We start from the raw sequence: 225190 nt of genomic DNA, 5'->3' as shown, positions 1-225190 counted from the left end.
CCGCCAGTGGCGGGGCGGGCTTGCTCGGCCCAGCTGGCCAGGGAAGTGGCCAGGGTGGGGGCGGGCCAGAGGGCGTAGAAGAGGCGCATGGTGGACATATGGTGGGGGATTGTATGCCTCGTTTCGGGGTTTTTGGTTCTTGTTATGTGCGTGGGCGGTGTGCTTGTCGCGGGTGTTTTTGGGTTCTTCAGCCGCCCTCGCCACGCCAGGCTCGCAGGTCGAAGTGCCGATACGTCGTTGGGGCGAAAAGGGTGCTTGGCGTGTTTTTGAGGGGTTGGTTTTCGCTGGAAGATCTTGCCAGGACGCGTAGATATGGCCGCGCGGGCGGCCATATCTACGCATAGGGGTTTCGCATTACGAGACGCGGCTGTTCTGGTTGGCGGTGCCCGGGGTCAATCGGTTCTTTCGTTGTCTTGGGACGATTCTTCCTGAATGGTCTCGCCCAGGATGCCGATGTGCTCGCAAAGGCTCTCTACTCCCCCATCAAGCGCGCCACGGTTTCTGGATCAAAAGGGGATGCGCCGCTGGCGTTCGGTTCCAGTGCGCTGTTGCCAACCAGCCGCGCAATCGTCTCTATGCCGAGTCGGGCGCGCTCCAGTTGATGCAACCGGGAAAGACGTATGCGGCCGTATTCGGGTTCGTCTTCGACGGACCAGCGGTTTGCAGTCAGGGGATGCCGCTGGGCGGTCATGAGAGCTTCCTGTGAGCATACGGAAACTGCGGTTGCGCACATTTTGTATTCCAGCTCTCAACCTGGGCTACCGTTGATGTGGTGGCGGGGAAAACATAGTAAAGCGTCCATTGATCTTGCAATGGAGCGCTCGTCTGATTTTTGCTGTGCAGCAGGCCTCGGCTTACCGCAATGGCGTACACAAAGATCGAATCGCTGCTAGATTTTGGCGAGCAGATTATGTGATGCGGCTTTGCAAGAAGGAGGAACATCCGTGGCATTGCAACGAGAGCGCATTCTCATCCTGGCAAAAACTTACCCTTCGCCTAGCGCCAGCTATATCGAAACATCCTGTGTGGCGGGAATCAATGCCAATGGCGAGATGCGAAGGTTGTTCCCGGTGCCGTTTCGCCTTCTGGAGGATGACCAGCAGTTTTCCAAATGGCAGTGGATCGATGCCAGGGTCGAAAAGGCTCGCGGCGATCATCGGCCCGAGAGTTTCAGGATAGACATCGGTACGCTTGCATGCGGTGAGAAGGTCTCAACCCACGCAGAATGGCAGCCGCGCCGGGAATGGATACGCCGCATTCCTCAGTTTGAAGCCTTTTCTGAGCTTGAAAATTGGTCAGGGGCAACCAAAGGATCACTCGCGCTGCTGAAGCCGCGCGAACTGACCGGATTGAGCATTGTGGCGGCCAGAAAGGCGGAGTGGTCCGAAGAGGAAATCCTCAAGCTGACGCGTGCTCGGGGGCAGGGCAGCTTGCTCACGGAACCCGAAGCAAGGAACGAGATCGCAATGCTCCAGAAGCTTCCCTGTGATTTCTACTATGAATACTTGTGTGCCGATGGCTCCAGTATTCGACATAAGATTGTCGATTGGGAGGCGGGTCAGCTTTATCGGCGATGTCGCAGGGACTACGGATCGGATTGCGATGAGGTCTTCCGGCAGAAGTTGCTGGGATTAATGCAAGCCAAGGACATGATGCTATTGATGGGCAATCAGCATCGCTTCCAGAATCAATGGCTCATCATCAGTCTCATCTATCCGCCCAGGCAAACGCCAACGATGCAGGGCGCGCTGTTCTAGTGGGTGGCGTGGCGCTGATATGCGTGACTTTCGTGCCGGTAATATCGGAGACTGCGTTTGCCACCATCGAGCGATGGCAAAAATTGTGGTCAGCTTCAAAGCACAGGAGCGCGCAGTTCGAATCGCTGGATAGCGCCGCCAATTCTGCAATCGCCGATTCCTGAGTGGCAAGGTATCGCAAGAAACGTTTGCGATATGCAGCCCAGTTGCCGTCTTCCCTGTACCGGTTCCTGACGTCTTTGGGACAACCTAGCATCGCCAGGTGAACGTATTCGTAGCCGGATTGATTGAGCGCCGTTCTCAACGCGGTTTTTGAAAAACCCCGCTTGCGGGAAAGCGGCATTTCGCGAACATCGACGACGGTTTCAATGTCGTGGTGCGAAAGCAAGGACATGAACCTGGTGAGGTCGACGCCTTCATAGCCGATGGTGAAGATCATGGTGACGTAGCTCGATTCGAGTGCTACGAGTTTAGCTGCTTTGCCCTGCTCGTCACGAAGGTTCGCGGTACGCCGCAGTCCGAGAAGCCGCCAATTTTCTAAGCGCGTGATCAGCGCATAGCGTTAAACCCCTGACGCAAGACACCACGTATGCAGAAACTGGCCGCCCGCGCGGCCGGTTTCTGCGGGCGACGCAAACCTCGTCACCAGCCACGGCTCCAGCAACGCCACATCCCTCGAAACCCGCAGCTCCTCGGGCGGGGCGGCGCGGCTGCGAGCAACCTCGATGCGCCCGAGGGAATCCGAAGGCAGCCGCCGCAGGCGGCAACGAGGATGACAAGGGGGAAGTCCGGAGCGAAGGCTCCGGACCGCGATCGTGGGCGCGAGCAGCCGCGCCGCCCCGCCCGAGGGGCGGCCCACGAAGCGACAGCAACCAAACTCCCCACGAAGCACAACACGCAATTCAACGGCAGCGAGCACACCCAGCGTCCGCCCCCGCAAGAAGTCACCTACTTCGCAGCCACCTGCCCAGCCCCAGGCACAGGCACAGGATTCCCCCATCCCCCACCCAACGCCCGAATCAACCCCACGGCAGACCGAGCCTGCTCCCCGCTCAACTGCACCGACACCCGCTGCTGCAGCAACACGCTGCGATCCGCTTCGATCACATCCAGATAGTTGATCGCCCCCTCCCGGTACTGCGTGTGCGACAGCTTCGCCGCCCGCGCCGCCGACGCCACCGCGGCGTCCTGCGCCCGCGTCTGGTCCGCCAGAATCCGCAGGTTCGCCAGATTGTCCTCGACCTCGCGGAACGCATTCAGCACCGTCTGCCGGTACAGCGCCACGTCTTCCTCGTACACCGCGCGGGCGCGGTCCAGGCCGGCCTGGCGGCGGCCGCCGTCGAAGATCGGCATCGACAGCGCCGCGCCCACCAGCGGACCCAGCAGGAACGTGCGGCTGGACCACTGGAACAGATTGCCCAGCTCCGACGACTCGTAGCCGAACGCGCCGGTGATATCCAGGCGCGGGAAGAACGCCGACTTGGCCGCGCCGACGCGGGCATTGGCCGCGGCCATCGCGCGCTCGGCGGCGGCGATGTCGGGGCGGCGTTCCAGCAGCGCAGACGGCAGGCCGGCCGGCACCGACACCGCGACCTTCTGCAGCGGTTGCGGCGGCATGGCGAAGTCGGACGGTGCGCGGCCCAGCAGCACGGCCAGCGCGTGTTCGGCGGCGGTGCGGCGACGGTCGATGCCGAGCGCCTCGGACTGCGCCTGCGCCAGCTCGGACTTGGCGCGCGCCAGGTCCAGCTCGCTGATGTCGCCGGCGTCATAGCGGCGCTGGATCAGCTGCAGCGTCTCGGTGCGCAGCTGCACCGTCTGGCGGTAGAGCTGCGCCTCGGCGTCCTGCTCGCGCACCAGGAAGTAGGTGGTGGCGACGTCGGCCTGCAGCGCCAGCAGCACCGAGCGGTACAGCGCTTCGCTCTGCTGCGCGTCGGCGGTGGCGGCGTCGGCCGTTGACGAAACGCGGCCGAACAGGTCGGCCTCGTAGGCCACGCTGGCCTGGGCACGCCAGGTGGTCGACGGGCTGGTCGGCGTGCCGTCGGGCAGGCCGCGCGACACCGCCGAGGGGCGCTGGCGCGAGGGGCCGAAGGCGGCGTCCAGGCTGGGGAAGAAGGCGGCGCGCGCCTCGCGTTGCAGCGCGCGGGCCTGGGTCAGGCGGGCGGCGGCGGCCTGCAGGTTCTGGTTGGCGCGCAGCGCTTCTTCCTGCAGCTGGTTCAGGCCCTCGTCGCCGAACAGCTTCCACCATTCGCCGCGCAGGGCTTCCTCGGAGGGTTCGGCGGTTTTCCAGCTGCCGGCTTCCGAGGCGGGTAGGGCGGCTTCCTTGTAGGCAGCCGGGGTGGCGGCCGCGGGCCGCTGGTAGTCCGGTCCCACCGCGCAGCCGGCCAGCACGAGCAGCGTGGCAAGCAGGGCGGAACCGCGGATCAGTCTTTTCTTCATGATGGCTATTCTCTTGAGGGCGCGTCCCGCCCCGCTGGACGGGACGCGCTGGCTTCTGGCTCTAGTCCTGGTTCGATGGCCGGATCAGGCGCCGTGCTGCGAGGCGGGCGGCGCGTGCGGGTCGATGTGCGGCACGCAGACCGGCGCTTCATGCGGCGCCGCCGAATGCAGCTGCTTGCCGCCGATGGAGCGCAGCAGCACGTAGAACACCGGCGTCAGGAACAGGCCGAACAGGGTCACGCCCAGCATGCCGAAGAACACGGCGACGCCCATGGCGTGGCGCATTTCCGAGCCGGCGCCGGACGACAGCACCAGCGGCACCACGCCCATGATGAAGGCGATCGACGTCATCAGGATGGGGCGCAGGCGCAGGCGGCTGGCCTCGATGGCGGCCTCCAGCGGGCTGCGGCCGTTCATCTCCAGCTCGCGGGCGAATTCCACGATCAGGATCGCGTTCTTGGCCGACAGGCCCACCAGCACCATCAGCCCGATCTGGGTGAAGATGTTGTTGTCGTTGCCGGTCAGGTACACGCCCGTCAGCGCGGCCAGGATGCTCATGGGCACGATCATGATCACGGCCAGCGGCAGCGTCAGGCTTTCGTACAGCGCGGCCAGCACCAGGAACACCAGCAGCACGCTGATGGGGAACACCCACAGGCCGGCGTTGCCCGCCAGGATCTGCTGGTAGGTCAGGTCGGTCCATTCCAGCTTCATGCCGCGCGGCAGCGTCTCGGCGGCCACGCGCTCGGCCGCGGCCTGGGCCTGATCGGACGAGTAGCCCGGCGCCGGGCCGCCGTTGATGTCGGCGGCGGTGTAGCCGTTGTAGCGCACCACCATTTCCGGGCCGAAGGTCTGCTTGACCGTGACCAGCGACGACAGCGGCACCATGTCACCGGCGTTGTTGCGGGTCTTCAGCTGCAGGATGTCGTCGGCATGGGCGCGGAACGGCGCGTCCGCCTGCGCCCGCACCTGGAAGACGCGGCCGAAGCGGTTGAAGTCGTTCACGTACATCGAGCCCAGGTAGATCTGCATGGTGTCGAACACTTCCGTCACCGGCACGCCCAGCTGCTTGGCCTTGACGCGGTCCAGGTCGACGTCCAGCTGCGGCACGTTGATCTCGTAGCTGGAGAAGGCCGGGCCCAGTTCCGGTGCCTGGCGCGCCTTGGCCAGGAAGGCGGCCTTGGCCTTGTCCAGCTCGGCGTAGCCGGCGGCGCCGCGGTCCTCGATCTGGAACTTGAAGCCGCCCAGTGTGCCCAGGCCCATCACGGGCGGCGGCGGGAACACGGCGATGAACGCGTCCTGGATCGCGGCGAACTTCTGGTTCAGCGAGCCCGCGATGGCATTGCCCGACAGCGCCGCGCCCTTGCGCTCGTTGAAGGGCTTGAGCATCACGAACACGATGCCGGCGCTGGAACTGTTGGTGAAGCCGTTGATCGACAGGCCGGGGAAGGCGATGGCGCTCTGCACGCCGGGTTCCTTCAAGGCGATGTCGCTCATGCGTCGGATCACCGCGTCGGTGCGGTCCAGCGAGGCGCCGTTGGGCAGCTGCGTGAAGCCGATCAGGTACTGCTTGTCCTGCGCGGGCACGAAGCCGCCGGGCACCAGGTACGACACGCCGATGGTGGCGGCCACCAGCAGGGCGTACACGCCCATGGCGCCGGCCTTGCGGCGGATCACGCCGGACACGCCCACGCCATAGGATTCCGAGGCGCGGCCGAACAGGTTGTTGAACCCGTTGAAGAAGCGGCCGAAGACGCGGTTCATGCCACGGGTCAGCCAGTCCGGCTTCTCATGGTGGCCCTTGAGCAGGATGGCCGACAGCGCCGGCGACAGCGTCAGCGAGTTGAACGCCGAGATCACCGTCGAAATGGCGATGGTCATGGCGAACTGCTTGTAGAACTGCCCGGTCAGGCCGGTCATGAAGGCCAGCGGCACGAACACCGCGCACAGCGTCAGCGCGATGGCGATGATGGGGCCGCTCACTTCCCGCATGGCGCGGTAGGTCGCCTCGCGCGGCGTGAGCCCGGCGGCGATGTTGCGCTCGACGTTTTCCACCACGACGATGGCGTCGTCCACCACGATGCCGATGGCCAGCACCATGCCGAACAGCGACAGCGCGTTGATGGAATAGCCGAAGACCAGGAGCAGCGCGAAGGTGCCCACGATGGAGACCGGCACGGCCAGCAGCGGGATGATGGACGCGCGCCAGGTCTGCAGGAACAGGATCACCACCAGAACCACCAGCGCGATCGCTTCCAGCAGCGTGTGAACCACCGCCTCGATGCTGGCGTTGACGAACTGGGTGGGGTCGTACTCGATGCGGTATTCCACGCCTGGGGGAAAGTCCTGGGCCAGCTCGGCCATGGCCGCGCGCACCTTGGTGGACACGTCCAGCGCGTTGGCGCCGGGCGACTGCATGATGCCCATGCCCACCGCCTGCTTGTTGTCCAGCAGCGAGCGCAGGCCGTATTCCTGGGCGTCCAGCTCCACGCGCGCCACGTCGGACAGGTGCGTCACGGCGCCGTCGGGCGAGGTCTTCAGGATGATGTCGCGGAACTCCTCCTCGGTCTGCAGGCGGCCGCGCGCGTTCACGTTCAGCTGCAGCGGCACGTCGCCCAGCGTGGGCGAGGCGCCGATCACGCCGGCGGCGACCTGCACGTTCTGCTCGCGGATGGCGCTGACCACTTCGCCGGCGGTCATGCCGCGCTGCGCGACCTTCTGCGGGTCCAGCCAGACGCGCATCGAGTAGTTGCCCGAACCCCACACCGTCACTTCGCCCACGCCCGTGATGCGGGCCAGGCGGTCCTTGACGTTCAGGATCGCGTAGTTGCGCAGGTAGGTGATGTCGTAGCGGTCATTGGGCGAGATCAGGTGCACCACCAGCGTCAGCGTGGGCGAGCTCTTGGCCGTGGTCACGCCCAGGCGCTGCACGTCCGGCGGCAGGCGCGGCAGCGCCTGTGAGACGCGGTTCTGCACCAGCTGCTGGGCCTTGTCCGGGTCCACGCCCAGCTTGAAGTTGACGGTCAGCGTCAGGTTGCCGTCGCTGTTGGCCTGCGACTGCATGTAGAGCATGTTCTCCACGCCGTTGATGGATTCCTCCAGCGGCGAGGCGACGGTTTCGGCGATGACCTTGGGGTTGGCGCCGGGGTACTGGGCGCGTACCACCACCGAGGGCGGCACGACTTCCGGGTACTCGGAGATGGGCAGCTGGAACATGGCCAGCAGGCCCGCCAGCAGCACCAGCACGGACAGCACGCCCGCGAAGATCGGCCGGTCGATGAAGAATTTCGAGATGTTCATGAGGGGTCTCGTCGGGTGCGGCGGCTCAGTTCACCGAGGCCGCGGCGTTCGATGCGGTCTGGACCGGCTTGCGCTGGGCCGAGGCCATGGGCACGACGGTGGGTGTCACGGGGTCGCCCGGGCGGATGCGCTGCAGGCCGTTGACGACGATGCGCTCGCCGGCCGCGAGGCCGGAATCGACCACGCGCAGGCCGTCCTGGTTGGCGCCCAGCTTGACCTGGCGGTAGACGGCGTTGTTCTTGTCGTCCAGCACCAGCACGTAGCGCTTGTCCTGGTCGGTGCCGATGGCCTTCTCGTCGATCAGCACGGCCTGGCGCGGCTCGGTGCCGCCCAGGCGGATACGGGCGTACAGGCCGGGCAGCAGCGAGCCGTCGGCGTTGTCGAACTCGGCGCGCACGCGGATGGTGCCGGACGTGGCGTCCAGGCGGTTGTCCACCGATTGCACGACGCCGGTGCGCGAATAGCCGTCCTCGTTGGCCAGGCCCAGTTCCACCGGCACGCTGCCGGCCTTGCCGTTGCGGGCCGGGTTGATGTACTTCAGGAAGGTTTGTTCGTCCACGTCGAACGATGCGTACATCTTGGACACCGACACCAGCGTGGTCAGCGGCACCGAGGCGGCGCCGGCGGCGACCACGTTGCCCACCGTGACCTCGGCGCGCGAGACGCGGCCGGCCACCGGGGCCTCGATGCGGGTGTAGCCCAGGTTCAGCCTGGCGTAGTCCAGCGCGGCCTGGGCGCCTTGCAGGTTGGCGGCGGCTTCGCGGGCGGCGTTCTGCTTTTCCTCGAAGTCGCGGCGGGCGATGGCGTTGTCGCCCAGCAGGCGCTGGCCGCGCGCCAGTTCGCTGGCGGTGTAGGAAGCGCGGGCGCGCGCCGCCGTCAGGGCGGCGGCGGCGCGGTCCACCTCGGCCGCGTAGGGGCGCGGGTCGATGGTGAAGAGCACATCGCCCTTCTTGACGATGGTGCCGTCCCGGAAGTGCACGGCGGTCAGGGTGCCGGAGACCAGCGGGCGGATGTCGACCCGGTCGATGGCTTCCAGGCGGCCGGAATAGCGCTGCCAGTCGACGATGGACTTGTTGACCACTTCGGCCACGTCGACCTGGGGCGCGGCGGGCGCGGTCTGGGCCTGGGCGGCATTGGCGCCGGCGGGCGCGCGAAACAGGGCATAGCCGCCGCCGGCCGCGATGACGGCTGCGAAAACGGCGAGCACAGCAAAACGATTACGCGAAACCATGATGTTCCTTGATGTGAGGAGAGGAGCGAAGCGTCCGCGCGTAAAGGCCGGGGGCGGGCGGCGGCGGCCGGCGGGCCGCCTGGGCGCGGCAATCCTCGGCTTCCGATTTATGTTGCGTTGCAACATCGACCGGGGTCGACTGTCCGGCGCTGGCAGCTTGGCTAGGGCTGGCCGGGGCGCGGACGCGGAGGCTGAGGGTTGACGTGCCCGTCTGGCGGTGCCGGGAGGCACGGGCGCTTCAAGATGGTTGCCATTCTGAGTGTTATCTGGTGCCGGATAAACCCGTCTATTTCGGCAACACTAGTCGTCAAGAACGACTAATCCCGGCGGGTTTCGGGTTATGCTTCCCACACCCCGACTTTTACAGAGCACGCCGACATGGACCGTTTCCAGGCTATGCAGGTGTTCGTGCGCGTCGTGGACGCCAATAGCTTCACCCGGGCGGCCGACAGCCTTTCCCTTCCGCGCACCACCGTCACCACCATCATCCAGAACCTCGAACGCCTGCTGGGCGTGCGTCTGCTGAACCGCACCACGCGGCGCATCGGTCTGACGCCGGACGGCGCCGGCTATTACCAGCACTGCGTGCGCATTCTGGCCGACGTCGAGGAAACCGAGGCCTGCTTCCAGGAAGCGGCGTTGCGCCTGAAGGGGCGGCTGCGCATCGACGTGCCGACCTGCATCGGCCGGCTGATCCTGATTCCGTCATTGTGCGATTTCCACGACAAGTACCCCGACGTCGAGCTGGTGCTGGGCCTGGGCGACCGGCCGGTGGACATGGTGCAGGAAGCCGTCGACTGCGTGATCCGCTCCGGCGACCTGGAGGATTCCAGCCTGGTGGCGCGCCGCATCGGCATGCTGCAGACCGTGACCTGCGCGTCGCCGTCGTACATCTCGCGCCACGGCATGCCGCAGACCATCGAGGAACTGGGCCGGCATCACGCGGTGCATTACTTCATGAGCCGCAGCGGCCGCAACTGCGCCTGGAACTTCAAGGTGGACGACAAGCACCAGGAAGTCGAAATGAAGGGCACGGTGGCGGTGAACGAGGCCGGGGCCTACCTGGATTGCGGGCTGAAGGGCTTTGGCCTGATCCAGACCCCGCGCTACATGGCGTTGCCGCACCTGCAATCGGGCGAGCTGATCGAGGTGCTGCCGCAGTGGAAGCCCGGCGCCGTGCCGATGTCCATCCTCTACCCGCAGAGCCGCCAGCTCTCGCCCAAGGTGCGCGCCTTCGCCGACTGGGTGGCCGAGCTGTTCGCCAGCTGCCCGCTGTTGAGCGGCCGCGACGAGACCGATCCCGCCGCGCTCACCTGCGGCGTCTTCAAGAGCGAGGCGGCCAAGGCCCGGTTGCCCGCGCCGCAGCCCGAGCCCGCCCGCGCCACGCTGACCGAGGCCCTGCTGGGCCGGCGCAGCGCCCGCGAGGAAGCGGCGGAATACGCGCTGTAGGCGGACGATGGCGCCGGCCCGCTTAGGGCCGGCCGCCATCGCGCCGAGCGGCGCGGGACTTCGTCCCCGACGCTTTCGCGTCCGCCCGTCCCCGTTTCCTGGGGAAACCCCGTAGCAATTACAGGCTTCGCGTCCATCGCATGATGTGAAACGTCTGTATAGTCCGACAGTCAAAGCCCGTAACGCCTTTTCTGTCGATACGCATACATGCAGCCTGTTCTTCCCGCATACCTGATCGCCCGTGGGCTTTTGTTGCTCGTACTGTTGGCGGGAGCGTATTTCCTCAGCGGTTTCCTGGTGCCCGCGCTGGCGGCGCTGATCATCGGCCTGGCCAGCTGGCCGGTCTACCAGCGCCTGGTGACGCGCTGCGGCGGACGCACCGCGTTGGCGGCCACGCTGGCGCTGCTGGTGGTCATCGTGGTGCTGGTCGTGCCGCTGTCGCTGGCGCTGTCCTACGCCATCAAGGAAGCCAGCTCCTTCTTCGCCTGGGCCATCGCGGCCAACCGCCATGGCGTCGACGTGCCCGCCTGGATCACGTCCATGCCGGTGCTGGGCGAGCGGCTGGGGGAATACTGGCAGGCCTACATCGGCCAGCCCCACGCGCTGGGCGCGCTGGTCGAGGCCGTCAGCGGCGAACATCTGGGCAACATCTACCGCATGGTGCTGGCCGCCACTGGCAATGTGTTCCAGCTGCTGCTGACCGTGCTGTTCATGCTGATCACGCTGTTCTTCGTCTACAAGGACGGCAATCGCATGGTGGCCCAGCTGGACGTGCTGGGCGAACGCATCCTGCCGGCGCGCTGGCAGCGCTTCTCGCGCGTGGTGCCGGCCACCATCAACTCCACCGTCACCGGCATGGGCCTGATCGCCCTGGGCGAGGGCGTGGTGCTGGGCGTGGCCTACTGGGCCGCGGGCGTGCCGTCGCCGGTGCTGCTGGGCGTGGTGACCGGCTTCATGGCGCTGATCCCCGGCGGCGCGCCGCTGTCCTTCACGCTGGTGTCGCTGTACCTGGTCGGTTCCGGCCACATGGTCGCCGGCATCGCGCTGATGGTCTGGGGCAGCGTGGAGCTGTTCATCGTCGACAAGACCCTGCGTCCGCGCCTGGTGGGCGGGCCGGTCAAGCTGCCGTTCCTGCCGACTTTCTTCGGCCTGGTGGGCGGGGTCAAGACCATGGGCATCGTGGGCCTGTTCGTCGGCCCGGTGCTGATGGCGCTGCTGGTGGCCGTGTGGCGCGAATGGGTGCACCACGAGGAACAGGAGCGCGACGCCGCCGCCGGCAAGTAAGTCATCCGGCGCGGCCGACGGCCGCCACGCCTGCGCGTCACAAGAAATTGAAATTTCTGTCTTGACAGAAATTTCAGGCGCCTCGACACTGGAGTCATGAAACTGACTCCCATCGCACAACGCTTCATTCTCCACTGGGGAGACATGGGCAACAGCTGGGGCGTGAACCGGACGGTCGCGCAGATCCACGCGCTGCTCTTTTTCCACGGCAGGCCGCTGAACGCCGAGGAAATCGCCGACACCCTGAACGCCGCGCGCTCCAATGTCAGCAACAGCCTCAAGGAATTGCTGAACTGGGGGCTGATCCGCAGCAGCCGCCGACCCGGCGACCGGCGCGACTACTTCGACACCTCCGCCGACGTCTGGGAACTGCTGCGCACCATCGTGCGCGAGCGCAAGCAGCGCGAATTCGATCCCACCTCGCAGATGCTGCGCGACCTGATCGCCGAGCCCGGCTTCGAGGAGGAATCGCCCGACACCCAGGACCGCGTGCACGAGACATTGCGCCTGATGGAATCGCTGGGCATCTGGACCGACGAGATGCTGCGCCTGTCCCCCTCGACGCTGGACAAGGTGTTGCGCCTGGGCGCCAGCGTGCAACGCTTCATCCGTTCCGGGCCGCCGCCCACGGCCGCCCCCAAGCGCAAACGCTGAGCGGATATTTCTGTAATCAGAGAAATGTGAGGTCATCATGCGTATCCTGGTCTGCGGCGGCACGGGGTTCATTGGCCGCCATATCGTCGACAGCCTGAAGCAGGCGGGCCATGAGCCCGTGCAGCGCAGCCGCCGCACGGCGCCCCCGCTGGATTTTTCCAAGGCGCTCACGGCCGAGGCCTGGCTGCCGCATCTGGCCGGCATCGACGCCGTGATCAACGCCGTGGGCGTGCTGCGCGACAGCGCCGGCCGGCCGCTGCAAGCCATGCATGCCGACGCCCCCATCGCGCTGTTCGACGCCTGCGCGGCGGCGGGCGTGCGGCGGGTGGTGCAGATCTCGGCCCTGGGCATCGCGCACAGCGCCACGCGCTACGCCAGCACCAAGCGCGCCGCCGACGAGCATCTGCTGGCGCTGACGGAGCAGGGGCGGTTGAACGGCTGCGTGCTGCGTCCCAGCGTGGTGTTCGGCGCCGGCGGCGCCAGCAGCCAGCTGTTCCTGGCCCTGGCGCGCCTGCCGGCCCTGCTGCTGCCGCGCGCGGTGCTGCAAGCGCGCGTGCAGCCCGTGGCCGTGCGCGACCTGGCCGACGCGGTGGCGCGCGTGGCGGGTTCGGATGCGCCGTCGGGCCTGGTCGAGATCGGCGGACCCGAGGCCCTGCCGCTGGCGCAGTTGATCGCCAGCCTGCGCGCGCAGATGGGCCACAGGCCGGCCTGTGTCGGCCCGCTGCCCGGCTGGCTGAGCCGGGCCAGCGCGCGCGCCGGCGACGGGTTGCCGTGGTCTCCCTGGTGCAGCGAAACGCTGGCGCTGCTGGAAAGCGACAACGTCACCGAGCCGGCCGCCCTGGAGCGCTGGTTGGGCCGACCGGGCGTCGCGCCCGGACAGCTGCTGGCCACGCTGCGCCGCGACTGAACGGAAACCGTCGCATGGCTTTGTCCGCCGTAAATACCGTCCCCTGTGGCCAGCGCCTCATGCATGCCAGCCTGGTCGTCGTCTGGCTGGGCACGGCGCTCGTCAGCGCACTGGAACACAAAGGCTTGAGCGCACGGTTGCTGGCCGACGCCGGCATCCTCGACACGCACTGGCAGGCCCTGCTGGTCTGGAGCGGCCTGCTGGCCGACCTGGCCGTGGGCCTGGCGCTGTGGCTGCGGCCCGGCCGCTCCAGCTATCTGGCCGCGCTGGCGCTGATGCTGGCGATGACCGTGACGGCCAGCGTCCTGCAGCCCGCGCTGTGGCTGCATCCGCTCGGGCCGTTGCTTAAGAACCTGCCGATCGCGGCCATGCTGCTGCACCTGATGTCGGCCCACGCCAAGAAGAAGGAGTTCGCATGAATGCCTATCTGTTGCTCAAGTCCGTGCATATCGTGTCCAGCGTGCTGATGGTGGGCACGGGGTTGGGGTCGGCCTTCTACATGTTCTTCACCAACCGCAGCGGCAACGTCGCCGCCCAGGCCGTCGTCAGCCGGCTGGTGGTGCGTGCCGACTGGTGGTTCACCACGCCCTGCGTGATCATCCAGCCGATCTCGGGCATCGCGCTGGCGCATATGGCGGGCTGGTCGCCGACGACGCCCTGGCTGGCGCTGTCCATCGGCCTGTACGCGCTGGCGGGCGCCTGCTGGCTGCCGGTGGTCTGGCTGCAGCTGCGCATGGCGGCCATGGCGCGCGACGCGCACGCGGCGCAGGGGGCGCTGCCCGAGCGGTACGCGCGGTATGCGCGGCGTTGGGAGGCGCTGGGCTACCCGGCCTTCATCGCCATGGCCGTGACCTACTACCTGATGGTCAACAAGCCCGCGCTGTGGGGCGGATGAAACCCGCGTCGGGAGCGCGGGCTTGCCCTGGGCGATTTGCAGTAATCTAGCGCCCTTGCGTCCGCTTGCTGTCGGTGCCCCGTGGACGCCCGTGTTGCCTTGAGAATCGAGATGGCCGCGTTGCCCACAGATGAACAGATAGCCGTCCTGCGCGAGCAGGGCTTCGTGGTGGCGCGCGGGTTCGCCGACGCTGGCAGGGTGGCCGCCTTGCGCGCGCTGTCCGAGCGCCACTTGCGGGATCACGTCGCGCCGATCGAATACGAGGCCGACCTGCGCTATCCCGGCGCGCCCGAATCGCGCCAGGCCGAGGGCGGCCAGACCGTGCGCCGCCTGCTGTCCGCCTACGGTCGTGACCCGCTGTACGCGCAATGGGCCACGGACCCGGCCATCGGCCAGTGGCTGGCGCGCTATTTCGGCGAGACGCCGGTGCTGTCCACCGTGCACCACAACTGCGTCATGACCAAGCATCCGGCCTACGGCAGCCTGACCGGCTGGCATCAGGACATCCGCTACTGGTCGTTCTCGGATACCGATTTGGTGTCCTGCTGGCTTGCCCTGGGCCACGAGACGCGCGCCAACGGCGGTCTGTCCTTCATCCCCGGTTCGCATGCGGCGGCGTTCCAGCCGGCCCAGTTCGACGCCAAGAAATTCTTCCGCGACGACGAGCCGCTGAACGCGCCCTGGATCGCGCGCGCGGTCTGCCCGGACCTGCAGCCGGGCGATGTGGTGTTCTTCCACTGTCGCACCCTGCACGCCGCCCAGGGCAACAGCAGCGACCGCGTCAAGCTGTCGCTGGTCCACACCTATCATCCGCAATCCTGTCACCCGTTGCCCGGCACGCGCTCGGCCAGCCAGCCGGGCGTGCCGCTGGCGGGCTGAGCCCGGCCTCAGCCGCGCCGGCCCAGCCGCCACAGCAGCAGCGCCGATGCGGTAATCGCGGCCACGTTGAATTGCAGCGCCCTGGCGAAGGCCTGCGCATAGCGGTCGCCGGCCGCCGCGCCAGCGCCGGCCTCCAGCGCGCCGCTGAACAGCATGCCCGCGGCCGCCACGCCCAGCGCCGCGCCCACCTGTTGCAACGTCGACACCACGCCGGCAGCCATGCCGGCCTGATGGTCCGGCACCAGGCCCAGCGTCAGGTTCACCAGCGGCGTGTTGACCGCGCCCTGCGCCGCGCCCAGCCACACCAGCACCGGCACCAGCGACCAGGGCGACAGCGCGCCGCCGGCCGCACCCACCTGCAGCATCAGCGCCGCCGTGGCGCCGCCATAGAGCAGCGCGGCCAGCGCGATGGCCGGCGTGCCGTGGCGCGCCACCAGTCGCGGCGCCAGCATCGAGCCGGCCACGAAGCCCACGCTGGCCGGCGCGAAGATGGAACCCGCCGTCAGCGCGTCCACGCCCAGCCCGGTCTGCATCAGCAGCGCGTAGCACAGGAACAGCGCGGCGGCCGTCGAGAACACCAGCAGCACCAGCAGGCAGCCGGTGGCGAAGCGCGGCTGCGTCAGCAGGGTCATGTCCACCAGCGGCGCGCCGCCGGCCGCGCCGATGCGGCGCTGCGCGCGCACGAACAATGCCAGCGCGGCCACGGTCAGCATGGCGCTGGCCAGCGTCCAGGCAGGCCAGTGCCGCGCCGGGCCCTCGATCAGCGCCAGCATCAGCAGGCCCAGGCCCAGCCCGGCCAGCGCGGCACCGGGCCAGTCCATCGACGAGGCCGAAGGCTCGCGCGACTCCGGCAGATGGCGCGCCAGCTTCCAGGCGGCCAGGCCCAGCGGCACATTGACCAGGAAGATCACGCGCCAGGACAGGCCGAACAGGTCGGCATGCACGATCCAGCCGCCCAGCACCTGGCCGGCGATGGCCGCCAGCCCCAGCGTCATGCCCAGCAGGCCGAACGCGCGGCGGCGCGCGTGGCCGTCGTAGCTGACGCGGATCAGCGCGTACACCTGCGGGAACAGCATGGCCGCCGCCACGCCCTGCAGCGCGCGCGCGCAGATCAGCGCATTGGCGTCCGGCGCCAGCCCGCACAGCGCCGAGGTCAGCGCGAAGCCCAGCATGCCCAACACGAACAGCCGGCGCCGGCCGAGGCGGTCGCCCAGCCGGCTGCCGGCGATCAGCAGCACGCCATAGGCCAGCTCGTAGGCCACGATGATGAAGTTGATCTGCGCGAAGCTCGCGTCCAGCGTGCGCTGCATGCTGGGGATGGCGATGTTCACCACGAACAGGTCGAAGATGGTGATGAAGCCGCCGGACAGCAGCACGGCCAGACCCAGGCGGCCGGGACGCGCGGCCCGGGCGGGGCAGGGAGAGGGAAGGGCGGAAGTGGTCATGGAGGCGCCGGAACAATGAAATCCAGAAGGAAACGGCGCTATTCTGTGAGCCTCTTCAGGCTTATACAATTTAGCTGTTTATGCTGTTACTACAGGCAATAGACTGGCCGTTCTCCTCTGTTCCCGCGCACGCGCCCGGCGGCCCGGCGGCGAGAGGGTCCGCGCCATTGCGCGCGCCCGCGCCGCGCGGGTTCGAGCGGCGCGTTCCTTGCGTCAGGCTTCCATGAACGACACCGCCGCTGTCCCCGCTTCCACCACGCCGCGCCTGGCGCGTACCCGCGCCGACCTGTCCGAATTCCTGCGCCTGCGGCGCGAACGCCTGAGTCCCGCCGAGCTTGGTTTGCCGGCCGGCGGCCGGCGGCGCACGCCGGGACTGCGACGCGAGGAAGTGGCCGCGCTCGCCGGGGTGGGCCTGGCCTGGTACACCTGGTTCGAGCAGGGCCGCAACATCAGCGTGTCGGCCGGCTTCCTGGACAACCTGGCGCGGGTATTGAAGCTGGACGCGGCCGAGCGCCGCCACCTGTACCTGCTGGCGCACCAGCGTCCGCCGGCCGAGCCTGGCCGCACGCTCTGCACCGTGCCGCCGCAGCTGCGCCGGCTGATGGACGACCTGCCGGCCCGACCCGCCTACATCCTCAACCTGCGCTGGGACGTGGTGGCCTGGAACGCGGCGGCGGACAAGGTATTCCGCTACTCGGCGCAGGCGCCGGGCCGCCGCAACCTGCTGTGGATGCTGTTCGTCGATCCACACATGCGCGAGGTCTTCGTCGATTGGCAGGCGCAGGCGCCGCGCATGCTGTCGAGCTTTCGCCGCAGTTTCGCCAGCGCCTCCGATGTGCCCGACATCGTTGAGCTGGTCGAGGAGCTGGAGCGCGTGTCGCCGGACTTCAAGGCGTGGTGGCGCGAACACGACGTGCACGGTTCCTGCCTGGGCCTGCGCAGCCTGAATCTGGGCGCGCTGGGCGAGGTGGCGTTCGAGCACGCCACGCTGACCGTGGACGAGAACCGGCACCTGAGCCTGGTGGTGTACGCGCCGGCGCCGGACGATGCGCGGGCGGCGGACGCCGCCAAATGGCTGGCGCGCCGGCCCGCCGCGCGTGGCTCCAGAGAATAGGCGCGGCGTGGCGCTACGGCGGCGGCGCGCCCGGCTCCTATAGTCTGGGCTTGTCCGCAACGCGCCGCGCGGCGCCGTAGAAAATGAGCAAGGATTCGCTTTCCCGGCGCCAGGCGCTGGCGCTGCTGGCCGTGGTGGTGCTGGCCTGGGGCTTCACCTGGGTCGTCAGCAAGCTGTTGCTGCAATACATGACGCCCTTGTGGGCGGTGGCCGCGCGCAGCGCCGTCGGCGCCGTGGCCTTGCTGCTATTGGGGCTGGCGCTGCGCCGCGTGGCCTGGCCGGTACGTGCCGACATTCCCGTGATCCTGAGCGTGGGGCTGTTGCACATGGGCGCGTTCGCCGCGCTGGTGAGCCTGGGATTGCAGCATGTGCCGGCCGGACGCTCGGTGGTGCTGGCCTACACCACGCCGCTCTGGGTCATCCCGGCCGCGCGGCTGTTCCTGGGCGAGCCGATCGGGCCGGGCCGCCGCGCCGGGCTGCTGCTGGGGCTGGTCGGCCTGGTCCTGATCTTCAATCCGCTGGCGTTCGACTGGAGCGACCGCGAGGCCATCTTCGGCAACGCGCTGGTGCTGCTCGCGGCGCTGTGCTGGGCCGCCAACATCGTCTATGTCCGCGCGCACCGCTGGGTGACGCCGCCCTTCGAACTGGCCTTCTGGCAGGCGCTGCTGGCGACCGTGGTGTTGTCGGCGGTGGCCTGGGCGAGGGAAGGCGCGCCGCGCGTGATCTGGGGCGCGGACCTCGCGTGGCTGCTCGGCTACGGCGGGGTGTTCGGCATCGCCGTGGCGTATTGGGCGGCGGTGAACGTCAACCGCTCCTTGCCGGCCGGCGTCACATCCATCGGCCTGCTGGGCGTGCCCGTGTTCGGCCTGCTGTGCTCGGCGGCGGTGCTGGGCGAGCCCCTGGGCGGCGCGCTGCTGGCCGGCATGGGGCTGATCGTGGGGGGGATCGCGCTGGGGGTGCGCGAACGCGGAGGTTGACGGCGGGAAAGGCCGAGGTGTATCTTTCGATATATATCTTTAGATATATCTAAAGACTGACCAAGAGAGGCCCCCATGCGCCATACAGAATTCCTTGCCGCCTTTGCGCGCGCCGCGCGCCAGATGCGCCGCGACGCCCACGGCGGGCACCGCGGCGATCGCCGCGACCATGCCATGTTCCACCGCGACGGCCGCCACGCCGAACGACACGACCGTTCCGTCGGCGCGTTCTGCGGTGACTGGAACGGGCATTCCCATCGCCACGGCCATCAAGGCCATCACGGTCATCATGAACACCAGGGCCATCACGGCGACCATGAACGTCACGCCCATCACGAAGGCCACGGTTATCACGAACACCACGGCCGCCACGAAGACCACGGCATGCGCGGCCGGCACGCGCGCCATGCCAGCGGTGGCGGCTGGATGCCGGGCGGCCCTGGCGGTCGCGGCGGCGATGCCGACGACGATTTCGGCGGCGACGGCCGTGGCTGGACGCGCGGACGCCGCGTGTCGGCCGAAGACCTGCAACTGATGCTGCTGGGCCTGCTGGAGCAGAATCCCAGCCACGGCTACGAGCTTATCAAGGCGCTGGGCACGCTGAGCAACGGTTTCTACACGCCCAGCCCCGGCATGGTGTATCCCGCGCTGACGTACCTGGAAGAGCTGGGCTACGCCACCGTGGAGCAGGACGGCGCCAAGAAGCGCTACAGCCTGGCCGAGCCGGGCCGCGCATACCTCGACGCCAACCGTGATCGCCTGTCGGTGCAGTTCAACAAGTTCAAGCACATCGCGCGCAAGATGGATTGGATGCGCCAGGCATGGAGCGGCCAGCCGCCAGACCTGGGCCCCGAGGGCGAGGACCGCGCCACCGGCTGGGTGCCGGAGTTCGTGCAGGCCCGCAGCGCGCTCAAGCGCTCTCTGCTGGACAGCACCGACGCCAAGCCGGCCGAGCAGCGCCGCATCGCCGATATCCTGCGTCGCGCCACCGAAGCCATCACGGGCAAGTCCCGCGATTGATTCCCCGTTTTCCTATCCGGAGTATCCATGAGCCGTAGCGATCTATCTGTCGAGCGTGTGCGCCATCACCTGAAAATGCGCATGCTCATCGTGTCCCGCGTGGAGCGCGTGGCCGGGCTGATGGCCCGCGTCACCTTCACCGGGGCCGACCTGCAGGACTTCGTGTCGCCGTCCTTCGACGATCACGTCAAGCTGTTCTTTCCGTCCGATCCGTCTCAGCCGCTGGTCCTGCCCAGCGTCACGCCCGACGGCATCAAGTTTCCCGACGACGCGCCGCGCCCGCAGGCGCGCGACTACACGCCGCGCTATTTCGACGCGGCACGCCAGGAACTGGTCATCGACTTCGTGATGCACGGCGACGGTCCCGCATCGACCTGGGCCGAGCGCGCCGCGCCCGGCCAGGTGCTGGGTATCGGCGGCCCGCGCGGTTCCTTCGTGGTGCCGATGGGCTTCGACTGGCATGTGCTGATCGGCGACGAGACCGCCTTGCCCGCGATTTCCCGGCGGATCGAGGAATTGCCCGCGTCCGCGCAGGTCATCGCGCTGATCGAAGTGCCGGAAGCGGACAATGAAATCGCGCTGGAGACCCGCGCGCGGGCTTCGGTGCGGTGGCTGCATCGCAACGGCGTGGCGGCCGGCTACAGCACCCTGTTGCTGGAAGCCGCGCGCGAGCTGAAGCTGCCGGAAGGCGAGGGCTATGTCTGGGTGGCGGCGGAGTCTGCCACCGCTAAGGCGCTGCGCGAGATCATGGTGGGCCAGCATGGCGTGGACAAGCGCCGCATCCGCGCGGCCAGCTACTGGAAGCGCGGCGTCGCGGCCGTGCACGAGTCGCACGACGACTGAGTCTTGCTCATCCCGACAGTGGCTGGCGCCGCGGCCGCCGCGCGCGTCTGAACGCTGCGGCGGCTTTTTCAATCTCGCTTCAACGCGGTTGCACCGCCGCGCCGTCCCGTTCCCGCGCCAGCCGCAGCAGGTTGGCGGCCCGCCCGCCCGCGTCCTCGCGCAGGGCCAGCCCCAATACCGCGCGCGGCCAGTCTAGCGCGAAGGGACGGCAAGCCACGCCGTCCGGCCGCAGGTGGCGCAGCGACGCCGGCACGATGGCCACGCCCATGCCGGCGGCCACCAGATTCACCGCCGACGACAGCTGCGGCGCGCGCTGGCCGATCAGGGGATTGAGACCGTGCTGGCGGCAGGCCGCCATGATGTCGGCGCTGAGACCGTAGCCGGACTTGCGCGAATACAGAATGAAGCGTTCCTGCGCCAGATCGGCCGGCGCCAGCCGCTTGCGCCGCGCCAGCGCATGGCCCAGCGGCAGCGCCACCATCAACGGCTCTTCGTCCAGGGGGGCGAAGGCCAGGCCGCCGTCCAGCGCGAAGGGCGGCCGCACGAAGGCCGCGTCGAGCGCGCCCTCGCGCAGCTGCGCGACCAGGGTTTCGCTGTCGCCCTGGGTCAGCGTCATTTCCACATCCGGGTAGCGCTGCCGGTACTGGCGGATCAGCTCGGTCACCACGGCATTGAACGAGGCGCTTTCGGTGAAGCCCAGCGTCAGCTCGCCCACCTCGCCGCGCGCCGCGCGCCGGGCGGTCTGCAGCGCCGCGTCGGCGCGTTGCAGGATGTCCTGGGCGCAGGTCAGGAAGGCGCGTCCGGCATCGTTCAGCCGCACGCCGCGGCCCTTGCGGTCGAACAGCGGCGTGCCAACCTCTGCTTCCAGCTGGCGGATCTGCTGCGACAGCGGCGGCTGCGCCATGCCCAGCTGCTCGGCGGCCTGCGTGAAGTGCTGGGCTTCGGCGGTGGCAACGAAATAGCGCAGATGCCGCAATTCCATATTGATACCTTTTAAGTTCTAGTTATCAATTTTCCATATATTGGACATTCTAGTTCGAGCCGGCGAAGATGAGCCATCGTTCATCTTCCAAGGATTCATCATGAAAGCCAGCACCCGCTTGCGCGAACTGCTGTCGCGCGGCATCGTCGCCGCCCCCGGCGCCTACGACGGCCTGTCCGCCCGCTTGGTGGAAGCCGCGGGCTTCGACGCGGTCTACGCCAGCGGCGGCGCCATCGCCCGCGCCGCCGGCTATCCCGACATCGGTCTGCTCAGCTTCAGCGAAGTGATGGACCGCGTCGAGAAGATCGTCGACGCCGGCGGTCTGCCGGTGGTGGCCGATGCCGACACCGGCTTTGGCGGCTCGGCCAACGTGGAGCGCACCGTGCGCGCGATGGAGCGCGCCGGCGTGGCCGCCTTCCATATCGAGGATCAGTCCTTTCCCAAGCGCTGCGGCCACCTGGACGACAAGAGCCTGATCGACGCCGGGGAAATGTGCCGCAAGATCCGCATCGCGCGCCAGACGCTGTCCGACGACGACGCGCTGGTCATCGCGCGCACCGACGCCATCGCTGTGGAAGGTTTCGATGCCGCCATCGCGCGCGCCGAACGCTATATCGAGGCCGGCGCCGACATGATCTTCGTCGAGGCGCCCGAAACGCTGGAGCAGATCCGCGCCATCGCGCAGCGCCTGCCGGGCCTGAAGCTCATCAACATGTTCTACGGCGGCAAGACGCCGCTGGTGCCGCTGCCCGAGCTGGAAGCGATGGGCTATCACCTGTCCATCATCCCCTCGGACCTGCAGCGCGCCGCCATCCACGCCATGCAGGCGACGCTGGCCGAGATCCGCAAGCACGGCGACAGCAGCGGGCTGGCCGAGCGCCTGGCCAGCTTCAAGGAGCGCGAGGAGATCGTGCAGACCCGGCGTTATCTGGAGCTAGATCGGGTGTAGGGCGGGGCGTGGTCGCGTCAGCGCGGCTACGCAGGGAGCAGGGATTGCTCGGGAAGGAGCTTCAGCGATCTTCCCGGGTGTGCCACAGGCGCAGTACGTAGATGATCGAGCCCTGGATTTCGTAACGGATTTCGTACTCGCCGACCAGGATCCTCCGGACCTCTCTGGGTTCGAATTGGAAGAGCTGTTCGCCGATGCGCGGGTTGGTCAGCAAACTGGCTGGTGCCTTGGTCAGCGCTTGCACAACCCGTGAGGCGGCGGGCGGGTTTACAGAAGCCAGGAATTCATACAGGCGAGTCAGATCGGAAAGCGCCTTGCTGGTCCATTGCAGCGCCATCAGCGCGGCGCCGGCAGCGGTTGATCCGTACCCAGGCTTGCGGCCCATGCCTGAACGGCCTGGTGGTCGATGATGCGCCCGGCGTCCACATCAGCCAGCGCTTCCTGGGTCAGCCGGTCGCGTTCTTCTTCCTGGGCGATCCACGCAGAAAGCGCCTGCTTCATGATCCAGCCACGCGAGCGTTCAAGCCGCGCAGCCATCTGATCCACCTTGTCCGCCAGCGGTAGCGGGACGTGCGCGGTCAGCACTTTGGTTGCTGCTGTCATGTTGTACCTTCTGGTGGAGTGGGCTTCTGCCTCAGCGAAGAGTCAGCGGATGATCTGAAGATAATCATAGTGATTAAATTTCAATCGATCAAACCACTCATTGGGGATGCTCTCGAGCATGACGCCCGAACGTCCAATCCTGTGAACCTCCGCGTCGTGATGTCATGAAGCAACGGCGGCGAAAACACTCCCGCCGCCGTTGCCTTATTCCCCCGTCGGTTCGGCCGGGCAGCGCGGCGGCAGGCTCAGCGGCCACAGGCGCTGGCCGCGCGCATTGCGCAGGGTACGCATGCCGCACTCCATGCCAACCGAGGCCAGCATGTCGCCGCGCGTGTCGATCAGCAGGGAGGCCGCGTCGGTCGATGCCACCGCGCGCTGGTCCTGGAACGTGGAGGCGCGGGCATACGTGGCGGGGATGGCCAGCTTGCCCTGGCCGTCAACGTAGCCGTAGTGCTGGTCCACGCGCGCCACCGCCAAGCCGTCGCGGCGCTGCCACAGCTCGTCGTAGACCGGGCCGACGTGCTTGCCCTGCTCGTTGACCGCGCGCGCCTGGCCGTTGGCCAGCGCTTTCACCGCGCGGCCCTCGGAGTAAGCGCCGACCCGGCCCGGCACGGCGCTGAGCCTGGGCTTGCCGTCGGTGTCGAAGTAGTCCGTGACCATGCCCTGGTTGGCCACGTGGCGCTGCCGGATCAGCCAGTCCGAGCCAGTCGGCCAGCTCCAGTCGCCGACCGGCAGCGTGGCCACGGTATTGCCCTGCGTGTCGACAAGGCGGTCTTCCTGGCCTTCCTGGTGGCCCAGGCGCAGCGCGCGCGCCGGCGAGCCGTGGAAGACGGAACCGCCCAGGCGCTCGGGCGCGATCTGCCAGCTTCCCGAGCTGTCTACGTAGCCGAGCCGGTCGCTGCGCTGGATGCCCAGCCAGCCGCCCAGCGGCGTGATGTCGGCGTCGGAGATTTCCCGGACCGACGTCGTGTCGCGCGAGATCTGCCACAGGCGCTGGTTGGTCCGGGCCATGTAGCCGCCGGACGCGTCCTGCGCCACCTCCAGATGCGCGGCGAAGGGCGTGAGCACGCGGCCGTCGCGGGACGCCAGCGCGGACGGGCGCAGGTATTCTTCTGTCTGCGAGCCGGCCTGGCGCAGCTGCCACAGGTCGCCGACCTCCGGGCGCGCCTCGCGGTACTCGGGCGGCACGATCCACTTGCCCTGCGTGTCGATGATGCCGGCGCGGTTCTCGCCCAGCGCGGCCTCGGCCCGGCCATCGCGGAACATGCCGATGCGCTGGAACGCCGGCGGCGAGATTTCCTTGCCGGCGATGAAGTCGTACAGGCCCCAGGGATCGCCCTCGGCGGCGGTGTTCAGGAAGCGCACCAGGCCCGGGCCGGCCACTTCGGCCTCGAAGAAATCGGGCAGTTCGTACAGCTTGCCGGCGCGGTCCACGATGCGCGCGGCGCCCTGGGCATAGGCCAGTGCGTAGCCGTGGCGGAACTGGCCGATGTGTTGCTGCGGAGGCAGGTCCATGGGCTTGCCGCGCGCGTCGAGCAAGCGCATGCCGGCCTCGGTGCGGGCGACAAAGCGCATGTCGTTCGCGGCCGGCTTGTCGCCGTCCTCGTCGCCGCCGTACTCGTCTTCGGATTCGTCCAGCGAGGCCACCGATTCCCAGGATGGGTCGGTCACGATGGTGCCGTCGGCCAGCACCAGGCCGGCGCGCGCCTCCTCGCATTGGCAGTGGCCCTGCGTCAGCAGGGCCAGCGGCGCGTCCGGTCCGGCGTGGCGCAAGGCGCGCATGGGCTGCTCGCTCAGCGCGGCCAGCGCGGCGGCGTCCAGCGCCGGCTTGCCATCGGGATTGAACACGGCCAGCAGCTTGCCGTCGGCGTCGTGCAGCCACAGGCGGCCGTGGACTTCGTCGAAGCCATCGATCTGGCCGACGGCGGCGGGCAGGGCGGCGCCGTCGACCCAGCCGCCGCCTGGCGTCAGCAGGCCGAGCGGCCGGCGCGCTTCGCTCAGGAACAGCGCATAGCCTTGCGTCTGGCGCGGCGTGGCCAGATCCTTGCCCAGCGTCACCGCCTCGGTCCTGCCAGGCACCCACAGCTTCGCGGTGTCGCCGCTCATGGACAGCAGCGCCTTGCCTATCGGTTCGATGCGGCGCGATTGGCGTTCGTCGATGTTGCCCAGGCGCTGGCCCTTCGCGTCCAGCAGCTCGTAGCTGCCGCGCCGCAACTCGGCCAGCCAGAAGGCGCCCATCGGCGCCAGGCTGCGATAGCCCTTGCCTGCACCTATGGCCTCGCCCTTGGCGTCCAGCAGCACGACTTCCTCGCGGCCCTGGGCGACGGCCAGCGTCCAGCCGGACTGGACCGTGATTTCCTCGTAGCGCGGTTCGACCACCCATTCCCACTTGTCGTTCAAGAGCCCGTATTCGCCGCGCTCGGTGGCGGCGATCAGCAGATCCTTGCCGTAGGCGCCGGTAATGCGCCGGCCCGGCTCGTCGTAGCGCCGGGTGCCGTCGGGCGCCTGGTACTCGGGGCGGTAGCGCACGATCAGCCGCGCGGGCAGGCCGTCCGACAACTGCGCGTTGTCCACGGACGCGTCGAGCGCGTCGCCGGTCGGCTTGCCCTGGCGGTCGATGATCTGGCGCTTGCCGTCCAGCGTGACGATCGCCAGCCCGGCCTCGACGAAATCGGAAACTTCGTCGAAGCGCGGCGCGATGGCCATGCGGCCGCGGGCGTCGATATAGCCCCACTTGCCTTGCCACTGCACGGCGGCCAGCCCGTGATGGAAATCGCCGACCTGGTCGAAGATCGGCTTGATCGCGAGGCGGCCCTTGTCGTCCAGGAAGCCCCAGGCGTGTCCGCGCAGGGACGCATTGGTCGGCACGCGCTTGATCGGCAACAGGGCCGAGGGCAGCAGCACGGCGGCGCGGCCTTCGGAAATGGAACGGATGCAACCGCTGACGGCGTCGCTGCCGCCATCGTAGAAGCCGCCGGTCGCCAGCGGGCTGGGCGAATCGTAGGCGCAGGACGCGTGCCAGTATTGCGCCTGCGCGGCCAGGGGCAGGCCCAGCACGGCGACGGCGCAGGCCAGGCGGGTGAGGGGAATCAGGCGTAAGGTCATGACTGTCCGGCTTGGGCGGTTTCGGTGGCCGGCGCGTATTGCAAGCCGGCGGCGTCGGGGCAGGCGAGCGGCTTGGCCGGCCAGGTCACGCGCTGCTGCGCGTCCTGGATGACGACGGCGCCGCAGACCAGCGAGAACGAGGCGGCTGCCTGGCCGCGCGGGTCGATGTACATGAGCTGGTCGCCACGCCGCGCCAGGGCGCGGCCTTCGCGGAAGTCGTCGGCCCAGGCGAACTCGGGCGCGATGGCGTAGCGGCCGGTGAGGTCGATGTAGCCGTACAGCTTGCCGCTGCGCTGCTCGCGCCGCGCCCGCGCCAGGCCGTCGCGCAGCGGGCCCAGCTTGTTGAAGTACGGGCCCACGACGCGCTTGCCCTCGGCATTGACGAACCCATGGCGGCCGTTGTCGCCTTCGTACACCACCACGCCTTCGCTGGCGGTGGACGCGTCCACGCTATAGGTCTTATTGAAGCGCGCGATCTCGCGGCCCTGCATGTCCACCATCACGCTGCGCGAGCCGTCGCGGTCCTCGACCACCAGCCGCTGCATCGAGGCCAGCGGCATGGCGTCGCCCAGCCTGGCCTGCACGATGGCGCCGTTCTGGTCCATCAGGCGATAGCCCTGCGGGGTATTGACGCGCGCCAGGCCATCGGGCTGCACGAAGAAGGGATTGAACTCGCCGTTCTCGGCGGCGATCTTCATATTGCCGCGCGCGTCGATGGCGCCCTTGCGGTCGTCGTAGCTGAGCGAGATCCAGTCGCCGAACTGGCGCTGGTTCTCGGGCTTGCCCTGGAACAGGCGGACCGAACCGCCGCGCGCGTCGAACAGCATGGTGCCGCCGTCGGCCAGCAGGCCCATCTGGCGGCCGCCCTCCAGCGCCTGGGGCTTGCCGCGCAGCAGCGGCGAGGCCTTGCCGGAGGGCAGGTGGTGCAGGCGGTAGAAGCTGTCGTAGGCATCGGACTGCCCGGCCGGCTTGGCTTCTTCGGTCAGCATGTAGCCCTGGCCGAGGTAGTCCAGCCGGTACGCGCCTTCGTAGTCGGGCTTGATGCGCCATTTGCCGTCGCGGCCGATCACGCCCCAGCGGTCGCCGGATTGCGCGCGGGCCCAGTCGCCCTCGAACTTTTCGATGCCGGCCAGCGAGGGCTTGAGCGCGGGCGCGTTCTTGCGGATGTCCCACAGGCCCCAGACGCGTTCGTGATCGTCGTCCAGCGCGTAGTACGTGATCAGGCCGCCGTCGAGGTACTCGCCATTGCGGCGGACGGCATCGGGCAGGGCCGTCTTGCGGCCCAGCGCGTCGAGCAGCACGGTCTGGTTGCGGCTGTTGGCGTCAAAGGGCAGGGCCCAGGCATAGCCGCTGTTGAACGTATCCAGCTCCTGGTACCTGGGCGGCACCGCCCAGCGGCCGGCGGCGTCTATCGCGCCGACCTTGTCGTCGCGCGTGTGCGTCACCAGCGGCAGGCTGGCGTCATAAGTCGCGATGCGGCTCCACGAGGGGTCGATCACGATCTTGCCGTCGGCGGTGAGGATGCCGTTGGGCTGTTCGTAGTCGCTCGGCGATAGCGTCGCCAGCGGCAACAGCGCGGCCTCGCGCGCCGACAGCCGCTTGTCCGGCTGCACCGGCGTCACGCTGTAATCGCGCAGGCGGGCCGCCTGCGTGTGGCTCAGCAGCGGCTGGCCGTCGGCTGCGTAGATCTGGATCAGGGTCTCCGGGCGGTTGGCCGAGCCTATGGCTGCATCGGCCGCTGCCGCGGCTGCGTCGGCCGCCGCTTCCGCGACAGCTGCTTCCGCGACGGCGGCATCCACGGCCTGGCCTGCTTCCTGCGCCGCGTCCACCGCCACGGGCGCGGCATCGGCGGCTTGCGCCTCGACCGGCATGGCGGTCGGCCCTGGCGCGGGCATGTTCGCGGCGGGCTTGGGCATGATGACCATGGGCGGCGGCGGATCCGCGACGGCGGGAGGATCGGGCAGCCGATAGACCGGAAGGGGCGTCGGAGGCGCCGGGTCCGGCTCGCGCGCGGGGCGGGCCTGCGCCGCGTCGGCGGCCGCGCCCGGCTCGGCATTCCTGTCGTTGCGCTTGCGCGCCGTGCGCGGGGACGGCGGCTCGGCGAGCGAGGTGTTGGCGGCGGCCTGCGAGGCGTCGATGGCGGCGTGGGTGGCGTCAACCGCCTCGTCCGTCGCCCCGTCGGTCGTCGCATCGGTGGCGCCGTCCGAGGTCCGGGCATAGACCCAGGCGCGACCGTTCTGGATGTCCACGCGGCCTTGCGGCAGGGACAGGATGCTGAGCCGGCCGACGGGATCGACCAGCAGGATCGCTTCGTCGTCGCGCAGCACCGTCCAGCCTTCGCGCTTTTCCGGCCAGGCATAGTCCTGCCTGAAGCTGCGCATCGGCCGGAGGTCGGCGTCCAGCAGTATCGCCGGAGCGTTGTGTTCCCGCTTGACCAGCCATGCGCCCGGCGCAAGCAGCGCGACGCGATCGCCATAGCGTTGCTTCGACAGCGGTCGGCCCTGCGGGTCCACGAACTGCCAGCGCCCGTCGCGGCGCACGGCGATGACGTTGCCGTCGCGCAGCGGCGCCTCTTCGGAGCGCAGCGTTTCCGGCGGCACGGCCCAGCGGCCATTGGCGCTCAGCAGTCCCCACCAGCCGTTGTAGCGCGAGGCGCGCCGTTGCGCGGGGATCTGGCCCTGCGTCGGCTCGCCCAGCGCCATGACGTCGTCCGGCAGCGTCAGCGCGCGGCCCGTGGCGACGTTGAACAGGCGCGGCGGCTGCGGCACCTCGATTTCGGCCAGCGTCTGTCCGGGCCGGAAGCCCCAGCTGCGCGCGCCCAGCGGCAGCGTCTTGACTGTCTGGCCCTGGCGGTCGATGAGCACGTCGCGCTCGTCGATCCGGACCAGCGCCGTGCCTTGCGCGTTGAAGCCGGTTGCTTCCGCGTAGGCCGGGCGGATGGCCCAGGCGCCCTTGGCGTCGATATAGCCCCACAGGTCGTCCTGGCGCACCGCGGCCAGCCCGTTCTGGAACGGCGTGGCCTCCTGGAACGCGGGCGCGATGGCCATGCGGCCTTGCTTGTCGATATAGCCCCAGCGGCCGGCCTCATCTTCCTCGCTGCCGGTCATGACGGCGGCCAGTCCTTCGTGGAAGGGCTGCGCGCAGGGCGTGTAGGGATTGATCTCGTAGGTGCCGCGCTGGCATTCGCGCTGCCAGTCGGACATGGCGTGGGCGGGGCCGGCACCCAGGGCGGCCAGCGCGGCGGCCAGCGCCAGCGGACGGAAGAACGGCGCGCGCGTCATGCCGCCTCGCGCGCGGGGAAGGGTGCGCGCGTGCGCGCCGTCTGGATGTTGCCTGGCCGGACCTGCCGCATGGTATGTCTGCCGGAATAGTTGGGAAGGGGGCACTGTAACCAAGCATGGCCGGCATCGCTGCGATAAATGTAACTATAGAAAACGATCCGTTAACAAGACGCCGGCATGGGCGCCGCGCGTCGCGGCGAGTCGCCCGCGTCAGCCCGCTCTGCGCAGTTCGCCTCGGGTGCGCGGCACGGCGCGCCGGCCGTCATCGCCTGGCATGCGCCGCGCGCATGCGGAACGTGAAAAATAATCGGTTGAGCACGCGCCCGCGCGAGGCTGTAATGCCATCATGCCCGCCAGCATGGGGGCCGACGCCACACGCCGGAGTCCGCCATGCCCCTTGCCGCCTCTTCCTCGCCGCCGCGCGTCACGCCCGCCCTGCTGTGGGCCATGGTGCTGGCCGGCGGCGTCATCATGGGCCTGGCCCTGGGCGTGCGCCATGTGCAGGGGCTGTTCCTGCTGCCGGTCAGCATGGACCGGGGCTGGTCGCGCGAAACCTTCGCCATGGCCATGGCGCTGCAGAACCTGACCTGGGGCGTCGCCCAGCCCTTCACCGGCATGATCGCCGACCGCCATGGTTCGGCCAAGGTCATCGCCGCCGGGCTGGTTTTCTATGCGGTCGGACTGATCGGCATGACGCTCGCGGTCACGCCGGCGATGTTCTTGCTGACGGCGGGGATCTGCGTCGGCATCGCCCTGTCCGGCACCGCCTTCGCCGTCATCTACGGCGCGTTGAGCCGGCTGGTCGCGCCCGAGCGGCGCAGCTGGGCGCTGGCCGTGGCCGGCGCGGTCGGGGGATTGGGGCAGTTCACGCTGGTGCCGGCGGCGCAGTGGCTGATCAGCGGCGCGGGCTGGACGCGGGCGCTGTCGCTGTTCGCCGTGGCGCTGGCCGTGGCCTTGCCGCTGGCGCTGATCCTGCGGGAAGCGCGGCGCCACGCGTCCGGCGTCGGCCCGTCGGAGCGCGACCAGCCGTTGGGGCAGGCGATCCGCGAAGCCTTCGCGCAGCGCGGCTTCTGGCTGCTGAACCTGGGTTTCCTGGCCTGCGGCTTCCAGCTGGCCTTCATCGGCACGCACTTGCCCGCCTATCTGGCCGACCGTGGCCTGCGCGCGGCCGATGGCGTGGCGGCGCTGGCCATCATCGCGCTGGCCAATATCGCCGGCACCTATGTCTGCGGCATCCTGGGCGCGCGGTATCGCCGCAAGCACCTGTTGGCCTACATCTACCTGATCCGCGCCGGCGCGATGGCGCTGTTCTTCCTGCTGCCGCTGTCGGTGTGGTCGGTCTACGCCTTCTCGGCCGTCATGGGCTTCATCTGGCTGGGCACGGTGCCGCTGACCAATGGCCTGATCTCGCAGGTGTTCGGCGTGCGCTACATCACCACGCTGTTCGGCTTCGTGTTCTTCGGCCACCAGCTGGGCTCGTTCCTGGGCGTGTGGCTGGGCGGGCTGGTGTACGAGGCCACGCACTCCTACGACCTGATCTGGCTGGGCGCGATCGCGCTGGGGCTGCTGGCAGCCATGCTGCATTGGCCCATCGACGACCGCGAACTGCCGCGCCCGCGCATGGCGCCGGCACGCGCCTGAAGGCCGGCCCCGGCGCCCGCGCGCGGGAACGGCGCCGGGGCGCTACAGCGGCCGATGCTGCGTGCCCGCGCCCATCGTGATGTGCAGCATGCGACAGGGGGCGGCCGCCTTGGCCGTGTGCCAGACGCCCCTGGGCACGACATAGGCCTGGTCGGCGCGCAGGATCACGGACTGGATGCCGGTGGGCCATTCCAGCTGCAACTCGGTTTCACCGGCGATCACACGCAGCAGCTCGTCGGCCTCGGGGTGCATTTCCCACTGTTTCCAGTCCGAGGCGAATTCATATTCCGACACCAGCCAGCCTCGGCCGTAGGCGTCGAGCTGGTCCGGCGACTGCGACCAGAAGGCATTGCCGCCCTGTGTCGTGATGGAGGCGCCGTCGGGGTTGAGCAGCACGTAGTGCTTCGTGAGATCGGTGGCCATGGCATGCGCTCCTGCGCGGGGTGAGGTTGCGGCCATGGTACGGCCATTCCATGTCAGCGGAAAAGCGGTTGGAGCGGCGACAGGGAGGCCCGTCTTCAATGGCCGGCGGCGGCCTGCCTGATCCAGTCGGCGATGTCGCGCACGGCAGGCTGCACGTAGGCTTCGCGGCCCAGCAGCATGAAGCGCAGCTTTTTCCAGAGCGTCCAGTCGCTGGCGATCTGGTCGTTGAATTGCGGCGCGCGCAGCAGCACGTGGCCGGCGTCGGGCACCAGCATGACGCGCTTGTCCGGTGCGTCGGCGAACAGCAGGCGATAGCGCGCGGCGTTCACGGCTGCATCGACGTTCGGGTCCATCTCGCCCCACACGGCCAGCACCGGGCCGCGCATTTTCGGGATCCAGCCGGACGCATCCGACAGATAGTTGCGTTGCACGTAGCGGGCGCGCGCCGGAGTCATGTCGGGCCGCGCCGCCAGCACATCCGCCAGCGGACGTGGTTTGCCGAACAGCGCGTCGTTGCTAGTCTGTTCGGCCGCCAGGCGGCGTTCGATCTCGTCGGCCGCCACGCCCTGGGCCTGCAGCCGCTTGCGCGTGTAGTAGGCGCCCTGGTCACGCCAGTTCACCGCGCCGCCGATGATGACGGTGAAGGCGGGTTGCGCGCGGCTGGCGACGATGGGCAGCACCCAGCCCGCTTGCGAGTAGCCCAGGAAGCCGACCTTGGCGGCATCCACGCCGGGTTCGGAGCGCACGCGCAGGTAGGCGGCCATGGCCTCGGCGGCGCGGTCCTGCATGGATTGGTCCAGCCAGTTGCCGGCGCTGCGGCCCACGCCGGGCTTGTCCCAGGTGAACACGCCGATGCCCTGGTCCAGCAGTTGGTTGATGAAGGGCAGGTAGCCGTCGTCCGCGTAGCGGTCCTGCGGGCCGTCGCCGTGCACGAACAGGGCCACCGGCGGCGCGGCCACGTCGCGCGGCAGGATCAGCGTGCCGGACAGACGGTCCGTCCCGGCATGGAAGGTGAGCGTGCGCGTCGTCGCCGATTCCAGCGAGAAGTCGCGCAGGCCGCTGAAGCACAGCAGCGCGGCGATCGCGGCGCTCAGGGCGAGTACGGCGGCGATGACGATCCGCGCGCGCCGGCGCAGCGGGAACAAGGTCGACGGAAAGGTGGGCAAGACAGGCCTGTCGTGGTCGGTATGCGCGGTTTTATTGTTAGATTGTTTAGTCTAATTATTATTCATGGCGCCCGGGGACCTGTCAAATCGCGCACCGGCGGGCGCGGCGCGGATACCGGGGGCGATGCGCCATGGCGGTCGCTGCAGGGTTACAGTAGGGGCCTCGCGGACGGGCCTTCGCCCGCGCCGCCATCATGAACAGCCATGGCCGCCGCGTCGCCTGACGCGGCGATGCAGTGGCGCACGGGGGAACAGCATGAATCGCGGATTCGAAGGCGTCAGGCCGGCGTCCGAATCATCCATCGAGATCAGTTTCGAGTTCGAAGGCCGGCGCTGCGTCGAGCGCATCCGCGCCAAGCCCACCGCCGCCAACCTGAAGCGCGCCGCCGAGCGCAGGAGCGCCATCCAGGCAGCCATCGCGCGCGGCGATTTCGATTACGACACCGAATTTCCCAAGCGCGGCGCTGCCGGCAAGCCCACTCAAGATCCAGCATGACCAGCGATACCTCCATACCCCTGCAGGACCTGACGCCCGACACTTTCCGCGCCTATGGCTGGATGCTGGGCAAGCCCATGCCGGACGGCAATGGCGTGCCGCTATTCACGAACGCCGCCACGGATTTCTGGCAGGAACACGTGTTCAACACGGGCGGCGGCGGCGATGCCGAACTCTTGTGGGTCAACTATCGCAGCCGCGACGCCGACATCGCCAGCCTGGAAAAGCATCTGCTGACCCAGCAGGCCATCGTGCCGCTGACCGGCGCGGTGGTGCAGGTGGTGGCGCAGAGCGCGCAGGACGGCAGCCCGGACCTGGCCACGCTGGCGGCCTTTCGCGTGCCGCAGGGGCAGGGCGTCTGCATGCGCGCCGGCTGCTGGCACGCGACGCGCGTGGCCGGCGATGAAGTGGCCTGTCTGATGCTCACGCGTCGCTCGACCACGCTGGACCTGATCCAGCACCTGAGCACGGACGCATCGATCACGGAAAGCGCCATCGCGGCGATTCCGGCGCATCGCCTGGCCGGCCTGGAACGCCTGGACTGAGCCGCGCCCGGCGAGGCGGCGGCCCTAGAAATCGTCGCTGCGCCAGACCTTCAGCACGCGGCCGAAGATCTGCAGGTCCATGCCTTCGGTAATGTCCCAGGCGTCGTACTTGGGGTTTTCCGATTTCGCGCGGATCAGCAGGCCGCGCGCGCTGGGTATGCGCTGCAGGCGCTTGATGAACCCCTCGTTGCCGACGCGGAAGAAGAACACGCCGTCGATATCGGCCTTTTCCACGCCCAGGTCCACCAGCAGCGGATCGCCCGGATTGAACATGGGGCGCATGCTGTCGCCGAAACCCGTCACCACGCAGAGCTTGTTGGCCGCCGTGTAGTGGCGCACGTTCCTGTGCAGCCATTCCTGGCTGACGCGCAGACTCTGGATCACGCCCGGCTGGTCGCGCAGTTCCACGCCCGCGCCCATGGCGCCACCGGTGTCGAAGCGCGGGATGCGCAGGTCATCGTCATCCGTGGACGGCTGATGCGGCGAGTCCAGCACCAGCGAGCCGGACCCCGAACCGGCGTCGGCCGATTCGTCCAGCAATTGCTCCAGCGTCAGGCCCAGCCCGGCGGCCAGCCGTGATGCGTACTTCGAGCGTTCGCTGTCGCGGCCTTCGAGCGCGGCGATGGTGCCGACGCCCACGCCGGTGCGGGCTTCGAGTTGTTCGAGGGTGAGGCCGAGCGCGCTGCGGTAGCGCCTGATTTGTTTTCCGAGTGCCATGGGGTGGGACGCTAACAGTTGTGGAAAATTGTGCAACAACAAGTGTTGAAATCAGAATTATACATTTGTAGAATTGCCTTATGAACCACACGAAATATGTACGTCTTTCAGATGGAAGCATTGGTAGCGTATTGCTACTGAAACCCGGCTGTCCGCCGCTGGGCGCGTTGCAGCGCGCCCGGGCCGGCGCGGCGCCGGCAAGACTGGCGGCGGAGCCAGGCAAGGCAATGGATCACATGGACAAGGAGCGGCAGATGGAACAGGCAAGGCAGGCGGTATTACGGGTGTCGCAGGGCTGGGTCGCGCCGGCGCGGCGCGAGGCGGCGGTCACGCCCAAGGCGGCGGCGCCGCGCGCGGTCATCAGGCTGGCGCCGCGCACGGCGCCCACGGAAGCCGATCAGGCCGAAGCCCTGATCATGGACTGGTATCACTGGACCCGCGGCTATCGCCCCAAGCTGGGCGTGGGCCGCATCGCCGCCTTCGCGCGCGGCATGGTGCCGGACGACGCCTATGTCGACAGCGAAGACGTGGATGCGCGTTTGAACGCCGCGCGTTGCCAGCAGGTGGACTTGTGCATCGACGAGCTGCCCTGGCAGCAGCGCGCCGCCATCGGCGTGCATGCCGGCAACAAGGCCGCCGGCGCGGCCGTGTTCCGCAATCCACGCCTGTCGCCGCAAGCGCAGCATGCCGCCTACCTGGACGCGCGCGCCGCCTTGTTGCCGGCGCTGCGCCGGCGCGCGCTGCTGGTCGCTGGCCAGGTGCGACACGCCGATCGCCAAAGCGCTTGTGAGGGTCGGGCGGCCGCTGCATAATGATTTCCGTCGGGGCAAGTTGCGCCCGGCCAAAACAGAACCCGCGGAACTGCACCGACTAGCAGGCCGCGGGTTTTTTGTTGCCGGCCGATCGCCGCATTCCGACAGGTTTTCAAAGAGGCTCCCGGGCGCATGCCCAGGAGCCTCTTTTTCTTCGCAGGACCATTCCGTCCGCGGCGCACGCGACTTGCGTGACGCAAGCGCATCGCCATGCGCGCGGCCCGGTGGTCCTTCTTTCATGGATGCGCGGCAGGGGCCGCCATTCCGTTTCGCCCGCCATTTCCGGCGGGTTTTTTTTGGAGTCAGCAATGGCTGGTACTACCGTTTCGCAATTCGTTCAGACCCAGGGCACGCAGCTGGAAGTGTCCACCACGAGCACCAACGACCTGGCCGCCACCGGCCTGACCTACGCCGACCTGGCCATCACCATCAAGGACCCGAACTTCCAGGGCGGCCAGACCACCGAGATCGACGTCACCGTGCTCAAGTCCGCCGCCAAGGAATACGCGCTGGGCCTGGACGACAGCGGCACCTTCAGCATGGCCGGCAACTGGAAGGCCGGCGACGCCGCCCAGAAGGTGCTGGTCGCGGCCCGCAGCGACAAGAAGAGCCGCGCCTTCCGCGTGACCTTCGCCGATGGCTCGAAGTTCGAGTTCCTGGGCCTGGTCACGCAATACCAGTGGCAAGGCCAGCTGGACAACGTCGTGTCCGCCACGTTCAACGTGCGCGTCACCGGCGCCGTCAAGATGACCGACGCCCCGGCCAACGGAGGCTGAGCGCCATGACGGACACGTCCATCAAGGCCCGCGCCAAGGCGCCAGCCAGCCTGCGCGACCGGGTCACCGATCCGCTGGCGGGCTTTCGCTCGGAAGCGCTGAACGTTCCCGAGTGGGACGGCGCCAGCGTGATCGTGCGCGCGCCCAGTCCCAGCGATCACCTGTTCCACATCCGCGCCATCTGGGCCGCCGCGGGCGTCACGCCCGGCGAGGCCGATGACAGCGTGCGCGCCAAGCTGGACGCGCCGGGCGTGGACTACACCCGCGCCTCGGCCAGCCTGCTGGTGCGCACGCTGTACGAGCAGACCGAAGCCGGCCCGCGCCGCGTCTTCGGCGACGCCGACGTGGACGCCGTGGCCGCGGCTTTCGGCCCGGCGCACCTGATGCTGGCGGCCAAGGCGATCGAGCTGGGCAACCTCGGGGAGGGAGCCGACGCGCACGCAAAAAAGCCTTCCAGGAAACGCCAGACCTCCGTTTCCTGATGATCCTGGCCCTTCGGCTGGGCCGCACCCTGGGCGAGTTGATGGATGCCATTGACACCCATGAGCTGTCCCTGTGGCGGGAGTTCAACCGCCAGTCGCCGCTGGGCGACGAGCGCGCCGACCTGCTGGCCGCCAGCCTTGCCGCCGTGGTGGCGCAGGCGGCGGGCGCCAAGGTCCGCGTCACGGACATGCTGGTGCGCTGGGACGCCGACGATGCGCAGCCGTCCGCCGAGGCGGGCGCCGACGCATTGAAGGCGTTCCTGCTGTCGAAGGTCAACAAGGGGTCTTGATGACGTGTCCGGCCCGCCGCGTGCGGGCCGGGGGCGGCACGATGATGTGTGGAAAATCATGACGAACAACTCAAGCAGCGTCGCCGCGCAACAGGCCTTGGACAATGCTGTGAAGCAGACGACCGCCAGCCTGAAGGCGCAGACGCTCGAAATGCAGAAGGCCGCGCTGGCCATGCGCGACTACAACAAGGCGGCTGGTCTGGCGGGCACGACGGGCAAGGCGGAAGCCGTCTCGCTGAAAGCCTCCAACGCCGAACGCGGCAAGTCCGTGCAATTGCTGGGCAAGGAAACGCAGGCGCGGCAGTCGTCGCTGGCGGATCAGGCCATTGCCGACATGGACCGCGCCCTGGCGCTGTCGGGCAAGACCTCCGCGGCGGACAAGATGGTGTACGAAACCTCGCGCGGCAAGTTCGCGGGCGAGGACGAGGGCACCAAGAACATGCTCATGTCGGCGGCCAGGGAAACCGACTGGAACGACGAGGAAAGCGCACGGCGCGCTTATATCAACAGCGTGACCGGCAAGAATCCGGAACGCGACGCCGAGAACGCCAGGAAGCTCGGCTGGGCCAGGGACGAGTACGCCAGGGGCGGCCTGACGGATACGCAGCTCTACAAGCAGGAACGCGAGCTTGGCAAGAAGGACGACCCGGACTTCATGACCAAGCTGATCGACAGCCTGACCGACTCGGCGCGCGAGGGCGCGGGCAAGATCCAGGACATCCTGGGCACCCGCATGTACGACTTCGTCTCCGACAAGTTCGACAAGATGGGGCTGTCGTTCCTGAACTCGGTGGCGAAGATGGTCAGTTCGGCCGCGTCGGCCAAGCTCATGGACCTGATGTTCGGTGATTTCACCAAGGGCGGGCCGCTGGGCGGCTTGCTTGGCGACATCGGCGGATTCTTCGGGGATATCGGCAATTCGGTGATGGGTTTATTCGGGTTTGGTTCCCAGCCCGTCGCACAGGCCTTCCCGGTCAAGTTCGCGACAGGCGGCGCATTCACCAACGGCATCGTCAGTCGCGCCACCGCCTTCCCCATGGGCCTGATGGGCGAAGCCGGCCCCGAAGCCGTGATGCCGCTGCATCGCGGCGCCGACGGCTCGCTGGGCATCCGCGCCTCTTTCGCCGGACTGCCACAAGACAGTGGCGCCGGCACCGGCGCGGGCGGCGTGGCCGTGAACGTCTACGTACAGGACGGCAACGTCAGCGCCAGTTCCGATTCCGGCGAACCGGGCTGGAAGCAGTTCGGCCAGCAGATCGGCGAGTACGTCACGCAGCTGGTGGACCGGCGCATGTCGCAGTCCTACCGCCAGGGCGGCCTCGCCTGGCAGGCCAGCAACAACCGTTTGGGAGCCTGAGCATGGCATTCGAAGTCTTCAACTGGTCGCCTCGGCCCAATCCCGTCGGCGCGTTCAAGGACCGCACGTTGCGCGTGCAGTTCGGCGACGGCTACGAGCAGGAAGCCGCCGACGGCATCCATACCGTCACGCAGTCCTGGCCGTTGCAATTCGTGGGCAACGAAGTCTACGTGCGTCCCATCCTGGATTTCGTGCGCCGGCATGCCGGCGGCAAGTCCTTCATGTGGACGCCGCCGCTGGGCGAGGCGGGCCGCTACAAGGCGCGCTCGCTGTCGGTGCAGCCCATGGGCGCGGACATGTACACCATCGCGGTCACGTTCGAAGAGTCCGTGGCCCCCTGAAGCGCGCGCCGGCGGACCCGGCCGGGCGCGCAATTTCCGCGACGCGGATGGAGTTTGAGCAAATGGGCATCAACGCAGACATACAAAAACTTGAGCCGGGCGCGCTGGTCGAGCTGTTCGAGCTGGACGCCAGCGGCATCGGCGGCGAGGTCCTGCGGTTCCACGGCTATATGCAGGTCGGACCGATCTTCTGGCAGGGCCAGCGCTACGAGCCCTGGGCCATCCAGGCCGAGGGTTTCGAGCAGGTGGGCGAAGGGCAGCAGCCCTCGCCCACGCTGCGCGTGGGCAACATCGGCCAGGATGCGCAGGGCCGGCCGTTGGCCGGCGTGATCTCTTCGCTGTGCGTGCACCTGGACGACCTGGTGGGCGCGCGCGTGGTGGCGCGGCGCACGCTGGGCAGATATCTGGACGCCGCCAATTTCCCGGAGGGCAACCCCAGCGCCGATCCGCGCGAAGAGCTGCCGCCGGAAATCTGGATCGTGCAGCAGAAGACGCTGGAGACGGCGCAGGTGGTCGAGTTCACGCTCGCCAGCGCGCTCGACTTCAATGGCCAGAAGCTGCCCGACCGGCCCATCATCGCCGGCGTGTGCGCGTGGCTGCGCAAGGGCGGCTATCGCGGCCCCTACTGCGGCTACACCGGCGGGCGCATGTTCGACCTCAATGGCAACCGCGTCACCGATCCCACGCTGGACCGCTGCTCGGGCCTGATGTCCGACTGCAAGAAGCGCTTCGGTGAATACGAGGTCATCAACTTCGGCGGCTTTCCGTCGGCCGACCTGATCAGGGGCTAGCATGCGCAAGAAGACCTTGCAGGCGATCCGCGACCATGGCGTGGCGGCCTATCCGCTGGAATGCTGCGGCCTGGTGCTCAAGGCCGGCCGGCGCGAGTGGTACCAGCCCTGCCGCAACACGGCGGCCAGCGCCGAGCACTTCGTGATGTCGGCCGAGGACTACGCCGCCGCCGAGGAAAGCGGCGACATCGTGGCCGTGGTGCACTCGCATCCGGACGCGCCGGCCGCGCCCAGCGAGGCCGATCGCGTCGCCTGCGAGGCGTCGGGCCTGCCCTGGTACATCGTGGCGGTGGAGAAGTCCGAGAACGGCGATGTTGTCGCCGGCGAGATCCGTGGCTTCGCGCCCGAAGGCTACCGGGCGCCGCTGCTGGGCCGCCAGTTCGCGCACGGCGTGCTGGACTGCTACACGCTGGTGCGCGACTGGTACGCGCGCGAGCGCGATATCGTCCTGCCCGATTTTTCGCGCGACGACGGCTGGTGGGAACCCGGCAAGCCGGGCGACCTGTACATGGACCACTACGCCGAAGCCGGCTTTCGCCCCTTGCGGGCCGATGAAGCGCTGGGGCCGGGCGATGTGGTGCTGATGCAGGTCCGCTCGGACCGCGCCAACCACGCCGGCGTATTCCTGGGCGACGAACCCCTGGCCGAGGCCCCCGGCCTGCACCCGTTGCCGGACGCCATGCTGCATCACCTGTACGGACGCGATTCCGAACGCGTGGTGTACGGCGGCTTCTGGCGCGAATCGACCCGCGCCGTGCTGCGCTACCAAGGACAACCATGATCGAAAGAATACGTACCGTGCGGCTGTACGGCTGGCTGGGCCGCGCCTTCGGCCGCGAGCACCGGCTGGCCGTGGCCAGTCCGGCCGAGGCGGTCAGGGCGCTGTGCGCGCTGCTGCCCGGTTTTGAGAAGGCGCTGGCCGACAGCGGCGAGCGCGGCGTGCGCTTCGCCTGCTTCGCGGGCAAGCGCAACCTGGCCGAGGACGAGCTGGGTCTGCCGGTGGGCGACGATGCCATCCGCATCGCGCCGGTGCTGGCCGGGGCCAAAGGCGGCGGCCTGTTCCAGACCATCCTGGGCGCCGTGCTGCTGGCGGCGGCGACCTTCTACTCGGGTGGAATGGCCGCGGCCTTCAAGGCCGGCACCTGGGTCAGCGCCGTCGCCGCCATGGGCGCGTCCATGATGCTCAACGGCGTGGCGCAGATGCTGTCGCCGCAGCAGCGCATGCTGAGCGTCGGCGACGGTCCGGACAACGGCGCTTCCTACAACTTCAACGGCCCCGTGAACACCACGGCCCAGGGCAATCCCGTGCCGCTGCTGTATGGCGAAATGTTCGTCGGCAGCGCCACCATCTCCGCGGGCATCTACTCGGAAGACCAAGCATGAAACAACGACAACGCATCCGAAAAAAGGCGCCTTCGGGCGCCTTTTCTCATGGCGCGCCCCTCCCGGCTGGCCACAAGGGCGGCAAGGGCGGCGGCGGGGGCCGCACGCCCGTGGAAGTGCGCGACAGCCTGCACAGCACGGCCTATGCCCGCGTCATCGACCTGCTGGGCGAGGGCGAGATCTACGGGCCGGTGCATGGCATGGACAACGCGCTGCGCGACGTCTACCTGAACGGCACGCCGGTCGCCAACGCCGACGGCACGCTGAATTTCAGCGGCGCGGCCATCGACTTTCGCACCGGCACCCAGCTGCAGGAGCCGTTGCCCGGCTTTCCGGCGGCCGAGAACACCATCGCCGTCGGCGCCGAGCTGAAGGCCGTGCAGCACTGGACGCGGCTGTTCGCCAACCTGCAGGCATCCGCCATCCGCGTCACGCTGGGCGTGGAGGGCCTGAGCAAGGCCAACACCGAGAATGGCGACATCAACGGCTATCGCGTCGAATACGCCATCGACCTGAGCGTGGACGGCGCCGGCTACCAGGAAGTGCTGTCCAGCGCGTTCGACGGCAAGACCACGCAGCGCTACATGCGCTCGCACCGCATCGAGCTGCCGCGCGCGCGCCAGGGCTGGAGCATCCGCCTGCGCCGCATCACGCCCAATGCCAACAGCAACACCATCGCCGACCGCACCTTCATCGACAGCGTCACCGAGGTCATCGACGCCAAGCTGCGCTATCCCATGTCGGCCGTGGTCGGCATCAAGATCAACGCCTCGCAGTTCCAGAGCATCCCGACGCGCGCCTATCACGTGCGCGGCCGCATCATCCGCGTGCCGGCCAACTACGATCCGGAACTGCGCAGCTACAGCGGCGTCTGGGACGGCACCTTCAAGCTGGCCTGGACCAACAACCCGGCCTGGGTCTTCCACGACCTGATCAGCAATGATCGCTACGGCCTGGGCACGCGCGTGCCGGCCGGCTGGCTCGACAAGTGGGGCCTGTACCAGATCGGCCGCTACTGCGACGAGATGGTCGACGACGGTTTCGGCGGCAAGGAGCCGCGCTTCACCTGCAACGTCTATCTGCAGCAGGCCGCCGACGCCTACCGCGTGGTGCAGGACTTCGCGTCCATCTTCCGAGGAATGGCGTACTGGGCCAATGCCTCGGTGTTCGCGGCGGCGGACATGCCGTCCGATCCGGTCTATACCTACTCGTCAGCCAACGTGGTGGACGGCAAGTTCAGCTATGTGGGCTCGGCGCTGGGCACCCGCTATACGGTGGCGCTGGTGTCGTGGAACGACCTGTCCGAGATGGGCCGGCAGAAGGTCGAGTACGTCGAGAACCGCGAGGGCATCGCGCGTTACGGCATCCAGCAGGTCGAGGTCACGGGCTTTGGCTGCACGTCGCGCGGCCAGGCGCACCGCGTCGGCAAGTGGATGCTGCTGACCTCCAACCTGGAAACGCGCTCGGTCACGTTCTCGGTGGGCCTGGACGCCTGCCGCGTGCGTCCCGGCAGCATCATCCGCGTCGCCGACCAGCATCTGGCCGGCCGCCGCATCGGCGGCCGCATCCGCGAGGCCACGACCACCGTGGTCACGGTGGATGCGGAACTGGGCGTGCGCCCCGGCGACCGGCTGACTGTCAACCTGCCCAGCGGCGTGTCCGAAACGCGCGTGGTGGCGGGCGCGGTCGGCACCGGTCTCACCGCGGACAACACCGTCTTCACCGTGGACACCACCGAGCTGACCGCCGACCTGGTGGGCCTGCCCGGCTCGGTGCTGCACATCACCGTCACCGCGCCGTTCTCGCAGGCGCCGCAGGCCGAGTGCGTGTGGACGCTGGAGTCCGAGGCGCTGTCGGCGCAGACCTTCCGCGTGCTTGCCGTCAAGCGCAAGGAAGGGCTGGTGGCCGAGATCTCCGCCATCCAGCACGAGCCCGGCAAGTTCGACAACGTGGACTTCGGCACCCGGCTGGATCCCAAGCCCATCACGGTCGTGCCGCCGTCGGTGCAGGCCGCGCCGCAGAACATCCGGCTGGCCTCGCGCTCGGTCATCGACCAGGGCATCGCGCGCCACGTGGCCGAGATCTCATGGGCGGCCGCGCCGTCCGCCGTGGCCTACCACGTGCAATGGCGCCGCGACAATTCCGATTGGGTCGAGGCCGGTCGCACCGGCTCGCTGACGCTGGAACTGCCCGACATCCGCGCCGGCGCCTACGTGGCGCGGGTGCGCGCCATCAACGTCGCCGACGTGTCCTCGGTCTGGGCCAGCTCGACCGAGACCCAGCTCCAGGGAGACCTGGCGCCGCCGCCCGCGCTGGCCCAGCTGGCCACGCAATCGCAGGTATTCGGCATCGGCCTGCGCTGGGGCTTTCCCGAAGGGCGCTTCACCGCGCAGCGCACCGAGATCTGGTACGGCCCGACCAACGACCGCGCCAGCGCGATCAAGCTGGGGGATTTCGCCTTTCCGCAGAACGCGCACACCCTGTCCGGCCTGTCGGCCGGCAAGCGCTTCTACTTCTGGGGCCGCATCGTCGCCCTGAACGGCGAGATCGGCGCCTGGTATCCGGACGGACCGGGCGTGATGGGCGAGGCCAGCTGGCAGGCCAGCGAGATCCTCGAATACCTGAACGGCCAGATCAAGCGGGACCAGCTGGCGCAGGAACTGACCTCGACCATCGACGGACTGACTACCGGCCTGGATCAGGCGCGCGCCGCGATCACCGCCGAAAAGACGGAGCGGGTCGACGCCGACGGCGCGCTGGCCACGCGGGTGGACACCACGCTGGCGGTGGCCAACGGCGCCGCCGCCGGCGTGCAGGAATCGCGCACGGCGCTGGCGGGACTGGACGGCCAACTTAAGGCAACGTGGAGCGTCAAGGCCCAGGTCACCAAGGACGACAAGGTCTATGCGGCAGGCATGTCGCTGGGGGCCTACACCAACCCAGATGGTCGGGTGCAAAGCTCGGTGTACTTCCTGGCCGACCGCTTTGGCTTCCTGAGCCTGGCGAACGGCGCGATCACGACGCCATTCGTGATCGAGAACGGGCAGACGGTGATCAATGATGCGGTGATAGGGACGGGAAGAATCACGAATGCGATGATCCGGAGCCTGGACGCGGGCAAGATCAATGCGGGCTATATCAACGTGGATCGGCTCGAAGCAGGGCAGCTGACCGCGAAGCTGGCGAACCTCGGGAGCGCGTATATCTCTCGGGCTCACATACGCGATGCCCAGATCGATACGCTATCGATTGCCGGGAATGCCGTGACAATTCCGGTTGCGTGGACCGGTACGAGTTCCGGCTCGGTCGTCGTCAGTAGCAATGTTCCAGGACCGATAGTGATCATCGCGTACCGCTCTGGATACAACGGCGGAGCCAGTTTGTTCCGGGTCTATGTGAACGGGAAACTGTATGACCAGGAAGTGGGCATCGACTTTGGCTGGCAAAGTGGTAATGGCGAGAGTAACCAGCCATGGAACTACAAGACGATTCCCCTGACGATAGTGGGCGTTTATGACGCTCCGGCGGGAAACACCGTCATCTCCATCGATTCCGGCCCCGGCGATGCCAGATCCGCATCTCTGCGTCTGGTCGCCTTGATGGTAAAGAGATAACAACATGGAAAAAATAACGTTTTACGATGCGGACGGCCGGATCACGGGTGTGATGAGCGGGCCTCCTGCCAGTGTTCAGGCGACGGTTGACTATCTGAAGGAGCCATTCGTCGAAGGAGAGGGCAATCTGGAAACGGACTATGTCAACAACGGCATGCTCGCCTCTCGTCCCGCCTGCCCTGCGGTATTCGATGGCAGAACCTTGTCGGGCCTGCCTGTACCCAGCCTGATCAAGATCAATGAGCAGGACTATCCGTGCGAAGCAAGCACGGTGGAACTGGAGTTCGACCAGCCAGGAAAGTACCGCGTCGTTATTCAAGCCTGGCCCTACCTCGACAAGGAGTTCACCATTGAAAATCCGGCATAGCGAACCCTACGCGCCTCTGCGCGCCCGGGCCTACCCCGCCATCGGCGACCAGCTCGACGCCATCATGAAATTCGCCTGCCATCTGCGCGATGCCGGCCAGCCGTTGCCGGCGTCGGTGCAGCAATGGGTGGATGACTGCCAGCGAGTCAAGCAGCGATACCCCAAACCCGTCCAGGCGGCCGGCAGTCCCGGCATCGCGCACGAGAACCCGCCCGCCTAGCGGGTTTTTTTTCGTCCGGCGTCAGCCAGCTTTTGCGCCGGCGCGCGGGCGAATTCCAGGACACTTCATGAAGAAACTCGACACCATCAACATCGGCCAGTCGCCGAACGATCACAGCGGCGACGCGCATCGCACCGCCTTTGACCGCATCAACCAGAACTTCCAGGCCATTGGCCCGGCGATCGGACTGCTCGAGAGCCAGGCGATTGCCCAGCCTCTGGACGAACCTGCAACGGACCTGAACGCACTGGCCGACACCGGCGTGTACTACCAGAACGCCGACGAGCGCGCCGCCGGCGGCAAGAACTATCCGCTGCCGCGCGCCGGCCTGCTGCGCGTGTGGAACACCGGCGCGCTGCGCTATCAGGTCTATATCAGCGACGGCGCCGGCACCGCCGTGGCGTCGCATATCTACTGGCGCGTCTGGCACGCGGGTGCGTGGACCGCCTGGTCGCGCGCGGCGGAGCAATCCGACCTGCAGGCCGTGCAGGCCCTCGCTGCCGCCGCCATCCCCGCCGCGCAGAAGGGCGTCGCGCTGGGCGTGGTCACGCTGGACGGGCAAGGCCTCGTTCCGCAGGCCCAGGTTCCGCCGCTGCGCGCCACCAGCCTGCCACAGGCCGCGCATGACCTGGACGGCATCGTCGCTCCGGGCGCCTACCGCCAGGAAACGGACGCCGGCGCGGCGGCGGGCGCGCACTATCCCGCGCCGCGCGCGGGCTTCCTGGAAGTTCAGGCCACCGGCGGCGCCGTGTTGCAGGCCTACACCGCCGACGCGGGCGCCGGCCAGGCGCCGCAGCGCTATTGGCGCGTGCGCGGCGAGGGCCTGTCATGGTCGGCCTGGGCCGAGGCCGTGGCCCAGGACTGGATCCGCACCCATCGTGGCGCGCCGAAGGGCATCGCCGCGCTAGACGAGGACGGCGCCGTGCCCGCCGCGCAATTGCTCAAGCCCTTGCGCGCGCATGCCTTGCCGTACATGGGGCCGCTGCCGGCCGAGGCCGACCTGGACAACTACGCGCTGCGCGGACTGTACACGGTGGCATCCATTTCCACCGCCAGCGCCGGCAAGCATTTCCCGGTGGCCCAGGCCGGGCATCTGGAGGTGCTGTCGGCGGCGGGGCAGGGCGCCCAGCCCGTGTCCGGCGCCGTGCAGGTCTATCGGGCGCTGAATTCGAACAGCGCGTACACGCGCTCGCTGGTGGGCGACAGCTGGACGCCGTGGAAGAAGATCGCGACCACGGAGGACATCAACGAAGCCAGCGGCAGCTACATGACCCATGTGAGGCTGGCGGGTGCGGGTGTGGACCTGAACCGCTGCTACCTGGGCGAGAGCTACTACACCTGGGACGCCGGAGAGACGATGACGGCGGGAATGAACTTCCCGCCCGCCGCACCCGCCGCCGGTGTGCTCTACACCGCCGTGGCGTCGACCGGCCGCGTGCTGCAGACGGTGCTGCTGGACGCGGGGCCGGCGGCCAAGCCCGGCATGTACACGCGCTCCGGGGACGGCGCGGCCGGCGCCTGGGGCGCGTGGCGGATCTCGGGCGGCCTCAGCGGCATCGCCCAGTTGCCGAAGGCGGATGCCGGCGAGGTATATGTGGATGGTATCGGCTGGATGGCATGGGATGCCGCCGCGCCCGCCGGCTATTACCTGAAACCGGGGCAACGCAATGTCCGGCTCGAGATCACGGCGTCGGGTTCGGTGCCGGTGCCTGCCTATGTGCGCCGGGTGTATGTCCGCGCGATCGGCGGCGGCGGAGGCGGGGCGTATTCGCATCAAGGCGCGACCGAGAACAGCCCGAGCTATGGCACGGTCTACATTGGCTCCGGCGGCGGCGCGGGCGGCGGCGCCGGTGAATACTACGAAGGCGAACTGGCCGTCGCGCCCGGCATTCCTCTGGCCATCACCATCGGCGCCGGCGGAGGTCCCGGCAGTTCCACTACCGACGGCACTGCGGGTGGCCAAACCCTGATCCAGCAAGGCGCCTCCGTGCTGAAAAGCCTGTCTGGCGGAGGAGGAGGCGGTCGAGCCTCGTACACCTTCGGCGGCGTTTCCGGGGCCGGCGGCGGGCAGCCAGGCGGCACCGGCACGGCTTGGTTCGCAGGCTTGAGCGGCTATGCCTCTCCGCCCGGCAATGGCGGCGGCGGCGGGTTCTCGCCATTCGGCGCGGGGGGGCCTGGCGGACATCGATCGGGTTCCCTCAACTATGCCGGCGGCGCCGGCTATCCGCCGCATTCCCGCGCCTGGGGCGCGGGCGGTGGAGGAGGCGGTGGTTCGTTGGGCGCCGCCAATGGCTATTACGCGGCTGGCGCGGTGGGTCGCTCCGGCATCGTCATCCTGGAGTATTGAATGACACAAGAAAACACGCCTACCCATGATCCCGCCACGAGCGCTGGCAACGCGGCTGGCGCGGCGCTGATCGCATTGCTGCTGGATCACGACGGCCTGGCCGTCAACGCCATCATGCTGTTTCCGGATGAGGCCTACGAGCCGCCCCAGGGCATGACCTTGCTGCGCGATTTCCCGTCGCACTGCGGCATCGGCTGGCGGCGCGCCGGCGGCGAATGGCATGCCCCCGCGCCATTGGTCACGGTCGGCAACGCGGAGCCTGGCACCCCATGACGCCAGCCCTCAAAACCATCCGCCTCTACGGCGCCCTGGGCGCCGAGTTCGGCCGCCTGCACCGCCTGGCCGTCGGCAGCGCCGCCGAAGCCGTGCGCGCGCTGTGCACGCTGCTGCCCGGCTTCGAGCGGCGCATGCTGGACAGCGGCGACCAGGGCGTGCGCTACGCCTGCTTCATCGGCCGTCGCAATCTGGCCGAGGACGAACTCGGCCTGCCCGCCGGGCAGGACGAGATCCGCATCGCGCCGATGCCGGCCGGCGCCAAGCGCGGCGGCCTGTTCCAGGCGATCCTGGGCGTGGCCATGATCGCGGCCAGCTTCATTCCCGGGCTGAACGTGGCCATGTGGTCCGGCACCACCGCCACCTGGTCCGCCGGGCTGGCGTCCATGGGCGCGGCCATGGCGCTGAGCGGCGTGGCGCAGTTGCTGACGCCGCAGCAGCGCCTGCTCAGTGTCAAGGACGGTCCGGACAACGGCGCTTCCTACAACTTCAACGGCCCGGTCAACACCACGGCGCAGGGCAATCCGGTGCCCGTGATCTACGGCGAGATGATCGTGGGCAGCGCCACGATCTCGGCGGGGATCTATTCGGAGGACCAGGCATAGCGCGGGCCGTCCCGGCCGGAGGTTAGGGACGGCGGCAAGCCTGCATCGCGGCCACCCGGTAGCGGATCCGTGCCGGCTACATCCAGTCCGGCCGCCCAGGGGCGCCGACGGCATGCTCGCGTTCGCGCCTAGAAGTCCACTGTCGCCGACAGCATGAACGTGCGCGGCGCGCCCAGGCCCAGGCTGGTCAGCTGCGGCATGCCCCAGTAGGCCTTGTTGGTCACGTTCAGCACGTTGGCGCGCAGCGTCACCGGATGGTTGCCGACCGTGGTGGCGTAACGCGCGCCCACGTCATAGACCACGCGTCCCGGCACCGACAGCGAGTTGTCGGCGCTGATGTACTGCTTGGTCGCGGCGGTCGCGTTGGCGGTCAGCGTGAAACCCTGCAACGCGGGCACGTCCCATTCCACGCCTAGCTTGCCCTGCAGCTTGGGCACGCCGGTGGCGGTCTTGCCCTGGTTGACGCCGCCGGCGGTCTTGGTCAGCTCGGGATCGACATAGGCCACGCCGCCCATCAGGCGCAGGCCGGTCCACGGCGCGCCGAAGAAGCTCCATTCGACGCCACGGTTGCGCTGTTCGCCGCCGAAGGAAAAGACGTTGGTGTACGGATCGGTGTAGCCGTTGGGGCGCTTGATCTCGTACAGGCTGACGGTGTGGGCGAAGTCGCCCAGGTCCAGCTTCAGGCCGATTTCCTTCTGCTTGGTCTTGTAGGGCGCGAACACGTCGCCGGCGTTGGCCGCCGTCATGGGCGCGGTGGCGCCCTGGCTCAGGCCCTCGATGTAGTTGGCGTAGACCGACACGCGGTCCGTGAGCTTGACCAGGATCGCGGCGGCCGGCGTGGTCGCGCTTTCGTCGTAGCGCGAGGTGCGATCGCCGGTCTTGATGTTGTAGGTGTCGCTGATCACCTGCTGGCGGCGCACGCCCAGCGTCAGCTGTACGCGATCCTCGGCGAACGACAGGGTGTCGGCCAGGCCGTAGCTGGCCAGGCGCAGCTTGGTCTTGGAGATGTGCGGCGCGATGAAGGCGGGCGCGTCGCCCCAGACCGGGTGATAGATGTTGGTGGTCCAGTCCGCGCCTGGCACGCTGCGACGGCCATAGTCGTTCTGCGTGTGCGAGTAGTGCGTGGCGTTCAAGGCCCATTGATGCTTGACAGGGCCGGTGTCGAGTTTGCCTTTCAGGCCCAGTTCGCCCGAGCGTTTCTCCACATCGAAGGCCAGCTGGCCCATGACGGTCTTGAAGTCGCCCGCCGGGTTCAGCACCTGGGCCGATATCGCGCCGTTCTGCCTGTAGTTTGTCTTGCTGGCGCCGAAGGCCGCATAGGCCATGAGCCGGTCGCTGATGTCGTACTCGCCGCGGATGACGGCGCCCTTGTCCTTGGTCTCGACGAAGGCCCAGTCCGGGTTCAGCAGCGTGTCGGGCCTGGGCGGCTTGGGCACGGCGATGCCGGGCGCCAGGCTGATGCCGCGCGTCTGGCCCTTGACGTGGTCTTCGCTGCTGTAGAGATCGGCCGAGACGCGGGCGCGCTCGCCGCGCCAGTCCAGGCCCAGCGAACCCAGCTGCGACTTGTGCTTCTGGTTGTTGATCGCGCCTTCGCCGTCGCGGTACACGCCGTTGAAGCGGATGCCGAACTGCTTGTTGTCGCCGAAACGCCGGCCCAGGTCCACGTGGGTGCCGAACTGCGCGTCGGACATATAGGTGCCCGTCAGGCGCGCCAGCGGATCGTCGCCGGCGCGCTTCGGAACCAGGTTGACGCTGCCGCCCACGGAACCGCCGGGCGGCATGCCGTTGAGCAGCGCGGACGGACCCTTGAGCACGTCGATGCGCTCGAACATCTCGGGCGAGACCCGGTAGTAGGGCGAGATGCCGTGCAGACCGCCGAAGGAAACGTCGCCGATGGCCGAGGCGAAACCACGGATGTAGTAGAACTCGTTGATGGTGCCCGTCTGGCCATTGCTGAACACGGTGGGATCGGTGGCGGAAATCACGTCGGTGATATCCCGCGCCTGTCGATCCGCGATGAACTTGTCGGTGTAGCTGATGGTGTTGAACGGCGTCTCCATGAAATCCTTGTCGCCCAGCAGCCCGACGCGGCCGCCGGTCGTCACCTGGCCGCCGGCGTAGGGGCCGACTTCCTCGGCATGCCCTTGCACCTTGATGGGCGCAAGGGTTGCGGCCTCCGTCGAGGCCGGTGCCGCACTGCCGGCGGTGGCGTTGCCGCTCGTCTGCGCCAGCGCGGAGGATGCCAGCGCACCCAGCGTCAGGCCCAGCAACAGCGCGGTGGCGCGCGGCGCGGGCAGGCCATTGCGGGAGTGAGCCGACTGTCCGGCGGGCCGGTCGGAGCGTTGTGTATGGCCGAGTGTGGTCATGCCAGTTTCCTTTCGTTCGAAACGGGGTAGCGGTCGCCGGCCGGAGCCGGACAAGAAAGCGAAAAGCGGGAAGCGGGAAGCGATGGACCCGATGCTGGGTCAGCGTCGATAGCCCTTGATGACGTCGTCGATCAGCAGCGTCAGCGAGGTCACGCTGGCGGCGGTGATGTACCAGGCGTCGGCGTCGACGAACACCACGCGGCCGTTCTTCCAGGCATTGGTCTGGCGCAGCAGCGGATTGGCCATGCGCTCGGCGTCCATGACGGGACGGCGCTCCATCACGGCGCTGCGGTCCACCACGTACAGGATGTCGGGGTTGGCTTCCTGGATGAATTCGCTGGATATCGGTTGGCCGTGCAGGCTGGTCTCGACGGCGGTGCTGGCGGGCCGCACGCCCAGGGCGTCGAACACGAAGGCATAGCGCGATTGCACGCCGAACGCGCTGAAGGCGCCGTTGTTGTGCATCACGATCATGGCCTTCTCGGGGCGGCCGGCGGTCACGCGCCGGGCTTCCTCCACCTTGGCGTCCAGCTCGGCGGCCTTTTGCCGCGCCAGCGCTTCCTTGTCGAAGATGCGGCCCAGCGTCAGCAGGTGCTGCTTGACGGTGGCGATGTGGGTGCGCTGGCTGTTCTTGTAGTCCACGTCGAAATGCAGCGTGGGCGCGATCTCGGCAAGCTCCTGATAATGATTGGCCTGGATCGGCGTGATCAGGATCAGGTCGGGCTTGAGCGCGTGCACGCGTTCCAGGTTGGGCTGCACGATGGCGCCCAGGTCCTGCACGTCGGGCGCGTCCTTGTATTTGGACAGGAAGTGCGGCACGTAGTCCTTGGTCATGCCGGCGATCGGCACGCCGAGCTGGTCGAGGAAATCGGCCTCGTTCATGTCCAGCACCGCGACCTTGCGCGGCACGTTGGCGACCGTGGTGGTGCCCAGCTGGTGCTTGACCGTGACGGGCGCGGCCAGCGCCTGCGCGGCTTGCGGCGCTTCTGCGGGGTCGTCGCCGCAACCCGCCAGGATGGCCGCCACAACCATTGCCGACGCCGCTGCCCGGCGCTTGATCTTCCAGTACACGCTCATGCTCCAGAGGGGGTGAAGTAATTGCAGAGACGGCCGCTTCCGTTCGGCACGATCTCGAAATCCAGCTCGTACAGCTCGCCCAGCCGTGCTTCGGTCACGACCTCGTCGACCGGGCCGCTGAAACGCAGCGCGCCATGTTTCAGCGCCACGATGTGATCGGAATAGTTGGCGGCGAAGTTGATGTCGTGGATCACCAGGATCACGGTGCGCCCCTGCTCGTCGCACAGGCGGCGCAGCGCGCGCATGATCCGCACCGCGTGCTTCATGTCCAGGTTGTTCAGCGGCTCGTCCAGCAGCAGCACGTCGGTCTGCTGCGCGATGGTCATGGCCAGGAAGGCCATCTGGCGCTGGCCGCCGCTCAGTTCGTCCAGGTAGGACTGGCGCAGCGGCGCCAGGTCCAGGAAGGCGATGGCCTCGTCGATGGCCTGGCGGTCCTGGGCGGTCAGCGCGCCGCGACTGTATGGGAAGCGGCCGAAGGCGACCAGCCCGTCCACCGTCAGGCGCAGGTTGAAGCCGGGCGACTGGCGCAGCGTGGCCACGCGCCTGGCGTAGTCGGCGATGCGGATGGCGCCGGCGTCGCGGCCGTCCAGCAGGATCTGGCCCTGGCTGGGCGCGTGCAGCCGCGCCATCAGCATTAGCAGGGTGGACTTGCCGGCGCCGTTGGGGCCGATCAGCGAGGTGACGCGGCCGGCGGGGAATTCGCAGCTGACGTCGGCCAGCACCGTCTTCGCGCCATAGGCTTTGTGGAGATTGCGGACGGCGATCATGAAGTGCCTCGGGCGCGGACCGTCAGCGCCAGGAAATACGCGCCGCACACCAGGTTCACCAGGATGCTGACGGTGGTCTTGTAGTTGAAGACATGCTCGACCAGCAGCTGGGCGGCGAGGAAGATGGCGATCGCGATGGCGCAGCCCAGCGGCAGCACGATCCGGTGCCTGACGCTGCCCGCCAGCGTATAGGCGATGTTGGCGACGAAGATGCCCATGAAGGCCGTCGGCCCGATCAGGCTGGTCGACACCGCCACCAGCACGGCGATCAGCGCCAGGTAGCGCCGCACATGGCGCGGATGGTCCACCCCCAGCGACAGGGACTGTTCGCGGCCCAGCGCCAGCACGTCCAGCACCGGCAGCGACTTGCGGCAGGCCAGGCAGACGGCCGCCACGGCCAGCGTCGCATAGAGCAACGTGTCGGGCCGCGCGCGGTTGAACGAGGCGTAGCTCAGTCCCTGGAACACGGCGAATTCGCCCGGGCTGATGCGCAGCTGCACGAACTGCGTGAAGGTGCCGATCACCATCGTCAGCACCAGCCCGACCAGCAGCAGCAGGTACACATCGTCGCGCCCGCCCCGCAGCAGCCAGCGGTGGATGCCCCAGGAGTAAGCCAGCATCAGCAGCAGCGACACGATGAAGCCGCCGCCCGCGCCCAGCGCGGCCTGCGCCTGCGCGCCGGCCAGCAGCAGGAGCAGCGATTGCCACAGCAGGTAGACCGCTTCGTAGCCCATGATGGCGGGCGTCAGGATGCGGTTGTTCACCAGCGTCTGGAACACGATGGCCGACAGCGCCACGCAGACGCCGCCGACGACGATGGCGGCCAGCCGGACCAGCCGCTTCGGGATCACGTAGCCGAAATCCAGGCCCGAACCCGCGAGCACGAACACCGCCGCCAGCGCGGCCACCGCCGCCAGGATCAGCCACGGACGGGAGACGCGCCTCATCGCAGCCCCCGCAGGATCAGTATCAGGAACAGCACGCCGCCCACGCCGCCGGCCGTCAGGCCGATCGGCACTTCGAACGGGTGCATCAGCAGGCGGCCGATGATATCGCAGGCCAGCAGCAGCGAGGCGCCGCCGAGCGCGACGATGGGCAGCGTGCGGCCCAGGTTCTCGCCATGGCGCAGCGCGACCAGATTGGGCACCACCAGCCCGATGAAGGGAATCGCGCCCACCACGATCACGCTGGCGGACACCGTCACCGCCACCAGCACCAGCCCCAGCGCGGCCGTGGCGGCGTAGCCCAGGCCCAGGCTGGCGGCCATTTCCTCGCCCATGCCCAGCACGGTGAAGCGGTGCGCGTACAGATAGGCCAGCGCGACCACCGGCAGCACCAGATACAGGATTTCGTAGCGGCCCTGCACCACGCGCGAGAAATCGCCCAGCAACCAGCCCTGCATGCTTTGCAGGATGTTGTGGCGGTAGGCGTAGAACTCGGCCACGGCGCTGAGCACGCTGCCGTACATCAGGCCGACGACGGGCACCAGCACCGTGTTGCGGAACTTGATGCGGCGGATGATGGCGACATAGAGCATGCTGGCCGCGAAGCAGAAGGCCAGCGCGAACAGCATGCGGCTGGCGACGCCGGCGGCCGGCGCCAGCGTCAGCGACACCAGGATGCCGAGCTTGGCGGCGTCCAGTCCGCCCGAGGTGCCGGGCTCGACAAAACGGTTGCGCACGATGTGCTGCAGGATCACGCCGCAGACGGACAGGCCCACGCCGGTCAGCACCAGCGCCGCCAGGCGCGGCAGCCGGCTGGCCGTCAGCGTCAGCCAGGCGTCGCCCGACATCGAGAAAAGTCGCTGCCATTCCATCTGTCGTGCGCCGATCAGCACCGACGCGCAGCTCAGCGCGAGCAGCAGCAGGGACAGGCGCAGACGCATCAGGGCCGCGCTCCGTCGGCCGCCGTGATGCGCCAGCCCTTGGCCGCCTGGCGCTGGGCCAGGAACTCGGCATAGCGGCCCTGGCGCTCGCGCAGGTCGGCCGGCGCGCCTTGTTCGACGACGCGGCCATCCTCCAGCACCACGATCTGGTCGGCCATCGCCACGGTGGACAGCTGATGCGCGATCACGACCAGCGTGCAGCGGCCGCGCAGTCGCGCCAGCGTCTCGGCGATGACGTGCTGGTTCTCGGCGTCCAGCGCGGCGGTTGCCTCGTCCACCAGCAGGATGGGAGCATTCTTGAGCAGCGCGCGGGCGATGGCGATGCGCTGGCGCTCGCCGCCCGACAGGCGCGCGCCGCCTTCGCCGACCGGAGTGTCCATGCCTTGCGGCAGGCGCGCGACGATCTCCGTCACGCCGGCCTGGCGCGCGGCTTGCATGAGTTCGGCCTCGGTGGCGTCGGGCTTGCCGACGCGGATGTTGTCGGCGATGCTGCCCGTGAACAGATAGCTGTCCTGGAAGATCTGGCTGAGCTGGCCGGCCAGCTGCGCGCCCGACATCCTGCGCACGTCGACGCCGCCGATCAGCACGCTGCCCTGGCTGGCGTCGAAGAAGCGCGCGATCAGCCGCGCCAGCGTGGTCTTGCCCGACCCCGACGGGCCGATCAGCGCCGTCATGCTGCCCGGCGCGATGCGCAGATCGATGCCGCGCAGCACCTCGGCCGCGTCGGGCGCGTAGCGGAAATGCAGGCCGCGCAGCTCGATGGCGGCGTCGCCCGGCGCCTGGGGCGTGTCCGTCTCGGGCAGCGGCTGGACGGCGAACAATTCGCGGATCGCGTCGAGCTGTCCGCGCGCGCCGCGCAGCGCGTCGCCGTAGCCGGCCACTTCCAGCAGCGGATCGATGTAGCGCCCCACCAGCAGCAGGGCGACGATGGCGCCGATCACGTCGGGCGTCGCCAGGGCGCCGCCCAGGCTGCCGTTCAGCCACACGGCCGCCGCGACCAGCAGCGCGGCGAACACGGCCTGGATCGCCCACACGTTCAGCACCGCCGCCAGCGAGGACAGGAAGATCAGCCGCGTCGCCGATTGCCGTTGCCGGTCCACCGCCTGCTCCAGGAAGCGCATGCCGCCGCCTTCGCCATTGAAGGCGCGCAGCACCGACTGCGCCTGCGAAAACTCCACCATGCGCTGGCTGGCGCCGGCGTAGCGTTCATGGAACGCGCCGTCCGCGCGCCGCGCCAGCCGCCCGGTCAGGAACAGCACGCCGGCCAGCAGCGGCAGGCCCGCCAGCGCGATCAGCCCCAGCTGCCAGTGCAGGGCGAACAGGGCGCCGACGATGACGAAGGGCGTCACCAGGCCGCCGATCACCGGTGTGAACACATGCGCGGGCAGTTGGGCCACGGCCATCGTGCCTTGCGTGACGATATGGGACAGGCGCGCCGTGTTCTGCGGCGTGAACCAGCCCACCGGCAGGCTGGCCACATGGTCGCCCAGGCGGTGGCGCGCGGTTTGCAGCACCGTGGTGCCGACGCGCACGCCTGCCTGTTCGACCCGGCGGCGCCAGGTCCAGCAGGCGATCACGCCGGCCAGCAGCACGGCCAGCCAGCGCGCGGCGCCGCCCAGGTCGCCGGCCAGCAGCCGCGAGAGCAGCGGCGCCAGCGCGGTGATGGTCAGGCCGCAGAGCAGCCCATGGGCCACGGCCATCCAGGCGTAGCGGCGGAAGACGGGCGCGTCTTCGCCCAGCAGTTGCAGGAAGGTTTTCAGCATGGGAATTCCGGGAGATGCGCGGACGCTTCGTAGCCGCCCATGGCCCAGAGGCGCGCGTAGCGGCCCTGTTGCGCCAGCAGTTGCGCATGCGTGCCGTGTTCGGCGATGACGCCGCCGTCCAGCACCAGGATGCGGTCGGCGTGCATCACGGTGTCGAGCCGGTGCGCGATCACCAGCAGCGTGCGGCCCTGCGCGAAGCGCGACAGGGCGTCCTGGATCGCGACTTCATTGCCGGCGTCGGCGGCGGCCGTGGCCTCGTCCAGCACCAGCACGGGCGGATCCAGCAGCACGGCGCGGGCGATGCTCACGCGCTGGCGTTCGCCGCCCGACAACAGGGCGTCTTCGCCGATCACGGAGTCGTAGCCGCGCGGCAGCGCCAGGATGCGTTCGTGGATGTTGGCGGTGCGCGCGGCGTCCTCGATCTGCGCCTGGCTGGCCGAGGGCCGGCCCAGCGCGATGTTGTCGCGCACGCTGGCGTGGATCAGGCGCACGTCCTGCAGCACGAAGCCGATGCGACGGTACAGCGCCGTGCTGTCGAGCTGCCGCAGGTCGGCGCCGCCCAGCGTGATGCGGCCGCTGGTGGGGTCGAAGAAGCGCAGCAGCAGCCGCGCCAGCGTGGATTTGCCCGCGCCCGACTGGCCGACGACGGCGGTGACCGTGCCGGGCGCGAGCGTGAAGCTGATGTTCGACAGGGCCTGATGCTCCGGGCCGTAGGCGTAGCTGACGTCCTCGAAACGGATTTCCTGGCCGTCGGGCTGCTGCTGTTGGCCGGGCGCGGGGACGTCCAGCGTGGGCGTTTGCAGCAGCGCCTGCACGCGCTGGGCCGCGCCGGCCGCGCCGCCCAGGTCATGCAGCAGCGTGTGCAGCAGCAGCATCGGCGCGCAGATGCCCGGCGCGACCAGCGCGAAGGGCAGCACGTCCAGCGGCATCATCCAGCCCAGATGCGCGTACAGCAGGCCGAAAGACAGCACCAGGCCCAGCACCGTCACCGGGGCGATCATCGCGTGGGCATGGGCCATGGTGCCCACCAGCGGACGGGCGAAGGCGGCGAAGGCGCGGGCAAAACCGTCGACGGCTTCGCGGTAGCCGCCATGCGCGCGGCCGCTGTCGCCGAAGGCCTTGATCACGGGTATGCCGTTGACGAACTCGACCGTGGCGCTGTTGATGCGGCCGAGCCGTTCCACGAATTCCTGCATATGCGCGCCGCTGGCCCTCATGGCGCGGCGCAGGAACAGGAAGAAGCCCGGAAACGGCAGCAGCGCGACGATGGCCAGGCGCCAGTCCATGGCGAACAGGTAGGCCGCCGACGCCACGATGGCGCCCGCCGCGCGTCCCACGGCGGTGTAGAAGTGCGCGGTCAGGCTGTGCAGGGTGGCGATGTCGTCCTGCAGCACCTGCTTGACCTCGCCCGAGGCGCGCTGCGTGAACCAGCCCAGCGGCACCTGGGACAGCCGCCGCGCGGCGGCCAGGCGCAAATGATGGGTGAGGCGGTTGTCGGCCAGGTGGGCGGCCAGTTCGCCGGCCAGGATCAGCGCCATGCCCGCGAACAGGCTGATCACGCTGGCGATGACCAGCGTCCAGATGTCGCCGCTGGCGCCGCCCAGGGCGATCTGCGCGATCCGGACCATGCCCGCCAGCGGCGCCAGCGTCAGCGCGGTGCCGGTCGCGGCCAGCGCCGCCGCCAGCATCAGGCGGGCGCGGATGGGCGCCAGGGCCCAGCGGATCGGGGAGGGAGGTTTTGGGCCGGCCGCGGCCGCGTCACGAGCGCTCATGGAACAGGGGCATCCAGGAATACGGAATTGGCGGGTTTCCCGCCCGGTCGCCCCCCGGAGGTTGGGGTGGGATCGTCATGGAAACGCAGACGTAAATGAGAATCTGAACTAATCAGATGAATTAGTTTACGAATACTAAACTAATTCGGCCAGCGAAGTAAACTCCCTGTTCAGAGGCTGGCGCGGCAGACCCCGGGTTGCCGCCCATCACACGGAGACTCCATGCCCCCCGACACCCCGCCCGCGGCTCGCGGACGCCCGCGCACCATCACGCGTGAACGGATCGCCGACGCCGGCATCGCCGTCGGCCTGCCGAACGTGAGTTTCGTCAATGTCGCCGCCGCGCTGGGGGTGAGCCACATGGCGCTGTACAAGCGGGTGGACAGCCTGGAGGCGCTCAAGCTGATGGTGGCCGAGGAGATCTTCACCCGCTGGCCGGTGCCGCACGCCGGCGCCGATACCCATCCCGAACTGAGGGACTACCTGGTCGCGCTGGTCATCTCGCTGCGCGACATGGTCAAGACGCATCCCGGTCTGGCGCCGTATCTGCTGCGCCCGTCGGTCACGACCCAGCCCATGATGGCCAAGATCCACGGCCACCAGAGCGAGGTCGCGCGCGTCTATGGCGTGTCGCCGGATCAGGCGCGCGTGCTGCTGGCGACGGTGGCGTTCCACTGCATCGCCGTGGCCGACACGGTGTATTCGGTGGCTGGGGAAGAGCCCGCCGCCAGGCCGGACCGCGCCACCGAGGAGGCCCAGGTCGAGGCCGAGTTCGCCCAGGGCATGTACGCGCTCATCGTCGGCGCGCTGGCCGTGCTGGAGCAGCGCGAGCCGTTCGACCCGGCGCTGTTCCAGGCGCGGCAATAGGCCCGGCGCAATGAAAAACGCCGCCAGGATCGCTCCTGGCGGCGTTTTGCTGTCGCTGCGGGACGGCTCAGTCCTGGCGGCTGGTCACTTCGACCAGGTGGTAGCCGAACTGCGTCTTGACCGGGCCCTGGACCTCGCCGACCGGGGCGCTGAACACCACGGCGTCGAATTCCTTGACCATCTCGCCACGGCCGAAGGTGCCCAGGTTGCCGCCGTCGCGGCTGGACGGGCAGCTGGAGTTTTCCTTCGCCACCTGGGCGAAGTCGGCGCCGTTCTCGATGGCGGTCTTCAGTTCGTTGGCCTTGGCTTCGGTCGAGACCAGGATGTGGCGGGCGGCGGCTTTTGCCATGAGAGGCTCCTTGCGGTAAATCGGTTGGGGTGGGGAGAGTAACGCATTTGGGCGGACCCGGCGCCCAGCCATCATAGACGGCGCGCGTTGCCGCGGTGGTTTCCAGTGGTCAAAAAAAGGGACGCCGGCAAAGGCCGGCGTCCCGATGCATGCGGTGGGCGCCGTCATCGGCGCCGTGGGGCTAGCGCACCGGCCAGCCGTAAATCAGGCCGCCGTCGCGATACGAGGCGTTCAGGCCGCGCGGCAGCTTCAGCGGGCTGCTCTCGCCCAGGTTCTTCTCGTAGCTTTCGCCGTAGTTGCCGATGCGCTTGATGACGTTGTAGGCCCACTTGTCATCCACGCCCAGGTTCTTGCCCATGCCCGGCGTCACGCCCAGCAGGCGTTGCACGTTGGGGTTGGTGCTTTTCAGCATCTCGTCCACGTTCTTGGAGGTGATGCCGTATTCCTCGGCTTCCATCATCGCGTACATCGTCCAGCGCACGATGTTGAACCACTGCTCGTCGCCCTGGCGCACCATCGGGCCGAGCGGTTCCTTGGAGAAGTTCTCGGGCAGGATCACGTACTGATCGGGATTGGCCAGCGTGCTGCGCGCGGCGGCCAGCTGGGATTTGTCGCCGGTGAAGGCGTCGCAGCGGCCCACGGCGAACGAGCGGATGATCTCGTCCAGGCGCTCGACCACGACGGGTTTGAACGCGATGCCTTGCGAGCGGAACCAGTCGGCCAGGTTCAGCTCGGTGGTGGTGCCGGGCTGCACGCAGACCGTGGCGCCGTCCAGCTCCTTGGCGCTTTTGACGTTCAGGGACTTGTTCACCATGATGCCCTGGCTGTCGTAGTAGTTCACGCCCACGCCGATCAGGCCCAGCGTGGTGTCGCGCGTCAGCGAGAGCGTGGTGTTGCGGGTCAGCACGTCCACTTCGCCGGACTGCAGGGCGGTGAAGCGCTGCAGCGCGCTGATCGACAGGATCTTGGCCTTGGACGCATCGCCGAACAGGGTGATGGCGATCGCGCGGCACAGGTCCACGTCCAGGCCGACCCAGTCGCCCTTGCTGTCGTTGGCCGACAGGCCCGACACGCCGGTGGACACGCCGCACTGGACGAAGCCCTTGTTCTTGATGCTGTCGAACGTCGCGCCGGCGTGGGCGCTCCAGGACGAAACGAACAGCGCGGCGCCCGCCGCGGCAAGTTTCAGTGCTTTCATGGTGTCTCCGTACTGCAGGGATATGTCTGTTTTCGCGTCAGCCGGGAGGCTGAAGTGCGGCGAATGGTAGCGACGGGTCCTGGAGGGGAGTATCGGGGAATTCCCTTTAAGTCCAAGGAGCGGAATTTACGGGGCGGGCGCGATCGCTAGCGCGCGGCATCGTGCTCGATGAAGGCGTCGGCAGCTACATGGAATCGTTGCACCAGGGCGGCAATCTGCCGGGTATTGAACGTCCTGCGTCCTGCCAGGATCTCGGAGATCACGCTTTGACTACCGACTTCGGGCAGGTCGGACTGAGTGAGCCCATGCTGATCCATCAGGAAGCGCAGCACCTCACGGGGCGATGAGACCGGGATGGCGTAGTGGTCGGCCTCGTACTCATGCACCGCCGCCGTCAACAGATCCAGCAGATCGGCCAGCGGATGCGAGGCGTCTTCGCGCGCGGGCGTGTCGCGGGTTTCGTCCAGAATGGCTTCAATCAACGCCAAGGCGCGGCGGTGATCTGCTTCGCTACGGATCGCGCCTACGCCCGCCACCGTGCGGAATGCGTCATAACTGCGGGCCAACTCGGCCAGATGGGGGATTACGGCTGCCATGAGTCGTACTCCTTGTGCGTAAAGACATGCTTGATGAAGACGGTTTGCGACCGGAACATGATGTCGGCAACGATGCGGTACTTGTTGCCCCCGACGTTGAAAACAACGTATCCATTCACCCAGTCGACGGTGTTGAACACCCTCTTCAGCATCGAGAAATCGGCGGCCCGGGCATGCATCAGCGTGGTATGCCAATGGGCCAGCGCATTGGCGGATCCGGGGTGATGTGCCCAGAACTCGCGCAATGCTTGCTTGGAGATGATGTGCATAGGCATGAATATCGCAAATTCAAATAAAAATTGCAATAACCGATAATGATAGGTCTGGCCCGACCATCCCTCAGCTTGGGTTGGAACGCCCTGTCATCGGGGGCGATGTTGAGGCTGATGCCATCACGATGTTGCGCTGCTGAGCAACTGCACTGTACCGATCGCGTATCGCAGAGGGCAGGTTTGATCTGCATGTGCAAGCCCACACTCCGTTCCGCGTGTTCAAGCAAGGCCAGGGTCAGGTCGGTTGGCTGGTAGCCGTCCCGCGACCGCTCGAAACGTCGTTGCTGCAAACCACGCTCAATGCGCTGACCACCAATATTCCTGCTGGCTGGGGGCTGGTGCCTGACAACATGACGCTGGACCTGAACATTGTCTTTGCGGAAGCATGGTTCAGCAAAGGGGAGCCGCGCGCCAAGGGTCAAAAAACTCTTGGACACCTCGCCAAGAGCCTGTGGGGCGTTTTCTCGAAGAAAGCGACCCCTGGCGCTCTGCTGGTGCGTCGCGCTCTACGGCCCGCTAAACGCGCCTGGAAGACTGTGCACTTTTACGACCCTAGTCCTTGAAAGCGACCAGATAGTAGCACTACAATTAGCACTATTAATAGGTCGAGGAAAAGATCATGTCGCATCTTATTTTGGCGGAAATCACCGCGAGCGTGTCAGAACTCAAGAAGAATCCGATGGGTACTGTCGCCGCAGGCGAAGGCTTCCCGGTTGCCATCCTGAACCGGAATGCCCCAGCGTTTTACTGCGTGCCGGCGAAGGCGTATGAAGCGCTGATGGAGCGGCTTGAAGATATGGAATTGAACGCCCTGGCCGACGCGCGGCAAGGTCAGGCCGTTGTTAAGGTCAAGCTCGATGAGCTTTGATCTCGGGTTCCTCGACGAGGCGCTCAAGGAATGGCGCAAGCTCGACCGCAACACGCGGGAGCAATTCAAGGCCAAACTGGCCGAGCGCCTGACCAACCCGCGCGTACCGGCCGCCAAGCTCGGCGGCCACAAGGACCGCTACAAGATCAAGCTGCGCAGCGCCGGTTATCGCCTGGTGTATGAGGTGCGCGACCGTGAGCTGATCGTCGTGGTGGTCGCAGTCGGCAAACGCGAGCGCAATGCCGTTTACACGGCGGCAGCCAAGCGACAGGCCCTCGGGGATGGATGAGGAACTGAATTATTCGTGACGTCATCGGCGCGTTCCGTCCCGAGTGCTCGGAGATTGTTTTCGATGAGGTAGAGGCTGCACGCATTGCTCATGCGGCCAACTCGCTGCATCAACAAGTTAACGCTGGCATGCTTGCAGCGGTCGATTTCGAAAGCGAGACGCGGCCTCCACGCGACCAACATTGGTCGCCATCGCAGATCGTTTAGGCTGCGCAAGCCGGGAGCCGATGAGTAATGATTTCTACTTGAGATGGAGTCCGATCTTCATCGAAGAGGACGACTACCTGACGCAGCGGGCGGCTGATCGCGTGCTGGCTCACAATGAGCTGGGCGTCAGGCTTTGAGATTGGCCAGGGGCGGACGACTAAAGCGGAACGCCGTGCGGAACCAATGCGGAACAGCACCACATAGCGTATATGGGTTAGTGCTGTAAGTGCTTGATTTATAAGTGGTGCCCGAGGCCGGAATCGAACCGGCACGCCTTGCGGCGGGGGATTTTGAGATTGAGTCCCGAGACTAGCATGAGACCACGCTGGAACCCGCAGAGCCTTGCTGCGCTTGGTTTTCCAAGAGGCTAGTCCCGTTTAGCCTTACGCCTAGACCAGACCGATTGCGGCAGACATTCTGATGCCGTGGCTCCTGGCTGGTTCCTGCGTTCGATCTCGAACTAGGAGGCGTCATGGCTAAGATCAAACTCACCAAATCCGCTGTCGATACGGCAGAAGTCACCGGCAAGGATTACGAACTGCGGGATACCATTGTCCCCGGCTTTCTCTGCAAAGTCACCGCCCACGGCCGCAAGGTCTTCATGCTCCAGTACCGCACGAACTGGGGCGAGCGCCGCAAGCCGAAGATCGGCCAGTTCGGCGAGCTGACCGTCGAGCAAGCGCGGTCGATCGCACAGGACTGGCTGGCCGACGTGCGCAAGGGCGACGACCCCAGCGCCGCCAAGCTGGCTGCCCGCATGGCCCCGACGGTCAAGGAACTGTGCGGGCAGTTCATCGAGGAATACTCCAAGCCGCGCAACAAGCCCCGGACGGTCGATTCCTACCAGGGCTACATCGACCGCCACATCCTGCCTACCCTGGGCAAGCTCAAGGTGCCGGACGTAACGCGGGCGCACATCACCACGCTGATGAAGGACAAGGCAAAGATCGGCGTTACGGCCAATCGGGTTCTGGCCTGTTTGCGCAAGATGTTCAACATGGCCGAGGTGTGGGGCTACCGGCCTGACGGCTCCAATCCATGCCGACACGTCCCCAAGTACCGCGAGGACGGCGAGACGCGGTATATCAACAACGAGGAACTGGGGCGGCTCTATGCTTACCTCGACCGTGCGGATGCCCTGGGGTTGGAGCATCCGACCGTGACGCTGGCGGTTCGCCTGCAATTCGAGTTTTCCGCGCGGATGACCGAAATCCGCACGCTCGAATGGGCTTGGGTGGATTTCGAGAATCGCCGGGTCGTCTGGTCTGACAGCAAGACGGGCGATATGTCCAAGCCGATGAGCGAGGCGGCGTACCAGTTGCTGCGCAATGCGCCCCGCATCGACAACTCGCCTTACGTGTGTCCAGCCATCTTTGATGCCAAGAAGCCATTGCCCGAGAGCACGTACTACAACGGCTGGAAGCGCATCTTAGGCCGCGCAGAGGTAGCGCATGTCGGAACACACGGCATCCGTCATCGTGCGGCGACCGACATTGCCAACTCCGGTATCCCCATCAAGGTCGGCATGGCGCTGACTGCGCACAAGACCGTCACGCAGTTCATGGCGTATGTCCATGCAGAGGATGACCCGGTGCGTGCCGCTGCCGAGAAAGTGGCCACCCTACGCCGGGGCGCCATCGACGGCCATGCGCCGGCTGCGCTGCCGAAGCCGTCTCCTGTGGTCACGGACGACGACAAGACCCGCACCAGCCTGGGTAACTACCGTCCATTCCGGCATCGCAAAGCCGCCACGCGCGCCGTGCCGCCTGATTCCAAGCGGGCTGCGCCGAATCTGATGCAGGACCAGAAGGAGGTCACGGCATGAACAGGCGCAAAGCAGCCGTGGCGTCATCTGTGGCACCAGCCACGCTGCTGGGCGACATTCGAGTACTGATCGACGCGGCGCGGCAGCGCGCCGCGTCAGCGGTCAACGCCGAGCTGACCTTGCTGTTTTGGCGCATCGGCCAGCGCATCCACACGGAAGTGCTGGCTGGTCAGCGGGCCGGATACGGTGATGAGATCCTGCCGACCTTGGCTGCGCAGCTTGTGCAGGACTACGGCCGCAGCTTCGCGGACAAGAACCTGCGCCGGATGGTGCAGTTCGCGGCTACCTACACGGACGAGCCAATTGTCGTGACGCTGTCACGACAATTGAGCTGGTCGCATTTCGTGGCCTTGCTGCCGCTGAAAGACCCGCTCCAGCGAGACTACTACGCACAGATGGCCAACATCGAGCGCTGGAGCGTGCGGACGCTGCGCGAGCGCATCGACTCGATGCTGTACGAGCGCACGGCGCTATCTCAAAAGCCGGACGAGACGATTGCGCAAGAGCTGGCGAGGATGCGCGATGCGCAGCGCATGTCGCCCGCTCTGGTCATGCGAGACCCGTACATCCTCGATTTCCTGGGCCTGCGAGACACCTGGCAGGAAGGCGACTTGGAGGCCGCGATCATCCGCGAAATGGAATCCTTCCTGCTGGAGCTGGGCGTGGGCTTCACGTTCGTTGCCCGTCAGAAGCGCATCCAGATCGACGGCGACGACTTTCACCTCGACCTGCTGTTCTACAACCGCAAGCTGCGGCGGCTGGTGGCAGTGGAGTTGAAAGTCGGCGAGTTCAAGGCCGCTTACAAGGGGCAGATGGAGCTGTACCTGCGCTGGCTCGACCTGCACGAGCGGGAGTCCGAAGAAGCCTCACCGCTGGGGATCATCCTCTGCACCGGCAAGAAGTCCGAGCAGATCGAGCTGCTGGAACTGGACAAGTCGGGCATCCACGTGGCCGAGTACCTGACCAGCTTGCCACCGCGCGCCGTGCTGGGCGAGCGGTTGCAGCAGGCGACCGAGCGGGCGCGGTTGCAAATCGAGCAGCGCAAGACGGACAGCGAGTAGTTCTGTTCCTCGCATTCGGGCGTCCCGGCGTGCCGTCGTCGCGCTGTCGTGCTGCGCATCGAATCCCCTGCGGGGTTTCGCCCCATTCGGGCTTTCATCGTTCCCTCGCTTCACTCGGCTGACGCCTCCGGCCCGGCTCGCTGATCCGGGCCTGCGCGCTGCGCTTGCCTAAAGGTGGGTGTTTGCAGTGGGCGGGTGTGAGCGGTCTTGCTGTTCCCTTCACCGTATCACGGCGTTCTCGCCGTCAAGGGCGGCGCGCGCTTGTGCGCGCTTGCGTCCTGGCGGCCGTCTGCGACCCCTGACTGCTGCGCTACGCCGTGGGGGCGACGGTTCCGGGCAATTCCGCCCGTGCAACCGGAGATCGTCATGAACGATAAATCACACGTTTCCCTCGAACAGCACGTTTGCCTCGTTTGCGGCACGGCGTTCGATACCGGCACCATCCTGCTGGACAAGCGCCTGCGCGCCAGCATGGAGCGCCATACGAAGACGGGCTGGGGTCTGTGCCCCGAGCATCAGAAGCTGTCCGACGATGGCTTTGTCGCGCTGGTCGAATGCGATCCGCAGCGCAGCGGCTCGCAGGCCGGCGGGCGCATGAAGCCCGAACAGGTATACCGGACGGGCCGGCTGGCCCATCTGCGACGCACGGTGTTCGCGCAGTTGTTCAACGTGCCGATCGCGGACGAGCAGGCTTGCGTGTTCGTTGAGCCTGGCGTGATCGAGCAGTTGCAGTCGATGACGGTGCCGGCGGCGAACTGATCGCGCTGCGCAGCCTTCGGTGCGTCGTCCTTGCGGGGGCGGCGCATTTTTTCTGCTGCGCCCGGTGCGGGTTTCTCCGCGCCTGTGGCGCTGCGCGCTTCGCTTGCCAGTCCGTGCCTTCGTTGGAGGGGCGGCTTGCTGTTTCCTTCATCGTGCCACGGCGTGCTCGCCGTCAAGGGCTGCGCGCCGATGGCGCTTGCGGCCTGCGGCCGTCGATGACCCTTGACTGCTTGCGCTGCGCCGTGCCCCGGAAGGGCTGGGCAATTCCGCCCGGCATCCTTCAGGAGTTCACCATGAACTGCGCATTCATCACCGACGAGCAGCGTGCGCTGCTGCTGGCCAACGGCCGGCAATCCACCGAAACGTCGGACTTTGATCCGGCCCCTGTGCTCAAGCTGTTCACACCGGATGCCGGCGCGACCTGGCTGCTGACCGAGATCGACCCGGACGATCACGACCATGCTTTCGGTCTGTGCGATCTGGGCCTGGGGATGCCCGAGCTGGGCTGGGTCAGCCTGCAGGAACTGGCGACCGTGCGCGGGCGGCTGGGGTTGCCGATCGAGCGCGATCTGCACTTTCGTGCCGAGAAGCGGCTGAGTGCCTATGCGCGGGATGCGCGGCTGGCGGGGCGGATCGTCTTCTGATTCTGTCAAGGGGCGCCACGCCCCTTTTCTCTACTCCCCCTGGGCGTTCACCAGGGCTTCCATCGACGCTGGATAGGCTGCGACACCGTGCCCAGCAGGCGCACGGGCGGCAGCGTCAAGGGCCTGTCGTTCTTGGGGAAGCGCCGACGCACTTCGCATTCCAGTTCGTGCGCAAAGCCGCGTGCGTTTTTTTCTCCGCGCAGTGCCCGTTGCCGCCAGTCTCGGGCCTGGGCCATCAGTTCATCGTCTTGTAGGGCTCGTATGTCCATGTCATTGCCATTGTGCCGATGGCTGGGCGAGTAGCAGTCCAAGGGGATTTCGTTGAAGTCATGTGGACGTCCCCGGCCACCTGGGAGATGGCCGGTCGCGCTGTCGTGCTGCGCATCGAACCCCCTGCGGGGTTTCGCCCCTGACGGGCTTCCATCGTCCCCTCCCTCCGGTCGGCTGACGCCTCCGGCCCGGCTTCCAGCTTCGGGCCTGCGCGCTTCGCTTGCCGTGCGGTCGGCGTGTTGAGGGGCCGTTGCCTTGTCCAGCCGTCTTCCCTGACTCATCACCTTGTCCGCGACTGTAGCCCGCGGCCGTGTGCCGTCAAGGCGCGCAGGGCCGTGTCCTCGGCTGCGCCTGCGGGCCGCACCAACCCTGCGCTTGTCTCCTTGACGGCCCCCGTCCGCGCGCTCCTGACCGTCGCGGGCGATGAACTCAGGAAAGACGGTGGCAACAGGGCCAACCGGGTTCCTCGTGCCGACTGCACCGAACAGCCGAAAGGCTGGGCTCCGAATCTAGGAATCCGGTGTTTCTTCAACAGCCAAGTCAGGAGAAAGACATGCTCGCATCCCGTTTCGCAAACCATTCCCCCGCACTGCGTTCCGACTATCCCCTGTCGGATGACCAAATCCGGCGCGTGGCCCCGTCCATCTTCGCGGACTCCCCGCATGAGAGCCGTTCGGAGCGATACAGCTACATCCCCACGGCTACGGTTTTGACTGAGCTTCGCAAAGAAGGCTTCCAGCCCTTCATGGTGTGCCAGACCCGTGTACGCAACGAGAGGCGGCGCGAACACACGAAACACCTGCTGCGCCTACGCCACGCCAGCCAGATCAACGGCGCGGAAGCTAACGAAATCGTGCTGCTGAACTCGCACGATGGCACCAGCAGCTATCAGATGCTGGCCGGGCAATTCAGATTTATCTGCGCCAATGGGCTGGTGTGCGGCGACACCTTTGCCGATGTGCGCGTGCCTCACAAAGGCGACGTGGCGGGCCAAGTCATCGAAGGCGCCTTCGAGGTTCTGCGCGGCTTTGACCGGGTGCAGGAGTCCCGCGACCTGATGCGCGGCATCACCTTGGACGATGGCGAATCCGAAGTGTTCGCCCGTGCCGCGCTGGCTTTGAAGTACGACGACCCGAACAAGCCCGCGCCCGTCACGGAATCGCCAATCCTGATGCCGCGCCGCTTCGAGGATCGCCGCCCCGACTTGTGGAGCGTGTTTAACCGCACGCAGGAGAACCTGACCAAGGGCGGATTGCATGGCCGCGCCGCCAATGGCCGCAGGCAGCAAACCCGCCCCGTGCAGGGCATTGATTCCGACATTCGCCTGAATCGCGCCCTGTGGCTGCTGGCCGATGGCATGCGCGCCCTCAAGGCCTGAACCGTTCCCCCGCCGGAGGGGCGGTTCCCCTCCATTCCCTTGTTTCACTTGATTGGAGATTCGCCATGAACGCCGTTACCACCACCGAAGCCCGCGCCGTCAACACCGCAGCCAGCAGCGCCGCGAACGTGCTGCAAGCCGCCGACCCGAGCAAGTACATGATCCTGGTGCCGCTGTCGCGTCTGGTGCTGCGCCGCACGGGCCGCAACGTGCGCAAGACCCCGCGCATGTCCATCCCTGAACTGGCCGCATCCATCCAGCGCGTGGGCCTGCTGCAAAACCTGATCGTGATTCCCGCCGCCGATGGCCTGCATTACGAGGTGGTGGCCGGTGGGCGCAGGCTGGCCGCGTTGAAGCTGCTGGCGAAGAAGCACCGCATCGCCAAGGATTGGGACGTGCCTTGCCTGCAGGTGGCCGATGGCACTGCGCGCACGGCCAGCCTCACCGAGAACGTGCAGCGTGAAGCCATGCACCCGGCAGACCAATTTGAAGCCTTCGCGACACTGGTGGCCGAAGGCCGGCCCATCGAGGACATTGCGGCGGATTTCAGTGTCACGCCGCTGGTCGTGCAGCGCCGCTTGAAGCTGGCGAATGTCTCCCCGCGCCTGATGGCCGACTATCGGGCCGACGCCGTGAGCCTGGACCAGCTGATGGCCCTGGCCGGAACGGATGACCACGCGGCGCAGGAAGCCGCTTTCTACGACGCCCCGCAGTGGCAACGCCACCCTTCGCATTTGCGCGAACGCCTCACCGAACGGGAAATCGACGCTTACCGGCATCCGTTGGTGCGCTTCGTCGGGCTGGACGCCTACGAGCAGGAGGGCGGCGGTATCCGCCGCGACCTGTTCGCGGAGGATGACGCGGGCGTGTACCTGACTGATGCTGCATTGCTGGAACGGCTGGCACAGGACAAGCTGGCGGGCATCGCCGCCGAGGTGAAGGCCGAGGGCTGGGCTTGGGCCGATGCCACGCCGGGCATGACCCATGCCGACCTGCACGCCTTCCAGCGCGCCCCGAGGGAGCGGCGCGAACCCAACAAGCGCGAAGCGCAGCGCATCGAGAAGCTGCAAGCCAAGATGCAGGAGGTGGCCGAAGCGGTGGATGCCGCGATGGACGCCGACGACGAGGACAAGGCCGATGCCTTGCAGGAGGAAGGCGAAGCCCTGGGCGAGCAGTTGCAGGCACTGGAAGAAGGCTTGCAGGGATACGGCGCGAATGTGAAGGCCGCAGCCGGTGCCATCGTCACCATCGACCGCAACGGCGAGGCCGTGATTCATCGAGGGCTGCTGCGCGAGGCCGAGGCGAAAGCCCTTCGCACGCTGGAGAAGTTGCGCCAAGGCTTTAGCGACCCGGACGCCGCGAACGATGACGAAGGCGAGGAAGACGAGCAGCCCAAGGCCGCAGCGATTTCCGACCGGCTGGCCCAACGCCTGAGCGCGCACCGCACGGCGGCGCTGCAAATCGAGGTGGCCCAGCATCCACATGTGGCGCTGGCCGTGCTGGTGCATGGCATGGTGCAGACCGTCTTGCAGGGCCGCTACTACGGCCACGATATTCCGCTGGGCGTGAGCCTGAAAATTCAAGACCGGCTGGAAGGCATGGCACCGGACTGGCCCGAGTCACCCGCCGCCGTAGCGCTCCGCGAATTGCAGCAGGCGTGGGGCGGCAAGTTGCCCGAGGACAGCGCCGCACTGTTCGTCGCGCTGCTGGCGATGGAGCAAGGCGAGTTGGTCAAGCTGCTGGCCGTGTGCGTGGCTTCGACGGTGGACGTGGTGACGCCGCGCGGCACGGCGCAGCAGCCCGGCGCGGAACTGGCGCAGGCCGTGGGCCTCGACATGGCCGTATGGTGGCAACCCACGGCGGAAGGCTATTTCAAGCACGTTGCGAAGGCGGCGGTTTTGCAAGCCGTGGGCGAGTTCGCGCCCGAGAGCGTCCACCGGCTGGCAAAGCTCAAGAAGGCCGACATTGCCAGCGAGGCCGAGCGGCTGGCGAAGGGCACCGGCTGGATGCCTACCATCTTCACGAAGGCAGACGTACCCGAGGAAAGCCCGCAGGTTGCGCAGCAGAACGGCGCGGAAGAAGCCGCCACTATTCCGGGTACCCAAGCCGGGCGGAGGGACGCGGGAATTGGGGATTCCCACCGTGGTGGACAGGTTGATCCAGCAGGCCCTGCTGCAGGTGCTGCAACCGCTCATCGATCCGACCTTCAGCGAGCACAGCTACGGCTTCCGGCCGGGGCGCAGCGCGCATCAGGCGCTTGAAGCGGGCAGGCAACCATAGTACTGCCAGCTTCAACCACTAGGAAAACGTGCAGGTCTTGAAACATCACGTGCCGGCGCTTGTCGCAGCGGGTGTTGTGCAGACCTTCCCTAACCGCGATTCCAGGCGGCAATTAGCATCGTGCCGACTTCATCAGGGTCTGTATCTTTCTTTGTGACGGTGCGCTGCGAAGTGGCTCGGCTTGCCCGTACGCCCCTACGAGCCGCTTTTGGTGTGGCTGAGTCGATCAGTAGCCCACCTAGCAGCACCCGGTAGAACTCTTGGAATGCGTCCTCAAGGGTGAGATTGGCCTGGGCAAGGAATGCCGGGCGGCGCAGCCTTAGTGCGGCTCCCAGAATGAGTTCGGATACGACCAGCCCATGGCAGGGTGCGAAGACACCCTGGTGTACCCCATCGTCGATGAGTTGGGATAGCCTAAGGGTACGGACCTGCTGGTAGTGATCGAAGATACCTCTGGCAACTGCTGAATCTTCGACGTCCTTCAGGAACTGGACACCGATGCGACTAGCCGCCTGGACGCCTACGTCCAGGTAGGCAGCGAGTGCTGTCGTCAAATCCTGTTCACGGTGGATCAGTGCTTCGCCCTGTCTCAGGAGGCTATCGAAAAAGCGTTGCACGACGGCGCAGAAGATCTCTTCCTTCGTCTGCGCAATGTCGTAGAGGCGCCGCCGCGAGCAGTGCAGCCGTGCGGCGATTTCACCCACGGTCAGGCCTTTGACCCCCTCCGTCAGGAGCAGATGGGTCAGCGCATCGAAGAACTCTTCGTCTGTGAGCTTCTTTTTCATGCGGGTTTCTCCTAATGAGACATGGTACCAAGTCAATTGACTTGGTACCAATCGAGCGCGTCTAATGGTACCAATTTAAAAGAAATGGTACCGCTTGAACAGCATGCAAGGGGCATCACCGAATGCAGAGGCCTCCAGCTGAACGCCGCCGCCGCAGGCATGTGAATTGTCTGCGATAGCTGTTCCACCGAACCAGACTTGACTTGAACGGAGAAGCACAGCAATGAATCTGCTGGACTATTTCGATGCTGGTGCTACCAGCCATCCGGATGCGCCTTGTTTCGTGGACTGCGGGCGTGATACCCCGGCCGTCACCTATGCGCAAGCGGGAGCGCTCACGTGCCAGATCGCACGGGGGCTACAGGCCTTGGGACTCGCACCTGGTTTTCACGGCGCAGTGCTGAGCGGCAATGCCGGGGCTGCTTTCGTGGCGCTGCTGGGGGTGTTGCGCGGAGGGGGTGTCTGGCTGCCCGTTAATGCGCGCAACAGCGTGGAGACCAACATCGAGTTCCTGCAGGACATGGACTGCGACGTCCTTTTCTATCAGGCCCGCTATATCAGCCAGGTCGCCGAGATCCGCGGCAAGGTCCCCCGCATTCGTCACTACATAGCTCTGGAAGAGGCCGATGGGGCGGATCTGTCGATTGCTCGGTTGATCCAAGGCCAGCCGCCCGAGATGTACGCAGCGCCGCTGCAGCCGCGGGGGCTGGCCATGATCATGGGTACCGGTGGCACCACGGGGCGCTCGAAGGGCGTCATGCTCAGCCACCGCAACCTGACGGCGACCATGGCCAACCATATGTCGGCCATGAACATTACCGACTGCATGACCGTGCTGGCGGCGGCACCTATCACCCACACGGCGGGGCTGGTGTCGCTGCCCTTCATGGCGCGCGGTGGCCGCGTTGTCCTGATGGACGGGATTGATCCGCAGAACCTGCTCAAGGTGATCGAGCAGGAGCGGGTCAACATGCTGTTCCTGCCCCCAACAGTCATCTATACGCTACTGGCGCAGCCCAACGTCCGCGATTTCGACTTTTCCGCGCTGCGCTACCTCATGTACGGCGCCGCACCCATGTCGCCCGACAAACTGGCGGAGGCCATCGATGTGTTCGGCCCCGTCATGCTGCAGATCTATGGCCAGGCGGAAGTGCCTGGCGCGATCTCCGTGCTGCGGGTCGAGGACCATTTCATCGACGGGCAGGTGGCGCCCCGCCAGCGCCTGCTGAGCGCGGGGCGCCGCTTCCCCTTCACGCGGGTGGCGGTCATGGACGACGACGGCAGCCTGCTCACCCAGCCGGGGGCCGTGGGCGAGATCGTCGCGCAGGGCGACATCGTGACCGAGGGCTACTACAAGAACCCCGAGGCCACGGCTGAAGTGCAGCGCCACGGCTGGCACTGCACGGGCGACGTGGGCTATTTCGACGAGCAGGGCTTCCTGTTCATCGTTGACCGCAAGAAGGACATGATCGTCACGGGCGGCTTCAACGTCTTCTCGTCCGAGGTCGAGGCCGCCGTCATGGCCCACCCGGCCGTGAAGGACTGCGCCGTCATCGGCGTGCCCGACGACAAGTGGGGCGAGGCCGTCAGGGCGGTCATCGAGCTGCGCCCGGGCCAGTCCGTGGAGCCGCAGGCGCTCATCCAGTTCGTCAAGGACCGCCTGGGCAGCATCAAGGCGCCCAAGGAGGTCGAGATCGTCGCGCAGCTGCCGCGCAGTGCGGTGGGCAAGGTCTTGAAGAAAGAAGTCCGCAAGAAGTATTGGCACGCGCAGGAGCGCATGGTTTCCTGACGCACGTTTGGTGATTCAACCCCGGAGGTATCGCAATGCAAGAGCCCGTTCTCGTTGCCGGTGTCGGCATGACCCCTTTCAAGAAACCCGGCGACAACCTGCCGTACCCGGAAATGGCTGCGCAGGCGATCCGCGAGGCGCTGCAGGACGCGGGCCTCACCTACTCCGACGTGCAGGACGTCTATGCGGGCTACGTCTATGGCGACTCGGCCAGCGGCCAGCGCGCGGTCTACGAGGTCGGCATGACCGGGGTGCCGGTGATCAACGTCAACAACAACTGCTCCTCCGGCTCCACGGCCCTGTACATGGCGCGCAAGGCCGTGGCCAACGGCTCGGCGGACTGCGCGCTGGCGGTGGGTTTCGAACAGATGCCCGCCGGCGCCCTGAGGGCGTACTGGGACGACCGGCCCGATCCGCTCGACCACTTCAACGGGGTCATGGACGAGATCTTCGGCCACCCCGAGCTGCCCATGGCGATCCGCTACTTCGGCGCGGCGGGCCGCGAGCACATGGAGCGGTACGGCACCCCGCTGGACACCTTCGCCAGGATCCGCGCCAAGGCCAGCCGCCACGCTGCGCGCAATCCGCTGGCGCTGTTCCGCAAGGAGGTGACGGTGGAGGAGGTGCTGGCCAGCTCGCCCCTGGTGCCCGGCGCCATGACCCGCCTGATGGCCTGCCCGCCGACCTGCGGCGCCGCTGCCGCCGTCTTCGTGAGCAAGAAGTTCGCCCAGAAGATGGGCCTCTCCGCCAACGTGCAGGTGTTGGCGCAGTCGCTGGTGTCCGACCGCCCCGGCGCGTTCGCCGACAAGTCCGCGATTTCCGTTGTGGGCTTCGACATGACGCGCGAGGCCGCCCGCCAGGTCTACGAGGCGGCAGGCGTGGGACCGCAGGACATCGACGTGTGCGAGCTGCACGACTGCTTTGCGCAGAACGAGCTGCTCAGCTACGAGGGCCTGGGTTTCTGCGCCGTCGGCGAGGGCCGGGCCTTCGTCGAGTCGGACAGCAACACCTATGGCGGCGCGGTCGTCGTCAACCCCTCGGGCGGGCTGCTGTCCAAGGGCCATCCGCTGGGCGCGACCGGCTTGGCGCAGTGCTACGAGCTGACCCACCAACTGCGCGGCAGCGCCGAAGCACGCCAAGTGGAGGGTGCACGCCTGGCCTTGCAGCACAACGCGGGCCTGGGCGGCGCCACCGTGGTGACCCTGTACGGGCGCGCGGACTGAGGGACGAGATCATGGTGAAACGCCTGGAAGGCAAGGTGGCCCTGGTCACCGGTTGCGGATCATCGGGGCCCGGCTGGGGCAATGGCAAGGCCATGGCCGTGTTGTTCGCCCGCGAAGGGGCGAAGGTCTATGGCTGCGACATCCACCTGGACGCAGCGCGCGAGACCGAGTCGATCGTGCGGGAAGAGGGCGGGGCCATGAGCGTGGCCCAGTGCGACGTGACCGACCCCGGCGCGGTGGAAGCGCTGGTCCAGGATTGCGTGACCACCTATGGCGACATCGACATCCTGGTGAACAACGTCGGCACCGCCCGCCTGGGTGGGGTCGTCGAGCAGAGCCTGGAGGACTGGCGCCTGGTCTTCGACATCAACCTCACCTCCATGTTCCTGACCTGCAAGCATGCGATCCCCTCCATGCTCCGGAAAGGCCGGGGGAGCATCGTCAACATCGGCTCGGTAGCCGGCGTGCGCGACAGCGGCGTGGCCTACGTGTCCTACAGCGCCTCGAAGGCCGCGGTGCTCGGCTTCTCCCGCAGCGTCGCCCTGGAATACGCCAAGCGGGGCATCCGCTCGAACGTGCTGATGCCGGGCCTGATGAATACGCCCATGGTCCGACAGCCCGTGCTGTCGCTGGCGGACGGGTACCGGGAAGCGTCGCAGGAGGAAATGCTGGCCAAGCGGGACCGGCAGTGCCCCATGGGCCACATGGGAGACGCATGGGACGTGGCCACCACGGCCCTGTGGCTGGCGAGTGACGAATCCAAGTACGTCACGTCCGCCGAAATCATGGTCGATGGCGGTATTTCCGCCCGCATCGGCTGACCTGGAATACATGCAAATCAACGACAGGAGACACATCATGGTTAGCGTTGCGAAATGGTTTAAAAAGGGCATGGTGGTCGCCGCGGCGGCGGCCATGGGGCTGGTGTCCAACGGGCATGCCCAGTCCAAGCCCGAGAAGTTCAAGATCGGCGGCGTGCTGTCGCTCTCCGGTCCCTACGGGCTGCTGGGCGAGGACATGCGCCGGGGCGTGCAGATCGCCGTCGAGGAGCGCGGCGGCAAGGTGATGGGCGTGCCCATCGAAGTCACCTGGGAGGACGACGAAACCAAGCCCCAGCCCGCCGTGCAGAAGGCCACCAAGCTGATCTCCGAGGGCTCGCACATGATCTTCGGTGCGCTCAGCTCCGCCTCCACGCTGGCGGTCATGAACCTGGCCAAGCAGCGCAAGGTGCCCCACCTCGTCACCATCTCGGCGGACGACAAGATCACCGTGCCCGGCGGCTCCCGCTACACCTTCCGTACATCGAACAACCTGGGCATGGAAAACCGCATGGCGCTGGCGTACATGCAGGACAGGAAGCTCAAGAAGATCTACATCGTTACCGCCGACTACCAGGCCACCCGTGACGGCTACGAGTGGATCAAGCAGCAGACCGGCCCCAACGGTATCCAGATCGTGGGTGAGGACTTCCCGCCCCTGGGCAACCGCGACTATTCGTCCATCGTGGACAAGATCGCCAAGTCCGACGCCGACGGCGTGCTGCTGATGCTGACGGGCTCGGACGTGGTTACTTTGCTCAAGCAGGCCGGCCAGGTGAACCTGGGCAAGAGCAAGGTGCTTTTCGGACCCGTGGCCGCCGATGAAACCATGGCGGCGGCCGTGGGGCCGGCCTCGCTGGGCGTCAATTCCGGCCTGCGCTACGACCACACCATCGACACCGCCGCCAACCGCAAGTTCGTCGAGGCCTACCGCAAGAAGTTCGGCATCTTCCCCAGCATGACGGCCGGGGAGGCCTACGACGGCATGGCGTGGTGGCTGGACACGGTGGAAAAGACCGGCTCCTGGGACAAGGAGAAGTGGGTGGACGCCTTCGCCGCCAGCGTCCGCGAGAACTCCGTGGAAGGCAAGAAGACCATGCGTGCCTGCGACCACCAGGCCCTGCAGCCGGGCTTCTGGGGCGAGGTGGTGCAGGGCACCCCGCCAGCCCCCGCGCTGACGATGAAGATCACCAAGGTCTTTCCCGAAGAGAAGCTGTTCGAGGCCTGCAAGAACTGAAGGCCGCAGCGGGAGGCCGCCCCGGCCTTCCGCACTCGGTGAATCGCTATGTCAACTATCGTGATCGGCTTGAGCCTGGGCATGCTGCTGTTTTTGCTGGCGGCGGGCCTGACGCTCATCTTCGGCATGCTGGGTGTGATCAATTTTGCCCACGGTGCCATCTATATGTTGGGCGCCTACGTCTCGTATGAAACGGGGCGGCGCACGGGCTCGTTCCTCATGGGCGTGCTGGCCGCTACGTTCTTCACCGCGCTGGCGGGCGCGGTGATCGAGAAGCTGGCGCTGCGACCGCTCTACGAGCGCCCGCACTTCTACCAGCTGATCCTGACCTTCGGCCTGATCCTGATCCTGAGCGACGTGGTGCGCTTCGTCTGGGGCCCCGGCTACCAGGAGGTGGCGATTCCGCCGCTGTGGAACGGCACCGTGGACATGCTGGGCAGCACGATCCCGATGTACCGGCTGTTCGTGATCGGGTTCGGCGCTCTCGTCTCGGCGGGCCTGTACTTGGTGCTTGAGAAGAGCACTTTCGGCATGCTCGTGCGGGCCGCCAGCAGCGACGCGGAAATGGTGCGCATCCTGGGCCTGCCAGTGGGCGCGATCCGCATGGCGGTCTTCGCCACGGGCTGTGGCCTGTCGGGCCTGGCGGGCGCGATCGCGGCGCCGCTGTTCCCCATCGAGCTGGGTATGGCGACCAACACCATCATCGACTGCTTCATCGTCGTGATCCTGGGTGGGCTGGGGAACATCCGGGGGGCGATCGCGGCGTCCATGCTGATCGGCATGGTGCGTGCCCTGGGCTACGTGTACCTGCCCGGCTGGGTGGACATCATGACCTTCGTGCTGCTGATCGGCACCCTCTTGACGCGCCCGCAGGGCTTGTTCTACCGCGCGGCGAGGACGGCATGAAACTCTCCCTGTTCGACATCTGCTTCGGCCTGCTGCTGGCCGCGGCCGGCATCCTGCTGCCCTTCCTCAACCCGAGTGAAGCGCTGATCCAGCTGGTCACCCTGGCGGCCATCTGGGCGATCTTCGCCATCGGCTTCGACTTCGTGTTCGGCGCTTTGGGCATGGTGTCCTTCGGGCACGCCACCTTCCTCGGGGTGGGCGGCTACGCCGTGGCCCTGGCGACGCAGAAATACGGGCTGCCTTTCTCCGCCGGCGTGGGCCTGGCCATCATCGTGGGGGCTGCGTTCGCCCTGCTGTTCAGCTTCTTCGCGCTGCGGGTGTCCGGCATCTTCTTCGCGCTGGTGACCCTGGCGCTGTCCCAGCTGATCTTCATCCTGGCGGACAGCAAGCTGCGCGGCTTCACTGGCGGGTCGGACGGCATCTCGGGCGTGGAGCGCCCGGGCTTCCTGGGCATCGACTTCTACGACCCCGTCCACTACTACTGGTTCGTGCTGGGCGTGTATGCCCTGGTCATGCTGGCGGTGATCTCGCTGCGCAGTTCGCCGTTCGGCCGCGTGATCGCGGCGATCCGTGGCAACGAGACCCGCGCCGACCAACTGGGCTTCAACGTCAACCGCTACAAGCAGATCACCTTCGTGATCTCGGGCGGCCTGAGCGGCCTGGCGGGGGCGCTGCTGGCCTCGCTGCTGATGTACATGAACCCGCAGATGCTGCACTGGACCACCTCGGGGGACGTGATCATCATGACCCTGCTGGGCGGCTCCGGCTCGCTGTGGGGCGCCACCGTCGGCGTGATCGCCTTCGAGGTGCTCAAGGAATGGCTGAGCAGCTGGACCGAGTACTGGTACGGCGTGCTGGGCCTGGTGTTCATCCTTGCAACCATCTTCTTCCCGCGCGGCATCGTTGGCGAGCTGGAGCAGGGTTTCGCGGCCTACCAGAAGAACCGGCGCGGAGGTGCGCGATGAGCCAGGCAGCACTGCGGTGCGAGGGCGTGACTGTCAGCTACGGCGCCCTGAAGGCGGTCAACGACGTCAGCCATGAATTCCTGGAGGGCTGCATCTACGGCCTGATCGGACCCAACGGCGCGGGCAAGACCACGCTGCTGAACGTGCTGGCCGGGCGGCAGATGCGCCATGCGGGCAAGGTGTACTGCGGCGGCCGGGAGATCAGCCAGCGCCCCGCCTACGAACGGGCCCGCATGGGCATCGGGCGCAGCTTCCAGATCATCAAGATCTTCGGCGAAATGACGGTGGCCGAGAACCTGCTGGTCGCGGCCCAGTCCCGCCGGCCCGGGTTCCAGCCCTTCTGGATGAGCCGCCACTTCGACCGGCAGTTCCGCGAGCAGCTGGATGCCATCCTGGAGCTGACGGGGCTGGCGGCCCACCGCGACGACGTCGCGGGCACGCTGCCCTACGGCCTGCAGCGCTCGCTGGAACTGGGCGTGACCCTGCTGCCCGATCCCAGGATTTTGCTGCTGGACGAACCGCTGGCGGGCATCGGCCACCACGAGATCCAGGCCGCGCTGGCCCTGATCCGCAAGGCCGCGCAGGGGCGCACGGTGCTGCTGATCGAGCACAACATGGATGCGGTGATGTCGCTGTCCCACGAAATCGTGGTCATGAGCAACGGCTCGGTCATCGCCTGCGGCGCCCCCGAGGACATCCGCAGGAACGAAGCGGTGCGGTCGATTTACCTTGGGGAGGACGCGCAGTGATCGAACTCGAAAAAGCCAGCGTCAGGTACGGCCAGGCCCTGGCGCTGGAAGAAATCTCCGTGCGGATCGATTTCCATGAAATCGTCGCCATCGTCGGGCGCAACGGCGCAGGCAAAACCACGCTGCTCAAGGCCCTGGTCGGCCTGATGCCCCTGGTGGCCGGCCGGCGCCTGCTGGGCGAGCAGGACATTTCGGGCCTGGGCGTGGAGGCCATCGCCAAGCTCGGCGTGGCGCTGGTGCCGGACACGCGCCGCATCTTCCCCAACCTGTCGGTGCTGGAGAACCTCAAGATCGGCGCGCTGGCCCACCAGCCGGGGCACTGGACCCTCGACCGGGTGCTGGACGCCTTCCCGCGCCTGCGGGAACGGCTGGACTTCGGCGGCGACCAGCTCTCCGGCGGCGAGCAGCAGATGCTGTCGATCGGGCGCGCCCTGCTGGGCAACCCGCGCATGCTGCTGCTCGACGAACCCACCGAGGGGCTGGCGCCGGTCATCGTGGACCAACTGGTCCGCGTGTTCAGCGAAGTCCATCGCCAGGGCACCGGCATCGTGCTGGTGGAGCAGAACCTCAAGGTGCCCCTGAAGCTGGCCCACCGCCAGTACGTGCTGGACCATGGCCAGGTCGCCTGGTCCGGCACGGCCCAGGAACTGGACGCGCAGCGCGCCCACGTCGAGGGCCTCATCACGACGGGCGCAGCGGCGTGACCGCTCCGTGCCCATGCAAACCCCAATCCAAGGCATGCCCATGAACGCCCGCACCGCCGCGCGCATCGCGCCCCTGCATGAAAGCGACCCCCGCTCGCGCGACCCCGTGCTCGAAGAGCTGGTGGATTTCGTCGGCTACCGCCCGAATGCGCTGCTGACCATGGCGCGCAAACCCGGCGTGGTGCCCGCGCTGCTCAAGCTGTTGAGCGTGACGCTGCGCGGCGACGGGCAGCTCACCCAGGCGCTGCGCTTCCTGATCGCCGCGGAAGCCGCGCGCGGTGCGCGCTGTCGCTATACGACGACGCACCTCGTCCACGCCGCCCACCACCTGGGCGTGGGCTGGGACAAGCTGGCCGCGCTGCCGTCCTACCGGGACGACCCTCGGTACACCGAGCAGGAGCGCAAGGCGCTGGCCATCGCCACCGCAGGCGGCAGCCTGCCGGTGCGCGAACCGGGCCAGGCCATCGACCAGGCCCGGCAGGTCTTCTCCGAGGAGGAAATCGTCGAGATCGTGTCCTGCGTGGCCATGGTCGGCTGGTTCAATCGCTGGAACGGCCTGATGGGCTCGGAGCTGGAGCCCATGCCCTCGGAGGCGCTGGCCCACGTTCCCTGGCTCCAGGATCTCGAAGTCTGAAAGAGAAGGCCATGTACAGCCGCATCCACGAACCCCACGCATGCACGCTGACCGATGCCCTGCGCGAATGGGCCGCCAGCCGCCCCGCAGCGCCCTGGCTGGAGGACAGCCAGGGCATCGCCTTCACCGTGGGGCAGGCGTTCACCAGCAGCCAGCGGTTTGCGAGCTTCCTGCACCACCAACTGGGCGTGCAGCCCGAAGAGCGCGTTGGCGTCTTCATGTCCAACAGCTGCGCCATGGTGGCGACCACGTTCGGCATCGGCTACCTGCGGGCCACGGCGGTGATGCTCAACACCGAGCTGCGTTCCTCCTTCCTCCGCCACCAGTTGAACGATTGCCAACTGGCCACCATCGTGGTGGACTCCGCGCTGGTCGAGCACGTCGCCAGCCTGGCGGATGAGCTGCCCCACCTGCGCACCCTGGTCGTGGTGGGCGACGCGCCCGCCGCCGTGCCCGAACGCTGGCGGCAGGTGGCCTGGATGGACAGCAGCGCCTGCGCGCCGTGGGAAGGCCCCGCGCCCCGGCCCGAGGACATCTTCTGCATCATGTACACCTCCGGCACTACCGGGCCCAGTAAGGGCGTGCTGATGCCGCACTGCCACTGCGCCCTGCTCGGGCTGGGGGCGATACGCAGCCTGGAGATCACCGAGGCCGACAAGTACTACATTTGCCTGCCCCTGTTCCATGCCAACGGTCTGTTCATGCAACTGGGGGCGACGGTGCTGGCGGGCATACCGGCCTTCCTCAAGCAGCGGTTCAGCGCCAGCACTTGGCTGGCCGACATCCGCCGCAGCGGCGCCACGCTGACCAACCACCTGGGCACGACGGCCATGTTCGTCATCAACCAGCCGCCCACGGAGCAGGACCGCGACCACCGCCTGCGCGCCAGCCTGAGCGCGCCCAACCCGGCCCAGCACGAGGCCGTGTTCCGCGAGCGCTTCGGCGTGAAGGACGTGCTGTCTGGGTTCGGCATGACCGAGGTCGGCATTCCCATCTGGGGGCGCATCGGGCACGCTGCGCCGAACGCGGCCGGCTGGGCGCACGAGGACCGTTTCGAGATCTGCATCGCCGACCCCGAGACCGATGTGCCGGTGCTGGCCGGGCAAGTGGGCGAAATCCTGGTGCGGCCCAAGGTGCCCTTCGGCTTCATGGCGGGCTACCTGAACGTCCCGGCGAAAACGGTCGAGGCCTGGCGCAACCTCTGGTTCCACACGGGCGATGCAGGCACGCGGGACGAACAGGGGCTTATCACCTTCGTGGACCGCATCAAGGACTGCATCCGCCGCCGGGGCGAGAACATCTCGGCCACCGAGGTCGAGGTCGTGGTGGGCCAGTTGCCCGGCGTCCATGAAGTGGCGGCCTACGCCGTTCCGGCGCAGGGCGCGGGCGGGGAGGACGAGGTGATGCTCGCCCTGGTGCCCAGCGAGGGAGCGGCGCTGGACATGGCGGACATCGTCCGCCAGGCCAGCGCCCAACTGCCACGCTTCGCCAAGCCGCGCTACCTGCGCCAGATGGACAGCCTGCCCAAGACGGCGACCGGCAAGATCCAGCGCGCCGTCCTGCGCCAGCAAGGCAGCGCCGGCGCCTACGACGCCGAGGCGGCACCCGCCCGGTAAACAGGAGGAGCACACCATGTCGGAAAAACTGCGCGGCAAGGTGGCCGTGGTCACCGGCTCGGGCCGGGGTATTGGCCGGGCGATGGCCCTCAAGCTCGCGGGCGAAGGGGCCCGGCTCGTCCTCAACGACCTCGACGACGAACCCGCCATGGCCGTGCGCGAGGAGATCATCGCGCTGGGCGGCGAGGCGGTGGCCTGCTGCGGCAGCGTGGCCGAAGCCGGTTTCGCCGACCGGCTGATCGGCACGGCCACCGGCGCGTTTGGCGGGCTGGACATCCTCATCAACAACGCGGGCTACACCTGGGACAACGTCATCCAGAAGATGAGCGACGCGCAGTGGGACGCGATGATCGACGTGCACCTGACCGCGCCGTTCCGCATCCTGCGCGCGGCGCAGCCGGTGGTCCGCGCGCTGAGCCGGGCCGACGCCGAGGCCGGCCGCCGTGTGGTGCGCAAGGTGGTCAACGTCTCCTCGGTCTCGGGCGTCTTCGGCAATGCGGGGCAGGTCAACTACTCCGCCGCCAAGGCGGGCATCGTGGGCCTGACCATGGCGCTGGCCAAGGAGTGGGGGCGCCTGAACACCACGGTCAATTGCGTGGCCTACGGCCTCATCCGCACCCGCATGACCGAGGCCACCGCCGATTCCGACGCCGCCATCCAGGTCGAGGGACGCGAGATCAAGGTGGGCGTGAACCCGGACCTGATGGCAGCGATGGAGCGGAACATTCCGCTGGGCCGGGCCGGCACGCCCGAGGAGGCCGCCGGCGCGGCCTACCTGTTCTGCATTCCCGAGTCCGACTACGTGAGCGGCCAGACCCTGCTGTGCACGGGCGGGCTCACTGGCATATAACCTGATGCGATGACGAAGCCAGACACCCCCGCGCTGACCTACCCCTTCGAGCCCCCGGCGTCGCACCACACGGTCGAGGTCGCCCCCGGCGTGCGCTGGATCCGGCTGTCCATGCCGTTCCGGCTCGACCACATCAACGTCTGGGCCATCGACACGCACGATGGCTGGGTGCTGGTGGACACCGGCCTGAACAACCCCACCACCGTGGCCGACTGGCTGGCGCTGATGGGTGAGGGGCCGCTGGCGCGACCGCTGCAGGGCGTGTACACCACGCACATGCACCCCGACCACATCGGGCTGGCAGGCTGGTTCACGCGCCGCGCTGGCGTGCCGCTGCACATGAGCCGCCTGGAATACCTGAGCTGCCGCGTGATGCACGCCGACACGAACCGCGAGGCGCCGCCCGACGGCGTGCTGTTCCACCGCCGCGCGGGCTGGTCGGAGGCAGCCATCGAGGGCTACCGCAGCCGCTTCGGCAGCTTCGGCAAGCACATCCATGCGCTGCCCGAGAGCTTCCGGCGCCTGCAGGATGGCGACCTGCTGCAGTTGGGCGCGCACGCCTGGCGGGTCATCACCACCGGCGGCCATTCGCCGGAGCATGCCTGCCTGTACTGCCCCGGCCTGAAACTGCTGGTTGCGGGCGACCAGGTGCTGCCGCGCATCTCGTCGAACGTGTCGGTGTTCGCCACCGAGCCGCAGGCCAATCCGCTCAAGGAGTGGTTCGAGTCGCTGGACAAGCTGGCGCGGGAAGTGCCCGCCGATGTGCTGGTGCTGCCCTCGCACAATGAACCCTTCTACGGGCTGCACGAACGCCTGGGCTCGCTGCGCGCCGGTCAGGAGCGGGCGCTGGAACGGCTGCGCCAGTCGCTGACGGGCGGGCCGCAGCGCATCGTGGACGTGTTCCCCGCCTTGTTCCACCGTGCCATCGATGAGCAGGACGGGCAGCAACTGAGTCTCGCCACGGGCGAGGCCGTGGCCTGTATGAATTACTTCATCGCGGAAAGCGCCGTAGGGTGCACCGTGGATGGGAGCGGCGTCGCATGGTATGAGCTGAAGTCGTGAGGCCGCACCATCTCCGGCCTCAGCTACCTCATTCATTGAGAGGGCAGTCCACGCTGGTGTTTACGACTTTAGATAGGCAGCGGCCTGGCTGGGCATTGCGAACAGCCGCATGGATGCTGGGTGGGTGTTTACGACTTTAATTGCCCAGAATAGCCACCGTGATGCATGAACCTGCCGAGGCATTGGCCGCCTGACCCATGCCGCAGGCAAGCGCCCGGGCCAAGGCCGGAGCGCTTTGCCGCAGGGAGCCGAACCATGCCCACCATCAACATCACCAGTGGCCCGCGCATGGCGGCGGTCTACGCGCCCGGCACGGTACGCGCCCGCCGCTGGCACGGCGAGGGCGATGTGCGCGGTTACCGTCCGCCCTCGGGCTGGATGGCCCGAGCCGATCTCACCGACATTCATCCCATCACGGGCCGTGCCTTAGCGCGGGCCGTGTGGTGGATCATTGAGACAAAGGAATAACCATCGTCAGCACCGCGCCTAGGTCGTTTCGCCCTAGGCGCGGTGAGCTTCAAAAATCCGGGCGCGGCGGTGGCCGCGCCCGGTGTCGAAGGCATTGCTGCATTGCGCAATGCCTTCGGGCACTGGCCCGTCCAGGGCCAGTGTCAGGAGGTGGCCGGGCGGCACACTCGGTAGTTGCAGGGAAGTCAAGGCTTGCCGCCAGTATGACCTGTGCATGCACGGTCTCAGCCTGCACAATTATTGAGGTTGAGTCATCGCCACGGCTTCATGTTCGGGAAGACGCTGGAGCGGCAAGAGATCCATGACATCACAAAACAGAGCGCGGTTCTGCCAGTCGTTGCGGTCGCCGATCACATAGAAGCGCCGCTTCGCCCGCGTTGCCGCCACGTTCAGCAGGTTGGGCTCCGAGACCGCCCAGTCGCGTGCGCCGGGACCGTCGGTATTTCCGCCCAACACCATGATGACAACCGGCGCTTCCTTTCCCTGCATGGTGTGGATGGTTCCGGAAACCATCGTGTCGCCGAGCAAGCGTTTGAGGTTCTCCAGGACATTCTTGAAGGGCGTGATGACCGAAATGTCGGCTGCATTCACTCCGTCCTCATGAAGCAAGGCCAGCAGCGCCCGCAGGGCTTTTCCTTCAGCCGGCACCCAGTTCCCGTCGGATGTTCCACTGGCGTGAATCCACCCCGTAGGCAGTCGGGCGGGGGTTTCCTTGTCGGCTCGCGGTGCGATGGTGCCGTACACCATCGCACCGTCGTAGGCGATGCGGTTGGCCAGTCCGTGCATCGGCTTGTCGCAGCGCCGGTGCACGGCCAACGGCAACCCCACCCACGTCTTGCTGTCGGCCGGTCCCGCCATGCGGCCCCACGCAGTAGCCTGGTCCGCCAAGGTTTGCGCGGATTGTCGGTTGGGGAGCCAATGTGCATCGACACGGTAGCGCGTGCGCATGTGTTCCAGCACTGCGTCGGACATCCCCGCCGCGCGAGCTTGGCGCCCCTCAAATACCGCCGAACCGGCGATGCCGGATCGACCCGGCCAACGCCCCGCCACGATGGACGAGGCGCTGGCGAACACGCTGGCGCTTACTGCGGCAGGTTGTACGAATGCGTGCCGTCCTCAACGCTGGCGGTTCTCGCCCATCACGTCACGAAGGACGGTTCACGGACATCCCGCCCGGCATCGCCATGGAGCTTCCACGCCACGCCTCAAGACCGGCGCCGCAAGGTGCGGCCGGGGCGTTCTCGCTTGTCGTCGGGTGGTTGACCCGGCCCGCGTCAGTGGGCGAGCCGGTGCAGCCTTCGTGCGGGGATGCCGAGTCGGCCCTGTCTCTTTTCGGTGCGGTTCGGCCCAAGGCGTCCTTGTGTTGTTGTGAATCCTGGCGGGGGCGCGGCTGCGCCTCGGGCTTCATGGCTGCAACCGTCCAGCGAAAACAATTTCCCCGCCGCTGCGCGGCTTCCTCGCGCAGCAAATTCTTTTCGCCTCCCGGCTCTCCACTGCGTTTCGACCGCAAGCGGTGCAGCCCGCCCGTCCCCCGCCGGCCGGATCACAACAAGGACGCGATGGGCGCGAACCTTGTTCCACCAAAAGGAGTTTCATCATGGCCAACATCGGCAGCTTCACCGCAGACAAAGACGGCTACACCGGCACGCTTCGCACCCTGACGCTCAACGTCAAGGTCAAGCTGGTGCCCAACGACAAGGGGGACAACGAGAAGGCCCCGGACTTTCGCCTGCAGGCCGCCAGCCACGATATCGGCGCGGCGTGGAAGAAGACCAGCGAGGCCGGGCGGGAGTACATCTCCGTGACCCTTGACGATCCTTCGTTCCCGGCCACGGTCTATGCCCGCCTGATCGAAGGCGAGGACGGCACGCACGACCTGATCTGGTCGCGCAGCAAGCCCCAGGCGGCGTGACCGCCACAGCGCCCCGCCCACGTGGCGGGGCGCTGTGCTGCCTTCGCGGCACTTCAAGGAGGCAACACCATCGCCAAGGCTGCGCCGTGTCGAGCGGCTTTCGCATGTGTTGAGTTGCCCGCCGCAAGCGGTGGCCGGGCGTGTCGGTGCGTTGCACCGCCGGGCTTTACGGGCTGCGCCCCGTGCCGACTTCGCCGTCACGGCCATCCGGCTGCAATCCCTCACGCCTTCGCGCCTGCGGCGCTGCGCGCTTCGCTTGCCTCCTGGGGAAAGCCCTGTGGCCTATCCCCGCCGCGCGATGCTTGGCGCCCCTGCAGTCCCCGAACCGGCTGAGCCGGATCGGCCACGCCAGCAACGTCGCACGCTATGGCGTGTCACTCTTCTTCGCCACAGTCTCCAACTCCTGGCGCACCTGCACCAGAAGCTGATCAACCTGCTGCAGGTCGTCGCCGGCATAGGCCAGCGTCAGCAGCGTGAGCGGGTGCACCTCCATGACCTCGCACAGCTCGGCCAGCTTGTTCAGGGTGGGGCTTTTGAGGTCGCGCTCCAGCGTGCTCATGTAGGTGCGGCTGGACACGTCGGAGAACGCCTCCTGGCTCAATCCACGCGCTTTCCTGATGGTCTTTAGTGCCTCCGACAATGTATGTTTCGCTGCCAACCCTGGATCTCCCCAAAATCCAAGATGACAGCCGATTGCGCCCTATAGGGCTACAATCTATAGTGTTCAACTATGCCTGCCTGCCGCTTTTGTGCTTTTACGGAAATCCGTATCTGCGGCTTCTCACAGAAGCGCAAAGCCGCATCCGTGCCTTTCCACAAACCCGCCAATGCGGTTTTGCGCTTTCACGCTTCGGCGGTTTTGTGCGAATGAGGGGACGCCCATGAACCAGCTCATCACCGAGGACGAGCGCAGGCTGTTGCTGGAACACGGCCAAGCCCGCGCCGCTGGCCGGGTCATCGACCCGCTGCCCGTGGTGCGGCTGTTCACGCCGGATGCACACGCCACCTGGCTGTTGGTGTCGCTCGACCCCGCCGACGGCGATACGGCCCATGGCCTGATCGACTTGGGGATCGGCATGCCCGAGCTAGGCGAGATCAAGCTGTCCGACCTCGCATCCATCGTCGGGCCGAGCAAACAGCCCGTGATGCGGGACCGGTATTTCCGGGCGGTGCGCCCGTTGTCGGAGTACCTGCGGCTGGCCCAGGAGAACGGCTCCATCCTCGATTGAGCCGTTCGCGCCCAGGCCAAGCCGGGCGCATTGAGACTATTTCGGTCTTGCTCCAGACCCGTCCGGTCTTAGTCCGCACTATCGCACCAAATCGGTGCCATCGTGGCGCAATCGGTCATGATGCCGGCCGTGGCATCGGGCACGGTGGATATCGCAGGAGGCGCGTATGTCCTCGCGCGCCACCGTCGCATTCAGACGATCCATGCAACCCATCCGATGCATTTCGTCTTGACACGCAAGTTACCAATCTACCAGCTTATTCACGATTGGATGCAAGTTTGATGCGGTGACGTTTGCGTGTGAAACCGGTGACGGCCGTCCTGCTCTACGGGAGCTTGCGTCATGGCCGAGCCGCACCACTTCGCGCACTGGTATCCGACCGCCGCCTACCTCTACGTCCTGTGCCTGGACACGCTCGCACTGGCCTGGGAGTACCTGCGTCGCCATCCCGACTACCGGCTCGACTGGCTGCGCCGTCATCGCCAAGCACAAGCAATGCATGAGGCTGCGCATCGCTGGGGCCTGCGTCTGCTGGAAGACCCGGCCTTGGACGCGCGTGACGCGCATCCGGCCTGGCTCCCCGGCCATGAGGCCGTGGTGCAGCTTCACCCCGATGCCGATCCGCCACCGGATGCCGAGCCGTTCGCGTTTTGGCGCATTCCCGGCCACAAGCAACTGCTCCACGACGGCAAGGGCCTGGCGCTGATCGCGCGCAGCCCCGGCCTTTGCCAGCGCTATGCGCTGGCGCCTGGCCTTGAGGACGGCATGGCCGTGGCCCATGCCTACCGTGGCCGTGGGGCCACCCACGTGCCTGACACGCCAGCGCCGATGGCTCGCCCCCGACCGCCCCCTGCGGCGCTGCTGGAGCTGCACACCCTGCAGGCGCTCGACGCCACCCTGGCGGGCGCGTCCTTGCGCGACGTGGCCGAGGGCTTGTTCGGTGCGGACGCCGCGGCCGGCTGGTACAGCGACGGCGGCCTGCGCTCCAAGGTGCGCCGCCTGGTGCGGCGCGGCGATGCGCTGATGCGCGGCGGCTATCGCCGCCTAGCACAGCTTGCGCCGCTTGAGAAGGGTCGTTTTGAAGAGGACGCAAAACGACCCTGAGCAGGAGCGCTTCGTTTTCTGAGACTGCCTCCATCCGGTTGCGCTGTGTGGCCGGAGCCCTGCAACCGATGGAGGTTCTCACCATGCGTCCTGCTCCCTTGCGGCCTGCCGCCGCACCCGCAGCTACCCCGGCCGCTGCTGCACAGCCGCAGCGTTATCTCACCAACGACGAGGCTGCCGACTACCTGCGGCTGTCGCCGCGCACGCTGGAAAAGCAGCGCGTGCTGGGTGGCGGCCCCAAGTTCCGCAAGTTCGGCCGCCGCGTCATGTACGCCGTGGCCGACCTCGATGCCTGGGCCGCCGAGCGCAGCTTCGAGAGCACGTCCGATCCCGAATACGCCGAGCAGCACTCGGCGGACAGCCGTGCGCGCTGATCACTGGCGCGCGGGTGGCCTTCGCCATGTTCAGCCCATCCGGGGCAGTCAGGCAGGAGCGCGAACAGCTCGATCTGTTTCGCGCCTTGCCGGGCGACATGGCGCCGCGCGACAGCCAGGACTTGATGGCCTTTCCGTTCTTCTCGCTGGCGAAGTCGCGGCGCACGACGCCGATCGACTTTCAGGCCGGCGGCATCACGATCCGCGTGGAAGGCACGCAGGAACACGGCATCGCCACGATCTGGGATGCCGACGTGCTGATCTGGGCGGCCTCGCAGATCGTGGAGGCGCGCGACGCGGGCTTGCGCCCGTCGCGGCTGATGCAGGCCACGCCCTACGAGATCCTGCGCTTCATCGGGCGCGGTACATCGCTGCGCGACTACCAGCGCCTCAAGGCCGCGCTGGATCGCCTGCAATCCACGACGGTGGCCACGTCCATCCGGGAGACCACGGGAAGGCGGCTGCACCGCTTCTCGTGGATCAACGAGTGGAAGGAGCTGGCCGATGCCAGGGGAACGCCCTTGGGACTGGAGCTGATCCTGCCGGACTGGTTCTATGCGGGCGTGCTCGATGCCGCCCTGGTGCTGACCATCGACCCGGCGTACTTCCGGCTGACGGGCGGGATCGAGCGCTGGCTGTACCGCCTGGTGCGCAAGCACGGTGGGCGGCAGCCGGGCGGGTGGCAGTTCGACTTCCAGCACCTGTACCGCAAGTCGGGCAGCACGGCCAAGCCCTACGACTTTGCCTGCGACCTGCGTGCGCTGGTCGCGCGGCAGTCACTGCCGGGCTACGTCCTGGGCATCGAACGGCTGGATGGCGCCGAGCTGCTGACCTTCCGGCCAGGGCGTCCCGTGCCGTCCACGGCACGGGGATAAACGGTGCGCGTCCTGTGGACGGGCTCGTGCTATCAGGCGTGCCAGGTATCGTGCTATCGGGCGTGGGACTATCGTGCTATCAGGCGTGTCCATCGGCCGCAAAGCCAATGCTGGCGCGGGTTTCGGTCTCCCTTAACTTCCCTAACTTAAATACTCTAACTGGTAGTAGCAGCGCCGCGTCTCGGTGGACAACCGCCACAGGACGCGAAGCGCAGCGGCAACAGCCGGGCTTTCCAACGCGGAGGGCCAGGCCATGATCGTCGCGCTGCTCAACCAGAAAGGCGGCGTGGGCAAGACCACGCTCGCAACGCACATCGCCGGCGAGCTGGCGATGCGCGGCCAGCACGTCGTCCTGCTGGATGCCGATCCGCAGGGCTCCGCGCTGGACTGGACGCAGCGCCGCAGCCAGCAAGGCTTGCCAAGGCTGTTCAGCGCTGTGGGCCTTGCTCGCGAAACCCTGCACCAGGAAGCGCCAGAACTCGCCAGGCGGGCCGATCACGTCGTCATCGACGGGCCACCACGCATCGCGGCGCTGGCGCGCTCCGCGCTGCTGGCGGCCGAGCGGGTGCTGATTCCCGTGCAGCCCAGTCCCTACGACCTGTGGGCCAGTGCCGAGATGGTGGCGCTGATCCGCGAGGCGCAGGTGTTTCGGCCTGCGCTGCGCGCGGCGTTTGTCATCAACCGGCGCGTCAGCACCACGGTGATCGGACGCGAAGCACGCGGAGCGCTGGCCGAGCAGCCGCTGCCCGCGCTGCGCGCGGAAGTGCATCAACGCATCGTGTTCGCCGACAGCGTGGCCGCTGGCCGACTGGCGCGCGAGACGGCGCCCGACAGCGCCGCCGCCAGCGAAATCACCGCGCTGGTGGACGAACTGCTGCGGTGGCCGTCATGAGCAGTCCCGCCAGCAAACGCACGGGCAAGCGCGTGGGCATCGGCGCGCGCCCGCCCGCGAATCCGCACGCCGAGGCGTGGATTCGCCAGGGCAGCGCCGATGACCTCCAGAAAGGCGACCTCTACACGGCCCGCCTGACCCTCGACATCACGCCCGCCATGCGGGCGCGCATCAAGGTATCGGCCTTCACGCAAGGCGTGACGGTGGCTGATCTGTTGCGCGCGCTGCTGAAGCGGGAATTCCCGGAGAAGTCTCCATGATCACACCCGTTTCGACAGCATTGCCGACGTCATCTGCCCCGCCAGTCGGCCGAGCCGATGGCGTGCCGCTGACGCGCGTTGCGCTCGCCTACATCGACCAACGCTTCGACCTCTATCTGCGCTTCGGCGATCCCTCGCGCATCATCCGATTCGACCGCTGGCGTCGCTGCGCGGTGTTCACGCCGAACGCGGTTCTCTGCCGCATCCGCTGGCAGGCCAACGACTACGGCACGATCCGCTGGCAGCTCATGGTGATGCAGGCGTGCATGCCGATGGATGGCGCGCAGCGCATCCCCGGCGTGCAGCCGGGCGCGCGCCTGTTGCTGCACGCCGAGGGTGAGCAATCGGTGCGTGCCGTGCTGGAACGCATCGACGGCATCGAAGCGCTGGGCATCACGCCTGCTACCGCCTCGCCCGCGTACTGGCGCACGCTGGGCAACCGGCTCGCGGCGCGCTTGCCGCTGCCCGAATACAGCGCCGAGCGGCACGCCGCCTGGCTGGCCGTGAGGGCGCTGTCATGAGCACGATTTCTGTTCCCACTGCTGTCACGCATCCACGCTCGCGCCTGCGCGCTCGCCTCATGCTGGCGGGCCTGTCCACCTGCGGCCTCGCTGCGCTTGCCTGGGCGTCCTTCGTGCATCCGCTGCCGCGCCTGACCTACAACCCATCCGACAGCGTGGCGGTCGGATGGTATCGCGTCGATCCGCTCGACCATCGCACCAGCTCGCCGCCACGTCCGTTGTCCGTGGGTAGCATCGTGTTGGTGCCGCTGCCCGCCGAGGCCGCCGCGCTGGCTGCGCAGCGCGGCTACCTACCGACGCGCATCCCGTTGCTCAAGCGCGTGGGCGCGATGGCGCCGCAAGAGGTGTGTATCGCTGACGGCAAAGTCCGCATCGACGGCGTGCCTTCAGCCGCCGTGTTGCCTGCCGATCGCTGGGGCCGGCCGCTGCCATCCTGGCAGCAGTGCCGTCGCCTTCAGCCTGGCGAGCTGTTCCTGCTCAGCGCGACCAATCCGGCGTCTTTCGACAGCCGGTATTTCGGGCCGGTCAGCGCAGCCGCCGTGGTTGGCGTTGCGCGCCCGGTTTGGCTGGAGTCGCGCCCATGATGGCCGCTGATTCGCTGTGCATCATCGTGCTATCGGGCGTGTCGTTCCGGCGGCGTTCCGTGTGTCGTCGCACATGCAGTGCGAGCGCATCCGCGCCGCACTTCACGCTGCCTCCGGCGCAGCCGTCCCACGTGCAGGCGTCTTGTCTCGAACACGGATGGCCTGCGGCCATCGCCGTGTTCGCCGGTGCGCTGGCTGCCGGTGCAGCCTTGCCGCCGGGCCGCAGTTGCCTGGAGCGGATGCGGGAGGCAAATGCGGAAGGCAAGACAAAAGGGGGCGGCACCTGTCGGCCCGCAAAGCCAGTCTGCACGTGGGGGTGGCGCGGCACGCAGCGGCTTCGCCGCCGTGCTGCTTGTGGCGCGTGGCCCGCGTCGATATGGGCTTGTTCGCGTGCTTCGCACGACGGACTACGCCCCAGCTTTCAGGGAGAGAAGTCATGATCAACCGCCGCGACGACGATTTCCACATCCGCCCCAGCGCGCCAAAAAACCGCGGCCAGGGCTTCGTTTCCAAGGTGCTCCAGCAGGCCGGCAAGGCCAGTGGCGGCAAGTCCTCGGTGCGCCGTCCGGCATCGGCCGTCGGCGGCAAGGCCACCGGCCAGCGGCCCGGCTCACGCCTGGGGCGCGGCCATACGGCGGCGCGGTTTGCGGGCGCGAAGCTGACACCCATGTCGCGGCGCGTGACCATCAAGACCCTACTGGTGAACCAGCAGCGGGCCAGCCCGCAATCGCTCGCCAAGCACCTACGCTACATCGAGCGCGACGGCGTGGGCCGCGACGGCGAGCCAGGCCAAGCCTACGGGCCGCAGACCGATACCGCCGACCTCGACGCCTTCAAGGAACGCTGCGCCGACGACCGGCATCACTTCCGCTTCATCGTCTCGCCCGAGGACGGCGCGGAGCTGGAAGACCTGCGCACCTATACACGGCATCTGATGAACCGCATGGAAGCTGACCTGGGCACACGGCTGGAATGGGTGGCCGTTGATCACTGGAACACCGACAACCCCCACGCCCACCTGATCGTGCGCGGGCGCGACGATACCAGCAAAGACCTCATCATCGCGGGTGACTACATCGCCGATGGCTTTCGGCATCGCGCATCCGAGCTGGCGACCGAATGGCTGGGGCCGCGCACCGAACTGGAGATCCAGCAGACCTTGCAACGCGAGGTGGAGCAGGAGCGGTGGACGAGCCTGGATCGCACGCTGAAACGCGAGGCCGGCGAAGACGGCCGGGTGCAGATCGAACGCTTCAACGAACCGAAGCTGCAACGCCAACGCCTGCTGCTGATCGGCCGCCTGCAACGCTTGCAGCGCCTGGGGCTGGCCGACGAGACGCAGCCGGGCACCTGGGCCGTCCATGCCGATGCCGAGAAGACCCTGCGCGCCCTGGGCGAGCGTGGCGACATCATCCGCACCATGCAGCGTGCCATGCGCGGCGAGCCGCGCGAACTGGCGGTGTTCGAGCCGGGCGACGATGGCCGAACCATTCTCGGCCGCGTAGCCGCGAAGGGGCTGGCCGACGAGCTGCGCGACCGTGGCTATCTGGTCATCGACGGGGTGGACGGCAAGGCCCACTACGTCGCGCTCAACACCCGCGACGAGCTGGCGAACTATCCCACCGGCGCCGTGGTGGAGGTGAAGGGATCGGCCGACGTGCGCGCGGCCGACAAGAACATCGCCGTGCTGGCGAGCGATGGTCTGTACCGCACCGACCACCACCTTGCTATCGCGCAGGGCCAGGCCGTGCCGGGCCGCGATCCGCAGGAAGTCGTCGCGGCCCACGTCCGGCGCTTGGAAGCCCTGCGCCGGGCAGGCATCGTGGAGCGCGTGGCCGAAGGGCTATGGAAGGTGCCGGGCGACCTGCCCGATCAGGGCCGTCGCTACGACGCGCAGCGCCTGGGCGGCGTGGCCGTGGAGCTGAAATCGCACCTGCCCATCGAGCGGCAGGCCCGCGTGATCGGGGCCACCTGGCTTGACCAGCAGTTGATCGGCGGCGGCTCTGGCCTGGGCGACCTGGGCTTTGGCGGTGAGGCCAAGCAGGCAATGCAACAGCGCACCGACTTCCTGGCCGAACAGGGGCTGGCCGAGCGGCGCGGCCAACGCGTCATCCTGGCGCGCAATCTGCTGGCAACGCTGCGCAGCCGGGATGTAGCGCATGCCGCGAAGGACTTGGCCGCCGAAACTGGCCTGGAGCATCGGCCCGTGGCCGATGGCCAGCGCGTGGCGGGCATCTACCGCCGCAGCGTCATGCTGGCCAGCGGGCGCTACGCCATGCTCGATGACGGCATGGGGTTCAGCCTGGTGCCATGGAGGCCTGTCATCGAACAACGACTCGGTATGCCGATTTCTGCGCAGGTACATGACGGCCGCGTATCCTGGCAAATCCGACGGCAACAGGGCTTATCTGTTATCTGAAGCCAGCAGCATATCGAGCACCCACTGCAAGGATGCGTCTACAAGCGTTCTCGATGTTGACGACCGGAATGCGCCTGATGCCCATGCCGCGCAACGCCACCTTTCCGGGGATCAGCACCTGGTCGGCCATGACACCAGCAGCGGCGTTGCGCATGTGGGGCGCCTGCAGTTGGGACGGGGTGATGCCTGCATCGGCAATGGCTTCGCCAATCGCCTCGGCGGTGAGCGATTTGAGACCGCAGTCAATGTGCTTGCCGGAACGGGTCATGCCCGTGCCAGCGACGAAGACGGGCTGCATGGAAAGCATCTAAGACTGGGCGGATGAGGAATTTGCACGCCTGCGCCGGAGGCTGGTGATCCAGCCGCTCAAGCCATTGGGGGCCAGGAAGACCACCGCGAGCAGTGCGAAGCCGAAGATCATCCACGGCGCGGATTGCGACACGCTCTCGGCCAAGTTGGGCGTGAGCACGATGAAGGCAGCCCCCAGGAAGGCGCCCCACAGGCTGCGCACCCCGCCCACGAAGCTGCCCACCAGCAGGGACACCGAGAGCAGGAAGGGAAAGTTCTCGGGCGCGACGAACTGGCCCGCCACCACGCTCAGGGCACCGGCCAGGCCGGTGAACGCCGCGCTGAGGCCGAACATCTGCGTGCGCAGGGCGGTGATGTCGAGCCCGCCCGCCGCCGCCGCGAGCGGCTGGTCGCGCGAGGCGTCCACCAGGCGGCCGAACTGCGAGCCGAGAATCCGCCGCGCCAGCAGGAAGGCGCAGAGCGCGCAGGCCGCAACGCAGGCCATGATGGCCCAGTCCGCCCGGTCGGCCAGCACTCCTGGGAACACAGGTTTTTCCAGGACGATCCCCGCCACGCCGCCGGTCAGCCACTCGATCTTTTTCCACTTGAGCGCCTGCGGTGTCACCACCGCCACCGCGAAGGTGGACAGCGCCAGATAAAGCATGGGCAGCCGCAGCGCCGGGAAGCCGAAGAGGAAACCCGCCACGAAGCACAACAGCGCCGCCACCGGCACGCCCACGTAGAATGGCCAGCCCAGGTGATGCGAGAGCACCGCCGCAGTATAGGCACCGATGGCGAAGAAGGCGCTGTGGCCGAGCGAGATCTGGCCCGTGTAGCCGGTGAGCAGGTTCAGGCCCATGATGGCGATGCCATAGATCAGCACCTGCGTCATCACGTACAACGGATAACTTTGCCAACTAAAGGACCAGGCCAGCAGCGCGAGCCCGACCACCGAGGCCGTCCAGCGCAACCAGGTGGGCGATGCCGCCGGGCGGATGTTGAGTGGGGCGTTCATGGTACTCATGCTCACACCCTCACCTGGGCCGTCTTGCCGAAGATACCGGCGGGCCGCAAGACCAGCATCGCGATGATCAACAGCATGATGCAGGTCAGTTTCAGGTCGTTGCCGACCACGTAGGCGCCCAGCAGGTTCTCCAGTACCCCGACGGCGAAGCCCCCGGCCACGGCGCCCACAGGGCTGGCGATGCCGCCCAGCAGCGCGCCCGCCAGTGCGTAGATCAGCGGCCCCATCATCATCGACGGCTCCAGGAACACGATGGGCGCGGCCATCAGCCCCGCCACGGCACCGGCCACCGCTGCAAGACCCCAGCCCACGGCCAGCACCTTGTTGGTGCTGATGCCCGACAGTTCCGCCGACGGCGCGTTCACCGCCACCGCACGCATCGCCAGGCCGAACCGGGTGAAGCGGAAGAACGCGAATACCGCCGCCAGTTCGGCCAGGGTGACGAGCAGAACGCCGACCTCGTGGGCCGACAGATAGGGTTCGGCACGGCTGAGGACGCCACCGAACGGCGTGGCGAACTCCAGCATCTCATGCCCGAACAGCCAGCCGACCAGGCTGTTCAAGATGATGAGCAGCGCGATGCTGGCCGCCACGACCGAGAGCACCGGCTTGTGCCGCAGGGGCTGGAAGATGACCCGTTCCAGCGCCAGCCCGAGCAGGAAGGAACCCACGACCACGACGGCGAAGGCCACCCACCATGATGCGCCCGCCTGAACCAACGCCCAGCTCATATAGGTGGAGAACATCGCCAGTTCGCCCTGCGCGAAGTTGACGGACGAAGTGCAGCGATAGATGAGCACAAGCGCGATGGCGAGGCTGGCATAGATGCCGCCCGCCGCCAGGCCCGAAGCTATCTGGTGAAGGAATGCTTGCATGGTGATGAACCTTTTTTGATCAGTGGCCGAGGTAGCTGCGGCGCACGGCGTCGTCTTCGCGCAGCTCGGCTGCGGTGCCCTGGGCAGTGACGCGCCCGCTTTCGAGCACATAGGCCCGGTTGACTAGGTTCAGCGCGACCTGGGCGTTCTGCTCCACGATGAGCGCCGTGAGGTGCTCGGTTTCGCGCAACTGGTGCAGGAGTTCGTAGATCTCCTGCGTCACGCGCGGCGCGATGCCGAACGAAGGCTCGTCCAGCAGCAGCATCTTGGGGCGCGTCATCAGCGCGCGCGCGATGGCCAGCATCTGCTGCTCGCCGCCGCTGAGCGTGCCCGCCGCCTGCTTCGCGCGGCTGGACAGCTTGGGAAACAGCGTCTGCATCCGGGCGATGTCCTGCTCGATGCCGTCCTTGTCGCGGCGGTGGATGGCGCCCACGCGCAGGTTTTCCAGCACCGTCAGGTCGCCAAAGGTGCCGCGCCCTTCGGGCACGTGGGCGATGCCCAGCGAGGCGATGGCGGGCGCGGCCATGTCGATGATGTCCTGGCCCTCGAAGCGCAGCGTGCCCTTGGCAGTCACCTGCTGGTGGCTGATGGCGCGCAGGATGGAGGTCTTTCCCGCGCCGTTGGCGCCGAGCAGCGCCACCATCTCGCCGGCCTGCACGTGCAGGTCGATGCCATGCACCACCGCCGTTCGGCCGTAGGCCACCGCGAGGTTGCGGATTTCAAGCCGTTGGGTCACAGCACACCTCCCAGATAGGCATCGAGCACGGCGTCGTTGTTGGCCACTTCCTCGGGCGAGCCCTGGGCGAGCTTGCGGCCAAAGCTCAGTACCGCGAGGTCGGAGCAGGTCTTCATCACGAAGCGCATGTTGTGCTCCACGATCACCATGGTCAGCTTCAATTCCTCGTGCAGGCGCAGCAGCACGTCGCGCAGTTCATCGACCTCGCCAGCGGTGAGGCCAGCGGCGGGTTCGTCAAGCAGCAGCAGCTTGGGCCGCGTCACCAGCGCCCGCGCGATTTCCACGCGGTGCTGGATGCCCACCGGCAGTTCCGCCACGCCCCGGTCGGCATAGTCGGACAGCCGCAGCGTGGCCAGGGCCGCGTCAGCCGAGTGCGCGATTTCTTCCTCGGCGGCACGGACGGCGCGCGAGCGCAGCGCGGCACCCAGCATCGACACCGGCAGCCGCGCGTGCGCACCCACCATCACGTTTTCGCGCACCGTGAGCGAGGGGTAGAGCGCCACGTTCTGGAAGGTGCGGCTCAGACCCAGCCGTGCCACGCCGTGGCGCGGCAGGCGCGTCAACTCGGCCTGGCCGAAGCGCACGCTGCCGTGGGTGGGCCGGTACAGGCCGCTGATGCAGTTGAAGCAGGTCGTCTTGCCAGCGCCGTTCGGCCCGATCAGGCCGAAGATGCAGCCCTCGGGCACGTCCATCGAGAAGGCGTCCAGCGCGACGACACCGCCGAAGCGGATCGTCAGGTCGCGTACGGAAAGAATGGGTTCCATCGCTGCGCTCGCCCCGTCAGGACGGCATCACCTTCCAGCTCGTGCCGTCGAACTGCTGGATGCGCATGTCCGGTATCGGGTGAGGGCGGGCGTCGCTGGTCTTGACACGCAGGCCCGGCAGCATCATGGGCAAATCCATGTCCAGGCGGCGCGACTGCCGCATGATGTTCTCGCGCGAGAGGTCGTTGCCGCACTGCTTGAGCAACTGCACTGTCACTTGCCCAAGGCAGGCACCGAGCACGGTGAGGTACTCCTTGGCCGCGCCTTTGTTGTATTTGTCCATGAAGGCATGCCAGGCCAGGACACCAGGGTCGTCCTTCCAGGTCGGATCGCTCGGATCCTTGAGGAACGCGGCGCTCATGATGCCCTTGACCTTGTCCAGCCCCACCGGAGTCAGCACCGCGGGCACCGAAGATGCGCTCGGGTTGATGTAGATGGCCGGGCGCCAGCCGATGTCGTGGGTCTTGCGCAGCGACTGGAGGGTGGCTTTGGGCGAACCCCACGCCACCAGCACGTCCGCGCCCGAGGCATGCATGGAGACGATCTGCGAGTCCACCGTCGGATCCGACACTTCATGCGACTCTTCGCTGATGAGCTTCTTCCCGGCGGCAGCCAGAACCTCCTTCACGCCACGCAGCACATCCTTGCCGGCGTCGTCGTTCTGGTAGAACATGGCGATCTTCGCGTTGGGCCGCGTCTGCAGGATGTGCCTGGCCAGGATGCGCCCTTCGTCGGTGTACAGGGGCAGCCAGCCCATGCTCCAGGGGAACTTAGCCGCATCATCCAGCCACGTGGCAGAGCCGGACGAAACGAAGAGTTGCGGTACTTTGGCGTTGTTGAGATAGCTGCGCGACGCCAGCCCAGTGGACGAGCCTATCTGCGCCGCGAGAAAAGCCACCTGATCGCGCTCCACCAGGCGGCGCGATTGCTCCAGGGTTTTCGGCGGGCTGTAGCCATCGTCGGCCAGCACCAGCTTGAGCTGGCGCCCATTCACGCCGCCCTCGGCGTTGACCAGGTCAAACCATGCAGACATGGTCTTGCCGACGACGCCATAGCCTGCGGCCGGGCCGCTGAGCGGCCCGGTCGAGCCGATCTTGATCTCGCGATCCGTCACGCCCGGGGTGCCTGCGCCCTGCGCGCGGACCAGGCCAGAAACGCCGGTCAGCATGGCGCCGGAAAGCATGGTGATGAATTGTCTTTTTTGCATGATGTCTCCTGTGGTGGTGGTGAGATGAATGGATGGGTGAACCCTGCTTGCGGTATCAGGCCGTCTTCCCTTGCAGGCGCAGCACGGCTTCGCGGATCAGCGGCATGCGGTCGTTGCCGAAATACATGTCGGTCTTGTCCACAAAGATGGTCGGCGAGCCAAAGCCGCCGCGCGCGACCACCTCATCGGTGTTGGCCTTGAGCTGATCCTTGATCGCCTGCTCGCCGATGCCTGCAAAGAATGGGGCGGGATCGATGCCAATGCGCTGGCACACATGGGTCAGCACCGAATCCTGCGAGATGTCCTGGTCCTCGCCCCAATAGGCTTCAAATATGGCGCGGGCAAACGGCACCATGTCGTTGCCGAGCCAGACGCAGCCGCGCATCGCCTTCACGCTGTTGACGGGAAACACCGTCGGCGGCATCTTGATCGCAAGCCCCGTCGAGCGGGCCCAATCTGCCAGATCCTTTTTCAGGTAGCGGGCCTTCTGCGGCACCGGCGTCTCGCGCGAGGCGTAGACGGTCGGATTGATCGTGTTGAAGATGCCGCCGACCAGGATGGGCCGCCATGTGACCTCGACGCCCAGTTCGTCGGCGAGCGGCTGGATGTTGTGGAAGGCGAGATAGGTCCAGGGGCTGGAGCAGTCGAAGAAGAATTCGATCATGGTGTTTCTCGCTGGTTGTTGGGCGACATGCGGTGTGCCATCTCCTTGGCCTTCTGGCCGAACATGTTCTTTCTTGCTTCGTCGTCCAGCGGCTCCTTCTCGAATTTGCCGACCGCCAGTCCCGCCTGCACTTGCGGCCGGGCGCGCACGCTGGCGTACCAGCGCTTGATGTGGGGAAAATCGTCGAGCGTGAAGCCTTGCGCCTTGTGGGTCATGGCCCAGGGAAAGCAGGCGATGTCGGCGATGCCGTACTCGGCGCCGGCGACATAGGCGCCGGTCTTGCCGAGCTGGGTATCGAGCACGCGATACAGCCGCGCCGCTTCGTCGCGGTAACGCTCGATCGCGTAGGCGATCTTTTCCTGCGCATACAGCGCAAAGTGACCATGCTGGCCGAGCATGGGCCCCAGTCCGCTCACCTGCCACATCACCCATTGCATGGTTTGGGTGAAGCCGCGCAGATCCGTGGGCAGGAAGCGGTTGGTTTTCTGGGCCAGATAGACCAGGATGGCGCCGGTCTCGAACACCGAAAGCGGGCCGCCGCCGTCGAGCGGCGCATGGTCCACTATGGCCGGAATGCGGTTGTTCGGGCTGATCGCCAGAAATTCCGGCTTGAATTGCTCGCCAGCGCGGATGTTGACCGGAGTCACCGTATAGGGAAGTCCGAGTTCCTCAAGCAGGATGGAGATCTTCCAGCCGTTGGGTGTCGGTGCGTAATGCAGGTCAATCATGGCGAATGACGCTCCTGGCGAGCTGCGGATCGACATCACGCCATGACTTGCAGTCACCCGTGGCCGGCCCCCTGACATTCCAGGCTCCCGTCGCGCGGCTTTCTCGGGTTGACGACATCATGCGCAGCTCTTCGAGGGTTCAAGGCGTCAGCGCGGCGCCATGCGGAGGGCCCCATCCACGCGGATGGACTCGGCGTTCATGTAGCCGCAAGTGACCAGAAACTCGACGGCCTGCGCGAATTCATCGGGGTCGCCCAAACGCTTGGGAAAGGGCACGCTGGCCGCCAGCGCTTGCTTGACGTTGTCCGGCAGGGCCAGCAGCAAGGGGGTGCCGAAGATCCCCGGCAGGATGGTGTTGACGCGAACGCCTTCGTCCATCAGGTCGCGTGCGATCGGCAAGGTCATGCCCATGACGGCGGCCTTGCTGGCGGCATAGCTGGCCTGGCCGACCTGGCCGTCCACCGCAGCGGCCGAAGCGGTGTTGACCACGACGCCGCGGTCGCCGTCGGCCAGCGGTTCCAGCGCCAGCATGCCCGCCGTCGATTTGGCAATGCAGCGGAACGTGCCCACCAGGTTGATCTGCACGATGCGGTTGAAGCGATCCACCGCACTCGGGCGGATCTCACCCGTTTTCCGATCGCGGCTGACAGTCTTGACGGCGTCGGCCGTGCCGGCGCAGTTGACCAAAACGCGTTCCTGCCCGATCGCGGCGCGGGCCTTGGCGAAGGCTGCGTCCACCTGCTCCTCGGACGTTACGTCCACGTTGCAGTAAACGCCGCCAAGCTCGCTGGCCAACGCCTGGCCGACGGCTTCGTTCATGTCGAAGATGGCGACCTTGACGCCATGGCTGGCCAAACGCCGGGCCGTGGCGGCCCCCAGGCCGGAAGCCCCCCCGGTGATGACGGCAGAAATGCCGGAATTGAGTTGCATGGTTTTTCCTTGAAGATGACAGACAGGCGTTATTGGCCGGTGAATTTGGGGGTGCGCTTGCCCAGGAATGCCGCTTGCCCTTCCAGGTTGTCGGCCGAACGCAAAGCGACAACGAAATTGCGCTTCTCATGCTCCAGGCCCTGCGCGAGCGGGGTTTCAAAGCTGGCCAGGGCCGCATCCTTGGCCAGCGCCACGGCCAGCGGCGAATTGGCCGCAATCCGGCTGGCCATCGCCAACGCCGTCGGCAGGGCCTGGCCGTCCGCCGTCACTTCGGCGACGATGCCGACGTCGCAAGCCTTGCGGGCATCCATGAAATCGCCGGTCAGCAACAGCGCCATGGCTTTGGACTTGCCGATGGCATGAATCAAGCGCTGGGTGCCGCCCGCACCGGGGATGGCGCCCAGCTTGACTTCCGGCACGCCGAACTTGGCGGACTCGCCCGCGATCACGATGTCGCAGGCCAGCGCCAGTTCCGTGCCGCCGCCCAGCGCGACCTTTTCCACCGCCGCGATGACGGGCTTGGGGAAGCGCCCCAGCGCCGCAAAGAAGTCCCAGCCGGTCGCCGAGCGGTCGCCCAGCAGCGGCGCGGCGCGCAGCACTTCAAAGGCCGTGATGTCGGCGCCCGCGCAAAACACGCCCTCGGCGCCGGTGATGACGACGACCCGCACGACATCGTCGTCGCGCAGTTGCGCAAGCTGTGCGGACAGGCCATCGAACACCGCGCGGTTCAGGCTGTTCTTCGCACGCGGGCGGTTGATGGTCAGGGTGACGACGGCGCCGTCACGGCTGACGAGCACTTCACTGGCTTCGCTCATGGTGGCCCCGCTCATGCAAGCCGCTCGATGATGGTGGTGTTGGCCGTGCCCGAAGCCTCGCAGATGGTTTGCAGGCCATAGCGGCCGCCCCGGCGCTCCAGTTCGTACAGCAGGTCGGTGAGCATGCGCGCGCCGGTGGAACCCAGCGGATGGCCAATGGCCATCGAGCCGCCGTTGACATTCAGGCGGTCGTCCGGGATGCCGAATTCCTGCTGGAACATCAGCGGCACGCCGCCGAAAGCCTCGTTGACTTCGAACAGGTCGATGTCGTTGATGGTCAGGCCCGATTCCTTCAATGCCTTGCGGGTGGAGTCGAGCACGGCGGTGAACTGGATCACCGGGTCGGCGGCGGCCACGGCGGTGCTGACGAAGCGCGCACGCGGCTTGAGGCCATGCTTTTTGGCATAGGCACGGCTGGCGATCAGCAGTGCGGCGGCGCCGTCGCTGATCTGCGACGAGTTGCCGGCGGTGGTGGTGCCGTTGGCGGCAAACACGGCTTTCAGCGTGGCCAGCTTCTCGGGGTCGGGGTTGGCGCGCACGCCCTCGTCGGCGGCGACGACGGGGCTGTTCGGGTCGGCCGGGTCCTCGGTCAGATGCACCAGTTGATCCTTGATGCGACCGGCCTGAATCGCCTCGGCGGCGCGCTTGTGGCTGCGCACGGCGGATGCATCCAGGACTTCACGGGTCAGGCCGAAGCGCGAGTTCAGCAACTCCGACGAAACGCCTTGCGGTATCAGCGGGTTGTCCTGGTAGCGCGCCAGTTCGCGCGGGCTGTATTGCGCGCCCAGCGGCGCGCCGGGCTTGAACGACGGCGGCAGCGGCGCCTGCGACATCGACTCCACCCCCCCGCCGATGGCCAGCTGGTAGGCCCCCGCCTGGATGCCATGCACGGCAAAACTCACCGCCTGCTGGCCGGAGCCGCATTGCCGGTCCACCGTCACAGCCGGGACGGATTCGGGCAGCCCCGCCGCCAGCACGGCATGGCGGGCCAGGTTGCCATGCTGCTGGTCCCACTGCAGCACACAGCCGACGATCACGTCGTCCAGATCGGAGGGGTTGACGCCGGACTGTTCGACCAGCTGGCGCAGCGTCTCGGCCATCAGATCGACGGGGTGCCATTTTTGCAGGCGCCCGCCGCGCTTGCCCACGGGGGTGCGCAGCGCGCCGACGATCACGGGTTCATGGTCATTCATGTGGTTCTCCTGGTAAGAAACTGGGGGTCATGCAAAGCGGGTGTCAGGCGGAATAGCGGTCTGCCTGCTCGACGCGTATGCGCTTCTTGTCGAGCTTGCCGACGCTGGTCTTGGGGATGGCCTCGACGAACAGAACCTGATCCGGCCACTGCCACTTGGCGAAGGCGCTGCCCAGGTGCTCCTTCAGTTGTTCCTGGGTCGCCTGCTGGCCGGGCTTGAGCACCACCAGGGCCAGCGGCCGCTCCTGCCACTTCGGATGCGGAACGCCGACCACGGCGGCGTCGCGCACGGCGGGGTGGCCCATGAGCAGGTTTTCCATGTCGATGGAAGAAATCCATTCGCCGCCGCTCTTGATCACGTCCTTGATGCGGTCGGTGACCTTGAGGTAGCCGTTCTCGTCCACCGTGCCGACATCGCCCGAGCGCCACCAGCCACCCTCCAGGAAGCGGTCTGCGGAATCGGGCATGTCGTGGTAGCTGGCCGTGATCCAGGGGCCGCGCACGCAAATCTCGCCCGCCGACTTTCCGTCATGCGGCAAGTCCTTGTCATCGGCATCGAGGATGCGGATGTCCACCCCGGTCAGCACCAGACCCTGCTTGCGCTTGAGGTTCCAGCGCTCTTCCTCGGTCAGGCGCTTCTTGAGCGTGGACTTGAGGCGGTTCATGGTCACCAGCGTCGTGGCTTCGGTGGCACCGTAGCCGTGGACCACCTCGGCACCGGTGAGTTTGTAGAAACCGATCATCATCGACAGCGGCGGCTCGGAGGCGCCGGACAGCATGCGCATGCTGCTGAAGTCCGGCTTGACCGGCATCGTTTCGATGTACTGCAGCATGGGCTGAAAGATGGCCGGTGCGCCGTTGGCGACCGTCACGCCCTCGGCGATCATGGCGTCAACCAGGGGCTTGGTGTCCTCGGCGACATAGCGGCCCGGCAGCACGATCTTGTCGCCCAGCAGCGTGGCGGCCTGCGGCAGGCCCCAGCATTGCCCGTGGAACATGGGCGTGATGAGCATCACGCAGTCGCTCAGCGTCATGCCCAGATTGGTGGCCATGCCCGTGGAGTGCAGGTAGATGCAGCGGTGCGAGTAGTACACGCCCTTGGGCTTGCCCGTGGTGCCGGTGGTGTAGCAGGCGCTGTAGGCCGAGGTTTCGTCGATCTCGGGCCAGTCGATCTTGGGGTCGGCGGCGGCCAGCAGGTCTTCGTAGTGCAGCAGCGGTTTCAGCGTGGTCTTAATCTGGTCCAGCGGCTTGTCGGTCATGACGATCCAGCCCTTGATCTGGGGCGAATTCGCCGCGACGGATTCGGCGATGGGCAGCAATGATTCGTCCACGCATACGTAGGACACTTGGCTGTGGCCGACCACGTAGCCCAGGTCTTCGGCGCCCAGGCGCAGGTTCATCTGCAGCATGACCGCGCCCAGGCCAGGGATGGACCAGTACAGCTCGAAATGGCGTCGGCTGTTCCAGTCCAGGATGCCGACCCGGTCGCCAGGTTCGACACCGAGCGCGCGCAGCGCATTGGCGCTGCGGCAGACGCGCGCGTAGCAGTCGGCATAGGTGTAGCGGTCCCAGCCGCCATCGGGCGTGCGGTAGACGATCTCCTGGTCTCCGTGGGTGCGCGCGGCGTGCCGGATGAGCGTCGTGGTGTTGAGCTGGCGGTCGTTGCCCGAGGTAGACGGGCAGCCGCGCACGATCTTGGTGGTGTTGGTCATTCTCTGGTCTCCTATGTGGTTGCGTTGAGTGCCTGGAACCGTGGGGCCGGGGCCGCCTCGATGGCGCCGGAGGGGGTGGTCTGGTAGATACCCCGTGCCGCGTTGTGCGGATGCCGCGCCGCCTCGGCCAGGCTGAGCACGGGCGCGAAGCAGGCGTCGCTGCCTTCGAGCAACGCGCACCAGTGCGCCCTGGGTTGGCTGCGGATGAGGGCCGCAATGCGCTCCTTCAGCGCTGGCCACGTCGTCGTGTCGTACTGGTCGGCAGGGTTCACGTCCGTCAGGCCCAGCTTCGACAGCAGCAGTGCGTGGAACGCGGGCTCCACCACCGCGAGGCTGATGAAGCCGCCGTCGGCACAGGCGTACACGTCATAGAACGGCGAATCGTGAAACGGGCTCGGCTTCGTGCCGTCGATCTGCCCATTGGCGCGAATCCAATGCACCAGCGTGCCCATCATGGCCACGATGTCGATGATGGCGGCATCCACGACCCGGCCGCGGCCACTGCCCCTACCGTTACCGCGCGCATCGACCAGCGCGCAGGCGACACCGAAGGCCATGCCCAGCGCCCCGGCCGCGTCCCCGAGCACCGAGGGCGGCACGATGGGCATCTGCCCCTTGCGGGCCGACAGCGACAGCAGGCCCGTCAGCGCCACGTAGTTCAGGTCGTGGCCAGCGGCCCGGGAGAGCGGGCCGTCCTGGCCCCAGCCCGTCATCCGGCCATAGACCAGCTTGGGGTTGCGCGCCGCGCATTCGGCGGGGCCGAACCCCAGCCGTTCCATCACGCCGGGGCGAAAGCCTTCGATCAGAACGTCGGACTGGCCGATCAGATCCAGGGCGCGCGCCTTGCCGCCGGGCGACTTCAGGTCGGTGATCTCGACCGTCTTGCCCCGGTGCAGCGGGTTGGCCGCCGCCCCGCCCAGCGGCTGCGCCCCGGCGGCCTGCTCGGCCCGTGTCAGCGCAATCACCTCGGCACCCATGTCGGCCAGCATCATGGCGGCCAGCGGGCCCGGCCCGATCCCTTCGAACTCCACCACACGGACGCCGTGCAGTGGCTTTTGCAGCATGTGCGAGGCGTTCACAGCTTCCTCGCAATCAGTTCTTTCATGACCTCGTTCGCGCCGCCGTAGATCTTCTGCACGCGCGAGGTGGTGTACATGCGCGCGATCGGGTATTCGTACATGTAGCCGTAGCCGCCGAACATCTGCAGGCACTCGTCCACCACGCGGCACTGCTGCTCGCTGCACCACCACTTGGCCATGTACGCGGCTTCGGCGTCGAGCTTTCCGTCCAGCAGCCGCTGGATGCAGTCGTTGACGAAGGTGCGCACCACGTGAGCGGTGGTGGCGATCTCGGCCAGCTTGTGGCGCGTGGTCTGCATCTCGAACAGCGGTGCGCCGAAAATCTTGCGCTCCTTCGTGTATTCGACGGTGAGTTCCAGGGCCCGGTCGATGATGGCCGCCGCAGGCACGGCGATGGTCATGCGTTCGTAGGGCAACTGGCCCATCAACTGCTTGAAACCAAGCCCTTCGACGCCCCCCAGGACTTGATCGACCGGCACGCGCACCCCGTCGAAGAAGAGTTCGGCGGTGTCCGACGCATGCAGGCCGATCTTGTCGAGCAGGCGGCCCACGCGGAACCCTGGCAGGTTCTCGGTCTCCACCACGATCAGCGAAAGGCCTCGGCTGCCCGCCTCGCCGGTGCGTGCGACCACAATCAGCAGATTGCAGGTGTAGCCGTTGGTGATGAAGGTCTTGGCACCGTCGATCACGTAGTGGTCGCCATCACGGCGCGCGCGGGTGGCGATGGCCTTGAGGTCCGTCCCGCAGCCGGGTTCGGTCATCGCAATGCCGAGCAGCATCTCGCCGCTGCTCAGCTTGGGCAGCCAGCGCTGCTTCTGCTCCTCGGTGCCGTAGTCCATGATGTAGTGCGCAGCGATGCTGTTCACCTGGACGTTGTTGGGCATTTCCGCTCTGGTCAACTCATCCTGTACCACCAGCTGGTAGGCAATGCTGGCCCCGGTGCCGCCGTAGGCTTCGGGCATTTCGGGCAGCATGAACCCCATCTCGCCGAAGGGCCGCCAGGTCTCGCGCGGGACGTAGCCCTGTTCGCGCCAAGCGGGCAGGTGCGGAGCCATCTCGGCGGCGATGTAGCGGCGCACCTGGTCGCGAAAGGTCTCGATGTCGCTGTCCATCCAGGGTTGACGGTGCAATTGCGGCAGCATGGGAGCGCTCCTCAGAAGGTTTGTACGATGAAGGTTTGAAAACTTGGCCAGCGATGCGGCCCCGGGTCATGCCCGCATACCCACAACGGGGCGGGCGAAGCGTCGAATCTCTGCGTTCTCAGTCTGTCCAGGGCATATGGTCGGCATTCAGCCCGTGCGCGTCTTGCCCGCCAGTGCATGGCAAGTTGACTTTGCGTGTGCAAGGGAAAGCCCGGCTGACTCGACCGGGCCGATGGCGGAGCCGTGAGCAGTCATGCCGCGTGCATCGCTGGGCGACACTCCAAAGCGTTGTTTGAATGCGCGGCAGAAATGGCTGGTGGAGTTGAAGCCCCAGTGAAAGGCGATCGCCGAGACCTGCAGATGCCGGCAGACCGGGTCAACGAGTGTCCGCCAGCACGCTTGCAATCGGCTTTCCAGGATGTGGCCGACCACCGTGGTATCGCCCTGCGCAAACAGCGCATGAAGGTAACGCAGTGAAATACCGTGCGCCGCGGCGATGCGTGCCGGACTCAGGTCATCCTCTTGAAAATGCTGGGCGATGTAGGCAAGTACTCGTTCGCGCAACGCGGCCATGGCCGTGAATCGAGTGGCGCTCTCCGGCTCTGGCAGCGCAATGTCCAGAAGCCCGATCACCGTGCGGCAAAGGGCGACGTGGGCGGAGGGCGGCACGGCGCCGATCTCCTTTGCCAACCCCATCAGGTGTTGGCTGAGCAGTGAGCCCACGCCTGTGTGACTGTCAATGCGGCAGGCTGCGGGCGGCTGCTTGCGGCCCGGTAGATGCTCGCGCATGAGCTGCCAGGGAATCATCAACGACACGCTGTGGGTTCGTTCCAGCACCTCATAGTCTTGCCGCTGATCGGTACGCCAGAGGAACATGTCGCCCTCGCAGATTGGCGTGTCCCACTGCTGCAACTGTACTCGGCCGCTCAGGTTCAGCTGCAGCCCCAGGCAGAACTCATCGTCGAATGACGAATGTCCAGGAGGAGACTGCTCGACGCAAGCACCGGTCACGGTGCATACCAAGGAGGCTCCGGCGAGTTCGTGTCGCCGCAACTTCGCCTGGAATGCAGCAGGCTTCGCCGGGGAGGAAAGACTCCAGCGCTGGAAGGAGTCCTTGAGGATCGCTTCCGTCGCATCTATCCTGCCCTCGATGGGCGCATGGTCGATGGACCATTCCATGGGTGACTGTTGCAGCACTTGTCGTCTCCTGAATCTGCCCCCAGACGCCGCAGCCCATCGGGACCGGAGCGTCGACACCGTGGCGTGCTTTCGTGCGACGCTCAGGGTACCCAAGGCATACAGGCAATCGTAGGCAGCGGTGCTTGGCGCGGCAATGACGGATGGTCTCGATCAACTGACAAGGCACCTCTTTCGACGGATGGGGGAGCGAGGCAACCCCGCAGCCGAGCGGCCCTGCGCTAACCTCCCGGCATCGACGGCGAACTGAAGATGCAAGGAGACGATGATGGATCTGGGTGCAATGCTGGCAGGCAAGCGGGTGCTGGTCACGGGGGCCTCGTCGGGCCTGGGCGAGAACTTCGCTCGGCTGGCTGCTGGTTGCAAGGCCAAGGTAGTGATTGGGGCGCGGCGCAAGGCGCGGCTCGACAAACTCGCCCAGGAACTCGAAAAGCTCGGTTCGCCTCAGGTCACGGTGCTGGAAATGGATGTGGCTTCCGAGCAGTCCATCGACGACGCCTTCGCCGAGATAGACGCCTCGGGCACCATCCTCGACGTGGTGGTTAACAACGCCGGGGCTTCCAACGACGCCTTGTCGCTCACGCTGCCTGTGTCCGACTTCGACTCGCTGATGGAGACCAACGTGCGCGGCGTGTGGCTGGTGGCCGCGCGTGCCGCGCAGCGCTGGGTGGATGCGGGGCGGGGAGGCTCAGTCATCAACATCGCATCGATCCTGGGCGAACGCGTGATGCCGGGCGCCATGCTGTATGCCACGTCCAAGGCTGCAGTCGTGCACATGACCAAGAGCCTGGCGCTCGAATGGGCGCGCCACGGCATTCGCGTCAATGCCATCGAGCCGGGCTACATCGACACCGAGATGACCGATGCCATGTGGGATACCGACCATGGCAAGGCGCTTATCAAGCGCATCCCGATGCGCCGCCTGGGTAAGCCGGAGGAGCTCAACGGTCTGTTCCTGCTGTTCGCGACCGAGGCCGGGTCGTGGATGACCGGCGCCTGCGTGCCAGTGGATGGCGGGCATCTGTGCTCGTCGCTTTGAGTGCGACCGCGTCGAAGCAGCGCTACGTTTTTTGGGTGCGCGAACGATAGACGCCTGGCGTGCTGCCGGTCCATGACTTGAAGGCCCGCTGGAAGGCGGTGCCGTCGGCGAACCCCAACTCGGCGGCGATGGCGCTCAGCGCGGCATCGGTGCTGGTCAACCGAACGATCGCCATGTCGCGCCGTAACTCGTCCTTCAGCACCTGAAAGGACTTGCCCTCCACGGCCAGATGCCGCTGCAGTGCGCTGACCGACATGTGCAAGCGCTGCGCGGCGACAGTCAGATCGGGCCACTCCGGGCACGCTTGCTGCAATAGCGCGCGCACCCGCGCGCTGGCTGTCCGCTCGATTAGACGCGGGCCGATCAGGTTGCCCGGTGTGGCACGCAAAAAGGTCTGGAGCGCGGCGGTGTCACGGCGCATCGGCTGCGTGAATGCGGATGCCTCGAACCAGACCGCCGACCGCGCCTGCCCGAACCGCAACGTGCCCGAGAAGATTTGGGCATAGTCTGCGGCACGCGGCGGTGGCTCGAAGGCAAAATCGAGCCCTCTGGGCACCAGTCGGCCGCCGTGCAGCCATACCAGCAGACGCCAGAAAACGCGCAACAGCAGCCCGTGCAGGAAGTCTGAATGTTTGCCCAGGGCGTGGCGCACGTCCAGAGCAGCACCCTTGAGCAAGCCATCAGAGACGGGCACAAGCGCCACGTCGTCCTGCAGCAGGGCGAAGGATGCACTCACGCGCTGCAAGGCGGCTGCCAGCGTCTTGGCCCCGAGCGTAGAGCGAGCCATCAGCGCAAAGCTGCCGCAGCGCAACGGCCGACCGTGTAGATGGCCTAGGCATTCGTCGTCCAAGCTGTTCTTCACGGCACTGAAGAGTGCGATGTATTGCTCTATGGTCACACGCGACTGCTCCAGATGCAGCAGCGACTCGGCGATGCGGGCCTGCGCCAGAACGCCATCCAGCCAGGACTCGGTGGCCAGTCCTTTGCTGCGCGCGCCGTCGAGCAGGCCATGCACGGCAAAAACAGGAACAGTGACGACGGGTTTCAACATGGTCAAAGGGAGCAACGATAGCTGGCGCTGAATCCGAAATTACACCAAGAAAACGGCCCGCTAACGATGTAGCGTCCGGCTGCGGTCAACCGGATTTTGCCTTGTGCATACAAAGTCAACTCGCCATGCACTGGCGGGCAAGACGCGTATGTGCCGAGTGCCCAGAATACCGCTTGGTAGCACACCCAGGGACGACCCGTGGACGTTCGGCATCGATGCATTCGCATGAATGCTTCTTCGGCAACGGCATGTCGGTGTGCTCACCCGAATAGCCCAGCAACCAGGAGAGAGTGAATGTCTGTCTGCGCCGTGCCTTTGCGCAACATGCTGATTGATGCGGTGATGCGCGAACGTCGTTCCGTGCGCGCCTTTCTGCCGACCCCGGTGTCGCAAGAAGCGGTGGCCCAGATTCTGTCGGTGGCAGCCAGCGCGCCCAGTGGCACCAACACCCAGCCGTGGCATGTCATTGCCGTGGCGGGCGAGGCGAGGAAGCGCCTATGCGACCGTGTATTGCACGCCTTTCACCATGAAGAGGGAGAGCACCAGTCCGAATACGACATCTACCCGGCCGAGTTCTTCGAGCCCTACCTGACCAGGCGGCGTCGGTGCGGTTTCGCTCTTTATGCCGCAGTCGGAATCTCCAAGGGAGATACGGATGCCATGCGCGCTCAACATGCACGCAACTTTGCCTTCTTCGATGCGCCGGTCGGTTTGATCTTCACCTTGGACCGGCGCATGGTGCAGAGCAGTTGGGTGGACTACGGGATGTTCTTACAGAACATCATGCTGGCGGCCCGCGCACGAGGCCTGGATACCTGTTCGCAGATGGCGTGGACCCTTTACCCGCGCCTTCTGGCTGAAGCCCTGCAAATCCCGGACGGGCAGATGGTCCTGTGCGGCATGGCACTGGGCTATGCCGACCCGGCGGCCGTGGTGAACCGCGTGCGCACCGAGCGTGAGCCGGTCGAGAACTTCACACGCTTCAGCGGCTTCTAGAAATCTTGTCATACCAACTAATCGCGTCGTAAGCCGCCTGAGAAATTCAGCCGCCCTGAAGCGGTTGATCGACCGGGCCTTGTCCTGGTGGGTAGGGTCATGCATGGATGTATGCCCTATGGGGCAGACGGGTTGAACCCACAAAGAGGAGTAAGCAATGTCTACCTACGCCGCGCCCTTGCGCGACATGCTGTTCACGATGAAGGAAGTCGGAGGCCTGGATGCGATCTGTGCCCAGCCGGGCCATGAAGAAACCACGCCCGACCTGGTCGAGGCCATCCTGCAGGAGGCTGCCCACTACGCCACCGGCGTGCTTGATCCGCTGAACCGCACCGGCGACGTGCAGGGCGCGCGCTGGCACGACGGCCAGGTCACGCCAGCCGATGGCTTTCGCGAAGCCTGGGCCAGCTTCTGCGAGAACGGCTGGAACGGCATGCCCGCTGCCACCGAATGGGGCGGCCAGGGCCTGCCCACGCTGGTGTCCACAGCCGTGCTGGAGATGTGGAAGTCGTCCAACCTCGCGTTCAGCCTGTGCCAGATGCTCACGCTGGGCGCGGTGGAAGCCATTGCGCACCATGGCAGCGACGCACTCAAGCGCCGCTTCCTGGAGCCCATGGTCGCGGGCCGCTGGACCGGCACCATGAACCTCACCGAGCCCCAAGCAGGCTCCGACTTGGCCGCGCTGCGCAGTCGCGCCGTGCCCGAAGGCGACCATTACCGCGTCAGCGGAAACAAGATCTTCATCACCTGGGGCGAGCACGACATGGCCGAGAACATCGTCCACCTCGTGCTGGCGCGCCTGCCCGATGCACCGCCCGGCGTGAAAGGCATCTCGCTGTTCCTGTGCCCGAAGTACCTGGTCAACGACGACGGCTCCCTGGGCGAACGCAACGACCTGGCCTGCACCTCCATCGAGCACAAGATGGGCATCCACGGCAGCCCCACGGCGTCGATGAGCTTTGGCGACTGCGGGGGCGCGATCGGCTACCTGGTCGGCGAGCCGAACCAGGGGCTGGCCTGCATGTTCACGATGATGAACCATGCGCGGCTGAACGTCGGCCTTGAAGGCGTGGGCATCGCCGAGCGCGCCTACCAGCGCGCACGCGCCTACGCGCTGGAGCGGGTGCAGGGCAAGCCACTGCTCAGCGGCAGCACCACCATCGCCGGCCACCCGGACGTGCGGCGCATGCTGATGGACATGAAGGCCCGCACCGAGGCCATGCGCGCATTGGCCTATTTCTGCGCCGGCCAGATGGACCGCGCCGCAGGCCACGCCGACGCGCAAGAGCGCGAGCAGGCGCTGGCCCTGGTCGGCCTGCTGATCCCGGTGGTCAAGGGCTGGTGCACCGACAGCGCACAGGGCATCACGTCCGATGGTGTGCAGGTGCATGGCGGCATGGGTTACGTCGAGGAAACCGGCGCCTCACAGCACTTGCGCGACGCGCGCATCACGACCATCTACGAAGGCACGACGGGCATCCAGGCCAACGACCTGATTGGCCGCAAGCTGGCGCGCGAGGGCGGGCGCACGCTGAAGGCACTGCTGGGCCGCATCGACGGCGATGCGCGCCGGTTGGCCGAGATGCCCGATGCCGCGCTGGCGCAGATCGGCGGCGTGTTAGCGGCTTCGGCGCGTGCGCTGGGGGACGCGGCCGACTGGCTGCTGGCCCACGACGACCAACCCGCGCAGTGCGCGGCGGGCGCCGTGCCCTTCTTGCGGCTGGCGGGCACGGTGATCGGCGGCTGGCTGTCGGCGCGCATGGCCGAAGCCGCCACTGCGCAACTCGCGGCGAGATCTGGCGATGCGGGCTTTCTCGGCGCCAAGCGTGCCACGGCCAGCCACTACGCAGCGCATGTCCTAGTGCAGGCGCCGATGTTGCGCGACATCGTCACGGGCGGCGCCGCCAGCACGCTGGCCCTGGCGGATGATCAACTCTGAATGATCCTGAAAGGAAACCCTCCCATGAAAATCCTGGTTCCCGTCAAGCGGGTGGTTGACTACAACGTCAAGGTCCGCGTCCAGAGCGATGGCAGCGGCGTGGACATCGCCAATGTCAAAATGAGCATGAACCCCTTCGACGAGATTGCCGTCGAAGAGGCTGTGCGGCTCAAGGAGAAAGGCGCGGCAACGGAGATCGTCGCCGTCTCGTGCGGCGTGTCCCAATGCCAGGAGACGCTGCGCACCGCCATGGCCATCGGTGCCGACCGCGGCATCCTGGTCGAGACCAATGAAGAACTGCAGCCGCTGGCCGTGGCTAAGCTGCTCAAGGCCCTGATCGACAATGAACAGCCCGGCCTCGTGATCCTGGGCAAGCAGGCCATCGACGACGACTGCAACCAGACCGGCCAGATGCTGGCGGCGCTGGCCGACCTGCCGCAAGCCACCTTCGCCTCCAAGGTCGAGATCGCCGGCGACAAGGCAGCCGTGACCCGCGAAGTGGACGGCGGCCTGGAAACCCTCAGCCTTACGCTGCCCGCCGTCATCACCGCCGACCTGCGCCTGAACGAGCCGCGCTACGTCACGCTGCCCAACATCATGAAGGCCAAGAAAAAGCCGCTGGACACCGTCAAGCCCGAAGACCTCGGCGTGGACGTGGCCCCGCGCCTGAAGAACTTGAAGGTCAGCGAACCCGCCAAGCGCGGCGCCGGCGTGAAGGTGGCCGACGTGGCCGCCCTGGTCGAGAAACTCAAGAACGAAGCGAAGGTGATCTGACATGACCGTACTCGTAATCGCTGAACACGACAACGCGACCATCAAGGGCGCGACGCTCAACACCGTGACGGCCGCCGCAGCCTGCGGCGGCGACGTGCACGTGCTGGTGGCCGGCCACAACGCCGGCGCTGCCGCACAGCAAGCCAGCCAGATCGCCGGCGTTGCCAAGGTCATCCACGCCGACGGCGCCAGCCTGGCCCACGGCCTCGCCGAGAACGTGGCCGCCCAGGTGCTGGCACTCCATGGCAGTGGTGCCGGCAACTACAGCCACATCCTGTTCCCCGCCACCGCCAGCGGCAAGAACGTGGCCCCGCGCGTGGCTGCCAAGCTCGACGTCGCCCAGATCAGCGACATCACCAAGGTCATCTCCGCCGATACCTTCGAGCGCCCCATCTACGCCGGCAACGCCATCGCCACCGTGCAGTCTGCTGATGCCGTGAAGGTCATCACCGTGCGCACCACCGGCTTTGACGCCGCCGCCGCCACGGGTGGCAGCGCCGCTGTCGAAACCGCTGCTGCGGCCGCCGACGCTGGCAAGAGCAGCTACGTGGGCAGCGAGATCGCCAAGAGCGACCGCCCCGAACTCACCGCCGCCAAGATCATCGTGTCTGGTGGCCGTGCGCTGGGCAGCAAGGAAAAGTTCGACGAAGTCATCACCCCCCTGGCCGACAAGCTGGGCGCTGCCATCGGCGCCAGCCGTGCTGCCGTGGATGCGGGCTACGCCCCCAACGACCTGCAAGTGGGCCAGACGGGCAAGATCGTCGCGCCGCAGTTGTACATTGCCGCCGGCATCTCGGGCGCCATCCAGCACCTGGCCGGCATGAAGGACTCCAAGGTGATCGTGGCGATCAACAAGGACCCCGAGGCCCCGATCTTCAGCGTGGCCGACTACGGGCTGGAGGCGGACCTTTTCGCAGTTGTGCCGGAATTCGTCAAGGCCTTTTAAATTGGATGAGATACACCATGGAGCTTCGGCATTTACGTTGCTTTATAGCGGTGGCCGAAGAACTTCACTTCGGCCGCGCAGCGGAAAAGCTGCACATCGATCAGTCCCCTTTGTCGCGCACCATCAAGGAGATAGAGGAAGAGCTCGGGGCGCAACTGTTCACGCGAACCACGCGAAGCACCCGCCTGACCTTTGCCGGAATGGCATTCCTGGAGCGGGTGCCGCGAATCTTCGAAGCTCTGAAACAGGCGTGTGACGGCGTCAAGTCCGCCGCCAGTGGGTTTCAGCGACAGTTGCGCATCGCTTTGTCCGATGGCATCACGCCCTCGCGAATGCCGACGCTGCTGGCACAGTGCCGAGCGGAAGATCCAGAGATTGATGTTCGGCTATTTGAGGTGCCGTTGGATCAACAGATCAAGGGTCTGCACGATGACCTGTATGACGTCGGCTTTTCGATGGCCGAAGAGGTGGGCGACGGCATTGTGGTCAGGCCTGCATGGGAAGACGAACTGATGGTGGCGGTCCCAGCTCGCCATCCTGTTCTGGCCCACAAGCACGTGCCGTTGGAAGAAGTGTTGCGCTATCCGCTGGCGCTATGCGATCCGGCGATATGCGAAGGCCATGCACGCCAAGTTGATCGCGTTTTGCAGCGCTACGAGCAACAGCCACTGATCGCCCAGCGCGTGGCGTCCTATGAGGTGATGATGACCTTGGTCTCAGCCGGATTGGCGCTCGGTTTGGCGGGCGCCGCGCACATTGCATCCGGCCGTGGGCCAGGTGTTGTGGCCCGGCGCTTGGCGGGCAAGCCGCAGATGCTGGCCACGTATCTGCTGCACCGTGACGTGGAGCCCTCCGAAATGCTGGCCCGGTTCATCGAACGAGTGGCCTCCATTGATTCGGCGGATGGCTCCAGCGCCGCCGAGGACTCCTGATCCACCTGCTGAAAGGACCCAAGCCATGACCCGATTCCTGCCGCTGCTGATGGTTGCCGCACTGACGGGCTGTGGACCATCCCAACCGACGGAAACCGTGGACTTCCTCGTTGCCCATCCCGAGCGCCTCAAAGAAGTCCAGCGCCTGTGCAAGGAAGACCGCGCGAAGGCAGGAGAAGAACTCTGCCGCCGTGCGGCCGAAGCCGCCAACCGGCGTTTCTTCGGCGATCGGCCGGAACAGCAATCCAAATAGCGCCCCGCGCCGTCGCCTGGCCGCGACAGAGTTCTTGCTGTTACCTCATCACGCCGCAGCGCGCTCGCGCATGCGGCATTTTTATTGCCTTCGCCACAGCAAGAAGTCTGGCCATTTTGGCCTGAATCCCCGCTATAACGGTCTTTGACCGACCTGCACGCTCGCCTTGATCCTCGGCACTACGGCATGTCCCTGTGCCGTAGCGGGAGGTTGGCCAATGCAAGGAACGAACGTGCTGTTCGGTCAGATTGCCGTTGTCTTCGGCATCGTGATCGCTGGCGTATGGAGCGCCACGCAATGGACAGCAGCGGCGCTGGGCTACCAGCTACGCCTGGGTTCGCCCTGGTTCGATTTCCTCGGCACGCCGGTCTATCACCCCTGGCGCCTGTTCGAGTGGTGGTTCTTCTTCGACGCCTACGCGCCGCATGTATTCGACGTGGGCGGTGCCATTGCCGCAGGCAGCGGCCTGATCGCGGTGGTGGTTGCCGTCGGCATGTCGATCTGGCGCTCGCGCCAGTCCAAGCTGGTCACGACCTACGGCACGGCGCGCTGGGCCAATGCGGAGGACATCCACAAGGCGAGTCTTGACCGGTCTGCGGGCGTATTCCTTGGCCTGCATCGCCAGCAGTACCTGCGGCACGAAGGCCCGGAGCATGTTCTGACCTTCGCGCCTACCCGCTCGGGCAAGGGCGTGGGCCTAGTGGTGCCCACCTTGTTGAGCTGGCCCGCATCGGCCGTCATTCACGACATCAAGGGCGAGAACTGGAGCATCACCGCTGGCTGGCGCTCGCGCTTCTCGCACTGCCTGCTGTTCAACCCGACCGATGCGAAGTCGGCGGCCTACAACCCGCTGCTGGAGGTGAGGCGCGGCGCGCACGAAGTGCGCGACGTGCAGAACATCGCAGACATTCTGGTCGATCCCGAAGGAGCACTGGAGCGGCGCAACCATTGGGAGAAGACCTCGCATGCGCTGCTGGTTGGGGCCATCCTGCATGTGCTCTACGCAGGCGAAGACAAGACGCTGCGCGGTGTCGCCAACTTCCTCAGCGACCCGGCCTGTCCCTTCGAGCTTACCCTGCATCGGATGATGACCACGCCGCACATCGGCGATGGACCGCATCTGGTGGTGGCATCGGCAGCGCGTGAAGTCCTGAACAAATCGGACAACGAGCGTTCCGGCGTGTTGAGCACCGCCATGTCATTCCTCGGCCTGTACCGAGACCCCACGGTGGCCGAAGTCACCTCGCGCTGCGACTGGCGCATTGCCGACCTGATCGCGGCCGAGCATCCCGTGTCGCTGTATCTCGTGGTGCCGCCTTCGGACATCAGCCGCACCAAACCGCTGATCCGCCTGATCCTCAACCAAATCGGGCGGCGGCTGACGGAATCACTCGATGGCAGCGATGGCATCCAGCGCCGTCACAAGCTGTTGCTGATGCTCGATGAATTCCCGGCGCTTGGGCGCCTGGACTTCTTCGAGACGGCGCTGGCCTTCATGGCGGGCTACGGCATCCGCAGCTTCCTGATCGCGCAGTCGCTCAATCAGATCGACAAAGCCTACGGCCAGAACCATTCCATCCTCGACAACTGCCATGTGCGCGTGACGTTCGCCACCAACGACGAGCGCACGGCCAAGCGGATTTCCGAAACCCTTGGCACCGCTACCGAGCTGCGCGCGCAGCGCAACTACGCGGGACATCGACTCGCACCGTGGCTGGGGCACCTAATGGTGTCGAGACAAGAAACCGCCCGCCCGCTGCTCACGCCGGGCGAGGTGATGCAGCTGCCGCCCGATGAGGCGGTGGTGATGGTTTCCAGCGTCGCGCCGATCAAGGCCAAGAAGCTGCGCTACTACTCTGACGCGAACTTCCAGCGGCGCGTGCTGCCGCCTCCTGTACTCGTTGCGGGGCGCTACGCCGACGTGCCTCCCTTACGGCCCGACGACTGGAGCGGGCTGACGGTTCCTCCCGTTCCGGTGGCGCCTGCAACCGAAGCCGTTGAAGGCTTCCCCTCTGCCGCTGACGACGGCGGCCCGCGTCGCCAACCCGAACTCTCCGAAGCCGCCGCCTACGACCCCGACCTGGCTGCGCCTGCAGCCGACCTCGGGCTGCTCGATGACGATGACATGCAGCTTCCCCTTCCTCGCCAGCTCGACCCGGCCCTGCAGCGCACGGCCCGGCTGGCTTCCCTTGACCCTGACGACGGAATCGACCTATGACCCAACACCGCCTCAATGTGTTCATCCAGCCGGAGCACAGCAAGCGGCTCGATGAACTGGCCGCCAAGAAGGGCGTGTCCAAGTCCAGCATCGTCGCGGCGGCCCTGGCCTCCTGGCTGTCGCCCGATGCGGCCGACCAGCGCGAGGCGGCGATTGCCAAGCGACTGGATCGCCTGTCGCGCCACGCCGAGCGTCTGGAGCGCGACCAGAACATTGCCATCGAAACATTGGCGCTGTTCATCCGCTATTTCCTCACTGTGAGCACGCCCGTGCCCGAGGCCCATCAGGACGCCGCTCGCGCCCAGGGCAAGGCCCGCTTCGAGCAGTTCGTCGAACAGCTCGGACGGCATTTGCTGCGCGGGCGCAGCCTGGTGCGGGATGTGGTGGAGGAACTGCACCCCGATCCGACGCGATCGGAGGGCGCGGCGGCCGCTGCAGATGCCCAGGAGCGTGCCTTATGAGCGCCGTTCTTTCCTCCTTCACGGCCACCTCGCTGGATCGCCGCATTCAGATGCTACGCACGGCCATGGGGCCGCTGATCGCCGCCGCGCTCGAAGACCCGGACGTGGTGGAAATCATGCTCAACCCCGACCGCACGCTCTGGGTGGATCGTCTGTCCACGGGCCGCGCCCCGATGGGCGAGGAGCTGTCCGAGGCTGATGGCGAACGCATCATCCGTCTCGTGGCCGCCCACGTCGGCGCCGAGGTGCATCGCGGCCAGCCGCTTTTGACGGCAGAGCTGCCCGAGACCGGCGAACGCTTCGAGGGCATCCTGCCGCCCGCTGCACCGGGGCCAGCCTTCGCCTTGCGCAAGCGTGCCTTTGGTGTGATCCCGCTGTCGCGCTACATCGAGGACGGGATGATGACCGCCGCACAGGCTGGTTTGCTGGTGCGCGCCGTGCGCGAGCGCCAGAACATCCTGATCGCGGGCGGCACCAGCACCGGCAAGACCACCTTGGCGAATGCGCTGCTGGCCGAAATCGCCGCCACGGGCGACCGCGTGCTGGTGCTCGAAGACACGGTGGAGCTGCAATGCGCGGCGCGCGATCACGTACCGCTGCGCACGCGCCAGGGCGTCGTGTCCATGACCGAGCTGGTGCGTTCGTCCATGCGCCTGCGCCCGGATCGTGTGGTCGTCGGCGAGGTGCGCGGCGCCGAGGCACTGGATCTCATCAAGGTCTGGGGCACCGGCCACCCCGGCGGCATCGCCACGATCCACGCCGGCTCCGCGCTGGGCGCGCTGCTGCGCCTGGAGCAACTGATTCTCGAAGTGGCGGTGAACCCGCCCCGTGCGCTGATCGCGGAAGCGGTCAACGTGGTCATCCACATTGCCGGGCGCGGACGCAAGCGCCGCATCGAGAGCATCGCTCGGGTCGTCGGCTTCGACGGCTCGGGCTACCAACTGGCGGATGCGCTGGAGGCTCCATTCCCGGAGCTGCTGCCGCAGTCCGACCTTTCTTCCGTGTCCCCTGATCAACCTGGAGAACTGCCATGACGCAGATGATCGTTCCTGCTTTCCGTATTTCTGTAAACCCGCTTGCCCTGCGCTGCCACCCCGCGCGGCTGGATGGCTTGGCGCGCCCGGCCCTGCAGGGTCTGATGCTCGCGGCGCTGATGCTGCTGCTCGCAGGCACCGCGCAGGCCGCAGGTTCCTCGATGCCCTGGGAGGGGCCGCTGCAATCCATCCTGGAGTCGATCCAGGGTCCGGTGGCCCGGATCATCGCGGTCATCATCATCATCGCCACGGGCCTGGCGCTGGCCTTCGGCGATACCTCGGGCGGGTTCCGCAAGCTGATCCAGATCGTCTTCGGTCTGTCGATCGCGTTTGCCGCGTCCTCGTTCTTCCTGTCGTTCTTCAGCTTCTCGGGCGGGGCCGTCGTATGAACGCGGCCCACGATGGCGTGCAGGGGTTCGCTCCAGGTTTCGAGGTGCCCCTGCATCGCTCGCTGACCGAGCCGATCCTGCTGGGCGGCGCGCCGCGCACAGTGGCGATTGCCAATGGCACCTTGGCCGCCGCCGTGGGCTTGGGCCTGCAACTGTGGATTCCGGGCGTGGTGCTCTGGATCGCCGGCCATGCGCTGGCGGTCTGGGGTGCGCGTGTCGATCCGCAGTTCATGCAGGTCTTCGCGCGCCACATCAAGCACCGGCCGCTGCTGGACGTGTGAGGGGAATGCCATGCTGAACCTTGCCGAATACCGCCAGCGGCCGGCGCTGCTGGCCGACTGGCTGCCTTGGGCCGGGCTGATCGCGCCGGGCGTCGTGCTGAACAAGGATGGCGCCTTCCAGCGCACGGCGCGCTTTCGGGGGCCTGACCTCGACAGCGCGACGCAGGGCGAGTTGATCTCCACGTCGGCGCGGCTGAACAACGCGCTGCGCCGCCTGAGCTCGGGCTGGGCGCTGTTCATCGAAGCCGAGCGCCGGCCCGCGGCCAGCTACCCGCACTCGGAGTTTCCTGAGCCGCTGTCCTGGCTGGTGGACGAGGAGCGCCGCGCCGCCTTCGAGGACTCGGGCAACCATTTCGAGAGTGGCTACCACCTCACGCTGGTGTACCTGCCGGCCGAGGAGTCGCGCGCCCGCGCAGCAGGGCTGCTCTATGAGAACCGACCCACCGAAGGCGTGGATTGGCGCGAGCGCCTAACTGCCTTCGTCGCGGAGACGGATCGCATCTTTGACCTGCTCGATGGCGTGATGCCGGAGATCGTCTGGCTCGATGACAGCCAGACGCTGACCTACCTGCATGCCACCGTTTCAACGCGGCGTTACCGCGTGGGCGTGCCCGAGGTGCCATTCCACCTCGACGCTCTGCTAGCCGACGCGCCGCTGATCGGCGGCCTGGCACCGATGCTGGGCGACCAGCATCTGCGCGTGGCGACGGTGCGCGGTTTCCCGACCTCGACCTGGCCGGGGATTCTGGACGACCTCAACCGCCTGGGATTTGGGTATCGCTGGAGCACGCGCTTTCTGTGCCTCGACAAATCCGAGGCGGAACGGGAGTTGGGGCGCTTGCGCCGCCAGTGGTTCGCCAAGCGCAAGAACGTCATCGCGCTGCTGCGCGAGACGATCTTCCAGCAAGAAAGCCCGCTGGTCGATACCGACGCCAGCAACAAGGCCACCGATGCCGATGCCGCCTTGCAGGAGCTGGGCAGCGATCAAGTGGCCTTCGGCTACGTGACAGCGACCGTCACCGTCATGGACGCGGATGCCGCCGTGGCCGACGAGAAGCTGCGCAGGGTGGAGCGCGTCATCCAGGGGCGTGGCTTCGTCACCATCCCCGAAACGCTCAACGCCGTGGATGCGTGGCTGTCGTCCATTCCGGGTCATGCCTACGCGAACGTGCGCCAGCCCATTGTCTCCACGTTGAACCTGGCGCACCTGATGCCGGTGTCGGCGGTATGGGCCGGGCCGGAGAAGAACGCGCACCTCGACGGCCCGCCGCTGATCGTCACGCGCACTGAGGGCGCGACGCCGTTCCGGCTGGTGACGCACATCGGCGACGTGGGCCACACGCTGGTGGCTGGTCCTACGGGCATGGGCAAGTCGGTGCTGCTCGCCACATTGGCGATGCAGTTTCGGCGCTATCGCGGCTCGCGCATCTTTGCCTTCGACATGGGACGCTCGATGCGCGCCACCATCCTCGGGCTGGGTGGCGAGCACTACGACCTCGGGATGGATGGCGAGATCGCGTTTCAGCCTCTCGCCCGCATCGACCGCGAGGGCTACCGCACCTGGGCCGCCGAATGGATCGAAGGGCGCTTGCGGCATGAGGGTGTAGCCGTCGGCCCCGAAGAGAAGGCCGCCATCTGGTCGGCGCTCGGCAGTCTCGCCGGTGCGCCGGTGGAGCAGCGCACGATGACCGGCCTGTCGGTGCTGCTGCAATCGAATGCGCTGCGCCAGGCGCTCGCGCCGTACGTGCTGGGCGGCGCCCACGGCAAGCTGCTGGATGCGGATTCGGATCGCCTGGGCGCCGGCTCCGTGCAGTGCTTCGAGATGGAGGAACTGATGCACAGCAAGGCCGCCGTCATGGCCGTGCTGCATTACCTCTTTGCGCGCTTCGATGAACGCTTCGACGGTGCGCCCACGCTGCTGATCCTCGATGAAGCGTGGCTGTTCCTCGATGACCCGGTGTTTGCGGCGCGCATCCGCCAATGGCTCAAGACGCTGCGCAAGAAGAACGTGAGCGTCATCTTCGCCACGCAGAGCCTGGCGGACATCAAGGATTCGAGCATCGCGCCCGCAATCATCGAGAGCTGCGCGAGCCGCATCTTCCTGCCCAACCCACAGGCGACCGAGCCGCAGATCAGGGTTATCTACGAAGGCTTCGGGCTGAACTCGCGCCAGATCGAGATCGTGGCGACCGCGCAGCCCAAGCGCGACTACTACTACCAATCCCGACTCGGCAACCGCCTGTTCGACCTCGACCTGGGCGCCGCGACGCTGGCCTTTGCGGGCACGTCCACGCCGCAAGACCAGCGCGACATCGACGCGGTGCTCGCTGCCGCTTCATCCGCTTCCACCCCGTTCGTAGCCGCGTGGCTGCGCCATCGCGGCCTGAATTGGGCCGCCGACCTGCTGTCCTCGTTCCCGTCCACCCATCTCCAGGAGAACCCATCATGAAAAAGCGTCTTCTCGCCGCCGCCGTCGCGGCCATGCTTTGCACCGCTACCGCCGTGCAGGCGCAATGGGTCGTGATCGACCCCACGAACCTCGTGCAGAACACGCTGACCGCGATCCGCACGCTGGAGCAGATCAACAACCAGATCAAGCAGCTCCAGAACGAAGCGCAGATGCTCATCAACCAGGCGCGCAACCTGGCCAGTCTGCCATCCAGCGTGGTCGGCCAGCTGCGCGCCAATCTGGCGACCACCCAGCGGCTGATCGCGCAGGCCAAGGGCTTGGCCTATGACGTGACGAATCTGGATCGGGAATTCCAGCGCCTGTACCCCGAGCAATACGCCGCCACCGTGAGCGGCAACCAGATGTACCGCGACGCGCAGGAACGCTGGAAGAACACGCTCGATGGCCTGCAGACCACCATGCAGATGCAGGCTCAGGCATCGCAGAACCTGAGCGACGACGAAGGCGTGCTGGCCGACCTCGTGGGCAAGAGCCAATCGGCGGTGGGCGCTTTGCAGGCGATGCAGGCCACGAACCAGTTGCTGGCCCTGCAGGCCAAGCAGTCGATCCAAACGCAGCGGCTGCAGATCACGCAGGATCGCGCGGGCTCGCTGGAACTGGCGCGGCAGGCCGCCGCCGTGGAGCGGGGCCGCGAGGTGAACCGGCGCTTCCTGGGTGAGGGCACGCCGTACACGCCGCGGTCCGTCGATTTCTACAGTCGTTGACGGAGCCAGGCCATGAACGACGTTTCGGTCATTGACCGCTTCCTCGACATCTTCTCGCGCTACATCGACTCGGGCTTCGGACTGTTGCATGGCGAGGTGGCGTTCCTGACCGCAACGTTGATCGTCATCGACATGACGCTCGCCGGGCTGTTCTGGGCGATGGGGCATGCCACCGGCCAGGGCGAGGACGTGATCGCCAAGCTGATCCGCAAGGTGCTGTACGTGGGTGCCTTCGCCTACATCATCGGCAATTTCAACACCCTGGCGGGCATCCTGTTCCGCTCATTCGCCGGGCTGGGCCTGACGGCCAGCGGCTCGACCTTGAGCATGGGCAACTTCCTGCAGCCGGGACGGTTGGCCAAGGCCGGTATCGACGCAGCGGCGCCCATCCTCGACCAGATCCGGGAGATGGCGGGCTTCCCGGAGGTCTTCATCCACATCGCGCCCATCGTCGTGCTATTTCTCGCTTGGCTGGTGGTCATCGTCAGCTTCTTCGTGCTGGCGGTGCAACTCTTCGTCACGTTGATCGAGTTCAAGCTGACCACGCTGGCGGGCTTCGTGCTGGTGCCGTTTGCCCTCTGGAACAAGACAGCGTTTATGGCCGAGAAGGTGCTGGGCAACGTGGTGTCCTCGGGCATCAAGGTGCTGGTGCTCGCCGTCGTCGTGGGTATCGGCTCAGGGCTGTTCGCCGAATTCAGGATACCGCCCGGTTCCGAGCCGTCCATCGACCAGGCGCTGGTCATCATGCTGGCCTCATTGTCCATGCTGGCCCTGGGCATCTTTGGGCCGGGCATTGCGACAGGCTTGGTGTCCGGTGGGCCACAGCTCGGCGCGGGCGCGATGGCCGGTGCTGCCATCGGCGCAGCCGGAACCGCCGTGGCGGTCGGTGCCGCGGCTACCGGCGTCGGAAGCGCAGTGGCGGCCGGGGCACGCATGGCACCCGCCGCCGCCCGCTCGATGGCATCGACCGCCAGCAGCGCCAAGTCGACGTACCAGGCGGGCTCCACTTCGGCCGGTGGCGGCCTGAAGGGTGCCGCCGCCGGCGTGGGCAATGTTGCCAAGACCGGCGCGCAGGCGGCCGGGCAGAAAGTCGCCGATGGGGCGCGGTCGATGAAGGAACGCATGGCGGCGGCCTTTCGGCCCGATGACGCGCCGGCCTCCGGCGCCGCGCACGCCGACCCTGACGCTAGCGGATCGGCTCCGTCTGCCGAACAACCCGCCTGGGCCAAGCGCCTGCACCGCAGGCAGCAACTCACCCATGCCGCGACGACCGCCGCCCACACGCTGCGCGGCGGCGACGGCGGCAGCTCCAGCCAGGGGCCAAGCCTGCGTGATTCCGATTCCTGATCTTGAAGGAGAACTCCCATGCGATTCAAAAGACCGCAGGTGCGCTATGCCAACACACCGCAGCCTGCTACCCCGTACCAATCCGCCGCCCAGGCCTGGGACGAGCGCATCGGCTCGGCCCGCGTACAGGCGAAGAACTGGCGGTTCATGGCCTTCGGCTGCCTCACTTTGGCCGTACTGATGGCCGGTGGCCTGGTCTGGCGTTCCGCGCAGTCCATCGTCACCCCCTACGTCATCGAGGTGGACAACTCGGGTCAGGTGCGCGCTGTCGGCGAAGCGGCCACGCCGTACCGGCCCAGCGATGCGCAGATTGCTTACCACCTCGGCCGCTTCATCGGTCTGGTGCGCTCGCTGTCCATCGACCCCATCGTGGTGCGGCAGAACTGGCTCGATGCCTATGACTACACGACCGACAAAGGCGCCGTGGTGCTCAACGAGTACGCCCGCGTGAACGATCCGTTCGCGCGTATCGGCAAGGAGTCGGTGACGGTGCAGATCAGCAGCGTGACCCGCGCCAGCGACACGTCGTTCAACGTGCGCTGGACGGAGACGCGCTTCGTCAACGGCGCGCTGGATCGCACCGAACGCTGGAACGCCGTGGTGTCCATCGTGCAGCAGACGCCGCGCACCGAGCAGCGCGTGCGCAAAAACCCCCTGGGCATCTACGCCAACGGGCTGTCGTGGAGCCGCGAACTGGAAGCGAACGAAGGAGCAAAACCATGAATGATCTTTTCCGTAAATCCGCCTTGCCGATCATGCTGCTTGCCCTCACGGGCTGCGCTACGCAGGGCAAGCCGCCGCCGTCCATCTCGCTCGATGAGCCGGTGCAGGCCCAGCCGCTGCCGGAGCCGCCTACGCCTGTGGAGGTAGTGGCTGTGCCGCAGGTGCTGCCGATGCCAGCGCAGATGAAACCTGTGCCGGATGCCAAGTCCGTCGCAGAACCCGCCGATGAAACCGTGCGCGTGTCTCGCGCCAACGCCGAGGCGCGTATTGCGCCCACGCGCGAGGGCTACGTCAACGCGATTCAAGTGTGGCCCTTCACAGATGGCGCGCTGTATCAGGTCTATGCGGCCGTGGGCCGCGTGACGGTGATCGCGCTCCAGCCTGGTGAGGAGCTGGTGACGGTGGCTGCTGGCGACACGGTTCGCTGGATCGTCGGGGACACGTCGAGCGGCAGCGGCGATGCGCTGCGCGTCAATGTGATGGTCAAACCGATCCGCTCGGGGTTGAAGACCAACCTAGTCATCACCACCAGCCGGCGCACCTACCTGCTGGAGCTGACTTCGACCGAGAAGACGTGGATGGCGTCGTTGTCCTGGGAGTACCCGAAGGACAAGATGCTGGCCCTGCAGCGCCAGGCGCAAGCGGCCAGCGCCGTCGCGCCGGTCGATAGCGGCCTGTCGCTGGAGAAGATCCGCTTCCGCTACGCGGTCAGCGGCAGCAATCCGCCGTGGAAGCCGCTGCGCGCCTTCGATGACGGCGGGAAGGTCTACATCCAGTTCCCGCCGGGCATCGCGCAGGGCGAGCTGCCGCCGCTGTTCGTCATCGGCGCGCAGGGCGACGGGCAGTTGGTGAACTACCGTTTTCGGTCGCCGTATTACATCGTGGATCGCCTGTTCGGTGCGGCCGAACTGCGCCTGGGCGGAGACAAGGGCGATGTGGTGCGGATCGAGCGCACCGATGGCGTTTCCGGTGGCACGCGGAGGAACTGACCATGAGCCAGGACGACACTCGCGATCTTGGCACGCCACAGGCGGGCAAGGTCGCGCCCGAGGCGGTGGCGCTGCGCGCCCAGCCGCGCCCGGTCACACGCCTGAATCGGCGCACCTTGGCCATGCTCACGGGCGGCCTGTCGGTCGCCGTGCTAGGGGCCACGATCTGGTCATTGCAGCCACATCGGCGCGGCGCAGGCGAGCAGACCGAGCTTTACAACGTGGATCGCGTCTCGAAGTCCGAGGGGCTGGATGGCCTGCCTTCGGATTACTCCAAGCTGCGGAAGGTGCCGGAGCTGGGGCCGCCGCTGCCGGGCGATCTCGGCCCTGCCATCGTGAAGGCGCAGCAGCCGGTGACACCCACGTATGCGCCACCGGGCCACGACCCGGAGGACGCTCGGCGCAAGGAAGCCGAAGCGGCAGCGGCTTCCTCGGTGTTCTTCCATTCTGGTACGCCCGGCAAGACCGCAGCGCCAGCGACTGCGCAAGCGGCTGGCCCGGCATCGACCTTGGCGGGCTTCGACCCGCTGGCCGCTGGGCCGGCCTCGACGGCTGCCCAGCCTGCCGACCCGACCGCCGTGCAGAACCGGCAAGACCAGAAAGAGGCTTTCCTGAAAGGCGGTTCTACGGAAACCCGCAATTCTGGCAATCTGCAAATGCCAGCCTCGCCGTACCAGATGATGGCCGGGACGGTGATCGCCGGGGCGCTGGTGACAGGCATCAAGTCGGACCTGCCGGGCGACGTGATTGGCACGGTGACGGAGCCGGTCTACGACTCGGCCACGGGCAAGTTTCTGTTGATCCCTCAGGGCTCGCGCCTCATGGGCAAGTACAACAGCCAGATGAGCTATGGGCAGAGCCGCGTGCAGGTGGTGTGGAACCGCATTATCTTGCCGGATACGTCTTCGCTGAAGCTCGACAACCTCGCGGGCGCCGACCCGGCCGGCTACTCCGGCCTGGAGGATGGCGTCGATTGGCACTGGGATCGCGTCTTTGCCGGTGCGGCGCTGACGACACTGCTGGGCGTGGGCGCGGAGCTGGCCGCGCCGGAGAACCGGCAGAACGGCAACCGCATCGTGATTGCCGGGCGCGACAGCGCGCAGGACAGCATCAATCAGGTCGGCCAGGAGATGACCCGGCGCAACATGAACATTCAGCCGACCTTGACGGAGCGGCCGGGCCTGCCGGTGCGGATCATCGTCAACCGCGATCTGGTGTTGCGACCGTACCAGCCGATGTTCTTCCAGCGGGGGGCGATGCGATGAGCACGACGAAGAAATTGCGGCTGGGGCCGCTGCCCAAGCTGGAGTCCACGAAGCTAACCTTTGCGTGCTCGGTCAGCCTGAAAGCCGACCTTGACCGCTATGCCGCGCTGTACGCGCAGGCGTATGGGGAGGCGGTCGATGCCACGATGCTGATCCCGTACATGCTGGAAACCTTCATGGCGGGGGATCGAGGATTCAAGCGCACGCAGACCAAGAACGAAAAAGCCGCCTCTGCTTGACAGAGGCGGCTCTTGAATTGGTGCCCGAGGCCGGAATCGAACCGGCACGCCTTGCGGCGGGGGATTTTCTTCCCACTTCGGCTTTCGCCGCCGCCGTCTCCGAAGAAACGGCGTTCGTGGGCTGGAGCACGCCTTCACCATAGCCTTTCGGCCGTAGGTGCCCGCCGTCTGCTCTCTACACCTTCCGAGGAGCCTTTCGGCTCCAGGGCTTGGCTCGGTATTAGCTCGGACTTGCGTCCAGGGCCTTCGCCGAGTTTGACGGGCTTCACCTCTGGGGTTTCCCCCGGAGGGCTCAAATTTGGTCTGAGTCCCCTGCGTCTACCAATTTCACCACTCGGGCATGACGCACGATGCTACTTCAACTATCTACTCCTCACTGGGAGCCAGCTTGCATCGTCCTGGCTCCTAGCTGACTCCTGGCTCGAAATGCAGGCATCTCGATCAAGAGGCGATTTATCACTCAATCCCTTGTCCCATGCGGCTTGGCAGGCAGTGACCTCAAGCAAGAACTACGTAGAAGTCCCTATTTTTGAGTCCCCTGCGTCTACCAATTTCACCACTCGGGCAGGAGGGTCGCGAGCGCGTCGGGGTTGGCAAAATGCTTTGGCACCATGCCTGGGCTGATGCCCGAAAGACGGCTGCGGGAGAAGCGAAGACCGCGATTATATGCGGCCTGGGAAAAATTGTCAGGCGGCGGCCCCGGGGTAGGGCGCTGTTGGCGGCTCGCCGACTAGCAAGCCTTGCCGGTAGCGGTAAGGCGCCGGACGGTTGTACCGTCCGGCCAGCGCCCGCCTATTTCTTCTCGGGCAGGAACCAGTTCATCACCAGCGCGCAGATGCCGCCGGTGGCCACGCCCGATTCCAGCACGCTCTTCACCGCGTGCGGCAGGTGCGACAGGATTTCCGGCACTTGCGACACGCCCAGGCCCAGGGCCAGCGACACGGCGATGATGAGCAGGGCGCGGCGGTCCAGGCGGATGCCGGCCAGGATGTTGATGCCCGACGCGGCCACGGCGCCGAACATCACCATGGCGGCGCCGCCCAGCACGGGCTCGGGCACGGCCTGCAGCACGCCGGCCACGGCCGGGAACAGGCCCAGCAGCACCAGCATGCCGGCGATCCACAGGCCGACGTGGCGGCTGGCGATGCCGGTGAGCTGGATGACGCCGTTGTTCTGCGCGAACACCGAGCTGGGGAAGGTGTTGAAGACGCCGGCCAGCAGCGAGTTGGCGCCGTTGACCAGCACGCCGCCCTTGATGCGCTGCATCCACAGCGGGCCTTCCACGGGCTGCTTGGACACCTTGCTGGTGGCGGTCACGTCGCCGATGGCTTCGAGCGAGGTGACCAGGTAGATGATCAGCATGGGCACGAACAGCGACCACGAGAAGCCCAGGCCGAAGTGCAGCGGCGTGGGCACCTGGAACAGCGCGGCTTCGCGCGCGCCGGTGAAGTCCAGGCGGCCCATCCAGGCGGCGGCCAGGTAGCCGACGGCCAGCGCGATCACCAGCGCCGTGCTGCGCACCCAGACCACGGGCACGCGGTTCAGCAGGATGATGGTGCCCAGCACCAGGCCGGACAGCGTCAGGTTCTCGGCGCTGGCGAAGGTGCCGTTGGCCATGGCGCCGAAGCCGCCGCCCATGCTGACCAGGCCGACCTTGATCAGCGTCAGGCCGATCAGCAGCACCACGATGCCGGTGACCAGCGGCGTGATCAGGCGCTTGACGAAGGGCAGGATGCGCGAGACGCCCATTTCCACGAAGGATCCGGCGATGACCACGCCGAAGATCGTGGCCATGACGGCCTCGACCGGCGTGCCCTGCTTGACCATCAGGGAGCCGCCGGCGATCAGCGGGCCAACGAAGTTGAAGCTGGTGCCCTGCACGATCAGCAGCCCCGCGCCCAGCGGGCCGAAGCGCTTGCATTGCACATAGGTGGCGATGCCGGAGATGACCAGCGACATGGACACGATCAGCGTGGTGTCGCGGCTGGACACGCCCAGCGCCTGGCAGATCAGCAGGCCGGGGGTGACGATGGGCACCAGGATCGCCAGCAGGTGTTGCAGGGCGGCGAGGAAGGCGACGGGGGCGGCGGGACGGTCGTCGGGGCCGTAGACCAGGTCGTGGCTGGGGGCGTCGGCGTCGTGCGCGTCGTGGGGGGCGGGTTGGGTCAGGGAGGCGGGTTGCATGGCGGATGGGCCGGCCAGGGACGGGGGGATGGGAAGAAAGTGCGGGATTTTAGCGGGGAAGCCCCCGCCGCGTGACCCCGCTGTCGCGGCGCGTGGACGGGCGGTCGGTCGGGGACGGGCCGCTTGCTAGAATCCCTTGCCGCCAACCCAGGGCCGGCCAGGGCGCGCAACCGCGCCCGCCGGACCGCCACGCCATGCGAAAAAGAGCCAAACGGATCGTCATCACGATCGTGCTGATCGTCGCGATCCTGCCCATGTTCCTGCTGTTCTGGCTGATGTCGGGCGATGACGAGAACTTCGCCACCATCGACCATGGGCAGTCCTATGGCAACAGCATCTACAAGCGCTACCAGGATGCCGTCTATGCCGCCGTGCCCAGCAACGGCTACTACCGCATCGACGCGGCGGACCCGGCGAGCTTCCAGGCCTTCGACACCGGCGCCTTCGACGGCAGGCAGGCCGGCCGGGACCAGCGTCACGTTTACTGCGGCAATCTGATCCTGCCGGACTTGCGGCCGGCATCGGCGCGCTACCTGGGCAACAGCTACTTCAGCGACGGCGCGGCCACGTATTTCTGTTCGATGCACAGCAGGCTCAACCGGGAGCTGGAGCCGCTGGACGAGTTCTGGCGGAAGATCCTGCACCGGGCCGGCGCGGGGCCCAAGCCGCAGACCTACCTGTATCCCTACGTGGCCCTGCCGGCCAGCGCCCGGCCCTATCGGCCGCTGCTGGACCGCGACCTGGCCACCGACGGCGCGCGCGCGTTCTATCGGGGCCTGGAGATGCCCCAGGCGAACCCCGCCACGCTCCGGCGCGTGCCGGCGGGCCGGGATGGCGACTTGCGGCCCAGCGATGATTTCTTCGCCGATGGGAGCCGCGTCTATTTCCACGAGCAGCCGCTGCCGCTGTCGGACGATCCCGCGCTGCACGCCTTCATGGTGGGCGACCTGTACCGGCAGCCCTATCTGCGCGACCCGCGCGACGGCATGGTGTACGTGGGCGCGCAGCCCTTCGACGCCGCGCATGCGCCGTACCGGCTGATCAACGAGAAAGGCCGGCACGTCTACCAGGCGCTGTTCGCCAGCAAGGACGGCCTGTATTTCTACAACACGCAGACGCGGCAGCTGGAACGGGCGGGCGACGATCCTTTCGCCTCGGGGGCGTATGCCGAGCTGTCGCCCTACGTCTATTCGGACGGCGCGCAGACGCTGTTCCTGCGGGCGGAGGAAGTCTGGGCCCGTTCCACCCGAGGCAGCGGCGGCGGGCTGGTGTCGCGCTCCACGCTGGTCAACCGGCTGCGGGACGCGCCGGACGGCGCGTGGATCAAGCGCGGCGTCGTGTATCACAACTTCGGCACGGTGTGGCAGAAGGGCGGCACGCTCTACTACTTCGACGAGATGGGGCCATCGCAGCTTATCTCCAACCCGATCTACCAGATCCTGGACCCCGTCGCGGCGGACTTCCTCTTGCGCTCGCAAGAGACGCGGCAGATCACGGCCGACGATATCCGCAAGCTGATCCGCGGCGGCAAGCTGGCGGTGCCGCAGTACGAGACCGTGCTGGAGGCCAAGACGCGCTACCGCAAGATCTTCTCGATTTTCTAGGTTGATTCAACGCCATGAACGCGACCATCGTCCTGTTCCTGATCGTCCTGCTGGTGCTGTGCATCGGCGGCCCGCTGGCGGGCCTGGCCGCGGTCAAGCGCGCCCATGCCTTTCGCATCCAGGATGGCCACCTGGTGGCGGGCCGCGTCGTCAGCCGGCGCTATCCGCTGGGCGACATCGAGCGGGTGGTGTTCTCGGCGCAAGGGTCGGAACGTGCCGGCTACGTCGGCGCCTTCGTCGTCCAGACCCGGCACGCCGGCAGCAGTGGGGAATACATCTTCAGCGTCGACAACATCCGCTTCCGCCGCGCGCCCAAGGCGGAGCTGGAGGCCAGCATCGAGACGCTGCGGCGGCAGCTGACGGACACGGGCATCGCCAGCGAGTATCGCGGCTGACCCGAGTCGCGAGCCGGCGGGCGAGGCTCGCCGACCCGCCGCGTGTGCTGGTTGGAGCGGATCAGCCGCCCGCCCTTGAAAGCCCGCGATTGGCCCCCACATCGGTAGGGTTTCCCGGATGACGCGCAGCCTTGCGGATCCGGTCCGAATATTCCGTCCCTAAATTTCCAACGCATACGCCTATACCCATGAGCCAAACCGCCACGCCGTCCGCGTCCGAAACCCTGGGCTTCCAGGCCGAGGTGAAGCAACTGCTGCACCTGATGATCCATTCGCTGTACAGCAACAAGGAAATCTTCCTGCGCGAGCTGGTGTCGAATGCCTCGGACGCCTGCGACAAGCTGCGCTTCGAAGCCATCGACCAGCCGTCCCTGCTGGAAGGCGACAGCGAGCTGGCCATCACGGTGCGCTACGACAAGGACGCCCGCAGCATCACCATCTCGGACAACGGCATCGGCCTGTCGCGCGAGGAAGCCGTGGCCAACCTGGGCACCATCGCCCGTTCCGGCACGCGCGAATTCTTCTCGCAGCTGACCGGCGACAAACAGAAGGACGCCCAGCTCATCGGCCAGTTCGGCGTGGGCTTCTATTCTTCGTTCATCGTGGCCGACAAGGTCACCGTGGTCAGCCGTCGCGCCGGCGCCAGCGACGCGATCCAGTGGGAATCCGACGGCCAGGGCGAATTCACCATCGCCGCCGCCGAAAAGGCCAGCCGCGGCACTGACGTCACGCTGCACCTGCGCGCCGACGAGGACGAGCTGCTCAACGGCTGGAAGCTGCGCGAGATCCTGCGCCGCTATTCCGACCACATCTCGCTGCCGATCCGCATGCAGAAGGAAGAGTGGGATCAGGAAAAGGGCGAGCAGGTCAAGACCGATGAACTGGAAACGGTGAACCAGGCCAACGCGCTGTGGGCTCGCAACAAGTCCGACGTGACCGAGGAGCAGTACCGCGAGTTCTACAAGACCGTCTCGCACGATTACGACGACCCGCTGGCCTGGACCCACAACCGCGTCGAAGGCCGCAGCGAATACACCCAGCTGCTGTACGTGCCCAAGCACGCGCCCATGGATCTGTGGGACCGCGACGGCCGCCGTGGCGTGAAGCTGTACGTCAAGCGCGTCTTCATCATGGATGACGCCGACCAGCTGCTGCCCTCGTACCTGCGCTTCGTGCGCGGGGTGATCGACTCGGCCGATCTGCCGCTGAACGTGTCGCGCGAGATCCTGCAGGAAAGCCGCGACGTGCGCGCCATCCGCGAAGGCTCGGCCAAGCGCATCCTGTCGCTGCTGGAAGACCTGGCCGAGAACCGCCAGGACGACTACGCCGCGTTCTGGTCCGAGTTCGGCCAGGTGCTGAAGGAAGGCGCCGGCGAGGATCAGGCCAACCAGGAGCGCATCGCCAAGCTGATGCGCTTCGCCTCGACCCACAGCGGCGATCAGGCGCAGACCGTGTCCTTCGCCGACTACGTGGCGCGCATGAAGGAAGGCCAGGACAAGATCTACTACGTCACCGCCGACACCTTTGCCGCCGCCAGCAACAGCCCGCACCTGGAGATCTTCCGCAAGAAGGGCATCGAGGTGCTGCTGCTGTCCGACCGCGTTGACGAGTGGATGCTGTCGTACCTGCGCGAGTTCGACGGCAAGTCGCTGGTCTCGGTGGCCAAGGGCGGCCTGGACCTGGCCGAGCTGGCCGACGAGGAAGAAAAGAAGCACCAGGCGGAAGTGGCCGAGGACTTCAAGCCGCTGGTCGAGCGCCTGCAGAAGACGCTGGAAGACCAGGTCAAGGAAGTGCGCGTGACGCTGCGCCTGGTGGATTCCCCCGCCTGCGTGGTGGTGGGCCAGAACGAACTCAGCCCGCATTTGCTGCGCATGCTCAAGGCCGCCGGCCAGGAAGCGCCCAACGTCAAGCCGGTGCTGGAGATCAACCCCGAGCACCCGCTGCTGGCCCGCATCCGCGCGGCTCAGGACGACGAGTTCGACCAGTGGGCCCGCCTGCTGCTCGACCAGGCGCTGCTGGCCGAAGGCGCCCAGATCGCCGACCCGGCGGCCTTCGTCAAGCGCTTGAATGCCTTGCTGCTGAAGTAAGCGGGGCGTGGGGTAAAGAAGGGGGGCGTCCTGCGGGACGCCCTTGTTCTTTTCCGGGGACGAGACGGGCGCGAGCCCGATTCATGACCAGGAGTCAAAGGTGTTTGGCAAACGCCGGACTTTTTCCGCAATGATCCTCCCGTCATACTGCGCCCATCTCTCCTAAGGGTTTCCACGCATGCGCCGGCCGTCCAGCCGTCCAGGCGCGCGACTCGCCCCGGGACCCAACGACTCCAAGGAACTGCGCATGACAACCCCTGAAACCCCCGCCAACAAGGGCGGCCTGCCCCTGCTGGCCCTCGCCGTCGGCGCCTTCGGCATCGGCGTGACCGAGTTCTCGCCCATGGGCCTGCTGCCCGTGATCGCCGAAGGCGTGAACGTTTCCATTCCCAGCGCCGGCATGCTGGTCAGCGCCTACGCCATCGGCGTGATGCTGGGCGCGCCGCTGATGACGCTGGCGTTGTCGCGCTGGTCGCGGCGCAAGGCGCTGATCGCGCTGATGGCGATCTTCACGCTGGGCAACCTGCTGTCGGCGATGGCGCCCAACTACACCACGCTGCTGCTGGCGCGGCTGGTCACCAGCCTGAACCATGGCGCCTTCTTCGGCCTGGGTTCGCTGGTGGCGGCCAGCGTGGTGCCGCGTCACAAGCAGGCCAGCGCGGTCGCGACCATGTTCCTGGGGCTGACCATCGCCAACGTGGGCGGCGTGCCGGCGGCGACGTGGCTGGGGCAGGTGATCGGCTGGCGCATGTCCTTCGCCGCCACCGCCGTGCTCGGCCTGGTGGCGATGCTGGCGCTGTGGACCGCGCTGCCGGCCGGCGAGGCGGGCCGCCGTCCGGACCTCAGGCGCGAGCTGGCCGTGCTCAAGAGCCCGGTGGTGCTGGTGGCGCTGTTGACCACGGTGCTGGGCGCCGGCGCGATGTTCACGCTGTACACCTATGTGGCGCCGACGCTGGCCGAACTGACCGGTGCGTCGCCCGGCTTCGTGACCGCCATGCTGGTGCTGATCGGCATCGGCTTCACCATCGGCAACACGGCGGGCGGGCGTTATGCCGACCGCTCGCTGGACGGCAGCCTGATCGCCTTCCTGGGGCTGGTGATCGTGGACATGCTGGCCTTTCCGTGGCTGGCGTCCACCCAGGTCGGCGCGGCCGTGGGCCTGCTGATCTTCGGCTTCGGCACCTTCGCCGTGGTGCCGCCGCTGCAGATGCGCGTGATGCGCGCCGCCACCGAGGCGCCGGGACTGGCCTCGTCGGTGAACGTGGGCGCCTTCAACCTGGGCAATGCGCTGGGCGCGGCGGCCGGCGGCGCGGTGATCTCGGCGGGCATGGGCTATGCGGCGGTGCCGGTGGCCGGCGCGCTGATCGCCGTGGCCGGGCTGGCGCTGGTGCTGCTGCAACGCGCCAGCAACCAGCGCCGAAAACTGGCCGCTCAGGCCTGCTGAGGGGCGTACTCGCCGGTGCTTCGCTGCGGGGTTTCCTGCCTGTCGATCAGGTCGGGCAGGCTCGGGAACCGCATGCTCGGGTGCGGACTCTGCTTGCGCAATACCATTGCGCCGCCCGCGTTGTGTCCAGGCAAGCCCCCGGGCCTGAGACAGGCGCGGGGGCGGCGGATCAGGCTTCGATCCGCTCCACCTTGCCCACCAGCAGGATGTACGACAGCGCGCCCAGCAGGGCCAGCGAGGACACGTACACGATGGCGGGCGCGAAGCTGTCCTTGGACACCAGGAAGCCGATCACGATCGGGGTGCAGATGGACGACAGGTTGCCGACGAAGTTGAACACCCCGCCGGTTAGGCCCAGCAGCCGCACCGGCGCCAGCGCCGACACCAGCGACCAGGTGATCGAGGCCAGCCCGTTGCCGAAGAAGGCCACGGCCAGGAAGAAGATGACCCAGGGCGTGGAATCGGTGAAGTTGGCGCCGATCATGGACGTGGAGATCAGCAGGCCCAGGATGATGGGCAGCTTGCGCGCCAGGCCCACCGTGGCGCCGCGGCGGATCAGGAAGTCCGACAGCACGCCCGAGCACAGCACGCCGATGAAGGCGGCCAGGAAGGGCACCGAGGCCAGGAAGCCCGACTTGATGAAGTCCATGCCGCGGTACTTCACCAGATAGGTCGGGAACCAGGTCAGGAAGAACCACAGCGTCGAGGTCAGGCAGAACTGGCCCAGGTACACGCCCCACAGCTTGCGTTGGGACATGACCAGACCGAGGTCGTTCCAGTTGAAAGGCGCTTTCTTTCGCCGCCGGGCCGCCCCAAGGCGAAAGGCGCCCCCTTGGGGGGCAGGAAGCCCGTCTTGCGGGCGCGCCGTGGGGGCATCTTCCTCGGTCACGCGCTTTTCCAGGTCGACCACGCCGCCGCCTTTCTGGATCAGCTCGATCTCGGCCGCGTTGGCGCCCTTGAACTGGCGCGGCTCGCGATACACCATGAACTACACTACACCCCAGATAATGCCCAACAGGCCCGTGCTGACGAACACCATGTGCCAGCCGTAGTGGTGCTGCAGCCAGGCCAGCACCGGCGTCAGGAAGGCCAGGCCGACGAACTGGCCGGACGTGTAGAAGCCGATGGCGGTGGCGCGTTCCTTTTCCGGGAACCAGGTGGTGACGACGCGGTTGTTGATCGGATACGCGGGCGCTTCCAGCGCGCCCACGGCCAAGCGCAGCACGAACAGCACGATGAAGCTGCTGGCGAAGCCCATGAAGAACGTGGCGGCGGACCACAAGATCAGCGCGGCGGCGTACAGCACGCGCGGCGCCACGCGGTCCACCAGCCAGCCGCCGGGAATCTGCATGGCGGCATAGGTCCAGCCGAAGGCTGACAGGATCAGCCCTTCATGCACGGTGTCCAGCCCGAACTCGTCCTTGAGCGCGGGCGCGGCGATGGACAGGTTGCTGCGGTCCAGGTAGTTGATCACGACAGTGATGAATAACATCACCATGATGAGATAGCGGCTGCGGGTCGGCCGCTGGGCGCCTTGCGCGCCCAGGTGGGTGGCGGTGGTCAAGGGGGTCTCCTCTCTCGCTTTCCTCTATCGGCCTACCATTCGGCGAAGCTGCCGTCGGCGTGGCGCCAGACGGGGTTGCGCCAGCGGTGGCCGACGGCGGCGCGTTCCTTGACGTATTCCTCGTTGACCTCGATGCCCAGGCCCGGCCCCTGCGGGATCATGACCATGCCGTCCTGGTAGGCGAACGCCTCGCGGTTGCTGACGTAGTCCAGCAGGTCGTTGGCGGCGTTGTAGTGGATGCCCAGGCTCTGTTCCTGGATGAAGGCGTTGTAGCAGCCGGCGTCGATCTGCAGGCAGGTGGCCAGCGCGATCGGGCCCAGCGGGCAATGCAGCGCCAGCGCCACGTCATAGGCCTCGGCCATGGCGGCGATCTTGCGCGTTTCGGTGATGCCGCCGGCGTGCGAGGGATCCGGCTGGATGATGTCCACATAGCCTTCGGACAGCACCCGCTTGAAGTCCCAGCGCGAGTACAGCCGCTCGCCCAGCGCGATGGGCGTGGACGTCAGCGGCGCCAGTTCCTTGAGCGCCTCGTAGTGCTCGCTGAGCACGGGCTCCTCGATGAACATCAGCTTGTACGGGTCCAGCTCCTTCATCAGCACCTTGGCCATGGGCTTGTGCACGCGGCCATGGAAGTCCACGCCGATGCCCACGTTGGGGCCGACCGCGTCGCGCACGGCAGCCACGTTCTCCAGGCACTTCTCGACCTTGTCGAACGAATCGATGTATTGCAGCTCTTCGGTGCCGTTCATCTTCACGGCGGTGAAGCCGCGCTCGACCGCGCTCCTGGCGGCCGCGGCGGTGTCGGCCGGGCGGTCGCCGCCGATCCACGAATACACGCGGATGCGGTCGCGCACGTTGCCGCCCAACAGCTGCGACACGGGCACGCCCAGGTGCTTGCCCTTGATGTCCCACAGCGCCTGGTCGATGCCGGCCAGCGCGCTCATGTGGATGGCGCCGCCGCGATAGAAGCCGCCGCGGTACAGCACGGTCCAGTGATCCTCGATGTTGCGCGGGTCCTTGCCGACCAGGTAGTCCGACAGTTCCTCGACCGCAGCCGCGACCGAGTGCGCGCGGCCTTCCACCACGGGTTCGCCCCAGCCGACGATGCCGGCGTCGGTCTCGATCTTCAGGAAGCACCACCGGGGCGGCACGATGTAGGTGGTGAGCTTGGTGATCTTCATGCTTGGGTCTCCTGGGCGGGATAGGCGCGTTGCCAGGCGGCGACGAAGTCGCGCGCGCGCTGGCCGGTTTCGGCGGCCGTCTGGCCGGGCTTGTACAAGGCGGAGCCCAGGCCGAAGCCGCTGGCGCCCGCCTGGGCATAGGTGGACAGGTTGTCGGGCGTGATGCCGCCCACCGGCACCAGCGCGACGGGCGGGCGCAGCACGGCGCGCCAGGCCTTGAGCACGACGGGGCCGAGCTGTTCGGCGGGGAACATTTTCAGCACGTCGGCGCCCGCGGCCAGCGCGGCATAGGCCTCGGTGGGCGTGGCCACGCCGGGGCTGGAGGCCAGGCCGGCGGCCTTGGCGGCGCGGATCACGGCGGGGTCGCTGTGCGGCATGACGATGATCTCGCCGCCGGCGTCCTTCACGCGAGCCACGTCGGCCGGATCCAGCACGGTGCCGGCGCCGACCAGGCAGTCGGCCGGCAGCGCGTCGCGCATGGCGCGGATGCTGGCGAACGGTTCGGGCGAATTCAGCGGCACTTCGATCAGCCGGAAACCGGCGGCGTAGAGTTCGCGCGCGGTGGCGGCCGCGTCGGCGGGCGTGATGCCGCGCAGGATGGCGATGAGGCCGCAATGGGCCATGGCGGTTTGCAGACCGGGATGCGTCATGGATGGGCTCCTAGGCGGAAATCGAGGATGAGGGGACCAGCCCGGCGGCCAGCGCCAGGTGCCACAGGCCGCGCTCGGTGGCGTTCTGCGCCTGCTCGGGCGCGCCCAGGCCGTAGTGGGTCATGGCCAGCGTGTAGCGCTCGCACAGCGCCGGTTCGCCGCAAAGGACGATGCGGGGCGCATGGCCCTGCGCGCGCAGCATGGCGGCCAGGGCGGCGATCTCGTGGCCGATCAGCAGGCCCGACAGGTAGTCGGCCTGCGAGGCCGGCGCCAGTTCGCCGGTCAGGCCCAGCGCGCGCGTGCTGAAGATGGTGGACAGCACGCCGGCGCGGCCTTCCGGCGCGCCGGCGACCTTCAGGCCGCGTTCGAAGGCGGCCATGTCGGGCGCGGCGGCATCGCTCATGGTGCGGCCCAGGATGGTGTGGCCGCGCAGCGCGGCGTAGACCTCGCCGGTCATGAAGGTGTCGAAGTGCGTGACCTGGCCGTTGCGCGCGCCGACCCACTTGGAGTGCGTGCCGGGCAGGCCGATCAGCAGGCCGGCATCCGGAACGGCGCGGGCGTCGCGCAGCACGCCGAAGACCTGGGTTTCCTCGCCGCGCATCACGTTGGGCAGGCCGTGGCGCTGGATCAGGCCGGGCACGATGTGGACGGGCGTGGCGCCGGGTCGCTCGACCACGGTCAGCAGCGTGCAGATGCGGTCCAGGGCCACCGGCACGTCGAGGTAGGCGGCTTCCTGCCAGCCCTGGGCGCTGCCGACCATGCCGCAGGCGATCACGGGCAGCGCGGGCTCGGCCCGCAGCCAGTCGCCGCAAGCCTGTTCGAAGGCCAGTTCGAAGCCGGACAAGGCCGGCGTGGCGGCGCCGTCCTGCAGCGGTTGCGGCAGGCGCATGATGCCCCAGGGCAGGTGGCGCGCGTCCAGCGTGCGGCCGCCGCCGTCCAGGCGGTAGGCGCGCAGCGAGGACGTGCCCCAGTCCAGCGCGATCAGGGCGGCGCGGGCGGGCGTGGCGGATGTCATCTGAGTCTGTCTCGTGTCTGGCCGCGCCGGCTCGGGAAACTGCATGGAAGGGCGCGGACCTTGTTGTGTCCAGGCCCGGGACTCGCGCAAGGGGCGGCGGCCGGGCGTTGGGAAAAATTCTAGATCAGCGCTTGAAAATTCTCAAAATATAGAATTTAATCCCATATATAGGGAAAATTCAGGCCCGTCCTTGTCGCCATCACACGCGGATCCTCGCAGTCCCTCGCATTTCCCGCCCGTCTTCCCGCCTTCCAGTCTTCTTTCCCGCGCTCGCCGCCGTGACGATTCCCATGACCGATGCCTCCTCCCTCACGCCCCTGGACCCCGACGCCGCCGCGCCCGCCGGCACGCAGACACTGATGCGCGGATTGGCCGTGGTGCAGGCCGTGGCCGACGGCGCGCGCGACCTGAAGGAGCTGTGCGCCCGCATCGGCGTGGCGCGCAGTACCACGCACCGGCTGGCCAGTTGCCTGGTGCAGGAACGCTATCTGCGGGTGCTGCCGGGCGTGGGCTATGCGCTGGGGCCCAAGCTGATCGAACTGGGCTTCCAGGCGCGCGAGGCCTTTCCGCTGGCCACGTTGGCGCGTCCGTACCTGGACGGCCTGGCCGAGCTGACCGGCGACACCATCCACCTGGCGGTGCGCGACAACGACGAAGTGCTGTATCTGGAAAAAATCCCCGGCAAGAAGGGCCTGGAGATGCGCTCGCGCGTCGGCCACCGCATGCCGCTGGCGGCCACGGGCGTGGGCAAGGCGCTGCTGCTGGATGCGGACGAGCCGCAATGGAAGGCGCTGCACCGCGTGGGCGGCCCGGTGTCGTCGCGCGCGCCCGGCGGGCAGCAGGGCTGGGAGGCGTTCCGCGAACGCATGCGCGGCTATGCGGCGCAGGGCTATGCCTTCGACCTGGAAGACAACGAGCCGTCGATCCGCTGCGTGGCGGCGCCGGTGCGCGACGCCTCCAGCGGCATCGTGGCCGCCATCAGCGTGTCCAGCACCGTGCCCTATATGTCGCTGGAGCGCATGGACGAGATGGTGCCGGTGGTGTGTGACGCGGCCATGCGGATCTCGGCGGAACTGGGCTGGATCATTCCAGCGGCAGCGTCAGCACGCCCTGGGCGGCCGGACGCATCATGATGCGGCGGTACCAGGCCGACAGGGCCGGCGTCTGCGGCCGCTCGGCCGGCAGGCCCAGCCAGCGGTGCGCCGAGGCCACCAGCGCGATATCGCCCATGCTCAGCTGACGGCCGGCGATGAACTCGCGGCCCTGCAGCGCGCGTTCCAGGATCAGCGCGCGCGCATTGGCGCGCTGCATCGAGGCGTCGATGACGGCGCGGTCGCGCTTGTCCTCGGGCGTGCGGACCAGGCCCTTGAAGGCCGGCACCATGGCGGGCTGCCACTCGGTGGCCTGCCAATCCATCCAGCGGTCGGCATCGGCGCGCAGGCCCAGATCCTCGGTCCACAGCGAGCCCACGCCGTAGCGGGCCGACAGGTAGCGCACGATGGCGTTCGACTCCCACAGCACGAAGCCGCCATCGTCGATCACCGGTACCTGGCGGTTGGGATTGCGCTCGGCGTAGTCAGGCGTGTCGACCACGCCATGCTCGCCGCCTGCCAGGATGAACTCGTGCGGCAGCGCCAGTTCGCGCACGGCCAGCATGACTTTCTGCACGTTGACGGACGTCAGGCGTCCCCAGATCTTCAGCATATCCGTTCCTTGAGTGATGAGACGGCGCATCAGGCGGGCGGCAGTTGCCGCCGCGCGAAGCCGTTTTCGCGCCCGAAGCGCGTCCAGTTGAAAGCTGGCCCGGGGTCGGTCTTGCGGCCCGGGGCGATGTGTTCGTGGCCCCAGGCGGCGGCCAGCGGGTAGCGCGCGCGCAGCGCCGGCGCCAGCTGGCGCAGGGCCTGGTACTGGGCGTCGGCGTAGGGCAGGGTGTCGGTGCCCTCCAGCTCGATGCCGATGGAAAAGTCGTTGCAGCGTTCCCGGCCCGCGTAGCGCGACACGCCGGCGTGCCAGGCGCGGTCCTCGGTGGACACGAACTGGATCACGGCGCCGTCGCGGCGGATGAAGAAGTGCGCCGACACGCGCAGGCCGCGCAGCCGCTCCAGCCAGGGATGCGAGCCATAGTCGAGCCGGTTCAGGAACAGGCCGGCCACTTCCGGCCCGCCGAAGCGGCCCGGGGGCAGGCTGATGTTGTGCAGCACCAGCAGCGACACCTGCGCGCCGGCGGGGCGCGCGTCGCGGTTGGGCGAGGGCATGAGGGTGACGCCAGGGGCCGGTCTCAGCCAGCCATGTCGATCCAGTTGCAGGGCCATGGCAATTCGATGCTCGGTGAGTGTGTGTCTCCAGCGGCCATTATGCCAAGCTTGGAGACATGCCCAGGGACAGCGGGCCGGATGCGGCGGACCGAAGGCGCGCAACCGGCAGGCGGCCGGCTGATCGTCGCTCATTTGCCGCCTGCGGGCGGCGTTCGTGGGTTGTTCGTGGGCTATCTGCCGGCTATTTGCCGGTCGGTCCGCGCTGCGCGTGGTCGGCGCTGCACCAGGTGCGGCCGTTCTGCAGCAGCGCTTCCGAGCGGGGCAGATGGATGCCGCAGTGCGCGCAGCGCACCATGGCCTCTGCGCCGCCGCCGGGCTGGGCGGGCGGCTTGGGCGGCGGGGAAACCGGGCGCGCGTCGCGCGCCGCCGCCATGCGGGCGGCGATGCGGGCCACGCACAGCACCGCGATGATGACGACGATCCAGAACAGCAGCTTGCCCACGTTCAACCCCGATGCAGAATCATTTCCAGCACGAACCGGCTGCCGGTGTAGGCCAGGATCAGGAAACCGAAGCCGGTCAGCGTCCAGCGCAGCGCCACCCGGCCGCGCCAGCCCCAGACGTGGCGGCCCAGCAGCAGCACGCCGAAGGTCGCCCAGGACAGCAGCGTGAAGACGGTCTTGTGGTCGAAGGGCAGGATCTTGCCGGTGAGCTTGAGCGAGGCGATCGAGCCGGACACGACCGCCAGCGACAGCACGGCGAAGCCGATCCAGATGATGACGAACAGCAGGTGTTCCTGCACCAGCAGCGGCGGCTGGGAATCCAGCACGCGCCCGATCATGCTGCGCTCGGCCGGCGCGTCCAGCGGGCGGTGCAGGTGGCGGTCCAGCAGCGCCATCAGCATGGCGTGCAGGGCGGCGATGGTGATCAGGCCATAGGCAGCCAGCGCGATCAGCAGGTGGGCGCGCAGCCAGGCGTCGTTGGCGTGAGGCACGAACTGCCCCTGGGGAAACAGCGCCGCCAGGGCGCTGGCGATGGTGGCGGCGGGCAGCAGCAGCAGTTGCAGACCGTCGATGCGCACCAGCAGGCTTTCCAGCCAGAACACCACCATGCCCAGCCAGATGGCCGCCGACAGGGCCAGCGCCCAGCCGATGAACAGGTGCTGCGCGCCCAGCATGGCCTGTTGCAGGCCGATGCCCTGCAGCACCAGGGCGCCCAGCAGGCAGGCGCGGGCGATCTTGCCGGTCTGTTCGATGCCGCCGGCGCCGGCGCCAGCGCCGGCCAGCCGGAGCCACAAAGCCCCCCCGAGCAGCGCGTAGGCCAGGGCGGCCGCCGCGTGAAATACAATGCCTAGTGACATAGAAACCGTCGTCAGGATGGGGCCGGGGTCCAAATGACCCGGAAAGCGCGGAATTCGCGCGGGCGGCCACCGTTCGAGTCGACTAGTTTAAGCGGAAACGCCTCTCATGCTCGATAACCTAACTCAACGCCTGTCGCGCGTCGTCAAGACGCTGCGCGGCGAAGCCCGCCTGACCGAGGCCAACACCCAGGAGATGCTGCGCGAAGTGCGCATGGCCCTGCTGGAGGCCGACGTGGCGCTGCCCGTGGTGCGCGAGTTCGTCGCCCGGGTCAAGGACAAGGCGCTGGGCGAAGAGGTCGCCGGCAGCCTCAGCCCCGGCCAGGCCCTGGTCGGCGTGGTCCACAAGGAACTGACCGCGCTGATGGGCGGCGACCTGGGCGCCGACTCCGGCGAACTGTCGCTGGCCGTGCAGCCGCCCGCCGTGATCCTGATGGCCGGCCTGCAGGGCGCGGGCAAGACCACCACCACCGGCAAGCTGGCGCGCTGGCTGTCCGAGGGCCAGCACACTCAGCACGGCCGCAAGACCGGCAAGAAGAAAGTGCTGGTGGTGTCGGCCGACGTCTACCGTCCCGCCGCCATCGAGCAGTTGAAGACCGTGGCCGCGCAGGTCGGCGTCGACTTCCTGCCGTCCGACCCCAGCCAGAAGCCCGAGGACATCGCCCGCAACGCGGTCGACCACGCGCGCCGCCATCACTACGACGTGCTGATCCTGGACACGGCCGGCCGCCTGGGCATCGACGAGGCCATGATGCGCGAGATCCGCGCGCTGCATGACCTGGTCAAGCCGGTGGAAACGCTGTTCGTGGTGGACGCCATGCAGGGCCAGGACGCCGTCAACACCGCGCGCGCCTTCGCCGACGCGCTGCCGCTGACCGGCGTGGTGCTGACCAAGCTGGACGGCGACGCCCGCGGCGGCGCGGCCCTGTCGGTGCGCCACGTCACCGGCAAGCCGCTCAAGTTCGTCGGCGTCTCGGAAAAGCTCGACGGCCTGGAGCCGTTCTACCCCGAGCGCATGGCGCAGCGCGTGCTGGGCATGGGCGACATCGTGTCGCTGGTCGAGCAGGCGCAGAAGAACATCGACATCGCCGAGGCGCAGAAGCTCGCGTCCAAGATCAAGTCGGGCAATAAGTTCGACCTGAACGACTTCCGCGACCAGCTCGGCCAGGTCAAGAAGCTGGGCGACATGGGCTCGCTGCTGGAAAAGCTGCCGGCCCAGTTCCAGCAGGCCGCCGGCCAGCTGCAGGGCGGCCAGGCCGAGAAGCAGCTGCGCCGCACGGAAGGCATCCTCAATTCCATGACCCCGGCCGAGCGCGCCAAGCCTGAACTCATCAAGGCCTCGCGCAAGCGCCGCATCGCCGCCGGTTCCGGCGTGCCGGTGCAGGAAGTGAACCGCCTGCTGGCCCAGTTCGACCAGATGCAGGGCATGATGAAGCAGATGAAAAAGGGCGGCATGGCCAAGATGATGCGCGCCATGGGCGGCCTGAAGGGGCTGGGCCGCTTCGGGATGAAGTAAGGCTTTCGCGCGGCGGCGCGAAAAAATGGCCAGACATTGCGTCTGGCCAAGTCATCGCGGCAATCTGGGGGATCAGTGCCGCGATCAGCCGGGCGGCGCGGGCGCGCCTTCCGGCTATTCGGATGCTTGCGCGGGCATTCAGGCCGCTGGCGGGATGCGCAGCACCTGGCCGGGATAGATCTTGTCCGGGCTGGTCAGCATGGGCTTGTTGGCCTCGAAGATCAGCGTGTTCTTGGCGCCCTGGCCCTTGCCGTATTGCGCCTCGGCGATCTTCCAGAGGTTGTCGCCCTTCTGCACCGTGTACATCTTGGCTTCGGGGGCGGCCTGGGTGGCCTTGAGCTGGTTGTCCACCTGGGCCACGCCCACGGTGTTGCCCAGCGCCAGCGCGATCTTCTCGGCGGTTTCGGTATTGGCGGCGGTGCCGCTGACCGTGACCTTGTCGCCGTCGACCGCGATCTGCAGTCCATCGGCGTTCAGGCCGTGCTTGTCCAGTTCCTTCTTCAGCTCGTCGACGGTGGCGGCCTTGGCTTCGCTGGCACCGAAGAGTTTTTCTCCAACGTCCTTGATGAAATTGAGCAGACCCATAGTGATTCCTTTATCTATGTTGCTGTTACGGTGGGAAAAGAGCGATGGATGGCAGGGCGCCCGGCCCGTGTACCGGTTGCGCGCGGCATCGGGGATTATTACCCGCGCGCTTGCCGGCAGACGAGGGGTAAACGTGTAACAGGTTGCTAGCCATGCGCCAGACTACGCAAGAATGCGTGCGAGTTGGCTGCAAATGGCTGACGATCCGCCAGGATCGCGATCCTACCCGTACAGCGCCGGCGTCCGGGCAGGCCGATGTCCGGCATTACGGCGCGCCGCGCTAGCCGGCGGCGGCGGCCGGCTGCCGGATATCGGCAAGCCAGGCCTGGATCATGGCGGCATCCTCGCGCGACCTGATGTCGACCGATTCGCCGTCGCCGTTTCCCCTGGCATGGGCTCGCACCTCGCTGGGAGACGCGCCGAACCGCAGGCGGAACGCCCGGCTGAACGCGCTTTCGCTCGAGAAGCCGTAGCGGTAGGCAAGCTCCGCGATGCCGATATGGCCGCCGGCGGCCAGCAGTAGTTCATCGAAACACCTGTCCAGGCGCCTGCCCTGGATATAGGCGTTCACGCCGCCGTCGCGCAGGAACAGCCGGTACAGGCTGGAGCGCGAGATGCCCAGCGCAGCCGCGATCGTTTCCGGCGACAGATGTCCGGCATCGAGGTGGCGCTCGATATGTTCCCTGACCAGCCGGCGCATGCCATTGCGTACCACCTGCCGCGCCGGGCCGTCATCCTCGCCGTCGCGCAGCGTCGACAGGCTGCCGCTGAGCAGGATCAGACCAGCGTTCACCGAGGCGGACATCTCTTCGCGCGTCAGGCTGGAGGCGTGCTGCGCCAGCTGCGACAGATGCGAGGCCAGCATGCGCGTAGCGCCCTGTCCGGGATCCAATAGCGCGCCATGCAGCTTGCGGCTGCGCAGCGCCGTCGGCAGGCGGTCGCGCGGCACGGTCAGGGTGATGGTGGAAATGAGCGTGGTGCGGGTGTCCAGCGTCTGTCCGAGATCGAGCAGGCCGATCGAGCCGGCGCGGATATCGACCGGGTTTTTGCCATAGTCGCCCCGGGTGCCGCCCGCGACGAACAGCTGGATCAGCAGATGGTCGACCTGGCTGCGGCGCACGTCCAGCGCGGTGCGCCGGTGCTGCACGGTGGCCGAGCAGGTACTGCGGCTGATCAGGCTGTCGCCCAGGTGGGTGCCGCTCATCTGGGCGGTGAAGGGCTGTATGCCGGTTTCGATCTGGGTATCGACGTAGGGGCGCACCAGGGTGCGCCAGATGTCGGGCGCGTCGGGCGTGACGCGGCTGTCGAATTGCGCGCTGAACTGCGGCGGGGCGGCAGGGGAGGGGAATGGATTGCGGCTCACGCTTCGTGGTTCCCGGATCAGTCTTGTTGTGGCGTTGCCCGACCAGCCGCGACACCAGGCGGGAAACTTCCATGGAGGGCTGCCCGGCTCGCGGCCGACCTGCCTTGACACATGTTCGCTGCGGATTATGACGCCCGGCCGCGTTGCGGGAAAGCCCGGTCTGGCTCATGGATTGACGGCGCTTGCGGCAGATCATCACGCCCAGGCCGCGCCGTCGGGGCCTTGTAAAGCAAAAGGGCCGCGTTGCCGCAGCCCTTCCGGGGACGCACTGGATCCGCCCGGCGGCGGGGCATTCAGCCCCCGCCCACCGCCACCACGATCTCGATCTGGTCGCCGTCGGCCAGCGTGGTCTGCGCGTGCTGGCTCTTGGGCACGATCTCGCCGTTGCGTTCCACCGCCACGCGCTTGCCGGCATAGCCCAGCGTGTCCAGCAGCTCGACCACCGTGGTGTCGAGCGGGAATTCGCGGGCGTCGCCGTTCAGGGTGATGTGCATGCGCGTCTCCTTAGCGTTTGGCGTAGGCGTCGGTGGCGGCGATCAGGCGCGCCAGCGTGCCGGGTTCATCGAAAGCGTGGCCGGAGTCGGGCACCAGGTGGAACTCGGCCTCGGGCCAGGCGCGGTGCAGGTCCCAGGCGGTGCGCGCCGGCGTGCAGACGTCGTAGCGGCCCTGGATGATGGTGCCGGGAATGCCGCGCAGCTTGTAGGCGTCGCGGATCAGCTGGCCTTCTTCCATGAAGCCGGCGTTCACGAAATAGTGGTTCTCGATGCGGGCGAAGGCCAGCGCCGCGCGGTCGGCGGCGTGGCTCTGCTGGTGGCGCGGGCTGGGCAGCAGCGTGATGGTGCTGTCTTCCCACTTGCTCCAGGCCTTGGCCGCGCGCAGCTGCTCGACGGGGTCGTCGCCGGTCAGGCGCTTGTGATAGGCCTGCACCAGGTCTCCGTGCTCTGCTTGCGGGATCGGCGCCAGGTATTCCTCCCAGCGGTCCGGGAACAGGAAGGACGCGCCTTCCTGGTAGAACCAGCGGATCTCGGCGCTGCGCACCGTGAAGATGCCGCGCAGCACCAGCTCGCTGACGTGGGCGGGATACGTCTCGGCATAGGCCAGCGACAGCGTCGAACCCCAGGATCCGCCGAACACCAGCCACTTGTCCGCGCCCATGATCTCGGTGCGCAGGCGCTCGATGTCCGCGACCAGGTGCCAAGTGGTGTTGTGCTCCAGGCTGGCGTGCGGCGTGGAGCGGCCGCAGCCGCGCTGGTCGAACAGCAGCACGTTGTACAGGCTGGGATCGAACAGCTGGCGCTGCACCGGCGAGCAGCCGCTGCCGGGGCCGCCATGCAGGAAGACCGCCGGCTTGCCCTGGGGGTTGCCGCAGAGTTCCCAGTAGATCTGGTGGCCGTCGCCCGTGTCCAGGAAACCGTGGCGGTAGGGTTCGATCTGCGGATACAGCATCAGGCGACTCGCTTGAAGATCAGGTCCCAGACGCCATGGCCCAGCCGCAGGCCGCGCGTCTCGAACTTGGTTTGGGGGCGGTAGTCGGGGCGCGGCGCGTAGCCGTCCACGGTGTTCTTCAGCAGCGGCTCGTTGCTCAGGACTTCGAGCATCTGCACGGCATAGTCCTGCCAGTCGGTGGCGCAATGGATGTAGCCGCCCGGCGCGATGCGGCTGGCCAGCAGCGAGATGAACGGCGGCTGGATCAGGCGGCGCTTGTGATGGCGCTTCTTGGGCCACGGGTCGGGGAAATAGATGTGCACGCCGGCCAGCGAATCGGGGGCGATCATGTCGCGCACCACTTCCACCGCGTCGTGCTGGATGATGCGCAGGTTCTGGATGCTGGAATCCTCGATCCGGCGCAGCAGCGAACCCACGCCCGCGTTGAACACCTCCACGCCCAGGAAGTTGTCGCCCGGACGCGCCAGCGCGATCTTCTCGGTGGTCTCGCCCATGCCGAAGCCGATCTCCAGCACCGTCGGCGCCTCGCGGCCGAACGCGGCGGCCGGGTCCAGCCGGCGCGCGGCGTAGGGCAGGGACCACTTGCCCAGCAGTTGCTCCAGCGCGGCCAGCTGGCCTTGCGTGATGTGGCCGCGGCGATGCACGAAGCTGCGGATGTGGGCGGCGCCGGGGCTGTTGGGCGCGTGCGCGGCGCTGGCCAGCGCGGCTTCGGTCTGCGGGGAAACCGGGGCGGGCGAGTCGGAATTGCCGGGTATTGCGGGGGTGTTCACGGGAAGATTCGCAAAGCTGTTTGTTGTCATAGGCGGGATTGTAGTGGCAGGGCGGGGGCGCGCGGTCCGCTGCGGAACGTTAAATGGGGACACGATCATTCCGCGCCCTGCGCCCCGCGCGCTATAGTGCAGCCGCGGCGATGGTGCGCCGCCAGTCCCGCCATGAACATCGCCCGCATCGATCTCGTCACGCTCTCGCTATTCGTCTCGGTGGCCCGCCAGGGCAGCATCTCGGCCGGCGCGCGCCAGTCTCACCTGGCCGTGGGCGCGGCCAGCAAGCGCATCTCCGACCTGGAGGCCGCGCTGGACACCCAGCTGCTCTACCGCAACGCCGCCGGCGTCGAGCTGACCGAGGCCGGCCAGGCCTGTCTGGTGCACGCGCTGCGCGTGCTGCAGGAAGTGGAGCAGATGGCCGGCACCCTGTCGGACTTTGCCCAGGGCGTGCGCGGCCAGGTGCGCATCGCCGCCAACACCTCGTCGCTGACCCAGTTCCTGCCCGAGGACCTGGCCGCCTTCATGGAAGCGCATCCAGCCGTGCGCATCGATCTGGAAGAACAGAACAGCAACGACATCGTCACCGCTGTCCAGGAGAACCGCGCCGACATCGGCATTTTCGCCGACCGCACGCCCGCGCCTGGCCTCGTCACCACGTCTTACCGGCGCGACGAGCTGGTGCTGATCGTGCCGCAGCGCCATCCACTGGCTGGCGAGGCCCGCGTCGCCTTCGCCGACACGCTGGCCTACGACTACGTGGGTCTGCCGCCCGCGACCTCGCTGGCGACGCGGCTGGCCGAGGAAAGCGGCAGGCTGGGCCGGACGATGCGGCTGCGCATCCAGGTCCGCAGTTTCGACGCGATCTGCCGCATGGTGGCGGCCACCGGCGGCGTCGGCATCCTGCCGAGGCTGGCCGCCGAGCCGCACGCGCGCTCCATGCCCATCCGCCTGATCGCGCTGACCGACGACTGGGCCAGCCGCCGCCTGCTGCTGGGCGTGCGCGACGCCGACGCGCTGCCCGTGCCCGCGCGGCTGTTGTTGGCGCACCTGCGCGGACAGCAGTAGGGGCGGGCGCGGATCCTCGGCGCGGCGGGGCGCGGAGGCGCTGGCTGTCGAGCGGGACGCGGGGCGCGGAGGCGTTGGCTGTCAAGCGGGACACGGGCCGTGAAGGTGTCGGCAGTCGCGCGCGAGGCGAGCGTGCGGACACGCCGGTCGCCAGGTCTTCTCGTTCCGGGAATGCCCCCTTCCCGAATCGTTCATTCCACCGCCCCGCCCGCATGGCGCACACTGCCTTCCATCATCACCTCGATTCGCCGGGAGGGCGACATGGCAGGGCAGATACTCGCCGGCATACGCGTGCTGGAACTCGGACAACTCATCGCGGGCCCCTTTGCCGCCAAGACGCTGGCGGACTTCGGCGCGCAGATCGTCAAGATCGAGCCGCCCGGCCAGGGCGATCCCTTGCGCAAGTGGCGTCTGCTGCACGAGGGCACCTCCGTCTGGTGGGAAGCCCAGTCGCGCAACAAGCAATCGGTGTGCGTGGACCTGCGCCAGCCGGAGGGCCAGGACATTGTCCGCCTGCTGGCGCGCGAGGCCGATGTGCTGATCGAGAACTTCCGTCCCGGCACGCTGGAGAAATGGGGCCTGTCGTGGGACGCGCTGCACGCGCTGAATCCGCGCCTCATCATGCTGCGCGTGTCCGGCTACGGCCAGACCGGCCCCAAGGCGCGCGAGCCGGGCTTCGCCGCCATCGGCGAGGCGATGGCCGGCCTGCGCTACCTGAACGGCGAGCCGGGCCGCGCGCCGGTGCGCGCCGGCCTGTCGCTGGGCGACACCATCGCCGGCCTGCACGGCGCGCTGGGCGTGCTGCTGGCGCTGTACCAGCGCGACGCGCGCGGCGGCCAGGGGCAGGTCATCGATGCCGCGCTGTACGAGAGCCTGTTCAACCTCAGCGAAAGCCTGCTGCCGGAATACTCGGTCTTTGGCGCGGTGCGCGAACCGGCCGGCGCCGCGCTGCCCGGCATCGCCCCGTCCAACGCCTATCCCTGCCGGGACGGCTATGTGCTCATCGCCGGTAACGGCGACGCCATCTATGTCCGCCTGATGACTTGCATCGGCCGCGACGACCTGGGCCGGGATCCCGACCTGGCGCACAACGACGGCCGCGCCCGCCGCGTCGCCGAGATCGACGGCGCCATCGGCGACTGGACCCGCGCGCGTTCCATCGACGAGGTGCTGGCCGCCATGCGTGAGGCCGACGTGCCATCGGGCCGCATCTATACCGTGGCCGACATCGCCCGCGACCCGCACTACCGCGCCCGCGAGGCCATCACCACCGTGCGGGCCGCCAGCGGCATCGCCGTGGACATGCCGGCCGTATTTCCTCTTCTGTCCGACAACCCGGGCGCCGTGCGGGAACGCGCGCCCACGCTGGGCGAGCACACCGACGCCGTGCTGGCCTCGGCCGGCCTGAGCCAGGAACAGCGCGATGCGCTGCGCGCGCGCGGGGTGATCGAGTGAAGCGCGGGCGCGGCGAACGCGCGCTATAATCGCCGCCTCTGCCCTGGTTTCATGCCGGGGCACGACACCCAGAGCGGGTGTAGTTCAATGGTAGGATTAACTTACTGACCCCCGATAAACCTAAGTGCTTGATTTATAAGCATAAAAAATGGGTTTATCGCTGAACTACACAAATGAAAGTGACCCCTCAAAGTGACCCCCTATTTTACCCCGTAAAGGTTGAACCTGAAAGGTTCAGGCTTGACAAGTGGTTCGGAGAATGTAGGGCTCCGAGCTTTTTCTTTAAAAGCTTGACTTCTTTACCTAATTTCTAATCTGTTTTAATTTCTTCTTTAATTTTTAATTAAAATCTATTTCATTTAGAAGAAATCCCGGAGGGAAAAGGTCTTTTTCTTTCCCCCTTGAATAATTATGACTAACTAAAACCTCTTCTTTTTTAGAATTAGCTAAATCAATAAAACCATTTAACAAATAAAACAAATCTGTCTTATTGGTTTTTAGTGTTTGAAGAAGAGTTTTTGAGAAAAATCTTTTGATGTAAAATAAATTATCTACAATACAGCCAATAAATTTTTTAGTCTTTTGTGCTGTCGTGTGATATTTATTCTCTACATTCTCAAAGTGTCTTTCAGCAATGAAAGAATATAAATCTTGATTTATAATTATTTCTTCTAATCTTTGATTTATATCCATTCTTTTAATATTGCGAGATAAAAATCTCCATTTTGTCAAGCAATTTGCTATGCCGAAATATTGTATTCCTCTTATTCCGTTAAAACTTCTAAAAGCTGAGTTGATTAAACAACCTTTTTCTTGCTCTGTTTGAAGATTAAAAATATCAGTATTCGGGTCAAAGTTTGATGTTGCCTTTGTTATGTATTTAAAGACATAGCTACTTGCTTTTGCTGAACCATCATTTCTTTTAAAAGAGCATTTTTTATCGTTTTGATTGTCGTTTAAATTAAAAAATACTTGGAAGAAACAAGAGCGAATAGTATTGTAGTCATTCAAAAAATAGAAAAATATCAAATGTAGGTGCTGACAACCATCTTTATGACTTTCGCTGACAATTACCCCATAATATCGGTCTTCTGGAAGTATTCCTTTTTTTCTTAATAAAGCTCTTACTTTGTTCCAATCAGCTTTTTGAGTTTTTGCTGATAAGTGGGGAGCCATCCCTTCATAAGAATTTTTACTATTTTTACTTGTGGGGTTAGGGTGTAATTCTGGCTTTAATGTTAGTGTGATAAAAAGCCAGTCCATCTTATCGGTTGGGTTTTCTTCATTGTGTAATTCCATTCTTTTTTCCATAGCATTTACGATGTTTAAATGCTCTGCTGTCTTTTGTTCTTGTGTCCTTACGGCTTTAGAAAGCGGGATAATGTCGCCATTCTCTCCAATGATACACATATCATTGATAAATTTTTGATTGGCTTTATAGTTGTTTTGATACTCTCTTTTTAGACTATTGCTAATATATAAGGGTCTATCGTGTTGGTTTCCTCCAATCATTTTGAGTAAAACTTGGGCATGCCATACTGCTTTACGATACTTATTTTTTAGCTTTCTTCTTAAAGATAAGTTTTGCCTTGATAGCTTGTTGATGTTGTGTTCTTTTCTTTGTATTCTATCTTTATCAAGTCTTGAATAAAAGAAATCTTCAAGAGTGAAAACATCAAAATAGATAATATCGTCAAAGTATAGTTGCCAATCATTAGAATAATTTCTACTTACTAATTGTGCGACTTCTTGATAAAGTGCTGTTGGAATTAGTCTTTTTTTCTTCTCAATGATTTCATCTAATTTTTCTTCTTCTTTAATAAATAAGATGAAGTCCTGTTGTTCTTTCGATAAATTTAAAAATTCTTCTTCTGTAATTTCAAAAGATGAATTGATAAAATCATTTAGTGATTTTGATTGTAAGATATTGACTTTTAAAGTCTTTTCGTTTATTATTGAATTGTCAGGCATATTAAAAACTCCATTTTTATTTGCTAGGCATATTAAAACTCCGTTAGTTCCGTTATTTTAGTTCTATGCAAATTAATAATAACAATAAATTGATAAATAACAAGCCCCTAAAAGGGGCTTTGTTTATTTAAAGATAAATTTGACTTCTAATAAAATAGAGCTATGATGGTTCTATATATATTATCTCTTTATAATTATTATTTTATCTCTTTGTGTTGATAATGCCCCTCACGGGGCATTATTCTTTTTCATCTTTATTATCAGTAGAAAATTTATATATGAAACTATTAAACTTATCTGTATGGCAATCAAATAAATTTTCTATGTTGAAAGAAAAATTATTGAGATAAGAAAGGTCTAATTGATAATTTATGTTGTTTCTTTTCTTTCTTAATTCTTCGTGAAACTCAAAATCTTTCCAGGCTTGGGAAAGTTCAATTTTGTTATATAAACAATATAAGTCTAATAGCTCATCAATTTTTTGTGGCTCTTTCTTATGACGAGTGATGTGAGCTATTGAATGACATTCTTTACATAACAAAATTAACTTATCAAGCTTTTGTATTTTATCAAAGTCGTCAAAGCTCCATTGTTCGTGTAACTCTAAATCTTTAAATTGACGATTACAACATTGACAGGTTGAATTGTGCTTTCTAATAAAGTGCTTTCTTAAAGACTGCCATTTCTCATAATCGCCATATAGATACTGAATATAAGAACGGACATTCTTGTAATTCTGATTTTTTGGAATAAAGCAAAAATTAATCTTATAGATGTTTTGTCTGTCAAGCTCTAAACGGGTCAGTAAGTTTTTACTATCCCATTTTTTGACTTCTTCTTTATTCTTCTCATAGTGATTTAGGATAAAAATTGTTTCTTCTTCATTTTCTTCTAAATCTTCTATAACTTCATTTTCAAAGTCTTTCTTTTTAAATAGTCGTCTTAAAAATCTCATCTAACACTCATAAAATAAACATTCATCACTGACATAATTACGATAGCAATTAAGAATGAGAAAATAATAATGAATTTATCTTTTCTCCATTGCTCTTCTTTTCTTATCTCTTGTTTTATATATTCTCTAGCTTTAATATCTTTTTCTGTTCTCATAGTTGCCCCCTAAAATTTGTTTTAGACCTAATGCTATAAAGTATTTAGTATTAAAGTCTTTGTGTTGAAAAATCATTTCTACAAGCATAAGAAAAAAAGAAAGGTCTAAAATTTCTTCTTTCTCTACATCTTCCACTTGTAAAACTCTGCCTTTAATTCTTTTCATTTCTTCTAGTTTTTCTTGAGCTTCGTATCGCTCAATTTTTGAAAAATTGGCTATAAGTCCATCAATCGCAAATAGTCTTTTTATAATTGGTATTCTGTTCGCTATTGTTTGACTATCAAATTTATTTGATGATTTGAGATTATTTAGCTGTGTCTGTAAATTTTCTCTTTCTATAAGTAAGTTAATTAATTTCATTTTTATTCTGCCATTTGGTAAGGTATAGATTTCTGTCTTATTTTCATTGATAAGTAATTCGCTTTATTTGCTAGTTCTAATAAAGAGCGAAAACAAATGTTGTTTATTAAAGTGTCAAAATGACAAGGTTTAATTGAAATTAAGTTATAAGCTTTGTCTTCGTGAATATCATAAGAACGAAAATAGTCTTTATCTTCTCCTAAAACTTTTCTTTGAAGACAATAATTTATGATGGCAAACTCTAAAGTATGCCCGTTTATATGTAGGTATTTTCTAGCGATATGATGTGAAAACTCGTGAATAATAGTTCTCTGTAAATTTTTCTTTAATAGAGAATTTAAAGCAAAATTTATGTTGTTATCTGTATAGCTCGCATAAGCTAGATAGTTCGGGTCTTCTTCGTTGGAAAAAGATAAAGGAATGCTAGATAAATAGTCTTGCTCGTCTTCTTCAAGAAATAAAGATAATTCTTCTTGTGTGTCAATAAATTGCTCGTTTATGTGATTAGATAAAATTAAATGAATTTGTTTTAAATCTTCCATTTTGTTTTTGCTCCTTGATTTAATTGTTTATCTTTTTCTGCTTGTAGCTTTGCCATAGCTTTTGCTAATTCAAACTCAAGCCTTATTTTTTCTTGTAGAGTTTTCGCATTAGCAATCTTTGCTGTGAGTTGTTGAACCTCTGCCATTGCTCCATCAATGCCACCCGTTGAGATGGTGGGTGTAGAGCTATCGCCCTTATCCGTGTGGCTGTTGTCGGTAGAAGGGGAGCTAGAACCTTGATTGACGGGCTTTTTGGCTGTGTCCGATGGTGTAGGGGGCTGTGCCTGGTGTTCTACCTGGTCGGCTTTTGGGGCGACTTGATTAGAGCCGTTTTGAGCGATTTTTTGCTGTGGGGTAGCTCTAACCCCTTGCCCCTCTTGGTTCTTCGCTTGTGAGCGATTTTGGAAGGTCGCTTTTTCTGTATTAGCTTTAAAAAATCTTTTCTCGTTATCTTTATTTGATTTATCTATCTCGGTAGCTAATATAGAAAGATATTTATTCTTATCAAAGGGCTCTTTTTTTTCTTTGAACTCTTTAAAAATCTCTTGATAAGATAAATTAGAACTTTCATACATTCCACCTTTTAGACGGATATTTCTACCTCCGTCAATCTCTATACTGATAGATTTTTCAGTCGTGCGAGATAATTTAAAACCGTTGTCTTTAAACCATTTGATTAATTCATCTTGGTTTTTTACTTTCTTGCTTACAATGAGATTTTTGACTACTTTATCAATCTGTGCTTTTTTGTCTAAACTCTTGAAATTGTGTGAGCTTGACAATAAAGCCTTTCTTTCATCATCTGTGAAAAAAGTTTTAAAAGGGTTTTTCTGCTCCACTTGTTCAAAGCCTAACTCATCGTTTTTGAGCTTGACAAAAGCATCTTTTTTGGGAATGTGCCCTGGTGGGAACGGATTAAAATATTTTCCCGTAACTAAATCAATTTTATTTATCACAAAGTGAAGTTCTAAATTTCCTTTATCTCTATGCTCTATCCATAGAATGTTTGTTCTATCTCGCATATTTCCTAAAAAAGTTCTTTCAAACTGGTCTATTAGTTCTAGCTTTTTTTCTTGTGTAATTTCTTCTTTATCACGAAAAGCGATAGCTCCACTTGTAGATAAGCTTGTCCATTTTTCAGGACATAAGCTATCTAAAGAACGAGTTCTGTAAGGGTCGCCCTTGACAACAACGGGTTTTACTTCTCGTCTGTTTCTTCTACTGTCAAAGTCCGATAAGCAATAATTTACTGCCCCTTTTGCTGAACTTCTGCCAGCTTTGTAATCTCTAAATAATTTTATTATCATTCTTCTTTCTCATTTCTTTTAATAATTCGTTGAGTTTTTCATTGATAGAAATTAATTCATTTAGAGTTAATTCGTCAATTTCTTCGTTGCTATTACATCTAAAAGCGACTTGGTTTAAATTAACTCCAATTTTGTTTATTTCTTTTGTGAGTTTTAAAAACGGCTTGATGTAGATAAAATCTTTATCAATACAACGACGAAAAAACTCGCCGTTGTTTAAGCCAAAATTTTTGCGATGAAGTTTTAGCTTTTCGTCTTGTTCTTTCGTTATCCACAAGTGTTTTTTAACTTTCATCATCTTGTATCTCTAATTCTACGATTTCATTTGCTGTATCTATTGCTAGACTAACTAATGATTTAATAGAAAAATCTTTGAACGATTTGTCTAAATTATCGTCCATAAGAACTTGTTCTAATATTAATAAAGTAGTTATTGCTTTATTTTTTAAGTCGCTAATTTGTTTTGTATTTTTCTTTTTCATATTTTTATTCTTCCTCTGCTTTTAATTGTTTTACGATATTTTCTAGATAATTTTTCTCTGCTAAAATCCCAATAGGATAATCAGCATAAGAGTATTTTTTATCTATCTGTTTTAATCTTAATTCTGCTCTTTTTATAAACTCAATGACTTTTAAACAGTTGTCATTGAGCTTGTATTTATTTTCCTTTATCATTTATTATTCTCCTATTTTTATAAAGGGTATGGGACTAGTCCCATAAAAAAAGGTTGCTTTCCAAAGCAACGGGTTAAGGGTGGAACCCTTACAAGGTCTTTTTAATGCCGTGAAACGGTATAAAAAGAATAGCCTTGCCCTTAATCTTAACTGTATAAGATTTTTCTCGTTTGTCAAATTTTAATTAGAATTAAATTAGACGAGATTAGATGTTATTGACAATAAAAAGATAAGAGATATAGTTAAAGATATATCTATAAGGAGAATAAAAAGATGAGTGATATATACGAATTATTAAACAAAAAAGTAAAAGAAGTGAAAGAAAGAGGATACAAGGGGATTGAGTTTTACGGTATGAGGCATACGGTAAGAGCTTTGCTTGATATGAAGTTAGAGCATAAAGAGGTCGTAGCATTCTTTTATGAGAATGTTGATATGTGTAAAGTAGTTCCACAACATAGACGAATTAACAATGTTAGGCTCTGTAATTTGATGAGCCAATGGAAAGTTAAGGGCTATATAGACACTGATAGAGTTCTAAAAGAGAAAGAAAAAATACTTAATGGTGGCTCTGTTAGCTCTACGGGTAGTATTTCCGTATTCTCTTATAGTCTAATGGACTTGTGTAAAGAGATTTCTAAATTAAATAACGGAGTTCTACCAGAGGGGCAAACTCAGTCAATTAAATCTCATTTTGATAGTTGTAGTAGAGATTTAAGTATTGGAGAGAGTGCTAAAAAGTGGTTAGAAAAATACAACAATAATAATTAAAAAAGGTAAGATATGAATAATAAAAAGAAAAGAGGTTTTACATTAATAGAGTTAATGATAACGGTTGCTATCGTAGGGGTCTTGAGTGCGATAGCTATTCCAGCATATAAAGACTATACAATCAAATCAAAGGTTAGTGAGGGGATATTATTAGCCGAAGGATACAAAGGCGAGATGACCGAATATATAAGCCAGAACGGTTCTTTAGACGGCTGGGATATCGGTTTTATTAGAAACCCTAGTTCTAATATTTCTTCTATATTTACTGCTAATTATAAAGAAAGGGACGGAAGTTCTTATAAAGGTGTTCTTGTTAATATGAAAGACTTAAAGCTTGACTCGTCAGTAAGAACTACTATTAGCTACTATCCTAAAGTAGATGAAAAAACGGGCTCTATAAAATGGGAATGTGTAGTAGCTCAATCGTTTTTAAAATATGCTCCTAGCTCTTGTTCTGTTCTTTAATTTAGACGAAAAAAAACCCCGATTTCTCGGGGCTTTTCTTTGGTGTTTTGGTTATTCGGCATTGACAAGAAACCGTTTGCCGTCATCGGTTTTGAGCCATTCTTTACCCTCTGCCGTTGCCCATTGGGTCTTAGTTTCAGCATCGGCATTTTTGAGCTTTTGGAAGTATTTAGCCGAAATTCCAACAGGCTTTTTCTTCGGGTGCCAATCGTAAAATTTATCTTTCCCTTTGCTATCCACATAGGGGACTTTGAAAAGGATCTTTTCAGTAGTAGCTCCATTGCTACCAAGGACTTTAAGAACATCGCCAACGGTAAAGCCGTTCTTTTCAATGAGTGCCTTGACTTCAGCAATTACATTGTTAAGTTGTTGAGCTTGGCTGTCCTTGAGGTTTTCAGCCATCAGGGTATTGAGTTCGTTCTTTTCAGCAAAAGACAACTTGCTGAAGCCCTTTTTCATCAGTTCTTCAATGCGCGAGTCAATGCTCTTTTCAGCAGTGGTTTCCGTAGTCATTTGGCTTGTCCTGGTGGAGTAGATGAAGTTCTTACAACAGAACTAATTATACAGAAGAAAAGAAAGAAGAGGGAAAAAAGAAAGAGAAAAGAGGAAAAAAATACGCATTAAAAAAGCTCCATCAATAGATAGAGCTCATAGGGGGTTTCACTGCTAAACCGTCTTTTAATGTAGTGCTTTTACTTCATCGTAGTTAAGAATATGCTCTGTCAGTTCTTTAAGAATATCAAATGACAATTTATCACGATAATGCTTTTCTATCGTGTCGCTCTTATTGTCGTCATCGTGCCCTATCATATCCCTCATAATTTTTTCTAAATTCTCAACTTTATTTTTCATTCCGTATTGATACATACGATTAATAACTGTATGCCTAAAATAGTAAATTGTTTTTATGTTAATTCCAATTTCTCGCAAGATTTTTGAAAAATCTTCACTCGGGAATTTTGAGGCATTTTTATTTGATTGTCGTTTAATATCAAATAACGGTTTGCTCTTATCTCTATTTTTCCAGTAATCAATAAAACCTTGTTTTATCACAAGTGGGTGTAGATATATTTTTCTATCGCTCCACTCATTTTTTATTGATTGTTCTCGCTGTTCGTTGCTTGTAATGCGAATGCTGAATATGTTATTTTGTTCTTCTTTAATGTCATCAGCATAAAGCTGACAAATTTCACTTGGTCTTGCTCCACTCGTTAATAAAATAAGAGTGATATAAAAAAGGGTCTTGTTGTCAAGCAACTCTTGACAAGTAAAAATTTTGTCAATCTCTTCAATTGAAAAAGGAGTTCTTTTTGTTTTTTCAATCTTAAAGCTATGCCCCGAAAATGGGTTGTCTGTTGTGACTTCTCCAATCCGTTTTAGATGATTGTAGAAAGTAGATAAAGGAGTGAGTTTATTCTTGATAGTGTTATCGCTCATTTGCTCTTCACTTCGCAAATAAACAATATAATCCCAGACCAAAGGTCTATCAATTTGGCTTGACTGTGTAACCTCTTTCGTATCACAAAAACGGACGAATGCCATTACGAAACCCCGATATTTTTCTTTAGTTTGGGGGTTTTTAACTTGTAGCTGTTCTATGTATTCATCAAGACATTTACGAATGGACTTACCTTTCGTAGGTAAGTTATTCATAAGCTTTTGATAAATACTACTTCTGTCTGATTTTTCCCATTCTTCTAATTTTTGCTCTTCTTCTTTTTTCTTTCTTTGTTCTTCAAGTGCGAGCTTATCCATTTCTTGCTGTTTTTTAAAAGCAAGATGTTTTTGTCGCATTTCTTCTATTTCAATAAATCTAGCTTTATCTTCTTCATTTTCAATTTTTAGACTTTTAATGTTGTTATTTTCGTCATATTGAACTTCAAATTTTTTAATCATTTGATGAAGATTTGCTATTAATTGAATAGATAAGAGTTTAGCTGTTCTTAAATCTTTCGTCTTTAAACTGAACCGTTTAGCTCTTTGCTTTCCATTGATGATAACCGTTTGACGGAAGTAGTAAAACCCTCGTCTTACTTCAAGGTATGTTCCATATCGCATTTGTCGGTGTCCGTTTGACCCCCCGAAAAAACGGGGTAAAATGACACCTCGAAGTGACACCATCATAAAACGACACTTCAGCAAAAAGCCTTTAAAATCAAAGGCTTACCAGTGCGGGCGTAGTTCAATGGTAGAACGGCGGCTTCCCAAGCCTCAAGCGTGGGTTCGATTCCCATCACCCGCTCCAGCATCATCATCCAAGGAACGTCAGGCTCGTCCAGCGAGCGTTGTAAGTGGTTGATTTTGGGAAGGTATTCCAAAATCTAGCGTCCACTGGCATCCATGGAAATCCACCGCAAGCGCCGTCGAATGTTTAGATTCATGTGTAGATCGGAATACGGTAGCGGCGGATCCGGATTGTTGATGCGATAGCACAAGCGAGGACGCCAAGCTCGCACCAACTCACTGATGTGCATTGGTGTGTACGTTGGAATGGGAAGGCATCGGCTTGGCTCGGAAAAGCTACACACGTTGGCGGATGCTCTCGGGCTTTTCCTTTGTGTGCCTCCCCATGGCCGCACAAGGCCTGGCGCTTTCGTTGGGGCGGGGTCGCCCAGCTGATGACGGCGATGTTGAACGCTGACGTGGAAAAGTTTCAGTCCCGACCTGCGACTGCACGAAACTCTGCATGGGCCACGAAAGCTCCCGCCGTCAGAGCAATATCGGCCCCTGCAATACCAGCCCTGCGCGCTGCTTCCTGCCACACATCGACCGCTGCCGCCACTTCCTCCACCACCTGCCGGGCAGGGCCGTCGCCAAGTCCGTAGAACGCCGCCGTGCCGAGAACCATCTGCAGATTCGGCCGATTGTCGACGTCGTCGATGTTCAGGACATGCTCCGCTTTGTCGATGTTCGGGTTGACGTCAAACGCTGGCGCGAGGCACCACCCTGTCTTGCCAAGCACGAAGCCGTGGTTGCGCAGGTGATCGTCTCGGTTGCCGATCGCGACGTTGAATGCCACGCGACGGAAAAGTTGTGCCAGGTCTGCGTCTGCATGTTCCGCATCGCCCTGGGCCCGGATGAACTGCGCCAGTTCCAGGTAGCTCGTGCCTTCGCTCTGCGTCTTGCGCAGCAGCGTCATCGCCGAGGCGTAGAAGCGCCGGGCGCCATGTGTGCGATCGAACCTTTGCACGCAGAAGGTGTGAAAGTCGTTGCCCAGCCTGATCAGTCTTGCGGGGGGCACATCCACGCCAGCCTTCCGGGCCAGTTGATGAGCAACGTACTCCCAGGCTCCAACGTCCCGGTCGTCATCACGGGCGGGGAACTTGGCGATCCAGAGCGAGCCGTCGGCTTCGGTGAAGTTGGCCTTCGGCCTGGCCCCGCCCAACGAGGCACCCGGCGCGACAAGTACCGCCAGCCACCTGCGCAGGGCATCGAGGTCGTCGATGCGCCGGTTGCTGAGCTGATAGGCCACTGCTTCCAGTTCGCGCAAGGTCGTCACTGGCGGAGCCGCCATCTTCTCGTCACCAAGGAAGGTTTCCGTGCCCGGCCGACGAAAGCGCAATGCGCCCTGGCGGGTCTGGTCCTGCACACCAACCAGGAAGTCCCAGGCGTAGAGCGTGCGGGGCGGCCGCTTCTCGTCCTTGGCCAGCAATGCCTCACGGCGCTTCATTAGCGTTTGGCCCCAGCGGTCAGGCGATGAGTCCAGGAAGATCCCGAAGTTGCCCAGTTCCGGCTTCGGAAAGAAGGGGTGCTCGTCCAGGGAGAGGCCGGGGTCCAGCGCAAAGGCGCGAGGGTCTTTGAGCCAGTCCCGTTCGTAGTGAAAGCGGATCTGGCCACGGTCATGAGCCAGCGTGCCGACCAGACATGGAGGGCCGAGGTCATCGTCCAGCCAGACTTCCAGGGCGCTGTCCTGCTGCTTGCTCATTCAGACCCCTCGCGGTTCCGGGCCGACGAAGGGCTAGCGACCTTTCGGCGCCTGGCATCGGGTGATGGCTCCAACGCCAGATCCTGCAATTTGCGCCCGATCCGGTCGTCGGCAGCCAGCAGATTGAGATCGCCTTCAAGGCCCAGTACAGCCAGTACCCTGACATAGGTGCCCAGGGTCGCGCCCGGGGCGCCTGCCTCGACCTTGTACACGGTGGTCCTGGAAATCCCCGCACGTTGTGCCACTACCGCGCTGCTCAGCTTGCGCCTCTTGCGCGCAAGACGCAGCCGTTCACCCAGCTCGGAGAGCAGGCGCTGCTCTTGGGGAAAGACAACAGGTGGTTTGCGAGGCATGTTTGCTATTATGGACAAAAAAATCAAATTTTGTCCATAATAGGGAAATTTATAGCCTGTAGCAAGAGTTCGCCAACAGATGTCAAATGGTACGGAATCAAGCCTATCGCTGCTCTGTGGGCAGGGATAACCAAGCATGAATCAATAGGCTATGTGCAGGATTCGATTCCCGTCGCCCGCTCATTTTGAGCATCACATCTACCTTGTGATTCTGAGAGGTTTCCTAAGTTTTTGACCTTATGGGAAATTTCTCGTGTGGGCTGCGCTGGCAATCAGTGATATCTGCCCACAGCCTCCCCATAATTAGGCACGCCTTTTGGCCTCTAAATGCGGTCTTCGGCGTATCACATGGATTGTTGTCATCGCAGTCTCGCTTTGGCTCGATATGACCTCCGTCCCGTAAACACCACCCCAGTCAATGGGCGAGCGAGGACGGCGGCAGGGATGAGTGATGGCGTCGCCCCCGGTTTTTTGGGAGAACGTCAGTGGGAGCCGTTTGGATATCCTATTCCTCTGACATGATCCGGCGGAATTCCTCGGCAGTTATCGGAGGACTTCCGTCGGAGTCAACGTCGGTGATCATCTCGTCAATGTCCTCTTCAGACAGGTCATCACCGTTTGCCCGCTCCAACCACGCACCACTATTGCGAGCCACGTCCTTGCCAAGTTGCAGATATTTTCCAACCAAATCGTCCTTCGAGCCCTGTGCATGACTTTGAGCGTAAGTGCTCATCGACAAGAGAAACAAGAAGAAGCAACAGACGGACTTGTGAATTGAGCGGCGACCAGGGAAACCTGATGGGTTCATAAGATGCTCCATTTGCGGTTGGAACAAAAGGTGGTTCATGCAATCACGGTGTGCAGAGGTTCTGCACGATTGCGTGTAAATCCTGCCCTGAGCCCGTTTCGCTGCCGCCTGCCAGATAGCATCCGTCCTGGCTGAGTGCGATGGCTCCGCTGTTCTTGCCCCCTGGCAGCGTGCCCAAGTCCACCGAACCGCCACCAAGAGTCCATTTGAAGGCATGGCGGGTACCATCGTTCATTTCGCTGGAACCGATGACGTTGCCATTGTTGCCGATATCCGTCACCGAGGGATGCAGGCCGCCGATCGGCGCGGGAATATCCGTGCGGATATTTGTCGTGCTATCCCAATAAAAAGGAATTGAATCCCCATTGGTGTTGGCGTACTTGCCTATGACCTGACCATGGGAGTTCAACTTCATGGCAACGCTGCGCTGGGCGCCGGTGGTCAGCACCATGGGCGCAGAGGTCGGATTGTTCCACAGCACTGCGTGGCCGCCTTGTGCGCCAAAATCGCACTGGCCCAGGATGCGCGCGTTTACTAACTGGCCGGCACGGCAATACAGCGCATCGGCGGGCAAGGGCAGCGCGGCGGACGCATAGGCGCCCAACAACCCCGGTGACCAGAGCACAGGCTGGGGTCGGCCATTGCTGCCTGGGCAGTTGCCGACGATGCTGGGCATCGTGGGATTTTCGGAATAATCATCAATGTCGGCTGGCATGCAGTTCGTGGCAACCAGCCCCAACAACCCTGCAGGCAACGAACGGGCGGTCGTCTCGTTATTGCGCCACATCACGGGCAGCGCGGTGTTGTCTGCGCTGACACTGACCCCCGCAATGGCGCCGCTCTGGCTCAAGGCGGTGACTTTGGTGCGAACACCGCCAACCAACGCCTGCAAAGCCTGTACAGGCGTGGGGGCCGTGGCATTCCAGACGACACCCGTGTACAGCGAATTGCTGTTAAAGCAACGGCCGACGATGCGGCCCACATTGGTGATGGCGCCTGCCGCGCAATTGCGACCTGCGACCAGATGCGCCAGATCCACGGCATTGCCAGCCGCCTGCGCGACAAAGCCCGATGCCGACCCGTTCGATTCGGAGCAGATGCCCACTACATATCCGGAATCGTTGACATTCAGGCCTACGCACTGCGGGCCCGAGGACGCGCCTATATCCTGCATGGGCCCCGCCTGAGCCACGGGAATGGCAAGCAGCAGGCTGCCGGAGATAACCAAAGAAAAACAAGAAACCGAAGCAGTCATGCGTATTCTCCAAGAGGAAACGAACGAGCTGACGATAAAAGACGATTTTCTTGCGGGCAGTGAACAGTCTTGTGAAATCTAGAGACCGCATTCAAGCACGAGATAATATTCGTGCGCCAATGTGTGATTGGTATTGAAAACACCAGCCCAATAGCTCAGGGCTTCTTTGGTGGCCCGGAAGCGCGATTGGAGGCTGAGAGATAGTGGCGGAATTGGCCGGCGGCGATCTGGAATCGGCCTCGGCTCGCGAGGCCTATTCACGCCATCAGGGCATCGAGCGTCCTTCGCAGCGAATAATCGATGGTTTCCCTGGCGAACACTCAGCCTTGCGTCCCATCCACATAGTGCCCATGCTCCAGCGACGCGCAGCTGAACCGCAGTATGAACCTCGGCCTCTTCTGCTCGTCCCGCCTGGGCACGAAGTGTCCCGCGCCCGTTGCCCAGTCATAGGCGCTCAGGTTCAGCGGCATTCTCGTCAGCACGCCCGACACGGACTGGCTTCTGATCCATTCCTCGGCGAGCGCCTTATCGTCAAAGACCGCGGAGCAGAATTGGGCTGATTCGCCGGTGAAAACCCAGATCCATTTCTGTTGGTGATGTTCGTTGATTGGTTGATCTGTTTGCGCTGCCCAGGATGCCTGCGCAGCAGGCGCGGCCCGATTCCCCTATCCGCGCGTCCCGTTCAGTCGCGGCACGCGACATGAAATGACTTCTGCCTGCCAGGGCGGTCCCAGTATCGCTGGTACATGTCAAAGCGATCCATGGCCTACTTCAGGCCATGATTCGGACCGTCGTTGGGTTTCTTTTTCGCCTTGTTCAGATTGACCAGCGTGATGTTGATGCGCCGCTCCGCAATCCAGCCCAGGTCCTGCATGCCGCTGTCGACGACGCTGACGGCATTCCAGAAGTCTCCCGGGAATTGGAATATCTCGTTCATGTGCCGGACAAAGCCGTGCTGCGTCAGGCATTTGGCCAGGTCGATTTCCACGTTCAGTTCGCTCATTTTTCAGATGCCTGAATCAGCTTGCATCGCTTGAATACCCGGACGAATTCAAGCCTGGGCGGCATGCCGGGCGGACGGCTGCATCCGCGCCGGGTAGGGCCGCCGCGCCGATCCCGATGACGCGGTGGACAAGGCTGGCCGTGAAGGCGCGATCAAGGCAAGGCCGTTTCCTGCAGATAGTGCCACAGCAAGCCCTGGCTCGCCCGCTGCATGATCACGATGGAGCGGCGCGAGGTTTCCACCCCATTCAGCCGATGGGTTTCCCGGTAGCGCATCGCGATGCCGGTTTCATCCTGCCAGACCGGCTGCACCTCGGCCACGGCGATCTCCAGTCCCGGACGCTTGCCGGCAGCGAGCCTGAACATCTGCGTCACCTGGCCCAGCGCGACGACATCGCCCGCCGTGGTGACCATGCTGAACCCGGGCGTGAACATGGGCAGCAGCGCGTCCAGCGCGGCCTGCGAGTCCGTCGGGTGGGTGAAGATGGCATGGATCAGGTCGTGGACCCGGTGGATGTTGCGCGTGGCCAGTTCAATGGCTGTGTCCTGCACGATGGCGTTTTCCTGTATTGAAGAATCCCAGTTGCAGCGCGGGCAACAGTCCCATCAACGACGCGATCACGAACGTCAGGTGATAGGCCCGGCTGGCATCCAGGTGGGTGGCGAGGGAATTGAAGATCATCAGGAAGAACGCCGCGCCGACGCTGAACGCCATTTGCCGGTTGATGTTCCAGATGACGCTGGCCTGATGCGTCTGCCGGCCGTCGAAGTCCAGCAGCGCAGTGGTCTGCGCGGTGTTTGCGCCCATGCCGCCGCCCAGTCCCATCAGGCCGTAGGCGGCGACCAGCAGCCAGGTGTCGGTCGCGGCCGTCACGCCGGCCAGCGCGGCCACGCCCAGGCTGTGCAGCGCCATGCTGGCCAGGAACAACGGCCGCATGCCGGCCCGGTTGTACAACCGGCCGCCGGCCATCATGGCCACGAAGGCGCCGCAGGCGTAGACGATCATGAGCGTGCCGGTGGCCCGCGCGCTCATGCCCAGCACGTCCTGCAGATAGAAAATGTTGAGCAGGTTCACGCCGGTGAAGACGCCGGGAATGGCGTGATAGATAGCGACCGACAGGCGCAGGCGCGGGCTGCCGAGCAGTTTCAGTTCCACGATGGCATGGGTCGATCCGCGATAGTGGACGACATACGCCAAGGCGGATGCCGCGCCCGTCGCCAGACAAATCCAGGCCGGCGTCATGTCCTGGCCGGCGCCATAGAGCGACATGCCGGTCAGCAGGCTGGCCAGCGCGATGCTGATCAGCGCCAGCCCCTTGAGGTCCGGACGCGGCGGACGCTCGGACGGGGTGTCGCGCACCCAGCCCCAGGCCAGCGCCGCGGCGGCCAGCGCCAGCGGAATGTTCGAATGGAAGATCAAGCGCCAGGACCCATGATCCACGATCAGCCCGCCCAGCCACGGCGAGAGCGCGGGCGCGATCAGCGCCACCGCCATGACCAGCGTGGAGATCCGCGCGCGCTCAGGTCCCTGGAACAGATTGAAGGCGGCGGCCTGTCCCACCGGAATCATCAGGCCGCCGGCCATGCCCTGGACGAAGCGCCAGCCGATCAGCTGGCCGAACGTGCCGGCCAGGCCGCAGGCCCAGACCGCCAGCGCGAACGCCAGCATGGATCCGGCCATGAGCCTGCGCGCGCCCCAGCGGCCGGCCAGCCAGGTGCTGACCGGAATGGCCAGCGTCAAGCCCAGCATGTAGGCATTGGCGACCCAGGCGCCGGCCGACACGCCGACGTGGAACTCGGCCGCGATCGTGGGCAGGGCGATCGCGGGCATGAATATATTGATGCAGTCGACAAAGAACCCCATCAGGAACACGGCGGCCAGTCGGTATCGGTACGTCATCTTGCTCACTCCAGGGCCGCAAGCGTAGCGAGCGTGGACGGGCGCCGTCGATATGGATATGCTTGATTCTTTGTTTGATGGGATTGAACAATGACCCGGCCAGCCATGCATACGCTGCTCAATCAGGCGCAGACTTTCCTCGCCGTGGTCGACTTCGGTTCCTATACCAAGGCGGCGGATTTCCTGGGGATCAGCAAGGCCATGGCCAGCCTGCACGTCAAGGCGCTGGAAGAGGCGCTGGCGGTGACGCTGCTGGTCCGCAGCACGCGCGCGCTCTCGCTGACCGAGGCGGGCAAGGCGTTCCACGACGAATTCAAGGACGTCGTGCGCGACATGGAAGGCGCGTTTGAAAACATCATGCATCAGGGCCGGCGGATTTCCGGCAAGCTGCGCATCAGCACCACCAGCGAATATGGCGAGCGGTTCGTCCTGCCGTTGATCCCGGACTTCGTGGCGCAGCATCCGGGCATCTCGGTCTGCTACGACGTCAACGCTTCCCTGAGCGACCTGCTGGCGGAAAAGCTGGATCTGGTGGTGCGCCTGGGCAACCTGGCGGACTCCAGCTTCAGGAGCCGCAAGCTGGCGCAGTACGACATCGTGCTGGTGGCGTCCCAGGCCTTCCTGCGCCAGCATCCCGTCCGGAGGCCGGCGGATCTGGCCGCCGCGCCCTGGATCGCCAACAGCAATCTGTCCCATCCCACGGCCTGGACGCTGCGCAGCGCCAACGGACAGCGCGTGGACATCGCCGGACGGGCTGCCCACCAGTCCAACTCATCGACCGCCATCCGGGCCATGGCGCGGTCCGGGCTGGGCGTGGCGCTGCTACCCGCCTGGTTCGTCGAGGACGACCTGGCGAGCGGCGCGCTGCGGCGGATCCTGCCCGGCCATGCCTTGCCGCAACAACCGATCAACGTGGTATTTCCGAACAGCGGTCATCTGCCGCGCAAGACGCGGGCGTTCATCGATTTTCTGTGCGAGCGCCTGGGCGAGGCTTGAGTGCGCGGAGCGCGCGGCGCCGGCCATGGCCGCGCGGTCAAGGCCCCTTACGGCGAGCAGCCCGTCCCGGCCCGCGCCGCCGGCAGCGGCGTATCCCCCGACGTATTCCCCGCGTACTTGCGGATCCTGTCCGCCAGTTCCGCCGTGGGCCGTTCATAGCCATAGCAATATGGCGGCGTGGGCGCGGCTTCCGGTCGATAGTCCTGCAATACCGGCTTGGCGTCGCCCAGGTACAGATTGTCCTTCAGCCGCAGGAAGGCCTTGTAGTCGCGCGTGTAGCCATTCTGGGCTTTCAGGTTCTGATAGGCGCCCTCGTCCGACGCGCCGTTGTCCAGCGCGCTGCGCCTGGCGGCCTCGGGGATGTAGCGGCAGTAGTTCACCTTGACGCCTTCCACCGTCGGGAAGAACTCCGGCTCCACGCATTGGCGCTTGGCGTCGTTGTTGAAGATGTTGCCCTCGACCAAGGCCTTGGCTTCCAGGCTGAAGCTCATGCCGTAGAAGTCCCAGTTCTCCAGCAGGTTGTTGAATAGATGAAAGGTGCCGAACTGCCCCCGGGGATTGCGCTGCACCGTGTTGAAGAAGTAGTTGTGGTGCAGCGTCACGCGCGCGATCGCGTCGCGGTCGTAGTTCTCGAACAGGTTCTTGGACGTGATGTTGTTGAGCAGCATGACCTTGTTCGAGTTGTGGAACTTGGTCCACGATATCGTCACGTCCGTCGAACCGTTCTTCACGTTGAGCAGCCGGTCCGACATGCGCGACAGGTCCAGGTGATCGACCCAGACGTCGCGGCTGCCGTTGGCCACGTTCACGGCCTGCGTGAGCCGGTTCAGGCGGCCGTCGATGGTCAGATGGGTCAGGATGACGTTCTGGCTGCCATACACGCCCAGGCCGTCGTCGATCAACGCCACGCGCCGGCCGCGTCCGTCGATGGTGGTGTTGGACGGCACGCGCAGCTGCTTGTCCAGCACGATCGTCATGTCGGACGCGAAGCGGATCCAGGTCGGACCTTTCTTGGCCTGCGCCAGCGCGGCGCGCAGCGTTCCCGGGCCTGAATCCTGGTCGGAGGTGACTTCGATGAAGCGTCCGCCCAGCCCGCCCGTGGCCTTGGCGCCGTAGCCTTCGCGCTGTTGCAGCAGCGCGGAGACAAAGGCACAGCGCTCATCGGGGCTGGCGCAGGACTCGCTCGCCAGCGCCGCGCCGCCATGCAGCAGGGCCAGGGCGGGCAGCCAGCGCAGCGCGCGGGCCAGCCCGCCATTGCGCAACCCGCGCGGTTGCCGGGGCGTCGCCGCCGCGGTGGAATGCATGCGTGATTTCATGGTGACTCACTCCTTAACGCGGCGCGGATCGATCCGCGGCCTGCACATGACGCCAGATGCCGCCGCTCAGGCGCAGGTTCTCCGGCGGACCGGCCACATGCGCGCGCAGATGTTCGAAATAGGCCTGCCGCCAGCGCAGGGCATAGGCGTCGGCGTCCTCGCCGGGCGTCGCGGCGGGCAGCAGCGCCAGCGTGTAGGCCACCCTGCCGTTCTCCCAGCGAGGCGCATAGAACACTGACGGCACGCCCTGGCGATGCGCCAGATGGGCCGCGAAACCGGAATACGTCACTTCCTGTCCCGCGAAGGACGCGCGCGGCGCGGCGGGATTGGCCGCGCCGTCCACGGCCAGGCACAGCACATGGCCCGATGCCAGCGCGCGCATGCAGGCCTTGGCGACCTGCGCCTCGGTCTGGTCGGCGGTGGAGATCAGGGCGGCGGCGTAGCTGCTCCGGGCGATGCGAGGCGCCGTCGCCAGCCAGCGCGACGGAATGCCCAGCAATTCCAGCGCCATCAGGCCGGCGTACATGGGACCGACGTGGGCGGTGGCGACCACCACGCCCCGGCCCGCCGCCAGCAGCGGCGCGAAGAACCGTTCGCCGGTGTCCAGTTCGCCCAGCAGCTGCATGGCCTCTTCGACGCTGTCCTCGCGGCATTCGAGCCAGTCGAACAGTAGATGATCCACCAGATGGCCCCAGCGCGCGCGGCGCTCCCAGTGCTTGCGGTCGGCCTGTGCGTCGCCGCGCAGCGACCAGGCCCAGTCCAGGCGCGCCTGTGGAATCGGCGCGCTATCGAGCCGCTCGTCCAATTGGTCCAGGGCTTCCCGGAAGGTCGGCGGCAGGCGCAGGCCGCGTTGCGCGACATACCGCTCGAACAGCGCCTCGGCCTCGCGCGGGCGGCCGGCCTGCGATAGCGCGCCGATGGCCGAGCGCTGCCATAGCGGCTTGTCCGGAGACTTCGTGACCAGATGCAGGAGCTGATCGGCGGCCTCGTCGTATCGTTGCGTGTAGCGCAGCGCGCGCGCATACAGGGCGCGGGTCTGTTCCAGTTCCGGCGCCAGGGCGATGGCCTGTTCCAGCGGTGGCACGGCGTCCTTGTAGCGTCCGGCGCGCAGCAGCGTTTCGCCATGCAGCGTCAACAGCCGCACGTCCGACGGAGCGGCCGCAAGCCCCGCCTGGAAATGCGCCAGCGCATGGATCTTGCGGTCGTCTTCGGTGGCGCGGCGCAGGTGCGCCAGGCCCAGCGAGGCGCGCAGGGGCGGGCTGTCGTGGCCCGCTTCCAGCGCGGCGTCGCCCAATCGGATGGCCGCCGCTATCCTGTCGTCGTCGAGCAGGGCGCGCACGGCCACCGTGGCCACGCGCGCGTTCGGCAGGTTCGTCGCGTCCAATGCCGCCGCGATGCCGGCCGCCTCGGCCGCGTCGCCGTGGCGCGCGTAGGCCAGCATCCACCAGTGCGCGTCGGCGGGCGCGGCCAGCGCCAGGGCGTGCGTCTGGCGCGCGACCCCGGCGGCGTCCTCGATCCGACCGGCCTGAACGCGCAGCTGTATGCGCGCGGCGTGCAGGCAGGCGTCTTCGGGCGCGATGCCGGCGGCGGCGTCGGCCTGGGCGATGGCGCGGTCCCATTGCTCGGTGCGGCCTAGCAGGCTGGCGAGCAGGCGGCGCTCGTCCACGCGCGCGGGGTAGGCGGCGACCATTGTCTCCAGCGCGGCGATCGCCGGCGCGTAGCGGGCCTGGCGCATCCAGGGCGACACCAGCAGGCGGCGCGCGTCGCGCCAGCCGTCCGCCGCCTGCGCAAGCGCCGGCCCCAGCGCCGCCATGGCCTGCGCGGGATCGGTCGCCTCCAGGATGCGCTGGATCACATCACGCAGCCGCGTGGCGGCGTCCGGTTCCGTGGCGTCGCGCGCGCCGCGCCGTTCGATCGTCGCGTCAACCATGGCGCAATCCCCTCAGCAAGGCCATCGCCGCGCGCAGCACGAACATCAGCACGAAGCCCAGCGCCAGCGCCTGCAGCAGCAGGATGGCGGTGCGCGGACTGCTGGGCCGGTCGGTGGACACCGGCTGCGCGATGATGGACAGGTAGCGTTGCAGACGCAGGGCATCGGTCACGGCCTGCTGGTACGACTGCTGCGCCAGGGTCAGGTTCGAGTCCGCGAAAGCCTGGGTATTGCGCAGCGCCTCATAGGATTTCAGTTGCCTGGCCTCGGTGTTGCCGTCGCCGCTCAGGCGCTGGCGCACGGTCGCCAGCCGCTTTTTCAGCGCCGCGACCTGCGTTTCGGCGGGCTTGAGCATGAAGTGGTCCTTGTTGCCCAGCGCGCGGATCTTGTCCAGGTTGACCTGCGCGCCGCTCAGTTCCGTTTCCAGCTGACTGGACAGGTTCAGCAGCATGGCCACCGTGGCCGTGGGATCGATATTGCCGTGGGTGGTGCGCCAGGCCGTCAGCGCCTCGCGGGCCGCCAGCGCCTTCTGTTCGGCCAGCCTGACCGATTCCTCGCTCACCTTCAGCTTGTCGGCCACGCCCTTTTCGTTCATGGAGCTGACGAATTCCTCCGCCAGGCCGATCAAGGCGCGCGACAGGGTTTCGGCGTCCTGCGGCGAGTAGGCGCGCACGCGCAGCACGTCGATCTGCTCCAGCGCATTGAAGGAAACCTGGACCGAGGCGCGGTAGGCGCGGTAGAGGTCGTCTTCGCTCGAATCCTCGGACAGGTGGTTGACCGGGTCCATGCCGGCGTTGAGCAGGATCTGGCGCAGGCCGATCTTCCTGTCCAGCTGCCGCATGCAGTCGCGCGACTTGAGGAAGTCGCTGACCGCCCAGCCGTCGACGAAGCCGCCCAGCATGCCGCCCGAGTTGCCCGTGGTGAGCAGGCTGGCCGCCATGGCCCCGCCGCCCTGCTGGCCGGAACCCGATTGCACGAAGAAGCGCGATTCCGCTTCATAGCGCGGCGTCGCGATGCTGAGCGCGTAGATCAGCGCGCAGGCGACCGGCGCCACCACGATGAGGGCGTTGAGCCAGCGGCGTCGGCGGCGCTCGCCCACCATGGCCTGTCGCTCGCGGCGGCGGCGTTCGATCTCGGAGCCGCCGTCAGAGGCCGAGCTGGCCCTCGTCGAATCCGCCGAGAACGTCGTCGCCTGCGCTGCCGGATTCGCTTCTTGAGCGTCGCGGGGGGAATTTGCGGATGCACTGGTCGAGGTCGTCTTCGATGCGGAGTGCGCTTCGTTCATAAATCAGGCCCTTGAGGCAATAGTCCGCCAACTGGTTCTGGCGATAACTGGAAAGAATGAGCGTCCTGCCGATCAGCCGTTGCTCGAACAGCGCCAGCCAGAGACGGGTGAAACGGCAGGGTTCGAAGGGAATGGCGCCTTCGATCACGTAGACGTCGAACGCCGGCGCCAGCGCCAGCGCGAACGAAAACTCCTGCCGCGCATGCAGCGGCCAATGTTCCATGGGCCGCGCCAGGGTCGCGGGATCGCTGACCAGATCCGCCACCAGTTCGCGGGTGGCGTCGGCGTCGATCTCGTACATCTGGCAGGTCAGCTCGATCATGTTCAGGCCGGTCGCCTTGCCGCGAATGAAACCCTGCCGGCCGATGGCCCAGGACACGCTGCCTTCATGCTTGACGAAGCCCTGGCGCGGCGGACGCAGACCGCAGAGCACGTCCACGATCTGACGGTGCAGCTCGGGCGCGGGCGAGAGCAGGGCGTAGCGCCCGACCGGAATGTCGAGATCGGCCCCGGCGAGCAGCGGCTGCCGGCTGCCGAAGGCATAGGGTTCGTCCGTCACGCCATTGAGATGGATCATCCTGCCTCCTCACATCGGCTGGACATTGGGGCGGGCCAGGCGTTCGGCCGCCAGGGCGAGCACCATCAGGAACACCAGCGAGGTCAGGAAATAGCCCAGGCTCGCGTCCTGCGAGGCGTACGCGTCGAAGTAGGCGGATCGCAATAGCTGCATGCCATGCGCGAAGGGCAGCCACAGCATCCAGGGCCGCAGGTGCTCGGGCAGTTGCTCCGAGACGAAGAACACGCCCGAGAAGATCTGCAGGAAGCGTTCGATCACCGGCGCCAGCCGCAGGAAGAAGTGCCAGAAGGTCGCGATCGCGCCGAACAGCAGGCCCATGGCGGCGGCGCAGCAGGCCATCAGCACCACGTACAGCATGAATCCCGGCCAGCTCCTGGGCAGCGTGATGAGTTCCAGCGCATGGCCGGCGCCGATCAGGACCACGAACACCACCAGGTACACCGACACGTACAGCAGCGCCTGCACCAGCGCGCACATCAGGGGCGTCACGCCCTGGAAATTCAGCAGGCCGCGCGCGGACACATACGCGGTGCTGCTGCGGAACACGATCTGCCGGAACATGATCCAGGTCGTCGCGCCCAGCAGCGAGAAGGTCTGCACGTCCATCCCCAGGATGTAGTGCGTGCCCATCAGGATGTACAGCGACGAGATCAGCGTCAGCAGCACCACCGGGCCGACCAGCGCCCACAGCAGGGCGATGCGGCTTTCGCCATGCATCACGTGCAGCTGATAGACGAACAGCGCCAGCAGCGTGCGGCCGCTGGGCCAGCCCTCGCCGGCCGCGCGTGGCTGATGCCGTGCATGCAGGCCGTTCAACCTGGCCCGCAGGATCGCCAGGTCGCCGGCCTCGCCCGGGGGCAGCTCCATTTCCAGCGCGATGTCGTGGCGCGAGGCGTGGCGTCGCGCGTCGCGCGCCGCGTCCTGCCTGCGCCGTTCCTCGCGCCGCGCGTGCGCCTGCGCCAGGCGCTGGTCCTCGGTTTCCAGCCGGGCCGGCATGTAGCCCGGGACGAATACCGCGACGCCCGCGCGGATGTCCTGTTCGAGCAGCCGCACGATGAGGCGCAGCCGCCGCCGGGAAAAATCGGCCAGCGTCTCGTCGACGCCGGCGCGCGCGATCTCGGCGTCCAGCTCCGCCTGCACCGCCTCGTACACTGTCCGTCGCGCCGCCACCGAGTCATGCGGCTCGCCCTGCAGGCGCGCGAGCAGCGGCTTGAGCAGCACGGCCGGCTTGGCCTGGGCCTCGAACAGCGCGGCCGGGTCCAGCCGCCAGGCCGAGACGCCGGCTCCCACCGCGTAGCTGCTGTCCTTTCTGCGCGCGCGCCATCCCTTGATCCGATCCTCGTTGCTCATCGGAACGCTATGGGTTGACGCCGGAGGCGCCGGACTTGTCGGCGTCGATCTGCCGGGTGGCGCTGAAGCCCGCGCTCATGGTCACGCGGAAGGCCGACAGCACCTTCTGCACCTGGGTGAAGGGCGCGTCGGAGATGTAGATGGCCTGGCCTTCGCGCACGCTGAAGTCGCGCGCCAGCGCCACCTGCTCCGGGCGGGTGAGGTCGAACTGGTACACCACCGGCAGCAGGTCCGGCTTGCCCTCGACGCCGGCCTGGGCCGGCGTGAACAGGAAGACGGAGCGCGGGTCGGCGGTCTGGTCGTCCAGGCCCTTGGCATCGGCCAGCGCGTCCAGCACGCTGTAGTTGCGCTTGCTGATGGCCACGCGCCCCTGGTTGCCGGCCGCGCCCAGCACGGTCAGGAACTCGCGCGATTCATAGGCGGTGATGACGTCGCCGGAGCGCAGCAGGATGTCGTTGTTCTGGTTGCGGTAAATGTCCGACAGCCGCACCGAGGCCACCTGGTTGTCGCGGCGCAGGCTGATGACGAGCTGTTCGGGGTTGGTCTGCACCGGTGCCGCCTGCGCCAACGCGCTGCTCAGGCGCTGGGCGGTCTGCGTGATCGGATACATGCCGGGCTTGGTCAGGTTGCCCTGCACCGTCACCATCTGGCCGCGCGCGTCGGCGGCGCGGGTCACGCTGACATCGGCGCCCGCGACCAGCCGGCTCAGGCGCGCCACGATGGCGTCGTGCAGCTGCGCCAGCGTCATGCCGCCGGCCTGGAATTTTCCCAGGATGGGGAAGGAGACATTGCCGTTGCGATCCAGCTCCTGGACGCCCAGGTCGCTGACGCCGGAGGGATCGGCGGCGAACACGCCCAGCCCGCCGCGCTCCCATACCTTCACGTTGATGCCGTCTCCGGGAACCAGGCGGTCGAAGCCGGCCTGCGTGAGGTCGCGGTAGCGCACCGGGAAATCGGCGACGTCGGCCACCCGGCTGGCGCGCGCCAGTTCGCGCGAGACAGGCATCACGATCACATCTTTCTCGTGGGCGCCCGTCATTTCGCTCAGCATCGGGCCGGAGCGCGGCAGCTGGCAGCCGCTGAGCGTCAGCACGGTGATCAGCAGCAGGGCCGGCGCCACGATGCGGCGCGGGCCCGCGGCCGGGACTGTCATTTGCATAGATTCCTTTCGTGTTCCAGGATGTGGGGAGGATGGCCCGCGGCCGCTCAGGCCTGCATCAGGCGCATCGGCGCCATGTCCATGCATTCATCGTTCTCCGATTCGGGCATGACGGGCACGCACAGGCTCAGGAACTTGGCCAGCATCGCGTCCAGCGAGAACAGGTGCTGCGCCCGCGTGCGGCTCTGCGCCTTCAGGGCCGGGTCGTCGCGCACGCGGTCCACGATCGAGGCCACCTTGTCGCAGGCCTCGTGCAGGTCCGGATGCTCGACATCGCCCAGCAGGTGGCCGGTTTGGTCCTCGACGAAGCACTCGCCCGCGCCGCCGGCGGGCGTGGAGACCACCGGCACGCCCAGCAGCTGGGCCTCGATCAGCACATTGGGCAGGCCTTCGTAGCGCGACAGCAGCACCTTGGCGTCCATCTGTGAATACCAGTAGCCCACATGGTTGGACAGGCCGACGAGCAGCAATCGCTCCGTCACCTGCAGCTCTTCCGCCAGCGCCACGATGTTCTCGTGCAGCCGGCCGTCGCCGACGATGACGAAGCGCGCCCGCGGGCGCTGCTTCAGGTAGAGCGCCGCGAGCTTGATCCACAGCTGCGGCCGTTTGTCCGGTTCCAGACGGAACACGCCGCCGATGGTTTCCGTGGCATCGGCCGTGTTTTCCTGGAACGCCCGCCATTTGTCCTGGTCCGTGGCGGCGGCGTCGGTGGCAAGATCCGGCACGCCGTTGTACAGCACATGGAAGCGCACGATGGGGATGCCGAGCCATTCCGAGTAGGCCTCGGCCGCCTTGCGGCTGTTGCTGACGAAGTGCACGCCGGGCACCTGGGCCAGGGCCTGGTACAGCTCGGGATACTCTTCGCGGAAGCGGTCCTTGCGGATGTTCGGCGGCAGCCCTCGGAACACCAGGTGGATGGTGGGCGCGCCCGCCAGCAGCGCCGCCAGCGCGCCGAACAGGCAGGTGCCGTCCTGCCACAGGCTGACCACGTCGAACGGGTTCGTCCGCAGCACCGGCGCCAGCCGCGTCACGCCGTAGTGCACCGGCGGCGGCAGCTGTTCCAGCAGCCGGCCCAGGCGGCCCTCCGGCACGGATTGATGGGACACCGAGACCGGCGGCAGCTTGTTGATCTCCGTGACCGGGATCTGCGCCTTGACCAGCACGGGCAGGAAGAAGTCCAGGCCTTGCTTCTTGGCCGAGCCCGACGGCTCGGTGTGCTGCTTGACGAGCACTTCGACTTTTTCCGGCTTCGGCAGCAGATCTAGGGGCGCTTGCCCCGGCTGTTCCGCCAGGCGGGTCAGTTCGCCAGCCAGTCGCGTCAGCTGGCGCTCGGCGCCGCCGGGGCCAAGGCTGCCGGTCACCAGCGCGACCGAGACCGGTTTTTCCGGCCCCTGTTCGGGCAGGTGCCGGTCGCGGAAGTGCAGGATCGCGTGCTTCATCGACACGATCCGGATGTCCTTGCCGACCAGCGCCGATTCGGGCTCCAGGCGCTGATAGAAGGCGTAGTCGCTTGCCAGCGCGTCGGCCAGCTCGGCCGCCTTGCTGCCGGGCGCCAGGTGCCGCGCGACGGGCGCGATGACGTCGAACGCATCCGCCAGCAGCCCCCGCTTGCGCAGGCGCTTGGCGAATTCCACGCGCATGTTGCGGTCGGTGTGCTGCGAGATCAGCCGGCGGAACAGCGCGTCGGATTGCTCATGCGCGCGGATGTCGCTCAGCAGCTTGGCGCGGGCGAACAGCCGGGCGGGATTGTCGCTGGACTCGGGCAGATGGCGCTCGACCAGGGCCAGCGCGTCCTCGACATGCCGTTCCTTGACCAGGCGCGTCGCGCAGTAGCGCACGATCTCCAGGTCATCGGGACATTCCCGCAGCAGCGTGGTCCACTGTCCGGACAGGCCTTCGTTCAGGCCCGCGGCTTCCTGCAGCCGCAGCAGCAGGAAGCGGACCTTGGAATCGGCCATGTGATCACGCGCCAGCGCCTGCGCGCGCGCCAGGTTTTCCTGCGCGACCTGGACCCTGCCCGATGCCGCGACGATTTCCTCCAGCCGCGCCTGGACCTCGGGAAGGTCGGACTCGGCGTGCTTGCGATCGGTGGTCAGGGGCGGATTCATGCTGCCTTCCTTCGATTGGCCTTTTCGATCCACACCTGGCAGCGCTGGATGTAGTGGTCGTACTGAGCCGGATTGTCGGAACGTTCCTGGAGCGCGCGCCAGTAGGGCAGCGCTTGTTCGAAGCGGTGCAGGCGCATGGCGCCGACAGCGGCCAGGCGCAGGCCGATGGGATCATCAGGCACCAGTTGCAGAATGCGTTCGCCCAGCGCCAGGCGTTCGGTGGTGCTGGACGATTCCAGACCACGCGCCTCGGCGTACAGCACGGCCAGGATGCGCCGCTTTTCGTGATCGACTTCCGTCATCTGCGGCCAGGATTGCGCAACGCGATCCAGCAGCTTCCAGGCGGCCTTGGGATCGCCCGCCGACAGGATTTCCCGGGCGCCGCGGATCGCGCGCGGTCCCAGCCGGCCGAGCTGGCGCTCGGCCTCGTCGCGGGCGCTCTGGTCGGCGCTGGCATGGGCCAGCACCATCTGGTAGGCGTCGATGGCCTCGCCGAACCAGCCGCCGTTGAACGCCACCCGCGCGAAATGCAGCTGCGTGCTGAACGGCGCGGACTCGTTGGCGGCCGCCTGTTCCAGATGACGCATGGCGGTCTGCTTGTCGCCCAGCGCGTCGGCCGCGCGGCCGCGCATGGCGTGCAGCTCGGGGAATTCGACCTCGGTGTCGAGCGCGATGTCGGTCAGGTCGATCACCTCCTTGTGGTTGCCCGCCACCAGCGCGGCCCGCGCGCCCAGGCGCATCGCGCGCTCGAAGGCGCGCTGCGCGCGCACGCTGGACAATGCGTCCGGATTGAGCAGGCGGTGCGCGCAGATGCGCTCGGCGGCGTCGCGCAGGCGGCCTTCATCCAGGGCCCGCGCGCCTTCCTCGGCCCAGGTCGAGGACTGCGCCCGCAGCCAGGCGGGAATGTCTTCCTGCGCGCTTTCGGCCAGCTTGCAGGACACGGCCAGGGCGGCCGCGGCCATGATGCAGCCGCGCCAGGACGCTTCCTTGACCAGTTCCAGCGCCTCGGCATCCGTCAGCGCGGGCGACTCGGACGCCAGGGCGCGCAGCCCCGCGCGGTCGCCGGCGATCAGGCGGTCGCGCCACAGCATCGCGAAGCCGCGCGCATGGCGGGGGATGGCCGCGCGCACTTCATGGACCCATCGGATCGCCGCGTCCATGTCGCCGCTGGCCTGCAGCAGCGAGAGCACCGTGTCGGCGGCGACCGTGGCCACCGGATCGTCGGGCGATGCGATGCGGAACAGCTGCTTCCAGTTGCCCTGCGCCTCGTCGGCGTGGCCCAGATGGCTGGCGCAGATCGCGGCGATGCGCAGGATTTCCGGGGTTTCGATCTCGTCGCCCAACAGGCCGGCCGCCAGCGAGTAGGCCACGTCATGGCGGCCCAGCTTGAAATGGTTGCGCATCAGGATCTGCTCGGCCTTGCTGCCGGCCGCCAGCGCGCCGTCGGCGCCGTCCAGCAGCGCCAGCGAGCCTTCGTAGTCGCCCAGCTCTTCCTGGATGCGCGCGAACAGCAGCGTATGGTCGGGCAGGCCGGGATGGCGGCGCAGTACGTCGCGCAGGCGGCGCGAGGCCTCGCGCAGCTCGCCGGCGTCCCAGAGCTTCTCGATGCGCTCGGCGCTGTCGTCGGCGCCCAGCTTGGACGCGGCGGGCTGCGGCGCGGATGCGCTCATGCGCGGACGCATGAAGGTCTTGTACCAATCGGTATACAGCCGCTCGGCGAACAGCGGGGTGTAGTGCGTCAGGTCCAGGCCGCCGTCTTCCATCGCCTCGGCCTGGCCGAGCTTGTTCATCAGCGGTGTCGGGTCGTAGCAGGGCACGCCGATGCGCTGGCTGCTCGCGACCACCGCGGCGATCAGCTGTTCGCGTTGTTCGATCGGCACATTGTCGGGCGTCATGGCGTTGACGTGCGTGACGAACACCACCTTGTCGCGGCCCAGCAGCTCGACCAGCTGGCGCATTTCCTGTTCGATCTCGTCGTCCGTCAGATCGCGCTTGACGATGCGGGCCAGCAGCTCGCGGTTTTCCGGCGTCAGGCTCTTGTAGACCGCATCCTGTTCCAGCGCCGCGCGCCGCTCGGCCAGGCGGTCCGCGCTGGCCATGGACCAGAACAGCCGGGTGCGCGCGCGATCGGCGAAGAACTCGCTGAAATAGCGCGCCAGGTAGTTGGACTGTATCGGATGGCCGTCGATGGTCAGCAGCTTGCGCGAGGACAGTTCGACCATGTACAGGTCGGCCGGCTTGTGCGTGGCGCGGCGCGCCTGCTCGCCGTTGGACGGGCGGAAGATCAGGCGCTGCACGTCGGCGGGAATCTCGCCCTGGCCGAACATGTAGCGGGCCTGCTGCAATGCCTCGGTGCTGGTGTGCACGAAGCCGTAGTTTCGCCCGAGTTGCAGCTTGATCGGGTAACGACCCACGGCGTCGCGCAGCGGGGTGTGGATGCGGCAGGTGCCGATGGGAGCGATGGTGAAGGCGGTCATTCCGGCCTCTCCTGTGATGATGGGTGGCGGGCCTGGACTCAGAGCGTCCAGTACAAGAGGTCGGACTGAAGCCGGCGGCTGTCCAGCACGGATTTCAGGTCGCACACCATGCCGCCCGTCTTCACCAGGCCTGGCAGGTCTTCCCAGATGGTGTCCATGGTTTCTCGGTGCGGCACTGCCAGGATCAGCACGTCCATGTCGCGGAACTGATCGCGCGGCACGAGGCTGATGCCGTACTCGTGCTGCATCTGCTCCGCGTCGACCATCGGGTCGCACGCCACGGGCGTGATGCCGTAGTCGCCCAGCGCGCGATACAGGTCGACCACCTTGGAGTTGCGGATGTCGGGCACGTTCTCCTTGAACGTCATGCCCAGGATGCCGACCCGGGTCGACGCGTTCAGGCGGCCGTTGCGGGCCAGCGTCTGCACCACGCGCGCGGCCACATGGCTGGCCATGCCGTCGTTGATGCGGCGGCCCGACAGGATGACTTCCGGGTGATAGCCCAGTTCCTGCGCCTTGGAGGTCAGGTAGTAGGGATCGACGCCGATGCAGTGGCCGCCCACCAGGCCGGGCGTGAACTTCAGGAAGTTCCACTTGGTGCCGGCCGCGTTCAGCACGTCGGCGGTGCGGATGCCGATCAGGTCGCAGATCTTGGACATCTCGTTCATCAGCGCGATGTTGATGTCGCGCTGCGTGTTTTCCAGCACCTTGGCCGCTTCGGCCACTTTGATGGAGGAGGCGCGGTGCACGCCGGCGTCGATGATCTGCTCGTAGACGCCCGCGATGTGATCCAGCGATTCCTGGTCCTGGCCGGACACGATCTTGACGATCTTCTCCAGCGGGTGCTCGCGGTCGCCCGGGTTGATGCGCTCCGGGCTGTAGCCCAGCTTGAAGTCCACGCCGCAGCGCAGGCCGGAGGCCTTTTCCAGTTCGGGGCCGCAGATGTCCTCGGTGGCGCCAGGGTGGACGGTGGATTCGAAGACCACGATGCAGCCCGGGCGCAGCACGGGGCCGATCGAACGGCAGGCTTTCACCAGCAGGGAGAAATCGGGATTGTTCTTCTCGTCGACCGGCGTCGGCACGGCCACCACGAAGAAATCGCAACCCTGCAGTTCCGTCACCTGGTCGGTGAATTGCATCGGGGAAGCCAGCAAGGCTTCGCGTTCGATCTCGCCTGTCCAGTCGTTTCCGGCTTTCAGACTGGCGATCCGCCGCTTGTCCACGTCAAAACCGATGACGTCAAAGCGCTTGGAAAATGCCACGGCCACGGGCAGGCCGACATAACCAAGGCCACACACTGCGATTCTCTTTGCCACGGGGGACCTCTCTGTTTTCGTCGTGTCGTAGACACTAGAAACCGACGCTCAAATACCAGTCATCAATATGAAATCGATGCGCGCTGGATTTACTTTGAGGTGGATGCGATGCTGAAGATTGATTACAACTCGATACCCCGTCATACGAACGAGGCGGCGAACAGACGAATCGTAGAGGTCGCGGACAGCAATTTTCTTTCTAAATATTCTGATTGCTGTGGAAATAAATCGGAGATATCGCAATAAACCCGGGGTATCCCCAATATTGATTACATCGATTACATAAATTGCTACATTTTCCATTGGGGAAAATGTTTTCAAATATTAAAAGTCGTTTTTCTTGGTCTTTTTAATGAAGTTGAAAAGACGCGATATTCGGTCTGTGGGTATTTATTAATAAGCGGGGGAAATGTCACCGCAACAATATCGGGTTACGGATGGGCCAGGGTTCATCTGTCCGCCCATGCCTGCCGTCCCGCCGCATCAGCGCGGGAACACAATCGCCACGGGCGGCTCGGCCTGTCGGCCGGGGATAGGGCATTGCACGATGCCGGTCAGGCGTTCGATCAGTTGATGGCTGACGATGGCGCTCAGCGAAGCCGGTGCGATCCCATAGCGCCGATTCGGTTGCGCCCGTTCCGGAATGCCGCGCTGCCGCAGGTGAAAAAGGCGTAGGGCGAGGACGTGTTTTTCAGGTAAATCCTCCGCGATACCTTGGTATGGGTGTCGAAGTCCCTGACCAGATCGATCAGGTGGCCGTGCCCCTGGGCGCAGATGTGCGGGATATCGGCGGCCCGCAGGGCCATGGATTGGCTCACCGGAGTCCCCGCAGCCGTGCCGATTTCGTCGGAGGATGTCCAGAGCACGTCGTATTCAGCACAGAAGAAGCCGATACGCCCGGCGGCGCCGGGGATTTTCACCAGCTCCACGCCGTCGCCATGGCGGTTGCGGTGATCTGGGTCTTGGTATATGAAGCCGATCTGGTGCATGAGATTCTGGTTTCGGGAAGATTCGGGTGGCGGCCTGGTCCGCGCGAATCGACCCTAGGAGCGAAATTTGCATTACCAATACCACGACGGCTTGCTGGAGCAGGCCAGCCTCGACGCGTCTGATCGCAGCGCCTTGCTGACTTTCCTGCTCTATGCGGTGTTCGACAGGACGCGCGCCAGGGTGTCGCTGCGTTTTGAGGGGATCTACAACTTTGCCGCCGTTCAAGCGTACTTTGCAAAAGTCCTGAGCGACGCGGATCCTGAGGCGGACGATTGCCTGGACCGGTGCGACGCGCTCCACTGGGACACGAAGCGGCCCGCGTCGGCGAGGTCGCGTTATGTATTCCTGCGCCTGGCGCACTATGGCAGCTTGCGTATCCACTGCGAGGCGGTGGTGGAGGCGGCGGTGTAGCCCATGCGGGTCTGGGCGGGATCTATTCAGAAGGGATTTGAGACGTGTCTTATGGATCGTCGCTGGCGGCTGATCGTTGCTTGCGGCAAGCTGCGGGCACTTGCCCAAGAGTGCCCGTTTGGGCGTCAGTTGATGACGCGTAAACTTTTTTTCGGCTGACCTCTAAACTGATTTCCGGCAGGGGGGATAACTTGATTTATGTAGCGGCGCGAAAGGCGCGCCGCGCTTTTCAAGTCTATCCATGCTCCGCGAAATTCAATGGTTGTGGCCCGCTCCCATCTTGCATCGCAGCCTGCGCCTGAGCGGCTGGGTGGATGGATGGGCACAACGCACGTGGCCGGCATGTCCTGAGCAGCGGGCCGACAGGCCGGTGCATGGCATGCCACGGCGGACCGGACGACGGCTGAAACTTCTCGCCGGCACGACGGGCATCGCCTACGGCAAGCACGAAAGACCCTCGTGAGACGCACGCAAGCCCCGCCCTGTAGGCAGGGCGGGGCATTCGTGCGGCCAGTGTTTGCAACATTTAGATTTTCCTGTGCATCTCTTGATACGTCAGTTCTCCCATCCAGAACTTTGAAGTAGCGCGAATCCTCCTGCTTTCCGTTGCCGGTTTCGAGTCCACACATGTCTTTCCCGTCACGTCCCGTCAAGCGCTGGCATCCTGTCCAGGGATGGGCCAGCGCTCATGGCGTCGTCGGTGCCGCAAGGCGCGCGGAGGCGGCGCATGCGGCCTGATCTGGCAATCCAATTGATGAGCGACCTGTTCTGGACGGGCCTGCTGATTTGCGCGCCGGTATTGTTGTTGACCCTGACGGTGGGCGTGGTGATCAGCATCCTGCAGGTGGTGACCCAGGTGCAGGAAATGTCGCTGACGTTCATCCCGAAGATCGTCGCAGCGGTCATCGCCATGGCGCTGTTCGGGCCTTGGATGCTGCGCACCTTGATGCAGTACGCGACGGCCTTGCTGCGCGACATGCCCGGGATACGGTGAGGATCTGATGCCAGACCTCCAGATCCCCCTCATCGAGACGATCGCATTGCTGTCTTTGCGCGTGGGCGTGATGCTGGCGTTCACGCCGGTGTTCTCCTTGTTTCCCATTCCGGCGACGGCGCGTGTCCTACTGGTCGTCGCTTTGTCCGTGGCGATAGCGGGAGCGCTGTGGACGCCCACGATGCCGGCGCCCGATACCGGCGCGTTCCTTGCGCTGGCGGCGGCGGAATTTTCCTTCGGCCTGCTGCTGGCCTGCGGCATCTTCTGCGCATTCGCCGCCGTGGCGTTCGCCGGCCGGGTCCTGGACATCCAAATCGGCTTCGGCATTGGCCAGATCTTCGATCCCGTCAGCCGCGCGCAAGTGCCCGTGGTGACCTCGGTCTTCATGTACTCGGGCGCGCTGATCTTCTTTCTCGTGGACGGCCATCACGCCCTGCTCAGAGGGCTGGCCCACACCCTGGACATGGTGCCGGTGGGCGGATTCTCGTTCGACGCCATGAACCTGCCGGCGATGCTGGCGGCCTGGGGCAAGCTTTATGGGCTGGGCTTCATGCTGATCGCGCCCGTGGCCGTGGCGATCCTGCTGATCGAACTCGGGCTGGGAATGTTGGCTCGCGGGCTGCCGCAGATGAACGTCTTCGTCATCGCGTTGCCCGTGAAGATCCTGGCCGGGCTCGCCGCGTTGACGTTTTGGTCGCACCACATGCCTGCCGGCTTGTCCAGGATCTTCGACCTCGTGTCGGACGTGTGGAACGGGGCGGTGCGCTGATGCAGGAATTCGACAAGAGCGAGGCCGCGACCCCCTACAAGCTGCAGCAGGCGCGTCGGCGCGGAACGGTGGCGCGCAGCCCCGATTTGACTGGCGCCGTGGCCCTGTTGACCGCGGCCTGCGCCCTGTATGCCTGGGGCTGGGAGGCGGCGCGGGCCTTGGCGATGCTGGCGCGCGCCGCGCTGGTCCAGGGCCTGTCCATGCCGTTCAGCCTGGCTTCCGTGGCGGCGCTGATCGGCCGCGTCGGCGCCGATGCGCTGCTGATCATCGCACCTTTCGCGATCGCGGTCGGCCTGGCCGCGATCGCGGCCAATGTGGCGCAGACCGGCCTGATCTGGAGCGGATTTCCCCTCAAGCCCGATCTGGCGCGCATCAATCCCGTGGCCGGATTGAAGCGGCTGTTTTCCCTGCGCACGACCTACGACGCGGCCAAGAGCGTCTGCAAGGTTGCGCTGCTGGCCGGCGTGCTGTACATGACGCTCAAGGCCTTGCTGGGCTCCCTGTCCGCGCTCGGCGAGCGCACGCCGTTCGAGGCGCTGAGGCAGTTGCTCGCCATGCTCGCCTCGCTGGCCCTGAAAATGGCCTTCGCGGCCTTGCTGCTCGCCCTGCTGGACATGGCCTACACGCGCCACGAGTTCAAGCGCAAGATGCGCATGAGCAAGCGCGACGTGAAGGACGAGGTCAAGAACAGGGAAGGCGATCCGCGCGTCCGTTCGCGGCTGAGGTCGCTGCGCATCGAAATGCTGCGCAAGGCGGCGTCGGTGCGGCAGATCGGCCAGGCAGACGTGCTGATCGTCAATCCCACGCACATCGCCGTGGCGCTGCAATACAAGCGCGGCGAGATGGCCGCGCCCGTCATGCTGGCCAAGGGCGCGGGCCTGCTGGCGGCGCGCATGCGCGCCGAGGCTGCGCGCCGTGGCGTGACCGTGGTGCGCAATCCCGCGCTGGCGCGCGCCCTGTATTTTCAAGGGGAAATGGGGCAGGCGATTCCGCTGGACCTGTATCCGGCGGTGGCGCGAGTGATGGTGTGGCTGATCGCCCGGCGCGAGGCCCGCCATGTCGTGGGAGCCGCGCAATGAACCGCCTGGCGCAATGGCTGGCGGGCAACCGGGACATCGTCATGGTCCTGGTGGTCATGGGCGTGCTGGTCGTCCTGTTCATGCCGATTCCCCCAGGCATGCTGGATTTCCTGATCCTGGCCAATTTCAGCTTCGCCTTTCTCATCCTGCTGCTGACGTTCTACATGGCCAGGCCGGTGGAGTTTTCCACCTTTCCGTCGCTGCTGCTGATCGCGACCTTGTTCCGCCTGTCCCTGAACGTCGCCGCCACGCGGTTGATCCTGTCGGACGCCAATGCCGGCAGGGTGATTTCGGCCATCGGAGGCTACGTGGTCGGCGGCAATTATGTGATCGGCCTGATCGTGTTCCTGATCCTGATCGTGGTGCAGTTCGTGGTGGTGACCAGCGGCGCGCAGCGCGTCTCTGAGGTGGCGGCCCGTTTCACGCTGGACAGCATGCCGGGTCAGCAGATGAGCATCGACGCCGATCTGAACATGGGCTTCATCACCCAGGAACAGGCGCAGCAGCGGCGCAAGACTCTGGAAAAGGAAGCGGCCTTCTATGGCGCCATGGACGGCGCGTCGAAGTTCGTCAAGGGCGACGCCATCGCCGGCATCCTGATCATGGCCATCAACATCATCGGCGGCCTGGTGATCGGCGTAATGCAGCTGGGCATCCCGTGGGGGGAGGCCGTCAGGACATACACGCTGTTGACCATCGGCGACGGCATCGTCACGCAGGTGCCGGCGCTGGTCATCGCCGTGGCCACCGGCATCATCGTCACGCGTTCGGCGTCCGACGGCAACTTCAGCGGCGAGGTCGCGCGCCAGATCACGCTGTTTCCCAAGACGCTGTTCCTGGTGTGCGCGGGCTTGTTCGCGATGGTGGCGCTGCCGGGGATTCCGGCTCTGCCCGCGCTGGCGCTGGGAATCACGGTGTTCGGACTGGCCTGGCTGGCCAGGCGGGCCGGTCGCGATGCCGCCCCGCCGCAAGAGGAACCGGAGGCAGGGCTGCCGCCGGCCGCGCAGGCGGGTGATCCCTACGAGGCGCTGACGGTGGAGCCGGTCGAGATCCAGGCCGGCGCTCAGTTGCTGCCGCACGTGATCGAGCGCAGCGGCTTCCCGGATCGCATCGCCGTGTTCCGCAACCAGTATGTGCTGGAAATGGGCATGGTCATTCCCACCGTCAAGATCCGGGGCAGCGCCCGGCTGGGGCCGGACGAATACGAGATCCTGATTCACGGGGTGCCGGCGGGCAAGGGCATGGCCATGGCCGGCCGTTGGCTCGCGATCCACCCCGCCGGCGTGACCAAGACCGTGCGCGGCATCGAGACGCGCGATCCTACCTATGGACTGCCGGCCGTATGGATCGAGGAGTCGGAGAAGGCCAATGCCCAGCAGGGCCGCTACACGCTGATCGACGGCATGACCGTGCTGATGACGCACCTGACCGAAGTGCTTCGGCGCGAATCCGCCACGCTGCTGACGCGCGCCGAAACCGACCGGCTGCTGGAGCGCGTGCGCAAGTCGCAGCCCGGCTTGGTGGAAGAGATCACGCCCGGCGTCCTGTCCGTGACGGAAGTGCAGAAGGTGTTGCAGGCGCTGCTGCGCGAGAAGGTGAGCATACGCAATCTGGAAGCCATTCTGGAGGTGCTGGCCGATGCGGGTCGCCATCAACGCGACGCCCCGCAGCTGGCCGAGCTGGCCCGTCAGCGGCTGGGACAGGCGATCTGCCGTTCTCTGTCCGGCGATGCCGGAACCTTGCATGTGATCACGCTGGATCCGCTGGTGGAGGCCCATATCGGCCAGTCATTGCGGGCGGCGGCCGAGTCGGGCGGCCGGCTGGCGATCGAGCCGCGCGTGGCCGATCAACTGGTCGGCGGCCTGGTGCAGCAGGCCGAGGGAATGATGAAGGCGAATCTGCTGCCGGTGCTGCTCTGTTCACCGGATCTGCGGCGGCACATGCGGATGCTCACCGAGCGCGTGCTGCCGCATCTGCGGGTGCTGTCGATGTCAGAGATACCCGGCAGCATCGATCTGAAGGCGTTCTCGGCGGTCTCGGTGCCATTGTTGCAGGACGCGACCGCGGCTTGAGCCCACGGACCGCACCACAGGAAAGAGGAAGGAGTCCAACTTGGAAATCATGAACGTGATTGCGCAGGGCATGGGAGTGGACCAGGACCGGCTGACGGCCATCGCCACGAACCTGGCCAACGTCCGCACGCCGGCCTACAAGCGCGAAATGATCAACGGCACCGGTTTCGAGGCGCAGCTCGACGCGCTCGAACAGGGCGAAACGGCCCGGGCGGGAGGGCGCGCCGTCAGCCGCGCCGATATGCGTCCCGGCGCGGTGCAGTACACCGGGCGACCGTTAGATATGGCGCTGAGCGGCGAGAACGCGTTCCTGGAGCTGTCGCGCGACGGCGCCACGTTATACGGGCGGCAGGGCGCCATGCGGGTGGATAGCCAGGGCAGGTTGGTGAATGCGGGTGGCGATCTGGTCATGGGTATGGGCGGAGAGATCCGGCTCGCCTCGAACGCGCCGCGCATCGACGCGCAGGGCAATGTCTACGACCAGGGCAAATTCATCGACAGGCTCAGCCTGGCCAGTTTCGACGCGCCACAAAACCTGACGCGGCTGGGCGCCGGAGTCTACCGCGCCGGGCAGGAACGGGCGCAGCCCATGCGCGAAGGCGGCTCGTCGGTGCTGCAGGGCTATCTGGAGGGGTCCAACGTCGACCCCGCGCATGAGATGGCCGGCCTGATAGAAGTCATGCGCCATTTCGAAAGCCTGCAAAAAACCGCGCAGTTCGTCGACGACATGACGGGGCGGGCTGTGCAGAAATTGGGCGAGATCTGAGGAGCGCGGGAATGATCGATTCGTTGTACGTGGGCGCGACGGGCATGCATGCCCAGCAGACGGGCGTGGACGCCGTGGCGCAGAACCTGGCCAACATGAATACCGCTGGCTACAAGAAATCGTATGTGGTGTTCGGCGATCTGATGACGCGCGCCGCGACGGGCGGGCAGCCCGCCGGCGTGGCAGGCGCCGATGCGGCCCGGAACCTGGGGCTGGGCGTGGCGATCTCGCGCCATGCCAAGTCCTTCGTGTCTGGCGAAATCAAGCAGACCGGCAAGCCGCTGGACCTGGCGATACGCGGCGAGGGCCTGCTGGAAGTGGCGATGCCGGATGGCGGCGTCGCCTATACGCGGGGCGGCCCGTTGAAAGTGGACCAGGACGGCATGCTGACGACGCTGGCGGGCCTGCCGCTCAAGGCCATGATTTCCGTACCGGCCGACACCGAGAAGCTGACCATCGCGCCGGACGGGAAGATCACTGCGTGGCGCAATGGCGGCCGCGACGCCGACGAACTCGGCAAGCTGGACCTGGTCCGTTTCAATGCCGCCGAGGATTTGGCCGCGCTGGGCGATGGCCTTTATCAGGCCACCGAGCGGTCCGGCGAGCCGGTGCTGGGGCGGCCGGGCGAGGATGGCATGGGCCTGTACGCGCAGGGCTACTTGGAATCGTCCAACGTGCAGCTCAACGAAGAAATCATCAACCTGATGGTCGCGCAGCGCGCCTATGAGGCGAACGCGAAGATCGTCCAGGCATCCGATGACATGCTGGGTCTGGTCAACAACCTGCGACGCTAGGCGATCCCGTGAGAAAGCTCATGCTCGTAGCGGCGTTGTGTGGTGGTGGCGCTGGCGCCGCGCCCCAGGAGGACGCCGCCGAACTGTTCCTGCGCGCCTCCGTCCAGGTCCGCGCGCCCGCGTTGACGCTGGGCGACGTGGCGCGCATCGACGCGCCGGCCGATCGCCGCGACCGCCTGGCCCGCTTGCGCATAGGCGCCGTGCCCGCTTCCGGCGAGGCGCGCGAGATCACGCGCGATGAACTGGAGCGCTGGATCGCCACGGCGGACGAGGATCTGGGCGTGGTGGCCTGGAAGGGCAATGCGTCCGTGCGCGTGGCGCGCAAGACCGTTGCGCTGGATCGCGACGCGGTGCTTCGATGCGCGACCGAGGCCGCGCGTGCGGCATTGCGGCCGAGGTTCCGGGATCTGGTCATCGAAGCGGCCGGCAGTCCCTTGCCCGACCTGGTGGCGGCAGGCGCCGTCGAACTGCGCGCCCGCCCGCTAGACCCGCAGGTCGAGGTGACGCAGCGCCTGGTGGTGTGGGTCGAACTGTGGCAGGGCGGTCGCCTGTACCGGGCGATTCCGGTGGCCTTGCGGATCCAGGCGATGGCGCCGGTGCTGCGCCTGAACGCCAGCATTCCGGCCGGCGCGTCGGTATCGATGACGGATATGAGCGTGGAAGAGCGCGATGTGGCGGCGCTGTCGGGCGCTTACTGGCCGGCGCACGAACCGCTGGGCGCCGTGCGCGCGCGCCAGCCGCTGGCGGCCGGCGCGGTGTTGATGCGCTCGCAGTTGCAGGCGCTGCCGGACGTGGAGCGTGGCGATCAGGTGGCGCTGCGGGTGCGCGCCGGCTCGGTGACCATCGAAACCTCGGCCAGGGCATTGCAGGATGGCTGGACCGATCGCACCTTGCGCGTCATGCCGGCCAACGCTTCCGAGGCCGTGGTCGCGCGCGTGGTGCGTGGCGGACTGGTGGAGGTGAGCCAATGATGCCTGGCTTCGGATTCAGATTTGGCGTTGCGCCGCGTGTCGCGGCCTGCCTGGCGTTGGCGTGGATGCTGATGATCGTTGGCGGACCCGCGCGCGCGGAAAGCCTGTTCGATCCCGACCTCTATCGTTCGCTGGGCACGGACCGCAAGGCCGCGCGCATCGGCGACGTGCTCACGATCCAGGTGGTCGAGACCTCGTCGGCGAGCAGCTCGGCCGATACCTCCACCGGCCGGAAGTCCAGTTTCGACGCGGAGTTTCGCCTGTCGCGGCGGCCCACCACCTCGGGGGGCATCGACGTGGACAGCGATTTTGATGGCGGGGGCAAGACCCAGCGCTCCGGCAAGCTGTTGGCGCAGATGTCGGTCGGGGTGGTCGGCGTGGCTCCCAATGGCGACCTGTACGTCAAGGGCGACCAGCTGCTGACCGTGAACGACGAGCAGCAGAAGATCCAGGTGAAAGGCCGGGTGCGGCCGCAGGACATTTCGCCGGGCAATGTCGTGCTGTCCACCCGCCTGGCCGAGGCCGAGATCGTCTACATCGGGGAAGGCGAACTGGCGGGCCGGCAACGCCCATCCTGGTGGGCCCGCTTCCTCAACTGGCTGGGTTTCTGATGCGCGCGCTGATTCTGTCTTTCTTCATGGCCGCGATGCTTGTCGCGCCGTCGGCGACCGTCGCGGCCCGCTCCAGCGCGACCGAGGTAGTGCGCATCAAGGACCTGGGAAAGCTCAAGGGCTGGCGCGAGAACTCGTTGATCGGCTACGGCATCGTGGCGGGCCTGGCGGGCACGGGGGATTCGCCGTCCAACAAGACGACGCGGCAGGCCATGGCCAATGTCTATTCCCAGTTCGACCTGACGGTCGCGCCGGAGCAGGTCCAGAGCCGCAACGTGGCCGTGGTGATGGTCAGCGCCATGCTGCCGCCGTTCGCGCGGCCGGGCGATGCGGTCGACGTGGTGGTGACTTCGGCGGGCGACGCCCGCAGCCTGGTGGGCGGCAACCTGCTGGCCACCGCGCTCAAGGCGCCGAACGGCAAGATCTATGCCTTGGCCCAAGGTCCGCTGTCGGTGGGCGGCTATCGCTATGACATGAACGGCAACGTGGTGCAGAAGAACCATCCCACCGCCGGTTCGATTCCTGGCGGGGCCCTGGTCGAGGTCGGCGTGAATGCGCAGGTGGTGACCGCGGACGGCGCGATGACTTTCGTCCTGTCCAATCCGGACTACACCACGGCGGGCAGGGTGGCCAACGAGATCAACCGCGCGCTGGGGCGCCCGCTGGCCAAGGCGCGCGACGCCGCCGGCGTGGACATCCAGGTGCCCGAGTTCGAGCGCGACAACCTGGTCGCCTTCGTTTCGCGCATCGAGGCGCTGTCGATCACGCCGGACCAGCGCGCCAAGGTGATCCTGGACGAGCGCACGGGCACGGTGGTGTCGGGCGGCAATGTGCGCCTGTCCAAGGTCGCCATTTCGCATGGCGACCTGCGCATCTCCATCGTCACCGACAACCAGGTATCCCAGCCCATCTTCGTGCGCCAGGGCGGCGACGGCGGCATCCGCACCGAAGTCGTCTCGAATTCCAGCATCGACGTGCGCGACGGCGAGGGCAGCGCTTTCGTCATGTCGGAAGGCAGCACCGTCGCCGAGCTGGTGCAGGCCCTGACGAAGATACGGACCAGTACCCGCGACATCATTTCCATTCTGCGCGCCATCAAGACCGCCGGCGCGCTGCATGCCGACCTGATCATCCAGTAACCCTCACCGAGGCCCAGCATACCCATGATAGATCCCGTCACCCTGAGCGCCCTGGGCGCCGCGCTCGACGCCGCCAGCCTGCGGCATCGGGCGGGCGCGGCCAATATCGCCAATGCGCATACCGCGGGCTACGTCCCGCAGCGGGTCGAGTTCGAGAGCTTGATGCCGGGCGCGCAGACCGCGCTGGCGCGTGGCGACAGGCTGGCGGCGCACGATCTCGCGTCGCCCAGGCTGGTCAGCGCGTCGCCGCGCAGCGCCGCTCCATATGGCGCCAACGCCGTGGCCATCGATCAGGAAGTGGCCGGCGTGGCCCGCAATGCGCTGCACTACCAGGCGCTGGTGAAGGCGCTTAGCGGCCAGCTCGCGCTGGTGGAAGCGGCCTTGAACGACGGACGGCGCTGACCATGGACTATCAAAACGCATTCGCCATCAGCGCCGCCGGCATGAGCGCGGAAAAGCTGCGCGTCGACGTGGCGGCCCTGAACCTGGCCAACGCCAATTCGCCGCTGTCGCCGCAAGGCGCCGGGTATCAGCCGCTGCGAGTGATGTCCAGTACGCGAGCGGTCTACGGCGTGCGCAGCTTCGGCGATCTGGTCGAGCAGGGCATGGCCGTCAATCAGGGCTTGAGCGTCGCGCCCTATCGGGCGCCTGCCCGGCGCGTGCATGAGCCGGGCCATCCGCAGGCGGACCGGGACGGCTATGTCTCCTATCCGGGCGTGGACACCCTGACCGAGATGATGACCATGATGGTGGCGAGCCGCGCCTACGAGGCCGATGTGGCCGCGTTCAACGCCGCCAAGACCATGGCGATGAAGGCGCTGGAGATCGGAGGGCGGACATGATCGCGCAAGCCGCCCAGGCGCTGCAGGCCGCCGCCGCGCAAGCGCCCGTCGCGCCGGCCATCGCGCCGCGCGACGCGTCCTTCGACGCCATGGTCGGCGCGGGATTGCGCAACGTCAACCGGGCGCTGTTGCGCACGGAGGAAGACGCGCAGCGGCTCGCGGTGGGCGAGGTGCAGGATCTGCACCACGTGATGATCCGGCTGGAAGAGGCCAAGGCTTCCTTCCAGCTTTTCTTGCAAGTACGCAACCGGCTGTTGGACGCATATCAGGAAGTCATGCGCATGCAGATCTGAACGGGATTGATCGGAAATGTTCATTACGGAGTTTTGGGCTCGCCTGGACCGGCGCAGCCGCTATCCCCTGCTCCTGGGGGCCTTGGTGATCGTCATCGCGGTCGCGGCGGCGGGCTACCTGCTCACGCGCGGCAGCTATCAGGTCCTGTTCTCGGGCGTCAAGCCGCAGGACGCCTCGACCATGCTGGCGGAACTGGACAAGCAGAAGATCCCGTATCGCCTGGACGCGGACGGCTCGACCATCCTGGTGCCGCAGGAGCTGGTCCATAAGACCCGCCTGCGCCTGTTGGGCCAGGATCTGCCGTTGCACGGCACGGTGGGATTCGAGCTGTTCAACAACGCCGATTTCGGCATGACCGAGTTTGCGCAGCGGATCAACTACCAGCGCGCCCTGCAAGGCGAGATCACCCGCACCATCCTGTCCCTGTCCAACGTCGAATCGGCGCGGGTGCTGATCGCCTTGCCCGAGCAAGGCCTGTTCCGTCGCGGCGCGGGCGTGCCGACCGCATCGATCGCGGTGACGCTGCGCGATGGGCGCAACCTCACGCCGGAGCAGGTGCTGGGCATGCAGCGGCTGGTGTCGGCGTCCATCCCGGACATCGAGTCGCGCAACGTCACCATCGTCAATCAGCATGGCGTGGCCTTGACCGCCTCGGCCGATGGCGAAGACGGCGCGGCCTCGGCCGACGCGCGACTGGCGCTCAAGCGGTCGACCGAGGAATACCTGACGCGCAAGATCGCCGGCATGCTGGACCAGACTTTCGGACCCGGCGCCGTGGTCGCCAGCGTGGACGTGCTGCTCAACATGGACAGGATCCGCATCACCACGGAAGACGTGCTGCCCTATTCACAGGCCGGCAAGGGCCAGCCCACCGGCGTGGTCGTGCGCGAGCGTCGCTCAAACCGTGAAGGGGAACCGGGCGCGGGCGTGAACAACGGGCGCCGCGCCGGCGGCGGCGCGGACAGCGAAATCGACTATCAGGCGGGCAGGAAAGTCGAGGAAATCGTATCGACGCCGGGCGTCATCATGAAGATGGGCGTCACCGCCGTGGTGCGCGGTCCGATGGATGGCGTCGCGCTGGATCGCCTGCGCACGCTGGTCGGCAACGCCGCCGGCGCCCAGGTGGAGCGAGGCGACACGGTCATTGTGTACAGCACGGAGCAGGTGGCCGCGCGCAGCGGCGTGGTGGCGCAGGATGCGGGCATGACCGTGGCGCAGGCCGCGCCGCCTGCCGCCCCGCGCACCGAGTTCGAATGGACGCCCCGCCTGGCCATCGCCCTGCTGCTGGCGATCGGCGGCGTGTTGGTCGCGCTGGCCTTGCTGGCCAGCCGGCGGCGGCCGCAGTCCGCGCGGCTGTCGGCCGAGCAGCGTGATGCGTTGTTGCAGCAGCTGCGTGGCTGGCTGGAGCCGGCACGTCAGCCGGCCGACGCGGAGAAGTCCTGATGGACGGTTTGCGTTTGAGCGCATTGGCCCTGCATGCCGTCGCGGATCGTGATCGCGCCTGGCTGCTGTCCCGCCTGCCCGATGCGCAGCGAGGCCCGCTTGCCGAGCTGTTGACCGAGCTGCGGCGCACAGGCATTCCCGCGGATCCCGGCCTGATCACGCAATTGGTGCGTGAGCGCGAGGCCATGAATGAGGGCGCGCGGGGTGGACAGCCCAGCCCGGGCTTGTTGCAGGCTGCGGCGGAGGACGTCTGGAAGCAATTGCGGGGCGAGCCCGACGCGGTGGCGGCCCGTATCCTCCGGCGAAACCGCTGGCCGTGGCTCGATGACCTGATGGCGCTGTGCGGGCCGGGTCGGGCCAGGAACATCGAGGCGTTGATCCGCACCCTGGATCCCGCCCCGGCGCTGGAACAGGCGCTGGTGCAAGAGCTGGAGGCGCGCCTGCAGGCGCGGCAGGCGTCGCCGGGCCGCAGGTCGACCGTCAAATGGCAGTTCTTCCGTCGCGGCGGGAGCGCGCGATGAGAACGGCGCCCATCCTGCGTCAAGCGCCGATCGCGCCGGCATCCCGCTTGGTCGGCTCGACGCGAGCAGTGCCGCGCCAGGCGGCGTCCATGCAGGAAGCGGCTCCTGCGCGCCCGGACGAAGCGCGGACGGATGAGATGCCCGCCAGCCCGGCGCCGGTGGCTGCCCTGAGCGAAGCCGAGATCGAGCAGCGTGGCCTGGCCTTGGCGCAGCGCATGGTGCAGGCCGAAGCGGAGCAAGCCCGCAAGGCGGCGCGGGAAGAAGGCTTGCGGGCCGGCCGGGAAGAAGGCCTGGCCCAGGCCCGGGCGCAGGCCGAGGAAGGGCGGCAGGCGCAGCAGGCCCGGTTCCAGGACGTCATGGATGCCCTGCTTGAAGCCTTGCGGCGCGAGCAGGAGGCGACGCTGGACGCGGCGCTGGAGCTGGCGCTCGCGGCGCTGGTCCGCATTCTGGGTGTGCGTCCGGATGCGGAGCGGGTGATGGCCTTGGTGCGCCAGGCCAGCAGCCAGCTCAGGCATCCGGGGCAGGTACGCGTGAAACTGGCGCCGGCGGATCTGGCGCTGCTGAAAGAGGCGGGCATAGACCCGGCCGCGCTGGCGCCGCAGGCCGCCGAGGTCATGTGGGTGGCCGACGCCACGATCCAGGGCGGTTGCGTCTTGCAGACGGAGGCGGGCAACCTGGACGCGCGCTTGCAACGGCAGGTCGCGGCGCTGGGCGAAGCCCTGTCGCAGGCGTATCGCGCGCACGAGGCGACGCCATGACGGCCCAGGCCCTGTCCGCCTGCCTGCGGGCGATCGGGACGGCCGCGCTGTATGCGCGCGACGGCGCGGTGCGCCAGGTGTCGGGGTTGGCCGTGACGTGCTCGGGTCCGGACGCCAGCCTGGGTGAACTATGCCGCATCTCGCCGCAGGCGGGCGGCGCCGGCATCCTGGCCGAGGTCGTGGGCGTGCGGCCCGACGGTGTCGTGTTGATGCCTTATGGTCGCCTGGACGGCGTGGCGGCAGGCAGCCGGGTGACCACGGCCGGCGTCTCCGATCGCGTGCCGGTCGGCCCGGCCTTGTTGGGTCGCGTGGTGAATGCGTTTGGCGAAGCGCTGGACGATGGGCCGCCCATCGCGGCCCAGGCCATGGTTCCGTTGAAACCCGCTCCGGTCAATCCGCTCCGGCGCAAGCCGATCGATATGCCGCTGGAAACGGGAGTTCGGGCGATCGACGCCCTGTTGCCGTTGGGGCAGGGGCAGCGTGTCGGCATTTTTGCGGGCAGCGGCGTGGGCAAGAGCACCCTGCTGGGCATGCTGGCGCGAGGCGTGCGCGCGGATGTGAACGTCATCGCGCTGATTGGTGAGCGCGGTCGCGAGGTGCGTGATTTCATCGAACGCCAGCTCGGTCCGGACGCGCTGGCGCGTTCCGTGGTGGTCGTCGCCACGTCGGACGAACCCGCCCTGATGCGGGCCCGGGCGACCTATGCCGCGCTCGCGATCTCGGAATATTTTCGAGACCAGGGGCGCGATGTGTTCCTGACCATGGATTCCGTCACGCGCTATGCCATGGCGCGGCGCGAGATCGGGCTGGCGGCGGGCGAGCCGCCGACGGCGCGGGGCTACACGCCGACCGTTTTCTCGGAGATTCCCGAGCTGTGCGAGCGCTGCGGCCGGGTGGAGGCCGGCGGATCCATCAGCGCGGTGTTCACCGTGCTGGTCGAGGGGGACGATTTCAACGAACCCATCGCCGACAGCCTGAGGGCCACGCTGGACGGCCATATCGTGCTGAGCCGGGACCTGGCGCATCGCGGCCACTATCCGGCCATCGACGTGCTGCGCAGCGCCAGCCGTCTGGTGAAGGAACTGACCACGCGTCAGGAGCGGGAGCTGATGCGGCAGGCATCCGCGAGCCTGGCCTTGCTGGAAAGAAACCGCCAGATGGTCGATATCGGCGCCTATCAGTCGGGCGCCAATCCCGCCCTGGACGCGGCGTTGGCGATGGCGCCGCGATTGGACGCGTGGCTGCGTCAGGATGCCGACGCGCCGGAGTCCAGGGCCCAGGCGTACGCGGCGCTGGCGGCCATTCTTGGCCGGCAGGAGGAGGACGGGGTATGACCGCGACCTCTCGTTTCCGCTATCCGCTGGCCGCGCTGGAGTCGCTGTATGGCCATCGCCTGGAACAGGCGCGGCTGGATCTGGCGCGGGCGCAGGACCGGCTGGACGAACAGGCCGCGATATGCGACCGGCTACGCCTCGCGTTGAGCCAGGGCCATGCGGATTGGGCCGCCGCGAGCGCCGGCGCGGCGGGTTTCGATCCGGCCCGTCATATCGCGGTGCGCGAAGCGCTCGCGGCCATGCGCGGGCGATGGGAACAGGCGCGTGCCCAGGCGGACGCATTGCGCGCGGAGGTCGAGCGCTGTCGCGACGCTCTGCTGCAGGCGCACCGGCGCGCCGAGATCGTGGACCGGCACAAGACGCAGGCGCGGCGCGAATTCGATGTTGACGCCGCGCGCGCGGAACAGCGCCAGGCCGACGCGGCCTGGCCCACAGGGAGAAATCGTTCATGACCATTCTCGAGTACGCGTCCGCGGGCGCGCAGAACCCGGTGTCCGCCCGGGGCGAACAAGGGCTGCCGGCATCGCTGGCGGGATGGCGCCAGGCCATGGAACAGGCCCAGGCGCGTTACTGGCTGGACGGGCGCGATCTGACGCCGGGCGACGAGCGGCAGGGGCGCGCGGATCCGTACGCCGCGCGGACGTTGGTCGCGCCAGCCGGACCGGCGCGGCCCGCCGATACGGCCGGGCAGGCGGGGGAGCGGCGCGACATGCCCGCCGCGTTGCGGCCGGAGGGCGACCCCACGGTGCCGGCGAGGATCGCCGACGGCCGCGGCGATGTCGAGCTTCGGCCGACTTACGCGGGCGGACCGGGTGTTGCCGCAACGCCGCTGTCCACGCGGCCGGGGGCCGTGTCGCCGACTTTCGCGGAGCCGGCCACGGCCGCAGGATGGGCGGGAGCCGCGCAGGCGCGCCGGCCGCGCAAGCGGTCCGTTCACGCGCAGCACGACGAGCAGGGCGTTTCGGTATGGATCCGCGACGCCGCGATGAACAGCCTTCAAGCCCGGCATCTCGCCATGGCCATCGCCGAAAGCATGCAGGGCGGGGCGCGCGATCTGGCTTCGCTCTATCTCAACGGCCGTCCGCTGCCGGGCGGCCCGGACTCTCCTTCAACCGCTACGCCGGAGTAACGCTTCATGGCCATCGATTCGACCGCCGCGGCTTCCGCCTCGACCCAGCTGGGCATGCAGGACCTGCTCAAGGTGCTGCTGGCCCAGCTCACCAACCAGAACCCGCTCAAGCCCATGGAGAACCAGGATTTCATCGGGCAGATCGCCCAGTTCTCATCGCTGGAGCAGAGCCGCCAGACCTACGCCAAGCTGGACCAGTTGGTCACGCTCCAGTCCACGCTGCAATCCGTGGGCCTGATCGGCAAGACGGTGGACGCCCAGTCGCCCACGGGCAGCATCACCGGGACCGTGACGGCGCTCAGCCTGGCATCGGGCACGCCGACGCTCAGCATCCGGACATCCAGCGGCTCTGTCGTCAATGACGTGAGCCTCGGTTCGGTATCGGCCATACGCTGAAGGAGCGCGTCATGCTGGATAGCATCTGGTTGAGTCTTTCAGGCATGAACGGATTCTCCAAGGGACTGAAGACCATCAGCAACAACGTGGCGAACATGAACACGCCCGGCTTCAAGAAATCGCAGGTCCTGTTTGAAGAGCAGTTCAACGCCTACGCGCCTTACAGCAAGGGCTGGAGCGGCCCCGGCGCGGGCGGCGGCGCCGGCGTGGACACGTATGCGACGCGCACGGATTTCAGCCCCGGCGAAGCCCGGCAGACCGGCAGCGGCCTGGACATGGCGCTGGACGGCGCCGGCTACTTCATGTTGCGCATGCCCGATGGCGAAGTGCGCTACACGCGCGCGGCCCAGTTCGACTTTGGCGATGATGGCGTGCTGCGAAACAAGAGCGATCGCGCGACGGTCCTGGGCACGGGGCGCAACGGTGAGGGCCCGTTGGGCGAGATCTCCACGGCGGGGCTGACCACGTCCCCGGCAAATTCCACGTCGCGCATCCGCTTCAATGGCTACCTGTCGTCGACCGGTACGGACCATCAGCTCAACGCCGTCAAGGTCTACGACCGCAGCGGCGCGGAGCATCTGCTGAAGGTGTCTTTCGTCAACACAGGCGCGACCAGGCCGGGCACCTGGAAAGTGACGATCGAAGACGGGCCGAACAAGCTGGGGGAGGGCACGCTGGCCTTCAAGGACGGCCGGATCGATCCGGCCGCGTCCCGGATCTCCATCATCTACAGCTTGCCCGCGCTGGAGGCGCAGCCGATCGAGCTGGATTTCAGCGAGGGCGTGACGGCGTTCGCGTCCGGCACCACGTCCACGCTGACAGTCTCGAACCAGGATGGCTACGCGGCAGGCACGGCGACCGGCATCACCTTTGATGGTTCCGGTGTGTTGTCCGTCAGCTATTCAAATGGCCAATCCCGGCAGGGCAGCCGCATCGCGCTCGCGCGTTTCGGTTCGGATGACGCCCTGTCTCCGATGGGCGCCAGCCAGTTCGTGCTCAGGGACGAGGCCGCGCGCATGCTGGGCAACCCGCGCCTGCCCGGATTCGGACGCCTGCTGACGGGGCGCGTCGAAGGTTCCAACGTGGACCTGTCGCAGGAGTTCAGCGATCTGGTCGTGATGCAGCGCGGCTATCAGGCTTCGTCGCAGGCCGTGTCCACGGCCAATGATCTGATCCAGTCCCTGTTCGATCTGAAGGGGCGGCGCTGATGACGGCCTGGAGCATCGGATGGTGGACCGGCCAGGAGAGCGGGCGCGTGGCCGACACGTTGCGGGAGTCGTTGCGGGACTGGTGCGAGCAATGGGGGGCCGAGTTCGCGGCCCTGCGCGTCGAACCAGAGGCCTTCGACAGACCTCCCTCGACGGATCCCGTCTGGCTGGCGCTCTCAGATGGCGCCGACCAGGGCGGCGTATGGATGGCGCATTCCGATGTCGCGACCCGCGCGCTGGGAGCGGCTTTGTGCGGCGACGCCGAGGGCGATGTCGTCGCGCGTTCCGGCGGGGCGATGCTGGCCGGCGCTGGCCGGCGCGCGGCATTGGCGCTGGCCGAGGCGTTGCGCCAGGCGCAGGCGTGGCATGCCATCGACAGCGCGCCTGGCGCGTTGCCCGAGGGCGTTGCGCGAGGCGGCTTGATGATGTCCGTGCGATTGGGCCAGGCCAGGTTGCCGCTGGCGCTGAGCGCCGGGGCGGCGCAACGGCTGGCCGGGCGTGTTCGGGGAAAGGGCGCGCCGCTGGCGCCGTTGCAGCAGGCCATCGGCCAGCGTGCCGTCAGGCTGAACGTGACGCTGCGGCCTGTGCGGCTGGAGATCGGCGGCCTGTGTTCGCTGTCCATCGGCGATGTGGTTGCCCTGGACCATGGATTGGAGGAGCCCGCGATGCTGCGGGCGCAGGACGCCACGGCGGTCGCCGAGGTGCATTTGGCAAAAATCGGGCCCCACAAGGCCATCCGACTGGACCGCGCGGCGCCATGAGCGCCGTCTGGTCCGATTATTAGAAGAAGTGCCTAGGAGTACGGACTTGACTCATCCCCATACGGACATTGCCGGCGCAATGGCCCAAGCGGTCGATTTTCCCGAAGGCGCGGACGCCCAGGCGGAGCAAACCGCGCTGGCGATCCGCAATCTAAACCCCATTCATAGCGTGAAGGCGACGCTGTCGGTGCGCGTCGGCGAGGTCGAACTGACCGTTGGCGACCTGATCAATGCCAAGAGCGCGCAGGTCTTCGCGCTGGACCGGCGGGTCGACCAGCCGGTGGACCTGTTGCTGGAGGGCAGCGTGGTCGCGCGCGGAGAGCTGGTCGCGGTGGGCGATCATTTCGGCATCCGCGTGACCGAATTGCCGCTGGACTTGCGTTCGCTCGCATGAATGCCGATACGCCCCTGGCCTGGGGGCAGGATCGGGCCGTGAGCACCGCGTTGCAGTCTTGGTCTTGGGCGCTGGCCGTGGTGCTGGCCCTGCTCGCCTGCGCCGCGGTTTTCTGGTGGCGCAGGCGCGCGGGGTCGCAAGGCGGCCGCCGGCGGGTGGATGCGCCGGTGAGACGACTGGGCGGGGCACGGCTCAGCCCGCGCGTGGCGCTTGAAGTCGTCGAGTTTGGCGGCCAGCGCATCCTGCTGTCTGTCAGCGAGTCCGGCGCCCGCGAGATCGCGCGCGCGCCGGCCGATGCGGGCGCGCCGGGGAGCGGGCGATGAAGCGCGTCTCCCTTGGCCGGATCGTGGCGACGCTGGGTCTGCTCGTCTGGTTGGCGCCGTGGCAGGCGATGGCGGCGGGCGCTGCCGGCGCCTCGTCGGGCATGGGTGATCTGGCGGGCGTCGACGCGCCCGCGACCGCCAGCGCGTTGCGCATCGCCATCGGCCTGACCGCGCTCAGCCTGTTGCCGGCGCTGCTGGTATGCACGACGGCGTTCCTGCGCATCATCATCGTGCTGTCCATGTTGAGGCATGGCTTCGGCATGCAGGAAACGCCGCCCAACGCCGCGCTGCTGGGCCTGGCCCTGTTCCTGACGCTGTTCGTGATGTCGCCGGTCATGAATGAACTGAATCGGGATGCGCTGCAGCCGTTCATGCAAGGCAGCATCTCCGTCGAAGAGGCCTACGAGCGCGGCGCCCGGCCCTTGCGGGCGTTCATGGCCAGGCATACGCGCGAGGAAGACCTGGCGTTGATGCTGGAACTGTCGGGCGCGCCCAAACCGGCCACGCTCGATGAGGTCGGCAACGTCCAGCTGATCCCCGCGTTCATGCTGTCGGAGCTGCGCGTCGCGTTCCAGATCGGCTTCGTCATTTTCCTGCCGTTCCTGCTGATCGACCTGATCGTGTCGAGCGTGCTGATGGGCCTGGGCATGATGATGATGCCGCCTGTCACGGTCTCGCTGCCGATCAAGATCCTCTTGTTCGTGCTGATAGACGGCTGGGGACTGGTCCTGCGCTCCACCATCGGTTCCTTCCATTGAGTCCGGCCATGATGATCGCAGCTGTGCAAGAGCCAGAATGGCCCGTGCTTCCCGAAGAGGACATGCTCTGGCTCGCCTACCGGAAACAACCGACACAGGCGTTGCGGGACCGCCTGGTGTCGCGTTATCTGCCTTATGCGCGCGCGATCGCGGCGCGCATGTATTCCCGGCGTGGCGGCCAGGATTTCGAATTCGACGACTATATGCAGTATGCCTCGCTCGGCCTGATGGAATGCGTCGACCGCTATCAACCAGGCCTGGGCGCATCGTTCAAGACCTATGCCACCACCCGCATGACGGGTTCCATTCTCAATGGCCTGGAGAAGCTTACCGAGCGCCAGCAGCAGCTGTCTATCCAGCGGCGCATGACCGCCACCGGCGAGCGCGTCGCCTCGCTGGCCGAGGATGATGCGCCGGATGGCGCCGAGGAGTCGACCGAGGCGCTGTTCCGAAGGCTGGCGGCCGCCGGCGTGGGCGTGGCGCTGGGCGTGCTGCTGGAAGGGTCCGGCCTGATCGAATGGGAGAGCACCGAGGCCACGCGCGGCCTGGGCGCCTATGAGCAGGTGGAGCTCAGGCAGTTGCGCGACCGCGTGCTGGCGCTGGTCGCCGCGTTGCCCGAGCGGGAGCGCCACATCGTGCGTTCGCACTATATGCAGGACGTGCCGTTCCAGGACATCGCGGCGGAGATGGGCCTGACCAAGGGCCGCATTTCCCAACTGCACAAGCGCGCCCTGGACATGCTGAGACAGGAACTCGGCAAGCTCAGGCAGTCCGCCGCCGATTTCTGAAGCCGTGATTGGCGCTACGCTCTTCCAAGAATGATTTCCGCAGCAAAGGAGCCCTGAACATGTCGACTTCTTCCGAACGCCTGGATCGCTATGACGCCTATTTGCGCCAGGACCCCGGCAACGCGCTGCTCGCGATGCAGGCGTTCGAGCTGGCGCTGGATCTGGGCTATCTGGAGCGGGCCCAGGCCTATCTGGACCAGGCCAGGGCCGTGGAGGGAGACGCGGCCTACTTGTCGCACCGACAGGCGGCCCTGCTGGCGGCCCAAGGCCGTTGGCCCGAGGCGCTGGCGGCTCAGCGGTCGTTGTGCCAGCGTTTTCCGGATGACGCGGATTTGCAGGCGACCCTGGCCACGCTGTTGCATTGCTCCGGGGAACACAACGCCGCCGAGACGATCTGGTCCGAATTGCAGGCTGGCGGCCGTCTGCCGCCACACGCCTGGGCCTATCGGTTGCGCACCCTGCATTTCCAGCGACGATTGACCGAGGCATTGGCGTGGGCCGGCGCGCTGCCGCTGGAAAGCCAGCCCGAAGCCGCCGGCGTGCTGAGCCTGATGGCCGTGGACGCGGGCGACTTCGCGGCCGCGCGGCACTGGGTGACGGTTGCGCTGGCGGGCGCGTCAGACAGTGTGGAGGCCTTGACGGCGCGCGGCGCGCTGGCGCTGGCAGCCAAGGATCCGGTGAGCGCGCTGACCGATTTCAATGCCGTGCTGCAGCGCCGGCCGGCCGAAGGGCGCGTGTGGTCGTCGGCGGGTATCGCCCAGCTCCTGCTGCGACAGCCGCAGGCAGCCGTCGATGCCTTTCAGCGCGCCACGGCGCTCATGCCCGCGCATATCGGCAGTTGGCACGGATTGGGCTGGGCGCAGTTGTTGAGGGGCGACCTGGCCGCTGCGTCGACCGCGTTCGAGCACGCGCTGGCGCTGGACCGCAACTTTGGCGAAAGCCATGGCGGCGTCGCCATCACGCATGCGCTGGCGGGCCGGGCGGAACAAGCCGATCACCACATCGAACTGGCGCTGCGGCTGGACCCGTCCTCGCTGTCGGTCCGTTATGCGCAGGCCGCGCGCAGCGGCGCGTTGCAGCGTCCCGAAGCGTTCCAGCGTCTGGCCGAGCGCGCGCTGCGCGGCGCGCAAGCCCCGGACGGCCGTTCGCTGCTGGACTGGATGTCGAACTAGACGCGCCGCGCGCCGGGCTCAGCCCGGCTGGGCTTCCCGTGGCATCGCCAGCAGCAGGCGGGCCGCTTTCTGGCTGGCGGCCAGCAGATCCGGTTGCGCCTGCATCCGTTGCTGGACGATGTCCACCAGCTGATGAAACTTCGGATCGTTGATCAGGCCCGCGCCCAGTTCGGACAGCAGGGCCGCCTCCAGGAAATAGCGAAACGCCTTGCGTTCGCGCTCGGGGTCGTCGCTCTCCAGCGCCGATACCCGCGTCAGCAACGCCGTGAAGACCGGCGGCTCCGCCGTCCTGGTGGGTTTGCCCGCGTTGGATGTCCTGCCGGCCAGTCCCGTCTTGCCTGTTCTGCCGCCCGCGAGCGTGCGCTGCTGGATGAGCTGGGCCAGGCGCCCAATGCCGTCGATCATGAGGGGTCTACAGGTTCTGCTTGTAGGACGCCAGCACGAATTGGGCGGCGGCTTCGTTCTGCGGGACGGCGGAATCGGTTGAGGCGTCGCCGCGCTGCGTCCGGATGTGCGCGGCCAGCATGCCCATGTCCTGGTTCAAGGGTGCGTTTTCGTCATTGCGCGACATGCCTTGTTCGATGAGGAACAGCGCATCGTCGAAGCAGTCCATGGCCAGCGCGGCGAAGGCGCGCTTGAAGCACACCAGGTAGTGCGATTCCCCCAGCGTTTCGAGCGGAGCCCAGGTCTGGAACGCGGTTTGCGGCCGCGCGCTGGTGAATTGCAGCAGGCCCAGCTGGAATCTGGCGGTACTCAAATCCGGATCGAGAGCCAGGGCGCGAATGAACGCCGCCTCCGCGGCGTCGACCTCGCCCGCATGCATGAGCTGGGCGGCCAGCAAGGCATGCGGCGTGCCGGACCCGGGATGATCGGTACAGGCTTGTTGCAGGATGCGCAGCGCAGCCTCGCTGTCGCCGTCTTCCAGCGCCTGGACATAGTGATCGAGATAAAGCGGGCGGTCTGTGGATGTACTCATGGCGAAAGGGCGATGGAGCCAGGCAGCTGATGGCGGTCGGCGCGGACAGCGGCGTGTCGCCAACCTGTGTTCCCACTGCCGGGAGACGAAGCGCGGAGCTGAGTGTGGCGGGTCTTGCGCGCTTCTATCGGCGGGCCGCGGCGGTCGCCGGCTTCAGCCACGTGCGGATCACGTCCCAAGGGTACCACCGTGTTTCTTGGCGAGTCTGTCCGATAAAGCGGGCGCGTCATCGCGTTCAAACAGCGGACTTCGCGGCGGCGCCTGCGGCAGGTTGCGGCGCGGCGGCGAAAGTCAGGCTCATGGGTGCTCCGGAATCGAGTACGGCTCGGCCATCGGCTCGCCGTGAGGATTGGACCCGCCAAGTGCGGACCTGTTCGAACTTGTCCTAATGGGGAAGGTTCGGTTTAGGGCCGCCATCCCCGGCATCTGAATCCGTTGCCAGTTTGACTCGCGGCAAGCGACGGCCGCTAAACCGTCGGGACCCCGAAGGGAAAAGTTGAGCACGGATAGTACGCCCTCGATATCTCGGGGCGCTGCGCAAAAACACTCTGAGGGTTGCCTGAACATGGTCGCGATCGTAAGTGGAAACACGCTGGGGCTTAATCTGAGTTCGCTGGCGACGCTGGGCGATAAGGGAACGTTCGGCAATGCCGCTTTAGGGCGTAGTTCTGAGCAGATCTACGTCAACGTGACGACGGGAAACTTGGTTTTTCGCACCGTGGACGATCAGCTGGCTGGCCATGGGGCGATGTACGGGACCGTGCGTACGCATAACAGCCAAGGAAAAGGTGGACATGAGGACGCGTGGGCGATTGGCGCGGCTCTCAAGAAGGTCCAGCTTATCGGACAGTATGGCAAGGCGGGAAGCTATTTCAAGCGGGTGGACGAGGACGGGTCGGAGCAGACTTTCGCCTACAACTCATACACGGGAAGCTATACCTCGAATGAAGGAGCGGGTGCCCACGACACCATGGTCTGGGACCAGGAAGCGGGTCACTATGTTTGGAAGGAAGGAAGCTCAGGCCTGATTGAGCGCTACGAGGTCGGCGGTGCCGGGCGTTTGCTCAAGAGCACGGATGCTAGCGGCAATTCTCGCGTCTATGCGTACGGGGCCAATGGCAAGCTGGCGAGCGTGACGGACTCGAGCGGGGGCGTTACGTTCTACGACTATGCCGGAAAGAATCTGACGCAGATTCGCACAGCCACGATGGATGGCGGGGTGCAGGTAGTGCAAACCCGTGTGCGCTACGGCTACGACAGTCTGGGGCGACTTTCCACAGTCTCGGTCGATCTGACTCCAGAAGACAACTCCATTGCCGATGGCAAGGTGTTTCAGACGTTCTATACCTATGACGGCGACAGCGACAGGATTGCATCCGTGTCCCAGACTGACGGCACGCAGATGTCGTTCAAGTACGTGCAGGATGCCAGCAAGCGTATTTCAGAAGTGACGGATGCGCTTGGCCGGGTGACCAGCTACAACTACATCAACAATCAACAGGTAAATGTTATCGATCATTTGGGGGCGGTCACCAGCTACAACTTTGACGCGCGGGGAAACCTATCGGCTGTGACCACGCCGGCGGCGAACGGTGTCCGGCAAACGACCTCCTATGTCACTTCCGTCTATGGAAACGTGACGCAGATTACATATCCAGGCGATTACGTCGTCGATATGGCCTACGACGCCCGAGGCAATCAGATCAAGTGGTCGGACTCGCTTGGCAATCTCGTGACGCGCAGTTATGACAGCGAAAACCGATTGCTGACGGAAACCGCATACTCGGTCCCAGCGTCGAATGGCAAGGCTGCGAGCGGTGAGCTTGTCACGAGAAACGTCTACGACGCGGCAGGAAGGCTACGATTCCAGATCAATCCCGTGGGCAACGTGACGGAGCATCGCTACAACGGCTACGGTGAGCGGACCTCCACACTGACGTATGCGGGAGACGTCTACCCCATTCGGGCATTGGCTTTGAACGAGGCGCCGACGGAGGCATCGATGCAAGCCTGGGCCTCTGCTGCGGACATGAGCCGGGTATCGCGAGTGGATGCGGTTTATGACTATCGCGGCATGCTGCAACAGACGACGGCATATCGCTCAGTCAACGCAAGCGGCGATGGCGTGCTGGATGGCGAACAGGCAGTAACGCGCTATGTCTACGACAGGTCGGGCCGGTTGATTTCAACCGTCACTCCCACGGGAGGCGCCACCAGCTATGTCTATGACGGCATGGGCCGTGTGATATCCGTGCAGAATGCACTGGGTCAGACGACATTGACGCAGTATGACGATGTTGGAAACCGGATGACGTTGACGCAGGCAAACGGTCTGCGCACTGTGTCGGTCTACGACAAGGCCGGGCAGAAGATCAGCCAATATGAGCAAAGTCCGGAGGGCCAGAATCTTGGCGAAACGCGATATGTCTATGACGTGCTGGGCAGGCTGCGTATCACCACGGACCCGGCGGGGAGACAGGCATTCATTGTCTACGACGAAGCGGGCCGCAAGACCGGAGACGTGGATGTAAACGGAATCTTGACCGAATATCAGTACAACTCGCAAGGCAGGCTCTGGCGGACGAACACCTATTCCGCCAAGGTGGATATTTCCAATCTGGTAGACGCCCAGGGAAAGCCGAAGATCGTGCAAATGGGCAGGCTCATACCGACAGGGGAAAAGTCGTCAGTCTGGAATTTCTATGATGCCGCGGGAAGGTTGGCAAAGACCAGGGATGCGGCCAATGCCGTTACGGAGTATCGCTACGACAATCTGGGCCGGTTGGTAGAGGAGATCGGGTACGCGCAGCGTTGGACAAACTCTCCCGTGCCGTGGCCCGAGCGCGCGCAGGACCTGATAGTAAAAGCTTCCAGTGCCGATCGTCATAGTTATACCTTCTATACGGATGACGGCAAGGTGCGCGGAACGCTGGACGCGGAAGGTCTCTTCACGGAACGTGTCTATGACAGTGCTGGCCGTGAAGTACAGCGGATCACCTATGGGACGCGGGTAGAGAATCAAGGGGCGAATCCTTCGTTCGCCTCGGCCAAGCCTGCCTCGTCATATCAAGACATCGTCGAATACAAGTTCTACAACGGCCTGGGCCGCCTGACCGGCACGCTGGACGGCGAAGGCTATCTGACCGAATTCGTCTACGACGCGAGCGGCAACCTGACGACCAAGGTGCGCTATGCCACGTCGCTGACCGGCGCCAATACCGGCTCGACCATGCCGGTGAAGTACTCGCCCGACATTGCCAAGATGCGGCCAGCGACCAGCGCGCAGGACCAGGTCTGGACCTACACCTATACGCGGCTGGACAAGGTCTCGTCGGAACGGAATGCCGAAGGCGCGCTCACGCTGTACGTCTATGACGAGATGGGCCGCATGACGTCGATGGTCCGGGCCGCCGGAACCTCGACCTCGCGCGGCGTGCTGTCGCGCTACGACCTGCAAGGCCGCTTGATCGGCGAGCTGTCCGGAGAGGGCGCGGCCAGGATAGACGGCAACCAGACGCAGGCACAGATCGATGATATCTGGCGGACCTATGGCACCTCGTACACCTATGACGCGGTGGGACGGCGCACCTCGATGGTGGACGGCGCGGGGCAGCGCACGCTGTACTACTTCGACGCCAACGGCCGGGTCACGCACACCATCAACGCCCTGGGCTATGTGCAGGAGAACGTATACGACAACCTGGGCCAGCTGGTCGAGACGGTGCGCTATGGCGCGCCCATCAATACGCAGGGCCTGAACGGCGGCCCGGTCAATGATGCGCTCAAGCTCGCGCTGGCCGCCGCCAGCAATGCCAATGTGGACATTCGCGCGACCTATACGTACACCATCGATGGTCGCGTGCAGAGTGAAACCGACGGCGCGGGCGGCCTGATACAGCGCAGCTATGACGCTTTCGGCAACGAGATCCAGCGCATCACCCGGATTGATGGCTCGAAGAACCGCACCGACACGCGGGAGTATGACCGGACGGGGCGGCTGACCTTGCTGAAGGAGGACGTGGGCGGGTACGGCCGCAAGACCACCAGTATCTATGACGTATTCGGCCGACTGATCGCATCGCGCGACGGAACCGGAAACACGACCAATTTCGAGTACGACAGACGTGGCCGGCAAGTACTGACCTACGACTCGGTGATCAACAAGAAGACCGCCTACGACGCCTTCGACAATGTGCTCTGGCGCATCGACGAATTGGGCCGCCGTACCACCTACGCCTACGATGCGCAGAACCGCAGCGTGACCATGACGACGCCGGACGGCGTCTCGGTGACGACCATCCACAACGCCTTTGGGCAGACGGTGGAGTTGCGCGACGGCAACGGCAACGTGACGCGTCATGCGTACAACGCGGACGGCAGCCTGGTGCGGACCGAAGACGGCGGCATGACGGTCGCCAACCGTTACGACAATCTGCAGCGTCTGATCGAGACCGTGGACGCGCGTGGGGTCAAGACCAGCTATACCTATGATGCCCTGGGTCGGCGCCTGAGCCGCCTGGTGGATCCCGACGGGCAGAAGTTGCTGACGGAGTACCGCTACGACGCGTTCGGCCGCCAGTATCAGACCATCGAGCCGGGCGGACGCCAGACCCTGGTGACGTTCGACAAGGCCGGCCGTGTGCTGTCCACGACAGAGGATGCGACCGGCCTGAAGCTGGTGACCCGATATACCTACAACGAGTCTGGTCAGCAACTGACGGTTACCGCGCCCAACGGCGTGGTAACCCGGTATGGCTACGACAACCTCGGTCGGCGTGATACCGAGACGCTGGATCCGGCGGGATTGGCGTTGGTCACGCGCTATGTGTATGACCTGAATGACAGGCCCCTGGCCAAGGTGGCGCCGGACGGCACGCGCACCTATCAGACCTACGACGACAGAGGCCGGCCGACGATGACGGTCAACGGGGCGGGCTATGTGGTCCAGACCCGCTATGACGCCGCCGGCCAGGTGATCGGGACGGTGGCCTACGTCACGCCCGTGGATCTGAAGGGGGCGCTCACCGTCAGCGACTTCGAGCTGCGCGGCCTGCTCAAGCCAAATCCCGCCGACGTCTCGGAATACCGCTATTACACCGCCGGCGGTCGCCTGGCGATGACGGTCAGCGGCACGGGCGACGTGGTCAGCTATGCCTATGACGGCAACGGCAACGTGACCGAGCGCATCGCCTACGCCACCCGCCTGCCCGCCGCCAGCATAGGCGCCGCGCAGATGCCGGCCCCGCCGCAGCTCAACCCCGTCTACGACCAGCGCCAGCGCACGGTCTATGACGCGCTGGACCGCGCGGTCTTCCAGGTGGATGCCCTGGGCGGCGTGGTGCGCCAGCGCTACGACGGCAACGGCAACGTGATCGAGCGCGTGGCCTACGCGGCCCGCATTCCGGCCGGCACGGCGATGACGGAGGCGGCGATCACCGCCGCGCTGGCGCCGCTGGCCGATCCCGCGCGCGACCAGCTCGCCGTCAACGTCCATGACGCCGCGGGCCGGCTCATTTATGTCATGGACGGCACCGGCGCCGTCACCAGGAACACCTATGACGCGTCCGGCAACCTGCTGACACAGATCCGCTACGCCACGCGCCTGGCGCCGGGCAGCAATCCGGCCAGCGTGCCGGCGGCGGCGGGTGACATCACGGTCTCGCGCGTGTACGACAGCGCCAATCGTCTGGTCGCCGCCGTGGACGGCAACGGCAACATCACGCGTTATGTGCTGGATGCGGCGGGAAGGATCATCCTGCAGGTCAATCCCGACGGCGCGGTGAGCGAGAGCCGCTATGACGCCGCCGGCCGCCTGACGGCGCCCATCGGTTACGCCACGCGGGTGGCGACGGCGGGGCTGGGATCGCCGGCCAGCGAGGCGCAGGTGCGGGCGCTGCTGTCGCCGCAGCCGTCGGACCGGGCCGAGTACCGTTACTACGGCGCCGACTCGCGGCTGGCGATGACGGTGGACGCGCTGGGTTCGGTGGTGACCTACAAGTACGACGCCGCCGGCAATCTGAGCGAACGCATCGCCTATGCCAACCGCCTGCCGGCCGCCAGCGTGGGCGCGGCCAAGATGCCGGCCGCGCCGGTGGTGGATATCGCCTACGACCAGCGCCAGCGCGCGGTCTACGACGCGTTTGGACATGCCATCCTGCAGGTGGATGGCACCGGCGCCGTGGTGCGCCAGCGCTACGACGCCAATGGCAAGGTAGTGGAACGGATCGCCTACGCCACGCGCGTGCCGGCCAACGTGGCGCTGACGGCGGCGGCCATCGACGCGGCGCTGGCGGGCGTGGCCGACGCCGCGCGCGATCAGCGCAGCCTGAATGCCTACGACGGCATCGGCCGCCTGACTCACGTCATGAACGGCCTGGGCGCGGTGACCGAGAACATCTATGACGCCGCCGGCAACCTGCTGCGGCAGATCCAGTACGCCACGCCCGTGGCGGCTGGCGGCGATCCGCGCTCGGTGCAGGGCAGCCTGAAGGACCGCGCCACCGACTGGGTCTACGACGGCGCGCATCGCCAGATCGCCAGCGTGGATCCCACGGGCGCGGTCACGCGCAAGGTGCTGGACGCCAATGGCAACGCCGTGCAGGTGATCCGCTACGCGACCCGGCTGGGCGCCACGGTGCCGCGCGAGGGCGGCGCCATCCTGGCGGCCCTGGTGTCCAATGCCCAGGACCGGGTCACCACCACCGCCTTCGACGCGGCCAACCGGGCCGTGCTGGTGGTCGATGCCCTGATGGGCGTGGTGCGCAATACCTATGACGCCGTCGGCAATCTGCTGGAAACCTACCAGTACGCCAGGCCGATGCCGGGCGACGCGCTGGCCGGCGCCGCGCCGGGCCAGTTGAGCCTGGCGGCGCTGACGGCGCGCCTGCCGGGTGTCGACGCGCAGGACCGCAGCAGCCGCAGCGTCTATGGCGCGGCGGGCCTGCCCGTATACAAGATCGACGCGGCGGGTTTTGTCACGCAGCTGAGCTACGACACGCGCGGGAACGTGGTGAGCAGCCGCCGCTACGCCAACGGCGTGCTGCTGGGCGGCACGCCGTCCGCCGCCGACGTGGCTGCCGCCTTGTCCGCCGACAACGCGCGCGACCGGGTCGACAGCTATGTGTTCGACGCGGCCGGCCGTCTCCTGGGCGTCACCGATACGCTGGGCAAGTCCGAGTCCTATGCGTATGACGGGGTGGGCAACAAGACCCGCTTTGTCAACAAGGCGGGCGAAGCCTGGTCCTATGAGTACGACGCCGCCGGCCGCCTGCTGGTCGAGCGCACGCCGCAGATCGGTTCGCTGGAGACGGGCTGGACCGCCGACGGCAACATGACTGTCGGCGCCAATCGCTCCGTCTCGCTGGTGACTCGCAACGTCTATGACGCCCTGGGCAATCTGTTGTCGCGCACCGAGGCGGACGGCCAGCCCGAGGCCCGCACCACGCGCTATGTCTACGACGCGGCGGGCCGCCAGGTGCGGACCATCTTCCCGCCGGTCAGCCTGTACGACGCGGCCGCCGACAACCTGCTGGTCAACGGCGCCAGCGGCGTCGCCGCGCGCAAGGAGACCGCGCCCATCTCGCTGACGTCGGACGTGCTGTTCGACACGTTCGGCAATGCGGTGGCGGGCCGGGACGTGGCGGGATCGATCAGTTACAAGGTCTATGACAAGACCGGGGCGCTGAAGTACGAGGTCGATGCCGAAGGCTATGTCACCGAGTACGATCGCAACGCCATGGGCGACGTCACGCTGCGCCTGCGCTACGCGGTCAAGACGGGCTTGACGGCCAATGGCTACAAGGGCATCTCGGCGGAAGCCGTGGCCGCCGCCGTCAACGCGGCCGGCCTGGATCATGGCGGCGATCGCGGCGAAGTGACCGCCTACGACAAGCTGGGCCGCGCCGTGGAGGTGAGCCAGTCGCAGATCTACGCCTACGATTCGTCGGCGGCGGCCGGGGCGCAGTACTTCACCAGCAACAAGCTGGTGCGCACCGAATATGATGCCTTCGGTCAGGCGGTGGCGATTCGCGAACTGGTCAATCCCGTCTCGCAGGTCTGGGCGAACACGACCCAGCACTACGATCGCGTCGGCAACATGGTCGCGCGGGTCGATGCCCTGGGTTATGTCACGGTCTCGTCCTATGACGGGATGGGCAACAAGACCTCCGTGCGCGATTACGCCACGGCCACCACTGTCTGGAACGCGCAGGGCTACGCGCTGCCGGTGGCGAACGCCAACGACCGCCTAGTGACCTATGCCTTCGACGCCCTGGGCAGGAAGCTGTCCGAGACCCGGGTCAACGTGGAGTACAGCAACCAGTCCAACGGCACCTCGCAGCGCGGCGACCTGAAGACGACCTATGGCTACGACGTGCTGGGCAACCAGACGCGCGTGACGGACGCCAAGGGCGGCACGTCCTACACCTATTACGACGCCCTGGGCCGGGTGAAGGCGGTGACCGAGGCGGCGCGCCTGAACGCGTCCGGCGCTTCGTACGCGCCGTTGACCGTGTTCTACCGCGACGCGGTCGGCAACATCATCCGCACCATCCAGTACGCCAACGGCACGCCGCAAGCGTCCGAGGCGGGTTACACCGAAACCTCCAGCGGCGACAACCGCTACACCTTTGCCGCCTACGACAGCCGCGGCAACAAGATCCAGACCATAGACGCCAACGGCGCGCGCACCAACTATTCCTACAACGCCGCCGGCCAGTTGGCCAAGCAATGGCGCGGCGTCACGGGCAACGACGGCAGCGTCAAGACCTGGTTCCAGGCCTTCCAGTACGACAAGCTGGGGCATCAGACGCGGGTGATCGATCCGGCATCCACGGCCGTGCTCAAGAGCGGGGTCCAGACCAGCTGGTCGTCGGCGACCAAGGAATTCAATTTCTGGCAGAAGTACGTCGTTTCCGGTACCAATACGATCAACCTCAACTGGTCTTCGCTGATCGATGCCAGCGCGGGCCTGGTGAGGGTCCAGGTGTACTACACCACCCTCAACACGCAGTACAGCGAGACGGTCGCCAATGAGGGCGGCGAGGCCGGAGAGGGCGGCGTTTCCACGGGCGGCACCACGATCACCTATGGCTCGCCCGGCGTGGCGACCAGCCGCACCATGGATTTCGGCGCGGCGTCGGCCGCATCGGGCGTGTCGATCAGCTGGAGCGAACGCAAGGTGGCCGTGGGCGGCATTGCCCAACTGAGCTACATCCGCGTGTGGCAGCAGGACGCGGCCGGCAACTGGGTCAGCAAGTGGGAAGGCAGCAACGCCCAGGCCAACGGTTCCGGCATTGTCGACGTGTCGCAGCAGGAAGCCGGCTGGTCGGATACCGTCACCGAGTACAACGCCTTTGGCGAGATGGTGCGCCGTGGCGTCAATGGCGGCCGCCAGGAGTATTTCCAGTACGACAACGCCGGCAATCTGGTGCGCACCAACGCCAAGGACGGCAAGGACCAGGTCACGCTCTACAACCTGCAGGGCAAGGCCACCGCCAGCATGACCAGCGCCGGCGCGGGCGGCGGCAATGTCGACCTCGCGGCCATCGGCTCCATCCAGCAGGCGTCGGCCATGGGCAACCTGCGGCGCGAGGACACGGTCTACAACCTGCTTGGCAACGCGCTCAAGACCATGGCGCCCGCGCGCACGGTGTACGAGGGCGGGGTCACGGTCAATCGCGACTACACCTACGCCACCATCGCCTCGTCCGCCACGCTCTATTACATTCCCAAACCCGGCGGCGGTGAGAATGGCGGCGAGGGCGGCGAAGGCGGCACGGATCCCAACGATCCCGGTACGCCCGCCTGGCGCGGCACCAATACCGTGCAGCTCGGCTGGACCAGCCTGGCAGGCCTGGGCGACGGCGACGTGCGCGTCGTCATGACTTACCAGAGCGCCGGCGGCACGCGCCGGACCCTCACGCAGAACTACCAGGCCGGCGCGGCGCAGACTGGCGTGACGTTCAGCTGGGACGGCGCCGCCATGAATACGACCGACGGGGGCGTCACCCGGGTGGTCGCCATGACGGTCTACAAGAAGGACACCAGCGGTACCTGGCAGACCGTCATCAACCAGCAGGGCACCTTCGGCAACACGGGCAACTTCATCGACATCGCCGCGCCGGTCGATCCGGGCGTCAAGGTCAGGCTGGAAATCCGCGTTCCCAACGGCGGCTGGAGCGAAGTGGGGCTGGTGAACTACGGCAATACCTTGCGCTATGACGCGGAAGGGCTGGCCGTGGGCAACTACGAGTACCGGGTCTCGCAGATCGCCCGCGATGGCATGACCAAGGTCACAGGGTCCGGCACGCTGGCACTGGCGGCGCCCAGCCTGTCCTCGATCAGCAGCGCCATCGGCTTCGGCGCCGTCGGCCACGACGTGTTCAGCTGGCCCTCGTTCGGCGCGGGCGTCGACGCGCAGTTCCGCTACCGCTCGCCGGGCGGCGCCTGGGTCCAGCTGCCGGTATCCGCGCGCAGCTCGGGTCATGATGGCGTGGACTGGATCGGCATGGGCGCCGGCCAGTTCGAGTATGAATTGTTGCTGATCGACCGCAGTTCCGGCGCCGCCTATGCGCATGCCACGGGCTTCATCAACAAGGAGGCCGCGGTGCCGCCGCGCTGGGTGCCGCCGGTCGGCATTCCGCCAATCGCGGAAGGACTGACGCTGGACACGGGCAGCACCGGCATTTCCTGGACCACGACTGATCGCAACAATCTGAACGGAACGGCCGTGCTCCGGTACCGGCTGCAAGGCACGCAGGCCTGGTCGACCGTGGGCTTGAACCAGAGCCCGACCGCCACGCCGTTCGGGCCCGTGGGCACGCCCGGCACCGGCGAGGGCGGCGAAGGCGGCGAGGGCGGTTCAACGTCCGTCATGACCTATTGGGTCCGCCTGGGCACGCTGCCCGCTGGCAACTACGAGTTCGACCTGCTGTTCACGCCCACCGGCGCGTCCGAACCCAGCAAGCACCGCATCGGCGTGATCTCGCAAGGCGCCACCACGCCGGGCTATTACTACACCCGCAGCTATACGGTGTCCGTGCCCTACCAGGTCTGGGTGCCGCCGACCGGCAACGGCGGTGAAGGCGGCGAGGGCGGCGAAGGCGGCACGCCCGGCTATTGGAAGACCGAGTATCGTCAGGAGACCCGCTACGAGCAGGTCTGGGTGAACGCCGTCACGCCGCGTCCCGGCATGTCGCACACCACCGCCACCTATGTGGCGGGCTACACCATCCCGGGCCGGCCAACCAGCTATTCCCTCAGCAGCACCACCGGCAGCAATCCGCGACCCATCAGCACCAACGTGTCCGGCATCCTGGGCGTGGTGGCGTCGTGGGGCACGTCCGGCCCGAACGGCGGCGCCGTCACCAGCCGCCCGTCGGTAGAGCGGACCTACGACCGCTGGGGCAATGTGCTGACGGTCTCCGATCCGCGCTCGCCCTATTGGATCACCCGCTATACCTATAACGCGGCCAACCAGATCACCTCGGAAATCCGACCCAGCGCCGATGGCGCGGCGGGCGCCGGACCCGCCACCTACCTGTACTACGACGCGCAGGGCAACAACGTCGCCACGCGCGACGGCAACGGCAACCTGACCGGCATGGAGTACGACGCCGGCGGCAAGCGCATCGTCGAGCGGCACGCCGACGGCGGCGTCTACCGTTACGGCTACAACGGCTTCGGCGACAAGATCAGCTGGACCGATGCGCTGGGCAACGTCACGTCCTACACCTATGACTGGATGGGCCGCCTGACGCTGACGTCGCACGCCGCGCTGACGCGCTACGGCATGCAGGACGCGTTGACGATGGTCGCCACCGGCCAGAAGACCGTCATCGAGAGCGTGCGCTACGACGAGCTGGGCAACAAGCTCAGCTCCACCAACGGCGCGGGCGACACGGTCTATTTCCGCTACGACCTGCGCGGCAACGTCACCGGCGTGCGCAAACCGGGCATGTCCACCGAGCTGCGCACCGCCTACGACGCGCGCGGCAATAAGACCTTCGAGGCCGACGCCAACGGCAACGCCTCGACCTGGGCCTACGACTACTTCGGCAAGCTGGTCGGCCACACCGACATCGGCGGCGCCAAGTACTACTACGCCTATGACAATGCCCGCCAACTGCTGCAGCAGACCAACACGCGCGGCCAGAACCTGAACTACACCTACGACGCCGCAGGCCAGGTCACACGCATCTACGATGCCGCGCTGGGCAAGATCACGGACTTCTCGTACGACCATGCCGGCAACAAGGTGCGCGAGCGCACCGAGCAGGGCGGCCGGGTCTACCAGAACAACATCATGGCCTACGACGCGCTGGGCCGCCTGCGCGAAGTATCGGACGGCTACCTGCGCCAGAACATCGACTACGACGCCAACGGCAACCGCAAGCGCGTCCAGACCCAGTACACCGACGCGTCCGACACCTGGCGCAACCGCGACTACTGGTATGGCTACGACGCCATGAACCGCCAGACCACGGTGGAGGCCGTCAACGCCAACCTGGACCTGAGCGCGGGCCAGGGCCACCGGCTGACCTACGACGCCAACGGCAACCGTCTGAGCGACACGTACTGGGACAAGGTCGTCTACGGGGACGGCAGCACGGCGGCCGGCTTCACCACCGAGACCTATACCTACGACATCCTGAACCGGCTGGTCACGCAGCGGCGCGACGGCAACCTGCTGGACTACCGCTACTACGACGGCGCCGACCGCGTGGTCTGGAGCGGCATCGACGGCTCGCTGGGCAAGGCGTTCTTCGATCGCTCGGGCCTGGCCAACGAGCAGCGCCGCAACATGTACGACGGCGCCGGCCGGCTGTACAACACGCGCTTCGTCAAGATGACGAACGCGGGTCTGTCGAGCAGCCACAACGTGACCTACAGCGGCTACGACCAGGCGGGCAACGTGACGCAGTACCGCATGGACATGTACGAGGGCACGGCGTACACGAATTACTACAACTACACGCACGCGCGCTACGAAGGCTACCGCGAGGCCACGCTGTCGGGCACCAGCACGGAGCTGGATCCGGGCCAGACCACGTACCAGTACGACGTCAACGGCAACCTGGTGGGGGTGGTCGACACCAAGGACGGCAGCAAGAACCAGACGCTGGTGAACGACGCCAGCGGCAAGATCCTGCAACGGGTGCAGGACGGCAAGACCACGCGTTCCCTGATCGTCAACGGCGAGCTGCTGGGCACGACTGGCCCGACGGTGGGCGCGGACGACTTCTCGCCGTCCTTCCGTCCCATCGACGGCGGCAACCCGCAGGCCAGCCCGGGCTCGTACCGGATCCAGCCGGGCGACACGCTACAGACCATCGCGCAGCAAGCCTATGGCGACAGCCGCCTGTGGTTCCTGGTGGCCGAGGCCAATGGTCTTGCCAGCGACCGCGACCTGCGGGTCGGGGCGACGGTGACGATCCCGAACCGGGTGTCGGGCAACCATAACGATTACAAGACCTTCAAGCCGTATGACCCGGGCAAGCTGATTGGGGATACGCAGCCGACGATGCCGGTGCCGGAGGCGGATGGCGGAGGGGGCTGCGGCGGGTTTGGCAGTTTGATCCTGGCGGTGGTTGCGGTGGTGGCGACGGTGTTTACGGCGGGGGCGTTGGCCGCGCCCGCAGGCGCCACGCTGGGCGGCATGATGAACTTGGGGGTGTCGGTACTGGCCGGCACGTCCACGCTATCCGGCATCGGCGCGGTCGGGATAGGGCTGGCGGCGGGTGCTGTCGGCAGCGCCGTGAGCCAGGGCGTGGGCATGGCGCTGGGCATGCAGTCCAAGTTCAGTTGGGGCAGCGTGGCGATGGGCGCGCTGGGCTCGGGCGTGATGGCCGGGGTGGGCGGCGCGTTCAACGGCGCGAGCTTCCTGAGCGGCAACCAGGCGCTGTCGGAGTCCATCAAGGCCGGCATCGCCAATGGCACGTACGCCGGCGCCAACGCCATGCAGATGGCGGTGCGGGCGACGGTCAGCTCGACGGTGACGCAGGGCATCGCGATGGCGACGGGGCTGCAGTCCAAGTTCAGCTGGACCAATGTGGCGGCTGCCGGCGTGGGCGCGGGAGTGGGCGCGGGAGTGGGCGGGTTCGTGGGAGGCAAGCTGTTCCCCACGGGGAATGAGTTCTCGACGAACCTGATGCGTGGCTTTGCGTCTAGCGCGGTGGGTGGGGTTGCGGCGACGGTGCTGACGGGGGGCAAACCGAACTATCTGCAGATTGCGGTGGATGCGTTTGGGAATGCGTTGGGGAATTCGGTGGTGGAGTCTTTGACGGTGAAGGACCGTATTCCGGCTGCTGGCGAAAGCAGTGGAGGGCAGGATCGGGACAGTCGTTTACGACAGCTGTTCCGTGAGCAGACTATGGGCGATGCGCAGTTCTTGGCGGCTCAGGAGGGCTCTGGACGTGCTGCCTATGGCGCGACACCGCGTGGTTTCAACGATATCGGGTTCTTGAAGGAAGCGGGGCGTGGCCCCAACGGCGAAATCTACTGGAATACGGGCGCGACGTCGTATCCGGTGCCGGATAGAGGGGATATCGTTGCGGTGCCGTTGCCTGCCTTGTCGGTGAAGCTGGCTGGCAGGGGGGCGGCGGCTTTAACGGGGAGTGATGGATGGGGTTCGAGTTATTTGGATCCGATGGGAAATGTCACGTGGGGAGGCACTTATGAGGAGAGTGAGCCGGTTCCGTCGATGCCGTACAAGGAGCAAATGAGACGGGCCTTTGGGTTCTTGGGGGAAGCCAGTCAGGGGCTGCTTAAAGGCGGAATTAACTCTGCTACTACGGCGGCAATGGACCTAGTCAAGTTATCCGCCCAGGCTGCGACGATACGAGGGTTAGCGATGTCCGGGGACACGTCGCCTTCCACTTGGTTTGATAGGGCACAAGATGCGACCTCGGGCTATTGGAATGGTCGACTGGTGCAGTACGACGGGCGACTTCAGGAGGTAACGGGACTGGCTGGCGAGGTAGTTGGCCCCGGCATGGTGGCGAAGCCTCTCAGCCTGGGAGCCAAAGCGACAGTAGGGGCCTTTGGTACATCGGCGAAGTTTGGGAGGGAGCTGGGGCCTGTAGCTGGTGAGATGCTGGGAGGAGTGCTACAGAAGCAAGGGCTGATGCCTGCAATACTGCCAAAGGAGTCGAGATTCATCGGAGGAGATATCGTCGCCAAAAACCCGGATGACTTTATATTGTTTTATCACGGAACATCGCCAGAGAAGGCTACCGCAATTCGATTGGAAGGTATTGATATTGGAAAATCGAAACTTTGGAACGACTTTGGTGAGGGGTTTTATATGACGACCTCACGCGAGGAGGCTCTTCACTCTGCGGCCATGGCGAATACGTCTCAGGATGTCGTTGTGTTTGCTGTTCCGAAATCTGAGTTGGCGCGGCTGGATAGTAAAGTTTTCAAAAATGCAGATGCTGAATGGGTTGATTTCGTTTCGATGAATAAGAATTTGAATTCTGCTCGTTATGTTCCGCCTGATGAATGGCGCTATACTTTTGACATGGTTACGGGTCCAATGTTTGGGTCGGTCAGAAAGGATGGTAGTTTGAGAACTCTGCCGGGTAGAGGGGATCAAACAAGCATTCACACGCAGAAGGCTGCAGATTTGTTTAATTTTTATATGCTTAAGGGTGATTTGCCGTGAATTTTTCTATGTCATTAGACGATGAAGATGCGATCTGGTTGTTTGAAAGAATAGTTCGCGAGCTGGGGAAACGGTTTGATCATGCGGAAGCGGAGGCTGTAGATCTCGTGAATCGCTATTGTCAAAAGTTCACTGATCCGGATTTTTGTAGGGCATATGATGTGCCCGTACAGACGATGGAGTTCTTTGCTCGAGAGGAATCCTTGGCTATGGCGGATAGGGTTCATTTTTATGTGGTATTGGGTAATGAGCCAAATGAAAGTGCGTTTGTCGAATGGGAAAAGAGGCTTGAACGGGAAAAGAAGAGGCTTTTGGAGTGAGCGATGGCTGTATTGATTGAAGGAATTTCAGTGGTGATTTTGTGCCAGTCCATCATCAAAAAAGTGTCAGGTGGAGTGGCAGAATTTATAAGTCTTATTCCTAATAGAACGCTATGTTCGGATGGGGAGCTGGCGTGCGTGAGTTTTATGACTCCCATTGATACCCGTAATTTCGTAGAGGCGCTCAATAGGGTCGGACTAAGATATAGGGGAAGTGATGGCGCTGCGATTGACATAGTGGTTGTTGATCAACAATCTGGCCCTGTAGTTTCTTGCGAGTGGGTGGATTTTGGTCACACTGATTGGAATAATGATCCCAGTCAAGTGGTCGCGGTTTGTTGTGCGCGGCGCACTAAAAATACGGGTATTGTTGCGCCAGAGGGTTGGAGTTATGGACGATCTTTAACCGCCAACAGTAAATATATTTCTGGTGATAAGATTCCATCGAATCTTGAGTTTGTAGCTCATGAAGATGGAGTTGATGTTTTTAGAGACACCGAAAGTGGGCAGAATTTTTATGTCAGGCGCTAAGGGCATCCTGTGATTTGTACTGCGATGTATTCACCTGACACCGGCTCCAAGCCGGTGTTTTTTTTAGGAGTTCCGACGAACACATAATGCATAGCCGGCTGTCTAGCCGTGACCTACAGCGGTTACGATCAGGCGGGCAATGTGACGCAGTACCGCATGGACATGTCGAGGGCACGGCGTACACGACACCTACAACTACACGCACGCGCGCTACGAGGGCTACCGCGAGGTCACGCTGTCGGGCACCAGCACGGAACTGGATTCGGGCCAGACCACGTACCAGTACGACGTCAACGGCAACCTGGTGGGCGTGGTCGACACCAAGGACGACAGCAAGAACCAGACGCTGGTGAACGACGCCAGCGGCAAGATCCTGCAACGGGTGCAGGACGGCAAGACCACGCGTTCCCTGATCGTCAACGGCGAGCTGCTGGGCACGACCGGCCCGACGGTGGGCGCGGACGACTTCTCGCCGTCCTTCCGTCCCATCGACGGCGGCAACCCGCAGGCCAGCCCGGGCTCGTACCGGATCCAGCCGGGCGACACGCTGCAGACCATCGCGCAGCAGGCCTATGGCGACAGCCGCCTGTGGTTCCTGGTGGCCGAGGCCAATGGTCTTGCCAGCGACCGCGACCTGCGGGTCGGGGCGACGGTGACGATCCCGAACCGGGTGTCGGGCAACCATAACGATTACAAGACCTTCAAGCCGTATGACCCGGGCAAGCTGATCGGGGATACGCAGCCGACGATGCCGGTGCCGGAGGCGGATGGCGGAGGGGGCTGCGGCGGGTTTGGCAGTTTGATCCTGGCGGTGGTTGCGGTGGTGGCGACGGTGTTTACGGCGGGGGCGTTGATGCCAGCTGCCGTAGGCGCATTCGGCACCGTGGGCGGCGGGATGGCTGCGTGGGGTGCAGGTGCGATCGCCGGCAGTGTGGTCAGCCAAGGCGCCGGCATGGCGCTTGGGATGCAGAAGAAATTCAACTGGGGGGCCGTTGCCCTGGCGGGCATTGGAGGGGCTGTTACTGGCGGGGTTACGGGCTACTTCAATCCTGGAGCCATCACGACGGCAGCCGGCATGGGAGCGACTGGCTCTGCGGCGACAGGCGGTCGTTCAGGGTGCGTCGCAATCGGGCTTCACCATGTCGGGGATGTTCGCGGCAGCTGGTCGCGCGATGATGAGTTCCACGATCACACAGGGAATAGCACTTGCGACGGGCCTGCAATCCAAATTCAGCTGGAGCGGCGTGGCGCTGGCAGGAGTTGGCGCTGGCGTGGGCTATTCAGTAGCCGAGAGCGTGTGACCTGCTCCCCGTAGTTAGTACGAAATCGATGTAGAGTCCGTTCACAAAGGAACGGCAATGAAGAAACGATTTACGGAAGAACAGATCATTGGGGTGCTGAAGGAGGCCGAGGCAGGGGCCAAGGTTGCCGAACTGTGCCACAAGCACGGGATCTCGGAGGTCACC

215 protein-coding genes, 1 tRNA gene and 3 pseudogenes (1 of these 219 cut by a window edge) are annotated in these 225190 nt (G+C 65.4%); 129 read left to right on the top strand and 90 right to left on the bottom strand.

What is annotated here, in order from left to right; all coding sequences use genetic code 11:
- Positions 1–89: the beginning of an RNA 2',3'-cyclic phosphodiesterase gene (thpR, locus tag ACEU5R_RS01095; RefSeq protein ID WP_392408853.1), read on the bottom strand. The gene continues 442 nt to the left of window position 1, outside the view; 89 of the gene's 531 nt are visible here — the first part of the coding sequence; the start codon lies at positions 87–89; its stop codon lies off the left edge, out of view.
- 383 nt (positions 90–472) lie between these two features.
- On the bottom strand, positions 473–691 hold the full coding sequence (locus ACEU5R_RS01090) for a hypothetical protein (protein WP_392408852.1): 219 nt from the start codon (positions 689–691) through the stop codon (positions 473–475).
- Between the two features lie 253 nt (positions 692–944).
- Here ACEU5R_RS01090 and ACEU5R_RS01085 point away from each other — a divergent pair, with 253 nt between their 5' ends.
- Positions 945–1757, top strand: coding sequence for a hypothetical protein (locus tag ACEU5R_RS01085; protein ID WP_392408851.1), 813 nt, complete (start codon positions 945–947; stop codon positions 1755–1757).
- On the opposite strand, the gene ACEU5R_RS01080 is transcribed toward ACEU5R_RS01085, so the two are convergent.
- The 4 genes from ACEU5R_RS01080 to ACEU5R_RS01065 form a co-directional block, all read right to left on the bottom strand.
- Positions 1708–2196, bottom strand: coding sequence for a DUF488 family protein (locus ACEU5R_RS01080; RefSeq protein WP_392408850.1), 489 nt, complete (start codon positions 2194–2196; stop codon positions 1708–1710). The two genes, ACEU5R_RS01085 and ACEU5R_RS01080, sit on opposite strands and share 50 nt — an antisense overlap.
- A gap of 509 nt (positions 2197–2705) precedes the next feature.
- Positions 2706–4193: an efflux transporter outer membrane subunit gene (locus tag ACEU5R_RS01075; protein ID WP_392408849.1), complete on the bottom strand. Its 1488-nt coding sequence runs from the start codon at positions 4191–4193 to the stop codon at positions 2706–2708.
- A gap of 84 nt (positions 4194–4277) precedes the next feature.
- Complete coding sequence (locus ACEU5R_RS01070; RefSeq protein ID WP_392408848.1) at positions 4278–7493, bottom strand: efflux RND transporter permease subunit; 3216 nt, start codon at positions 7491–7493, stop codon at positions 4278–4280.
- A gap of 25 nt (positions 7494–7518) precedes the next feature.
- On the bottom strand, positions 7519–8724 hold the full coding sequence (locus ACEU5R_RS01065; RefSeq protein ID WP_199770936.1) for an efflux RND transporter periplasmic adaptor subunit: 1206 nt from the start codon (positions 8722–8724) through the stop codon (positions 7519–7521).
- Positions 8725–9102: 378 nt separating this feature from the next.
- Here ACEU5R_RS01065 and ACEU5R_RS01060 point away from each other — a divergent pair, with 378 nt between their 5' ends.
- The 7 genes from ACEU5R_RS01060 to ACEU5R_RS01030 all read left to right on the top strand — a co-directional run bounded on the left by ACEU5R_RS01060 (position 9103) and on the right by ACEU5R_RS01030 (position 14792).
- Positions 9103–10173, top strand: coding sequence for a LysR family transcriptional regulator (locus ACEU5R_RS01060; protein WP_103271277.1), 1071 nt, complete (start codon positions 9103–9105; stop codon positions 10171–10173).
- Between the two features lie 207 nt (positions 10174–10380).
- A complete protein-coding gene (locus ACEU5R_RS01055; protein WP_392408847.1) occupies positions 10381–11457 on the top strand; it encodes an AI-2E family transporter in 1077 nt (358 codons plus the stop codon).
- A 96-nt stretch (positions 11458–11553) separates the two neighbouring features.
- Positions 11554–12111, top strand: coding sequence for a GbsR/MarR family transcriptional regulator (locus ACEU5R_RS01050; RefSeq protein ID WP_392408846.1), 558 nt, complete (start codon positions 11554–11556; stop codon positions 12109–12111).
- A 37-nt stretch (positions 12112–12148) separates the two neighbouring features.
- Positions 12149–13018, top strand: a complete 870-nt coding sequence (locus ACEU5R_RS01045; protein ID WP_392408845.1) for an NAD-dependent epimerase/dehydratase family protein — start codon at positions 12149–12151, stop codon at positions 13016–13018.
- A 14-nt stretch (positions 13019–13032) separates the two neighbouring features.
- Positions 13033–13437, top strand: a complete 405-nt coding sequence (locus ACEU5R_RS01040) for a DoxX-like family protein (RefSeq protein ID WP_392408844.1) — start codon at positions 13033–13035, stop codon at positions 13435–13437.
- Complete coding sequence (locus tag ACEU5R_RS01035) at positions 13434–13913, top strand: DUF2269 family protein (protein ID WP_392408843.1); 480 nt, start codon at positions 13434–13436, stop codon at positions 13911–13913. The genes ACEU5R_RS01040 and ACEU5R_RS01035 overlap by 4 nt, the downstream gene beginning before the upstream one ends.
- 111 nt (positions 13914–14024) lie before the next feature.
- Positions 14025–14792, top strand: coding sequence for a phytanoyl-CoA dioxygenase family protein (locus ACEU5R_RS01030; RefSeq protein WP_392408842.1), 768 nt, complete (start codon positions 14025–14027; stop codon positions 14790–14792).
- 8 nt (positions 14793–14800) lie between these two features.
- Here ACEU5R_RS01030 and ACEU5R_RS01025 read toward each other — a convergent pair whose 3' ends face one another.
- Positions 14801–16237: an MFS transporter gene (locus ACEU5R_RS01025; RefSeq protein WP_392408841.1), complete on the bottom strand. Its 1437-nt coding sequence runs from the start codon at positions 16235–16237 to the stop codon at positions 14801–14803.
- Between the two features lie 223 nt (positions 16238–16460).
- On the opposite strand from ACEU5R_RS01025, the gene ACEU5R_RS01020 reads away from it, so the two are divergent.
- Positions 16461–17351: a helix-turn-helix transcriptional regulator gene (locus ACEU5R_RS01020; RefSeq protein ID WP_392408840.1), complete on the top strand. Its 891-nt coding sequence runs from the start codon at positions 16461–16463 to the stop codon at positions 17349–17351.
- An 83-nt stretch (positions 17352–17434) separates the two neighbouring features.
- Positions 17435–18328 (top strand): DMT family transporter, encoded by an 894-nt coding sequence (locus ACEU5R_RS01015; protein WP_392408839.1) that lies wholly within the window; start codon positions 17435–17437, stop codon positions 18326–18328.
- A 39-nt stretch (positions 18329–18367) separates the two neighbouring features.
- Here ACEU5R_RS01015 and ACEU5R_RS01010 read toward each other — a convergent pair whose 3' ends face one another.
- Positions 18368–18736, bottom strand: a complete 369-nt coding sequence (locus ACEU5R_RS01010) for a hypothetical protein (RefSeq protein ID WP_392408838.1) — start codon at positions 18734–18736, stop codon at positions 18368–18370.
- Here ACEU5R_RS01010 and ACEU5R_RS01005 point away from each other — a divergent pair.
- Positions 18713–19348, top strand: coding sequence for a PadR family transcriptional regulator (locus ACEU5R_RS01005; RefSeq protein ID WP_392408837.1), 636 nt, complete (start codon positions 18713–18715; stop codon positions 19346–19348). The genes ACEU5R_RS01010 and ACEU5R_RS01005 overlap by 24 nt on opposite strands.
- A gap of 27 nt (positions 19349–19375) precedes the next feature.
- Entirely contained in the window at positions 19376–20191 is an 816-nt protein-coding gene (locus ACEU5R_RS01000) for a siderophore-interacting protein (protein WP_392408836.1), read from the top strand.
- 79 nt (positions 20192–20270) lie between these two features.
- Here the strand turns inward: ACEU5R_RS01000 and ACEU5R_RS00995 are convergent, their stop codons facing one another.
- Positions 20271–21173 (bottom strand): LysR family transcriptional regulator, encoded by a 903-nt coding sequence (locus tag ACEU5R_RS00995; RefSeq protein ID WP_392408835.1) that lies wholly within the window; start codon positions 21171–21173, stop codon positions 20271–20273.
- A gap of 100 nt (positions 21174–21273) precedes the next feature.
- Between ACEU5R_RS00995 and ACEU5R_RS00990 the strand changes: the two genes are divergently transcribed.
- Complete coding sequence (locus ACEU5R_RS00990) at positions 21274–22122, top strand: oxaloacetate decarboxylase (protein WP_103271264.1); 849 nt, start codon at positions 21274–21276, stop codon at positions 22120–22122.
- Between the two features lie 61 nt (positions 22123–22183).
- Here the strand turns inward: ACEU5R_RS00990 and ACEU5R_RS00985 are convergent, their stop codons facing one another.
- From ACEU5R_RS00985 to ACEU5R_RS00970, 4 genes are all read right to left on the bottom strand, one after another.
- Positions 22184–22459 carry a type II toxin-antitoxin system RelE/ParE family toxin gene (locus ACEU5R_RS00985; RefSeq protein WP_392408834.1) on the bottom strand — a complete coding sequence of 92 codons (276 nt, stop codon included), beginning with the start codon at positions 22457–22459 and terminating at the stop codon, positions 22184–22186.
- Positions 22459–22725 (bottom strand): CopG family ribbon-helix-helix protein, encoded by a 267-nt coding sequence (locus ACEU5R_RS00980; protein WP_392408833.1) that lies wholly within the window; start codon positions 22723–22725, stop codon positions 22459–22461. Before ACEU5R_RS00980 ends, ACEU5R_RS00985 begins: the two co-directional genes overlap by 1 nt.
- A 204-nt stretch (positions 22726–22929) precedes the next feature.
- Complete coding sequence (locus tag ACEU5R_RS00975) at positions 22930–25830, bottom strand: WG repeat-containing protein (protein ID WP_392408832.1); 2901 nt, start codon at positions 25828–25830, stop codon at positions 22930–22932.
- Positions 25827–29111 carry a WG repeat-containing protein gene (locus ACEU5R_RS00970; RefSeq protein WP_392408831.1) on the bottom strand — a complete coding sequence of 1095 codons (3285 nt, stop codon included), beginning with the start codon at positions 29109–29111 and terminating at the stop codon, positions 25827–25829. Before ACEU5R_RS00970 ends, ACEU5R_RS00975 begins: the two co-directional genes overlap by 4 nt.
- 390 nt (positions 29112–29501) lie before the next feature.
- Between ACEU5R_RS00970 and ACEU5R_RS00965 the strand changes: the two genes are divergently transcribed.
- Entirely contained in the window at positions 29502–30752 is a 1251-nt protein-coding gene (locus tag ACEU5R_RS00965) for an MFS transporter (RefSeq protein WP_392408830.1), read from the top strand.
- Between the two features lie 42 nt (positions 30753–30794).
- Here ACEU5R_RS00965 and ACEU5R_RS00960 read toward each other — a convergent pair whose 3' ends face one another.
- Together ACEU5R_RS00960 and ACEU5R_RS00955 are read right to left on the bottom strand one after the other, a co-directional pair.
- Positions 30795–31175 (bottom strand): cupin domain-containing protein, encoded by a 381-nt coding sequence (locus ACEU5R_RS00960; RefSeq protein WP_103271261.1) that lies wholly within the window; start codon positions 31173–31175, stop codon positions 30795–30797.
- 95 nt (positions 31176–31270) lie between these two features.
- Complete coding sequence (locus ACEU5R_RS00955) at positions 31271–32341, bottom strand: alpha/beta hydrolase family protein (protein ID WP_392408829.1); 1071 nt, start codon at positions 32339–32341, stop codon at positions 31271–31273.
- A 256-nt stretch (positions 32342–32597) separates the two neighbouring features.
- Between ACEU5R_RS00955 and ACEU5R_RS00950 the strand changes: the two genes are divergently transcribed.
- Positions 32598–32837, top strand: coding sequence for an Arm DNA-binding domain-containing protein (locus ACEU5R_RS00950; RefSeq protein ID WP_212315762.1), 240 nt, complete (start codon positions 32598–32600; stop codon positions 32835–32837).
- The gene (locus ACEU5R_RS00945; protein WP_103271259.1) at positions 32834–33382 is read left to right on the top strand and encodes an ureidoglycolate lyase; all 549 of its coding nucleotides are present in this window, start codon (positions 32834–32836) and stop codon (positions 33380–33382) included. Before ACEU5R_RS00950 ends, ACEU5R_RS00945 begins: the two co-directional genes overlap by 4 nt.
- A 24-nt stretch (positions 33383–33406) precedes the next feature.
- Here ACEU5R_RS00945 and ACEU5R_RS00940 read toward each other — a convergent pair whose 3' ends face one another.
- The gene (locus ACEU5R_RS00940) at positions 33407–34099 is read right to left on the bottom strand and encodes a S24 family peptidase (protein WP_103271258.1); all 693 of its coding nucleotides are present in this window, start codon (positions 34097–34099) and stop codon (positions 33407–33409) included.
- Positions 34100–34326: 227 nt separating this feature from the next.
- On the opposite strand from ACEU5R_RS00940, the gene ACEU5R_RS00935 reads away from it, so the two are divergent.
- The 15 genes from ACEU5R_RS00935 (at position 34327) to ACEU5R_RS00865 (ending at position 47757) form a co-directional block, all read left to right on the top strand.
- Positions 34327–34911, top strand: a complete 585-nt coding sequence (locus ACEU5R_RS00935; RefSeq protein ID WP_392408827.1) for a hypothetical protein — start codon at positions 34327–34329, stop codon at positions 34909–34911.
- A 308-nt stretch (positions 34912–35219) separates the two neighbouring features.
- A complete protein-coding gene (locus tag ACEU5R_RS00930; protein ID WP_103271255.1) occupies positions 35220–35687 on the top strand; it encodes a phage tail tube protein in 468 nt (155 codons plus the stop codon).
- A 5-nt stretch (positions 35688–35692) separates the two neighbouring features.
- Positions 35693–36169: a phage tail assembly chaperone gene (locus ACEU5R_RS00925; protein WP_103271254.1), complete on the top strand. Its 477-nt coding sequence runs from the start codon at positions 35693–35695 to the stop codon at positions 36167–36169.
- Positions 36169–36459 carry a DUF4035 domain-containing protein gene (locus ACEU5R_RS00920; RefSeq protein WP_103271253.1) on the top strand — a complete coding sequence of 97 codons (291 nt, stop codon included), beginning with the start codon at positions 36169–36171 and terminating at the stop codon, positions 36457–36459. The genes ACEU5R_RS00925 and ACEU5R_RS00920 overlap by 1 nt, the downstream gene beginning before the upstream one ends.
- A 58-nt stretch (positions 36460–36517) precedes the next feature.
- Positions 36518–37816 (top strand): phage tail tape measure protein, encoded by a 1299-nt coding sequence (locus ACEU5R_RS00915; protein WP_392408826.1) that lies wholly within the window; start codon positions 36518–36520, stop codon positions 37814–37816.
- Positions 37817–37818: 2 nt separating this feature from the next.
- Positions 37819–38157 (top strand): phage tail protein, encoded by a 339-nt coding sequence (locus tag ACEU5R_RS00910; RefSeq protein WP_392408825.1) that lies wholly within the window; start codon positions 37819–37821, stop codon positions 38155–38157.
- Positions 38158–38219: 62 nt separating this feature from the next.
- Positions 38220–38948: a phage minor tail protein L gene (locus ACEU5R_RS00905; protein ID WP_103271251.1), complete on the top strand. Its 729-nt coding sequence runs from the start codon at positions 38220–38222 to the stop codon at positions 38946–38948.
- A 1-nt stretch (position 38949) separates the two neighbouring features.
- Positions 38950–39729, top strand: a complete 780-nt coding sequence (locus ACEU5R_RS00900) for a C40 family peptidase (RefSeq protein ID WP_103271250.1) — start codon at positions 38950–38952, stop codon at positions 39727–39729.
- Entirely contained in the window at positions 39726–40331 is a 606-nt protein-coding gene (locus ACEU5R_RS00895; RefSeq protein WP_103271249.1) for a tail assembly protein, read from the top strand. The genes ACEU5R_RS00900 and ACEU5R_RS00895 overlap by 4 nt, the downstream gene beginning before the upstream one ends.
- Positions 40328–43945, top strand: coding sequence for a host specificity protein J (locus ACEU5R_RS00890; RefSeq protein WP_392408823.1), 3618 nt, complete (start codon positions 40328–40330; stop codon positions 43943–43945). The genes ACEU5R_RS00895 and ACEU5R_RS00890 overlap by 4 nt, the downstream gene beginning before the upstream one ends.
- 4 nt (positions 43946–43949) lie before the next feature.
- Entirely contained in the window at positions 43950–44312 is a 363-nt protein-coding gene (locus ACEU5R_RS00885; RefSeq protein WP_392408822.1) for a hypothetical protein, read from the top strand.
- Positions 44296–44532, top strand: a complete 237-nt coding sequence (locus ACEU5R_RS00880) for a hypothetical protein (RefSeq protein WP_392408821.1) — start codon at positions 44296–44298, stop codon at positions 44530–44532. The genes ACEU5R_RS00885 and ACEU5R_RS00880 overlap by 17 nt, the downstream gene beginning before the upstream one ends.
- Positions 44533–44599: 67 nt before the next feature.
- Positions 44600–46879: a pyocin knob domain-containing protein gene (locus ACEU5R_RS00875; protein ID WP_392408820.1), complete on the top strand. Its 2280-nt coding sequence runs from the start codon at positions 44600–44602 to the stop codon at positions 46877–46879.
- The gene (locus ACEU5R_RS00870) at positions 46880–47152 is read left to right on the top strand and encodes a hypothetical protein (RefSeq protein ID WP_392408819.1); all 273 of its coding nucleotides are present in this window, start codon (positions 46880–46882) and stop codon (positions 47150–47152) included.
- Positions 47149–47757, top strand: a complete 609-nt coding sequence (locus tag ACEU5R_RS00865) for a tail assembly protein (protein WP_392408818.1) — start codon at positions 47149–47151, stop codon at positions 47755–47757. The genes ACEU5R_RS00870 and ACEU5R_RS00865 overlap by 4 nt, the downstream gene beginning before the upstream one ends.
- 128 nt (positions 47758–47885) lie before the next feature.
- Here ACEU5R_RS00865 and ACEU5R_RS00860 read toward each other — a convergent pair whose 3' ends face one another.
- From ACEU5R_RS00860 to ACEU5R_RS00830, 7 genes are all read right to left on the bottom strand, one after another.
- Positions 47886–50123, bottom strand: a complete 2238-nt coding sequence (locus ACEU5R_RS00860; protein WP_392408817.1) for a TonB-dependent receptor — start codon at positions 50121–50123, stop codon at positions 47886–47888.
- Between the two features lie 99 nt (positions 50124–50222).
- On the bottom strand, positions 50223–51200 hold the full coding sequence (locus ACEU5R_RS00855; protein WP_392408816.1) for a siderophore ABC transporter substrate-binding protein: 978 nt from the start codon (positions 51198–51200) through the stop codon (positions 50223–50225).
- Entirely contained in the window at positions 51197–51967 is a 771-nt protein-coding gene (locus ACEU5R_RS00850) for an ABC transporter ATP-binding protein (RefSeq protein WP_392408815.1), read from the bottom strand. Before ACEU5R_RS00850 ends, ACEU5R_RS00855 begins: the two co-directional genes overlap by 4 nt.
- The gene (locus tag ACEU5R_RS00845; RefSeq protein ID WP_392408814.1) at positions 51964–52914 is read right to left on the bottom strand and encodes an iron chelate uptake ABC transporter family permease subunit; all 951 of its coding nucleotides are present in this window, start codon (positions 52912–52914) and stop codon (positions 51964–51966) included. Before ACEU5R_RS00845 ends, ACEU5R_RS00850 begins: the two co-directional genes overlap by 4 nt.
- Entirely contained in the window at positions 52911–53852 is a 942-nt protein-coding gene (locus tag ACEU5R_RS00840; protein WP_103271241.1) for an ABC transporter permease, read from the bottom strand. The genes ACEU5R_RS00845 and ACEU5R_RS00840 overlap by 4 nt, the downstream gene beginning before the upstream one ends.
- A complete protein-coding gene (locus ACEU5R_RS00835; protein WP_392408813.1) occupies positions 53852–55615 on the bottom strand; it encodes an ABC transporter ATP-binding protein in 1764 nt (587 codons plus the stop codon). The genes ACEU5R_RS00840 and ACEU5R_RS00835 overlap by 1 nt, the downstream gene beginning before the upstream one ends.
- On the bottom strand, positions 55609–57387 hold the full coding sequence (locus ACEU5R_RS00830; RefSeq protein ID WP_392408812.1) for an ABC transporter ATP-binding protein: 1779 nt from the start codon (positions 57385–57387) through the stop codon (positions 55609–55611). The genes ACEU5R_RS00835 and ACEU5R_RS00830 overlap by 7 nt, the downstream gene beginning before the upstream one ends.
- A 222-nt stretch (positions 57388–57609) precedes the next feature.
- Here ACEU5R_RS00830 and ACEU5R_RS00825 point away from each other — a divergent pair, with 222 nt between their 5' ends.
- Positions 57610–58254, top strand: coding sequence for a TetR/AcrR family transcriptional regulator (locus tag ACEU5R_RS00825; RefSeq protein WP_103271238.1), 645 nt, complete (start codon positions 57610–57612; stop codon positions 58252–58254).
- 67 nt (positions 58255–58321) lie between these two features.
- On the opposite strand, the gene ACEU5R_RS00820 is transcribed toward ACEU5R_RS00825, so the two are convergent.
- From ACEU5R_RS00820 to ACEU5R_RS00805, 4 genes are all read right to left on the bottom strand, one after another.
- Positions 58322–58603 carry a peptidylprolyl isomerase gene (locus ACEU5R_RS00820; protein ID WP_103271237.1) on the bottom strand — a complete coding sequence of 94 codons (282 nt, stop codon included), beginning with the start codon at positions 58601–58603 and terminating at the stop codon, positions 58322–58324.
- A 181-nt stretch (positions 58604–58784) separates the two neighbouring features.
- Positions 58785–59801, bottom strand: a complete 1017-nt coding sequence (locus ACEU5R_RS00815) for an amino acid ABC transporter substrate-binding protein (RefSeq protein WP_392408811.1) — start codon at positions 59799–59801, stop codon at positions 58785–58787.
- A gap of 146 nt (positions 59802–59947) precedes the next feature.
- The gene (locus tag ACEU5R_RS00810) at positions 59948–60397 is read right to left on the bottom strand and encodes a type II toxin-antitoxin system HigA family antitoxin (protein WP_103271235.1); all 450 of its coding nucleotides are present in this window, start codon (positions 60395–60397) and stop codon (positions 59948–59950) included.
- Positions 60385–60666, bottom strand: coding sequence for a type II toxin-antitoxin system HigB family toxin (locus ACEU5R_RS00805; RefSeq protein WP_392408810.1), 282 nt, complete (start codon positions 60664–60666; stop codon positions 60385–60387). The genes ACEU5R_RS00810 and ACEU5R_RS00805 overlap by 13 nt, the downstream gene beginning before the upstream one ends.
- Before the next feature lie 194 nt (positions 60667–60860).
- Between ACEU5R_RS00805 and ACEU5R_RS00800 the strand changes: the two genes are divergently transcribed.
- The 7 genes from ACEU5R_RS00800 to ACEU5R_RS00770 all read left to right on the top strand — a co-directional run bounded on the left by ACEU5R_RS00800 (position 60861) and on the right by ACEU5R_RS00770 (position 66321).
- Positions 60861–61232, top strand: coding sequence for a hypothetical protein (locus ACEU5R_RS00800; RefSeq protein ID WP_392408809.1), 372 nt, complete (start codon positions 60861–60863; stop codon positions 61230–61232).
- A 56-nt stretch (positions 61233–61288) separates the two neighbouring features.
- Positions 61289–61537, top strand: coding sequence for a type II toxin-antitoxin system Phd/YefM family antitoxin (locus ACEU5R_RS00795; RefSeq protein ID WP_103271233.1), 249 nt, complete (start codon positions 61289–61291; stop codon positions 61535–61537).
- A complete protein-coding gene (locus ACEU5R_RS00790) occupies positions 61527–61826 on the top strand; it encodes a type II toxin-antitoxin system RelE/ParE family toxin (protein ID WP_103271232.1) in 300 nt (99 codons plus the stop codon). The genes ACEU5R_RS00795 and ACEU5R_RS00790 overlap by 11 nt, the downstream gene beginning before the upstream one ends.
- 678 nt (positions 61827–62504) lie before the next feature.
- Entirely contained in the window at positions 62505–63857 is a 1353-nt protein-coding gene (locus tag ACEU5R_RS00785; protein WP_016452573.1) for a site-specific integrase, read from the top strand.
- The gene (locus ACEU5R_RS00780) at positions 63854–64918 is read left to right on the top strand and encodes a YhcG family protein (RefSeq protein WP_016452572.1); all 1065 of its coding nucleotides are present in this window, start codon (positions 63854–63856) and stop codon (positions 64916–64918) included. Before ACEU5R_RS00785 ends, ACEU5R_RS00780 begins: the two co-directional genes overlap by 4 nt.
- A 366-nt stretch (positions 64919–65284) precedes the next feature.
- A complete protein-coding gene (locus ACEU5R_RS00775) occupies positions 65285–65677 on the top strand; it encodes a hypothetical protein (RefSeq protein ID WP_016452571.1) in 393 nt (130 codons plus the stop codon).
- A 293-nt stretch (positions 65678–65970) separates the two neighbouring features.
- Positions 65971–66321 carry a DUF2958 domain-containing protein gene (locus tag ACEU5R_RS00770; protein ID WP_016452570.1) on the top strand — a complete coding sequence of 117 codons (351 nt, stop codon included), beginning with the start codon at positions 65971–65973 and terminating at the stop codon, positions 66319–66321.
- A 47-nt stretch (positions 66322–66368) separates the two neighbouring features.
- On the opposite strand, the gene ACEU5R_RS00765 is transcribed toward ACEU5R_RS00770, so the two are convergent.
- Positions 66369–66590, bottom strand: coding sequence for a hypothetical protein (locus ACEU5R_RS00765; RefSeq protein ID WP_051139142.1), 222 nt, complete (start codon positions 66588–66590; stop codon positions 66369–66371).
- A 554-nt stretch (positions 66591–67144) separates the two neighbouring features.
- On the opposite strand from ACEU5R_RS00765, the gene ACEU5R_RS00760 reads away from it, so the two are divergent.
- The 3 genes and pseudogenes from ACEU5R_RS00760 to ACEU5R_RS00750 all read left to right on the top strand — a co-directional run bounded on the left by ACEU5R_RS00760 (position 67145) and on the right by ACEU5R_RS00750 (position 70249).
- Positions 67145–67969 carry a DUF932 domain-containing protein gene (locus ACEU5R_RS00760; protein ID WP_392408808.1) on the top strand — a complete coding sequence of 275 codons (825 nt, stop codon included), beginning with the start codon at positions 67145–67147 and terminating at the stop codon, positions 67967–67969.
- Positions 67970–68034: 65 nt separating this feature from the next.
- Positions 68035–70056 (top strand): annotated as a pseudogene (locus ACEU5R_RS00755) (ParB/RepB/Spo0J family partition protein); the annotation flags it as partial.
- Positions 70057–70111: 55 nt separating this feature from the next.
- Positions 70112–70249: a hypothetical protein gene (locus ACEU5R_RS00750; RefSeq protein WP_349675195.1), complete on the top strand. Its 138-nt coding sequence runs from the start codon at positions 70112–70114 to the stop codon at positions 70247–70249.
- Between the two features lie 89 nt (positions 70250–70338).
- Here the strand turns inward: ACEU5R_RS00750 and ACEU5R_RS00745 are convergent, their stop codons facing one another.
- Positions 70339–71034: a TetR/AcrR family transcriptional regulator gene (locus ACEU5R_RS00745; RefSeq protein WP_016452567.1), complete on the bottom strand. Its 696-nt coding sequence runs from the start codon at positions 71032–71034 to the stop codon at positions 70339–70341.
- A gap of 223 nt (positions 71035–71257) precedes the next feature.
- Between ACEU5R_RS00745 and ACEU5R_RS00740 the strand changes: the two genes are divergently transcribed.
- The 13 genes from ACEU5R_RS00740 (at position 71258) to ACEU5R_RS00680 (ending at position 84055) form a co-directional block, all read left to right on the top strand.
- The gene (locus ACEU5R_RS00740; RefSeq protein WP_016452566.1) at positions 71258–72823 is read left to right on the top strand and encodes an AMP-binding protein; all 1566 of its coding nucleotides are present in this window, start codon (positions 71258–71260) and stop codon (positions 72821–72823) included.
- A gap of 35 nt (positions 72824–72858) precedes the next feature.
- Entirely contained in the window at positions 72859–74046 is a 1188-nt protein-coding gene (locus tag ACEU5R_RS00735; RefSeq protein ID WP_016452565.1) for a lipid-transfer protein, read from the top strand.
- A gap of 11 nt (positions 74047–74057) precedes the next feature.
- Positions 74058–74867: an SDR family NAD(P)-dependent oxidoreductase gene (locus ACEU5R_RS00730; RefSeq protein WP_016452564.1), complete on the top strand. Its 810-nt coding sequence runs from the start codon at positions 74058–74060 to the stop codon at positions 74865–74867.
- 37 nt (positions 74868–74904) lie between these two features.
- Positions 74905–76101, top strand: coding sequence for an ABC transporter substrate-binding protein (locus ACEU5R_RS00725; protein WP_016452563.1), 1197 nt, complete (start codon positions 74905–74907; stop codon positions 76099–76101).
- A 48-nt stretch (positions 76102–76149) separates the two neighbouring features.
- Positions 76150–77007, top strand: coding sequence for a branched-chain amino acid ABC transporter permease (locus ACEU5R_RS00720; protein ID WP_016452562.1), 858 nt, complete (start codon positions 76150–76152; stop codon positions 77005–77007).
- A complete protein-coding gene (locus tag ACEU5R_RS00715; RefSeq protein ID WP_016452561.1) occupies positions 77004–77972 on the top strand; it encodes a branched-chain amino acid ABC transporter permease in 969 nt (322 codons plus the stop codon). Before ACEU5R_RS00720 ends, ACEU5R_RS00715 begins: the two co-directional genes overlap by 4 nt.
- Positions 77969–78721 (top strand): ABC transporter ATP-binding protein, encoded by a 753-nt coding sequence (locus ACEU5R_RS00710; protein ID WP_016452560.1) that lies wholly within the window; start codon positions 77969–77971, stop codon positions 78719–78721. Before ACEU5R_RS00715 ends, ACEU5R_RS00710 begins: the two co-directional genes overlap by 4 nt.
- Positions 78718–79425, top strand: a complete 708-nt coding sequence (locus ACEU5R_RS00705) for an ABC transporter ATP-binding protein (RefSeq protein ID WP_016452559.1) — start codon at positions 78718–78720, stop codon at positions 79423–79425. Before ACEU5R_RS00710 ends, ACEU5R_RS00705 begins: the two co-directional genes overlap by 4 nt.
- Before the next feature lie 40 nt (positions 79426–79465).
- Positions 79466–80059 (top strand): carboxymuconolactone decarboxylase family protein, encoded by a 594-nt coding sequence (locus ACEU5R_RS00700; RefSeq protein ID WP_016452558.1) that lies wholly within the window; start codon positions 79466–79468, stop codon positions 80057–80059.
- Positions 80060–80070: 11 nt separating this feature from the next.
- Positions 80071–81675 carry an AMP-binding protein gene (locus ACEU5R_RS00695; protein WP_016452557.1) on the top strand — a complete coding sequence of 535 codons (1605 nt, stop codon included), beginning with the start codon at positions 80071–80073 and terminating at the stop codon, positions 81673–81675.
- A gap of 16 nt (positions 81676–81691) precedes the next feature.
- On the top strand, positions 81692–82525 hold the full coding sequence (locus ACEU5R_RS00690; protein ID WP_016452556.1) for an SDR family NAD(P)-dependent oxidoreductase: 834 nt from the start codon (positions 81692–81694) through the stop codon (positions 82523–82525).
- Positions 82526–82534: 9 nt separating this feature from the next.
- On the top strand, positions 82535–83587 hold the full coding sequence (locus tag ACEU5R_RS00685) for an MBL fold metallo-hydrolase (RefSeq protein WP_016452555.1): 1053 nt from the start codon (positions 82535–82537) through the stop codon (positions 83585–83587).
- 255 nt (positions 83588–83842) lie between these two features.
- Entirely contained in the window at positions 83843–84055 is a 213-nt protein-coding gene (locus tag ACEU5R_RS00680) for a hypothetical protein (RefSeq protein WP_016452554.1), read from the top strand.
- Positions 84056–84292: 237 nt separating this feature from the next.
- Here ACEU5R_RS00680 and ACEU5R_RS00675 read toward each other — a convergent pair whose 3' ends face one another.
- Positions 84293–85129, bottom strand: a complete 837-nt coding sequence (locus tag ACEU5R_RS00675; RefSeq protein WP_200874531.1) for an AAA domain-containing protein — start codon at positions 85127–85129, stop codon at positions 84293–84295.
- Between the two features lie 523 nt (positions 85130–85652).
- Here ACEU5R_RS00675 and ACEU5R_RS00670 point away from each other — a divergent pair.
- Complete coding sequence (locus ACEU5R_RS00670) at positions 85653–85967, top strand: DUF736 domain-containing protein (RefSeq protein WP_016452552.1); 315 nt, start codon at positions 85653–85655, stop codon at positions 85965–85967.
- Between the two features lie 364 nt (positions 85968–86331).
- Here ACEU5R_RS00670 and ACEU5R_RS00665 read toward each other — a convergent pair whose 3' ends face one another.
- Positions 86332–86625 carry a helix-turn-helix domain-containing protein gene (locus ACEU5R_RS00665; RefSeq protein WP_016452551.1) on the bottom strand — a complete coding sequence of 98 codons (294 nt, stop codon included), beginning with the start codon at positions 86623–86625 and terminating at the stop codon, positions 86332–86334.
- A 223-nt stretch (positions 86626–86848) separates the two neighbouring features.
- Between ACEU5R_RS00665 and ACEU5R_RS00660 the strand changes: the two genes are divergently transcribed.
- The 9 genes from ACEU5R_RS00660 (at position 86849) to ACEU5R_RS00620 (ending at position 94225) form a co-directional block, all read left to right on the top strand.
- A complete protein-coding gene (locus ACEU5R_RS00660) occupies positions 86849–87196 on the top strand; it encodes a DUF2958 domain-containing protein (protein WP_016452550.1) in 348 nt (115 codons plus the stop codon).
- Between the two features lie 342 nt (positions 87197–87538).
- Positions 87539–88300 (top strand): DUF2285 domain-containing protein, encoded by a 762-nt coding sequence (locus tag ACEU5R_RS00655; RefSeq protein ID WP_016452549.1) that lies wholly within the window; start codon positions 87539–87541, stop codon positions 88298–88300.
- Between the two features lie 83 nt (positions 88301–88383).
- Positions 88384–88674, top strand: a complete 291-nt coding sequence (locus ACEU5R_RS00650; RefSeq protein WP_016452548.1) for an AlpA family transcriptional regulator — start codon at positions 88384–88386, stop codon at positions 88672–88674.
- Positions 88675–88700: 26 nt separating this feature from the next.
- Positions 88701–89549 (top strand): replication initiator protein A, encoded by an 849-nt coding sequence (locus ACEU5R_RS00645; RefSeq protein WP_016452547.1) that lies wholly within the window; start codon positions 88701–88703, stop codon positions 89547–89549.
- Between the two features lie 253 nt (positions 89550–89802).
- On the top strand, positions 89803–90441 hold the full coding sequence (parA, locus tag ACEU5R_RS00640; RefSeq protein WP_016452546.1) for a ParA family partition ATPase: 639 nt from the start codon (positions 89803–89805) through the stop codon (positions 90439–90441).
- Positions 90438–90701, top strand: a complete 264-nt coding sequence (locus ACEU5R_RS00635; protein ID WP_016452545.1) for a hypothetical protein — start codon at positions 90438–90440, stop codon at positions 90699–90701. Before parA ends, ACEU5R_RS00635 begins: the two co-directional genes overlap by 4 nt.
- Positions 90698–91222: a DUF2840 domain-containing protein gene (locus ACEU5R_RS00630; protein WP_016452544.1), complete on the top strand. Its 525-nt coding sequence runs from the start codon at positions 90698–90700 to the stop codon at positions 91220–91222. Before ACEU5R_RS00635 ends, ACEU5R_RS00630 begins: the two co-directional genes overlap by 4 nt.
- Positions 91219–91806, top strand: a complete 588-nt coding sequence (locus tag ACEU5R_RS00625) for a S26 family signal peptidase (protein WP_016452543.1) — start codon at positions 91219–91221, stop codon at positions 91804–91806. Before ACEU5R_RS00630 ends, ACEU5R_RS00625 begins: the two co-directional genes overlap by 4 nt.
- Before the next feature lie 436 nt (positions 91807–92242).
- Positions 92243–94225, top strand: a complete 1983-nt coding sequence (locus ACEU5R_RS00620; protein ID WP_016452542.1) for a relaxase/mobilization nuclease and DUF3363 domain-containing protein — start codon at positions 92243–92245, stop codon at positions 94223–94225.
- Here ACEU5R_RS00620 and ACEU5R_RS00615 read toward each other — a convergent pair.
- The 15 genes from ACEU5R_RS00615 to ACEU5R_RS00545 form a co-directional block, all read right to left on the bottom strand.
- Entirely contained in the window at positions 94218–94523 is a 306-nt protein-coding gene (locus ACEU5R_RS00615) for a hypothetical protein (protein ID WP_016452541.1), read from the bottom strand. The two genes, ACEU5R_RS00620 and ACEU5R_RS00615, sit on opposite strands and share 8 nt — an antisense overlap.
- Positions 94524–94532: 9 nt before the next feature.
- A complete protein-coding gene (locus tag ACEU5R_RS00610) occupies positions 94533–95528 on the bottom strand; it encodes a branched-chain amino acid ABC transporter permease (protein WP_197488159.1) in 996 nt (331 codons plus the stop codon).
- Between the two features lie 11 nt (positions 95529–95539).
- Positions 95540–96412 carry a branched-chain amino acid ABC transporter permease gene (locus tag ACEU5R_RS00605; protein WP_016452539.1) on the bottom strand — a complete coding sequence of 291 codons (873 nt, stop codon included), beginning with the start codon at positions 96410–96412 and terminating at the stop codon, positions 95540–95542.
- Positions 96413–96431: 19 nt separating this feature from the next.
- Positions 96432–97148: an ABC transporter ATP-binding protein gene (locus tag ACEU5R_RS00600; RefSeq protein WP_016452538.1), complete on the bottom strand. Its 717-nt coding sequence runs from the start codon at positions 97146–97148 to the stop codon at positions 96432–96434.
- Complete coding sequence (locus tag ACEU5R_RS00595) at positions 97145–97912, bottom strand: ABC transporter ATP-binding protein (RefSeq protein WP_016452537.1); 768 nt, start codon at positions 97910–97912, stop codon at positions 97145–97147. Before ACEU5R_RS00595 ends, ACEU5R_RS00600 begins: the two co-directional genes overlap by 4 nt.
- A gap of 16 nt (positions 97913–97928) precedes the next feature.
- Entirely contained in the window at positions 97929–99119 is a 1191-nt protein-coding gene (locus ACEU5R_RS00590) for an ABC transporter substrate-binding protein (RefSeq protein WP_016452536.1), read from the bottom strand.
- 55 nt (positions 99120–99174) lie between these two features.
- Positions 99175–99783 (bottom strand): 2-hydroxychromene-2-carboxylate isomerase, encoded by a 609-nt coding sequence (locus ACEU5R_RS00585; RefSeq protein ID WP_016452535.1) that lies wholly within the window; start codon positions 99781–99783, stop codon positions 99175–99177.
- Positions 99780–100511 carry a glutathione binding-like protein gene (locus ACEU5R_RS00580; protein ID WP_016452534.1) on the bottom strand — a complete coding sequence of 244 codons (732 nt, stop codon included), beginning with the start codon at positions 100509–100511 and terminating at the stop codon, positions 99780–99782. Before ACEU5R_RS00580 ends, ACEU5R_RS00585 begins: the two co-directional genes overlap by 4 nt.
- A 147-nt stretch (positions 100512–100658) precedes the next feature.
- The gene (locus ACEU5R_RS00575) at positions 100659–101441 is read right to left on the bottom strand and encodes an SDR family NAD(P)-dependent oxidoreductase (protein ID WP_016452533.1); all 783 of its coding nucleotides are present in this window, start codon (positions 101439–101441) and stop codon (positions 100659–100661) included.
- A 29-nt stretch (positions 101442–101470) separates the two neighbouring features.
- Positions 101471–102271: an enoyl-CoA hydratase/isomerase family protein gene (locus ACEU5R_RS00570; protein WP_016452532.1), complete on the bottom strand. Its 801-nt coding sequence runs from the start codon at positions 102269–102271 to the stop codon at positions 101471–101473.
- Positions 102268–103449 carry a thiolase family protein gene (locus ACEU5R_RS00565; RefSeq protein ID WP_016452531.1) on the bottom strand — a complete coding sequence of 394 codons (1182 nt, stop codon included), beginning with the start codon at positions 103447–103449 and terminating at the stop codon, positions 102268–102270. The genes ACEU5R_RS00570 and ACEU5R_RS00565 overlap by 4 nt, the downstream gene beginning before the upstream one ends.
- A 43-nt stretch (positions 103450–103492) precedes the next feature.
- Positions 103493–105160, bottom strand: coding sequence for a long-chain fatty acid--CoA ligase (locus ACEU5R_RS00560; RefSeq protein WP_016452530.1), 1668 nt, complete (start codon positions 105158–105160; stop codon positions 103493–103495).
- An 11-nt stretch (positions 105161–105171) separates the two neighbouring features.
- Positions 105172–106224 carry a CaiB/BaiF CoA-transferase family protein gene (locus ACEU5R_RS00555; protein WP_016452529.1) on the bottom strand — a complete coding sequence of 351 codons (1053 nt, stop codon included), beginning with the start codon at positions 106222–106224 and terminating at the stop codon, positions 105172–105174.
- Between the two features lie 11 nt (positions 106225–106235).
- Positions 106236–107381, bottom strand: a complete 1146-nt coding sequence (locus ACEU5R_RS00550) for an acyl-CoA dehydrogenase family protein (RefSeq protein ID WP_016452528.1) — start codon at positions 107379–107381, stop codon at positions 106236–106238.
- 147 nt (positions 107382–107528) lie between these two features.
- Complete coding sequence (locus ACEU5R_RS00545; RefSeq protein WP_017405984.1) at positions 107529–108560, bottom strand: helix-turn-helix domain-containing protein; 1032 nt, start codon at positions 108558–108560, stop codon at positions 107529–107531.
- A gap of 283 nt (positions 108561–108843) precedes the next feature.
- On the opposite strand from ACEU5R_RS00545, the gene ACEU5R_RS00540 reads away from it, so the two are divergent.
- Entirely contained in the window at positions 108844–109617 is a 774-nt protein-coding gene (locus ACEU5R_RS00540; RefSeq protein WP_223275150.1) for an SDR family NAD(P)-dependent oxidoreductase, read from the top strand.
- 22 nt (positions 109618–109639) lie between these two features.
- On the opposite strand, the gene ACEU5R_RS00535 is transcribed toward ACEU5R_RS00540, so the two are convergent.
- Complete coding sequence (locus ACEU5R_RS00535; protein ID WP_016452525.1) at positions 109640–110668, bottom strand: AraC family transcriptional regulator; 1029 nt, start codon at positions 110666–110668, stop codon at positions 109640–109642.
- Between the two features lie 294 nt (positions 110669–110962).
- Here ACEU5R_RS00535 and ACEU5R_RS00530 point away from each other — a divergent pair, with 294 nt between their 5' ends.
- The 18 genes from ACEU5R_RS00530 to ACEU5R_RS00445 all read left to right on the top strand — a co-directional run bounded on the left by ACEU5R_RS00530 (position 110963) and on the right by ACEU5R_RS00445 (position 128628).
- Positions 110963–111664 (top strand): nitroreductase, encoded by a 702-nt coding sequence (locus ACEU5R_RS00530; RefSeq protein WP_016452524.1) that lies wholly within the window; start codon positions 110963–110965, stop codon positions 111662–111664.
- Between the two features lie 157 nt (positions 111665–111821).
- Positions 111822–113603, top strand: a complete 1782-nt coding sequence (locus ACEU5R_RS00525) for an acyl-CoA dehydrogenase (RefSeq protein WP_016452523.1) — start codon at positions 111822–111824, stop codon at positions 113601–113603.
- 24 nt (positions 113604–113627) lie between these two features.
- Positions 113628–114377, top strand: a complete 750-nt coding sequence (locus ACEU5R_RS00520) for an electron transfer flavoprotein subunit beta/FixA family protein (protein ID WP_026382504.1) — start codon at positions 113628–113630, stop codon at positions 114375–114377.
- 1 nt (position 114378) lies between these two features.
- A complete protein-coding gene (locus ACEU5R_RS00515) occupies positions 114379–115323 on the top strand; it encodes an electron transfer flavoprotein subunit alpha/FixB family protein (protein ID WP_026382503.1) in 945 nt (314 codons plus the stop codon).
- A 17-nt stretch (positions 115324–115340) separates the two neighbouring features.
- Positions 115341–116255 carry a LysR family transcriptional regulator gene (locus tag ACEU5R_RS00510; RefSeq protein WP_016452520.1) on the top strand — a complete coding sequence of 305 codons (915 nt, stop codon included), beginning with the start codon at positions 115341–115343 and terminating at the stop codon, positions 116253–116255.
- Between the two features lie 25 nt (positions 116256–116280).
- A complete protein-coding gene (locus ACEU5R_RS00505) occupies positions 116281–116508 on the top strand; it encodes an EexN family lipoprotein (RefSeq protein ID WP_016452519.1) in 228 nt (75 codons plus the stop codon).
- Positions 116509–116725: 217 nt separating this feature from the next.
- The gene (locus ACEU5R_RS00500) at positions 116726–118726 is read left to right on the top strand and encodes a conjugal transfer protein TraG (protein ID WP_016452518.1); all 2001 of its coding nucleotides are present in this window, start codon (positions 116726–116728) and stop codon (positions 118724–118726) included.
- The gene (locus ACEU5R_RS00495; protein ID WP_016452517.1) at positions 118723–119187 is read left to right on the top strand and encodes a hypothetical protein; all 465 of its coding nucleotides are present in this window, start codon (positions 118723–118725) and stop codon (positions 119185–119187) included. The genes ACEU5R_RS00500 and ACEU5R_RS00495 overlap by 4 nt, the downstream gene beginning before the upstream one ends.
- Complete coding sequence (gene trbB / locus ACEU5R_RS00490) at positions 119184–120221, top strand: P-type conjugative transfer ATPase TrbB (RefSeq protein ID WP_016452516.1); 1038 nt, start codon at positions 119184–119186, stop codon at positions 120219–120221. Before ACEU5R_RS00495 ends, trbB begins: the two co-directional genes overlap by 4 nt.
- Positions 120218–120610 carry a TrbC/VirB2 family protein gene (locus ACEU5R_RS00485; protein ID WP_016452515.1) on the top strand — a complete coding sequence of 131 codons (393 nt, stop codon included), beginning with the start codon at positions 120218–120220 and terminating at the stop codon, positions 120608–120610. Before trbB ends, ACEU5R_RS00485 begins: the two co-directional genes overlap by 4 nt.
- Positions 120607–120891: a VirB3 family type IV secretion system protein gene (locus tag ACEU5R_RS00480; protein ID WP_016452514.1), complete on the top strand. Its 285-nt coding sequence runs from the start codon at positions 120607–120609 to the stop codon at positions 120889–120891. Before ACEU5R_RS00485 ends, ACEU5R_RS00480 begins: the two co-directional genes overlap by 4 nt.
- Before the next feature lie 10 nt (positions 120892–120901).
- Positions 120902–123340 carry a conjugal transfer protein TrbE gene (gene trbE, locus ACEU5R_RS00475; protein WP_016452513.1) on the top strand — a complete coding sequence of 813 codons (2439 nt, stop codon included), beginning with the start codon at positions 120902–120904 and terminating at the stop codon, positions 123338–123340.
- The gene (gene trbJ, locus ACEU5R_RS00470; RefSeq protein WP_016452512.1) at positions 123337–124065 is read left to right on the top strand and encodes a P-type conjugative transfer protein TrbJ; all 729 of its coding nucleotides are present in this window, start codon (positions 123337–123339) and stop codon (positions 124063–124065) included. The genes trbE and trbJ overlap by 4 nt, the downstream gene beginning before the upstream one ends.
- Positions 124066–124077: 12 nt before the next feature.
- Positions 124078–125412 carry a P-type conjugative transfer protein TrbL gene (gene trbL / locus ACEU5R_RS00465; protein ID WP_016452511.1) on the top strand — a complete coding sequence of 445 codons (1335 nt, stop codon included), beginning with the start codon at positions 124078–124080 and terminating at the stop codon, positions 125410–125412.
- Between the two features lie 18 nt (positions 125413–125430).
- On the top strand, positions 125431–126135 hold the full coding sequence (gene trbF / locus ACEU5R_RS00460; protein ID WP_016452510.1) for a conjugal transfer protein TrbF: 705 nt from the start codon (positions 125431–125433) through the stop codon (positions 126133–126135).
- On the top strand, positions 126132–127124 hold the full coding sequence (trbG, locus tag ACEU5R_RS00455; protein ID WP_016452509.1) for a P-type conjugative transfer protein TrbG: 993 nt from the start codon (positions 126132–126134) through the stop codon (positions 127122–127124). Before trbF ends, trbG begins: the two co-directional genes overlap by 4 nt.
- Positions 127125–127126: 2 nt before the next feature.
- Positions 127127–128389, top strand: a complete 1263-nt coding sequence (locus tag ACEU5R_RS00450) for a TrbI/VirB10 family protein (RefSeq protein WP_016452508.1) — start codon at positions 127127–127129, stop codon at positions 128387–128389.
- Positions 128386–128628: a DUF2274 domain-containing protein gene (locus tag ACEU5R_RS00445; RefSeq protein WP_016452507.1), complete on the top strand. Its 243-nt coding sequence runs from the start codon at positions 128386–128388 to the stop codon at positions 128626–128628. Before ACEU5R_RS00450 ends, ACEU5R_RS00445 begins: the two co-directional genes overlap by 4 nt.
- A gap of 792 nt (positions 128629–129420) precedes the next feature.
- Here the strand turns inward: ACEU5R_RS00445 and ACEU5R_RS00440 are convergent.
- The gene (locus ACEU5R_RS00440) at positions 129421–130812 is read right to left on the bottom strand and encodes a uracil-xanthine permease family protein (RefSeq protein ID WP_103271231.1); all 1392 of its coding nucleotides are present in this window, start codon (positions 130810–130812) and stop codon (positions 129421–129423) included.
- A gap of 194 nt (positions 130813–131006) precedes the next feature.
- Between ACEU5R_RS00440 and ACEU5R_RS00435 the strand changes: the two genes are divergently transcribed.
- The 4 genes from ACEU5R_RS00435 to ACEU5R_RS00420 all read left to right on the top strand — a co-directional run bounded on the left by ACEU5R_RS00435 (position 131007) and on the right by ACEU5R_RS00420 (position 136342).
- On the top strand, positions 131007–132416 hold the full coding sequence (locus ACEU5R_RS00435; protein ID WP_392408807.1) for a DKNYY domain-containing protein: 1410 nt from the start codon (positions 131007–131009) through the stop codon (positions 132414–132416).
- A gap of 14 nt (positions 132417–132430) precedes the next feature.
- Positions 132431–132811 (top strand): hypothetical protein, encoded by a 381-nt coding sequence (locus ACEU5R_RS00430; protein ID WP_392408806.1) that lies wholly within the window; start codon positions 132431–132433, stop codon positions 132809–132811.
- A gap of 188 nt (positions 132812–132999) precedes the next feature.
- Entirely contained in the window at positions 133000–134898 is a 1899-nt protein-coding gene (htpG, locus tag ACEU5R_RS00425; protein ID WP_392408805.1) for a molecular chaperone HtpG, read from the top strand.
- Positions 134899–135145: 247 nt separating this feature from the next.
- Positions 135146–136342: an MFS transporter gene (locus ACEU5R_RS00420; protein ID WP_392408804.1), complete on the top strand. Its 1197-nt coding sequence runs from the start codon at positions 135146–135148 to the stop codon at positions 136340–136342.
- A 169-nt stretch (positions 136343–136511) separates the two neighbouring features.
- On the opposite strand, the pseudogene ACEU5R_RS00415 reads toward ACEU5R_RS00420, so the two are convergent.
- The 4 genes and pseudogenes from ACEU5R_RS00415 to ACEU5R_RS00400 form a co-directional block, all read right to left on the bottom strand.
- A pseudogene (locus ACEU5R_RS00415) lies at positions 136512–137906 on the bottom strand (MFS transporter).
- Positions 137907–137938: 32 nt separating this feature from the next.
- A complete protein-coding gene (gene dgoD / locus ACEU5R_RS00410) occupies positions 137939–139087 on the bottom strand; it encodes a galactonate dehydratase (protein WP_103271218.1) in 1149 nt (382 codons plus the stop codon).
- Positions 139084–139737: a 2-dehydro-3-deoxy-6-phosphogalactonate aldolase gene (locus tag ACEU5R_RS00405; RefSeq protein WP_392408803.1), complete on the bottom strand. Its 654-nt coding sequence runs from the start codon at positions 139735–139737 to the stop codon at positions 139084–139086. The genes dgoD and ACEU5R_RS00405 overlap by 4 nt, the downstream gene beginning before the upstream one ends.
- A gap of 10 nt (positions 139738–139747) precedes the next feature.
- Entirely contained in the window at positions 139748–140752 is a 1005-nt protein-coding gene (locus tag ACEU5R_RS00400) for a 2-dehydro-3-deoxygalactonokinase (RefSeq protein WP_392408802.1), read from the bottom strand.
- A gap of 290 nt (positions 140753–141042) precedes the next feature.
- Between ACEU5R_RS00400 and ACEU5R_RS00395 the strand changes: the two genes are divergently transcribed.
- On the top strand, positions 141043–141885 hold the full coding sequence (locus ACEU5R_RS00395) for an IclR family transcriptional regulator (RefSeq protein ID WP_103271215.1): 843 nt from the start codon (positions 141043–141045) through the stop codon (positions 141883–141885).
- On the opposite strand, the gene ACEU5R_RS00390 is transcribed toward ACEU5R_RS00395, so the two are convergent.
- From ACEU5R_RS00390 to ACEU5R_RS00375, 4 genes are all read right to left on the bottom strand, one after another.
- On the bottom strand, positions 141836–142456 hold the full coding sequence (locus ACEU5R_RS00390) for a glutathione S-transferase family protein (protein ID WP_392408801.1): 621 nt from the start codon (positions 142454–142456) through the stop codon (positions 141836–141838). The two genes, ACEU5R_RS00395 and ACEU5R_RS00390, sit on opposite strands and share 50 nt — an antisense overlap.
- Before the next feature lie 29 nt (positions 142457–142485).
- Entirely contained in the window at positions 142486–143064 is a 579-nt protein-coding gene (gene ampD, locus ACEU5R_RS00385) for a 1,6-anhydro-N-acetylmuramyl-L-alanine amidase AmpD (RefSeq protein ID WP_392408800.1), read from the bottom strand.
- A gap of 184 nt (positions 143065–143248) precedes the next feature.
- Positions 143249–143509: a PP0621 family protein gene (locus ACEU5R_RS00380; RefSeq protein ID WP_158658285.1), complete on the bottom strand. Its 261-nt coding sequence runs from the start codon at positions 143507–143509 to the stop codon at positions 143249–143251.
- Positions 143510–143511: 2 nt separating this feature from the next.
- A complete protein-coding gene (locus ACEU5R_RS00375) occupies positions 143512–144366 on the bottom strand; it encodes an inner membrane protein YpjD (protein ID WP_392408799.1) in 855 nt (284 codons plus the stop codon).
- A 106-nt stretch (positions 144367–144472) separates the two neighbouring features.
- On the opposite strand from ACEU5R_RS00375, the gene ffh reads away from it, so the two are divergent.
- Positions 144473–145879: a signal recognition particle protein gene (gene ffh, locus ACEU5R_RS00370; RefSeq protein WP_212312121.1), complete on the top strand. Its 1407-nt coding sequence runs from the start codon at positions 144473–144475 to the stop codon at positions 145877–145879.
- A gap of 138 nt (positions 145880–146017) precedes the next feature.
- Here ffh and lysM read toward each other — a convergent pair whose 3' ends face one another.
- The 5 genes from lysM to trmB all read right to left on the bottom strand — a co-directional run bounded on the left by lysM (position 146018) and on the right by trmB (position 150073).
- Entirely contained in the window at positions 146018–146464 is a 447-nt protein-coding gene (lysM, locus tag ACEU5R_RS00365; protein ID WP_103271210.1) for a peptidoglycan-binding protein LysM, read from the bottom strand.
- A gap of 280 nt (positions 146465–146744) precedes the next feature.
- Positions 146745–147827 carry a helix-turn-helix domain-containing protein gene (locus tag ACEU5R_RS00360; protein ID WP_392408798.1) on the bottom strand — a complete coding sequence of 361 codons (1083 nt, stop codon included), beginning with the start codon at positions 147825–147827 and terminating at the stop codon, positions 146745–146747.
- A gap of 293 nt (positions 147828–148120) precedes the next feature.
- Positions 148121–148321, bottom strand: coding sequence for a sulfur carrier protein ThiS (thiS, locus tag ACEU5R_RS00355; protein ID WP_103271208.1), 201 nt, complete (start codon positions 148319–148321; stop codon positions 148121–148123).
- A gap of 10 nt (positions 148322–148331) precedes the next feature.
- The gene (gene pip, locus ACEU5R_RS00350; protein WP_392408797.1) at positions 148332–149273 is read right to left on the bottom strand and encodes a prolyl aminopeptidase; all 942 of its coding nucleotides are present in this window, start codon (positions 149271–149273) and stop codon (positions 148332–148334) included.
- Positions 149273–150073 carry a tRNA (guanosine(46)-N7)-methyltransferase TrmB gene (gene trmB, locus ACEU5R_RS00345; protein WP_392408796.1) on the bottom strand — a complete coding sequence of 267 codons (801 nt, stop codon included), beginning with the start codon at positions 150071–150073 and terminating at the stop codon, positions 149273–149275. The genes pip and trmB overlap by 1 nt, the downstream gene beginning before the upstream one ends.
- A 132-nt stretch (positions 150074–150205) precedes the next feature.
- Here trmB and ACEU5R_RS00340 point away from each other — a divergent pair, with 132 nt between their 5' ends.
- Positions 150206–151102, top strand: a complete 897-nt coding sequence (locus ACEU5R_RS00340) for a LysR substrate-binding domain-containing protein (protein WP_392408795.1) — start codon at positions 150206–150208, stop codon at positions 151100–151102.
- A 261-nt stretch (positions 151103–151363) separates the two neighbouring features.
- The gene (locus tag ACEU5R_RS00335) at positions 151364–152557 is read left to right on the top strand and encodes a CaiB/BaiF CoA transferase family protein (protein ID WP_392408794.1); all 1194 of its coding nucleotides are present in this window, start codon (positions 151364–151366) and stop codon (positions 152555–152557) included.
- 339 nt (positions 152558–152896) lie between these two features.
- Here ACEU5R_RS00335 and ACEU5R_RS00330 read toward each other — a convergent pair whose 3' ends face one another.
- The 8 genes from ACEU5R_RS00330 to ACEU5R_RS00295 all read right to left on the bottom strand — a co-directional run bounded on the left by ACEU5R_RS00330 (position 152897) and on the right by ACEU5R_RS00295 (position 158523).
- Positions 152897–154528: a replication endonuclease gene (locus tag ACEU5R_RS00330; RefSeq protein WP_392408793.1), complete on the bottom strand. Its 1632-nt coding sequence runs from the start codon at positions 154526–154528 to the stop codon at positions 152897–152899.
- A 238-nt stretch (positions 154529–154766) separates the two neighbouring features.
- Entirely contained in the window at positions 154767–155483 is a 717-nt protein-coding gene (locus ACEU5R_RS00325) for an HNH endonuclease (RefSeq protein WP_392408792.1), read from the bottom strand.
- A gap of 132 nt (positions 155484–155615) precedes the next feature.
- Positions 155616–155999 (bottom strand): hypothetical protein, encoded by a 384-nt coding sequence (locus tag ACEU5R_RS00320; RefSeq protein WP_392408791.1) that lies wholly within the window; start codon positions 155997–155999, stop codon positions 155616–155618.
- A 2-nt stretch (positions 156000–156001) separates the two neighbouring features.
- The gene (locus tag ACEU5R_RS00315; protein ID WP_392408789.1) at positions 156002–156541 is read right to left on the bottom strand and encodes a hypothetical protein; all 540 of its coding nucleotides are present in this window, start codon (positions 156539–156541) and stop codon (positions 156002–156004) included.
- The gene (locus ACEU5R_RS00310; RefSeq protein WP_392408788.1) at positions 156529–157848 is read right to left on the bottom strand and encodes a relaxase/mobilization nuclease domain-containing protein; all 1320 of its coding nucleotides are present in this window, start codon (positions 157846–157848) and stop codon (positions 156529–156531) included. The genes ACEU5R_RS00315 and ACEU5R_RS00310 overlap by 13 nt, the downstream gene beginning before the upstream one ends.
- Positions 157829–158146: a plasmid mobilization relaxosome protein MobC gene (gene mobC, locus ACEU5R_RS00305; protein ID WP_392408787.1), complete on the bottom strand. Its 318-nt coding sequence runs from the start codon at positions 158144–158146 to the stop codon at positions 157829–157831. Before mobC ends, ACEU5R_RS00310 begins: the two co-directional genes overlap by 20 nt.
- The gene (locus ACEU5R_RS00300) at positions 158133–158330 is read right to left on the bottom strand and encodes a hypothetical protein (protein WP_131727245.1); all 198 of its coding nucleotides are present in this window, start codon (positions 158328–158330) and stop codon (positions 158133–158135) included. The genes mobC and ACEU5R_RS00300 overlap by 14 nt, the downstream gene beginning before the upstream one ends.
- Before the next feature lie 4 nt (positions 158331–158334).
- Entirely contained in the window at positions 158335–158523 is a 189-nt protein-coding gene (locus tag ACEU5R_RS00295) for a hypothetical protein (protein ID WP_392408786.1), read from the bottom strand.
- A 273-nt stretch (positions 158524–158796) separates the two neighbouring features.
- Here ACEU5R_RS00295 and ACEU5R_RS00290 point away from each other — a divergent pair, with 273 nt between their 5' ends.
- Positions 158797–159294 (top strand): hypothetical protein, encoded by a 498-nt coding sequence (locus ACEU5R_RS00290; RefSeq protein WP_392408785.1) that lies wholly within the window; start codon positions 158797–158799, stop codon positions 159292–159294.
- A gap of 12 nt (positions 159295–159306) precedes the next feature.
- A complete protein-coding gene (locus ACEU5R_RS00285; RefSeq protein ID WP_392408784.1) occupies positions 159307–159759 on the top strand; it encodes a prepilin-type N-terminal cleavage/methylation domain-containing protein in 453 nt (150 codons plus the stop codon).
- A gap of 51 nt (positions 159760–159810) precedes the next feature.
- On the opposite strand, the gene ACEU5R_RS00280 is transcribed toward ACEU5R_RS00285, so the two are convergent.
- Entirely contained in the window at positions 159811–160272 is a 462-nt protein-coding gene (locus ACEU5R_RS00280) for a hypothetical protein (RefSeq protein ID WP_392408783.1), read from the bottom strand.
- A gap of 165 nt (positions 160273–160437) precedes the next feature.
- On the bottom strand, positions 160438–161883 hold the full coding sequence (locus ACEU5R_RS00275; RefSeq protein ID WP_392408782.1) for a tyrosine-type recombinase/integrase: 1446 nt from the start codon (positions 161881–161883) through the stop codon (positions 160438–160440).
- Positions 161884–161930: 47 nt separating this feature from the next.
- On the opposite strand from ACEU5R_RS00275, the gene ACEU5R_RS00270 reads away from it, so the two are divergent.
- A tRNA-Gly gene (locus ACEU5R_RS00270) sits at positions 161931–162004 on the top strand.
- 408 nt (positions 162005–162412) lie between these two features.
- Here the strand turns inward: ACEU5R_RS00270 and ACEU5R_RS00265 are convergent.
- The 7 genes from ACEU5R_RS00265 to ACEU5R_RS00235 form a co-directional block, all read right to left on the bottom strand.
- Positions 162413–163684, bottom strand: coding sequence for a type II toxin-antitoxin system HipA family toxin (locus ACEU5R_RS00265; RefSeq protein ID WP_392408781.1), 1272 nt, complete (start codon positions 163682–163684; stop codon positions 162413–162415).
- Positions 163681–164037, bottom strand: a complete 357-nt coding sequence (locus tag ACEU5R_RS00260; RefSeq protein WP_103271193.1) for a helix-turn-helix domain-containing protein — start codon at positions 164035–164037, stop codon at positions 163681–163683. Before ACEU5R_RS00260 ends, ACEU5R_RS00265 begins: the two co-directional genes overlap by 4 nt.
- Before the next feature lie 505 nt (positions 164038–164542).
- Positions 164543–164845, bottom strand: coding sequence for a hypothetical protein (locus ACEU5R_RS00255; RefSeq protein WP_392408780.1), 303 nt, complete (start codon positions 164843–164845; stop codon positions 164543–164545).
- Between the two features lie 43 nt (positions 164846–164888).
- Positions 164889–166100: an HAF repeat-containing protein gene (locus ACEU5R_RS00250; RefSeq protein WP_392408779.1), complete on the bottom strand. Its 1212-nt coding sequence runs from the start codon at positions 166098–166100 to the stop codon at positions 164889–164891.
- Between the two features lie 766 nt (positions 166101–166866).
- Positions 166867–167103 (bottom strand): hypothetical protein, encoded by a 237-nt coding sequence (locus ACEU5R_RS00245; protein WP_392408778.1) that lies wholly within the window; start codon positions 167101–167103, stop codon positions 166867–166869.
- Positions 167104–167255: 152 nt separating this feature from the next.
- Positions 167256–167654 carry a DUF4440 domain-containing protein gene (locus ACEU5R_RS00240; RefSeq protein WP_392408777.1) on the bottom strand — a complete coding sequence of 133 codons (399 nt, stop codon included), beginning with the start codon at positions 167652–167654 and terminating at the stop codon, positions 167256–167258.
- Positions 167635–169002 (bottom strand): MFS transporter, encoded by a 1368-nt coding sequence (locus ACEU5R_RS00235; RefSeq protein WP_392408776.1) that lies wholly within the window; start codon positions 169000–169002, stop codon positions 167635–167637. The genes ACEU5R_RS00240 and ACEU5R_RS00235 overlap by 20 nt, the downstream gene beginning before the upstream one ends.
- A 90-nt stretch (positions 169003–169092) precedes the next feature.
- Here ACEU5R_RS00235 and ACEU5R_RS00230 point away from each other — a divergent pair, with 90 nt between their 5' ends.
- A complete protein-coding gene (locus ACEU5R_RS00230) occupies positions 169093–169998 on the top strand; it encodes a LysR family transcriptional regulator (protein ID WP_199770931.1) in 906 nt (301 codons plus the stop codon).
- Positions 169999–170045: 47 nt separating this feature from the next.
- Here ACEU5R_RS00230 and ACEU5R_RS00225 read toward each other — a convergent pair whose 3' ends face one another.
- The 10 genes from ACEU5R_RS00225 to ACEU5R_RS00180 all read right to left on the bottom strand — a co-directional run bounded on the left by ACEU5R_RS00225 (position 170046) and on the right by ACEU5R_RS00180 (position 184505).
- On the bottom strand, positions 170046–171209 hold the full coding sequence (locus ACEU5R_RS00225) for a polysaccharide lyase family 1 protein (protein WP_392408862.1): 1164 nt from the start codon (positions 171207–171209) through the stop codon (positions 170046–170048).
- Positions 171210–171327: 118 nt separating this feature from the next.
- On the bottom strand, positions 171328–173244 hold the full coding sequence (locus tag ACEU5R_RS00220) for a tetratricopeptide repeat protein (RefSeq protein WP_392408775.1): 1917 nt from the start codon (positions 173242–173244) through the stop codon (positions 171328–171330).
- Positions 173237–174346 carry a sugar ABC transporter gene (locus ACEU5R_RS00215; protein WP_103271184.1) on the bottom strand — a complete coding sequence of 370 codons (1110 nt, stop codon included), beginning with the start codon at positions 174344–174346 and terminating at the stop codon, positions 173237–173239. Before ACEU5R_RS00215 ends, ACEU5R_RS00220 begins: the two co-directional genes overlap by 8 nt.
- A 43-nt stretch (positions 174347–174389) precedes the next feature.
- On the bottom strand, positions 174390–175106 hold the full coding sequence (locus ACEU5R_RS00210; RefSeq protein WP_392408774.1) for an ATPase: 717 nt from the start codon (positions 175104–175106) through the stop codon (positions 174390–174392).
- A gap of 9 nt (positions 175107–175115) precedes the next feature.
- Positions 175116–176456 (bottom strand): ABC transporter permease, encoded by a 1341-nt coding sequence (locus ACEU5R_RS00205; RefSeq protein WP_392408773.1) that lies wholly within the window; start codon positions 176454–176456, stop codon positions 175116–175118.
- Positions 176457–176463: 7 nt separating this feature from the next.
- Positions 176464–177615, bottom strand: coding sequence for a polysaccharide biosynthesis/export family protein (locus tag ACEU5R_RS00200; protein ID WP_392408772.1), 1152 nt, complete (start codon positions 177613–177615; stop codon positions 176464–176466).
- Between the two features lie 47 nt (positions 177616–177662).
- Complete coding sequence (locus ACEU5R_RS00195; RefSeq protein WP_392408771.1) at positions 177663–179723, bottom strand: glycosyltransferase; 2061 nt, start codon at positions 179721–179723, stop codon at positions 177663–177665.
- Positions 179720–182200, bottom strand: coding sequence for a hypothetical protein (locus ACEU5R_RS00190; protein WP_392408770.1), 2481 nt, complete (start codon positions 182198–182200; stop codon positions 179720–179722). Before ACEU5R_RS00190 ends, ACEU5R_RS00195 begins: the two co-directional genes overlap by 4 nt.
- Before the next feature lie 38 nt (positions 182201–182238).
- The gene (locus ACEU5R_RS00185) at positions 182239–183498 is read right to left on the bottom strand and encodes a nucleotide sugar dehydrogenase (RefSeq protein ID WP_103271178.1); all 1260 of its coding nucleotides are present in this window, start codon (positions 183496–183498) and stop codon (positions 182239–182241) included.
- 608 nt (positions 183499–184106) lie between these two features.
- The gene (locus ACEU5R_RS00180; RefSeq protein ID WP_392408769.1) at positions 184107–184505 is read right to left on the bottom strand and encodes a hypothetical protein; all 399 of its coding nucleotides are present in this window, start codon (positions 184503–184505) and stop codon (positions 184107–184109) included.
- Between the two features lie 67 nt (positions 184506–184572).
- Here ACEU5R_RS00180 and ACEU5R_RS00175 point away from each other — a divergent pair, with 67 nt between their 5' ends.
- The 27 genes from ACEU5R_RS00175 to ACEU5R_RS00045 all read left to right on the top strand — a co-directional run bounded on the left by ACEU5R_RS00175 (position 184573) and on the right by ACEU5R_RS00045 (position 206233).
- Positions 184573–184917, top strand: a complete 345-nt coding sequence (locus tag ACEU5R_RS00175; protein WP_392408768.1) for a hypothetical protein — start codon at positions 184573–184575, stop codon at positions 184915–184917.
- 688 nt (positions 184918–185605) lie between these two features.
- Positions 185606–185911, top strand: coding sequence for a flagellar biosynthesis protein FliQ (gene fliQ / locus ACEU5R_RS00170; protein ID WP_392408767.1), 306 nt, complete (start codon positions 185606–185608; stop codon positions 185909–185911).
- Between the two features lie 7 nt (positions 185912–185918).
- The gene (locus ACEU5R_RS00165; protein WP_392408766.1) at positions 185919–186680 is read left to right on the top strand and encodes a flagellar biosynthetic protein FliR; all 762 of its coding nucleotides are present in this window, start codon (positions 185919–185921) and stop codon (positions 186678–186680) included.
- The gene (locus ACEU5R_RS00160; protein WP_392408765.1) at positions 186680–187759 is read left to right on the top strand and encodes a flagellar biosynthesis protein FlhB; all 1080 of its coding nucleotides are present in this window, start codon (positions 186680–186682) and stop codon (positions 187757–187759) included. Before ACEU5R_RS00165 ends, ACEU5R_RS00160 begins: the two co-directional genes overlap by 1 nt.
- Positions 187756–189831, top strand: coding sequence for a flagellar biosynthesis protein FlhA (locus tag ACEU5R_RS00155; protein ID WP_392408764.1), 2076 nt, complete (start codon positions 187756–187758; stop codon positions 189829–189831). The genes ACEU5R_RS00160 and ACEU5R_RS00155 overlap by 4 nt, the downstream gene beginning before the upstream one ends.
- Positions 189832–189880: 49 nt before the next feature.
- Positions 189881–190597: a flagellar hook-basal body protein gene (locus ACEU5R_RS00150; protein ID WP_392408861.1), complete on the top strand. Its 717-nt coding sequence runs from the start codon at positions 189881–189883 to the stop codon at positions 190595–190597.
- Between the two features lie 11 nt (positions 190598–190608).
- Positions 190609–191391, top strand: coding sequence for a flagellar basal-body rod protein FlgG (gene flgG / locus ACEU5R_RS00145; RefSeq protein WP_392408763.1), 783 nt, complete (start codon positions 190609–190611; stop codon positions 191389–191391).
- An 8-nt stretch (positions 191392–191399) separates the two neighbouring features.
- Positions 191400–192362, top strand: a complete 963-nt coding sequence (gene flgA / locus ACEU5R_RS00140; RefSeq protein WP_392408762.1) for a flagellar basal body P-ring formation chaperone FlgA — start codon at positions 191400–191402, stop codon at positions 192360–192362.
- Positions 192363–192427: 65 nt separating this feature from the next.
- The gene (locus ACEU5R_RS00135) at positions 192428–192973 is read left to right on the top strand and encodes a flagellar basal body L-ring protein FlgH (RefSeq protein WP_392408761.1); all 546 of its coding nucleotides are present in this window, start codon (positions 192428–192430) and stop codon (positions 192971–192973) included.
- Complete coding sequence (locus ACEU5R_RS00130) at positions 192973–194112, top strand: flagellar basal body P-ring protein FlgI (RefSeq protein WP_392408760.1); 1140 nt, start codon at positions 192973–192975, stop codon at positions 194110–194112. The genes ACEU5R_RS00135 and ACEU5R_RS00130 overlap by 1 nt, the downstream gene beginning before the upstream one ends.
- 24 nt (positions 194113–194136) lie before the next feature.
- Entirely contained in the window at positions 194137–194514 is a 378-nt protein-coding gene (locus ACEU5R_RS00125; RefSeq protein ID WP_392408759.1) for a flagellar basal body rod protein FlgB, read from the top strand.
- A 2-nt stretch (positions 194515–194516) separates the two neighbouring features.
- The gene (gene flgC / locus ACEU5R_RS00120; RefSeq protein ID WP_392408758.1) at positions 194517–194954 is read left to right on the top strand and encodes a flagellar basal body rod protein FlgC; all 438 of its coding nucleotides are present in this window, start codon (positions 194517–194519) and stop codon (positions 194952–194954) included.
- Entirely contained in the window at positions 194951–195247 is a 297-nt protein-coding gene (fliE, locus tag ACEU5R_RS00115) for a flagellar hook-basal body complex protein FliE (RefSeq protein ID WP_212312003.1), read from the top strand. The genes flgC and fliE overlap by 4 nt, the downstream gene beginning before the upstream one ends.
- Before the next feature lie 16 nt (positions 195248–195263).
- A complete protein-coding gene (fliF, locus tag ACEU5R_RS00110; protein ID WP_392408757.1) occupies positions 195264–196691 on the top strand; it encodes a flagellar basal-body MS-ring/collar protein FliF in 1428 nt (475 codons plus the stop codon).
- Positions 196691–197212, top strand: a complete 522-nt coding sequence (locus ACEU5R_RS00105; RefSeq protein WP_392408756.1) for a hypothetical protein — start codon at positions 196691–196693, stop codon at positions 197210–197212. Before fliF ends, ACEU5R_RS00105 begins: the two co-directional genes overlap by 1 nt.
- Before the next feature lie 137 nt (positions 197213–197349).
- Complete coding sequence (locus tag ACEU5R_RS00100; protein WP_392408755.1) at positions 197350–197970, top strand: FliH/SctL family protein; 621 nt, start codon at positions 197350–197352, stop codon at positions 197968–197970.
- A complete protein-coding gene (locus ACEU5R_RS00095) occupies positions 197967–199304 on the top strand; it encodes a FliI/YscN family ATPase (RefSeq protein ID WP_392408754.1) in 1338 nt (445 codons plus the stop codon). The genes ACEU5R_RS00100 and ACEU5R_RS00095 overlap by 4 nt, the downstream gene beginning before the upstream one ends.
- Positions 199301–199756, top strand: coding sequence for a flagellar FliJ family protein (locus ACEU5R_RS00090; protein WP_392408753.1), 456 nt, complete (start codon positions 199301–199303; stop codon positions 199754–199756). Before ACEU5R_RS00095 ends, ACEU5R_RS00090 begins: the two co-directional genes overlap by 4 nt.
- The gene (locus ACEU5R_RS00085) at positions 199753–200433 is read left to right on the top strand and encodes a hypothetical protein (protein WP_392408752.1); all 681 of its coding nucleotides are present in this window, start codon (positions 199753–199755) and stop codon (positions 200431–200433) included. Before ACEU5R_RS00090 ends, ACEU5R_RS00085 begins: the two co-directional genes overlap by 4 nt.
- A 6-nt stretch (positions 200434–200439) precedes the next feature.
- The gene (locus tag ACEU5R_RS00080; protein ID WP_212311995.1) at positions 200440–200829 is read left to right on the top strand and encodes a flagellar hook assembly protein FlgD; all 390 of its coding nucleotides are present in this window, start codon (positions 200440–200442) and stop codon (positions 200827–200829) included.
- A gap of 11 nt (positions 200830–200840) precedes the next feature.
- The gene (locus tag ACEU5R_RS00075; RefSeq protein ID WP_392408751.1) at positions 200841–202037 is read left to right on the top strand and encodes a flagellar hook protein FlgE; all 1197 of its coding nucleotides are present in this window, start codon (positions 200841–200843) and stop codon (positions 202035–202037) included.
- A complete protein-coding gene (locus ACEU5R_RS00070) occupies positions 202037–202798 on the top strand; it encodes a FliM/FliN family flagellar motor C-terminal domain-containing protein (protein WP_392408750.1) in 762 nt (253 codons plus the stop codon). The genes ACEU5R_RS00075 and ACEU5R_RS00070 overlap by 1 nt, the downstream gene beginning before the upstream one ends.
- A 46-nt stretch (positions 202799–202844) precedes the next feature.
- Entirely contained in the window at positions 202845–203192 is a 348-nt protein-coding gene (locus ACEU5R_RS00065; RefSeq protein WP_392408749.1) for a FliM/FliN family flagellar motor switch protein, read from the top strand.
- 38 nt (positions 203193–203230) lie between these two features.
- A complete protein-coding gene (locus ACEU5R_RS00060; RefSeq protein WP_392408748.1) occupies positions 203231–203515 on the top strand; it encodes a flagellar biosynthetic protein FliO in 285 nt (94 codons plus the stop codon).
- On the top strand, positions 203512–204273 hold the full coding sequence (gene fliP, locus ACEU5R_RS00055) for a flagellar type III secretion system pore protein FliP (RefSeq protein ID WP_392408747.1): 762 nt from the start codon (positions 203512–203514) through the stop codon (positions 204271–204273). The genes ACEU5R_RS00060 and fliP overlap by 4 nt, the downstream gene beginning before the upstream one ends.
- A gap of 8 nt (positions 204274–204281) precedes the next feature.
- Positions 204282–205061, top strand: a complete 780-nt coding sequence (locus tag ACEU5R_RS00050) for a sigma-70 family RNA polymerase sigma factor (protein WP_392408746.1) — start codon at positions 204282–204284, stop codon at positions 205059–205061.
- 59 nt (positions 205062–205120) lie between these two features.
- Positions 205121–206233, top strand: a complete 1113-nt coding sequence (locus ACEU5R_RS00045) for a hypothetical protein (RefSeq protein ID WP_392408745.1) — start codon at positions 205121–205123, stop codon at positions 206231–206233.
- Positions 206234–206251: 18 nt separating this feature from the next.
- Here ACEU5R_RS00045 and ACEU5R_RS00040 read toward each other — a convergent pair whose 3' ends face one another.
- Together ACEU5R_RS00040 and ACEU5R_RS00035 are read right to left on the bottom strand one after the other, a co-directional pair.
- On the bottom strand, positions 206252–206638 hold the full coding sequence (locus ACEU5R_RS00040) for a hypothetical protein (protein WP_392408744.1): 387 nt from the start codon (positions 206636–206638) through the stop codon (positions 206252–206254).
- Between the two features lie 7 nt (positions 206639–206645).
- The gene (locus tag ACEU5R_RS00035; protein WP_392408743.1) at positions 206646–207209 is read right to left on the bottom strand and encodes a tetratricopeptide repeat protein; all 564 of its coding nucleotides are present in this window, start codon (positions 207207–207209) and stop codon (positions 206646–206648) included.
- A gap of 565 nt (positions 207210–207774) precedes the next feature.
- Here ACEU5R_RS00035 and ACEU5R_RS00030 point away from each other — a divergent pair.
- From ACEU5R_RS00030 to ACEU5R_RS00005, 6 genes and pseudogenes are all read left to right on the top strand, one after another.
- Positions 207775–208356 (top strand): annotated as a pseudogene (locus tag ACEU5R_RS00030) (RHS repeat domain-containing protein); the annotation flags it as partial.
- Positions 208357–208428: 72 nt separating this feature from the next.
- Positions 208429–222873: a DUF3990 domain-containing protein gene (locus ACEU5R_RS00025; protein ID WP_392408860.1), complete on the top strand. Its 14445-nt coding sequence runs from the start codon at positions 208429–208431 to the stop codon at positions 222871–222873.
- An 8-nt stretch (positions 222874–222881) separates the two neighbouring features.
- Positions 222882–223193, top strand: a complete 312-nt coding sequence (locus ACEU5R_RS00020; RefSeq protein WP_392408742.1) for a hypothetical protein — start codon at positions 222882–222884, stop codon at positions 223191–223193.
- Positions 223194–223196: 3 nt separating this feature from the next.
- Entirely contained in the window at positions 223197–223724 is a 528-nt protein-coding gene (locus ACEU5R_RS00015) for a hypothetical protein (protein WP_392408741.1), read from the top strand.
- Positions 223725–224034: 310 nt separating this feature from the next.
- Positions 224035–225039: a LysM peptidoglycan-binding domain-containing protein gene (locus ACEU5R_RS00010; RefSeq protein ID WP_392408740.1), complete on the top strand. Its 1005-nt coding sequence runs from the start codon at positions 224035–224037 to the stop codon at positions 225037–225039.
- Between the two features lie 43 nt (positions 225040–225082).
- A partial coding sequence (locus ACEU5R_RS00005) for a transposase (protein ID WP_392408859.1) occupies positions 225083–225190 on the top strand: 108 nt, incomplete at its 3' end.

It is taken from the genome of Achromobacter sp. 413638 (genome assembly GCF_043119405.1).
Taxonomy (GTDB): Bacteria; Pseudomonadota; Gammaproteobacteria; order Burkholderiales; family Burkholderiaceae_B; genus Achromobacter.
Note: the sequence above shows the minus strand (reverse complement) of the source record. Positions and strands in the feature narration are given on the sequence as shown.

Coding starts and splice junctions, on each gene's coding strand:
- ACEU5R_RS00835 (WP_392408813.1), bottom strand. CDS start 55,615: ATGCTGAAAACCTTCCTGCAACTGCTGGGCGAAGACGCGCCCGTCTTC.
- ACEU5R_RS01025 (WP_392408841.1), bottom strand. CDS start 16,237: ATGACCACTTCCGCCCTTCCCTCTCCCTGCCCCGCCCGGGCCGCGCGT.
- ACEU5R_RS01040 (WP_392408844.1), top strand. CDS start 13,033: ATGGCTTTGTCCGCCGTAAATACCGTCCCCTGTGGCCAGCGCCTCATG.
- fliP (WP_392408747.1), top strand. CDS start 203,512: ATGAAGCGCGTCTCCCTTGGCCGGATCGTGGCGACGCTGGGTCTGCTC.
- ACEU5R_RS00090 (WP_392408753.1), top strand. CDS start 199,301: ATGACCGCGACCTCTCGTTTCCGCTATCCGCTGGCCGCGCTGGAGTCG.
- ACEU5R_RS00860 (WP_392408817.1), bottom strand. CDS start 50,123: ATGACCACACTCGGCCATACACAACGCTCCGACCGGCCCGCCGGACAG.
- ACEU5R_RS00870 (WP_392408819.1), top strand. CDS start 46,880: ATGACACAAGAAAACACGCCTACCCATGATCCCGCCACGAGCGCTGGC.
- ACEU5R_RS00725 (WP_016452563.1), top strand. CDS start 74,905: ATGGTTAGCGTTGCGAAATGGTTTAAAAAGGGCATGGTGGTCGCCGCG.
- ACEU5R_RS00960 (WP_103271261.1), bottom strand. CDS start 31,175: ATGGCCACCGATCTCACGAAGCACTACGTGCTGCTCAACCCCGACGGC.
- ACEU5R_RS00720 (WP_016452562.1), top strand. CDS start 76,150: ATGTCAACTATCGTGATCGGCTTGAGCCTGGGCATGCTGCTGTTTTTG.
- ACEU5R_RS00615 (WP_016452541.1), bottom strand. CDS start 94,523: ATGCAGCCCGTCTTCGTCGCTGGCACGGGCATGACCCGTTCCGGCAAG.
- ACEU5R_RS00655 (WP_016452549.1), top strand. CDS start 87,539: ATGGCCGAGCCGCACCACTTCGCGCACTGGTATCCGACCGCCGCCTAC.
- ACEU5R_RS00555 (WP_016452529.1), bottom strand. CDS start 106,224: ATGCTGCAAAAGCCACTGCACGGCGTCCGTGTGGTGGAGTTCGAAGGG.
- ACEU5R_RS00180 (WP_392408769.1), bottom strand. CDS start 184,505: ATGCACCAGATCGGCTTCATATACCAAGACCCAGATCACCGCAACCGC.
- ACEU5R_RS00550 (WP_016452528.1), bottom strand. CDS start 107,381: ATGCTGCCGCAATTGCACCGTCAACCCTGGATGGACAGCGACATCGAG.
- ACEU5R_RS00320 (WP_392408791.1), bottom strand. CDS start 155,999: ATGAAATTAATTAACTTACTTATAGAAAGAGAAAATTTACAGACACAG.
- ACEU5R_RS01005 (WP_392408837.1), top strand. CDS start 18,713: ATGCGCGGCCGGCACGCGCGCCATGCCAGCGGTGGCGGCTGGATGCCG.
- lysM (WP_103271210.1), bottom strand. CDS start 146,464: ATGGGTCTGCTCAATTTCATCAAGGACGTTGGAGAAAAACTCTTCGGT.
- ACEU5R_RS00250 (WP_392408779.1), bottom strand. CDS start 166,100: ATGACTGCTTCGGTTTCTTGTTTTTCTTTGGTTATCTCCGGCAGCCTG.
- ACEU5R_RS00590 (WP_016452536.1), bottom strand. CDS start 99,119: ATGCAAAAAAGACAATTCATCACCATGCTTTCCGGCGCCATGCTGACC.
- ACEU5R_RS01055 (WP_392408847.1), top strand. CDS start 10,381: ATGCAGCCTGTTCTTCCCGCATACCTGATCGCCCGTGGGCTTTTGTTG.
- ACEU5R_RS00580 (WP_016452534.1), bottom strand. CDS start 100,511: ATGATTGACCTGCATTACGCACCGACACCCAACGGCTGGAAGATCTCC.
- ACEU5R_RS00405 (WP_392408803.1), bottom strand. CDS start 139,737: ATGACGCATCCCGGTCTGCAAACCGCCATGGCCCATTGCGGCCTCATC.
- ACEU5R_RS00925 (WP_103271254.1), top strand. CDS start 35,693: ATGACGGACACGTCCATCAAGGCCCGCGCCAAGGCGCCAGCCAGCCTG.
- ACEU5R_RS00565 (WP_016452531.1), bottom strand. CDS start 103,449: ATGAATGACCATGAACCCGTGATCGTCGGCGCGCTGCGCACCCCCGTG.
- ACEU5R_RS00300 (WP_131727245.1), bottom strand. CDS start 158,330: ATGAAAAAGAAAAATACAAAACAAATTAGCGACTTAAAAAATAAAGCA.
- ACEU5R_RS00155 (WP_392408764.1), top strand. CDS start 187,756: ATGAACCGCCTGGCGCAATGGCTGGCGGGCAACCGGGACATCGTCATG.
- ACEU5R_RS00045 (WP_392408745.1), top strand. CDS start 205,121: ATGTCGACTTCTTCCGAACGCCTGGATCGCTATGACGCCTATTTGCGC.
- ACEU5R_RS00285 (WP_392408784.1), top strand. CDS start 159,307: ATGAATAATAAAAAGAAAAGAGGTTTTACATTAATAGAGTTAATGATA.
- ACEU5R_RS00885 (WP_392408822.1), top strand. CDS start 43,950: ATGGAAAAAATAACGTTTTACGATGCGGACGGCCGGATCACGGGTGTG.
- ACEU5R_RS00440 (WP_103271231.1), bottom strand. CDS start 130,812: ATGCAACCCGCCTCCCTGACCCAACCCGCCCCCCACGACGCGCACGAC.
- ACEU5R_RS00530 (WP_016452524.1), top strand. CDS start 110,963: ATGTCTGTCTGCGCCGTGCCTTTGCGCAACATGCTGATTGATGCGGTG.
- ACEU5R_RS00825 (WP_103271238.1), top strand. CDS start 57,610: ATGCCCCCCGACACCCCGCCCGCGGCTCGCGGACGCCCGCGCACCATC.
- parA (WP_016452546.1), top strand. CDS start 89,803: ATGATCGTCGCGCTGCTCAACCAGAAAGGCGGCGTGGGCAAGACCACG.
- ACEU5R_RS00220 (WP_392408775.1), bottom strand. CDS start 173,244: ATGGTTGACGCGACGATCGAACGGCGCGGCGCGCGCGACGCCACGGAA.
- mobC (WP_392408787.1), bottom strand. CDS start 158,146: ATGATGAAAGTTAAAAAACACTTGTGGATAACGAAAGAACAAGACGAA.
- ACEU5R_RS01000 (WP_392408836.1), top strand. CDS start 19,376: ATGAGCCGTAGCGATCTATCTGTCGAGCGTGTGCGCCATCACCTGAAA.
- ACEU5R_RS00525 (WP_016452523.1), top strand. CDS start 111,822: ATGTCTACCTACGCCGCGCCCTTGCGCGACATGCTGTTCACGATGAAG.
- ACEU5R_RS00100 (WP_392408755.1), top strand. CDS start 197,350: ATGCCCGCCAGCCCGGCGCCGGTGGCTGCCCTGAGCGAAGCCGAGATC.
- ACEU5R_RS00715 (WP_016452561.1), top strand. CDS start 77,004: ATGAAACTCTCCCTGTTCGACATCTGCTTCGGCCTGCTGCTGGCCGCG.
- ACEU5R_RS00740 (WP_016452566.1), top strand. CDS start 71,258: ATGAATCTGCTGGACTATTTCGATGCTGGTGCTACCAGCCATCCGGAT.
- ACEU5R_RS00980 (WP_392408833.1), bottom strand. CDS start 22,725: ATGACAGCAGCAACCAAAGTGCTGACCGCGCACGTCCCGCTACCGCTG.
- ACEU5R_RS01015 (WP_392408839.1), top strand. CDS start 17,435: ATGAGCAAGGATTCGCTTTCCCGGCGCCAGGCGCTGGCGCTGCTGGCC.
- ACEU5R_RS01065 (WP_199770936.1), bottom strand. CDS start 8,724: ATGGTTTCGCGTAATCGTTTTGCTGTGCTCGCCGTTTTCGCAGCCGTC.
- ACEU5R_RS00520 (WP_026382504.1), top strand. CDS start 113,628: ATGAAAATCCTGGTTCCCGTCAAGCGGGTGGTTGACTACAACGTCAAG.
- trmB (WP_392408796.1), bottom strand. CDS start 150,073: ATGACAACAAACAGCTTTGCGAATCTTCCCGTGAACACCCCCGCAATA.
- ACEU5R_RS00265 (WP_392408781.1), bottom strand. CDS start 163,684: ATGAGCAAGCAGCAGGACAGCGCCCTGGAAGTCTGGCTGGACGATGAC.
- ACEU5R_RS00105 (WP_392408756.1), top strand. CDS start 196,691: ATGGACGGTTTGCGTTTGAGCGCATTGGCCCTGCATGCCGTCGCGGAT.
- ACEU5R_RS00730 (WP_016452564.1), top strand. CDS start 74,058: ATGGTGAAACGCCTGGAAGGCAAGGTGGCCCTGGTCACCGGTTGCGGA.
- ACEU5R_RS00165 (WP_392408766.1), top strand. CDS start 185,919: ATGCCAGACCTCCAGATCCCCCTCATCGAGACGATCGCATTGCTGTCT.
- ACEU5R_RS00790 (WP_103271232.1), top strand. CDS start 61,527: ATGAGCTTTGATCTCGGGTTCCTCGACGAGGCGCTCAAGGAATGGCGC.
- ACEU5R_RS00865 (WP_392408818.1), top strand. CDS start 47,149: ATGACGCCAGCCCTCAAAACCATCCGCCTCTACGGCGCCCTGGGCGCC.
- ACEU5R_RS00430 (WP_392408806.1), top strand. CDS start 132,431: ATGAACGCGACCATCGTCCTGTTCCTGATCGTCCTGCTGGTGCTGTGC.
- ACEU5R_RS00070 (WP_392408750.1), top strand. CDS start 202,037: ATGACGGCCTGGAGCATCGGATGGTGGACCGGCCAGGAGAGCGGGCGC.
- ACEU5R_RS00930 (WP_103271255.1), top strand. CDS start 35,220: ATGGCTGGTACTACCGTTTCGCAATTCGTTCAGACCCAGGGCACGCAG.
- ACEU5R_RS00620 (WP_016452542.1), top strand. CDS start 92,243: ATGATCAACCGCCGCGACGACGATTTCCACATCCGCCCCAGCGCGCCA.
- ACEU5R_RS00290 (WP_392408785.1), top strand. CDS start 158,797: ATGAGTGATATATACGAATTATTAAACAAAAAAGTAAAAGAAGTGAAA.
- trbB (WP_016452516.1), top strand. CDS start 119,184: ATGAGCGCCGTTCTTTCCTCCTTCACGGCCACCTCGCTGGATCGCCGC.
- ACEU5R_RS00445 (WP_016452507.1), top strand. CDS start 128,386: ATGAGCACGACGAAGAAATTGCGGCTGGGGCCGCTGCCCAAGCTGGAG.
- ACEU5R_RS00245 (WP_392408778.1), bottom strand. CDS start 167,103: ATGAGCGAACTGAACGTGGAAATCGACCTGGCCAAATGCCTGACGCAG.
- ACEU5R_RS00210 (WP_392408774.1), bottom strand. CDS start 175,106: ATGATCCATCTCAATGGCGTGACGGACGAACCCTATGCCTTCGGCAGC.
- ACEU5R_RS00680 (WP_016452554.1), top strand. CDS start 83,843: ATGCCCACCATCAACATCACCAGTGGCCCGCGCATGGCGGCGGTCTAC.
- ACEU5R_RS00420 (WP_392408804.1), top strand. CDS start 135,146: ATGACAACCCCTGAAACCCCCGCCAACAAGGGCGGCCTGCCCCTGCTG.
- htpG (WP_392408805.1), top strand. CDS start 133,000: ATGAGCCAAACCGCCACGCCGTCCGCGTCCGAAACCCTGGGCTTCCAG.
- ACEU5R_RS00485 (WP_016452515.1), top strand. CDS start 120,218: ATGACGCAGATGATCGTTCCTGCTTTCCGTATTTCTGTAAACCCGCTT.
- ACEU5R_RS00985 (WP_392408834.1), bottom strand. CDS start 22,459: ATGGCGCTGCAATGGACCAGCAAGGCGCTTTCCGATCTGACTCGCCTG.
- ACEU5R_RS00395 (WP_103271215.1), top strand. CDS start 141,043: ATGACCGATGCCTCCTCCCTCACGCCCCTGGACCCCGACGCCGCCGCG.
- ACEU5R_RS01080 (WP_392408850.1), bottom strand. CDS start 2,196: ATGATCTTCACCATCGGCTATGAAGGCGTCGACCTCACCAGGTTCATG.
- ACEU5R_RS01070 (WP_392408848.1), bottom strand. CDS start 7,493: ATGAACATCTCGAAATTCTTCATCGACCGGCCGATCTTCGCGGGCGTG.
- ACEU5R_RS00335 (WP_392408794.1), top strand. CDS start 151,364: ATGGCAGGGCAGATACTCGCCGGCATACGCGTGCTGGAACTCGGACAA.
- ACEU5R_RS01030 (WP_392408842.1), top strand. CDS start 14,025: ATGGCCGCGTTGCCCACAGATGAACAGATAGCCGTCCTGCGCGAGCAG.
- flgC (WP_392408758.1), top strand. CDS start 194,517: ATGGACTATCAAAACGCATTCGCCATCAGCGCCGCCGGCATGAGCGCG.
- ACEU5R_RS00235 (WP_392408776.1), bottom strand. CDS start 169,002: ATGACGTACCGATACCGACTGGCCGCCGTGTTCCTGATGGGGTTCTTT.
- ACEU5R_RS00995 (WP_392408835.1), bottom strand. CDS start 21,173: ATGGAATTGCGGCATCTGCGCTATTTCGTTGCCACCGCCGAAGCCCAG.
- ACEU5R_RS00400 (WP_392408802.1), bottom strand. CDS start 140,752: ATGACATCCGCCACGCCCGCCCGCGCCGCCCTGATCGCGCTGGACTGG.
- ACEU5R_RS00435 (WP_392408807.1), top strand. CDS start 131,007: ATGCGAAAAAGAGCCAAACGGATCGTCATCACGATCGTGCTGATCGTC.
- fliF (WP_392408757.1), top strand. CDS start 195,264: ATGTTCATTACGGAGTTTTGGGCTCGCCTGGACCGGCGCAGCCGCTAT.
- ACEU5R_RS00875 (WP_392408820.1), top strand. CDS start 44,600: ATGAAGAAACTCGACACCATCAACATCGGCCAGTCGCCGAACGATCAC.
- ACEU5R_RS00770 (WP_016452570.1), top strand. CDS start 65,971: ATGAACTGCGCATTCATCACCGACGAGCAGCGTGCGCTGCTGCTGGCC.
- ACEU5R_RS00805 (WP_392408810.1), bottom strand. CDS start 60,666: ATGCACATCATCTCCAAGCAAGCATTGCGCGAGTTCTGGGCACATCAC.
- ACEU5R_RS00160 (WP_392408765.1), top strand. CDS start 186,680: ATGCAGGAATTCGACAAGAGCGAGGCCGCGACCCCCTACAAGCTGCAG.
- ACEU5R_RS00200 (WP_392408772.1), bottom strand. CDS start 177,615: ATGCAAATGACAGTCCCGGCCGCGGGCCCGCGCCGCATCGTGGCGCCG.
- ACEU5R_RS00585 (WP_016452535.1), bottom strand. CDS start 99,783: ATGATCGAATTCTTCTTCGACTGCTCCAGCCCCTGGACCTATCTCGCC.
- ACEU5R_RS00545 (WP_017405984.1), bottom strand. CDS start 108,560: ATGGAATGGTCCATCGACCATGCGCCCATCGAGGGCAGGATAGATGCG.
- ACEU5R_RS01045 (WP_392408845.1), top strand. CDS start 12,149: ATGCGTATCCTGGTCTGCGGCGGCACGGGGTTCATTGGCCGCCATATC.
- ACEU5R_RS00535 (WP_016452525.1), bottom strand. CDS start 110,668: ATGTTGAAACCCGTCGTCACTGTTCCTGTTTTTGCCGTGCATGGCCTG.
- ACEU5R_RS00515 (WP_026382503.1), top strand. CDS start 114,379: ATGACCGTACTCGTAATCGCTGAACACGACAACGCGACCATCAAGGGC.
- ACEU5R_RS00830 (WP_392408812.1), bottom strand. CDS start 57,387: ATGAGCGCTCGTGACGCGGCCGCGGCCGGCCCAAAACCTCCCTCCCCG.
- ACEU5R_RS00080 (WP_212311995.1), top strand. CDS start 200,440: ATGGCCATCGATTCGACCGCCGCGGCTTCCGCCTCGACCCAGCTGGGC.
- ACEU5R_RS00915 (WP_392408826.1), top strand. CDS start 36,518: ATGACGAACAACTCAAGCAGCGTCGCCGCGCAACAGGCCTTGGACAAT.
- ACEU5R_RS00295 (WP_392408786.1), bottom strand. CDS start 158,523: ATGATAAAGGAAAATAAATACAAGCTCAATGACAACTGTTTAAAAGTC.
- ACEU5R_RS00020 (WP_392408742.1), top strand. CDS start 222,882: ATGTCATTAGACGATGAAGATGCGATCTGGTTGTTTGAAAGAATAGTT.
- ACEU5R_RS00315 (WP_392408789.1), bottom strand. CDS start 156,541: ATGGAAGATTTAAAACAAATTCATTTAATTTTATCTAATCACATAAAC.
- ACEU5R_RS00330 (WP_392408793.1), bottom strand. CDS start 154,528: ATGCCTGACAATTCAATAATAAACGAAAAGACTTTAAAAGTCAATATC.
- ACEU5R_RS00910 (WP_392408825.1), top strand. CDS start 37,819: ATGGCATTCGAAGTCTTCAACTGGTCGCCTCGGCCCAATCCCGTCGGC.
- ACEU5R_RS00570 (WP_016452532.1), bottom strand. CDS start 102,271: ATGAGCGGGGCCACCATGAGCGAAGCCAGTGAAGTGCTCGTCAGCCGT.
- ACEU5R_RS00125 (WP_392408759.1), top strand. CDS start 194,137: ATGATAGATCCCGTCACCCTGAGCGCCCTGGGCGCCGCGCTCGACGCC.
- ACEU5R_RS00560 (WP_016452530.1), bottom strand. CDS start 105,160: ATGACCAACACCACCAAGATCGTGCGCGGCTGCCCGTCTACCTCGGGC.
- ACEU5R_RS00850 (WP_392408815.1), bottom strand. CDS start 51,967: ATGATCGCCGTCCGCAATCTCCACAAAGCCTATGGCGCGAAGACGGTG.
- ACEU5R_RS01050 (WP_392408846.1), top strand. CDS start 11,554: ATGAAACTGACTCCCATCGCACAACGCTTCATTCTCCACTGGGGAGAC.
- ACEU5R_RS00480 (WP_016452514.1), top strand. CDS start 120,607: ATGAACGCGGCCCACGATGGCGTGCAGGGGTTCGCTCCAGGTTTCGAG.
- ACEU5R_RS00775 (WP_016452571.1), top strand. CDS start 65,285: ATGAACGATAAATCACACGTTTCCCTCGAACAGCACGTTTGCCTCGTT.
- ACEU5R_RS00645 (WP_016452547.1), top strand. CDS start 88,701: ATGTTCAGCCCATCCGGGGCAGTCAGGCAGGAGCGCGAACAGCTCGAT.
- ACEU5R_RS00780 (WP_016452572.1), top strand. CDS start 63,854: ATGAACAGGCGCAAAGCAGCCGTGGCGTCATCTGTGGCACCAGCCACG.
- ACEU5R_RS00505 (WP_016452519.1), top strand. CDS start 116,281: ATGACCCGATTCCTGCCGCTGCTGATGGTTGCCGCACTGACGGGCTGT.
- ACEU5R_RS00190 (WP_392408770.1), bottom strand. CDS start 182,200: ATGACCGCCTTCACCATCGCTCCCATCGGCACCTGCCGCATCCACACC.
- ACEU5R_RS00920 (WP_103271253.1), top strand. CDS start 36,169: ATGATCCTGGCCCTTCGGCTGGGCCGCACCCTGGGCGAGTTGATGGAT.
- ACEU5R_RS00840 (WP_103271241.1), bottom strand. CDS start 53,852: ATGCGTCTGCGCCTGTCCCTGCTGCTGCTCGCGCTGAGCTGCGCGTCG.
- ACEU5R_RS00765 (WP_051139142.1), bottom strand. CDS start 66,590: ATGGACATACGAGCCCTACAAGACGATGAACTGATGGCCCAGGCCCGA.
- ACEU5R_RS00745 (WP_016452567.1), bottom strand. CDS start 71,034: ATGAAAAAGAAGCTCACAGACGAAGAGTTCTTCGATGCGCTGACCCAT.
- ACEU5R_RS00280 (WP_392408783.1), bottom strand. CDS start 160,272: ATGACTACGGAAACCACTGCTGAAAAGAGCATTGACTCGCGCATTGAA.
- fliE (WP_212312003.1), top strand. CDS start 194,951: ATGATCGCGCAAGCCGCCCAGGCGCTGCAGGCCGCCGCCGCGCAAGCG.
- trbJ (WP_016452512.1), top strand. CDS start 123,337: ATGAAAAAGCGTCTTCTCGCCGCCGCCGTCGCGGCCATGCTTTGCACC.
- ACEU5R_RS00450 (WP_016452508.1), top strand. CDS start 127,127: ATGAGCCAGGACGACACTCGCGATCTTGGCACGCCACAGGCGGGCAAG.
- flgG (WP_392408763.1), top strand. CDS start 190,609: ATGATCGATTCGTTGTACGTGGGCGCGACGGGCATGCATGCCCAGCAG.
- ACEU5R_RS00970 (WP_392408831.1), bottom strand. CDS start 29,111: ATGACGCGCGCGCCGTTCTTCCGTCCGCTGGCGCTGGCCGCCGCGCTG.
- ACEU5R_RS00255 (WP_392408780.1), bottom strand. CDS start 164,845: ATGAACCCATCAGGTTTCCCTGGTCGCCGCTCAATTCACAAGTCCGTC.
- ACEU5R_RS00325 (WP_392408792.1), bottom strand. CDS start 155,483: ATGAGATTTTTAAGACGACTATTTAAAAAGAAAGACTTTGAAAATGAA.
- ACEU5R_RS00375 (WP_392408799.1), bottom strand. CDS start 144,366: ATGTCACTAGGCATTGTATTTCACGCGGCGGCCGCCCTGGCCTACGCG.
- ACEU5R_RS01020 (WP_392408840.1), top strand. CDS start 16,461: ATGAACGACACCGCCGCTGTCCCCGCTTCCACCACGCCGCGCCTGGCG.
- ffh (WP_212312121.1), top strand. CDS start 144,473: ATGCTCGATAACCTAACTCAACGCCTGTCGCGCGTCGTCAAGACGCTG.
- ACEU5R_RS00760 (WP_392408808.1), top strand. CDS start 67,145: ATGCTCGCATCCCGTTTCGCAAACCATTCCCCCGCACTGCGTTCCGAC.
- ACEU5R_RS00500 (WP_016452518.1), top strand. CDS start 116,726: ATGCAAGGAACGAACGTGCTGTTCGGTCAGATTGCCGTTGTCTTCGGC.
- ACEU5R_RS00150 (WP_392408861.1), top strand. CDS start 189,881: ATGAACGTGATTGCGCAGGGCATGGGAGTGGACCAGGACCGGCTGACG.
- ACEU5R_RS00495 (WP_016452517.1), top strand. CDS start 118,723: ATGACCCAACACCGCCTCAATGTGTTCATCCAGCCGGAGCACAGCAAG.
- ACEU5R_RS01090 (WP_392408852.1), bottom strand. CDS start 691: ATGACCGCCCAGCGGCATCCCCTGACTGCAAACCGCTGGTCCGTCGAA.
- ACEU5R_RS00035 (WP_392408743.1), bottom strand. CDS start 207,209: ATGAGTACATCCACAGACCGCCCGCTTTATCTCGATCACTATGTCCAG.
- pip (WP_392408797.1), bottom strand. CDS start 149,273: ATGCTGTATCCGCAGATCGAACCCTACCGCCACGGTTTCCTGGACACG.
- ACEU5R_RS00975 (WP_392408832.1), bottom strand. CDS start 25,830: ATGACCTTACGCCTGATTCCCCTCACCCGCCTGGCCTGCGCCGTCGCC.
- ACEU5R_RS00230 (WP_199770931.1), top strand. CDS start 169,093: ATGACCCGGCCAGCCATGCATACGCTGCTCAATCAGGCGCAGACTTTC.
- ACEU5R_RS01010 (WP_392408838.1), bottom strand. CDS start 18,736: ATGGCGCGCGTGCCGGCCGCGCATGCCGTGGTCTTCGTGGCGGCCGTG.
- ACEU5R_RS00195 (WP_392408771.1), bottom strand. CDS start 179,723: ATGAATCCGCCCCTGACCACCGATCGCAAGCACGCCGAGTCCGACCTT.
- ACEU5R_RS00260 (WP_103271193.1), bottom strand. CDS start 164,037: ATGCCTCGCAAACCACCTGTTGTCTTTCCCCAAGAGCAGCGCCTGCTC.
- trbE (WP_016452513.1), top strand. CDS start 120,902: ATGCTGAACCTTGCCGAATACCGCCAGCGGCCGGCGCTGCTGGCCGAC.
- ACEU5R_RS00610 (WP_197488159.1), bottom strand. CDS start 95,528: ATGAACGCCCCACTCAACATCCGCCCGGCGGCATCGCCCACCTGGTTG.
- trbF (WP_016452510.1), top strand. CDS start 125,431: ATGCGATTCAAAAGACCGCAGGTGCGCTATGCCAACACACCGCAGCCT.
- ACEU5R_RS00595 (WP_016452537.1), bottom strand. CDS start 97,912: ATGGAACCCATTCTTTCCGTACGCGACCTGACGATCCGCTTCGGCGGT.
- ACEU5R_RS00905 (WP_103271251.1), top strand. CDS start 38,220: ATGGGCATCAACGCAGACATACAAAAACTTGAGCCGGGCGCGCTGGTC.
- ACEU5R_RS00130 (WP_392408760.1), top strand. CDS start 192,973: ATGCGCGCGCTGATTCTGTCTTTCTTCATGGCCGCGATGCTTGTCGCG.
- ACEU5R_RS00215 (WP_103271184.1), bottom strand. CDS start 174,346: ATGGTGGGCGAGCGCCGCCGACGCCGCTGGCTCAACGCCCTCATCGTG.
- ACEU5R_RS00810 (WP_103271235.1), bottom strand. CDS start 60,397: ATGGCAGCCGTAATCCCCCATCTGGCCGAGTTGGCCCGCAGTTATGAC.
- ACEU5R_RS00540 (WP_223275150.1), top strand. CDS start 108,844: ATGATGGATCTGGGTGCAATGCTGGCAGGCAAGCGGGTGCTGGTCACG.
- trbL (WP_016452511.1), top strand. CDS start 124,078: ATGAACGACGTTTCGGTCATTGACCGCTTCCTCGACATCTTCTCGCGC.
- ACEU5R_RS01035 (WP_392408843.1), top strand. CDS start 13,434: ATGAATGCCTATCTGTTGCTCAAGTCCGTGCATATCGTGTCCAGCGTG.
- ACEU5R_RS00310 (WP_392408788.1), bottom strand. CDS start 157,848: ATGATAATAAAATTATTTAGAGATTACAAAGCTGGCAGAAGTTCAGCA.
- ACEU5R_RS00095 (WP_392408754.1), top strand. CDS start 197,967: ATGACGGCCCAGGCCCTGTCCGCCTGCCTGCGGGCGATCGGGACGGCC.
- ACEU5R_RS00015 (WP_392408741.1), top strand. CDS start 223,197: ATGGCTGTATTGATTGAAGGAATTTCAGTGGTGATTTTGTGCCAGTCC.
- ACEU5R_RS01075 (WP_392408849.1), bottom strand. CDS start 4,193: ATGAAGAAAAGACTGATCCGCGGTTCCGCCCTGCTTGCCACGCTGCTC.
- fliQ (WP_392408767.1), top strand. CDS start 185,606: ATGGCGTCGTCGGTGCCGCAAGGCGCGCGGAGGCGGCGCATGCGGCCT.
- ACEU5R_RS01060 (WP_103271277.1), top strand. CDS start 9,103: ATGGACCGTTTCCAGGCTATGCAGGTGTTCGTGCGCGTCGTGGACGCC.
- ACEU5R_RS00605 (WP_016452539.1), bottom strand. CDS start 96,412: ATGCAAGCATTCCTTCACCAGATAGCTTCGGGCCTGGCGGCGGGCGGC.
- ACEU5R_RS00650 (WP_016452548.1), top strand. CDS start 88,384: ATGCGTCCTGCTCCCTTGCGGCCTGCCGCCGCACCCGCAGCTACCCCG.
- ACEU5R_RS00785 (WP_016452573.1), top strand. CDS start 62,505: ATGGCTAAGATCAAACTCACCAAATCCGCTGTCGATACGGCAGAAGTC.
- ACEU5R_RS00510 (WP_016452520.1), top strand. CDS start 115,341: ATGGAGCTTCGGCATTTACGTTGCTTTATAGCGGTGGCCGAAGAACTT.
- ampD (WP_392408800.1), bottom strand. CDS start 143,064: ATGGCCCTGCAACTGGATCGACATGGCTGGCTGAGACCGGCCCCTGGC.
- ACEU5R_RS00050 (WP_392408746.1), top strand. CDS start 204,282: ATGATGATCGCAGCTGTGCAAGAGCCAGAATGGCCCGTGCTTCCCGAA.
- ACEU5R_RS00795 (WP_103271233.1), top strand. CDS start 61,289: ATGTCGCATCTTATTTTGGCGGAAATCACCGCGAGCGTGTCAGAACTC.
- ACEU5R_RS00085 (WP_392408752.1), top strand. CDS start 199,753: ATGACCATTCTCGAGTACGCGTCCGCGGGCGCGCAGAACCCGGTGTCC.
- ACEU5R_RS00855 (WP_392408816.1), bottom strand. CDS start 51,200: ATGAGCGTGTACTGGAAGATCAAGCGCCGGGCAGCGGCGTCGGCAATG.
- ACEU5R_RS00890 (WP_392408823.1), top strand. CDS start 40,328: ATGAAACAACGACAACGCATCCGAAAAAAGGCGCCTTCGGGCGCCTTT.
- ACEU5R_RS00940 (WP_103271258.1), bottom strand. CDS start 34,099: ATGGCACTCGGAAAACAAATCAGGCGCTACCGCAGCGCGCTCGGCCTC.
- ACEU5R_RS00935 (WP_392408827.1), top strand. CDS start 34,327: ATGGATCACATGGACAAGGAGCGGCAGATGGAACAGGCAAGGCAGGCG.
- ACEU5R_RS00670 (WP_016452552.1), top strand. CDS start 85,653: ATGGCCAACATCGGCAGCTTCACCGCAGACAAAGACGGCTACACCGGC.
- ACEU5R_RS00950 (WP_212315762.1), top strand. CDS start 32,598: ATGAATCGCGGATTCGAAGGCGTCAGGCCGGCGTCCGAATCATCCATC.
- ACEU5R_RS00205 (WP_392408773.1), bottom strand. CDS start 176,456: ATGAGCAACGAGGATCGGATCAAGGGATGGCGCGCGCGCAGAAAGGAC.
- ACEU5R_RS00895 (WP_103271249.1), top strand. CDS start 39,726: ATGATCGAAAGAATACGTACCGTGCGGCTGTACGGCTGGCTGGGCCGC.
- ACEU5R_RS00390 (WP_392408801.1), bottom strand. CDS start 142,456: ATGCTGAAGATCTGGGGACGCCTGACGTCCGTCAACGTGCAGAAAGTC.
- ACEU5R_RS00990 (WP_103271264.1), top strand. CDS start 21,274: ATGAAAGCCAGCACCCGCTTGCGCGAACTGCTGTCGCGCGGCATCGTC.
- ACEU5R_RS00945 (WP_103271259.1), top strand. CDS start 32,834: ATGACCAGCGATACCTCCATACCCCTGCAGGACCTGACGCCCGACACT.
- ACEU5R_RS00340 (WP_392408795.1), top strand. CDS start 150,206: ATGAACATCGCCCGCATCGATCTCGTCACGCTCTCGCTATTCGTCTCG.
- ACEU5R_RS00625 (WP_016452543.1), top strand. CDS start 91,219: ATGAGCACGATTTCTGTTCCCACTGCTGTCACGCATCCACGCTCGCGC.
- ACEU5R_RS00630 (WP_016452544.1), top strand. CDS start 90,698: ATGATCACACCCGTTTCGACAGCATTGCCGACGTCATCTGCCCCGCCA.
- ACEU5R_RS00820 (WP_103271237.1), bottom strand. CDS start 58,603: ATGGCAAAAGCCGCCGCCCGCCACATCCTGGTCTCGACCGAAGCCAAG.
- ACEU5R_RS00635 (WP_016452545.1), top strand. CDS start 90,438: ATGAGCAGTCCCGCCAGCAAACGCACGGGCAAGCGCGTGGGCATCGGC.
- ACEU5R_RS00735 (WP_016452565.1), top strand. CDS start 72,859: ATGCAAGAGCCCGTTCTCGTTGCCGGTGTCGGCATGACCCCTTTCAAG.
- ACEU5R_RS00710 (WP_016452560.1), top strand. CDS start 77,969: ATGAGCCAGGCAGCACTGCGGTGCGAGGGCGTGACTGTCAGCTACGGC.
- ACEU5R_RS00845 (WP_392408814.1), bottom strand. CDS start 52,914: ATGAGGCGCGTCTCCCGTCCGTGGCTGATCCTGGCGGCGGTGGCCGCG.
- ACEU5R_RS00815 (WP_392408811.1), bottom strand. CDS start 59,801: ATGAAAGCACTGAAACTTGCCGCGGCGGGCGCCGCGCTGTTCGTTTCG.
- ACEU5R_RS00660 (WP_016452550.1), top strand. CDS start 86,849: ATGAACCAGCTCATCACCGAGGACGAGCGCAGGCTGTTGCTGGAACAC.
- ACEU5R_RS00685 (WP_016452555.1), top strand. CDS start 82,535: ATGACGAAGCCAGACACCCCCGCGCTGACCTACCCCTTCGAGCCCCCG.
- ACEU5R_RS00575 (WP_016452533.1), bottom strand. CDS start 101,441: ATGCAACTCAATTCCGGCATTTCTGCCGTCATCACCGGGGGGGCTTCC.
- ACEU5R_RS00135 (WP_392408761.1), top strand. CDS start 192,428: ATGCTGATGATCGTTGGCGGACCCGCGCGCGCGGAAAGCCTGTTCGAT.
- trbG (WP_016452509.1), top strand. CDS start 126,132: ATGAATGATCTTTTCCGTAAATCCGCCTTGCCGATCATGCTGCTTGCC.
- ACEU5R_RS00075 (WP_392408751.1), top strand. CDS start 200,841: ATGCTGGATAGCATCTGGTTGAGTCTTTCAGGCATGAACGGATTCTCC.
- ACEU5R_RS00695 (WP_016452557.1), top strand. CDS start 80,071: ATGTACAGCCGCATCCACGAACCCCACGCATGCACGCTGACCGATGCC.
- thiS (WP_103271208.1), bottom strand. CDS start 148,321: ATGCACATCACCCTGAACGGCGACGCCCGCGAATTCCCGCTCGACACC.
- ACEU5R_RS00275 (WP_392408782.1), bottom strand. CDS start 161,883: ATGATGGTGTCACTTCGAGGTGTCATTTTACCCCGTTTTTTCGGGGGG.
- ACEU5R_RS00690 (WP_016452556.1), top strand. CDS start 81,692: ATGTCGGAAAAACTGCGCGGCAAGGTGGCCGTGGTCACCGGCTCGGGC.
- ACEU5R_RS00965 (WP_392408830.1), top strand. CDS start 29,502: ATGCCCCTTGCCGCCTCTTCCTCGCCGCCGCGCGTCACGCCCGCCCTG.
- ACEU5R_RS00700 (WP_016452558.1), top strand. CDS start 79,466: ATGAACGCCCGCACCGCCGCGCGCATCGCGCCCCTGCATGAAAGCGAC.
- dgoD (WP_103271218.1), bottom strand. CDS start 139,087: ATGAAGATCACCAAGCTCACCACCTACATCGTGCCGCCCCGGTGGTGC.
- ACEU5R_RS00900 (WP_103271250.1), top strand. CDS start 38,950: ATGCGCAAGAAGACCTTGCAGGCGATCCGCGACCATGGCGTGGCGGCC.
- ACEU5R_RS00040 (WP_392408744.1), bottom strand. CDS start 206,638: ATGATCGACGGCATTGGGCGCCTGGCCCAGCTCATCCAGCAGCGCACG.